Origin of the sequence: Paraburkholderia silviterrae (genome assembly GCF_004353915.1) — a bacterium.
GTDB classification, from domain to species: Bacteria; Pseudomonadota; Gammaproteobacteria; order Burkholderiales; family Burkholderiaceae; genus Paraburkholderia; species Paraburkholderia silviterrae.
Genome location: NZ_SMRP01000003.1, coordinates 228,324 through 454,233, shown reverse-complemented (window position 1 = coordinate 454,233; position 225,910 = coordinate 228,324). Strand labels below are relative to the sequence as shown.

Below are 225,910 nucleotides of genomic sequence, written 5' to 3'. Positions count from 1 at the left end.
CGCGGCCGCCATTGCCGCCCTGCCGCGCTGGCGCGGCGAGCCGCTCGCCGGCCGCACGCTGCTCATCCACGCGGAGCAAGGCTTCGGCGACACGCTCCAGTTCGTGCGTTTCGTGCCGAACGTCGTGGCGCTGGCCCACAGCGGTGCGCGCATCGTGCTCGAAGTGCAGGCGCCGCTCGTGCCGCTCATCGCGCCGGCCGCGCACGTCGCGCGCATTACGCTGATCGAGCAAGGCGCGCCCCGCCCCGCCGTCGACCTGCACTGCCCGCTGCTTTCGCTGCCGCTGGCGCTCGGCACGACCTTCGAGAGCGTGCCCGCACCGATGCCGTATCTCGCGGCCCCCGCCACCTATCTGCGCAAGTGGCGCGGCTCGCTCGGCGGGCAGGCCAAGCGCAAGATCGGGCTGGCCTGGTCGGGCCGTATCCACAAGCACGAAAATCGCACGCTGCCGCTCGCCGCGCTCGATCCGCTGTTCGCACTGGAGGGCATCGACTGGATCGTGCTCCAGCCGGATCTGAGCGAGGCGGAGCATGCGGCGCTCGACGCGCATCCGCGCGCGCGCACGATTCATCGGCTGGACGGCAAGCTGCAGGATTTCGCGGACACCGCCGCCGTCATCGAGCGCCTCGACGCCGTGGTCTCCATCGACACCTCCATCGCCCACCTGGCGGGCGCGCTGGGCGCGAAGCTCTGGCTGATGCTGCCGTTCGCCGCCGACTGGCGCTGGTTCGCCGGCACCGACACGAGCCCCTGGTACCCGCGCGCTCACCTCGTGCGCCAACCGCGGCCAGGAGCATGGGACGACGTGGTTGCGCGCGTCGCCGCGGCGCTGCGCGAAGCCTGATTGCGGATACCCGATGCGCACCTTGGCGCGCACTCGCGCAAAGTCCCGGCCCCATGAAAAAAACCCGCCTGCGCGGGTTTTTTTCATGGGATGGCGACGCCAGCGTCAGACCGTCTTGTACTGATTGCGCGCTTCAGCCGTCCGATAGAGCACGAGCGTGGCGATCAGCCCGCAAATGCCCGCGACGCCCATCCAGGCCCCCGGCGCCGCCTTGTTGCCGCTCATGTGAATCAGCCCCGTCGAGATGGCCGGCGTGAAGCCGCCGATCGTCGTGGCGAGGCTGTAGGCGAGCGAGAATCCAGCCGTGCGCACCTCGACAGGCATGACTTCGGTCAAGGCCACGACCATCGCGCCGTTGTAGCAGCCATACAGGAACGAGAGCCAGAGCTCGACCACGAGCAGGCGGCCGAACGACGGGTCGGCCACGAGCCACTGCACGGACGGATACGCGCTCAGAATCGTGAGGATCGTGAAGACGAGCAGCACCGGGCGGCGGCCGATACGGTCGGAGACCGCGCCGGACACGGGCAGCCAGAACAGATTCGACAAGCCGATGCAGACCGTCACGACAAACGTGTCGATCTCGCTCAGCTTGAGCACTTCCTTCCCGAAGGTCGGCGTGTAGGCCGTGATCATGTAGAACGACACGGTCGTCATGATGACCATGCCCATGCCGCCGAGCACGATGACCCAGTTCTGCACCATCGACACCAGGATTTCGCCAATCGACGGACGATGCTTCTTGTGCGCGAACTCCTCGGTTTCCTGCAGCGAACGGCGAATGAAGAACAGGAACGGCACGATGCAGCAGCCGACGATGAACGGCACGCGCCAGCCCCATGACGTCATGTCCTCGACCGGCAGGATGCGATGCAGCAGCACGCCGAACAGCGCTGCGAACACGACGGCCACTTGCTGGCTGCCCGATTGCCACGCCACGTAGAAGCCCTTGTTGCCCTTCGTCGCGATCTCCGAGAGATAGACCGAGACGCCGCCCAGCTCCGCTCCAGCGGAAAAGCCCTGCAGCAGGCGCCCGCACAGCACGAGCGCCGGCGCGAGCACGCCGATCGTCGCGTAGCCCGGCACGAGCGCGACGGTCAGCGTGCCGAGCGCCATCAGGCCGAGTGTGAGGATCAGGCCCTTGCGCCGCCCGTGGTGGTCGATATACGCGCCGAGGACGATGGCGCCGAGCGGCCGCACGAGAAAGCCGGCGCCGAACACGGACAGCGCCAGCATCAGCGAAGCGAAGGCGTTGTTGCTGGGGAAGTAGGTCCGGGCGATCGCCGAAGCGTAATAGCCGTAGACCATGAAGTCGTACATTTCCAGGAAGTTGCCGCTGACGACGCGGAAAACCGTCCGGACTTTCGATTCGCTGGAGGAAGCATGAGACGCGATAGACATGACATTCCCTCGAGATCTCGCCAGATGACAGGCGGAGGATGCCTGCAAGCGCCCCGTCCGACACAATCTGGCAGTGGAGCACAAGAGCCCGCCACAATCGGTTCTCACGCGTGAGCGTGCCTGGCGCGCGCCCATCGTGCTGTGCGCCCTTGCAGCCAGAACGCAGTCTGACACTTTACTCCCGACTACACATCGCAACACGCGCATCGCGCAGGGCTTCGCGCCGGAAATTCCGTTTGCCTGGCGCAACTCCGGACCCTTTCGCTGGCGCCGGAACAGAGGTTGAGCCGCGCCGGCCTGCCTATCGTGCACAATAACGCGATGACGCGGCCGGCTTCGTTTCGCGCCGCCCGCCCCCAATGCCCGATGCCCCGCATGCACACCGCCGCTGCCCTGACGCTGCGCCCGGCCACGATCGCCGACGCCCCCCTTCTCGCCGCCATGCATGCCGCGAGCTGGCAGGCCACGTATCGCGAGCTGCTGCCGGCCGCGTTCCTCGAGCAGGAAGTCGACGCCGAACGCGCCGCCTACTGGCGCGCACGCATGGAGGCGCCCGGCGAGGAACGCCGCCTCGTGCTGATCGCCGAGCTGGGGGAGCATCCGGCAAACCGCACGCCGGTCGGATTCGTCTGCGCCGAGCGTCAGCCTGGGTCGCTTTGGGGTGTGCTGCTCGACAATCTGCACGCGTTGCCGGCCCATCAGGGCATCGGCGTGGGCAAGCGGCTCATGCAGGCCGCCCAGGCGTGGGCACGCGCCCAGGGCGAAGCGCAGCTCTATCTCTACGTGCTCGAGGGCAACGCGTCCGCCATTGCGTTCTATGAGCGCCAAGGCTGGGAATATTCGGGGGCGGAGCCTGATCATATGGGTGGCATCGACATTACCGCCCTGCGCTATGTCTACCGGCTCGACGCCGCATGACGAAATAACGGGACCGCAGTTGCGCCTGCCCGCAGACAATCTGATCACCGGATCGCCCACTGCGCCGCGGCGCGGGCGCCCACACCCGCGCGCCTCAAAACAGGTAGCGACGACAATTTTCGTCTGATTTTCAGACGTTTCCGATGGATTGCCGCAAGTCTGGCCCGCATCATTCGAATCCAAACGATTGACCCGTATAAGGCATTGCAGCGCTGGCAAACCGCGCGTCTTTCGGGCTCCACCGTGTTCTGGTGCCCCACCACGCCAAGGCAGCGAGAGATCCATGTCAACTTTTCCGTTAGTTCAGGTGGAAGGCGCACTCGCGATACCGCGCATGCGGCCACTCACCCGCGTCCCGCCGCCGTTTGGCCGCGATTGGGCGCTCATGCCTCCGCACTTCAGCTTGCGCACCGAACTCCAGGCGCTCTATGCCGCCTTCCTGCGCACGGTGTGCCTGAGCGCCGAAGCATTCCGTCAGGCGTGCCGCTGGGACTTGCATCGCCGCTTCGTTCCGGAGCCGCCGCGCCCCGCCGCGGCACCCGTGGGCGACACACTCAACGCTGCGCAGGCCCAGCAAGCCGCCGCCGATACCTTGCAGCACCCGGCAGCCGGTGCGCGGGCCGCCCGTACCGCCGCTCGCGTCGAGCGCACACCGCCGTCGTCGCACAGGCTCGCGGCCACCGCCATTGCCATCGGCGGCGCAGTGCTGCTCACCTGGATCGTGGCCAGCCATACGCAATTTGGCGATGGCAAGGACAGAACCGTTCTGCATACGCCCGCGAGCCCTGTTTCGAGCACCGACGCGAGCGTGTCGGCGCGTCTTTCGGACGAACGCGCACAGCACGACCTCACGATGTCCAGCGCCGCGGGGAACAACAAGGACGTGGCCGCCCCAACAACGGCGCGCGCGGCAAGCGCACCGGCTGCGGCCCTGCAACCCACAGCAACGGCGGCGTCCAATGCGACGCCGAGTCAAGCTCCTGCATCGGCACCGATCATCATCACGCCGGATGCACTGCGCGCCCCCACACTCGCCGGCGCCCCTGCAACGGCATCGCCTTCGAAACCGGCAACAGCCGTGCGCCCCGACTACACCGGGCGCACACACGCGAGCACACCGCAGCGTGCCACGCTGACACCCCAAGCTACGCTCACGGGCGACAGAGCAGCCAAGGCTGCAAATCTCGCCAAGAGCCGCCAGGCCGCCGACGCGAGGGAGTTCACGACGTACAAGGAAGCCGGCCGCCATCCCGCGCACGATTTCGCGCCGCACCGTAGCGCGCCGCTCGTGACGACCCAGCGTACGCATGGCATGTATTCTGAAGCCGCCGATTATTCGCCACTCCAGTCGAGCGGGACGTCGAGCGACGACTATCCCTCGCTCACGACCTATGCAGGCACGCGCACGGCGCCACCGCCGGCAAGCCGCGCAACGGTGAACGTCGACAACACGGAATGGGTGAATCACGTTTCGCAACGCCGCGTGACCGAGGTGCCTGACAGCTTCGCGAAGTAATTCGCCACTCGACACGTGGCGCAGCGCCCGCTCGTACGCACTCGAGCGGCGCCTGCGGTTCCCGCCCAGCACACAACAAAAAAGCCCGGCTTCGTTGCCGGGCTTTTTTGTTGTGTGCTTCTCCACTTGTCCTGCTGCGCCGCACCGCCCGCTCCCAACGGCGCGACGCGATGCGAACCCAACGGGTATTTAGCGCCGCGAACCGGGCAAGCCCATCTCGGTTTCGCGCTGCAACTGGTCCACCTGATTCTGAAGATCGCGCAACTGGGCCTGCGCCTGGATCTTCTCGGCATTGAGGGCGCGCGCATTGCCCTGCATCTGGCGTTGATAGTCGTCGACGCGCGCCTGCTGCGTGCGCGCCACGTTGAGGTCCGCCTGCAGCCTGCGCGCACGGTCCTCATTGAGCGCAATTACGCGATCGATGAACGTCTTTTGCGCCTCGATCTGGGTACGGCGAATCTCCACCTCGGCGAGGCGCTGGGTCTGCTGCACGAAATTCGCATAGATGGCTTCCGCGCGCGCGTCGTCCTGCGAGCGAATCACCCGCCAGAAGTGCTTGTCCTGGAACAGCACCACGTAATACGTCATCTCGGGCGGATAAAAGAACAGGCTCGCGCCGTAGCTGGCGTTATAAGTCGTGCGCAACTCAACGAGCTGCGCGTCGTGGATAAGCTGCATGAGCGTGGCCACGTCGCCCTGCGAAGCCCCTGCGGTCGCCTGATCGTCCACCATGCCCGCGGGCGGCGGCGTGTTCGCCGGCTGCGGCGTCAGGCTGCCGAGCGACGGCCGGTTGCCCGCCACCGGAGTGCCGGCCACCGGAGTGCCGGCCACCGGAGCCACGTCGCTAGCGGGTGCGCCGGCCCATGCGGCAGCGCCGTGCTGCAAAAGCGTAAAGACCGCGGCGCCCAGCAAGGCGCGACGCAGCGGGGTTGATTGCTTCATGACTGCCTGTTCCGTTCAGGATTCCGAGTAACCGCTTATTATCACCGCCAGAAAATCTCATAAACGCGCATTAATTTCGGATAACCGACAGAGCAGCCAATTACTTGTCCGAAATCACCTACTTCCGATTAGGAATGCGTGCGAGGAATCTGGATCGATGTAGCTCAAAATCAAAAAAGGGGGCTGCCGCCCCCTTTTCGTCAGAACCGCGTCTCGCGCGCCGCGCGCAAAAACGTATCGAGCAGCGGTGTGCAGTCGAGTAGCTCCGGGCCGCCGGCGCGGTGGAACTCCGGGTGCCACTGCACGCCCACGACGAACGGCGCGCGCCGGTAGCGCACCGCTTCGATCAGGCCATCACCGGACGAAACGGCCTCGACCGTCAGATCGCGGCCAAGGCTCTTTACCGCCTGATGGTGGATCGAGTTGACGATGGCCTCGCGCCTGCCGGGGAACATGCTGGCCATCGACGAGCCCTCCGGAAAGTGGACGGCGTGGCGATGCTGGTCGTAGTGCTCGCTCACGTGCACGCCCGCCGTGGGGACGTCCATGGCGATGTCCTGATAGAGCGAACCGCCGAACGCGACATTGATGAGCTGGCAGCCGCGGCAGACGCCCAGCACCGGCTTGCCCGACTCGATGAATTCGTGCAGCAGCTCCAGCTCGTACATGTCCCGCACGCGGTCGCCGGGCCACTCCGGACGCGGCGCGGTCTCCGCGTAGGTTTGCGGCGAGACATCGGCGCCGCCTTGCAACAAGAGGCCGTCGAGGTGCTTCGCATAATCGCGCAGGCGGATGTTGCTCGGGTGCAGCATGCCCTGATGGCCGACCGTCGGAATCATGAAGACGATCACGTCGCGCGACATGACCCAATGCGCGATCGACTCTTCGAGATATTGCAGCGTCTTGCCGCGCAAGCCCGCTGCGCCCGGTTCCGGGTGAAAGATGCGAGCCGACACGCCAATGCGCAGCGTGCGCTGGGTGATGCGCTGACCGGCGCGGTCGAACAACTGCCGGGCGCGCGCCGCGACGATTCGGCCGAACACCGACCATGCCGAATCGCTCGGACGCAGATAGCGAGGCGGCTCAGGCGGAATGGCGCCCGGCGGCGGGGGATGCTGCGCGCTGAAGTCGGGCGCCTGGCCGAAACCAGCAGGCGCGGCGCCCGGTCGCGGGCTGCCCCCCGGCTGAGGCGGTGAAGGCTGGGCGGCGGCTTGCGCTGTGGTGTCCTTCGTCCCGGTCGCGGTGGGCGCCGGCACGTCTTTACCCACCTCGCCCACCACCTCGATCGGAATGCGTGGCGCCACGGCGGCTTCGGCCTGCTGGCGCGCCACGGCGCGCGCCGCCTCTTCGTGCGGCTCGCCGGCTTGCGGCGCGCTCGAAGCGGCCCCCACCTGCGCCGAAACCGGCTCCTCGTCGCTGCCCCTGCCCGAGCTGTCCGCGCCAGCTGCGTCCGACGTCACCGCCGATGCGCTCGCGGGCGCGTCGGTCGATGCACGCTGCGCAGGCTCACCCGAGGGCGTCGCGCCCGAAGAGCCGGATGTTGCGGCGCCCGGTGCGCCGGGGGGCGTTGCGTGGGGAGAAGCGGAAGAGCCCGGCGCGCCGGGCGCGCCGGCGTTGGCAGGACGGTCAGCGCCGTCAGGAACCTCGGGGTGGTCGGATTTGTTTTCGCTCATAGCGTGGGGTCGGGCGCGCCGCGCGCGCGAACGAATGAACAGGGTTTCGATTATGCGTCGCACCGCATATCGCCGCCAGCCCCGTGCACAAACGCTCACACTCTGTTGCAGTTGGGCACGGCCTGTCAGGCACTGGCAGGTCCCGCACCCGATCTGCACCGAACTGCGCCCAACCGCGCGCCGGCCTTAGGGGTCCGGCCGCTCGTCGAAGGTCTCGCGCAGCGCGATCTGCATGCTCGCGTGGATCTTCACGCACCAGCGCCACAACAGCATCGTGAGCCCCGCCGCGCACACCAGCACGCCAATCAGGAAGCCCGTGGGCGGCAGGATCGTTCCCGAGAGCGCGGCGACCAGCACGAACACACCGATCATCGAGACGGCCGGCACGAGCTCGGCAATCGCATGGCGCAGCGCGCGCGTGAAGCACCCTGCCTTTTCGGGCTGCACGCTCACCTCGGCAAGCAAGAGCGCGAGCGATTGCGTCTTGCGCCAGACGGCCACCAGAAATGGAATCGCGAGCAGCAAAGCGGCGCTCCACAGCACCACGCGCTGGATGCGCTCGTCGGGCACCCAGCTCGCAAGCAGCGGCAACGCGTAGCGCGCGCCATACGATGCACCGATGAAAATCGCCGAGACGAGCGCGAGATTCACCGCGACCTGCACGACGACGCGCTTCGTGAGCGAGAACAGCGTCGGGCCTTGCGTGCCATTCGAGCGCGGCATCAGGCAGCGCAGCCACTGGCTGTACATGCCGAAGACATTCGACACCGCGGGCGGCATCGCGCGCGCAAGGCGCTGCGAGAGCGGATCGGCGAAGCGGATCAAATATGGCGTGGTGAGCGTCGTGATCGCCGAGACGGTCACGGCAATCGGATAGAGAAAGGCGCTCGTCACCTTCAGCGTCAGGCCGAGCGAAGCGATGATGAACGAGAACTCGCCGATCTGCGACACCGTCATCCCGACGCGCATCGCCGTGCGGCCGTCGCGGCCGGCCAGGAAGGTGCCGAGCCCGCACGACACGAGCTTGCCGAACACCACCGCGAGCGAGATCACCGCGATCGGCCACGCGTAGTCGACCAGCACGAGCGGATTGAGCATCAGGCCGATCGTCACGAAGAAGATGGCCGAGAACGCGTCGCGCAGCGGCGCGACCAGATGCTCGATGCGTGGCAGATGGCGCGACTCGGCCATGATCGCGCCGATCAGGAACGCGCCGAGCGCAATCGAGTAATCGAGCTTCACGACCAGCAGGCAAAAGCCGAAGCAAAAGCCGAGCACCGAGACGAGCAGCATTTCGTCGCTGCCCACGCGCGCCACGTAGCCGAGCACGCGCGGCACGATCAGGATGCCCGCGAGCAGCGAGACCGTCATGAACAGCAGCAGCTTGCCGAGTGTGATGAACGCGATGCCGGGCGAGAGCTCGCCCGTCTGCGCAATACCGCCGAGCAGCACGAGCATGGCGATGCCGAGGATGTCCTCGACGATCAGGATGCCGAACACGAGTTGCGCGAACGGCTCGCGCTTCACGCCGAGATCGGCGAGCGCCTTGACGATGATGGTGGTCGAAGAAATGGCGAGGATCGCGCCGAGAAACAGCGAATCCATGGGGGCCCAGCCGAACGCGCGGCCAATCTCGTAGCCGATCCACAGCATCACGACGATTTCGGACAGCGCCGCGACGATGGCGGTCGCCCCCACCTGGAACAGCTTGCGCAGACTGAATTCGAGCCCGAGCGAGAACATCAGGAACACCACGCCCAGCTCGCCCATCGTCTGGATGGTCTGCTCGTCGTGGATGAGCTGGAACGGCGGCGTGTACGGCCCGATGATCACGCCCGCCGCGATATAGCCGAGCACCACCGGCTGCTTCAGGCGATGAAACAGCACGGTGACGATCCCCGCGATCGCCATCACGACTGCCAGATCCTGAATGAAGCCGATTCCCTGATGCATGGGCAGAATATCCTTACAAAATGCTATCGGAAAATTGAATGTTACCCGATGGAAGCGCCGCGCCAAATCGCTGCTCAAGAAAAATTCACGTTCTACAATGATGTGTCCCTTGCCGCGGCGCATGGCCGTGCATGGCCGCGCATGTCTGTATTGCGCGGCCGCATTGCGCGTCACCGCCCGCCCGCGGCACCCCTGCCCACCGTATTGCCATCGATGCCCCCGCTGCCATGACCGCCACGCCTTCAGCCTCCCCAGCCCCCTCGGCCTTCACGCCGTTCCCTGCGCTCGCCCAACTGGCCGCCGACCTCGCCGCGGGCCGCACCACGAGCCGCGCGCTCGCCGAGGCCGCGCTCGAGCGCATCGCCGCTGCGGCCGGCCAGGGCGCCACCGTGTTCACGCACGTCGACCCCGAGCGCGTGCGCGCCGCCGCCGATGCGCACGACCGGCTGCGCGCATCGGGCACGGTGCTTTCGCCGCTCGCGGGCATTCCCGTCTCGGTGAAAGACCTGTTCGACGTGCAAGGCGAAGTCACGCGCGCCGGCTCCACGGTGCTCGCGAACGCAGCGCCCGCGAGCGCCGACGCCACCGCGGTCGCGCGCCTGCGCCATGCGGGCGCGGTGCTCGTCGGACGCACCAACATGAGCGAGTTCGCGTTTTCCGGACTCGGCCTGAACCCGCACTACGGCACGCCGCTCTCGCCTTACCGGCGCGGCGTGGCCGGCGACGAGCGCATCGCGGGCGGCTCATCGTCCGGCGCCGCAGCCTCGGTCGCCGACGGCATGGCCGCCGTCGCGCTCGGCACCGACACGGGCGGCTCGATCCGCATCCCGGCGGCGTTCTGCGGCCTCACCGGCTTCAAGCCCACGGCCGCGCGCATCCCGAAGACGGGCGCCGTGCCGCTCTCGCCCACGCTCGACTCGTTCGGCCCGATCGGCAACACGGTGGCGTGCTGCGCGCTCGTGGACCGCATCCTCGCCGGGCTGGCGCCGCACGTGCCCGCGACGCGGCACCTGGACGGCGTGCGCATTGGCGTCCTCACGAACTACGTGACGGACGACATCGAGCCTTACGTGGCCGAAGCGCTGGACACGGCGCTCAAGCACCTCGATGCAGCTGGCGCAATCGTGAGCGAGGTGCGCTTTTCGGCGTTCGAGCGCCTCGCCGGGATCAACCACTATGGCTTCTCGCCGATCGAGGCCTACGCGTGGCATCGCCCGCTCCTCGCGCAACACCGCGACCAGTACGACCCGCGCGTGCTCGTGCGCATCCTCAAGGGCGAACCCGCGAGCGCCGCCGACTATCTCGATCTGATCGCCGCGCGCGCCGCCGTGATGGACGAGGCGCAGGCTACGCTCTGGTCGCGCTTTGACGCCGTGATCGCCCCGACCGTGCCAATCGCGCCGCCCGCGCTCGCCCCGCTAGTCGCCGACGACGACGCGTTCGCGCGCGCCAATGCGCTCGTGCTGCGCAACCCGAGCGCCTTCAACTTCCTTGACGCCTGCGCGCTCTCGTTGCCGATCCACCATCCCGGCGAGGCGCCGGTGGGGCTGATGCTGGCCGGCGCGCCCTACGCCGACGACGCGCTCCTCGCGATCGGCCGCGGCGTCGAAGCGGTGCTCGCGCCGCTGCGATAACCGTAAACTGCGATAACCGTAAACTGCGATACCCGTAAACTGCGATAACCGTAAAAAGGGGCCCGGTTACCCGCGCAGGCTCCGCCTGCGCGTGGTCAAGGGCGCTCGCTCGCGCCATCCCCCCTTCGCGCTAGAATCCCGAAACGCCGTTGCAGCCGCCGCTACCAGGATTTGCCCGAGGCCGGCTGCGCTGTCCAACCCGAATAAACGAGTCACATGAACGACGATAACGCGCGGCTACGCCGCGAGCGCCGCCTGCTGGTCCTCCTCGGCCTGATCTGCCTCGCGCTGCTGGGCGGGGCGCTCTACTTCCAGTACGCCGAGCACCAGGACCCCTGTCCGCTGTGCATCCTCACGCGCTACTTCTTTATCCTGATTGCGATCTTCGCGTTCCTCGGCGCGCGTTTCGACAGTTGGCGCGCCGTGCGCACGCTCGAAGCGCTGGTCGCGATTTCGGCGGCGGGCGGCATCATCGCCTCCGCCCGGCTCGCCTGGGTGCAGGCCGTGCCGAGCTTCAGCTGCGGCTTCGACACGCTGCAGCCCATCGTCGACGCCCTGCCGCCCGCGCACTGGCTGCCCGGCGTCTTCAAGGTCCAGGGCCTGTGCGAAACGACCTATCCGCCGATCCTCGGCCTCACGCTGCCGCTCTGGTCGGTGCTCGCCTTCGCCGTCGTGTTCGTCGTGGTGCTCGCCAGCCTGTGGCGCAACCGTCGCCGCCAGGTGGCGTGGCCCGGCATCCGGCGCTAAACGCTGCCGCGCCACCGCGCCGCGCGCCGCACCGTTGCTTGACCCAAGGCGCTGCGGCGCCATCCACCCGCGCCACACACTCAACCAGGCACCACCCTCTCCGCGCGCCGCCCTCTCCCCCGCGCCGCCCCTCATCCGGCGGCGCCTCCCCCTCCTCCTAGCCATCGCCCGAAAGGGCCGGATCATACGACGTTCTGTCATGGGCGCCGTCGCATAACCCCCATCTTCCAGAAGGAATACTTTCCGGGCGCTGTCGGTGCTAAATTCGGACTTGGATGGCGATCTACGTGCGCGAGGCCGGACTGGACAGTCAAGGCGCGCCCCGGCTCCCTGCGTAACGCGCGCCTGATCCGCAATGTCTCCCGGGTTTCACATGACAACGCAAACCATCCGCTTCGTCCGTTGTGGCGCCGTGCACGAGGTGCATGACGCGCCCATCACACGCACTGTGCTCCAGCACCTGCGCGAGGATTTGCACGCCTGTGGCACCAAGGAAGGTTGCGCCGAAGGCGACTGCGGCGCCTGCACGGTCGTGATCGGCGAACTCGACGAGGATGGCCGCCTCGCGCTCAAGGCGGTCAACGCCTGCATCCAGTTTCTCCCCACGCTCGACGGCCGCGCGCTCTTTACCGTCGAAGACCTGCGCGCGCCCGACGGCGCGCTGCATCCCGTCCAGCAAGCGATGGTGGACTGCCACGGCTCGCAGTGCGGCTTCTGCACGCCGGGCTTCGTGATGTCGATGTGGGCGCTCTACGAGCGCCAGGGCGCCGACGCGGGCCTGCCGACACGCGACGAAATCGATCAGGCGCTCTCCGGCAATCTGTGCCGCTGCACGGGCTACCGGCCGATCATCGACGCGACCCAACGCATGTTCGACATTTCGAGCTATCCGCGCGTCGCGCTCGCGCGCGAGCCACTCGAAGCAGCGCTGCGCTCGATCGCGCGCCGCGATACCTTCGTCTACGCCGGCCCCGACGCGCGTGGCGTTGCGCACGGCCATGCCACGTTCTTCGCGCCGCGCACGCTCGAAGCATTCGCCGCGCTGCGCGCCGAGCATCCGCAGGCGCGCGTGCTCGCGGGCGGCACGGACGTCGGCCTGTGGGTCACCAAGCAGTTGCGCGACCTGGGCGACGTGATCTACACCGGCCAGGTCGCCGAATTGAAGGCCCTCGCGCGCGACGCGCAGACGCTCACGATCGGCGCCGCCGTCTCGCTCGAAGACGCCTATGCGGCACTCGCCGTCGACTATCCCGAACTCGCCGAGCTGTGGGCGCGCTTCGCCTCGCTGCCGATCCGCAACGCGGGCACGCTGGGCGGCAATGTGGCGAACGGCTCGCCCATCGGCGACTCGATGCCGGCGCTGCTCGCGCTCGACGCCGTGGTCGTGCTGCGCCGCGCGGCGCGCGTGCGCACGCTGCCGCTCGCGGCTTTCTACACCGGCTATCAGAAGAGCGTGCTCGAAGCCGGTGAGTTCGTCGAGGCGATCCGCGTTCCGCGCCCCGTGCCGACGCTGCGATTTCGCACCTACAAGGTGTCCAAGCGCTACGACCAGGACATCTCGGCGGTCTGCGCGGCGTTCGCGCTCGAGATCGGCGAGGACGGCACGATCGGGAACGCGCGCGTCGCGTATGGCGGCATGGCCGCGATACCGCAGCGCGCCGCGCATGCCGAAGCGGCGCTTACGGGCGCACACTGGGACGAAGCGGCCGCGCAGCGCGCCATGGCCGCGCTCGACTCGGACTATCAGCCCCTCACCGATATGCGCGCGAGCGCCGCGTATCGCCTGAAGGTCGCGCGCAATCTGCTCTGGCGCTGCTGGCTCGAAACGCGCGACGAAGCGCCGCTCGCGCTGTGCGACGTGAACGCCTTCGTGTTTGCCTCCGAGGCGGAAGTCGTCGACGAAACCGGCGTGGCCCCCGGCGCAGCGTTTGCGGGAGATGCATCATGAACCGCCAGTCCGATCCGTTCGTCGCACAAACCGCGCATGCAGCGCATGCGGCCCAGGCGGCGCTCGGCGCGCCGCTGCCGCACGAGTCCGCCGACCTGCACGTGAGCGGCGAGGCGCGCTACACCGACGACATCCCCGAGCTGCACGGCACGCTGCACGCCGCGCTCGGCCTCTCGCGCCACGCGCATGCACGCATCGCTGCGCTCGATCTCGCGCGCGTGCGCGCCATGCCCGGCATCGTCGCGGTGCTCACCGCCGCCGACATCCCCGGCGAGAACAACTGCGGGCCGGTCCTGCACGACGACCCGGTCCTTGCGCACGACGAAGTGCAGTATCTCGGCCAGCCCGTGTTCGCCGTAATCGCGACGAGCCACGCGCTCGCGCGCCGCGCGGCCGCGCTCGCCGCAAGCAACGACGTGGTGCGCTACGAGCCGCTCGAGCCGGTGCTCAGCATCGCCGACGCGAAAGCCCGCCAGCAGTACGTCCTGCCGCCGCTGCGCCTCACGCGCGGCGAGCCGGCGGCACGCATTGCGGCGGCGCCGCACCGGATCGCCGGAACGTTTGCCGTGGGCGGCCAGGAGCAGTTTTATCTCGAAGGCCAGGTCGCCTATGCGCTGCCCGAAGAGCAGGACGGCATGCTCGTCTACAGCTCGACGCAACACCCGAGCGAGATGCAGCAGTTGGTCGCCCATCTGCTCGACTGGCCCGCGCATCGCGTGATGTGCGAATGCCGGCGCATGGGCGGCGGGTTTGGCGGCAAGGAATCGCAGTCGGGGCTGTTCGCCTGCGTGGCCGCGCTCGCCGCGCACAAGCTGCGGCGCCCCGTGAAGCTGCGCGCCGACCGCGACGACGACTTCCTCATCACCGGCAAGCGCCACGACGCGCTCTACGAATACGAAGCCGGCTACGACGATGAAGGTCGCCTCGTCGGCGCACGCGTCGAAATCGCGCTGCGCGCGGGCTATTCCGCCGATCTTTCGGGTGCGGTCGCCACGCGCGCGGTCTGCCATTTCGACAACGCCTACTATCTTTCGGATGTCGAAATCGTCGCGCTCTGCTGCAAGACGAACACCCAGTCGAACACGGCCTTTCGCGGCTTCGGCGGACCGCAGGGCGCGCTCGTGATGGAGGTGATGCTCGACGACATCGCCACGGCGCTCGAACGCGATCCGCTCGAGGTGCGCCGCGCGAACTACTACGGCATCGGCGAGCGGGACGTCACGCCCTATGGCCAGCGCGTCGAGGACAACGTGCTCGCGCCGCTTACCGACCAGCTGCTCGCGTCGAGCCAATACGCCGCGCGCCGCGCCGCGCTCGCCGCGTTCAACCGCGCGAGCCCCGTGCTCAAGCGCGGCATCGCGTTCACGCCGGTGAAGTTCGGCATCTCGTTCAACGTCCCGCACCTGAACCAGGCGGGCGCGCTCGTGCACGTCTATCGCGACGGCTCCGTGCTCGTGAATCACGGCGGCACCGAAATGGGCCAGGGGCTCAACACGAAAGTCGCGCAGGTGGTCGCGGGTGTATTCGGGCTGCCGCTCGGGCACGTGCGCGTGAGCGCGACCGACACGTCGAAGGTGGCGAACACCTCCGCCACCGCCGCCTCGACGGGCAGCGATCTGAACGGCAAGGCCGCCGAAGACGCGGCGCTCGCGATTCGCGCGCGCCTCGCCGAACTCGCCGCCGCGCAGCACGGCGGCGCGCCGGGCGAGATCGTGTTCGAGGACGGCAAAGTCCACGCAAACGGCCAGGCGATCGCGTTCGCGGACTTCGTGGAATTCGCCTATCTGAAGCGCGTGCAACTGTGGTCCGACGGCTTTTACGCGACGCCCAAGGTGCATTGGGACGCGAAAACGCTCACCGGCCATCCGTTCTACTACTTCGCGTATGGCGCAGCGGTGTCCGAAGTGGTCATCGACACGCTCACGGGCGAATGGAAGCTCGTGCGCGCCGACGTGCTGCACGACGCGGGCCAGTCGATCAACCCGGCCATCGACATCGGCCAGGTGGAAGGCGGGTTCATCCAGGGCATGGGCTGGCTCACGAGCGAAGAGCTCTGGTGGAACCGCGACGGCAAGCTGATGACGCACGCGCCGTCCACCTACAAGATTCCGGCGATCAGCGATACGCCCGCGGCGTTCAACGTGCAGCTCTACCGCAACGAGAACGCCGAGCCCACGGTGTTCCGCTCGAAGGCCGTGGGCGAGCCGCCGTTGCTGCTGCCGTTCTCGGTGCTCCTCGCGATCCGCGACGCGATCGGCGCCGCCGTGCCCGAGGCGCGGGAAGCCGCGCCGCTTGCCGCGCCCGCCACGCCCGAAGCGATCCTCGACGCGCTCGATGCCCTGCGTACGCGCACGGCCAGCGCGCAGGCCGCCGCCCCAATTGAAGTCGTAGTCAAGTAGGAGAACCGCCGGATGCAAGCCTGGCTCACCGATCTGCAGCATCTGCTCGCGCATGGCGACGCCGCCGTGCTCGTGACCGTAGCGCGTGTCGAAGGCTCGGCGCCGCGCGAAGCCGGCACGAAGATGATCGTCACCCGCGAAGCGGCCCGCCACACGATTGGCGGCGGTCACCTCGAATGGAAGGCCATCGAGACCGCGCGCCAGGTGCTGCGCGAGGGCATGCGCACGCCGCATGCGCGGCGCCTCGAGCGTTTCGCGCTTGGGCCCAGCCTCGGCCAGTGCTGCGGCGGCGCAGTCGTGCTCGCGTTCGAGCGCCTCGACGTGTCCGATCTCGGCTGGCTCGCCACGCTCGCGCGCCGGCTCGCGGCGGGCGCATCGACCGTGCGTAGCGTATCATTCCGCTCCTCGCGGAATGGGACGCCGTCGGGCGGCGCTGTTGGCCACACGGTTGGCCACACGGCCGGCCACGCTGTTGGTGTCGGTCGTCAAGACGTGAGCGCCGATAGCGCAGCGGTCGCGACCGTCATGCTCTCGGAGCCGGAGCCTGGCGTGGAAACGCCCGATTGCCTGCTCTGGGACACCGGCACGCCAGGTCAGGCCGACGGCACGATGCTGCTCACCGAGACCATCGCGCCGAACGACTGGCCCGTCGTGCTGTTCGGCGCGGGCCACGTGGGCGCGGCGCTCGTGCGCGTGCTTGGCACGCTGCCGTGCCACGTGCGCTGGGTGGACGAGCGCGACGCCGCGTTTCCCTCGCCGGAAGCGTTTGCGGCACTCAACGCGCCCAACGTCGCGATCGACGCCAACGACGCACCCGACGAAGCCATCGACGCCGCTCCGCCCGGCACCAGCTTCATCGTGATGACGCACGATCATTCGCGCGACCTCGATCTTGCCGAGCGCATCCTGCGCCGCGGCGACTTCGTGTTCTTCGGCATGATCGGCTCGCACACGAAGCGCAAGCAGTTCGAGCACCGGCTCGCCGCGCGCGGCATCGATCCGCTGCAGATCGCACGCATGCAGTGTCCGCTCGGCGTGGACGGCATCGTCGACAAGTCGCCCGAAGTCATCGCGATCTCGGCCGCCGCGCAATTGCTGCAGGCGATCGAGGCGGCTGCGGCGGGCCTGCATGCGCGAGAGCACGCGGGCGTTGCGGTCCCCGGCACGCCGCTTCCGGCACGATTCCATTCCGCGTGATGTCATTCACTGAACGAACTCGATTGAGCGAACCATGACCATCACGACCCCTGCGAACCCGCTCGTGCAGAAAGCTGCGCGCGCACCGAAGGCCGAGCTGCACATCCATATCGAAGGCTCGCTCGAGCCCGAGTTGATCTTCGCGCTCGCACAGCGCAACAACGTCAAGCTCGCGTACGAGTCTATCGAAGCCCTGCGCGCGGCCTACGCCTTCACCGACCTGCAGTCGTTCCTCGACATCTACTATGCAGGCGCGAGCGTGCTGCTCACCGAGCAGGACTTCTACGACATGACGATGGCCTACTGCGAGCGCGCGCTCGCGGACAACGTCGTGCACACCGAAATATTCTTCGATCCGCAAACGCACACCGAACGCGGCGTGGCGATCGAAACCGTGGTCGCGGGCCTCGACCGCGCGCTCGCCGACGCCGAAAAGCGCGGCCTCACGAGCAAGCTGATCCTCTGTTTCCTGCGCCATCTGAGCGAAGCCGATGCGCTCGCCACGTTCGACGCCGCGCTGCCGCTGTTCGACCGCTATCCGCGCATGATCGGCGTGGGCCTCGACTCGTCCGAGCGCGGCCATCCGCCCTCGAAATTCGAGCGCGTGTTCGAGAAGGCGCGCGCGAAGGGCCTGAAGCTCGTCGCGCATGCGGGCGAGGAAGGCCCGCCCGCCTACATCTACGAAGCGCTCGATCTGCTCAAGGTCGACCGCGTCGATCACGGCGTGCGCAGCATCGAAGACCCTGCGCTCGTCACGCGCCTCGCCGACACGCGCGTCGCGCTCACCGTCTGCCCGCTCTCGAACCTCAAGCTCTGCGTGTTCGACGACATGACGAAGCACACGCTCAAGCAGCTGCTCGACGAAGGCGTCGCGGTGACCGTCAATTCCGACGATCCCGCTTACTTCGGCGGCTACGTGAACGAGAACTACAGCGCCATCATCAGCGCGCTGAGGCTCGACGACGAAGAGGTGTACACGATCCTGCGCAACGGCTTCGAGGCGTCGTTCGTGACACGCGAAGAACGCGCCGCGCTGATCGCGAAGCTCGATCAGTACTGGAGCGGCGCCGTGGTGTGATCCCGCGCAGGACGTCCCGGTCCAAAGCCTGTTCCCGCGAATAACAGGCCCTAAGGCTTCACCCTCGACAGGGACCGGCGCGCGAGCGCCGGCCCCAGGGCTTTTGCGCGCCGCGTTTTCAGGAGCGGCGCGCACGCAGCGCGCCATCTGCGAAGACGCAAGGCACGCACGAATCCTGCTTATGAATACCTGAAATTTTCGGAGACGATGTTCCCATGACTCAATCGGCTTATCGCGCAAAACTGTTGACGTTCACCGGCGACCCCGCGCAGTCGCCCGATGCCGCCCAATTCCACGAAGACGGCGTCGTGATCGTCGAAGACGGCCGCGTGGCCGCGGCGGGCGCCTGGTCGGCGCTGCGCGCAAGCGTGGCCGAAGGCGCGCCGGTGCACGACCTGCGCGACAAGCTGATCGTGCCGGGCTTCATCGACACGCACATCCACTACCCGCAGACCGACATGATCGCCTCGCCCGCGCCGGGTCTGCTGCCGTGGCTCGAAACGTACACGTTCCCGACCGAGCGTGGCTTTGCGGACGAAGGCGTGGCGAGCGACACGGCGCGCTTTTTCGTCGACGAGCTGCTCGCATGCGGCACGACCACGGCGCTCGTCTACTGCTCGGTGCACAAGCAATCGGCCGACGCCCTCTTCACCGCAAGCGCCGCGAAGAACATGCGCATGGTCGCGGGTAAGGTGCTGATGGACCGCCACTGCCCCGAGTTCCTGCGCGACACGCCCCAGACCGGCTACGACGACAGCGCCGAGCTCATCTCGCGCTGGCACAACAACGGCCGCCAGATGTACGCGCTCACGCCGCGCTTCGCGCCCACCTCGACCGAGGCGCAGCTCGAAGCGTGCGAGGCGCTTGCGAAGGCGCACGGCGACATCTTCATTCAGAGCCACGTCGCGGAGAATCTCGACGAAGTGAAGTGGGTGAAGGAGCTGTTCCCGCGCCAGCGCAGCTATCTCGACGTCTACGATCGTTATGGACTCCTGCGTCGTCGCGCCGTGTACGGCCACTGCATCTGGCTCGACGACGAAGACCGCCAGCGCATGGCGCAGACCGGCACGGTCGCCGCGCACTGCCCGACCTCGAACCTGTTCCTCGGCAGCGGCCTGTTCGACTTCGACAAGGCGCAGGCCTCGCAGATGCCCGTCACGCTCGCGACGGACGTGGGCGGCGGCACGTCGTTCTCGATGCTGCAAACCATGAACGAGGCGCACAAGGTTGCGCGCATGGGCGGCCACCATCTGACGGCCACGCGCATGTTCTGGCTCGCCACGGCGGGCGCTGCGGCCGCGCTCGATCTCGCCGACAAGATCGGCACGCTCGCGCCGCAAAGCGAGGCGGACTTCGTCGTGCTTGACCCGCAGGCGACGCCGCTGCTCGCGCGCCGCACCGCGCGCGCCGAATCGCTCGAAGAGCTGCTGTTCGCGTTGGCCCTGCTCGGCGACGACCGCGCCGTGTTCGAGACCTACGCGGCCGGTGCGCGTGTGCACAGCCGTGATGAAGCGAAGCGCTGAGAATCGTCGATCCGACAGGATCGGCAACGCCTCTTGTCGGAAAATGCCGATGCTATAATTCACAGTTCATTGGGGAGTAGCCGCCCCGCCTCGTGCCACCCGGCCGGCCTTCATGGTTTGCCGCGCGCCGCGCACGTGAGGCGGGGGCGTCCGTCAACAGACTTGGCCTGCGCGGCCATGGCGGATGCAGCTTCGGGCCTGGCGAGACCGATGACTCATGACCGCCGCTACAGGGCCCGGCGGGTCGTGGGTCGTCGCTCGCACTCATCTCGGCCCGAGGATCATCAAAACGTGAATCAAGCCTTTCTGGTCTCCACCGGCGCGGTCGCGCTCGCCGAAATCGGCGACAAGACGCAGTTGCTCTCGCTCGTGCTCGCGGCGCGCTATCGCAAGCCCATGCCGATCATCCTCGGCGTGCTGGTCGCCACGCTCGTCAATCACTCGGGCGCGGGCGCACTGGGCACCTGGCTCGGCGCGCTCGTCACGCCTTCGGTGATGCGCTGGGCACTCGCCGCTTCCTTCGTGGCGATGGGCCTGTGGATACTCGTGCCCGACAAGCTCGACGAAGGCGAAGCCAACGTCAACCGCACGCGGCTGGGCGTGTTCGGGGCTACCGTCGTCACCTTCTTTCTCGCCGAGATGGGCGACAAGACCCAGATCGCGACCGTTGCGCTCGCCGCGCGCTTTCATGACTTCTTCGGCGTGGTGGCCGGCACGACGCTCGGCATGATGATCGCGAACGTGCCCGCGATCCTGCTGGGCGACCGCTTCGCGCACAAGCTGCCGACGAAGCTGGTGCACGGCATCGCCGCCGTGCTGTTCGTGGTGCTCGGCGTGCTCGCGATCATGGGCGTGGGCGTCTGACGCAAAGGGGAACAGGACGCGTGAGCGCCCCAAAAGCAAAGCGCGCCTGACCTTCGAATCCGGCGCGCTTTCGTTCATTCATGCCAGCCGTCACGTTGACCGGTCACTTTGCCGGGGCAGCCCCTGCCGGCGCCGCTGTAGCCGCCGGCGGCAACGCCGCGGCTGCCTGCGCCTCGTTCGGCGCCCCGCCGTTCTTGTCCACCGGCAGCCTGACCTGCTGCACCGAGCCGTTCTGCAGCGGGAAGTTCGACAGCGCGCTGCGCACCAGATACGGCATCACCCGCACGAGCGAAGGCTCGTCGCCCGATGTGCGTGCAGTGACGTTATAGACTTCCTTGCCGCTCGCTTTTTCCGTGATGCGTATGCCGAGCGCATGTGAATAGACGGGGTAAGTCTGGTTCACGTAGGCGGGGCCCCAGGGACCCCAAGGCCCCCACGGATTGAACGGCCCCCAGTACGGGGCGGGCCACGGGTTGTAAAAGACGGGCTGCGCGACCGTCACCGTGTCCATCCGGCTGCCGTAGGCGAGGCCCACGAGATAACGCGCCTGCTGCTCGGGCACCTGGCGGAATGCATACGCGGAGAGGCTGCCCGCGACGAAATTCTCGTAGGTCGATTGCTCGATACTTTGCTGCTGGTCCGGATTGCGCGTGAATGCGTAGGTGCGCGTGGCGTCGCTGCCGCCCTCCCACGCGGAGAACGCGCTCACCTGGCTCGTCACGTAGGTGGTGCAACCGGACAGCGTCACGGCGAGCGCCGCCAGCATGAGCAGAGCACGGCGGGTCCATCGGTGGGGCATCATGGTCTTCTCGTTGCAGTCTTGCCAGTGGTGGTGAAAGGCTGTCGTCTCAGAGTCGTCTTCGCGACAGGCCCCGATCATACTGACTCGCGCGCCGGCGCGAAAGTTCGGAGGCGCGCCACGGCCTACGCCTTCGGGCCACATCGGACAAGCAGACCGAGCCTTTGTACAATGGGACGGCCGGCCGCCGCATTGACTGTCAAGGCGCGGCCTCCCTATATCGCCATCCGACCCGAAGCTTTCCCGCACGAGACCATGTCCGATACCGCCACGCCCACCGTGATCCGCCGCGAAGAGTACGCGCCGCCCGCCTTCCTGATCGACACCGTCGACCTCGAATTCGACCTCGTGCCCGAGCGCACCATCGTCAAGAGCACGCTGCGCGTGCGCCGCAACCCCGATGCCAGGCCTGACGCGCACCTCGAATTGATGGGCGAGCAACTCGAATTCATGGGCGCGCAAATCGATGGCAAGCCGTACGAGAACGTGCGCGCGCACGAGCACGGCCTCACGGTCGAGAACGTGCCCGACGCGTTCACGCTCACGCTCACCGGCGCCTGCAACCCGGAAGCGAACACCACGCTCTCGGGGCTCTACGTGTCGAGCGGCAACTTCTTCACGCAATGCGAAGCGGAAGGCTTTCGCCGCATCACCTGGTTCCTCGACCGCCCCGACGTGATGTCGACCTACACCGTCACGCTGCGCGCCGACAAGGCCGCCTACCCGGTGCTGCTCTCGAACGGCAACCTCATCGAGGAAGGCGATCTGCCCGACGGCCGCCACTTCGCGAAGTGGGAAGACCCGTTCCGCAAGCCGAGCTATCTGTTCGCGCTGGTGGCGGGCAAGCTCGTGGCGCTCGAGGAGCGCATCAAGAGCGGCTCGGGCAAGGACAAGCTGTTGCAGGTGTGGGTCGAGCCGCACGACCTCGACAAGACGCGCCACGCGATGGACTCGCTCATCCACTCGATCCGCTGGGACGAGCTGCGCTTTGGCCTCGAGCTCGATCTCGACCGCTTCATGATCGTCGCCGTGAGCGACTTCAACATGGGCGCGATGGAGAACAAGGGGCTCAACATCTTCAATACGAAGTACGTGCTGGCGAATCCGGAAACGGCCACCGACGTCGACTTCGCCAACATCGAAGCCGTGGTGGGCCACGAGTACTTCCACAACTGGACCGGCAACCGCGTGACCTGCCGCGACTGGTTCCAGCTAAGCCTGAAGGAAGGCCTCACGGTGTTCCGCGACCAGGAGTTCTCGGCGGCCATGTCGGGCGGCGACGAGAACGAGGCCGCGCGCGCGACCAAGCGCATCGAGGACGTGCGCGTGCTGCGCCAGATGCAGTTCGCCGAAGACGCGGGCCCGATGGCGCATCCGGTGCGCCCCGAGAGCTACGTCGAGATCAACAACTTCTACACGATGACCGTCTACGAGAAAGGCGCGGAAGTCGTGCGGATGTACCAGACGCTGTTCGGCCGCGACGGCTTTCGCAAGGGCATGGACCTCTACTTCCAGCGCCACGACGGCCAGGCGGTGACCTGCGACGACTTCCGCCGCGCGATGGCCGACGCCAATGGCCGCGACCTCGCCCAGTACGAGCGCTGGTACAGCCAGGCGGGCACGCCGCGTGTCACCGTCACCACGCAATACGACGAAGCCGCGCAGCGCTATAGCGTGACGCTCGCGCAGGGCTATGCGAACGGCTCGCCCGCTGCGCGCGAAACGCAGAATGGGCCGCTCCTGATCCCGTTTGCGATCGGCCTGATCGGCCCCGACGGCGCGGACCTGCCGCTGACGCTCGAAGGCGAAAACGGCGCATCGGGAACCACACGCGTGCTCGAGCTCACCGAGGCGCAGCAGACCTTCACCTTCGTCGACGTCGCTCACAAGCCCCTGCCCTCGCTGCTGCGCAACTTCTCGGCGCCGGTCATCGTGGAGTACGACTACAGCAACGACGAGCTCGCGTTCCTGCTCGCGCACGACAGCGATCCGTTCAACCGCTGGGAAGCGGGCCAGCGCCTCGCCACGCGCGAGCTGCTCGCGCTGGCCACGCGCGCCGCCGCGGGACAGCCGCTCGTGCTCAATGACGCGCTCGTCAAAGCCTTTGCCCATGTGCTGACCGATGCGTCGCTCTCGCCGTCGTTCCGGGAGCTCGCGCTGATGCTGCCTTCGGAAACCTACCTCGCGGAGCAAATGGCGGAGTCGGATCCCGCCGCCGTGCACACCGCACGCCAGTTCGTGCGCAAGGGCCTCGCCACGGCGCTCAAGACCGAATGGCTCGCCGCCTACGACGGCAACCTCACGCCGGGCGCCTACGAGCCCACGCCGGAAGCGGCAGGCCGCCGCGGCCTGAAGAACCTCGCGCTCTCGTACCTCTCGGAGCTCGACGACCCCGCCGACGCCGTGCAGCTCGCCACCGCGCAATACGACGGCGCGGACAACATGACCGACCGCGCGGCCGCGCTTTCGGCACTGATGAACGCGGCGGCGGGCACGGGCGGCGACTATGCGAAGCAGGCGCTCGAGGACTTCTACGCGCGCTTCGAGAAGGAGCCGCTCGTCATCGACAAGTGGTTCTCGCTGCAGGCCACGCAGCGCGGCACGGCACAGCGTCCGACGATCGAGACCGTGCGCGCGCTGATGCGCCATCCGGCCTTCAATCTGAAGAACCCGAACCGGGCGCGCTCGCTGATCTTCAGCTTCTGCGCGGCCAATCCGGCGCAATTCCACGCTGCCGACGGCTCGGGCTACGCGTTCTGGGCCGATCAGGTCATCGCGCTCGACGCCATCAACCCGCAGGTTGCGGCGCGCCTTGCGCGCAATCTCGAGCTGTGGCGCCGCTTCACGCCCGCGCTGCGCGAGGCAATGCGCGCCGCGCTCGAGCAGGTCGCCGCACAGGCGAAGTCGCGCGACGTGCGCGAGATCGTGGAAAAGGCACTGGCGTAGGCCTGACACTGCGCGGTGCCGCGCGGCGCAGTCCGGCCGCGCCGCGCACCGCCAGATCGCGCACACGCCCTAAACGCTGCCGGCCTTCGCGGCCGGCATTTTTATGCGCTTTTTTTCTGCATTATTTTTCCGTCCGCGGCGCGATCGAGCGGATTTTCGGGATTGACCGGACGGGCCGCCAGGCGTGCCACGCCGGGCATCGGCGGCTTTTTTTGCAGTGCCGCAAGCGGGCCGCGCCCCGTCCAGCAGGTAGAATTGCGCTATCCCCAAGCGCATCCGGAGTACTGCAATGGCATTGCAACGTCGTACCACTCTCACCAAATACCTGATCGAGCAGCAGCGCGAGCACAGCAACCTGCCTGCCGATCTGCGCCTGTTGATCGAAGTCGTCGCGCGTGCGTGCAAGGCGATCAGCTACAACGTCAGCAAGGGCGCGCTCGGCGAGGCGCTCGGCACCGCCGGCAGCGAGAACGTCCAGGGCGAAGTGCAGAAGAACCTCGACATCCTGTCCAACGAGATCCTGCTCGACGCCAACGAATGGGGCGGCAACCTCGCGGCCATGGCGTCCGAGGAAATGGAAACCTTCTTCCCGATCCCGGCCAATTATCCGAAGGGCGAGTATCTGCTCGTGTTCGACCCGCTCGACGGCTCGTCGAACATCGACGTGAACGTCTCGATCGGCACGATCTTCTCGGTGCTGCGCTGCCCGGACGGCCAGCAGGCCACCGAAGAATCGTTCCTGCAGCCCGGCACCAAACAGGTCGCGGCGGGCTACGCCGTCTACGGCCCGCAGACCGTGCTCGTGCTCACGACCGGCAACGGCGTGAACTGCTTCACGCTCGACCGCGAGCTCGGCTCGTGGGTGCTCACGCAGAGCAACATGCGCATTCCCGAAGAGACGCGCGAATACGCGATCAACGCCTCGAACGCGCGCCACTGGTATGAGCCGGTGCAGCAGTACGTCGGCGAGCTGAACGCGGGCAAGGATGGCCCGCGCGGCGAGAACTTCAACATGCGCTGGATCGCCTCGATGGTCGCCGATGTGCACCGTATCCTGAGCCGCGGCGGCATCTTCATGTATCCGGCCGACCGCCGCGATCCGTCGAAGCCGGGCAAGCTGCGTCTCATGTACGAAGCGAACCCGATGTCGTTCATCGTCGAGCAGGCCGGCGGCATGGCGACCAACGGCGAACAGCGCATTCTCGACATTCAGCCGAAGAGCCTGCACGAGCGCGTGGCCGTGTTCCTCGGCTCGAAGAACGAGGTGGAGCGCGTGACGCGTTACCACCAGGAAGCGAAAAAATAAAAAGATGAGGAAAGGGCTTGCGCATCCCGCGGATCTTTCCTATAATCTTCCTTCTCTGATGTGACGCCGGAATAGCTCAGACGGTAGAGCAGCGCATTCGTAATGCGAAGGTCGGGGGTTCGATTCCTCTTTCCGGCACCACCAAGTTTCAAGCAAAAAGCCCAGTCTTCGACTGGGCTTTTTGCTTTGTGCCGCCGCCTTGCACATCACGGCAGCGAACCCGCGTCGTTAGCCGTGCGGCGGCAAAGCATCGAGCGCCTCCCCCACCGCCTCGATCACATCATCCCAGCACCCCAGTTCTTGCTGCCTGAAAAGCCGCGCCGACGGATACCACGGCGTATCGTTGCGGCCCGCCATCCAGCGCCAGTCGGTGCAAGTCGGCAGCAGAATCCACACCGGCACGCCCGCAGCGCCCGCCAGATGCGCAACCGATGTATCCACGGTGATCACGAGGTCGAGCGACTGCACGACGGCGAGCGTATCGGTGAAGCTCCCGATCTCCGGCCCGAGCGGCGTGATGTCGATGCCAGGCGGCAACGCCTCCACCTCGCTCTGCGCAGCGCCCTTTTGCAGCGCAAACCACGCCACGCCGCGCCGCTCGAGCACCGGATGCAGCGCACGCAGGGCGATGGAGCGATAGCGGTCGAACTCGTAGTCGGGATTGCCGGCCCACACCAGACCTATTCGGCGCGTGAGCGCGTCCGTGCTTATCGCGTCGACAAGCCGCTCGCGCCAACGGCCAACGACCTCGGAAGGCGCGCTGAGGTACGGCATCGCGAGCGGCAACATGCTCGGGCTCAGCTTCATATATTCGGGGAAGCGGAACATGCGGCTCCAGAAGTCGTAGGGACCGGGCGGCAGCGCAGTCCAGACCCTGTTCACCCCGCTCGCACACACCGCCACGTCGCCCAGCGCCTCGCCGACCCAGACATCGACAATTGCCCCCTGGCGCCGCAACCAGTCGGCGTAGCGCAGCGACTGGATCTGGTCGCCCAGTCCCTGCTCACCGACCAGCAAGAAGCGTCGCCCGGCAACCGGCTCGCCGCACCACTGCGGGAAGTCTGGCTGCGCCAGCGTGCTGTTCTGTTGCAGACGTTCGTGCCAGCGGTAATGGCGCCAGCCTTCCTCAAACTCTGCGTCACGGAGCAGCGAAACTGCAACGTTGAACTGCAGATGTGCGTCGTCGGGCATCAGGCGCGCAGCCTCGACGCTGTGCTGCCGCATGCGTGCAAACGCGCCGAGCATGTTCGACGCATAGGCGGCGTTGTGATGCAGTCCGGCGACCGCGGCATCCACCGCGAGCCCTTGCGTAGCGACTTCGTACGCCAGTTCGTAGCGGTGCAGTTCGTTCAGGTGAAATGCGAGTTCGTCGAGCGCGTTGGGATCCGCAGCGAATGCCGTGCGCATGCGCCCGATCTGCAGGTCCGCTTCCGTGGCGTTTCCAAGGTGCGACAGCGCCTTGATCAAATCGATGCCATCGGCCAAGCGCGACGCACCGAGCGCCCATGCACGGCGCAGATAATTCACGGCCTCTTCGTGGCGCCCGTCTTCGAGGCTGAGCGAGGCGAGGCGGCGCACGGCATGGTGAAGCCCGGGATCGAACCCGAGCGCCTTTTCATAATGTGCACACGCTTCGGCCCCGCGGCCGGCGAGCTTCAGCACGTCGCCCAGATTGCGATGCAGACTGGCCGTTCCTCCGCAGAGTACGAGGGCCCGGTGATAGAAGGCCTCCGCTGCGATGTGCTCGCCTGCGAGTGCCGCGAGCAGGCCGCGATGCTCCCACAATTCGGCACGCTGCGGCGCGGCGTTGATTGCGCGTTCCAGCCAGTCGCGCGCGATGGCCTGCTCTCCACTACGAAAATGCGCGAGCGCGGTGCGATGCAGTGCGTGCTCATGGCGGGGCTCTGCGGCAAGCACGTCCTGATAGCCACGCAGCGCTTCAGCCATTTGGCCGTTGTCGAAGTATTGGTCGGCGCGCGCAAGCGAGGCTTGCGTGATCGAGTCGTCGGACGCATTAGCGGCCAGTGCGGTGCCGTCTTGATGGCTCATTGTGTGTTCACGCAATAAATTTGCGCGATGCCCGGATTGAGGATTGAAAGTCGAGGGACGTAGAACGTTGAGGCGGCGGGCTACCGGCGGCGGGCTACCGATGGCCGATGCCCGCACGCTGCTTGAGTCGAGGCTTTTTTGAAGATAGCGAAGATCGCCAGGCAGCCGAATCAGACGATGCTGAAAACCACGCCGTGCCTCAGGCCATCCCGCGCTTCTCGCGCAGGAAATCGATGAAGGCGCGCAGCTTGGGCGGCAATCGCGCGCGCCCAGGCGTGTACAGATAGAAGCCGGGAAACGACGGGCACCAGTCTTGAAGCACGGGCACGAGGCGCCCGCTGTCGAGTTGCGCGCGCACATAATCCTCGATCACGTGCAGCAAGCCCACGCCTTGTTCGGCGGCCCGGACCATCGTCCGTAAATCGTTGGTCATGAAGCGCCCTTGCGTGAGCACGTCGAACACGCGCTGTGGGTCGTCCGGCCGCGCGAACTCCCACCGGTAGACGCCGCCCGTCGCGAAGCGGTAGTGCAGGCAGTTATGAGCGGCGAGATCGTCGGGTGTGGCCGGCGGCGCGTGGCGTCTGAAATACGCCGGCGCACCCACCACGGCAAGGCGGATCGGGCCGCCGATCGGCACCGCGACCATGCCCGGCGCGAGCGATTCGCCGAGCCGGATGCCCGCGTCGAAGCCCTCGCCCACGAGATCGGCAAAGGCGTCGTCGAGCGCGAGTTCGAGCCGGATTTGTGGATGCCGCTCCATGAATTCCGCGAGATGCGGCAGCACGAGCAGCTCGCTCGCGACGCGCGGCAGATTGATGCGCAACGCGCCGGCGGGCTGATCGCGCGAGGCGTCGAGCACATCGAACGCTGCCTCGATCTCGGTGAGCGCCGGCTGCACGCGCGCGAGAAACTGCGCGCCCGCTTCGGTGAGCGCGACGCGACGCGTCGTGCGATTGAAGAGCCGCACGCCTAGCTGGGTTTCGAGCGCGCGCACGCTTTGCGAGAGCGCGGACGTCGACAACCCGCAAGCGAGTGCCGCGCGCGTGAAGCTGCCGTGACGCGCGACGGCAGCGACCGCGAGCAGTGCGGGCAAGCGCGCCGCGAGAGCGGATGCGCCTGGCGTTGCGGCGAAGGTCGGATCCATCTGGCCTCCATTGTGAAGCCCGGCTTCACAGTCCTTTCAGGTGGACCCGATTTTTCCACAGAATGATCGGGCGCAAGATGAGGCCGTACTCACCACTCACCTGCGCGCTTCGCGCGGGATCGGACACTCGCCATGAAACTCGACACCTACACCCTGCTCGGCCGCTCCGGCCTGCGCGTGAGCCCAATCGCCCTCGGCACAATGACGTTCGGCACCGAATGGGGCTGGGGCGCGGACGAAGCCAGCGCGCGCCGCCTCTTCGATCTCTATGTCGACGCCGGCGGCAACTTCATCGATACCGCCGATCTCTACACGGAAGGCACGAGCGAAACCTGGGTCGGACGCTTCGCCGCTGCGCGCGGCCTGCGCGAGCAGCTCGTCATCGCCACCAAGTATTCGTACAACGCCCAAACGGGCAATCCCAACGCGGGCGGCAATCATCGCAAGAACTTGCTGCGCGCGCTCGAAGGCTCGCTCAAGCGCCTCGGCACCGATTACATCGACCTCTACTACCTGCACACATGGGACCGCATGACGCCCGTCGATGAAGTGATGCGCGCCATGGACGACGCAGTGCGCGCGGGCAAGATCCGCTACGTGGGACTCTCGGACGTGCCAGCCTGGTATGCGGGCCGCGCGCAGACCCTCGCGCAATGGCGCGGCTTCGAGCCCGTCGCGGCGATGCAGCTCGAATACTCGCTGATCGAGCGCAACCCCGAGCACGAGTTCGCCGATCTGGCGACGCAGCTTGGCATGGGGCTCGTGCCCTGGAGTCCGCTCGGCATGGGCGTGCTATCGGGCAAGTATCGGCCTTCGCAATCGGGCGCGGATGGCGCGGCGGGTCTCACGGCCATCGCAGGCGCGGGCCGGCTGCAAACCGTGGGCCCGAATCCGCCGCCCGGCTTCGACAAGCTCTCGCCGCGCAACTTCGCGATCGTCGCCGAACTCGAGCGCGTCGCGCATGAAGCCGGCCGGCCGATGGCGCAGGTGGCACTGAACTGGCTGTATCAGAAGCGAGGCGTGTCCAGCATCATCGTCGGGGCGACGAAGGCCGCACAACTCGAGGAGTCGCTTGGCGCGCTCGACTTTACGCTCGCGCCCGAGCTCGTCGCGCGCCTCGACGCGGCGTCCGAGCCCGCCCACCCTTTCCCGTACTACATGTTCGCGGATGTTCATCAGGCGCGTATCCACGGTCAAGTGAACGTGCGAGCGGTACCGGCGAACCACGCCCAGGTGCAGCAGGTGCCGGCGCCGGTGCAGTCCTGAGGGGGCAGCCGCGCGACATCAATACGCGGCGGTTCACGCCAGCGACCATTTATGGGAGTACTGGCATTAACTCGCTGGGAAATGCAGACATAGGATGGGAGACCCGCTCGACAGATACGAACGCTTACACCGTTTTAATTATGTTTAAAGATTTCGAATCAAGCTCGGCCGATAATTGGCCGATATAGAGGGTACGGATATGCAGTCAGACCAGGGCGGCGCGTAACAGACAGGCGCGCACGAGCACGCTTGCCACGCGCCGCAGCAAGCCGCTACCGCGCTTGTGCGGCCGCCGCCAGCGCCAGCGGGAGGAGAGCTGCGGCAGCGCAGCAGGAGCGACGCTTACGCGATGCGCGAACACCCCGCAGACTGAAGCGCCATGCAGGCGCCGTGAAGTGCAACTGTGAAAGTATATTCCGGCGCAGATAATAAGTTATCCCGATGTGCAAATAAAGCAACACGCGCACCAGAAAAACTCCTTTGCGTTGGCGGGCACTAGCGCGATTGAAGGGCGCAGTCGGATAATTGCCTTACATAGGAGAAAGATCATGGACGCCAAACCGCCAAGGATTCCGACCCCGGACCAAGTATTCAGCCCGGATCCGGAACCGGTGGCCGTCGAGTTTCTCGGCGATGAATTGCCCGCTCACGTTCGGGCATTTCTCGACGAGCAGCGCAAGGCACACGAACAGAAGTGACGGGGCAGCGCACTGGCGCTAGACGTGCAAAACAAGCGGCCGGCCCGAGCGGGCGTTGGCGTATGTTTTTGCGCGCATACGATCGCACTATTGCAACGATGGTGCGCGCGCTTGGTCGCGCCCATACTGAGCAGCCTCAGCTCGCTTAGCGCACGCGCGTTCGATTGAACGTGCGTGTGGTTTATGCCGCGCGCAAAACGTGCGCAAACGCACCGACAATCCAGATCGTTTTTCACCGCATTGGCGGTATTCGCGGCGACGGGCTCTCTCTCGCACGATCGTCAATAACGCGGCAAGCGTCCTATAACCGGCTATCCTTCGCTTTTCCCTCTTCGGCCAGCCGTCCTGCCCTCCCTCAATGAAATCCGCATTCCGCGCCCTCGCGTCCTGCGCCGCTGCACTCCTGATCATCTTGCCGGCCACCTCGGCACACGCCGACGGCGACGACACCGCACTCACCAATCTCGTCGCGCTCGTTGCACAGCGCCTCTCGCTGGCAGAGCCCGTCGCACAGTGGAAATGGCTCAACCACAAGCCGATCACAGACACGCCGCGCGAAAACGCCCTGCTCGCCGACGTGCAGAAACGCGCCGCGGCGGCGGGCGTCGATCCGGCGTTCGCACGAACCTTCTTCCGCGATCAAATCGATGCGAGCACGCAAGTGCAGCAGGCGCTTTTCGCGAGCTGGCAGTCTTCGCAGCCGCCCTCCGGTCCAGCGCCGGACCTCGCGAGCGTCACGCGCCCACAACTCGATCGCCTGACGGCGCAGCTCATCGGCGCACTGGCGCGCGTGCAGCCCGCGCGTGCGGCGGATGACTGCCCTGCGCGCGTCGCGCGTGCAGTTGCAAACTGGAAGGAATTGACGCGTTACGACTCCACGCATGCCGAGGCCATGACGCACGCGCTCGGACATGTCTGCGAAGGGGGTGGCGTAGGCGGCACCGCATAACCCGCCAAGTCAACCATCGGACGCCGGCTCTTGGGCCGCGTCAGGCAGCGTCAGGCCGCGTTCGTCAGTCCGTCGGCGACCAGGTCCTGCAAGGGTAGTACGCGCAGCCCCTTCTCAAGGCGGCTCTGCAGAATGCGCCACGTCGAAAGCTCGAACGGTGCGTCGGCCGCGGCCGACGCTGCAACGAGACTCGCAGCCTGAGCCGCGCTCGCCGCCACACCGAGGTAGCACCAGCGATCGATCACATGCAACACGGGCTGGTCGTGCGCGGCATCGCGCTCCTCCACCAGCACGGCACCATCGAACGGCCAAGGCGCGTCCGCCGGGTCGTGTTTCGAAACGCGTGGCACGCGGTTGAACGACGGGCGCAATTGCGCGATCCATCGCGCCTCGACGAAGAGCGCCCCCAACTCCCCACCCGTCGCCTGCCATTCGACACGCCGGATTTGCTGCGCCATGCGCTGCTCACGCGCCGAGCGCCGCTCGCCCGACAAATGCGAACGCACGCGCTGACGCACGCGCACGCTGCGCCCAACATAAAGCGGCACGTCGTTTTCGCCGAAGAACACGTAGACGCCATGGCCGGCTGGCGCAGTATCGATGAGATCATCGGTGATGTCGCCCGCAAGGCGATGCCGGCGCGTGAGCCGTTCGACGTGTGCGGCAAGCATTTGCGCGGGCACGAGCCCTGGCAGGCGCTGCCAGAACTGCCAGAGCAGATCGGCGTCGGCAAGCGCGCGATGCCGATCGGCCGGCACGAGCGCGTGGCGCTCCACCAGTGCGTCCAGGCCGTGGCGCTTCTCGGCGGGAAACAGCGCCCGCGACAGGCGCACCGTGCACAGCACGTCGGGATTGAACGCAAAGCCAGCGCGATCGAACTCGGCGCGTAGAAAGCCGCGATCGAAACTGGCGTTATGCGCGATGAAAAGCTTGCCCGCGAGCCGTTCGAACAGCGCGGGCGCAATTTCGGCAAACGTGGGCGCCCCGCGCACCATTGCGTCGGTAATACCGGTGAGCTGCTGAATAAAGGGCGGTATCGCTTGTTGCGGATCGACCAGCGAACTCCATCGCGTGGCCAGCCCATCCTTCACCTCGACAACCCCGACCTCAGTGATGCGGTGATCGCCCACCGATCCGCCCGTCGTTTCTAGATCCACGAAAACCAGCGGGGCATCGCCGGACGAAAGCTCGGCGCTCAAAAGGGTGTCGGACATGGTGAAACAGCAAGACGAGAATGAGAAGTGCGCCCAAGTATGCCTTGTTTGGGCAAAGCGCGCAGGGTGTTCACGACGCAGCCGCGTTCCCGGCGGCGCTACTTATTCGCCCTGTCGACGCGTTTTTTGAATTGGGGTTTTCCCGCTAATTACGCGAGTGTCTTAAAGACGCGCAATATTATTACGCGATTTCTTACACTCCAAAATAAAAAAGCCCTGGGGTCTCCAGGGCTGCATGTCGCGGGGAGCAGGCGCGCCGGCCCGCTCGCGCGCCGCGCTTAAAGCGGCTGAATGTTCGCTGCCTGCTTGCCCTTCGGGCCGACCTTGACTTCGAACGAGACGCGCTGGTTTTCCTTCAGCGACTTGAAGCCTTCCGAGCGGATCTCCGAGAAGTGCGCGAACAGGTCGTCACCGCCGGCGTCAGACGTGATGAAGCCAAAGCCCTTCGCATCATTGAACCATTTGACAATACCGGTTTCCATCTTTCAGTTTCCCTAGAAATATAATGACGCGGGCAATATCCTCACGCCGAAAGCCAACTGACTTGCCTCTCTGCATTCCCCATTGGAATTGAAGCTGAAAGGTAATTCAGAATCGTCGTTATACGGGGAACGTCAATCGCCAGTCAAGCGAATTTTTTATAACAGCAATCCCATCTCAGAGATAAACCAGCAAGCATCAAAAGGCATGCAGATATATATGCGTGAGAAATGAATATGCATGGAGACTACCTTTTTTACCGCTTAATGGAAGACCGGTGCCGGATCGGGAAGAATTGCCCCAAATGTAACAATACGTGTCAAACGTAAGTGTTTTTACCGGTTGTTCGAGTAATACATTCAATCCATCATGAATACCGTTAGCGCGCAATGGGAGGCAACCATGCTGACCGCACTACGACGGTGCTTTCATTGGCTCGTACAGATCGACGGCACCGACCCGGCAAGCGCAACGACGGCCGAACTCGAGGCGTACGGTTCATGGCACGGCGACCATTGGCACAACCTGCTGTGTTCCCCTATGGACGCTCGACACTATGTAATGGAAGACTGGAGCCTGCAGCCGGAGCCGCCGGAAGAGCCCGCCAGGTAAAGGGCCACGAGGGAGCTGCGAGGGCCTGCGACGCGTGGCCAGCGGGACGCGGGCAAAAAAAGAGCGCGGCTTTGGGCCGCGCTGACAAAGGTTTGGAGATCTTTTTCGTCAACGAAAAAGTCTGCTTCGAAAAGCAGCCATTGCAGTATAGCCGCAGCGCCGCTGACACATTAACTCTGTCCAGCACAACCATCTGTTACGTGGGTAGCAATAATCGCGATTGACCCGGATTGGCGTTGTTTTTCGCGATCAATTGGTGTAGCGATCGCACAACGCCGTTCGGTTGACACCCTCCCCTCGCCATCCTGAATTTCGCCGAAAGCCCCAACCAGTAAGGCCTAACGCGAGTCTCAATATAATTTCTGATTTCGCAATACTTTATTGCGCGAATCGGAACACCCCCTTTCCGAGCACCGTCTCTACACTCTGCCTGTCCGGAAACCGACTTCGACGGATTAACGCGCCACGCGAGTATTGCCTCTCGCTGCCCATCGCGTGGACGGTTTCCCAAACAGGGTTCAACGAAACCCACCTCTGTTCTCGGAGTTTACAAAGATGAAAAAGACTCTCATGGTCGCTGCCCTCACGGGCGTTTGTGCAACGGCTGCGCACGCGCAAAGCAGCGTTACGCTGTACGGCCTCATTGACGCCGGCATCACCTACTCGAACAACCAGCGTGTGAGCGCTACGAGCGGTCACAGCGCCTGGCAAGCAACGAGCGGCACGGTCAACGGCAGCCGTTGGGGCCTGCGCGGCGCTGAAGACCTCGGTGGCGGTCTGAAGGCCATCTTCACGTTGGAAAACGGCTTCAACATCGACAACGGCAACCTCGGTCAAAAGGGCCGCATGTTCGGCCGTCAAGCGTTCGTTGGTCTGGCTAGCGACCAGTACGGCGCGGTCACCCTCGGTCGTCAGTACGACTCCGTCGTCGACTACCTCGCACCGCTGTCGAACACCGGCACGCAATACGGTGGCACGATCGCTGCTCACCCGTTCGACAACGACAACCTGAACAACTCGGTTCGTTTCAACAACACGGTCAAGTACTCGAGCGTCAACTACGCAGGCTTCAAGTTCGGCGGCACGTACTCGTTCTCGAACAGCACCGAATTCGCGAACAACCGCGCATACAGCGTCGGCGCGACGTATAACTACGCCGGCCTGAACTTTGCAGCTGCTTACCTGCACGCGAACAACAACATCAACAACCAGCAGTTCAACTCGGCTACGTTCTCGGGTGCACAAGCAGGCGACTACACCTTCGGTGCAGCTCGCCAAAGCACGTTCGGCGGCGGCGTGAACTACACGTTCGGCCCGGCGACGGCAGGCTTCGTCTACTCGCAGACGCAACTGGGCAACGCGATTGGCATCTCGCCCACGCAGTCGGGTACGGCTAACGGCATCAATCTTCACGGGAACAGCGTACGTTTCCAGAACTTTGAAGGCAACATCCGTTACGCTCTGACCCCGGCCCTGAGCCTGGCTGGCGCGTACACGTACACCCGTGCGAACTTCGGCGGCGGCGTGAACCCGAACTACAACACGGTCGCACTGCAGACGGACTACGCTCTGTCGAAGCGCACCGACGTGTACCTCCAGGGCGACTGGCAGCACATCTCGTCGAACTCGGCCAACATCGGACCGTACCTGAACGGCCTGACGTCGGCTTCGGCGACGCAAGACCAGGTTGCTGTGACGGTTGGTATGCGTCACCGCTTCTAAGCAGAACGCCTCAGGCTGCTTTGGCCTGCAGTGCAGCAGAAAAAAGCGCCGTTCGCGGCGCTTTTTTCATTTCTGCGCGGTGCCCGACGCCAGCCCCACACAAGACCAGCCGCCAGGTGCCCCACGCTGGCTAGCCCGTCACGCTCCAGGCGCCGGATAGCGCACGTCGAGCACGTCGACTGGCTCAGGCCCAGCCGGCGTATGCAGCGTCACCTGATCGCCGATTTTGGCCTTCAGGAGCGCGCGTGCAATAGGCGAAATCCAGCTCACGTGGCCACGGTCGAGATCGACCTCGTCGACGCCCACGATCGTGATCGTATGAGACTCACCGTCCTCGGTGCCGTAGTCGACGGTCGCACCAAAGAACACCTGTTCCACGCTTTCCTGGCGGCTGCTGTCCACGACCTCGGCCAGATCGAGCCGCTTGGTCAAAAAGCGGATGCGCCGGTCGATTTCGCGCAGCCTGCGCTTGCCGTAGATGTAATCGCCGTTTTCGGAGCGGTCGCCGTTCGAGGCGGCCCACGAGACGAGCTTGACCACTTCGGGCCGGTCCTCGTCGATCAGGTGCAGCAGTTCGCTGCGCATGCGCTCGTAGCCCGCGGGCGTCATGTAGTTCTTGGTCCCTGCGGGAATTTCGGGATGACCGGCCTCGAGATCGTCGTCGTCGTTGTCGGTCGATTCTTTGACAAATGCCTTGTTCATGATGGTTCGCTTCGCTACACGTTGCTTGCAACTTCGGTCCCTGTGACCCTTCCCTCAGGTTACACGAAGCGCGTCCTCAGACAAATCGCGATAAGGGCCTTCCCTTTTTTGAAAACGTTGCTATAATCTCACTTCTGCGTGCGGCTGTAGCTCAGTTGGATAGAGTACTTGGCTACGAACCAAGGGGTCGTGGGTTCGAATCCTGCCAGCCGCGCCAACTTTCTCGAGTTTTGCTCAAGCAATACCAGTGCAAATCTCAGGTAGTACACTGCAGTAAGTAGTATCGTTTTAGCGTGCGGCTGTAGCTCAGTTGGATAGAGTACTTGGCTACGAACCAAGGGGTCGTGGGTTCGAATCCTGCCAGCCGCGCCACCTTTCGAAGGGCCTTCCTGATTCAGGAAGGCCCTTTGTCTTTGTGGCGCCTCGTTAGCGTGGCTAGCGCGGCTCCGTTCCGATATCGCCGATCTGCGCATCCGGGCGCGGCAAGTCCTCCACGTCGCCGATCGCACTCGGCTCCCCCACCAGTGTCATGCTCGCGCCCAGCACGGCCTGCGGCTGACGCAGCATCTCCTCCACCGTGTCGCCAAAGCGGCTCTTCACGAACGCTCGCAGCAGCGCCTCGCGTGTCGTTGCGCCATGCGCCTCCACTTTACGGTGGGCGCCCTCGAACTGGGCCACGCAGCGCGCCGGCTCGTTGCCATGCCGCTCGCTCAGCTCGACGCGCTGGGTGCGATCGAGCACGACGCCGGCAGCCTCCCACGATGTGGATGGCTCGAAGCGCCCGTCCCACGGACGGCCACGGTCGTTGCCGCGCACCGCGACGGTCTCGCCGCTATCGGTGAAATAGATCTCCCGCACGAAGTCCGGCAGGCTGCGCGCCACCCAGTAGTCGAGCGCGAGGCCGGTCAAGTCAGCTACGTTCATTGCGTGCCCTCGCTTTCCGGTTGAAAGGGGTTCGTGGGGTCGCCACAGGCGCGGCGCACAGGGGCAGCGCCGGACGGCCGCAGAAGATCGGGCCGGGAAAGAACGACAAGGCGGACGACACAGCAAACGGCCGCACAGCCCCGTAGAGCCGATGCACCATCGCGTCACGCAACCAGAGCGTTGCGAAGCAGCGGCCCGCTCAGGGGCCGCCCGTGCCGTCAATAATCGGCGCGCTCGCGCTCGATGCGCATGCCACCCTCGTGGCGATGGTGCCCTTCGTCGCTGGGACGCTCGCGCGTGATGCGCATGACGTCCGGATTCGTGCGCACGCGACGCATGACGTTCGCGAGATGCACGCGGTCGCTCACCTGGATCACGAAGCGCAGCATGTTGGACTCCTGCGCGAGGTCGTCGTCCATGGCGATGTGCACGATGTTGGCGTCGGCGGACGTGATGTCGGCGGCCACGCGGGCAAATACGCCCTTCGTGTTCTTCACGAGCACCTTCACGGCGACGTCGAACAGACGCCCCGGCTGCGGCGCCCACGCCACGTCGATCCAGCGGCCCGGATCGCGCCGGTGGATGCGCTGCGCCACGCGGCAGTCGGTGGTATGGATCGCCATGCCGAGGCCGATGCCGATATAACCCATGATGTCGTCGCCCGGAATCGGGCGGCAGCAGGCCGAGAGCTGCACCGACATGCCTTCGGTGCCGGTGATGACCACGGGCGGCGCATGCGGCGCGTTCGGGTCGCGCGGCGAATGGTGATGATCGTCGTCGTCGGCGTCCTGGCCGCTCATCAGCACTTCGATGCGCTTGGCCATGACCGCCGCCACGCGCCGGCCGAGGCCGATGTCCGCGAAGATCTCCTGGCGGTTCTTGTTGCCGGTCCACTGGACCAGCTTCTCCCACACTTCCGGCGAGACCTCCGCAAGCTGGTAGCCATAGCCCTTGAGCGCCTGATCGACGAGGCGCTCGCCAAGCTGCACCGACTCCGTGAGCCGCATCGTCTTCAGATAGTGACGGATGGCCGAGCGCGCCTTGCCGGTGCGCACGAAGCCGAGCCATGCCGGATTCGGCTTGGAATACGGCGCGGTGATCACTTCGACGATGTCGCCGCTCTTCAATTCCGTGCGCAGCGGCAGCAACTCGTTGTTGATCTTCACGGCGACGCACTGGTTGCCCAGGTCGCTATGAATCGAATACGCAAAGTCGAGCGCCGTGGCGCCGCGCGGCAGCGCCATGATCTTCGACTTCGGCGTGAAGACATAGACCGCGTCCGGGAACAGGTCGATCTTGACGTGCTCGAGGAATTCGCTGGAGTCGCCCACCTCGCTCTGGATGTCGAGCAGCGACTTGAGCCACTGATGCGCGCGCTTCTGGACGTCGTTGAGATCGGCGCCGCCGTTCTTGTAGAGCCAGTGCGCCGCCACGCCCGCTTCGGCAATCTCGTGCATCTTGCGCGTGCGCACCTGGAACTCGATGGGCGCGCCGAACGGGCCCACCAGCGTGGTGTGCAGGGACTGATAGCCGTTCACCTTCGGAATGGCGATGTAGTCCTTGAACTTGCCCGGCACAGGCTTGTAGAGCGCATGGAGCGCGCCGATGCAGGTGTAGCACTCGAGCGGCGACTCGACCACCACGCGAAAACCGTACACGTCGAGCACCTGCGAGAACGACAGTTGCTTGTCGCGCATCTTCTTGTAGATGCTGAAGATGGTTTTCTCGCGGCCGGTGACTTCGGCGTCGAGCTTCGCATCGGCAATGGCGCGCTGCACCGACTCCAGAATCTTGCTCACGACCTCGCGGCGATTGCCGCGCGCGGCCTTCACCGCCTTTTCGAGCGTGGCGTAGCGATTCGGATTGAAGTTCGCGAAGCTCAGGTCCTGCAGCTCGCGATAGGTATTGTTCAGGCCCAGGCGGTGCGCGATGGGCGCGTAGATGTCGATGGTCTCGCGCGCCACACGGCGGCGCTTCTCGGGCGGCACCGCGCCGAGCGTGCGCATGTTGTGCAGCCGGTCGGCGAGCTTCACGAGGATCACGCGCACGTCGCGCGCCATCGCGAGCAGCATCTTGCGGAAGTTCTCCGCCTGCGCTTCCTCGCGGTTGCGAAACTCCATCTTGTCGAGTTTCGACAGGCCGTCGACCAGTTCCGCGACCTTCGCGCCGAAGCGCTCGGCGAGCTCCGCCTTGGTCACGCCCTGGTCTTCCATCACGTCGTGCAGGAGCGCAGCCTGGATCGACTGGGCGTCGAGCTTCCAGCCGGCGCAAATCTCCGCAACGGCGACGGGATGGGTGATATAGGGTTCGCCGCTCTGACGATATTGCCCGAGGTGGGCTTCGTCGCTGAAATGAAACGCCGCTTTGACTTCCTTGATTTCCTCGGGCGTGAGGTAACCGGAAAGCGCAGCGGTCAGATTGGCGATGGAGACGACACCGTGCTTGCGAGGCTGCTCCGGTGTTGCGGTCGGCCCGAACAGATGGCGAAACGACTGTTCGAGAACCGCGTCGATGTAATTGCGCGCAGGGCTCGCAGTCTCGGCTTCCTGGTCCACCTCGGTGGCCGGCGAGGGCGTGGTGCTCATGTTCCCCTCCGTATCAGGTCAGGCCTTGACAGTTGGCGCGCGGCGTACGACGCCCGGCACGAATTACATGACAAATGGGTACTACACAAGGTACAGCGTAGTACAAGGGACCGCCGTTAGACGGGCACCTTTTTCAGCATTTCCAGACCGACCTGGCCGGCCGCGATCTCGCGCAGCGCGACGACGGTAGGCTTGTCGCGGCTTTCGATCTTCGGCGTGTGACCTTGGGCGAGCTGGCGTGCGCGATACGTCGCTGCGAGCGCCAATTCGAAGCGGTTCGGAATTTGTTTCAGACAATCTTCGACGGTGATGCGGGCCATGTCGGGTTCCTTCTCATTCTCAGCAGGTTCTTATTCTACCTTATGTGCCCGATGCGCCGGGCTGCGGCTGGTGGATGCCGAGCTGCACGAACAGCTCGGTGTGCCGCGCGTATTGCGACGCGAAACGCAGACGCGTTGCGTTCACGATGTTGCGCAGCTCCTGCAGCGCGCGATCGAAGTTTTCGTTGATCACGACATACTCCGCTTCGCTTGCGTGCGCCATCTCGCTACCCGCTGCAAGCAGGCGTCGCGTGATGACGTTGGGCTCGTCTTCGCCACGCTTTTTCAGGCGTTCCGCGAGTGCATCGAGCGACGGCGGCAGGATGAAAATTTCCACTGCGTTGCGAAACTGCTTCTTCACCTGCTGCGCGCCTTGCCAGTCGATTTCGAGCAGCACGTCATGGCCGATCTTCATCTGGTCTTCGATCCACACGCGCGACGTGGCGTAGTAGTTGCCATGCACTTCCGCGCTTTCGAGGAACTCGCCCTCGGCATGACGCGAGAGAAAATCGTCGACGCTCGTGAAGTGATAGTGCTCGCCGTCGCGCTCTTTCGAACGCGGCGCGCGCGTGGTGTACGAGATCGACAAACGGATCGCGCTGTCTTCGTCGAGCAGCGCGTTCACGAGCGTGGACTTGCCCGCGCCCGAGGGCGCGACCACCATGAAAAGATTGCCCGGATAGACGCCTGCGTACGGATTGCGCGGCTTCGTTTCGGCCTTGCTGCCGCTATGGCTGCTGTGGCCGCTGTGGCTGCTGGTCTGGTCGGTCATGTTCGTTGCTTCCTGAGTTGCTGCTTGAGTTGCGACCTGTGCTGCGTTGCTTCGAACGTGCGGCGCACATGGTTCACCATGAGTTGATCATGCACGCCGCGCGCTGTTCTTATTCGAGGTTCTGCACCTGCTCGCGCATTTGCTCGATGAGCAGCTTGAGCGTCATCGAGGAGTCGGCGAGTTCCTTCGCTGCGGCCTTCGAACCGAGCGTGTTCGCCTCGCGATTGAGCTCCTGCATCATGAAGTCCAGACGCTTGCCCACGCGCCCGCCCTTCTCGATCACATGACGCGTCTCGCCCAGATGCGCGGTGAGGCGCGAGAGCTCTTCGGCGATGTCGATGCGGATGCCGTACATCGTCACTTCCTGGCGGATGCGCTCGGCGATCTCTTCACGCGAAATATTGCCGATATTGCCGTTGCCGTTCGCGCTTTCCGGCGCGGCGATGCCGAGCGCTTCCTGCAGCCGCTCGACGATCTTCTGCTGATGCTTGACGATCAAGTCCGGCACGAGCGGCGTGATCTTCGCGACGATCGCCTCCATTTCCGTGACGTTCGCGAGCAGCATGTTGGCAAGCTGCGCACCCTCGCGCGCACGCACGTCGATCAGGTCGGCGATAGCCTGCTTGCCGCAGCTGAGCACCGCGTCGCGCAGCACCTCGGGCGCCACGCCGCTTTCCGCCAGCACGCCGGGCCAACGCAGGATCTCGCCGGTGCGCAGGCGGCCCGACTCGGGGAACGCCTCGAGCACGGCGCGCTCGAGCGTCGCGAGCTGATCGAGCGCATCGCGGTTGAGCGCGCCCGCGTTGGCGGCCTGCTCGCTCTTCTGGATGTTGATGCGGATATCGACCTTGCCGCGCGAGAGCTTCGTCATCAGCATTTCGCGCAACGTGGGCTCGCACACGCGCACGTCTTCGGGCATGCGGAAGTTCAGATCGAGAAAGCGCGAATTCACGGTGCGCAGTTCGACGGAGACACTGGCGCCGCCCGTGCCCGATGCCGCTACGAGCTCGCGCGTGGCGCTGGCATAGCCGGTCATGCTGTAAATCATGGTTCGTCTCGCGATAAAGCCATGGCGGCGCGCTTCGTGCAAAGCGCGGGTCACGGCAAGAGAAGTCGAGGCGCCCGGCGTGGTGTCGTGCTTGCGATGACGCGGGGCGGAGAAACCGTATTATCCCATTTTTGGAAACGCCACCGCCGCGCACGCCTGGCGCCACGACCGGCGCTACGCTCGCGCCCCAGTAAGCGCGCATCGCCCGCCGCGCGAAGGCGGTAAAATTGCGTTTCCCCTTCCTGCTTCGTGCCCTCGCGCACACCCGACGATGACCCAATCCATCCAGCGCCCCTCCGGCCGCGCCGCCGACCAGCTTCGCGACGTCCGCATCACCCGCCACTACACGAAGCACGCCGAAGGTTCGGTGCTCGTCGAATTCGGCGACACCAAGGTGCTGTGCACGGCAAGCGTCTCCGAAAGCGTGCCGCCGTTCCTGCGCGACAAGGGCCAGGGCTGGCTCACCGCCGAATACGGCATGCTGCCGCGCGCCACACACACGCGCAGCGACCGCGAAGCCGCGCGCGGCAAGCAGACCGGCCGCACTCAGGAAATCCAGCGCCTGATCGGCCGCGCCATGCGCGCCGTGTTCGACCTCGAACTGCTCGGCGCGCGCACCATCAATCTCGACTGCGACGTGCTGCAGGCCGACGGCGGCACGCGCACGGCGAGCATCACGGGCGCGTTCGTGGCGGCGCACGACGCCGTCACGAAGCTGCTTGCGACGGGCCGCATCGAGCGCTCGCCGATCACCGACTACGTGGCGGCGATCTCGGTGGGCGTCTACGAAGGCGTGCCGGTGCTCGATCTCGACTATGACGAAGACTCGCAATGCGACACCGACATGAACGTCGTCATGACGGGCTCGGGCGGCATGGTCGAAGTGCAAGGCACCGCCGAAGGCGCACCGTTCTCGCGCAATGAATTGAACGCGCTGCTGGATCTCGCGCAAGGCGGCATTGCTGCGCTGATCGAAAAACAGAAGGCCGCGCTGGGGATCGCGCATGGCTAATTCGCCTGATACCGGCGCCGCCGCGCTGGGCGGCAATCCGCCGGGCGCCGCCGCGCTTTCGCGTGTCGTGCTCGCCTCGAACAACGCTGGCAAGCTGCGCGAGTTCGCTGCACTACTAGGCGCAGCGGGCATCGAGCTCGTGCCGCAAGGTGCGTTGAACGTGCCCGAAGCCGAGGAGCCGCACGTCACGTTCGTCGAGAACGCGCTCGCCAAGGCGCGCCATGCGGCGAAGCTTACGGGCCTGCCCGCCCTCGCCGACGATTCGGGCCTGTGCGTGCGCGCGTTGCGCGGCGCGCCGGGCGTCTATTCGGCGCGCTACGCGCAGCTTGCGGGCGGCGAGAAAAGCGACGCGGCAAACAACGCGCTGCTGGTCGAAAACCTCAAGGCACACGCCGACCACCGCGCCTACTACTACTGCGTGCTGGCGCTCGTGCGCCACGCCGACGACCCCGAGCCGCTGATCGCCGAAGGCCGCTGGCATGGCGTGGTGCTCGACGCGCCGCGCGGCGAGAACGGCTTCGGCTATGACCCGTACTTCTACATTCCCGGCCTCGAGGCCACGGCCGCCGAGCTCGATCCGGCGCTGAAGAACGCTTCGAGCCATCGTGCGATCGCCTTGCGGCAACTGCTCGCGCGGCTGGAGGAGGTAGCGTGAGCCAGCAGCATCGAACCGGCATCGACGTGGTCCAGTCGTTCACGATGCCAGGCAGCATCCGCCTCACCTCGCTGCCGCCGCTGTCGCTCTACGTGCACTTCCCGTGGTGCGTGCGCAAGTGTCCGTACTGCGATTTCAACTCGCATGAATGGAAGGGCGAGCGCTTTCCCGAAGACGACTACCTCGACGCGCTGCGCGCCGACCTCGAACAGGCACTGCCGCTCGTCTGGGGCCGCCAGGTGCACACGGTGTTCATCGGCGGGGGCACGCCCAGCCTGCTCTCGGCGGCGGGGCTCGATCGCCTGCTCTCCGATGTGCGCGCGTTGCTGCCGCTCGACGCCGACGCTGAAATCACGCTCGAAGCGAACCCCGGCACCTTCGAAGCAGCGAAGTTCGCGCAGTTTCGCGCGAGCGGCGTGAACCGCCTCTCGGTGGGCATCCAGAGCTTCAACGAAACGCATCTGAAGGCGCTCGGGCGCATTCACGACGCCACTCAGGCGCGCCATGCCGTGGAGGTCGCGGCCAATACCTTCGACAACTTCAATCTCGACCTGATGTTCGCGCTCCCGCAGCAGACGCTCGCGCAATGCCAGGCCGATATCGAAACGGCGCTGTCGTACGCACCGCCGCATCTGTCGCTCTATCACCTCACGCTCGAACCGAACACGCTGTTCGCGAAGTTCCCGCCCGCCGTGCCCGACGACGACCTGTCGGCGGACATGCAGGAGTGGATCCACGCGCGCACGACCGAGGCGGGCTTCGGGCGTTACGAAGTGTCGGCGTACGCGCAGCCGAACCGGCAGAGCCGCCACAACCTCAACTACTGGCGTTTCGGCGATTACCTGGGCATTGGCGCGGGCGCGCACTCGAAGCTGTCGTTCCCGAACCGCATCGTGCGCCAGATGCGTTACAAGCATCCAGCCACATTCATCGAAGAGGCCCGCGCGGGCAAGCCGATCCAGGAAGAACACGAAGTGAGCGCGCGCGATCTGCCGTTCGAGTTCATGCTCAACGCGCTGCGGCTCGTGGAAGGCTTCCCGGTGCATCGCTTCATGGAGCGCACGGGGCTGCCGATGACGACGATCGAACCCGCGCTGCAGGAAGCGGAAAAGCGTGGCCTGATCGCACGCGACTACGAGAAGATCGTGCCCACGGAGCTAGGCCAGCGCTTTCTCAACGACTTGCAGGAGCTGTTTCTCAAAGAGCCGGCCTGATGCTCAAATCGAGATGATTCGGGGGCTGCCGGCGCACGAGCGTTTCGGGTTACAATGCGCGGCTCCGGAGGTGTGGCAGAGTGGTTGAATGCACCGGTCTTGAAAACCGGCGAAGGGGTAACCCTTCCGTGAGTTCGAATCTCACCGCCTCCGCCAGCGCAACGCCCCATTCGCGTCCTGCCCGCAGAAGTTCGACAAAGCAGCGCATCCCAAACAAGCGCTCAGGCCAGCCGAAAAGGCCGCCATCCCTGCTTTCCTCACCGCCTGAAGATCCCCCATTCGACACGCTCGGCCAGTGGCACAGGCGTATCGGCGCATCGTGACGGCATATCGTCTCCGGCGCCGAATTAGCTTGCCAAATTTAGGGGTCGCATACACATATGCTGCCACATATCGTGCCAGCTATAAGGCAAATACCTAGGTACAAACCCTAGTGTTGCGGTACAATCCCGTGCATTAAGGGGATTCATCATGCCGCACCGCTTCCAACTGCTTGAAAAATTCGCATTTTCGATCGTCGTTCTGCTTGCCGTCATGTGCTCGAGCTACATCGCCTGGGAAAGCTCGCCCAATCTGCGCGATAACCTCGAGGTCGGCAAAGAGCTCTTCATGAAGAGCGGCCAGTACTCGTACGCCTGCGCCACCGTGGCCGCAGATCCGTGCGCGCAGTTCCCTGTCGAATAAGCGCTCGATACGCCTCTCCTGTCGTTTGCCTCGCGCGGCCAGCTCCCTGGCGGCCATGATCACGCACCCGGATTCACGACGCGGGTGACTGCGGATTGAAACCCCACGCGTTTCGACTAAGCTCGAATCTGGTTTCGCATTCGAGCCTGCTCGCCATGCTCATCCGCGTCCGTCCGCGCAGCGGCCTTGCAGCCGTGAGCGCTCCCGGCAAAACATCCGCCTGCAAACGCCTGTTGCAGCGCTTCGTCCCGTTCTTGCTGCTCGCCCTCGCGAGCGCCTGCACGATCACACCGCCGCCACGGCCGCTGCTGGTCATCCCGCCTCAGGCAATCAACAGCGCCGCACTCGACGACTATCGCGCCGCCGTCGCGAAGCGCATCGTCGAGCGCAATCCGTCCTATGTGCTGCAGGGCACGCCGCAAGCCATGCTGCGCTCGCTCGTGGTGGTCTCATTCACGGTCAATCGCGACGGGCAGATCACGAAATCGTCGGTCTACCGCTCCAATGGCGACTACGACGCCGAAGCCACCGCGCTCGTCACGCTGCGCCGCTCGGCGCCGTTGCCCCCGCCGCCGACGCATCTGCTCAACTCCATCGGCCAGATCGAACTGTTCGAAGACTGGCTCTTCAACGACAACGGCAAGTTCCAGTTGCGCACGCTCGCCTCGCCGCAAGCGCAGAACTTCAACTGAGGCCCGTAGCGTCACGCCTTGCAAGGCCCGCGCGCCGGGCTTGCTGGAGCCTTGCTGCGCGTTGCGCACGGTCGTTATAATTTTTCGCTATCCCCCGCCGGCATTTGACCGGCCACGCACATTGCCTGGCGCCACCCGCGCCGCGCCAATGCGCTGCCCGAGCGCCGCACGGCCACCGCTCGTGCCCGCTCGTGCCCGCTCGTGCTTATCCGCGCGCGCCCCGCCGGTTTCCGCGTCGCGCACACAGCCGGTGCTGCGCGACGCATACTGACGAATCGTTGCCTGCGCAAAGATGCCGCCAGGGCATACGCGGACGGCGCGCCGCTGGTGCGCCCGGGACCTGAGGCCACTCGGCCATGGCGCCAGTCCGCCGGGCTTCGAATCCTGAACAGGGACGCCTGCGCCGCATTTCGTGCCCCATGCTGCGCGTCAGTGCGCGTTACAACAATTGGAGACCCATCGATGTCCACTTCTCCCATTTCGCCCGCGAGCGCCGATCAGGCGAACGCAGCGAAGCAGCAAAGCACCGCGCGCGTGATCTTCGCGAGCTTCATCGGCACCGCGATCGAGTTCTACGACTTCTATGTGTACGCAACGGCCGCCGCGCTAGTGATCGGCCCCGTGTTTTTCCCGCACGGCTCGGCCACGGCCCAGGCGCTCTCCGCGTTCGTGACGTTCGGCATCGCGTTCGTCGCGCGGCCGATCGGCTCGTTCATCTTCGGCCATTTCGGCGACCGCATCGGCCGCAAATCGACGCTCGTCGCCTCGCTGCTCGTGATGGGTGTTTCCACCACGCTGATCGGCTTCGTGCCCGGCTATGACGCGATCGGCAGCCTCGCGCCGATTCTGCTGTGCGTGCTGCGCTTCGGCCAGGGCATCGGTCTCGGCGGCGAATGGGGCGGCGCGGCATTGCTCGCGACCGAATACGCGCCGCAAGGCAAGCGCGGCTGGTTCGGCATGTTTCCGCAACTCGGGCCCTCGGTGGGCTTTCTCGCTTCGAACGGCCTGTTCTTCGGCCTTGCCTCCACGCTCTCCGACCAGCAGTTCCGCGACTGGGGCTGGCGCGTGCCATTCATCGTCTCGGCGGTGCTCGTCGCGCTGGGCCTCTATGTGCGCCTGAAGATTGCCGAAACGCCCGCGTTCAAGGCCGCCATCGAGCGCGAGGAGCGCGTGCGCGTGCCGGTCGCAGCGCTCCTCTCGAAGCACTGGCGGCCGACGCTGCTCGGTGCGCTCGCGATGGTGGTCTGCTACACGCTGTTCTACAACGCAACCGTGTTCTCGCTTTCGCACGGCGTGAGCGCCTTGCATATCCCGCGCCCGACGTTCCTCGGCATGCTCTGCATTGCGGTGGTGTTCATGGGCATCGCCACGCCGATCTCGGCCTGGCTCTCCGACCGCTTCGGCCGCAAGCCTGTGCTGATCGTCGGCTGCATTGCGGCCATCCTCTCGGGCTTCACGATGCAGCCGCTGCTCGGCAGCGGCTCGCTGCCGCTCGTGCTGCTGTTCCTCGTGATCGAGCTGTTCCTGATGGGCGCCACCTTCGCGCCGATGGGCGCCCTGCTGCCCGAGCTCTTCCCCACGAGCGTGCGCTATACCGGCGCGGGTGTCGCGTACAACCTCGGTGGCATCCTGGGCGCATCGGTGGCGCCGTACATTGCGCAGGTGCTCGCCGCGCACGGCGGCCTCTCGTGGGTCGGCGCGTATGTGTCGATCGCGGCCGGCGTGAGCCTCTTCGGCGTCCTGTGCATGCGCGAGACGCGTCACACGTCGCTGACCTGAAAGACAGCGCTGAACTGCGGGGATGAACGGCGCCGTTCAATCGCGGCGCGCATACGCAGCGCAGTCATTCACCCAGGTGTGCCGGGCCATGTGCGCCCGGCAACGCACCGGCAATAAAAAAGCGGAGTCCGCGAGGCGGATTCCGCTTTTTTGTTCGCGAGCGAGACCAGCGTGCCTATACTCGAATGGACGAAGTCCGCGTCTGTCTGCCAGCGAGGTCAACGATGAGCCTGCATCTGAGCAACGCCGATATCGTGCTGATGATCGCACTCGCGCTGGGTATCTCACTCGTCCTGGCCTTCCGCCTGCGCACGGCAAGCTGGCGCTCAGTCGTGCTGGAGGCGTTGCTTGCCAATGCCGCGGCCATCGCGGCGGTGGTCGCTGTCGAGCTGCTGCTCGCCTGAGCGCACCGCCGCGCCCCACGGGAGCCTCATCAATAGTAATAGCCGTGGTGGTAGCCTCCGCCGTAATAGCCACCCGCCGGCACCACGACGCACCCGCCCAGCGCCGCTGCGAGCAATGCACCTGCAATCAGGGTACGCGTCAATCGTTTCACTTCGTTCTCCCGTCGAGTCAATATCTGTTGTCCGGCTTTGCCCTGCATGGACCATGCGGGCTGCGGACGCTTTGGATTGAACACGACGGCGAGCGTCTGAGGCGTTGCAATTTGTAAGTAGCGGTGTGGCCAGTGTTACAGGCTGCGCAACACCTCGCAGGCAGACGCGCTGCCGGCGCGCTGTCGGCGCGCGGCGCTCCACGCAACGGCGACACTTTTAACAACTATGTAATGGAAAACAGCGGGAAAACAGCGGGCAAGCAGCGGGAGAACGGGGAGAAAGCGGCGCCCCGAGAAGGACGCCGCGAAGTGAGCGCGCGTGGCAGAGATCAGGCTGCGGTAGCGAGCGGCCCCTTCGCCGCGCCGCCGCCGTCGCGCGCGGGATAGACGCGATCGACGGCATCGAGCGCGACCGCAACCGGCGGCACGTGGTGGCCGTCGCCGACCGAAATCGAGCGGTTGGGCGCACGCACGCCAAGATGCTCCGCGTCGGTTGCGACGAAGATCATCACGGTGGGCTTGAGCAGCGCGTGGCCGAGATGCACGAAGCCCGTGTCGGTGCCCACCACGAGCGCGCAGTCTTCGATGCGTTGCGCGACCTGCGAGACCGTGAGGCGCGGCAGCACCGTCGCACTGGGCACGAGCGCTGCGATCTCGCGCGCCGTGGCGTGCTCGGCATCCGAGCCCCACGGCAATTCGATGCGCAGGCCGCGTGCAATGAGTGCGTGGCACAGTTCGCCCCAATGCTCGACGGGCCACTTCTTCTCTTCCTTCGAGGTGGCGTGGAAGATCAGCGCCGTGGGCGCGTCGGGCGCGGGCAGCGCCGTGCCGTCGCGCGGAATGCGCATCTGGAAGTCGGGCGGAGTGTCGACCTTATAGCCCAGCGCCTCGCCCGTGCTGATGCGCATGCCCAGCCACGCATCGCACTTCGGACGCGGGCCGAAGCGGCCGTTATAGGCAAAAGCTGCGCCGCGCTCGCCGAGATCCTGCGCGAGGTAGCCGAAACGACGCCGCCCGCGCGCGATAAACGCGATGATCGCGCTCTTGTAGACACCGTGGATATCGACGATCGCGTCGTAGCGCTCGGCGCGCAACTCGGAGATGGACGCCCAGATCGCCTTGAAGTCGCTCCAGCGGCGCGCTTTCTTGAAGCGGCGCAGTGGCGCGCAGAGCACACGGTCGACGCCGGCATTCCAGCGCACGATATCGGCGAACGACTCGTCGGAGGCCCAGTCGACCTTCACGCCGGGGAATGCGCGCTGGACATCGGCCACGACCGGAAGCGCCTCGACGATATCGCCGAGCGAGGTCACTTTGACAATCAAAACTCGTTTCATTGTGCTGCGGACCTGCGAGGCCCGATTTCCTTGATTTGCCTGAATTTTTCCCGAGATTTTAACGGAGCGCGAAGCGGCTCAGAGGACAAATTGCGGAGCCATGCGCAATTCATCGAACCCTTCTTTATGTGATCCGGCACCTGATGCGGGGCTCAGAGACACTGAATCCGCCACGCAGATGAATCCGACAGCGCCCGCTCACGCCGCTACAATGATTCCTTTGCGCCCCGAATAGATCCATGCGGACCGTGAATCCGGACATTATTTCGCTGCTCGTACGCCGTGCGCGGCGTTTGTGGCGGCAGTACGGCGTGCTGTGGCTCGGCGCGATCGCGGTCGGCCTCGTCGCGGTGTTTTACGCGCGCCTCATCGACTGGGGCTACAACGCGTTTCTGCGCGTGCAGCATCAGCACGTCTGGTTGCCGCTCATCGTCACGCCCGCCGTCGCCGCCGCCGCCGTGTGGCTCACCCGCACGTTCTTTCGCGGCGCCGAAGGCAGCGGGATTCCGCAGGTGATCGCCACGCTGCACACGAAAACCGGCGAAACAGGCTCGCGCCTGCTCACGCTGCGCATCCTCGTGGGCAAGATCGCCATCTCGTTCCTCGGCATTCTCGGCGGTTTCACGATCGGCCGCGAAGGGCCGACGGTGCAAGTGGGCGCGGCGTTGATGTTCAACATGCGCCGCTTCTACCCGCGCTCGAACGCGCTCATCGAGCGCAAGCTCGTGCTCGCCGGTGCAGCCGCGGGGCTGTCCGCGGCGTTCAACACGCCGCTCGCGGGCATCGTATTCGCCATCGAGGAGCTCACGCGCAGCTTCGAGGCGCGCGCAAGCGGCGTGGTCATCACGTCGATCATCATCGCCGGCGTGATCGCGCTCGGCCTGAACGGTAACTACACGTACTTCGGCACGATCCAGATCGGCACGCACTTCCCCGATCTGCTCGCAGTGGCCGTGATCATCACCGCACTCGTCACCGGCATCGCGGGCGGCGTCTTTGCCTGGTTGCTGCTCAACACACAGCGCTGGATTCCGGCACCGCTGCGCAAGCTGCATGGCGAGCGCCCCATCGCGTTCGCCGCCCTTTGCGGGCTCGCCATCGCGCTGATCGGCCTCGTCTCGGGCGGCACGACGTTCGGCAGCGGCTACGCCGAAGCGCGCGGCCTGCTCGACTCTCGCGAGCATCTGTCGGTCGCGTATCCGTTCCTCAAGATGGCCTCGATGGTCGGCTCCTACCTGCCGGGCATTCCGGGTGGCATCTTCGCGCCTTCGCTGTCGATTGGCGCGGGCTTCGGCAACGTGCTGCACATGCTCTTCAGCAATATGCAACTGCCGATGCTCATCGCGCTTGCGATGGTCGGCTATCTCGCGGCGGTCACGCAGTCGCCCATCACCTCGTTCGTGATCGTCATGGAGATGATCGACGGCCACGCGCTCGTGATCTCGCTGATGGCCACCGCGCTGATCGCGAGCCGCGTCTCACGCATCTTTGCGCCGCCGCTCTACGAGACGCTCTCGCTGCGTTACGCGCAGCCGGCCATGGCGGCCGCCAGCGCGGCACAGTCCGCAGACGCACAGACCGCTGCGCCCGAGGCCCAAGCGGCAAACGACGCCAGCGTCGCAGCCGGCACCCCCGTGACGATGCAGGCACTGGACGCCGCGCCGGGAAACGACAAGCCCGGCCACACCGCCGCGGACGAAACCGCTGAGCGCTGATGTGCGCCGGGCTTGGCGCGCCGTGAAGCGGCGCGCGGCGTTGGCGTGACGTCAATAGATCACGACGGGGCCGGGCCGCGCATACATGGGCCGCGCCGGCACGACGATGCAGCCGGCCAGCATGAGCGCGAGCGCCGCGGCAGCAAGCAGTTTTTTGCTCATAGTGTTTCTCTCCTGGACCCGGGTTGGCGCATCAACGGCCGGCTCACGCTGCCCAGTGACCTTCGATCCAGCGCCAGTTCGGACCGTGCGCGACCCAGTGGCCCGGCACCCAGTGATAGCCGACACGCTCGGCCTGCCAGTGGCCCGCAATCCACACGTAGTGGCCGTGATCCCAGCGCCAGTGGCCCTTGTCCCACACATAGCCGACGCGCGGCGCCGGCACGACTTCGACGCGCTCGGGCGGCGGCGCGCTCGGCGCGACGACGATGACTTCTTGCGCGAGTGCAGGCGCCGCGACGGCGCAAGCGCCCGCGACGACAATGGCGGCCTTGGCAACGAGCAGGCGGATGGAGTTGTTCATGTAAATCTCCCCTTCGAGTTGGACGCCGAATGTGGCGTTACCCGATCAATGCGCGAGCACGCGTCTGCGCTGACAACGGCGTTGTTACCGCGGGGGGTGAAGTGAAACCGAATATTTCGCCACGCCAGGTGGCACGCAAACGCTCATGTGAAACGCGCGCGCATCATGCACATCACGCAGGGCGCGAACGCGCCAACACGTGCGAAGCGCACGCCTGCACGCAAAGCGATGGCATTGCGGTGGGAATATTGAGATGCGCGCGGCGCACAAGCGCGCCGCGCGCATCGGGTGCATCAGGCCTGCGGAATCTCGATCTTGACCTCGAGCACTTCGAGGTCGTCCTGGCGTTCGAGGCTCACGCGGATGTCGTCGTCGGAGATCTTCACGTACTTCGAGATCACCGCGACCAGCTCGCGTTGCAGGGCCGGCAGATAATCGGCGGGCGGATGACCGCCTGCACGCTCGTGAGCGATGATGAGCTGCAGGCGTTCCTTCGCTACCGAGGCGGACTTCTTCTTCTCGCCGAGAAAAAACGAAAGAAACGACATGACGTTCGCCTCCCTTACTTGCTACCGAAGAGGCGCTGCAGGAGCCCCGGCTTCTGGTAATCGGTGAAACGAAGCGTTTTGTCTTCGCCGAGAAAGCGCGACACCACGTCCTTGTACGACTCGGCGACATCGGTGCCGTCGAGGTGGACTGCGGGCAGGCCCTGGTTCGATGCATGCAGCACCGCTTCTGATTCCGGGATCACGCCGATCAGCTCGATGCGCAGGATCTCCGAAATGTCCGACAGCGAGAGCATTTCGCCTTCGCTCACGCGCTTGGGGTTGTAGCGCGTAATCAGCAAGTGCTCCTTGATCGGATCCTTGCCTTCGATCGCACGCTTGGTCTTCGACGACAGCATGCCGAGGATACGGTCCGAGTCGCGCACGGAAGACACTTCCGGGTTCGTCACGATGAGCGCTTCGTCGGCGAAGTGCATCGCGAGCAGCGCGCCCGATTCGATGCCGGCCGGCGAATCGCAGATGATGAATTCGAAGTCCATCTTGCGCAGATCTTCGATCACCTTCTCCACGCCTTCCCTCGTGAGCGCGTCCTTGTCGCGCGTTTGCGAGGCCGGCAGGATGAACAGGTTCTCGCACTTCTTGTCCTTGATGAGCGCCTGATTGAGGTTCGCCTCACCCTGGATCACGTTGATCAGGTCATACACGACGCGGCGCTCGCAACCCATGATGAGGTCGAGATTGCGCAGACCCACGTCGAAATCGATGACCGCGGTCTTGTGGCCACGCAACGCGAGGCCCGATGCGAAACTCGCGCTCGTGGTCGTTTTACCGACGCCACCCTTGCCCGAAGTCACCACAATGATTTTTGCCATTCCCTTACCTTGCGTTCGTCAGTTTCTCTGTTTGGTCTCATCGCGTGCCGCTCGCGCTCGCGTGTTGCTCACGCTCGCGCGGCACTCAGGTGAGCTTCAACGGTTCGATCAAGAGTCTCTCTTCGTCGAGCCGGATTTGCGCCGGCTTGCCCTTTACCTCGGCGGCGAGTGGAACTTCAGCGGTACGGTAGATCCCCGCAATCGAAATCAGTTCCGCCTCGAGGCTCGTACAGAAAATGCGTGCGTCGTGATTGCCGTGCACGCCCGCGAGCGCGCGGCCGCGCAACGGCGCGTAAATATGGATGTTGCCTTCGGCGATCACTTCCGCCCCGTTGGACACCATGCCGAGCACCACGAGGTCGCCCTTCGCATAGATGCGCTGGCCCGAGCGCAGCGGCCGGTCGATCACGAGCGTCGGCTCCGTGCTCGTCAGGCGCGGCGCGATGCTGCCCGCTTCGCCCTCCGCGCCCGCGATGGCGCTGTCCGCCTCCGGGGCGTCCTGGGCAAAGAGTTCCGGCTGCACGGCAGAAGCGCCCGAGGGCGCTGCAGCAGCGTCGCTCGCCTTCGCACCTGCATTTGCGCCAGTATCGGCAGACTGCGCCGGCGCAGCGGTGTTCGAAGCGTTGACAGTGGCGTCGGCTTCTTGCGCGGCAGGCGGCGCGTCGCCGCCTGCGCCGGCCACGCCGCCAGCCCCGCTTGCACCGTTAGCACCGCTTGCACCGCTTGCACCGTTAGCGACGCGCTTGTCGCGCGCTTCGAGAAACGGCAGGCCCGCAACGGCTGCCCAGTCGTGCTGGGCGGGCTGAGCGACCACGCCCACGGGGCGCATGCGCACGCTTTCGAGCAGGCGCGCGATGTCGGCGAGCGGGACCTGCTCGCCCTCAGCGAGGCGCCGCACGTCGATGGCCACCGTGTCGTTGGCGAAAAATTCGGGCGTCGCCTCGAAACGCCGCGTAAGCTCGGCGCGCATCGCATCGAGTTCAGTCGTTTTAACCACGAACAGAAGCGTATCGACTGAACCGCTCTTCAGTTCAAAATATGGCGATTTCTTGGGCGACATGGCGATCGGCGAAAAATTTTGCGTATTTTACAGGCGTCGACGCACGTGGCCATTATTTTTAATGGCTCAAAATGCTGCGACATAGGGAACGATGCAAAGACGGCGGGGGATGCCGGCGCATGACGTGCGGTCCACACGTCATGGCGTGAAAAGCAAGGGAATGGGACGCTGGACAGGTGCTCCGTTATTGGGCCGACATGCTCTTGGGCGCAAGCGCGACGTCACGCACGAGGAGCGTTTCCCACTGCTCAGGCGTTTGCGCACTGCGCGCGTGGTCGCCGGTGGCGACGAAGCCTAGCCGCTCATAGAAGCGCATGGCGGTAATGTTGTTATCGGTCACCCAGGCGTAGACCTGCGCGGCGCCTTCGCTCACGAGCCACTCGATGGCCGCATTGACGAGCAGTTCGCCGCCGCGCAGATGCCGCACCGCCGGCGCCACCCACAATGCGAACACGAACGCGCGGCGTGCCGGCGCGTTCTCGAAGTTCGCACCGATCAGGCCGGCAGGATGACCCTCTGTGTAGAGGATGAACGAGGTGGCGGCATGCGAGTCCGCGTGACGCGCAGCGGCGGCGTCAAAAACGGCTGCATCGGCGGACAGCGCATCTTCGAGCGAGTCGCCGAACGCATAAGGCGCGTCGCGCAACGAAGCGGTTCGAAGCTCGCGGAGCACGGCACCCTGATCGGCAGCGATACGGCGAACGGTCAGTGACGGACTCATGCAGTCGTAAACCCCAATAAAGCACTAACGCGTAGCTTTAACCGAACTGGCCAGAGAGTCAAATCCTTATTTAACAAAATTGCCCCGCAAACGCCACACACACGGCCTTGACAGGCTGCCCGACGGCCCGCACAACCCCGGCGCACAGCGGCCCTCACGGAGCCTCGTACGCGCCGGTGCCATCCGGCCAGGGCGTGAGCAGTTCGTAGCCGTCGTCGGTGACCGCCACCATGTGCTCCCATTGCGCGGAGAGCGAGCGGTCCTTCGTCACCACCGTCCAGCCGTCGCGCTGCACCGCCGTGCCGGCGCGGCCCGCGTTCACCATCGGCTCGATCGTGAAGACCATGCCCGGCTTCAGGCGCACGCCCTGCCCCGGCTGGCCGTAGTGGAGCACCTGCGGCTCCTCGTGATAGACCTTGCCGATGCCGTGGCCGCAGTACTCGCGCACGATCGAAAAGCCATCGGCCTGGGCGCGCCGCTGGATCGCATGGCCCACGTCGCCGAGCGTAGCGCCGGGCTTCACCTGGCGGATGCCGGCGAGCATCGCCTCGTAAGTCGTGTCGATGAGATGACGCCCGACCGTGCTCGCGGTGCCCACGGTGTACATGCGGCTGGTGTCCCCGAAATAGCCGTCCTTGATCACGGCCACGTCGATGTTGATGATGTCGCCGTCCTTGAGGACCTCGTTGCGGTTCGGAATGCCGTGGCACACCACCGAGTTGACCGAGGTGCAGATCGTCTTCGGAAAGCCGAGGTAGCCGACGTTGGCCGGCACCGCCTTGAGCGTGTTGACGATATAGTCGTTGCAGATCGCGTCGAGATCGTCGGTGGAGACGCCGGGCTTGACGTGTTCGCCGATCATGGCGAGCACGTCGGCGGCAAGCCGGCCGGAAATGCGCAGACGCGCGAGGTCGTCGGCAGATTTGTAGGTGATAGCCATCTGTGAACGATAAGTGAGCGCGACGGCGCGCGAGGCGCCTCGCAGCGAATTCAAGGGAGCTGCGTCGAAGGCCTCATTGTACCGGTGCATCCGACCCGTCCGGCCTGCGCTGATTCGGATCCGTCCGATTGTCCGCGCGCAAGCCGCCCTTAAGAATGAGAAATATCTTTCAACGACGTGAGCGGAACGCCTGACCATGACCCAGCCTGACCCCACTCCGGGCGCCGTGCCCGGCGCGCAATCGAACGCCCAGCTCAACGTTCTGATCGCGCTGCCCACCTACGACAATTCGGTGCATTTCGACTTCGCGATGGCGCTGGCCCGCCTGATGGAGACCTTCAAGGAGCGCGGCGTACGCTTCGAGTACATCCACACGGCTTCGTCGCACATCATCCGCGCACGCAATTTCTTCGCGAATTATTTCCTGAGCCATACCGAGTACACCCATGTCCTGTTTCTCGACACGGATATGGACTTCTCGCGCGAAGCGGTCCCGCGTCTCATCGCCGGCAACAAGCCGGTGGCGGGCATCGCCTGCCCGTACCGGTTCTTCGATGTGGAAAGGCAGATCACGAGCGAGGATGTGGGCCTCTCCCTGCGCGAATGGCAGGAAAAGACGGTGGACTACAACACGGCGATCCGCACCGACGAGCAAGGCAGCAGCACGGTCAGCAACGGCTGGGTCGAAGTCAACCACATCGGCACGGGTATCTTCCTCATCCGGCGCGATGCGCTCGAGGCGCTCGTGCCAGTCACGCAGCGCTACCGGCCGCCCGCGCAATACGCGCCCTACCTGCCCGACGGCAACTTTTACGCGTTCTTCGACACAGTCGGGGAAAAAGGCGTCTATCTCTCGGAGGATCTGTCGTTCTGCCAGCGCGTGCGCGGCGTGGGAATGTCGGTGTGGGCGCTCATCGACGAGAAGATCGTGCACCACGGCACCTCGGCGATTTCGGGCACTTTCCTGCGCTCGCTGGAGCGGCGCGGGCATACGGGGAAATAGGCGCGAACAGGACCGGCCTGGCCGGAACGCTCGCGTGAGCGGATCCGGCGCGTGCTCTTCATGCCACCGAAAAGCAAAAACCCCTACAGCCGTTAAGCATGCAGGGGTTTTCTGAATTTGGCGGAGAGGGTGGGATTCGAACCCACGGTACGGGGAAACCGTACGCCTGATTTCGAGTCAGGTACATTCGACCACTCTGCCACCTCTCCGGGGTACTGCCTTTTTACTGCTTCTCTGATCTTGGTCGGCGACCAGAGAAGCGAAGATTATAGAACATATTTTGAATCTTGCAAGCCCTCCTTGGAGAAAAATCTCGAGGGCAAGCGATTCACATGTCCTGATCTGCAAGCGGCGTTCAGGCGCCCACTTCGAGACGCGCGACGCCGCCCATGTACGGACGCAGCACTTCCGGCACCGTGACAGAACCGTCCGCCTCCTGGTAGTTCTCGAGCACGGCCACGAGCGTGCGGCCCACCGCGAGGCCCGAGCCATTGAGCGTATGCACGAGCTCCGGCTTGCCCTGGGCGTTGCGGTAGCGCGCCTGCATGCGGCGCGCCTGGAACGCTTCAGTGTTCGAGCAGCTCGAAATTTCGCGATAGGTGTTCTGCGCCGGCAGCCACACCTCGAGGTCATAGGTCTTGGAGGCCGAGAAGCCCATGTCGCCCGTGCACAGCGTGATCACACGGTACGGCAGGCCGAGCTTCTGCAGAATGGTTTCCGCATGCACGACCATTTGCTCCAGCGCGTCATACGACGTTTCCGGTGCGACGATCTGCACCATCTCGACCTTGTCGAACTGATGCTGACGGATCATGCCGCGCGTGTCGCGGCCATACGAACCGGCCTCCGAGCGGAAGCACGGCGAATGCGCGGTGAGCTTGATCGGCAGCGCGCTGCCTTCGACGATGCTCTCGCGCACGGTATTCGTGAGCGAGATCTCCGAGGTGGAGATCAGGTATTGCGTGATCGTGTTTTCGGCACCGCCCTTCTCCACGCGGAACATATCCTCGGCGAACTTGGGCAGCTGGCCCGTGCCGTACAGGATTTCCGGATTGACGATGTAGGGTGTGTACGTTTCCGTATAGCCGTGCTGCAGCGTGTGCGTGTCGATCATGAACTGCGCGAGCGCACGGTGCAGGCGCGCGATCTGGCCGCGCAGCATCGTGAAGCGCGCGCCCGAGAGCTTCGCGCCCGTCTCGAAATCGAGACCCAACGGCGTGCCCACGTCGACGTGATCCTTCACTTCGAAGCTGAACTCGCGCGGCGTGCCCCAGCGGCGCACTTCCACGTTGTCGCTCTCGTCGCGGCCCACGGGCGCGCTCTCGTGCGGCAGGTTCGGCATGCCGAGCAGCAGATCCGAGAGCTTCGTCTGGATTTCGTCGAGCTTGGCGGCCGAGGCCTTCATTTCGTCGCCGATGCCGCCCACTTCGGCCATGACCGCCGAGGTGTCCTCGCCGCGGCCCTTCATCGCGCCAATCTGCTTCGACAGGCTGTTGCGGCGCGCCTGCAGTTCTTCGGTGCGGGTCTGGATGGCGCGGCGTTCCGCTTCGAGCGCGGTGAACGCCGCGACGTCGAGGGTATAGCCGCGGTCGGCGAGGCGTTTGGCGACGCCGTCGAGGTCTTTGCGCAGCAGCTGGATGTCGAGCATGGGATTGTGAGACGCAGTTTCGTTGTGTGAAGCGCCGATTTTAGCGCACCGGCGCGGGCTAGCCCTTGCGCTTGCGCTCGCGCTCGCGGATCTCGTCGCGATGTGCTTCGCGCCATTGCGCGTCGAGGTCGGCCAGACGCGCGAGCTTCTCGCCGATCTTGCCTTCGAGCCCGCGCGGCGTGGGCTGATACCAGCGCGGCTCGCGCATGCCGTCGGGCAGATAGGTCTCGCCAGCCGCGTAGGCGTCGGGTTCGTCGTGTGCGTAGCGGTATTCGTGGCCGTAGCCCAGCTCCTTCATGAGCTTGGTGGGCGCGTTGCGCAGATGGATGGGCACCGCGCGCGACTGGTCCTTGCCGACGAAGCGCCGCGCCTCGTTGTACGCGTTGTAGCCCGCATTCGACTTGGGCGCGACCGCGAGATAGATGACGGCCTGCGCGAGCGCCAGCTCGCCCTCGGGGGAGCCCAGGCGCTCGTAGGTCTCGGAGGCGTCGAGCGTGATGCGCGCCGCGCGCGGGTCGGCGAGGCCGATGTCCTCCCACGCCATGCGCACGATGCGCCGCGCGAGATAACGCGGATCGGCGCCGCCGTCGAGCATGCGGCAGAACCAGTAGAGTGCGCCGTCCGGATTGCTGCCGCGCACCGACTTGTGGAGCGCGCTGATCTGGTCGTAGAACGCGTCGCCGCCCTTGTCGAAGCGGCGCAGGTTTTCGGCGAGCGCGCTGCCGAGCAGCTCGCCGTCGATTTCGCGCTTCTTCTGCTGCGCGGCCGCGCGTGCGACGATTTCGAGGTTGTTCAGCAGCTTGCGCCCGTCGCCATCGGCCGAGCCGATCAGCGCCTTTTTCGCTTCGTCGGTGAAGGTCAGGCCGCCCAGCTCCTCGCTCGCGCGTGCGAGCAGCTCGCCCTGCTCCTCCTCGTCGAGGCTCTTGAGCACGTAGACCGCCGCGCGCGAAAGCAGCGCGCTATTCACCTCGAACGACGGATTCTCCGTCGTCGCGCCGATGAATACGAACAGGCCCGACTCCACGTGCGGCAGGAAGGCGTCCTGCTGGCTCTTGTTGAAACGGTGAACTTCGTCGACGAACACGAGCGTCTGGTGGCCGTGCGCGCGGTGCATTTGCGCCGTCTCCACGGCCTCGCGGATGTCTTTCACGCCCGAGAGCACCGCCGAAAGCGCGATGAACTGGGCGTCGAAGGCGTCGGCCATGAGGCGCGCGAGCGTGGTCTTGCCGACGCCGGGCGGCCCCCAAAGGATCATCGAATGCGCTTCGCCCGACTCGAAGGCGACGCGCAGCGGCTTGTTGGGCCCGAGCAGATGCTTCTGGCCGATGACTTCGTCGATCGAGCGCGGGCGCAGCCGCTCGGCGAGCGGAACGTTGGCACGGGTTTCTTCAAACATGACGTTTTCGCGATAATGTCGGCTTTCCCGGGGACTGGCCGGCTTCGAGGGCGTTTGTTCGCGCCCCCGAAAACGGCCTGCCGCGCCGGATGCAGTCGTGCATTATGACAGCCCGGGCGGTAGCGCGAGACGCGATGCCTTGCGCCCCAGTTGACCGGCCCCGAGGAACATCAGACAAAACAGACGATACAGAGGGAAGCTTCATCCATGACTCAAAACCCGCAATCCGGTGCGGCCGGCTCAGGTGCGGCCAACTCCGGCGTGGCTAGCTCCGGCACGGCCGGTGACGCCGGCTCGACCTACGCGCCCAACGTGCCCGTGCCCGACGCGCGCCGCCAGTTCCGCACCGGCGACGCCTTCGCGCTCTGGTTCTCGCTCGGCATCGGCCTGCTGGTCGCCCAGGCGGGCGCCCTGCTCGTGCCGGGCCTCTCGCTGCCCCATGCGCTCACCGCCATCGGCATCGGCAGCGTGATCGGCGTCGTGCTGCTCGCGCTCGCGGGCGTGATCGGCACCGACACGGGCCTCGCCGCCATGTCGTCGCTGCGCCCGACGCTGGGCATCCGCGGGGCGTCCGTGCCCGCCGTCATCAACATGGTGCAGCTCGTGGGCTGGGGCTCGTTCGAGATCATCGTGATGCGCGATTCCGCCGATGCGCTCGCCAAGCAGGCCTTCGGCCTCTCGATGCCGCTCGTGTGGACCCTGATCTTCGGTTTCCTCGCCACGCTGCTCGCCGTGAGCGGCCCGCTCTCGTTCGTGCGGCGCTTCCTGCGCACCTGGGGCATCTGGCTCCTGCTCGCGGGCGCCGCCTGGCTCACGTGGAGCCTGCTCGCGCAGCACGACATCGACGCGCTGATGCGCCGCCCCGGCACGGGCGAGATGCCGTTCGGCAGCGCGATCGACCTCGTCGTGGCGATGCCGCTCTCGTGGTTGCCGCTCATCGCCGACTACACGCGCTTTGGCCGCCGCCCGGGTGAAACATTCCGCGGCACGCTGTTCGGCTATGGCATCGCGAACCTGTGGTTCTACGCGCTCGGCGCGATCTACGGCCTCGCCGCGGGCGGCGGCGACGCACTTCTCACCACCGCGCTCGCGAAGGCTGGCGGCGGCTTCGCCCTGCTGCTAGTGCTGATCGACGAAATCGACAACGCCTTCGCCGACATCCACTCGGCCGCCGTTTCGACCGGCACGTTCTGGACGCGCGGCAGCGTGCCGTGGCTCTCGGCGGCGTTCGGCGCGCTGTGCACGCTGATCGGCCTCGTCGTGCCGATGGCGCGCTACGAGAACTTCCTGCTCTTCATCGGCTCGGTGTTCGCGCCGCTCTTCGGCGTCGTGCTCGCCGACCACTTCATCGTTCGGCGCCGCCGCATCGACGCTCGCGCGCTCGCCGATTTGAGCGGGCCATACGGCTATTCGGGCGGCTGGCATGTGACCGCGTTTGTCGCATGGGGCTTTGGCTTCGGCGCATATCAGGCGCTAAACCAGTGGCTGCCGAATCTCGGCGCCACGCTGCCCGCGCTCGTGATCGGCGCGCTCTGCTACCTCGTGCTCGCGGGACGCCGGCGCGCGGCTTACGCTTAAAGCGCCGCACGCACCACGCGACGCCACCAGCGTCGCCACAAACGAGAACGCCACGCTTCACAGCGTGGCGTTCGTTTTTTCAGCGGCGTACTACTAACGCGCCGCGCATTTCGAAGCGCTTTTCAAAGCGCATTTCGAATGCACTCGTCAGCGCATTTATTCGCAGTGGCCGCAGCCGCCGTGATGCGCGTGATCCGCGTGATGAGCATGGCCCTCGGCCGGCAACTCCTGCGCCGCCTGCGCGCTGATGCCCAGACGCTGCAGCAGCTTGCGGTCGGCTTCGGCTTGCGGGTTGCTCGTCGTCAGCAACTGGTCGCCGTAGAAGATCGAGTTCGCGCCCGCCATGAAGCACAGCGCCTGCAGCGCCTCGTCCATCTGCTCGCGGCCCGCCGAGAGACGCACCATCGCCTTGGGCATGGTGATGCGCGCCACCGCGATCGTGCGCACGAACTCGAACGGATCGAGCGGCTCAGTGCCTTCGAGCGGCGTGCCGCTCACCTGCACGAGATTGTTGATGGGCACCGACTCCGGATACGGCTCCATGTTCGCGAGCTGCGCGATCAGGCCCGCGCGCTCGCGGCGCGACTCGCCCATGCCGACGATGCCGCCGCAGCACACGTTGATGCCCGCGTCACGCACGCGCTCGAGCGTCTCGAGGCGGTCCTGGTAGGTGCGCGTCGAGATGATCTGGCCGTAGAACTCGGGCGAGGTGTCGAGGTTGTGGTTGTAGTAATCGAGGCCCGCGTCGGCGAGCGCCTTCGCCTGGTGGTCTTCGAGCATGCCGAGCGTGACGCAGGTTTCGAGGCCCATCGACTTCACGCCGCGGATCATGTCCTTGATCGGCTCGAGATGGCGGTCCTTCGGATTGCGCCACGCCGCGCCCATGCAAAAGCGCGTCGCGCCGTTGGCCTTCGCCACGCGCGCGGCGTCGAGCACGGCGTCGACGTCCATGAGCTTGCTCGCGTCGAGCCCAGTGTCGTGATGCGACGACTGCGGGCAGTACGCGCAATCCTCTTCGCAGCCGCCGGTCTTGATCGACAGGAGCGTGGAGAGCTGCACCGCATTCGCGTCGAAATGCTCGCGATGCACCTGCTGGGCGCGGAACATCAGGTCGTTGAACGGCAGCTCGTAGAGCGCGGCGACATCGGCGACGCGCCAGCGCGCTGCGGCTTCGTCTTGCGCCAGCGTCTGCGGCGCGGTCTTCTTGAGCGCGGTGATGTCGATGTGGGCTTCGGTCATGGTTCGGGGTCCTTCTTGACGGGCGATATGGGTTGAGACGCGTGCGCTCAGTTCAGTTCAGCTCAGCGCGGTGACGCAGGGGCCAGCGGGGCTAGCCGTGCGAGCAACGCGTCGATGTTCAGGTGTTCGGCCGCGGCGTCGGCGCGTGCGCCGGGCATGTGCGGCACGACGCCGATGAGCGGCGCGCCGAATTGCGCGGCGAGGCGCTCGCGCAGCGCGTCGATGTTTTCTTCGGGAAAGGTCATGGCCGGGTCGATGCGATTCGCGACCCAACCCGCGATCGTGAGGCCGCGCGCGGCGATTGCTTCGGCAGTGAGCAGCGCGTGGCTGATGCAGCCAAGCCGCATGCCCACGACGAGCACCACCGGAAGATTGAGCGCGACGGCGAGATCGGCGGTGTCCTGCGTAGCCGTGAGCGGCACGCGAAAGCCGCCTACGCCTTCCACCACCACGGCGTCCGCGCGCTCGCGCGCCTGACCGTAGCAATGCACGATGCGCGCCATGTCGAGCGTCACGCCTTCGAGCGCAGCGGCAATGTGCGGCGCGGCCGGCTCCTTGAGCAGGTACGGCGTGCGCATCTCGGGCGGCAGCAGCACGCTCGCGGCGGCGTCGAGCTGGTCGGCGTCTTCGTTGTGCCATACACCATCGCGTTCGTAGGCGCCTGCGGCAATGGGCTTCATCGCCGCCGCGCGCTGGCCCGCATGTGCCAGGCCGCGCAAGAGCGCCGCGCTCACGAAGGTCTTACCGATCTCGGTATCGGTGCCGGTGACGAACAGCGAAAGCTTCGCAGTGCTCATCGCGTGCGCTCCTGTGCCTGCTTTTGCTCTTCGAGGCTCGCGCGTTGCAGCGCCGCGTTCAGGCGATCGAGGTCGGCATCCGAATGGGCGGCCGAGAGCGAAATGCGCAGACGCGAAGTACCCGCGGGCACGGTAGGCGGGCGAATCGCCGGCACCCACAGGCCATCGCGTTCGAGCGCGGCCTGCAGCGCGAGCGTCGCGTCGTTGGAGCCGATCACGAGCGGCTGCACGGCCGTGTGCGAATCGACGGGTTGCCAGCAGGTTTCCTTGAGCATCGAGCGCGTGCGCCCGATCAGATGGTTCAGATGCGCGCGCCGCGCATCGCCCTCTTCACCCGCGATCAAGCGCATGCTCGCGGACACCGCGTGCGCGACCGCCGGCGACGAAGCCGTCGTGAAGATGTATGGGCGCGCGCGCTGCACGTGCCACTCGATCACGGTGTCGTGCGCGCAGATGAACGCGCCCGAGACGCCCGCCGCCTTGCCGAGCGTGCCCACCATCACGAGGTGCGGCGAGCGCAGCGCGGCTTCAGCCAGCGCGCCGCGCCCTTGCGGGCCGAGCACGCCCAGACCGTGCGCATCGTCGACCACGAGCCATGCGCCATGCTTTTCGGCAAGCTCGACGAGACGCGCGAGCGGCGCGACATCGCCGTCCATGCTGAACACCGTGTCGCTCACAATCACCTTCGCGCGCGCGTCGGACGCTTCGAGCATCGCGCTCAAGGCCTCCATGTCCGCGTGCGGATAGATCTGGATGTCGGCACGCGAGAGCCGCGCGCCGTCGATCAGCGAAGCGTGGTTGAGCGCGTCAGAGAAGATCGTCGTGCCGCGGCCCGCGAGCGCGGTGAGCACGGCGAGATTCGCCATGTAGCCGGTGCTGAAGTACAGCGCGCGTGGTGCATCCACGAAGCCGCCCGCGAACGCAGCGAGATCGTCTTCGAGCTGCGCATGGGCACGCGAGTGGCCGCCCAGCAGATGCGAGCCGCCACTGCCCGCGCCGTAGCGCTGCGCGCCCTCGGCCAGCGCCGCGACGAGCTGCGGATGCGCGGCGAGCCCGAGGTAGTCGTTGCTCGCGAAGCCGATGCTCTCGCGGCCGTCGACGACCATGTGCGCGCTGCACGGCGAATCGATGGTGCGGCGGCGGCGGCGCAAGCCTTGTGCGTCGAGCTCGCGCAGGCCGTGTTCGAGCGTGTCGAGCAGTGAAGTGTGTTGCGCCATCAGAGGTCCTCCGCGACGGTGGCGTCGAATGTCTCGCGCGTGCGCTCGGCGAGGTGCGCTTGCGTTTGTGCGTCGAGAATGTACGGCGGCATCACGTAGACCGTCGTGCCGATCGGGCGCAGCAACAATTCACGCTGCAATGCGTTTTCGAAGAAGCGGCGCGAGAACGTGCGTGCGCGCCCGGCGTCTTCGATCGCCACGTCGAACGCGAGGATCGTGCCGCACTGGCGCATGTCGCGCACGAGCGGATGCTGTTCGAGCGGTGCAAAGGCCTCGCGCAGTTGCTTCGATTTGCGCGCGTTCGTAGCGAGCACGTCGTCGCGCTCGAAGAGGTCGAGCGTTGCGAGCGCGGCACGGCACGCGAGCGGATTGCCCGTGTACGAATGCGAATGCAGGAAGCCGCGCGTGGTGTCGTCGTCGTAGAAGGCCGCGTAGATTTCGTCGCGCGAAAGCACGATCGAAAGCGGCAGGTAACCGCCGCTAATGCCCTTCGAGAGCGTGAGCAGATCGGGCCAGATGCCGGCCTGCTCGCACGCGAAGAACGTGCCCGTGCGCCCGCAGCCCACGGCGATCTCGTCGGCGATCAGATGCACGCGGTAGCGGTCGCACAGCGCGCGCAGGCCCTGCAGATACGCGGGATCGTGCATCGCCATGCCGGCCGCGCATTGCACGAGCGGCTCGACGATCAGCGCCGCGATGCGGCCCTCGCGCCCGGCGAACACACGCTCGACGTCGGCGAGCGCGCGGCGCGCCACGTCGGCTGCGCTCTCGCCCTCGCGCGCCGTGCGCGCGTCGGGCGAGGCAACCACATGCGCATGGGTCAAAAGCGGATCGTAAGCATCCCTGAAGAGCTTCACGTCCGTCACGCCGAGCGCGCCGATCGTCTCGCCGTGATAGCTGTTGGCGACGCACACGAATTCGCGTTTGTCGATCGCGCCCTGATTGCGCCACGCGTGAAAGCTCATCTTCAGCGCGATTTCGACCGCCGACGCGCCGTCCGAAGCGAAAAACGCATGGCCGAGCGTACCGCCGGTGAGCGCGGCAAGCCGCTCGGCGAGCTCGACCGCCGGTTCGTGCGTGCAGCCCGCGAGCATCACGTGCTCGAGCGTGTCGAGCTGCGCCTTGAGCGCTGCGTTGATCGAAGGATTGGCGTGGCCGAAGAGATTGACCCACCACGAGCTGATGGCGTCGAGATAGCGCCGGCCTTCGTGGTCGTAGAGCCACGGCCCTTCGCCGCGCGCAACGGCGACGAGCGGCAAGCGCTCGTGGTGCTTCATCTGGGTGCAAGGATGCCAGACGGCGCGCAGGCTGCGTGCGATCCAGGCTTCGTTGGCAAGGTTGGAATGCGAGTTCAAGTGCGGCTCCCGATACGACAGCGACCGAGATTAACCCGTTCAATGCCGCAATGCACTACCCCGAAAATGGGCCCGGAAAGCCCGTGCGCGCGCGGTTCGGCGCGGTTCGGAACAGCTGCGCGCACTTCCTTTGCGAAGACCCGAAATGGCCGTAGATGACGACGGCAAAGTGAAGCGCGCTTGTGCAAAAAAATCTGTGGGCGCCCGCCAAAAGGCGTGCGTTCACATCACGCCCGGCGAATTTTTTTCGGGGGAAGCATCGAGAAAGCGCGGGCGTCGATCACTGGCGCGAGAGGGATTCGCTACGCCATGCGCACGGAGAAAACCAGACGATCGGGGCGAACGGGCGTGCCATCTGCGGGTCTCGAGCGCGAGCCGAAAGCCCACTGTGAATGTGATGGCGAAGCGGAAACGACTGCGCGCGGGAGCGCGCGTCTTTCAGTGGGGAGCCAAAGTGCAAAACCGCCGTTGCGCTCACGCGCGCTCCGGCGGTTCACACGCGCTTAGCGGCTTGCGAGCGCGTGCGAGTTGTCTGCGTCGTCGTCGGCGACGGTATGGCCGTCGGCGGCATTGTCGTTCTGCGCCGTGGCGGTATCGTTTGCCCACACGACGTTGCCATTCACCGCATAGAGGCGGCACGGATCCGAGCTGTGCTTCTGGCAATTCGCGATGGCGACGGCCATCGGATTGTCGCCGCCCTCGGCCCACGACCAGGCGCCCGAATCGGACACAGCAAAGGCGCGGCTCGGGTACTGCTTGAGGAAGTTGCGATAGCCGTCACGGCCCGCCTGATCGAGAAACGGCACCGCGCCCACCGAATCGATCGACGCGTAGCCGGTGGCGTGCGGCGCGGCCTGCGTCGCCACACGGTATTCCACGGCCGTGGGCATGCCCTGGTTCGCGAGGAACGCTTCGACCTTGGGCCACCAGATCTGCACGCCGTCGCGGTCGCCCACGAGGCGGTGCGCGTCGTTCTTGTACGCGCCGAAATCGACGAGCTTCGCGCCCGCGCCCGGTTGCGCCTCGCCCAGTTGCGCGGTATGAAACGCCGCGAACATCCGCGTGACGAGATCGGAGGTCCAGACCGAATCGTTGTCGCCGTAGAGCCAGAGCGAGGCCACATGCGCCTTGGCGCCGTAATCGCCGAATGCCTCGGTCAGGTTGTTCTGCCAGCCCGTGCAGGCGTCCTGACGCAGGCCGCCCGAGAAGTTGATGAGTGCGCGCACGCCGTGCGCCGCTTCGGTGCCGTAGGCCATGGTCGCGAGGCCGCCATGCGAGGTCCCGGCGACGACGATATGGTTCGCGTCCACATACGGCTCTTTCGCCATGTAGTCGACCGTGGTGGCAACGTCGGCGGCCTGGCCGAGACCGTTGCTGGCCACGTCGCAGCCGTCTTGCTGATAGGTGCCGCCCGAACCCGCAAAGCCCTGGCGGTTCGGCGCGACAACGACATAGCCGCGGCTCACGAATGCACGCGCGAACGACATCGGATCGCTGCGCGGTTGCATGCGCGGATCGCCGGGAATCTTGCCGTGGTTGAACACCACCATCGGGAACGGGCCGGGGCCATCGGGACGATAGACCGTGGTTTCGAGCGTGACGCTCGGGTCGCCGGCAACGGGAATGTGGATGATCTGCTCGTTCATGTCGGCGCGCACGACGGGCAGATACGCGTCGTCGAGCGCGATGCGCGGCACATTCGCACTGCCGAGCGGGCCGGATGCGAGCGGCGTGCCCACAGTGCGCGAGGCGTCGCCCTGGGCACTCGCGTGCGCAACCGAGAAGGACGATGCGGAAGCCTGAGCGGAGGACTGCGCGCTGGCCGCTGTTGCCGGATCGGAAAGCGATGCTGCGTGGGCAACCGACAGCACGCACGCCGTGCCGGCCACCGCCCATCCGGTAAGAAGCTTCCTGAACGCCATGCGCAACACCCGCCTGCGAAAGTCCTGCTGTAATCTGCCTGACCGAATCACTGCGTGAACGTCCCCGCCCTTTGCGGACACAACAGGATCGGCGCGCCTGGCTAAGGAGCCTGGCGTGGCTGTACCCGTTGCAGCGGGGGAGAACACGGATCGGAACACCTGTGCGGCGCCGATCTGCAATCGTCAGATCCGCCGCCAGCACCCGTCACTGAATCGCCGTGAAAAAACGTCTCTCAACGTTTGTTTACCTAGCGTGACGAGCACCGTGATTGCATCCTCGCACGACAATTAATTGTTGTGCAATTCAGGGGTAACCCGGCATAAGGCGTGCCAACGAAGGGCATGCACCGCGTATACCTTGACGGGCGGCGCATGGCGGGATTTCGTCGCGCTCGCGAAAAGAACGGAATAAGGAATATTTCAGTGTATTGCGTGTCGCGCGCCGCCAACGGCCCCGTTTTTTTGCATTAAGTGCTTGTTTGCAAAGGCGTTGTTTCAGGTGCCGCAGCGGCAGTGCACGGCTCGCGTTCAGCCTTCGAGGATGTCGCCGTCGACGTAGCGCCAGCGGCCGTCGTCACCGCGCGTGAAGCGGCTCAGCTCGTGCAGACGAAACGCGCGCCCCCCGCTCTTGTAGCGCGCGACGAATTCGACCAGCGCATGCGTCGCATCAACGGGCTCATGGCGCTTGATGGCAAGGCCCAGCCAGCGCGGAGCGCCGGGGGCATTGGGGTCGCTGTCGAGGTCGGCGGGACAGGTTTCGGCGGCCCAGGTCGCGCGCAGATAGTCGGCCTCGCCCAGCACGTAGGCCGTGTAGCGCGAGCGCATCAGCTCGAACGCCGTGGCGGGCAGCGCGCCGCCATCGATGAAGCGGCCGCAGCAGTCGGCAAAGCGTGGGGGCTTTGCGCCCGATTTCAGATTGGGCGCGGCACCGCCACAAGGGCAGTCGAGCGGGCGCGCGGCGCGCGCAAGTTCAGCGGTCATTGAATAGCGATCCTTCACGTGCGAGGGTGTGCGATGTCGTGCCACTCGGCAGAACAAAATAACAAAGGGCCGCTCGCGCTAGCGTTGCGGCCCCAGAACACGATTATTACGCGGATACGCCGCTCACCAGTCGAGCTCGGTGCCGTCGTACTGGAAGAAGCGTCCGTTGAAGACCTCGCGCGCGGCGGCCGCCTCGGCCACGACTTCGCGCATGCCGGCGACGCTCGCCGCCGCGTCGATGGCCGCGTGCGCGCCGCCCATTTCGGTGCGCACCCAGCCCGGATGGAGCGCGATGCAGGTCGCACGGCGCGTCTGCAGCGAGGCGATCTTGATGACGTCGTTCACCGCCGCCTTGCTGGCCCGATAGAGCCAGCCTGTGGTGCCGGTCGTCTGCGTGATGCTGCCCATGCGGCTCGAGAGCACGCCGAGCACGCCATACGCCGCTTCCACGAGCGGCAGCAGGATCGGAATGAGCTGCATCGGGCCGCGCACATTGGTGTTCATCACGTACTCGAAGTCTTCGGCGCTGATGGCTTCGACACCCTCGGTGCGCGGACCGTAGACGCCCGAAACGATGAGCGCCACGTCGAGCCGCTCGCCGTCGAGCTTCGCGCCGAGGGCGGCGATGTCCTCGGGCCGCGCGATGTCGAACGGGAACGACTGGGCGCCGAGCGCGTTCAATGCCTTGAGCGCCTCATCGGATCGCGCCGTGGCCAGCCCGCGCCAGCCGGCCTTTGCATACTGGCGCGCGAATTCGAGGCCGAGGCCCCGCGACGCGCCCACGATCAACGCTGTTTTCATGTCGCCACCTTTCTCGGGTGCCGCGGTTCTTTTTGCTGCGCCGCGTGCCTGTATTGCGAGGCGCCGCCTCCCCGCGGCGCAGTTCAAGCACAAGCCTACATGAGTTCGACGCCCATTGCGGTCGCTTCGCCGCCGCCGATGCACAGGCTCGCGACGCCGCGCTTGAGCCCGCGTGCGCGCAATGCGCCGATCAACGTGACGAGAATGCGCGCGCCCGAGGCGCCAATCGGGTGGCCCAGCGCGCACGCGCCGCCGTTCACGTTGACCTTCTCGTGTGGCAGATCGTGCTCCTTCATGGCCGCCATCGTGACCACGGCGAACGCCTCGTTGATCTCGTAGAGATCGACATCGGCGGCCTTCCAGCCGGTCTTTTCGAAGAGCTTCGCGATCGCGCCCACTGGCGCGGTCGTGAACTTCGCGGGCTGCTGCGCGAAGGTCGAATGGCCGCTCACGCGCGCAAGTGGCTTGACGCCCAAGCGCTTCGCCGTGGATTCGCGCATCATCACGAGCGCCGCCGCGCCGTCCGAAATCGACGACGAATTCGCGGCCGTCACCGTGCCCGTCTTGCTGAAGGCGGGCTTGAGCGTCGGGATCTTGTCGAGATTGGCCTTGAACGGCTGCTCGTCGCGCTCGATCGTCGTCTCGCCCGCACGCGTGGCGACCTTCACCGGCGCGATCTCCCAGGCGAACGAGCCGTCCTCGTTGGCGCGTTTGGCGCGCTTGAGCGACTCGATCGCGAAGGCGTCCTGGCTCTCGCGCGAGAAGTCGAACTCGCTCGCGCACTCCTCGGCGAACGTCCCCATCAGGCGGCCCTTGTCGTAGGCGTCTTCGAGGCCGTCGAGGAACATGTGATCGAGCACCTGGCTGTGTCCCATGCGCATGCCCGCGCGCGCCTTGGGCAGCAAATACGGCGCGTTCGACATGCTCTCCATGCCGCCCGCGACGATCACCTCGGCGGAGCCCGCCAGCAGCATGTCGTGCGCGAACATCGCCGCGCGCATGCCCGAGCCACACATCTTGTTCACGGTGGTCGCGCCGGCCGCGAGCGGCAGGCCAGCACCCAGCGCCGCCTGGCGCGCGGGTGCCTGCCCCTGGCCGGCGGGCAGCACGCAGCCCATCACCACCTCGTCGACCTGCTCGGGCTTCAGGCCCGCGCGCTCCACCGCCGCCGCGATCGCCGCCGCACCCAGTTGCGGCGCCGCCAGCGAGGCGAAATCGCCCTGAAAACCGGCCATTGGCGTGCGCGTCGCCGCCACGATCACAATCGGATCCTTCTGCGTCTCGCTCATGTCCACCCTCCTTTCTCAATCCATCGATGATGCGAAAGTTCGTCGTCAATCGCGTTTCTCATGCAGCGCGTGCGTCGTTCTCATCGGCCTCGCCGTCAGCCTCGTTCTGCACGAAGCGCTCGGGATAGCGCGCGCGAAAGCGCACCGCCGCGTCGTACGGCAGGCAGTCGGGCACCTCGCCCGCAAGCAGGCGCGCCTTGCTCTCCTGCCACAGCGCGGGGTCGAAGAAGTCGGCGTGATGCTCGAGGAAATAGCGCCGCACGCGCGGGTCGCCGAGCAGGAACGTCCGATACGTCTCCGGGAAAATATCGCGCGGGCCAACTCCGTACCATGGCTCGGCGGATAGTTCGTCTTCCTCATTACGTGGCGCGGGCACCGCGCGCACGTTGCATTCGGTCAGGTATTCGATCTCGTCGTAGTCGTAGAACACCACGCGGCCGTGGCGTGTGACACCGAAATTCTTGTAGAGCATGTCGCCCGGAAAGATGTTCGCGCGCATCAGGTCCTTCACCGCGTTGCCGTATTCGCGAATGCCGTGCTCGACTTCTTCGTCGCTGCCTTTCTGCAGCCAGATATTGAGCGGCACCATGCGGCGCTCGATGTAGAGATGGCGGATCACGAGGCTCTCGCCCTCGTACTCGATCATCGAAGGCGCGAGCGTTTCGAGCTCGCGCACGAGCGCTTCGGCCAGACGCGCGACGGGCAGCGCCACGCTCGAATATTCGAGCGTATCGGCGAGGCGCCCGAGGCGGTCGTGGCGCTTCACGAGCTGGTACTTCGCTTCCACCTGCTCACGCGTGGTTTCCTTCGGCGCGGGAAAGCTGTCCTTGATCACCTTGAACACGTACGGAAACGACGGCAGCGTGAACACGATCATCACCATGCCGCGGATGCCGGGCGCGGCGATGAACTGATCGCTCGAATGCTTGAGGTGGTGCAGCAGGTCGCGATAGAAAAGGTTCTTGCCCTGCTTCTGCAGCCCGAGCGACGTGTAGATCTCGCCCTTCGCCTTGCGCGGCATGATCGTGCGCAGGAACTCCACATAGGCGGACGGCACGCCCATGTCCACGAGGAAGTAGGAGTGCGAGAAGCTGAACATGATGAGCAACTCGTCGAGGCGCAGGAGCACGGTGTCGAGCGCGAGCTTGCCGTCGCCCGTGTGGCGGATGGGCAAGACGAACGGCACGAGCAGATCGCCGTTGATGATGCGCCCGACGATATACGCCGACTTGTTGCGAAAGAACAGCGACGCGAGCGTGTGAATCTGAAAATTGGGCTTGGGCTCGACCACGCCGAAGGTATCGAGCATCGTGCGCATCACGCAGTCCACGTCGCGCTCGAGGTCCTCGAACGGCGTCTCGAGCTGAAAATTCGTGACGATGCGCGCGAGCGTGGGCGCCAGCCCGTCCTTGCCCGGATAGTACGCGCGGTAGGTGGGCTTGGCCGCGGGCTCGTCGTTCTCGATATATTCGGTCGAGATCGCGGGCCGCACGAAGATGAAGTCGTTGTTGAAGTACGAGCGATGCAGGATCTTGCAGCACACCGAGTTGAAGAAGGTCTCGGCGCACTCGGGCTGCCGGTGCGTCGTTAGCAGGCCGATGTAATGCAGCTTGATCTGCTCCCACACCTCGTCGTCGATGCTTTCCGCGTCGTACTCGTCTTCGAGCGCCATCACGCATTCGTGCACGCAATCGTCGTAAGACGCAATGCGCTCGCGGGCGAGCTGTTGCAGGCTGTGCCAGTCGCGCGCCTCGAAGCATGCGCGCGCACGCACGGCCGCCGCGCAGAAGTTGCGGTAGTGACGGTTGAAGCCTTCGAGCATCGTCTGCGCAACGTCGAAGCCGATCTGCGATGAAAGCAGTTTCGGGAAATGTCTCATGACGCATTCACCTCGGCTCGACGGCGTGACGCAAAAACGGGCCAGCGCCGGCTACTGATCGTCTGGCAGCGTGAGCGGCATGATCCGCTCGCCCGCGGCGTTCTTCGCGAGCAGCGCGCGCGCCTGCGTCTCGTATTGCGCGAGGTCTTCGAGCGTGGCGTCGAGGTCGGCGCGCTGACGCTCCAGTATCTCGCGATGGCGCACGACGGTGTCGAGGAACGCCTGGAGCTGCTGCAACGTATCCGTGGGCGAATCGTAGAGATCGAGCAGTGCGCGGATCTCGTTGAGCGTGAAGCCGAGGCGCTTGCCGCGCAGCGTGAGCCTCAGTCGCGTGCGATCGCGCCCCGAAAACACGCGCTTGAGGCCGCCCGCCCCTTCGCGGCTCGGCGCGAGCAGGCCCTGATCCTCGTAGAAACGGATCGCACGTGGCGTCACGTCAAATTCGCGGGCGAGCTCGGTAATCGTGTACTGGGTCATGTCGGAAAGCGCACCCCGCGCCAGCCGGGGTGGACCCGGCGGCAGGGCTATCGTTGGAATCGACGTTTACGTTATCGTCAAGTCAACGGTTGCGCAACCAGCCGAATGTTCCGCATACCGGAACATTCTCCCGGTTCCCCTGCAGAAATTGCGCGATGCAGCGACAATGAGGCCAGGCGGCGGCGCTGGCCGTCCTCACCGGCCGTCCTCAGCCCAGCATAATTAGATCAGACGAGACCCCAATGAACGCCCTCGAACACCAGCTCGACTACCCCTTCGCCGATACCCTGCCCGAGCCCGGCCTCGCCTTCGAAGTCGCGCCAGGCGTGAAATGGCTGCGCATGCCGCTCCCCTTCGTGCTCGACCACATCAACCTCTGGCTGCTGCGCGACGAGATCGACGGCCAGCAAGGCTGGACTGTGGTGGACTGCGGCATCACCGACGACACGATCAAGGCGCGCTGGGAGCAGGTGTTCGACACCCAGCTCGAAGGCCTGCCGGTGCTGCGCGTGATCGCCACGCACTGCCATCCGGACCATATCGGCCTGGCACACTGGATCTGCGCGGGCGGCGAGAAGAAGCGCTGGGACGTGCGTCTGTGGACGACGCTAGGCGAATACATGAGCGCGTGCGTGCTGTCCTCGGGCAACGGCTCGAACGCGGGCGGCGAAGGCGCGGCGCGCCATTTCGCACGCCACGGCGTAACCGACGCGGCCTCGCTCGATCAGCTGCGCAACCGCCGCAACTACTACTCCAACCTCGTGCCGGCGCTGCCGCCGCAATACTGGCGCCTGCGCGAGGCCGATACGGTGTCGATCGGCGGCCGCGACTGGCGCGTCGTCACGGGTTACGGCCACTCGCCCGAGCATTGCGCGCTGCTGTGCGTATCGCTCGGCGTGCTGATCTCGGGCGATATGGTGCTGCCACGCATCTCGACCAACGTCTCCGTGTTCGACATGGAGCCGGAAGGCAATCCGCTCGGCCTCTACCTCGAATCGCTCGGGCGCTACGAGGCCATGGCCGAGGACACGCTCGTGCTGCCCTCGCACGGCAAGCCGTTTCGCGGCGTGCGCACGCGCATCGGCCAATTGCGCGCGCACCATGACGCGCGTCTCGCTGAAGTGATGGAAGCCTGCGAGCGCGCGCCGCAATGCGCCGCCGACATCGTGCCGATCATGTTCAAGCGCGCGCTCGACATGCATCAGCTGACCTTCGCGATGGGCGAAGCGCTCGCCCACCTGCACCTGCTGTGGCTCGCGGGCAAGCTCCAGCGCAAGATGGACGACAAGGGCGTGCTGCGCTTTTCGGTCTGAGCGCTCGGCCAAGAGGCGCCAATAGTCAAGCGCGCATAGCAAAAGGGGGCGGCCCAATCGAGCCGCCCCCTTTTTTGCTACATCGCTTGTTGCGTCACGTCCCGCGGATCAGTTCCCGCCGCCCGTGATCAGGTCGGCGCCCTTGGGCCGCACGAACTTGAAGGTCGAGGCCGGCAGCGACGGATTCTTCTCGATGTTGGAGAACGTGAGCAGCGTCACGTTGCCGAACACGTCGTGCAGCTCCATCGCTTCGAGATTGCCATTGCGAAAGCCGATGCCCACGCTCTTGAACTGCGTGTCCTTCGACTTCGGAATCAGCTCCAGCCAGTCGATGCCATCCTTCACGCCCGCGTCGGTGAGCGTGAAATTCTTGTCCAGATCGTTGCTGCCGAACAGGATAGCGGCCGGGCTCGCGCCGAGCGCGCCGCCGAGCTTGCGCTCGGTGACCTGGTTCAGGTCCTTGTCGTAGACATAGAGATTGTCGCCGTCGGATTGCAGCAACTGCTGATACGGCTTCTCGTAGGTCCAGATGAACTTGCCGGGACGCGCGAACACGAACGTGCCGCTCGAAGTCTTGGAGCTCGACATGGCCGTGGCGATGGCGTCGCTCGCGTTCTTCGCGTTCGTGGGCGTCTTCAGTTCGCGCTGCACGAAATTGCCGCGCGCGGCGTGCACCTGCGCGACGAACTGCTTCAGTTGATCGGTGCCGCTCGCATACGCGTGCGAAGCCATGACGAGCGACGCGCCAAGCGCCGCGAAGAGCGCGCGCCCGGCGCGGCCCAGCGTCAAACGGGTTTGTTGCCCAACCTGAAACTGCATCTATCGTTCTCCCAAAACCACAATGTGTGCCTGCGCCGGCGCAGTGCAAGCGCCGTGGACGACGTCGATCGGCCTCAATCGGCGTCGCGCGCTGGCGCGAGAATCTCGCGGTTGCCGCTCGACGACATCGCCGAAACGAGCCCCGACTGCTCCATCTGTTCGAGCAGGCGCGCCGCGCGGTTGTAGCCGATGCGCAGATGCCGCTGCACGAGCGAAATCGACGCGCGCCGGTTCTTGATGACCACCTCGACGGCCTGGTCGTAGAGCGGATCGGACTCGTCGCCGGTGCCCGAAGCGCTGGCCGAGCCTTCGTCGCCGTCGCCCGCTGTGCCGCCTTCCAGAATCCCTTCGATATAGTTCGGCTCGCCCTGCTCCTTGAGCTTGTCGACCACGCGATGCACTTCTTCGTCAGCGACGAACGCGCCGTGCACGCGCACGGGCAGCCCCGAGCCCGGCGGCAGGTAGAGCATGTCGCCCATGCCGAGCAGCGACTCGGCGCCCATCTGGTCGAGAATCGTGCGCGAGTCGATCTTCGAGGACACCTGGAACGCAATCCGCGTGGGCACGTTGGCCTTGATGAGGCCCGTGATGACATCCACCGAAGGCCGCTGCGTCGCGAGAATCAGGTGGATGCCGGCCGCGCGCGCCTTCTGCGCGATGCGCGCGATCAACTCTTCGACCTTCTTGCCGACCACCATCATGAGGTCGGCGAGTTCGTCGATCACCACGACGATGTGCGGCAGCTTTTGCAGCGGCTCTGGATCGTCCGGCGTGAGGCTGAACGGGTTCGGGATCTTCTCCTCGCGCTTGTTCGCCTCTTCGATCTTGTTGTTGTAGCCCGCGAGATTGCGCACGCCCAGCTTGCTCATGAGCTTGTAGCGGCGCTCCATCTCGGCCACGGTCCAGTTCAGCGCGTTGCTGGCCTGACGCATGTCGGTCACGACCGGGCAGAGCAGGTGCGGAATGCCCTCGTAGACGCTCATTTCGAGCATCTTCGGGTCGATCAGGATCATGCGCACCTGCTCGGCGCTGGCCTTGTAGAGGAGCGACAGGATCATCGCGTTGATCCCCACCGACTTGCCCGAGCCGGTCGTGCCGGCCACGAGCAGGTGAGGCATCTTTGCGAGATCGGCGCAAACCGGCTTGCCGCCGATGTCCTTGCCCAGACCCATGGTGAGCGCCGAAGACGCGTCCGCATAGACGGCCGAGCCGAGGATTTCGGAAAGGCGCACGGTCTGGCGGCGCTGGTTCGGCAGCTCGAGCGCCATGTAGTTCTTGCCGGGGATCGTCTCCACCACGCGGATCGAGACGAGCGAGAGCGAGCGGGCGAGGTCCTTTGCGAGGCCCACGATCTGGCTGCCCTTCACGCCGGTGGCAGGCTCGATCTCGTAGCGCGTGACGACCGGGCCCGGATACGCGGCCACCACGGCCACGTCCACGCCGAAATCCTTGAGCTTCTTTTCGATCAGGCGCGAGGTGAACTCGAGCGTGTCGTCCGAGATCGTTTCCTGGGCCTTGGGCGCGGGGTCGAGCAGCGAGATGGGCGGCAAGGTGGAGTCGCCGGGCAAGTCGGTGAAGAGCGGCACCTGGCGCTCCTTCTCCACGCGCTCGGAGCGCGGCGGCGTGACCACGGGCGGCACGATCGTGACCGGCTCGTGCTCCTCGATCTTCACGCGACCGCGCTCGACCTTGCCCTCGCGCTTGACCGCGGCGACCTCGCCGAGCTTGCGGTCGCGCCCCGCCTCACGGTGCAGCTTCGCCATCGTCACCGCGTTGATGATCGACTCACCCACCCTTTCGGCCACGTTCAGCCACGAAAATCGGAAATACAGCGACAAGCCGATCGCGAGCGCCAGCAACAGCGCGAGCGTGCCGCCGGTGAAGCCGAGCGCATGCGAGACGCCATGCGCGACGGCCTCGCCCACCACGCCGCCCGGCGCGCGCGGCAGTTGCACCTTGAGCGACCACATCCGCAGCGCCTCGATGCCGTCGCAGGCGAGCAGCACGAGCACGAACGCCAGGCCTTCGGCCACCCAGCTGTGGTCGCGCGGCTTGTCGTCATCGTCATCTTCGGGGAGCGCTTCGTGGCGCGTGATGCGCTTGTAGTTCTTCGAGATGTGGCGCGCGAGCAGCACGACCCACCAGTAGGCCGAGAGGCCGAACAGCAGCAGCAGGATGTCCGAGGTCCACGCGCCGACGCGCCCCGCCCAGTTCGAGATGTGGTCGACCTGCGCGGCGTGGGTCCAGCTCGGATCGCGGCGGCTATAGCTGATGAGCGCCATCAGCAGGAACACGCCTAGCGCGACCTGCAGGAGCCAGCGGATTTCGGTGAAAAGACGCGACATGCGATTAGGCAATGCCTGCGCCTGCGCGGAATAAGGAGCTTTGGCCATTGAATCCTGGTGATTCTTGATGCTTGCGCGGTCCGGGCGCACTGCCGGGGCTCCGGCAGACCGGCCCGGCCGCCGACGTCAGATCCGGCCTATTGTAAACGCGTTGTTTAGGCCCCGGCGGCCCCAGGCTGTAAATGAGGGTAACTGACAACGGCGCCTTGGGGCGTCAGGCGCGCCGGCACGCGTGACGCTCCGGGCGGGCCCATGCTATCGCGCCGATCAGAAACCTCGATGGAGCATCAAACGCCCCCGGCCTTTATAATTGCGCGCTGATGCCCAACTTCTTGCGTGTGCCCCGCCGCACCACCGGGCGGCCCGCCTGCAGATCCCGGTAACGGAGCAGGCAACTGGGCACGAAACCGCGCGGCAAGCCGCGCGGCAAGCGTGCCCCAGGGAACCGCGCCACGCAGCGCCTTCTACGGAATTCGATCATGTCCGCAACCAAACACGCCAAAGTCCTGATTCTCGGTTCCGGCCCCGCCGGCTACACGGCAGCCGTCTACGCGGCGCGCGCGAATCTCTCGCCGCTGCTCGTCACCGGCCTCGCCCAGGGCGGCCAGCTCATGACCACGACCGACGTGGAAAACTGGCCCGCCGACCCGAGCGGCGTGCAAGGTCCGGAACTGATGCAGCGCTTTCTCGAGCACGCCGAGCGCTTCAACACGGAAATCGTGTTCGATCACATTCACACCGCCAAGCTCAACGAAAAGCCGATCCGCCTGATCGGCGACTCGGGCGAGTACACCTGCGATTCGCTCGTCATCGCCACCGGCGCGTCGGCGCAATATCTCGGCATGCCGAGCGAAGAGCTCTTCATGGGCCGCGGCGTCTCCGCCTGCGCGACCTGCGACGGCTTCTTCTATCGCAACCAGCACGTCGCCGTGATCGGCGGCGGCAACACGGCCGTCGAGGAAGCGCTCTATCTCGCCGGCATCGCGAAGAAGGTCACGGTCATCCACCGCCGCGACAAGTTCCGCGCCGAGCCGATCCTGATCGACCGCCTGCTGGAGAAAGAAAAGGAAGGTGTCGTCGACATCAAGTGGGATCACGTGCTCGACGAAGTTCTCGGCAACGACGGCGGCGTGAACGGCCTGCGCATCAAGAACGTGAAGACCGGCGCAACCACCGATCTCGACCTGCAAGGCGTGTTCGTGGCGATCGGCCACAAGCCGAACACCGACATCTTCGCAGGTCAGCTCGAGATGAAGAACGGCTACATCATCACGAACGGCGGCCTGAACGGCAATGCCACGGGCACGAGCGTGCCGGGCGTGTTCGCCGCCGGCGACGTGCAGGACCACGTCTATCGCCAGGCCATCACGAGCGCCGGCACGGGCTGCATGGCCGCGCTCGACGCGCAGCGCTATCTCGAGACCGTCAACGAGCTCGGCCAGCCGCACGTGATGAGCGCCGAAGCCGAGCGCTGATCCGCTCGCCGGGCTGGCCGCGAATCTGGCCCGCCCGGCCCGCAACACGGCGCGCCGCGCCTGGCGACTCGCCGCCAGGCCGGTAAAATAGCGACGTCAAGCCAGACGGCGCATCGCAAGAGGGCCGCGGCCAGCCAGCCGGCGGCCCTTTGCTTTTGCCGCGCCACCGACTTACCCAGCGTCTTTCGCCATGCCCAAGAACGTGCCCCATCCGGGCGAGCCCAAGCGCCCCGCATCCGCGCGCCCCACCCCGGCGCCCACGCCTGCCGTCACGCCCGCGGCCGAACCCGGCAAGGCCACCACCGGCTTCGCCGGCCTCGGCGGCCTGCGCGACGCGCTCAAGACACAAACGCGCCAGCGCGAACGCGAGCGCGCGGCCGCCAAGGCGGCGCGCGTGGAAGCCGCCGCCGACAGCGACCTGTTTCGCCGCGAGATCGGCCAGGTGGCGCAGCTCAAGCAGCCGCCGCGCGCGCAGCCCCGACGCGCGGCGCCCGTGCCGCTGCCGCTGCAAACGCGGCTCGACGAGCAGGCGGTCCTGCACGAAGCGATTTCCGACGACTTCGACCCCGAAGCCTTGCTCGACACCGACGACTCGCTCTACTACCACCGCCCCGGCGTGAGCGAGGAAATCGTCAAGAAGCTGCGGCGCGGTGCGTGGATCGTGCAGGCGCAGCTCGACCTGCATGGCATGCGCCGCGAGGAAGCGCGCGAGGCGCTGCAGACCTTCATCCGCGAGGCGGGCAAGCGCGGGCTGCGCTGCGTGCGCGTGATTCACGGCAAGGGGCTCGGCTCCGTGGGCAAGGAGCCGGTGCTCAAGGGCAAGGTGCGCGCGTGGCTCGTGCAGAAGGAAGAAGTCATCGCATTTTGCCAGGCGCGGCCGCACGACGGCGGCGCGGGCGCGGTGCTCGTGCTGTTGCAGCCGCATGCGCACGGGCATGGACAGCATCACCCGCACGCGCGCTGATCGATCCCATCGCCAGCGCGGCCGGATATAAAAAGCCCCATTCACTGCGCTCGCAGAGAATGGGGCTTTTTTATCGCGCCAGGAAAACCCGGCGCACTGCGATCAGGCGATGCGCGCTTCCGTCTTCGGATCGAACAGCACGGCCTTCGAGACATCGAACAGCAGCTCCATGCTATTGAGCGGCTGCGGATTCGCGCCCGGGTGCACGCGGCTCACGACCCGCTTGCCGTTGACCTGCGCGAACACGAGCGTGTCCGGGCCGGTCGGCTCGATCACGTCGACCTTCACGGTGTGGCGCTGCAGCTCGTGACCGTGGCCGTCGTGCGCGCTGCGCGCGTCGGTGATGCGCTCCGGGCGCAGCCCCAGCACCACCTCCTGGCCAATATGGCTGCGCAGCTTGTTTGCCTCGAACAACGGCAGCTTCAGCACGTTGCGCGCGACGCCCGTGTCGAGCTCGATGCCGACGCCCGAGCCCTGCTCCACCAGCTTGCCATTGATGAAGTTCATCGGCGGCGCGCCAATGAAGCCCGCCACGAAGAGATTCGAAGGCGAGTCGTAGATCTCCTGCGGCGCGCCGAACTGCTGCACGATGCCGTCCTTCATCACGGCGATGCGGTCGCCGAGCGTCATCGCCTCGATCTGGTCGTGCGTCACGTAGACGATCGTCTTGCCCACGCGCTGATGCAGCAGCTTGATTTCGGAGCGCATCTCGATGCGCAGCTTCGCGTCGAGGTTCGAGAGCGGCTCGTCGAACAGGAACATGATCGGGTCGCGCGCGAGCGCGCGGCCCATGGCGACACGCTGGCGCTGGCCGCCCGAGAGCTGGCCCGGCTTGCGGTCCAGCAGATGCTGGATCTGCAGCATGCTCGAGACGCGATCGACGATCTGCGCCTGCTCGGCCTTCGGCACCTTGCGGATGTTCAGGCCAAACGAGATGTTCTCGCGCACCGTCATCGACGGATAGAGCGCGTACGACTGGAACACCATGGCGATGTCCCGGTCCTTCGGCGAGAGGTTGTTGACGACCTTGCCGTCCATGCAGATCTCGCCCTTGGTGACGGTTTCGAGACCCGCGATCATGTTGAGCAGCGTCGACTTCCCGCAGCCCGAGCCGCCCACGAGAATCAGGAACTGGCCGTCTTCGATGTCGATGTTCACGCCCTTGAGGACGGGCACACCGTTCGGGTAGGTCTTGTAGACGTCGCGAATGGAAAGGCTTGCCATGCTATGAATCCTTTTAATCGATACGCAGCGCTCTGCGTGGGGCCCGAGCCAGTGCTTTGCACTGACTCAGGCCGACAGGTATTAGCCCTTCACCGCGCCCGCCGTGAGGCCGCGCACGAAGTAGCGGCCGGCGATCACGTAGACGAGCAGCGTGGGCAGCGCGGCGATAATCGCGCCGGCCATGTCGACGTTGTATTCCTTCACGCCCGTGGACGTGTTCACGAGATTGTTCAGCGCCACCGTGATCGGCATCGAATCGACGCCCGAGAACACGATACCGAACAGGAAGTCGTTCCAGATCTGCGTGAATTGCCAGATCAGACACACCATGAAGATGGGCAGCGAGATCGGCATCATGATGCGCGTGAAGATCATGAAGAAGCCGGCGCCGTCGATGCGCGCGGCCTTCACGAGCTCGGCGGGCACGCTCACGTAGAAGTTGCGGAAGAACATCGTGGTGAACGCGATGCCGTAGACCACGTGCACGAGAACCAGCCCGCCAATCGTGTTCGAGAGGCCGAAGAAGCCTTCGAGACGCGCCATCGGCAGCAGGATCGCCTGGAACGGGATGAAGCAGCCCACCAGCAGCATCGTGAAGAGCGCGTCCGCGCCACGGAAGCGCCAGTGCGTGAGCACATAGCCGTTGAACGCGCCGATGATCGACGAGATCAGCACGGCCGGAATCACCATCTTCACGGAGTTCATGAAGAACGGTTGCATGCCGTCACAGCGCACGCCGGTACAGGCGCCGCTCCATGCCTTCAACCACGGCGCGAAGCTCGGATGCGCGGGCAGCGTGAGCATGTTGCCCGTGTGCAGCTCGTCGAGCGTCTTGAGCGACGTCGAGAGCATCACGTAGAGCGGGAACAGAAAGTACAACGCGAACAGGATCAGCGCCGCGTAGACGAACACGCGGCTCACCTTCATCTTAGGCTGCATTGCGCGTGCTCCTCGATTCCAGGTACATGAGCGGCACGAGCACGGCCACCACCGTCGCGAGCATCATCATCGACGAAGCTGCGCCGACACCGAGCTGCCCGCGGTTGAACGAAAACGTGTACATGAAGATGGCCGGCAGCGACGACGACGTGCCCGGCCCCCCTGCGGTCAGTGCAACGACGAGGTCGAAGGTCTTGATCGTGATGTGGCACAGGATCAGCAGCACCGAGAAGAACACGGGGCGCATGCTCGGAATGACGATCTTGCGGTAGATCGTGGGCAGCGTCGCGCCGTCCACCTGGGCGGCCTTGAAGATTTCGCTGTCGACGCCGCGCAGGCCTGCCAGGAACAGCGCCATGCAAAAGCCCGTGGACTGCCACACGGCGGCGACCACGATACAGAAAATCGCCTTGTCCGGGTCGTTGAGCCAGCCGAGCTGGAAGCTCGTCCAGCCCCAGTCGTGGAGCACCTGCTGAATACCGAGATCGGGGTTGAAGATCCACTGCCACGCCGTGCCCGTCACGATGTACGAAAGCGCCATCGGATAGAGGAACACCGCGCGCAGCGCGCCTTCCTGGCGGATCTGCTGGTCGAGCAGGATCGCGAGAAAGAGCCCGAGAAACACACAGATGCCGATGAATGGGACGCCGAACCAGCCGAGGTTCTGCGCCGACGTCCACCAGACGTCGTTGCTGAACAACTCGCTGTAGCGCTGGAAGCCCGCGAATTCGTAGCGCGGCATCAGTCGCGAATTCGACAGCGACAAATAGCCGGTGATGGCGATGAAGCCGTAGACGAACACGAGGCTGATCAGGATGCTGGGCGAGAGCACCAGCTTCGGGATCCAGCGGTCTGCGAGCGCCGCCATCGGCGACGTGCGACGTGTGGCAGGCGTGGCCGCCTTGCCGTTGCCGCTAAGAGAAGCAGTCACTGCGCAACTCCTGGTACGGTGCGAAACATTACGGACTCCACACGATGATGGGGGTCGGTTCGACCCGTCATGCACGGGGTGCGCCGCATGCGGCGCACCCCGCCTGTTTCATTGCATCAACTTCACGGACTGACTTCGCTTACTTGGTCTTGGCGGCCTTGGCGAGCGCTTCCACCGCGCTCTTCGAGTCCTGGTTCGAGTTCATGAACTTCGTGACGACATCGGTGATCGCACCGGCCGTGGCGTCCGGCTGAGCCATGCCGTGGGCGAGTGAGGGCACATAGCCGCCGGCCTTGATCGCGGTCTGCTCATCCGCGTACGACTGCTTGCCGCACGCGTCGAACTTGCTCATGTCCACGCCCAGACGCACCGGGATCGAGCCCTTGTACAGGCTGAACTGCTCCTGGAAAGCCGGGCTCATGATCGTCTTCGCGAGCGCGAGCTGGCCCGGCGTGGCCGCCTTCTGGCCCTTCTGCTGGAAGAACACGAACGAATCGACATTGAAAGTGTAGGCCTTCGAGGTGCCCGGCACCGGCGCGCAGACGTAGTCCTTGCCCGGCTCCTTCTTCGCGTTCTCGAACTCGCCCTTGGCCCAGTCGCCCATGAACTGCATGCCGGCCTTGCCGTTGATGACCATGGCCGTGGCGAGGTTCCAGTCGCGGCCCGTGCGGGCGTTATCCATGTACGACTCGATCTTGCGGACCGTGTCGAACACGCCCACCATCTGCTGCGAAGTCAGGGTCTTCTCGTCGAGATCGACGAGCGCCTTCTTGTAGAAGTCCGCGCCCTGCGAGAGGACCACGTCTTCCCAGAGCGTCAGGTCCTGCCACGGCTGGCCGCCCGCGGCAACCGGCTGGTAGCCCGCGGCCTTGAGCTTGTCGGCGAGCGCGAAGAACTCCGGCCACGTGGTCGGCGCCTTGCCGCCCACCTTGTCGAGCGCAGCCTTGTTGATCCACAGCCAGTTCACGCGGTGCACCGAGAACGGCGCGCCCACGTAGTGGCCGTCCGCGCGCATGATCTTGTCGATTTGCGGCGGCAGGTTGGCCTTCCAGTCGCCGGCGGCCGGGTCGATCGGCACCAGCACGCCCTGCTCCGCCCATTCCTGGATCAGCGGCCCCTTGATCTGGGCTGCCGTGGGTGCGTTACCCGAGATCACCTGGGTCTTCAGTGCGGTCATGGCCGCCGCGCCCGCGCCACCGGCGACCGCGAAGTCCTTCCACACATAGCCCTGCTTCTGCATGTCGTCCTTGAGCACGCCGACGGCCTTCGATTCGCCACCCGAAGTCCACCAGTGCAGCACTTCGAGAGACTCGGCCGCCTGCGCGGTCGCGACGCCGGCCATGAGACCTGCGGCGCACAGGGCGCCCATGATCGCTCGGAATTTCATTGCTTATCTCCTCCAGACACCTGATCAGTAAGAACAGCTGGCCCCTGATGTCACCAGGGTGCGGTGTGGTTAATACAGGCACAAAAACAGGCAAAACACTGGACGGGTCGGGCGCCGGAGTGCCGCGCGCGCGTTTTTTCTTTGGATGCGCGCGGGCCGCGGGCCGGTGTCCGGCCGCTGGACGCTCAAGAGATGAGTAGTTCGGAACGCAAAGACTGTCTCCTCTTTTGATTTTCTCCGGCCGCGCTCGCAGGCGCGACGCTCGACCAGTCAAGGCGCCGCGCGCATCGGTCAAAGAGGCGCGGCGGCCGAACATCCCGCTTCCGGTAGCCGGCAGGCCTCTTCGAGAGACCTGACTGAGCGCCGGGAAGGTACATGGACGAATCCATTGTCCGTTAACATTAGGGACGTTCCGTCCAATCCGCGAAAACCGTGTGCAGGACCGCCGCAAACCCATGCTGCGCCGCGCTTGCCTACGCTTTTTTCATCGAATGAACGTTACCTCTTGATTTGGATTGTAGTTAAACTACAATTCAGTGTCAAAAAAAATTTTATCGGACTACGGCCGCCTGAGCGGTGCTCGATCGACATCCTGCGCGAGCCCCGCCGGAACTTGTTCCCGCGGCCTTTCTGGACTGTGACGGAGACTATGCAAAGCCCTACCGATTCAGGCTTCACGTTCGTGCTCTTCGGCGCCACCGGCGACCTGTCGATGCGCAAGATCCTGCCAGCGCTGTTCGAAGCGCACCGCTCGGGCATGCTCGCCGCGTCGGGAAGAATCGTGGGCGTCGCACGCCACGAGGACGATCGCGACCAGTACCTCCAGTGGGTCAACGAGCACGTCAAGCCACACGTCTCGAAGAATGGTCTCGACGAGGCCGCCTGGGCGAGCTTTCTCGAGCGCATCGACTATGTGAAGCTCGACCTTTCGCGCGCCGAGGACTTCACGCATCTGCGCGACGGCATCGCGTCGCTGCCCGGTATCCGCGTGTTCTATCTGGCCACGGGCCCGTCGCTCTTCGTGCCGATCTGCCGCGCACTCGCCTCGGTCGGCCTGAACGAGCGCGCGCGCATCGTGCTCGAAAAGCCGCTCGGTTACGACCTCAAATCGTCCAATGCGATCAACGACGCCGTGGGCGAGATCTTCGCCGAAGAGCAGATCTACCGGATCGACCACTATCTCGGCAAAGAGCCGGTGCAGAACCTGCTCGCGCTGCGCTTTGGCAACGCGCTCTTCGAGCCGCTGTGGCGCCGCGAATGGGTCGAGAGCATCCAGATCACGATTGCGGAAGAACTGGGTGTGGAAGCGCGCGGCGACTTCTATGACAACACCGGCGCGCTGCGCGACATGGTGCAGAACCATCTGCTGCAGTTGCTCTCGATCGTCGCCATGGAGCCGCCGCATTCGATGGACTCCGACTCGGTGCGCGACGAGAAGCTGCGCGTGCTGCGCGCGCTCAAGCCCATCAACCCCGCCGATATCAGCAAGGTCGCCGTGCGCGGCCAGTACCATGCGGGCGTGATTCGCGGGCAGCAGGTGCCGGGCTATGCGACCGAGCACGGCGTGAAGCCCGATAGCCGCACCGAAACGTTCGTCGCCCTGAATGTCGAGATCGAAAACTGGCGCTGGGCCGGCGTGCCCTTCTTCCTGCGCACGGGCAAGCGTCTTGCCGACCGCGTCGCGGAAATCGTGGTGAACTTCCGCCCCGTGCCTCATTCGGCGCTGGGGCCGACGGCGCTGCGCCCAGGCTCCAATCGTCTGGTGATCCGCCTGCAGCCCAACGAGAGCATTCGTCTGTACTGCCTCGCGAAGCAACCCGGTGAGGGCATGAACCTCGCGAGCGTTCACCTCGACCTCGCGTTCGACCAGTTCTTCCGCGAAGGCCAGATGGAGGCGTATCAGCGTCTTTTGCTCGACGTGATCAACGGACGCCTCGCGCTCTTCGTGCGCCGCGACGAACAGGAAGCCGCATGGAAATGGGTCGAGCCCATCCTCAACGAATGGGCCGCAACGCCCCGCCCGCCCAAGCCGTACGCGGCGGGCACGTGGGGACCGGCGGCCTCGAGCGCGATGCTGGCGCAGCACGGCACCTGCTGGCTCGAAGAAGAGAATTGAACGGACAGATGAACACCCCCGCAGATCGACAAAAAAGCCGCCTGGAGGAGAAGTGATCGAGCTTCACGTATTCGACGACCCGCGCGTCCAATCCGACGCGCTGGCGCGAGCCGTGGGCGACGCGCTACATGCGTCGCTCGCCGCGCTTACAGCCGCGCCCGGCACCGGCGTGCGCCGTGCAACGCTCGCGGTCTCAGGCGGCACGAGCCCGCGTCCGTTTCTCGAAACCCTGTCGACGCACCGCTTCGACTGGGCGCGCACCGACGTCACCCTGGTGGACGACCGCTGGGTGCCCGAAACGGACGCCGCCAGCAACGCGCGCCTCGTGCATGAGACCTTGCTGAAGCACGAGGCGGCGCAGGCGCGCTTCCTGCCGCTCGTCGACGTCACGCAGACGCTGGACGCGCACGTCGCCGCGCTCAACGCGGACCCGCAGCGCCTTGTGCCCAACGTCGCGGTGCTCGGCATGGGCGAGGACGGCCACACGGCCTCGATCTTCGCCGACGCGCCCGAGTGGCACGAGGCCATCACCACGGCGCGCCCGTTCGTGGCCGTGCATCCGCAGGCGGCGCCGCACGCGCGCGTTTCGTGGTCGATGCAGGCGTTGCGCCAGGTGGATCGCCTGTTCCTGCTGATCGCGGGCCAGCGCAAGCTCGACGTGCTGCAACAGGCCGCCGCGGCAGAACAGAACAACGCCATCTCGAAGCTGGCGAACGACAAGGGAGTGAGACTCGATGTCTACTGGTGCGCCTAACAAATCCGCCCCTGGCGCGGGCCAGCACGCCGACGGACCGCGGCTGCTCGCCGACATCGGCGGAACCAACGCGCGCTTCGCGCTGGAGACGGGCCCGGGCGAGATCGGCCAGGTGCGCGTGTATCCGTGCGCCGACTATCCGGGCGTCGCCCAGGTCGTCCAGCAGTACCTGAAGGACACGAAGATCGGCCGCGTGAACCACGCGGCCATCGCCATCGCCAACCCGGTCGACGGCGACCAGGTGCGCATGACCAATCACGACTGGACCTTTTCGATCGAGGCCACGCGCCGCGCGCTCGGCTTCGACACGCTGCTGGTCGTGAACGACTTCACCGCGCTCGCCATGGCGCTGCCGGGCTTGACCGACACGCAGCGCACCCAGGTGGGCGGCGGCCAGCGCCGCCAGAACAGCGTGATCGGCCTGCTCGGGCCGGGCACTGGCCTCGGCGTCTCGGGCCTGATTCCCGCCGACGACCGCTGGATCGCGCTCGGCAGCGAAGGCGGCCACGCGAGCTTCTCGCCGCAGGACGAGCGCGAAGACATCGTGCTGCAGTTCGCGCGCAAGAAGTGGCCGCACGTGTCGTTCGAGCGCGTGTGCGCGGGCCCCGGTATCGAGCTGATCTATCGTGCGCTCGCCGCGCGCGACAAGAAGAAGCCGGCCGCGACCATCGACACGGCCGAGATCGTCAAGCGCGCGCACGACGGCGAGGCGCTCGCGGTGGAAACCGTCGAATGCTTCTGCGGCATTCTCGGCAGCTTCGCGGGCAACATCGCGATGACGCTCGGCTCGCTCGGCGGCATCTATATCGGCGGCGGCGTGGTGCCGCGTCTGGGCGAGCTGTTCGCGCGCTCGTCGTTTCGCCAGCGCTTCGAGGCCAAGGGCCGCTTCGACGCCTATCTCGCGAACGTGCCCACCTATGTCATCACCGCCGAATATCCGGCGTTTCTCGGCGTTTCGGCGATCCTCGCGGAGCAGCTCTCGAACCGCGCGGGCGGCGGATCGTCGGCGGTGTTCGAGCGCATCCGCCAGATGCGCGACGCCCTCACGCCCGCCGAGCGGCGCGTGGCCGACCTCGCGCTGAACCATCCGCGCTCGATCATCAACGACCCGATCGTCGACATCGCGCGCAAGGCCGACGTGAGCCAGCCCACGGTCATCCGCTTTTGCCGCTCGCTCGGCTGCCAGGGGCTCTCGGACTTCAAGCTCAAGCTCGCCACGGGTCTCACGGGCACGATTCCCGTGAGCCACAGCCAGGTGCATCTGGGCGACACGGCGACCGACTTCGGCGCGAAGGTCCTCGACAACACCGTCTCGGCCATCCTGCAGTTGCGCGAGCATCTGAACTTCGACCATGTCGAAGAAGCCATAACGCTGCTCAACAGCGCGCGGCGCATCGAGTTCTATGGACTCGGCAACTCGCACATCGTCGCGCAGGATGCGCACTACAAGTTCTTTCGCTTCGGTATCCCAACTATCGCTTACGGCGACCTGTACATGCAGGCAGCCTCGGCCGCCCTGCTCGGCAAGGGCGACGTGATCGTGGCCGTGTCGAAGTCGGGCCGCGCGCCCGAGCTGTTGCGCGTGCTCGACGTCGCCATGCAGGCCGGAGCGAAGGTGATCGCGATCACCTCGAGCAACACGCCGCTCGCCAAGCGCGCGACCGTGGCGCTCGAGACCGATCACATCGAGATGCGCGAGTCGCAGCTTTCGATGATTTCGCGCGTTCTGCATCTGCTGATGATCGACATCCTCGCGGTGGGCGTCGCGATCCGTCGCGCGTCGCCCGATGCGGACATGGGCGACGCCGTCGAAAAGGCCCGCGAGCATGCCGACGACGACGCCTCCGCCGTGCTCGACTGGCTGAGCCACGGCGCGTCTTCGTCGGCGCGCGCGAGCGATTGACGTTATGAAGCGGCGCGAATGCGACAGCGCGCAACGACGTCGCCGCATTTAACGCCATGAAAACGTGATGCAACGCAAAACGGGACGCCTCGGCGTCCCGTTCTAATTTGTGCTTCCGGCTGGCTGCGCTTACGCGTTCGGCGCCGCCTGCTGCGCGCCCGGCGCGGGCCGCCCGTGCCACTTCACGACGATGCTGCGGCCAACCCAGGTGAACGCGCCGCACGCGCCGATCGTGCAGCCCATGCCGAGCGGAGAGACGCCGGGGAACCAGCCGATCACGACACTCGCGAATGCGCCAAGGCCGAGCTGCGTCGCGCCGAACACAGCCGCGGCCGCGCCGGCATTCTTCGGATAGCGGTACATCAGATCGGTCGCGCAGTTCGCGCTGAGCAGGCCCACCACGCCCACCACGAAAAACAGGCCGGTCACGATCGACCACAGGCCGCCCCACCCCGTCACGCACATGAGCGCGACGAAGAACGACGCAGCGATGCTGACCGTCGAGGCCATCGACACCATGCGCAGCGTGCCCATGCGTCCAATGAAGCGCGTGTTGAGGACGTTGCCGAGCATGATGCCGAACACGTTCGCGCCGAAGAACAAGCCGTAGTGCTGGGGCGAAACGTGGAAGTACTCGATATAGACGAACGGCGTGGCCGAGATGTAGGTGAACATCGCCGCGAACGCCATGCCGCCGCACAGCATGTGGCCCCAGACGAGCGGGTCGCGCAGCAGGCGCCCGTATGCCGCGAACGAGCGCAGCACGGCGGCGCTCTCGCGCTTTTCGGCCGGCCAGGTCTCGGGCACGCGCAGCCAGGCGGCGACGCAGCACGCGAGGCCGAACAGCGTCAGTGCGACGAACACCACGCGCCAGCCGCCGAGCAGCAGCAACTGCCCGCCGATGAGCGGCGCGAGCAGCGGGCCGATCGAGGTGACGATGGCGACCATCGAGAGCACCTTGGCCGCGTCGGACGGCTCGTGCGCGTCGCGCGCGATCGCCCGCGCGAGCACCGAGGCCGCACCCGCGCCGAGCGCCTGCAAAAAGCGCACGAAGGTGAGCTCGCCCGCCGAGTACGAGAGCCAGCACGCGATGCTCGCGAGCGTGAAGAGCGCGATGCCGCCAAGCAGCACGGGGCGGCGGCCGTAGGCATCGGAGAGCGGACCGTAGAGCAGCATGCCGATCGAGAAGCCCGCCATGAAGCTCGTGAGCGTCATGGCGGCCGCGGCCGCGCTCACGCCGAACGACTGGGCGATGGCGGGCAGGCTCGGCAAGTACATGTCGGTGGCGAGCGGGCCGCAGGCGGCGAGCGCGCCGAGCAACAGGATCAGCCGGCCATCGGGCCGGCGTCGCGGGGAATGGGACATGGGATCGATGAGGAGCGGACCGTGGCCGAGGGCTCGGTCTCGATGTTCTGCGCCGCTTCGGCATGGGCCGGTGGCGTCCCTCCGGGTCGCAATCGCGACGCAGATGCGACGCGAGAAGCGGCTACGTAGCCTAAGCATTGTACCCGAGGCTTAATTTTCGCTTTCGGCGCACCGCAGGGTCGCGCCACGCGCGGCGGATGCAACAGGGGCCGTGCCGCGGCCGCTTTGCGCTATGCTGCGCCCTCCTCGTCCCTTTTTGCCCTCTTGCGTCCTTGCCTGCCCCGCAATGCGTCGCGAGGCGCGACTTTCGCCCATGAGCGCCTACCTGCTGATCTGGAGCCCCAAGAAGTGGCCCTGGCCCGAGCTGCCCGACTTCGCGCGCCGCGTGCAGGCGGGCGAGGCCGTTGCCGATACATGGGGCTGCGGCTTCGCGCGCGGCATCCTGCCCGGCGACCGCGTGTTCCTCCATCGCGTCGCCGCCGAGCCACGGGGCCTCTTCGGTTCCGGCTATGTGACGCGCGCGCCCTACGAGGTGCCCGACCCCACCTACAAGCGCGGCTACCGGCTGTGCATCGACTTCGTCTACGACTGGCTCGTCGACGCCAGCGAAAACGTCGTGATCGCACGCGAAGCGCTGCGCGCGCATCCGTTTTCCGTGCAAACCTGGGATGCGCAGAGCTCGGGCACTGTCATCAAGCCGATCGCCGAGGGCGCGCTGGAAAAGCGCTGGGCCGGGCTGACCGGCAAGCGGCCCATGCCGGCCGCAGCGATTGCGGCGATGCATGCGGCCGGATAAGCCTGGATAAGGCCTGCCCGGCGGCATCCGCGCGAGGCGTGCCGCCCCCCGCCGGGTCCTGCGCCGTCCGGTGCCGCCCCGGCCCGTTCGGCGCGACTCCGGTACAATTTCGGCATAAACGCCCCATCACTGGCGCCCGGCACGGCACCTCAGCTGGCCGGCCCAAGCCACATGGGCCCGAGCGCCGGCGCGCCAGGGCACCGCCCGCCACGCCCCACGCCACCGCAAACACCACTCACGCAGGTCCAGCACTCATGTCCAACACCTCGTCCACGAACCAGGCCCTTTTCGAACGCGCCCAGCGCACCATCCCGGGCGGCGTGAACTCGCCCGTGCGCGCGTTCCGCTCGGTCGGCGGCACGCCGCGCTTCATCGAGCGCGCGCAAGGGGCGTACTTCTGGGACGCCGAAGGCAAGCGCTACATCGACTACATCGGCTCGTGGGGCCCGATGATCGTCGGCCACGTCCACCCCGAAGTGCTCGAAGCCGTGCAGCGCGTGCTCGTCAACGGCTTCTCGTTCGGTGCTCCGACCGAGGCCGAAATCGAGATCGCCGAGGAGATCTGCAAGATCGTGCCGTCGATGGAGCAGGTGCGCATGGTGTCGAGCGGCACCGAAGCCACCATGAGCGCGCTGCGTCTTGCGCGCGGCTTCACGAAACGCGACCGCATCGTGAAGTTCGAAGGCTGTTATCACGGCCACGCCGACAGCCTGCTCGTGAAGGCCGGCTCGGGCCTGCTCACGTTCGGCAACCCCACTTCGGCGGGCGTGCCGGTGGACATCGCGAAACACACCACGGTGCTCGAGTACAACAACGTCGCGGCGCTCGAAGAGGCGTTCAAGGCCTTCGGCGACGAGATCGCCGCCGTGATCATCGAGCCGGTCGCGGGCAACATGAACCTCGTGAAGGCCACGCCCGAGTTCATCGGCGCACTGCGCAGCCTCACGGCGAAGCATGGCAGCGTGCTGATCTTCGACGAAGTGATGTGCGGCTTCCGCGTTGGCCTGCGCGGCGCACAAGCGCTGTATGGCGTCCAGGCCGACCTGGTGTGCCTCGGCAAGGTGATCGGCGGCGGCATGCCTGCGGCAGCGTTCGGCGGCCGCCGCGAGATCATGGACCACCTCGCGCCCAATGGCGCCGTCTACCAGGCGGGCACGCTCTCGGGCAACCCGATCGCCGTGGCGGCGGGCTTGAAGACGCTGCAGCTCATCCAGGCGCCGGGCTTCTACGAGAAGCTCACGGCGCAGACCGCGCGTCTGGCGCAAGGTCTGTCGCAGGCCGCGCGCGAAGCGAATGTGCCGTTCGTCGCGGATTCGGTCGGCGGGATGTTCGGCCTCTATTTCGCGGACAAGGTGCCTGGCAGCTTCGCGGAAGTTACCAGGAGCGACGTGACGCGCTTTAACCGCTTCTTCCATCAGATGCTGGATGCGGGCGTGTACTTCGCACCTTCGGCCTACGAAGCGGGCTTCGTGTCGAGCGCGCACGACGACGCGCTCATCGACGAGACGGTTGCCGCTGCGCGCCGCGCGTTCGCCGAGCAATAAAGCACGCGGCAACCACGCGGCAACCAGCCGAAGGCGGGGCGCATGCCTCGCCACTCTCACTCGCAACGCCTCGGAGCCAGCACGACATGTTCTCGCAAGCCGATTTCGCCCACATGGAGCGCGCGCTCGCCCTCGCGGCGCGCGGCCTGTACACGACCGATCCAAACCCGCGCGTCGGTTGCGTGCTGGTGAAGGACGGCGCGGTGATCGGCGAAGGCTTCACGCAGCCCGCCGGCCACGACCACGCCGAAATCCAGGCAATGAAGGACGCGCGTGCGCGCGGCCACGATCTGCGCGGCGCGACCGCCTATGTGACGCTCGAGCCGTGCAGCCATTTCGGCCGCACGCCGCCCTGTGCGAACGCGTTGATCGAGGCGAAGGTCGCGCGCGTGATCGCGGCGATGGAAGACCCGAACCCGCTCGTTTCGGGGCGCGGCCTCACGATACTGCGCGACGCGGGTGTCGAAGTGCGCTGCGGGCTGCTTGCCAACGAGGCGCGCGAACTGAATATCGGCTTCGTCTCGCGCATGACGAGAAAGCGCCCCTGGGTGCGCATGAAGGTGGCGGCGTCGCTCGACGGCCGCACCGGCCTGCCCTCGGGCGAAAGCCAGTGGATCACGGGCGAGGCCGCGCGCGCCGACGGCCATGCCTGGCGCGCACGCGCCTCGGCCATCCTCACGGGCATCGGCACCGTGAAGGAAGACGACCCGCGCATGACCGTGCGCGCGATCGACACGCCGCGCCAGCCCAAGCGCATTCTCGTCGACAGCCGCCTCGATGCCTCGCCGCTTTCGCAGATCTTCGTGGGCGCGCCCACGCTCGTGTTCTGCGCCACGCTCGACGACACCAATGCCGAGCGCGCCGAGGCGCTGCGCGCGCGCGGCGCCGAGATCGTTGCGCTTGGCAACGAGCGCGGCAAGGTGGACCTGCCCGCCATGCTCGGCGAGCTGGCCGCGCGCGGCGTGAACGAGCTGCACGTGGAAGCGGGCTACAAGCTCAACGGATCGCTATTGCGCGAAGGCTGCGTGGACGAGCTGCTCGTCTATCTCGCGCCCTCGCTGCTCGGCACGAATGCGCTCGGCATGTTCGACCTTGTCGCACCCGCGAAGCTCGATGCACGCACGCGCCTCGCCTTCCAGGCGGTCGAGCGCGTCGCCGAGGATCTGCGCATCCTCGCGCGCCTCGTGCACGATGACCCCATTGCGAACTCGACTGCGGGCGCCGACGCCCACGCGCACGGGGAGGCGCCATGATTCTCCCGAACACACTGAACGAACATATAAAGGACAGCCAGATGTTTACCGGAATCGTCGCGGCCGTGGGCCGCATCGAATCGATCCGTCCGCTCGGCAGCGACGCCGACGCGGGCGTGCGCCTCACCGTCAACGCGGGTGGCCTTGACCTCGACGATGTGCAGCTCGGCGACAGCATCGCCATTCAGGGCGCGTGCATGACTGTCATCGAAAAGTCGGCGACGAGCTTCGACGTGGACGTCTCGCGCGAGAGCCTGAACCGCACCGTGGGCCTCGCCGACACCGGCGAAGTGAACCTCGAAAAGGCGCTGCGCGCGCACGACCGCCTGGGCGGCCATATCGTTTCGGGCCACGTGGACGGCCTCGGCACCGTCACGCACTTTGCGCCCGTGGGCGAATCGCACGAGCTGCGCGTCCTCGCGCCGGCGGAGATCGGCCGCTATCTCGCCTACAAGGGCTCGGTCACGGTCAACGGCGTGAGCCTGACCGTGAACTCCGTGGACGACCGCGCCGACGGCTGCGAATTCTCGATCAACCTGATTCCGCACACCGTTGAAGTGACCACGCTCAAGCATCTCGTGGCGGGCGCGAAGGTGAATCTCGAAATCGATTTGATTGCGCGGTATGTGGAGCGGATGCTCTCCTCATCGCGAGGCAATGGCATGGCACAGGACTGAGCTGCCTGCCACGGCGCGTGCCCGCGTAGTTCGCGGGCCGCCCCCCTCAGCAACACGCGACAAGGACGCCGCGCACTCGCAGCCAACGCCGCACACAGTGCGAGCGCAACTTCCGCAGCGCTGATAAAATCCGCACTATTCCCTCGCGCTCGCCCTTTGGCATGCCGCGGTCTCTCCACCCGTACTCAATGAAGGAGGCAAAGATGGCAGTAATCGAGATGGCCGCCGTCATGCCGCCGGTCCGGGTGATGCCACACTTCACGCACACTCCGCTTCCGGCACGCTGACCGCGTCCCGCACAGCGCGGCGCACGCCTAGCGACATGCTTGCCGCCGCGCCGCTTTCCAGCGATTTCGAGGTTTTACGTTCGGCATGAAGTGCCCGAATTGCGTCACTGAACGCGCAGACCCCGTTTTCCGCTCATCGCGTTCCTGAAGAGTCTCCGGGCCTCGCGTCCGGAGCACGCTGTCCATGACAGACCAAGACAAACAACTCGCTTCCGGCGGACAGACGTTCCGCAATGTCCTCGGCTTCACGTTCCGGCACTGGTCGCGCCAGCCGTGGCGCGTAGGCGCAGTCGCCCTCGCCGCGCTGCTCGGCGCGCTCGCCGACGTGCTCACGCCGCACTACGCCGGCCAGCTTGTCGATGCGCTCGCGCACGACGGCGCAAGCGGCAACGCCGCCGCCTGGCACGCCGCCGTCGTGGCGTTCTGGGCGCTGACAGCGCTCGGGCTCGGCGGCACGCTCATGCGCCAGGCCGCGTTCCAGAACATCATCGTGCTCACGCTCAGGATGATGAGCGAGGTCGCGACGCACGCCTTTCACCGCGTACAGCGCTTCTCGACCGACTGGCACGCGAACAGCTTCGCGGGCTCGACCGTGCGCAAGATCACGCGCGGCATGTGGGCGCTCGACTTGCTCAACGACACGCTGCTCGTTGCCCTCTTTCCGTCGCTCGTGATGCTGGTCGGCTCGACCATCCTGCTCGCGCTGCAGTGGCACGTGATGGGCCTCGTGGTCGGCGTCGGCTCGGCGCTCTATCTCGCCATTACCGTCTCGCTCTCGCTCTTCTACGTCGCGCCTTCCGCGCGGCTGGCGAACCAGTGGGACACGAAGATGGGTGGCGCGCTCGCCGACGCCGTCTCGTGCAACCCCGTCGTCAAGGCGTTCGGCGCGGAAACGCGCGAAGAAGCGCGGCTCGCGCGCGTGATCGCCAAATGGGACAGCCGCACGCGCCGCACCTGGCGGCGCGGCACGCTCAACGGCGGCGTGCAGGGCGCGCTGCTGGTGGCCATGCAGGCGGCCATTCTGGGCTCGGCGCTGCTGCTGTGGGCGCGCGGGCTCGCGAGCGTGGGCGACATCACCTTCGCGCTTACGCTCTTTTTCCTGCTCAAGGGCTATCTGCGCGACGTGGGCATGCACGTGCGCAACCTGCAGCGCTCGGTCAACGACATGGAAGAGCTCGTGATGCTCGAGGCCCAGCCGCTTGGCGTCGAAGACCGGCCGGACGCGCCGCCCATCGTGATCGACCGCGGCGACATCCGCTTCGAGAACATGACGTTCCGCTACGGCGCGCACGAGCGGCCGCTCTACGCGAATCTTTCGCTGCGCATCGCGCCGGGCGAGCGCGTGGGCCTCGTCGGTCATTCGGGCTCCGGCAAGACCACGCTCATCAAGCTGATCCAGCGGCTCTACGATATTTCCGACGGACGTATCACGATCGACGGCCAGGACATCGCGCAGATACAGCAGGCATCGCTACGCTCGCAGATCGCCATCGTGCAGCAGGAGCCGGTTTTGTTCCACCGCTCGCTCGCGGAGAACATCGCCTATGCGAGACCCGGCGCGACCCACGACGAGATCGTGCGCGCGGCGAAGCTCGCGAGCGCGCACGATTTCATCATGGCGCTGCCGCGCGGCTACGAGACGCTCGTGGGCGAGCGCGGCGTGAAACTTTCGGGCGGCGAGCGCCAGCGCGTCGCGATCGCTCGCGCGTTCCTCGCCAACGCGCCGATCCTGATCTTCGACGAAGCGACCTCCAGCCTCGACAGCGAAAGCGAAGTGCTGATCCAGCAGGCGATGGAGCGCCTGATGGAGGGCCGCACGACGGTCGTGGTCGCGCACCGGCTTTCGACCGTGCGCGCGCTCGACCGGCTGCTGGTGCTCGAGCGCGGGCGCGTTGCGGAGGAAGGCACGCACGACGAGCTCGTGCGCCGCGAGAACGGGCTATACCGGCGCCTGTTCGAGCGCCAGGCGCTGGAGCTGACGAAGGGGCTCGCCGACGATATCCTCCTGCGCTGAGCGACCGGAGCGGGGTAAGACGCGAGCCGGACGCAGTGGCGCTCAGGCCGCCACTGCCCGCGCGTGCGGCTGAATGTTCGCCAGGACTTCGGCGAGCGCCTCGCGCGCGAGCTCGGTGTCGTAATGCGCCTGCAGCTCCATCCAGCTGCGCGCGTCGGTGCCGAAATAGACTGCGAGCCGCACTGCCGTGTCCGCCGTGATCGCGCGCTTGCCGAGCACGATCTCGTTGATGCGGCGCGGCGGCACACCAATCGCCTTGGCGAGCGCGTACTGGCTGATGCCCATCGGCTTGAGCCAGTCTTCGTTCAGGATCTCGCCCGGGGTGGCTAGCGGTACTTCCCGTGCCATAGCAATGCTCCTCAGTGATAGTCGACGATGTGCACCTGCGAAGCCTCGCCGCGCGCGAAATAAAAGCAGATGCGCCATTGCGCGTTGATGCGGATGCTGTATGCCCCTTCGAGCTCGCCGTTCAGAGGCTCCAGCCGGTTGCCGGGCGGCACACGCAAAAACGATAGCGTGAGCGCGGCATGAACTTGCTGCAGCTTGCGAATGGCGACCGTTTCGATCGCGGCAAATCGGGCAACCCGGCGCCCCGCAAATAGCGCGGCGGTGTCCCGGCAGACAAATGATGTAATTGTCATGGATAGTAACGCCACTCGTTAATAACGTCAAGCGTTACTATTGTCGCGAAGGCGCCACGCATGGGCTAGCTGGCCGTTCGGCCAACTCTCGTGTGCGCTTGATCGGCACCGGGCCACACAAGCGCCCGACGCCGGCGAGCCCGCCTGGGCGCCTGCCAGCCTCAAAACCCCGCGCACTCCTTCCGTTCTGGGCGACGCGCCCGCCCGCGTGGCGTAAAATGTGCGCTTTCCAGCCAAAATCCCATCATGACGCTCGCCTCCACCCTTGAGATCATCGCCGAACTGAAAGCCGGCAAGATGGTGATCCTCGTTGACGAAGAAGACCGGGAAAACGAGGGCGACCTCGTCATCGCAGCGGAGTTCGTCACGCCCGAAGCCATCAACTTCATGGCGAAGTACGGCCGTGGCCTGATCTGCCTCACGCTCACGCAGGAACGCTGCAAGCTGCTCAACCTGCCGCTCATGACGTACCGCAACGGCACGCAGTACGGCACGGCGTTCACGGTGAGCATCGAGGCGGCCGAAGGCGTCACGACCGGCATCTCCGCCGCCGACCGCGCCCGCACGATCCAGACGGCCGTCGCGCACGACGCGCGCGCCGAGCACATCGTGCAGCCCGGCCACGTGTTCCCGATCATGGCGCAGCCAGGCGGCGTGCTCGTGCGCGCGGGCCACACCGAGGCCGGTTGCGACTTCACAGCGCTCGCGGGCCTCACGCCGGCGGCGGTGATCTGCGAGGTCATCAAGGACGACGGCACGATGGCGCGCCTGCCCGATCTCATCGAGTTCGCCAAGGAGCACAACATCAAGATCGGCACCATCGCCGACCTGATCCACTATCGCAGCCGCACCGAGTCGATCGTCGAGCGCGTGGCCGAGCGCACCATGCACACCGCCCACGGCCCGTTCCGTGCGGTCATGTACGTCGACCACCCCACGCGCACGCCGCACATCGCCCTCGTGCGCGGCACGCCCAAGCCCGACGAGGACACGCCGGTGCGCGTGCACGAGCCGCTCTCGGTGCTGGATCTGCTGGAAACGGGCTCGTCCACGCACTCATGGACGCTCGACGCCGCCATGCGCGAAATCGCCGAGCGCGATCTCGGCGTGATCGTCATGCTCAATTGCGGCGACACGAAGGAACATCTGATCGACGTCTTCAAGGCGTTCGACCAGAAGGAGCGCGCGGAGGCGCTCGCACGCCGGCCCGTGGACTTCAAGACCTACGGCATCGGCGCGCAGATCCTGCGCGAGCTCGGCGTGGGCCGCATGCAGGTGCTCTCCAAGCCGCGCCGGCTCGGCAGCATGTCGGGCTACGGGCTCGAAGTCACCGGTTTCGTGCCGATGCCGGGCAGCGACACCGAGGCACCCTGCCCGCCGGAAACGACCGACCGCGCAGCACATTAAGCCGCAGGCCCCACTTCACGCGTCACCACGCTCAACCGAACCTACGGACACCACATGGAAATCGGACAATACCAACCGAACCTCGACGGCGACGGACTGCGCATTGGCATCGTTCAGTCGCGCTTTAACGAACCCGTCTGCAACGGCCTCGCCGACGCCTGCATCGAAGAGCTCGAGCGCCTCGGCGTCACGGGCGAAGACGTGCTGCTCGTCACCGTGCCGGGCGCGCTGGAAATCCCGCTCGCACTGCAAAAGCTCGCCGAAAGCGGCCAGTTCGACGCCCTGATCGCGCTCGGCGCGGTCGTGCGCGGCGAGACGTACCACTTCGAGCTCGTCTCGAACGAAAGCGGCGCGGGCATTTCGCGTATCGCACTCGACTTCGGCGTGCCGGTCGCCAACGCGGTCCTCACGACCGAGAACGACGAGCAGGCCGTCGCGCGCATGACCGAAAAGGGTCGTGACGCCGCGCGCGTCGCCGTCGAAATGGCGAACCTCACGGTGGCGCTCGAGCAGCTCGACGGCGGCGACGACGACGAAGAAGACGAGGAAGACGAAGAGGAACAGCAATGAAGAGCGCGCGCCGCCGCTCCCGCGAACTGGCCACGCAGGGCTTGTATCAGTGGCTGCTGTCGGGTGTGCCCGCCGGCGAGATTGACGCGCAGCTGCGCGGTTCGCAGGGCTACGACAAGGCCGACCACGAGCATCTGGACGCTCTCCTGCACGGTGTGATCCGCGAATCGGAGGAGCTCTCCGCCGCCATCGCGCCGTGCCTGGACCGTCCGATCGAGCAGCTCTCGCCCGTCGAGCGCGCGGTGCTGCTCGTGGCGACCTACGAGTTCAAGCACCACGTCGACATTCCGTATCGCGTCGTCATCAACGAGGCGGTCGAGCTCACGAAGACCTTCGGCGGCTCGGACGGCTACAAGTATGTGAACGGCGTGCTCGACAAGCTCGCGGCGCAATTGCGCGCCACCGAGGCCCAAGCCGCCCGCAAGTAGTAACGGCGCAAGGCGCGTGGAGCCAGGCCGTCAGGCCCCCGGCTTCCCGCGCGCCGCACCGCCTGCAAGCACTGGAAACACCCGCATGAACACCGTTGCCGAACCGCTGCTGCGGCTTGCCGCGCGCGTCGACGAAATCCAGCCTTTCTACGTCATGGAATTGGCGAAGGAGGCCGCGAAGCTCGAGCGCGCCGGACGCGACATCATCCATATGGGCATCGGCGAGCCGGACTTCACGGCGCCCGAGCCCGTCGTCGAAGCCGCCGCCGCTGCGCTGCGCCGCGGCGTCACGCAGTACACGAACGCACTCGGCATCCACGCGCTGCGCGAGGCGATCGCGGCGCATTACGAGCAAGCGTACGGCCTGAAGGTCGATCCCGCGCGCATCGTCGTGACGGCCGGCGCCTCGGCGGCGCTGCTGCTTGCCTGCACGGCGCTCGTCGATCGCGACGACGAAGTGCTCATGCCCGACCCGTGCTATCCGTGCAACCGGCACTTCGTCGCCGCCGCGGAAGGCAAGCCGGTGCTCGTGCCGAGCGGCCCGCAAGCGCGCTTCCAGCTCACCGCGAGCGACGTCGAGCGCCTGTGGACGCCGCGCACCCGCGGCGTGCTGCTCGCTTCTCCGTCGAACCCCACCGGCACGTCGATCGAGCCTGCTGAGCTCGCGCGCATCGTGAAGGCCGTGCGTGCGCGCGGCGGCTTCACGATCGTCGACGAGATCTATCAAGGCTTGAGCTACGACGCCCGCCCCGTCTCCGCCCTCTCCTTCGGCGACGACGTGGTGACCGTGAACAGCTTCTCGAAATACTTCAACATGACGGGCTGGCGCCTCGGCTGGCTCGTGGTCCCGCCCTCGCTGGTCGGCGCGTTCGAAAAGCTTGCGCAGAACCTGTTCATCTGCGCGTCGGCGCTCGCGCAGCACGCGGCGCTCGCCTGCTTCGAGCCGCAGACGCTGGAAATCTACGAAGCGCGCCGTCTGGAGTTCAAGCGCCGCCGCGACTTCATCGCGCCCGCGCTCGAATCGCTCGGCTTCACAGTGCCCGTCATGCCCGACGGCGCGTTCTACGTCTACGCGGACTGCACGAACGTCAATCACCCGACTGCCGGCGACAGCGACGCGCTCACGCGCGCCATGCTGCACGACGCCGGCACGGTGATGGTCCCGGGAATGGACTTCGGCGTGGCCGCGCCGCACCAATATGTGCGACTCTCGTACGCCACGGCTTACGAGCGGCTTGAAGAAGCCGTCGAGCGGTTGAGAACATTTTTCGACCGCTGATCCTCGCAACTGGGGCTGGAATTGAAGAAGAAATGGAAAAAGGCACCCGAGGGTGCCTTTTTCCATTTCCTATAGTCCGCTCTTTCGCGATGAAGCCTTACGCGCCGAGTTCGGGCTGGCTGTGCTTCTGGGCCGCCGTGCTGGCGCCGTTGCTGGCGTCATCCTGTTCGGGCGTCGCCTGCTCGGGCGCAGCGGACTTGTCCACCAGCGCATGCGCGTTGTCGAGCGTCACGTGCACGCGCTTCTCGCCGTTCACGCTCGCCACCTTCTGCACCGGCGCGCTGGCCGTGGTGGTGGCGGGCGCCTGAGGCGCGTTGATCGGCACGTTGCGGCCGCGGGCCACATCACGCAGACGCCCACGTTCGGCCATGACCTTGGCGCCGTAACCGCCGTCGTCCGGCGAGGTCGAGCCCACGTAGAGGCGCAGACCGCCCGGCAGCGAGCCGCCGCGCGCGATGCAGTCCTTCAGGACCAGCGCGCCAACCTTGATGTTCGCGAGCGGATCGAGCGCCGCGCGCTGGCCGCCGAAGTACTGGAACTTGTCCGAGTGAACCTTCGACATGACCTGCATGAGGCCCTTCGCGCCCACGCCGCTTTCGGCGTACGGGTTGAAGCCCGACTCGATCGCCATGACCGCGAGCAGCAGCAGCGGATCGAGACCCACTTCACGGCCGGTGTCGAAGGCGGCCTTCACGAGCTCGCCGACCGGCTCCTGCGCCACGCGATAGCGGCGCGCAATATAGGTGGCGACGAGCGCCTGTTCACGCGCCGAAACCAGCACGCGGTCGTCGCGGGCATCGGGCGCGATGCGCTGCGAGGGGATCATGCGCGCCAGCGTGCCGACGCTCGGCAGCGAACGCGGGTCCAGACCATTGAGCGTGACCGCGTCGAGCGTGGCCATGCCACCCTTGGAGACGCTATTCGCGACGTGGTCCGCCGCGCCGTTCGAGCCGCCGGTCGTCACGTTCCCGGCAGGCGCACCGGCGTCGGAAAGAAGCGCCGTGGGCAGGGTCGCACCGTCGGCGTTGCCGTCTTCGTCCGTTCCAGCGTTGGGCTGCGGGAACGCGGGCAGCGGATTGCCCTGCAGCAGACGCGCGGGGCCCGCCTGCACGGCAGCGGTAACAAAGGGCATCATGCGTGCGGCCAGCGTGCCGCGCCACGAAGGCAGCAACCAGATGGCGAGCGCGACCAGGACGGCGCAACCGCCCACAATGCTGAACAGGTGGTGGCTCAAACGCGTGCCACGTCGCAGTAGCGCACGCAGCCCCGAAGCGAGACGCTCGTCGGCGCGCCACCACGATAACCAGGTATTCATCTAACAGATCTCCCCATGTTGCATGATCCGGCGACCGAAGTCGGCGCGAGGCACATTGCCAATCGCAGGATCAAGACACCGCGCGCCCTGGCTGGTGCGGCAGCGGCGTCGGGAAACGGCAAGAACGCCGTAGGTGGAACCCCTTCCGAACTACTGGGCACGCCTTGGGCGCGCGTGGGGAGTTCTCACGCGAACAGCCGGCGCGAAGAGGCGCCGGCGAAGACAACCAATCTAGACCGTGGAGAGCCGTGCAGGGAATCGGCTAAACGGCGACGCGTTGCGTCTGAAGGACCGGGACGGTGGCTAAAAATTGCAAGCCCTGCAGCCAGTGTGGACGGATTCTAGCAGGCTTTAATAGATCGTCAACACTATAGAATGTCAAATCTATAACTAATTGTAATAATGAACAGTGTTCAATCCGGGCGGGCCCACGTACTGCGCGCTTCTGCGGCCGGTTACCCAATATGACTGACAGCGTGCGTCAAGTAACACAGGTAAAATCGACAATCGTCTCGCCTCTGCACCTGCCGCGCGCTGCGGCTCCGACCCTATCCTGATGAAATACAAAGACTTGCGCGACTTCGTCGGTCGCCTGGAGACGCTCGGCGAGTTGCGCCGCGTGCCGCAGGCCGTCTCCCCGGTGCTGGAAATGACCGAGCTCTGCGACCGCGTGCTGCGCGCCGGCGGCCCCGCCCTGCTATTCGAGAGCCGCGCGACCCATGCGTTCCCTGTGCTCGGCAATCTGTTCGGCACGCCGCGGCGCGTCGCGCTCGGCATGGGCATCGATGCGCCCGAGAGCGCAGGCGACGGCGCGGCGCTCGACTCGCTGCGCGACGTGGGGCGCCTGCTCTCCGCACTGAAGGAACCTGAGCCGCCGCGCGGCCTGAAGGATGCGGGCAAGCTGCTCACGCTCGCCAAGGCCGTCTGGGACATGGCGCCGAAGACCGTGAGCGCCCCGCCTTGCCAGGAGATCGTCTGGGAAGGCAACGACGTCGATCTCGCGAAGCTGCCCATCCAGACCTGCTGGCCCGGCGACGCCGGCCCGCTCATTACCTGGGGCCTCACGGTCACGCGCGGGCCGAACAAGACGCGCCAGAACCTGGGCATCTACCGCCAGCAGCTGATCGGGCGCAACAAGCTGATCATGCGCTGGCTCGCGCACCGCGGCGGCGCGCTCGATTTCCGCGAATTCGCGCTGCGCAACCCTGGCAAACCTTACCCGGTTGCGGTCGTGCTCGGCGCCGACCCGGCGACCATCCTCGGCGCCGTCACGCCGGTGCCCGACACGCTCTCCGAATACCAGTTCGCGGGCCTCTTGCGCGGCGGGCGCACCGAGCTTGCGAAGTGCATCACGCCCGGCGTCGACACGCTCCAGGTCCCGGCGCGCGCGGAGATCGTGCTCGAAGGCTTCATCTATCCGCACAACAGCACGCACAACAGCGCGCAAAACGGCGCACAAGAGAGCGCGCCCGCAGGCGCGCCGCCACGCCCCACCAAGGGTGCAAGCGCCGCGTACGAACACGCGCTCGAGGGTCCCTACGGCGACCACACCGGTTACTACAATGAGCAGGAGTGGTTCCCCGTCTTCACGGTCGAGCGCATCACGATGCGGCGCGACGCGATCTATCACTCCACGTATACAGGCAAGCCGCCCGACGAGCCGGCCGTGCTCGGCGTCGCGCTGAACGAAGTGTTCGTGCCGCTGCTGCAGAAGCAATTCCCGGAAATCACCGACTTCTATCTACCGCCCGAAGGCTGCAGCTACCGCATGGCGATCGTGCAGATGAAGAAGAGCTACCCCGGGCACGCAAAACGCGTCATGTTCGGCGTCTGGAGCTTCCTGCGCCAGTTCATGTATACGAAGTTCATCGTCGTGGTCGACGACGACGTGGACATCCGCGACTGGAAGGAAGTGATCTGGGCGATCACCACCCGTATCGATCCGGCGCGCGACACGGTGCTCGTCGAAAATACGCCGATCGACTATCTCGATTTTGCTTCGCCGGTAGCGGGTCTCGGCTCGAAAATGGGCCTCGACGCCACCAACAAGTGGCCCGGCGAAACGGACCGCGAATGGGGCCGCGCCATCGAGATGACCCAGGACGTGAAGACGCGCGTCGACCGGCTTTACGAAGAACTCGGACTCGGGCGCGCTTGAGGATCGCGGGCTCGTGCCCGCCACGCTGCCCGCTGATCCGCCGCACATCCGCGACGCCTTCGCGACGCCGCGCTCACCGCGATACGGCCCGCTTCGGGCCGCGCCGCTCACGCATTGAGGAGACACGATGATGAGCCTGTCCGCATCCGAACGCCTGACGCAGTTGAAGGATCCCGCACTCTTCAAGACGCGCGCCTGGATCGACGGCGAATGGAGCGGCGGCGCGGCGACTTTCGCCGTGCTCGACCCCGCCGACAACACGGAAATCGCCCGCGTGCCCGACTTCGGCGCCGCCGAGGCGCACCGCGCCATTGCCGCCGCGCACACCGCGCTGCCGGCCTGGCGCGCGAAGACCGGCAAGGAGCGCGCGGCCGTGCTGCGCCGCTGGTTCGACCTCGTGATCGAACACGCCGACGACCTCGCCGCAATCATGACCGCCGAGCAGGGCAAGCCGCTCGCCGAGGCGCGCGGCGAAGTGCTCTATGGCGCCTCGTTCCTCGAGTGGTTCGCCGAAGAAGCCAAGCGCGTGAACGGCGACGTGCTCGCGAGTCCGGCGGCCGACCGCAAGCTCATCGTGCTCAAGCAGCCGATCGGCGTATGCGCATCGATCACACCGTGGAATTTCCCGGTCGCGATGATCACCCGCAAGGTCGCGCCCGCCATCGCCGCGGGCTGCACGATCGTCGTGAAGCCCGCCGAGCAGACGCCGCTGTGCGCGCTTGCGCTCGCCGAGCTCGCGCAGCGCGCGGGCGTGCCAAAGGGCGTATTCAATGTCGTCACCGCCGATTCGGCCAATTCGATCGAGGTGGGCAAGGCGCTCTGCGAAAGCGACATCGTGCGCCACCTTTCGTTTACGGGGTCCACGCCGGTCGGCCGCATTCTCATGCAGCAATGCGCACCCACCGTGAAGAAAATCGCGCTGGAACTGGGCGGCCACGCGCCCTTCATCGTGTTTGACGACGCCGATATCGACGCCGCGGTGGAAGGCGCCGTGATCTCGAAATACCGCAACGCAGGCCAGACCTGCGTGTGCACGAATCGCTTCTACGTCCATGACAAGGTCTATGACGCGTTCGTCGAAAAGCTCGCCGCCGCCTCGCGCAAGATCAAGGTTGGCAACGGCTTCGAGGACGGCGTGAACCAGGGACCGCTGATCGACGACGCCGCCGTGGCGAAGGTGACGCAGCACATCGGCGATGCGACGTCGAAGGGCGCGAAGCTCGTCGCGGGCGGCAATGTAATGGAAGGCCGCTACGTCGAGCCGACCGTGCTCGCCGAAGTCACGCGCGACATGCTGATCGCACGCGAGGAGACCTTCGGCCCGGTCGCCGCCGTATTCCGCTTCAGCGACGAAGCTGAAGTGATCGGCCTCGCGAACGACACCGAGTTCGGCCTCGCCTCCTATTTCTATAGCCGCGACATCGGCCGCGTATGGCGTGTGGCCGAGGCGCTCGAGTACGGCATGGTCGGCATCAACACCGGGCTCATCTCGAACGAGGTTGCACCGTTTGGCGGCGTCAAGCAGTCTGGGCTCGGACGCGAAGGCTCGAAGTACGGCATCGACGAATATGTCGAGCTGAAGTATCTCTGCATGGGCGTCTGATCGAGCCGCTCACCTGCCACACCCGTACCACCCGGCGCCGTTCGAACCGCTCACTGCGAAGCGGCCAACTTGCGACCAACTAGCGACCAACTAGCGGCGCACGCACGCCGCGCCGCCCATCGTTCATCTCTCGCACCGGGCGGCGCGGCACAACAACAATCAACGTTACATGCCTCACCTTTCCCTGCTCTCCGACGGCTTTTTCCTGTCACTTTCTCTGTGCCTCGACATTGGCCTTGTCAACGTCGCGTGCATTTCGCTCACGCTCTCGCACGGCTTCAGGCCGGGTTTCTGGCTCGGTATCGGCTCCTGTTTCGGCGATTTGACCTACGCCGCGCTCGCGCTTGCCGGGATGGCGGCGCTGCTCCAGTTCGATGCCGTACGCTGGGTCGTGTGGATCGGCGGCGCAGCCCTCTTGCTGATGCTTACCTGGAAGATGGCGCGCGAGGCGCTCAATCCGGCTGCTGCACCGCCGGTGGAAGGCAATGCCGACGGCGCCCTGCCCAAGCCCCATCCGTGGCGCAGCTTCGCGCGCGGTGTGCTGCTCGCCATGTCCTCGCCTAGCGCGATTCTCTGGTTCGCGGCCGTGGGCGGCGCGCTCATCGCGAAATCGGGCGCCACGACGGCAGGCTCCGCGGCCGTGTTTCTCGCGGGCTTTTTCCTGGGCGGACTGGGCTGGACGCTCTTCCTGTGCGGCCTCGCAAGCCATGGCCGCAAGCGCGCCGGCACCGGTTTGCTGCGCGCATGCCACGTGCTATCGGCATTGCTCTTCGCGTACTTCTCGTACAGCGTCATCGTGCACGGCTATCGCGATCTGATCGTCCAGGGCACAGGCACCGCGTAACGCGTGCCTGAAAAGCAAACGGCGCAACGCGGCATGAGCCGGCGTTGCGCCGTTGCGGAGAACTTCTAGCGGGTGGCGCGAGGCCACCCGGCATCATCCGTCGAGCTTAGTGGCGGTACCAGCCGCCGTGATAGCCACGGTAGTAGCCATGATGGCGCCAGTACGGACGGCCATAGTAGCCATAACCACCGTAACCGCCATAACCGCCTACAACGACTGCGGGCGGCGGCGCATAGACCACCGGCGGCGGCGGCTCATAGTACACGGGCGGAGGCGGTGCGTAGACCGGCGCAGCATAGACCGGATAAGCCGGTGCAATGGGAATGCCAATACCGATACCCACCGAAACGTGCGCCTCGGCTGCGCTGACGAGCCCCACACCCAGCGCAGCGGCAACGATAAACGAAACGGTCTTTTTCACTTCTCTTCTCCTGGCGGCCGACGACGGCGTCGCTCCACATGACGGGCACAGCCCACACTTGGACTCTATCTAAAACAGAGGCCGTCAAAGGTTGCCATTTGTTGCAAATTGCAATCGCAGATGCAGGCTTCTTGACACTGAATCAAGGCGATGCCGCAAACTTCTGCCGACGAAAGGCCCGAACCGCAGTGCATCGAGCCTTGCAAGCCACCCGAGGTGTTCACCCGGTCATAGTTACCGACAGCATCGCGCCCCACGCCAAAAAGGCAGGTAATGTTTCATTACAAATTGGTTGGGGCGGCGTGTTCGCCAGCCTGAAACGACGATGCCCGGTCCATAGACCGGGCATCGTCGAGATTGCAAGGCAGGGGGACGAGCAGCGGCGCTATCCGACTTTCACGTAGGTGAATTCGCGCGTGACGTTGGGCGGAACATACGCACCGCTAATCTGTACGCGAGGCGTTAGACGCTTCCTCTGATCCCACCAGCGACGACGCTGATGGGGCGTGAGAAACCGCAGATGCTTTCGGTAAGCGAAGATGCTCATGGTGACCTCCCGAATCGGACAACCGACAGGAAACAGCCCAATTGCACGACAGCAACAACAAAACCGGAGCCATAGAAGTATTGTGCGCAGGTTTGCGAACGGCGACCGCGGTGTTGCGAGATAGCCGCAGGTGCGTGACATATCGCGTGGGACCTGTTACTCGCGCGGTCCCCGTGCCGCGCAAAGGCGGACTTGCCGCACGCATTGAGCGCCGCCGCGCGCGAGGCGGCTTGTGCTCGCCGGCCGGATCACAAGCCTGGCCGCACGCGCACTGTGACGCCGCCGTTGCTGGCATCCGTTTTAATCGGAGCACGCCCACTGCATCGGTACGTCAACGAACATTTCGCGGCGCGGGCCCTCGCACGAGCGCCTCAACTCACTTTAGCCGCTGGCCGGAAAAACAATCGGAATCCTGTGCGCATCGCGTGGGCAGCCGGTGCCTCGCACCCTCACTGGCAAGGCGTAAGCCGTGGTAATGTGGCAACGGCGCGCGCACGCCTGCTGCAAGCGGCGCGCATCGGAATTCATCGACAGGAACGCACAATGATCAAGGTCAGCATCCTTTATCCTTACCGCGAAAACGGCCGATTCGACTCCGAGTACTACGCCGCGCGGCATATGCCGCTCGCCGCGCAGCTCTTCGGGGACAGGCTCAAAGGCTGGTCGATCGACATCGGGATCAACGCGGGGCCGCCGGGCACGCCGCCGCCCTACGTCGCAGCCGGGCACTTCCTGTTCGAAACGCTGGATGACTTCTACGCCGTGTTCAAGCTGCATCAGAAGGTGCTCGTCGACGACATTCCCAACTACACCGACGGTGGCAATGGCACGATCCTGATCAGCGAGATCAAGGTTTCCGTCTGATTCGCGCCGCCGGCCGCCGACCACACGCCCACAATCTGCGGCCACACACCGTCACTAATCACAAGAAGGAAAAAACACCGATGTTCGGCGATATCGCCCGCTTTTTGCTCAACACGATTTTCACGTTATTCGGCGCTGCCCTGCTGCTGCGCGTCTGGCTGCAGTTCGTCCGCGTTCCGCCCTACAACCCGGTAACACATGCCATCCAGCAGGCGACCAACTGGCTCGTGCTGCCGCTGCGCCGCGTGATTCCGGGCGTGCGCGGTATCGACTGGGCCGGTGTCGTCGCCGCGCTGATCGCCGCTATCGCATACGTGCTGCTGATGGTATGGCTCGCGGGCGTCGACCCACTTGCTCTGTTGCCCACGCTCCTGATCGTCGCGGTGCTCACGCTAGTGAAGTGGGCGCTCAATCTGCTCATCTGGCTCACGATTCTGATGGCGCTGCTCTCGTGGCTGAACCCGCGCTCGCCCGCGATGCCCGTGCTGTTCCAGCTCACGGCGCCGTTCCTGAATCCCATTCGGCGCGTGCTGCCGAACTTCGGCGGACTCGACCTCTCGCCGATCCTGCTGTTCGTGATCGTGCAGGTGCTGCTGATGGTCGTCACACGTGCGGCAGTCTCGCTCACCCTGTTCGGAATTTGACGCCGCGCCACGTCCCGCGGCAAGGCGGGACGCACGCGATTGCGCAATCGGGTGAATTCCGCGTAAAATGGCGCGCTCTGCGGGCGTCGTATAATGGTTATTACCCCAGCTTCCCAAGCCCCAGCGCGTTAAGCAACACCACTATCCACGCGCGTTCTCACGTTACGTTTTCTCCAGGCTCCACGAAGAGCTACTGTCCACGCGGCGTTCGCGGCGATGCCAGTTTTCACACCAGCACCAATCTCAAGAAGCTGACGATATAGCCAGCTCTCCTCCACGCATCGTTAGCGCGACAAGGAAAAGCATTTGTTGCTTGCATGCGCAAAATGGTTCGGCAATAATTTCCCTGCCTAGCATTTGTTCGGATGTATTGAACCGGGTTGCGGGTCGCAATCCGCCTTGATTTTTTACCTCTCTGGCGATGGGAGCCGTTCCGTCCCGCCGTCAGTCGACGGCGGGCCAAAACGGCTCCCATCGACGCTCTAGTAGGCATGCTCGTGCGCGACTTAAAACACAAGAACAGTGCGATAAGTAAGCAGTTGGCGAAATTCGCCGCGCGATTGGGCGTTCGCCATCCATCTCTGTCACGGGCGAACCGCCTATTGTTTCTTTGCGGAGCGAACCGCAGTCCTGGGGTACCCTCCCCGAGGCGACAGGCAATTAAACGCTTCGTCGAAAGCATTTCGTCCGATTATCGGGTGATCTACGCCGAGGGCGTGTTCAATGAGTTGGCTAAGGTCGGCCACGGTAAAAATGCGTTGGACCTCGAGCACGAAATCTCGGCAATCGCAGATCGGATCCTCATCGTTCTTGAAAGTCCGAGCGCCTTCTGCGAGCTGGGCGCGTTTGCCCATCAAACGCTGAGAGAAAAATTAATCATAGTTAACGACTCGCAGTTCCGCGGAAACGGCTCATTCATAGACACCGGCCCTCTTGCAGCAGCGACGGAATGCAAATCACCAATACTTTGGTATCCGATGGGTGCAGACGGCCTATCGAAGACCGATGGGATCGGCGCGATCTTTAGCGATCTCAAAGCAGCGGTTGACGCCAAGCCGGTTTCAGTCGGGAAGCCCACAAGTTCGGACATCGGGGACCTGTCTGCTAGCAAACTGAGCCTCTATTTCATCCATGATCTCGTTTTGTTCGTGGGTCCTGTCACCCACGCCGAGCTCATTGATGTCCTCATCACTGCGTTCGGGAAGAAAAGCTTCGACATGGCGAAAAGCCTGCTTGGCATTCTTCGCGAGGCGAGACTTATTGTTAGCAATCAGGTAGACACCGACTGGGTATTCCGAGCAACTACAACTACGCCGTTCCTGCAATACGCAGCAGATACAAACGCGCTGATGGCAACGTTTCGACGATACCACCTCCAAACAACCCCAAAGCGATTTGCCGATGAACATCGTGGAACGCATGTCGAACGAGCTGTCGGTCCCGCAATCGCTGCTTGAAAGCGCTCTGCTACTCGCTCACGTTCGATTCAGAAAAATCAAGGTCCCCAAACGCTCTGGCGGCGAACGGGTAATGATTCAGCCCGCTTCCGAACTTAAGCTTGTATTGAGTTGGCTTGATTCTCGTGTTCTGTCTAATGCACCGGTAAGCCCCATTGCTACCGCGTTTGAACCCGGAACTTCAATCGTCAAGAACGCGCGAACCCACAGCAAGTCCCTTTATTCCGTCCGAATCGATTTATCGAATTTTTTTCCATCGATTCGCTCTCGCGATCTGCTGCTCGCACTGTCAAGGTCACGCGAGTTGCTTCCCGAATGGGCATCTGGCGGAGATTTCGAGACACTGGTGCGTAACGCGTGCTTCGATCGCGCCGACAGGCTGCCAGTCGGCTACATGACGTCGCCGAGAATTGCAAACATCGTCATGCTCGAGTTGGATACAGCTCTGGCGACGGCGGTATCGCGCGACACGGTTCGCTTTGGTCAAGCGGTTCTCACACGGTATGCGGACGACTTCGTGTTCTCTACGGATAAGAAAGGCGCGTGCAACGAATTCTTATCGGAGATGCGGAGCTTGCTGGCGTCAACGCCGAGCCCCAAGCTATCCATCAACGAAGCGAAGACTCGATTCATGAGCCGTAAGGGAGGAACGACCCTCATCACCGGATTGCGCGTGAATAACGACGGGGACGTAGGCATCCACGCGAACTACAGGGATCACATTCGGATGCTACTGAAGCTATTCTCGACCGGACGGTTGAAGCCCGCAGAGAACGAAAAACTGCGAGGACACCTAGCATTTATTGAACACGCCGATCCTGACCTATTCACCCGCCTATCGTTTAGATACCACGCGGAGATCGCTAAGTTGCGCGGGCACCCCAGTCTGAATCCGGCTTGAGTGCGGTCACGCAACGCACCGCCTAGGTTCATACGCGCGAGTCGAAGCATCCGAACGGCCCGCCGGATGCCGACCGCGTTTCATAGAATTGTTCAAATGCCTGCCAAGGCTTCATGGTGGCACAGGACGGGAGATTCAGACCGCGTAAGTCTCCATCACATCTTCTCGACCTCTCCAATGTCCGAATCTCCCGAACGAGCACCATCCCAACAACTCTCCGAACAACAACTGGTGCAGGAGATCTGTTCAGCTCCCAATGCACTCGAAGCCCACCGCCGGTTCGAGAAAACTGCGGCCGCATTGGAAAAATGGCAAATTATCTTTGCGGAGGAGAGCGACGCCGGATCCATCAAGTTGCTGGATCAGACGCTAGGCTCCTCAGGCGTTGCAACGTCTGTATTCCGCGGGAAATCGTTATGGTTGATGGACGCGCCATTTGTCTCGCAATCCGGACCAATCGGCTTTCGCGGCGGCTCGGCCATGTTTCTAGATTCGAATGCAGCCACCTATATTCGCAATATCGCCTACAGGGATGATCTATCTCCGGAAGCGTTGAATTGGGCAAATCTGATCAACCAGATCGGTCCAAGGCTGCAGCAACTCAACCCCTATCTCTATCTGTGGGAGTCTGTCAGATCCTGGAACGATGAGACGGTCGCCGAATGCAAAAGGTCAGTCGCGGCGATCCATGCGCTGTCGTCGTCCGGTAGCAAGCTAAGTGCGGAATGGGGCCGGCGCTTCCGCTCAGTGTTCCGTGAAAGTGCGGAGAATTTCGCCACCGGGCTGATTGCGGAATTCGAACGGAACCTGGAGGCCGGGCTCTTTGCCGCCCTGGAGGATCAGCTCAATCTGATGGAGGCCGTTTTAATTCGGACTCAGATCATCGAGCTGAGCTCCAAGAAAGCCAAGGAGCACAAGCTGGCGCAGTTGGTCACCTACATGCACGAAGAACTGTCCACAATCATGCTACGGGAGCTGATCGTCTGCGGTGACATCCTGCTTCGCAGCAACCGATCAAGAATTTCCAAAAAGCTCAATTCCATCCAAAACCAAGCCGATCCACTAGCGCTGATCAGAAACTGCGCTTGGGACATGTACATTCCCCGCGCCCTGGATGCCTTGACCTCCGTCACTCCTGACCAAGCTCCTCACGTGGACTTCTATGTGGCGGAGGTGCTCAGCTTCGATGGCGACGTCTCAGACATCATCAACACCACGAAATTGAGGGCGATCGCCGTACATAAGCCATCGAAGAAGAATTTCCCCTTCTTCGATAGCGATGTTGCCGAATGGTTGGGAAATCGCCTTGGGCCGAAACGCATGGGCGCGCTGTCGGACTACTTCCTGCCAGAAGCGTTCCTTGATCGAGCTAGGCGCCGACCCGCAATGTCGGTCCGATCCATTCTGGAAGTAGACCGCAAGAAGCTGATCCATTTGATCCAGCAAAAGAATGGGTGAACTCGAAACCGGGCCATCCAGACTTTCGCCAATTCGCTGCGCGCAAACCTATTTCTTGCTTACCCGTTCGTGCTTGTCTTTGATCATCTGGTAGTAAGTGCTCGCACCCGCTTTCGTCAGATTCACCTCGGCGATGAACTTCTCGATGATGTCCTTCCGCGTGACATCCTTGATGGTCCGCATCCGCTTGTAGATTTCGGTTGCCAGTTCCATCTTCGTCGGCGTAGCCGGTGTCGCTTTCGTTGCGGGATCGTTCTCCGTCGAACTCGGCATCGATCCGACCGCACTCTGCTTTTGGTCAGCACCAATCGGCTTGGCCGCCTTCTCGTCTTTGCCCGCCGCACCTTGCTTCTGATCGACCATCTTCGCGCTCCATTCGTTGAAAGTGCGTCCAGGGTCCGACAGATTGCCCTTCAGGGCAACGGCAAACGAACAATCACGACCGACACAACGGCGACCGCAGCGAATTTCGACGGGCAACAGTGACAGTTTTCACGTCACACCCCCACCCCCTCCTTCTATCCCCTTGATTAGCCGAAGCTTTCCGAGCCAGATCATCAGCTTTCCTAGATTCTGCCATAGGGCCAACCCGTAGTTGGCCCCTTCGTTCGAGCAGATCAGTCGCCGCTTTATCAACACAGAAAAAACACTGATCTACAAATCATTGCACATCGCGGCGAGTTGTCTGCCCCAAGGTCAGTCGCCGATGGGCGTGAGCGGAATAATGCCCTCATCCATATCGAAGGGATTCGGTTCAACTGGTTGAAACCTTGGCTTCGCCGGCGTCTTGTTCAATTCCTGACGGCGTTGACGAGCAGTGAGCTCTTCCCACCTCTTCGCTGGCTGCTTGTCAAGTTTCACAAACCTCAACCGATTCGGCTTTTCCGGCGTCTCGCTCACGACAAACATGCTCCCGCCATCGAGCAGATTTTGCTGCACACGGATCTCCGGCATCCGCTTCGTGAAGTTCTTCCGATACTTGTCCATCCGGTCTATCGTGTCCAGATCGAGCGCGTACTTGTAGATTTTCTTCACCCCCTCATACTTGCTCGTCTTCGTAGTATCGAGACCAATCAGCTTCAGGAAGCTCTTAAGCTGGAGCATGGGCTTCTCGTGCAAGTCATCGCGAACGCGCGCCTGAAGAACCAACCCAATTTGCAGAACATGCAGTTCAACGGCTTCGATGAAGGCCCCGAGCGTCCTCGTCTCAAACTCGGCAAACGTGTCAGGCTTGCCATCTTCGTCCACAACGCCGGCGGCGCGGAGCAACGTCCTCAGCAGCTTGCACTTCCTGATGTAATCCTCGCGCTCTGTTACCGACACGCCCTGCTCAAGGAGGGCAAACTGATTCAATTGATGCCTGTTGGCGAAAAATATCGAGTTGAACCATACGCAATCACGAAAACGCCCCCGGTTATCCAGCCGCGCCAGATCAACCGTAACCTCTTTCACGCCATAAAAATATTCGATCTGGTAGCGCTCAATCTGAGCCTTCTCGGCTATTGTCACAGTCTGCTTGTCGCACAGTTCGAGGTAACGCTTGCGGGCAATACTGGGCGCATTCGCAATCGCCATAAACTCTTCCTCTATGACGTGCTTCTTCGCCCCGTAGTACTGCTTGGCAAGCTTCTTAGGATGTATTGTCATGTCGTGCGAAGATTCGCGAACCTCCCACCCCTCGCGTTTCTTCAGTTCGATGAAATGTTCACGGACGTTATTAAGCGATGCGTGACGCATGGACTTAACTTGAGCATAAACTTCAATCAGTTTGTCATCCTCGTGGTATTGGGGACGCCCCTCCCAATCGAACCCCTTCAGCACTTCGGGCAGTTCGCCCCGTGACAGGATGCTCTGCCTCACTGCATCGACCTCGTACTCAAGATACAGGCATGCTGGAGAAATCCAGACATGCTGGTCGCGCATATTGCGCACCCGGGCGAGCTGCTGGTCCATTTCGAAATGCGTAGTGACCGCCACGTCGAAAAAGCCGAATACGTGTGTAAATTGAGGCAGCTCGTCGGGAATGTTGATGTCAACACCAGTCCCCACCGACGGAGAAACAATCAGCACGTCATAATCCGCTGAAGTCTCCTTGATCGTCGCGATAAACCGGCGGCCTTCCTCGGTAGTCGAGTTGTCAGATGTGATGATCCGAAGCCGGATCCTGTCACCGCACCGCTCATGCAATACCCGCCGGATCGTCTTTGCCCGGTCCTTCGAATTGCACGCGATAAACTGCTTTCCACCGGTCCCGACGACGGTAATCGCGTAGTCGAGCAGTTCCGCCTCCTTCTTGTACAGATGCACGACATGCTTCGGCTGCGTCGCGTCCTGGTTCTTGCGGAACCGGTTGACGTAAAACCGCACCGGCCCCTCGTCATCCCGAAGCAGGGCCGTGACGTTGAATGTCAGCCAGCCAAGGTCGGCATCACAGAGCACCACTTGTTTTGCACGGCGGATGTAGAGATGCAACAGGTTGAAACAATACTTCCGTTTTTCCCCAGCGAGCGTGCTTGACAGTACGTGCGAATACACCTGCTCGATTTCATCAATCACTACCACATCATACTTGTGGCGTACCGGATTGAGATAGCGCGACAGACTATCGAGGCACACCACACAGTACCTGAGCACTTCATCGCGGTTCTCGTAGCTCTCCAGTTTCCTCAGGTAGTTGTGCATCTTGAGACGGTCGGCCAAAGATTCCGCCAAAACCTGACGGTGCACGACCAACAGGACCGACTTCCCCTCAGCCTTCCACTTTTCAACGGCCCGTTCTAGAAGGTATGTCTTTCCCGTTCCCTTCGGACTACGAACACAATTCACCCCATCTGCGAAATCCGGAAACCCGGCGTCACCCAGAAGCCTGCTGTCCCGCACGAACACTGATTTTTCATCGGGCATCTCCCGATACTCGGCGGGAGCCTCGTCGTCGAGCCATTCTGACGGATGTTGCTGCTCCTCGTAATCGATCTCGATCAGCCCGTCTTCGAACGAGTAAAAATCGTACCCGTGAAGGTGCGAGTGGTAATTCCACTTCGGCCAAAAGGTTTGCGCACAGGCGCTGCAATACACTCCATTCTGCCCGACCCTCGACGTCACGACGAACGCACTTGCGTGCTTGTCCATATGACGAGGGCAAAAGACGCGCTTTCCCGACTTCAATTCATGAAGCAGGTAGGTCCCGTCATTCTCGGTCGTAACCATCTCGTTCCGGTCAAGCACCACCGAAGAACGACTATTTGCCAGAGCACCCGCAGAAATCGCGCGTCCATCATTGTGAATCTCGTTCTCGCCCAGTTCGATCACGTATTCCACCTGCTCCATTGGCAGCACGTGACCTACGCGATGGACCTCGCAATTCTCTGAGCCATAGAACAGGCGACTCGCGTCCGCGCAGGAGCGGTCGCCCCCGAACATACGGATGATTCCGGTGTAGGCCAGCTTCATCCGCTGTTCCGTCTCGATGGGCCGCTCCATCAGGAACACAATCCGGAAACGATGGGCGTCCGCACGATGACTTGGCGTCGTGTAGATGAACCAGCCGAATTTCTGGAAGAACGAGTTGGAGAGCACGTCTTCGATCTTCAGCCCGGAATCGATATCGACGGACAGAACCTGCATACAAAGGAAGTTCGTCGACTTCCGCTGGCCCTTCAGCCACGCGCAGAAGGCGAACCCCGAACTCACCGAGTCGATGAATTCGTCAGGAGCAAGCTCCCGATTCACGAATTTATAGGTCGCGTCCGACCAACCCACGTGATCATCGCGAGCGATCTTGTTCTTGACGTGCTGATTGATCGCGACCTTCAGCTTCGCGATGTCGTTAATCCTGATCTCGGACGCCGGGGATATCGTGGAGAGTTGTTCACACTCGCCCCCTACATCAATGACGGCAGCGGAATCTGTTGAACCCGGGCAAGCGGCAGTGGAAATATTCAGAACCATAGCTCACACCCCATACGAGTAGCAGGCTTCGAGCAACTCGCGCTTGATTGCCCGGCGATCATACGCATCGAAAATCCGCCGGTGATTCAAGTCCTGCAACAGAGCTTGAATATAGGCGCGACACGCAATCGCTGTCTGGCCGATATCGATCACGTATTCAAGCTGTTCCGCAGAAAGCACATGCCCTACACGGTAGATCTCGCAATTCTCCGAGCCATAAAACATGCGAGACGCATCGTCGCAGCGAAGACCGCCACCGAGCAACAACCGAATACCGCTATGTGCCCGCTTCATGCGCTCTGCCGTGTCAATCTGCTTCGCCAGCAAAAATACAACCCGGAAACGGTGCGCATCCGGAGCGTGGCTCACAGTCGTATAGATGAACCACCCAAATTTCTGAAAGAATTCGTGTGCCAGAACTTCGTCAATCGTCAGACCGGAATCCACGTCGACGGCCAGCACCTGTGTGCACCGGAAATTCTTGGTATGCCGCTCCCCACCCATCCAGGGACAAAAAGCAAACCCTGAACTTACCTCCGCGATGAAATCCTCAGGCGCGAGCTCCCGATTCCTAAACGTCCGCCCCGCGATATTCCAGCCGACCGTATCGCCGGGCAGAATCCTGTTTTTGACGCGACGATTGATCGCGACCCTCAGCGTTGTAATGCTCGATACCGGGATGGGGGATACAGCTTGAAATTTGCTAGCTACATTAGCAACTTGACGCGGCGGGAACGCCGGAATGACATCGTTTTGAACCATCGCAAATCTCCATAATGAAAATGAAAGATTTGGCAGGTGGTTCCGGGCTTCAGGGCAGAAGAGCGAACAGTAGATAGCAACCACCGACCAGCCACGCCGCACGATCTCGAAATCGTTCGGTATAACTGGTCTGAGGGCACTATCTTTCCCAACCGCCTGGTTTCTCACCAGGCCAGGTCCTATGACGACCTAGAGCAACGTACGGTTCTAGTCCTTCTCGTTGCTGGATGGGTAATGGAAATCACGTCTGCGCTGTGTCTGTATCCACAACCGGTGCGTGAAAAGTCCGCCGCTTGCTCACTCCTCAAGCCAAGGGGCGCAGGTTACAGGACTCCGCCCCCCATTGTCAAATCACTGGTCTGGACTGCCTCACCGGGCCGAAGACGCGTGGGTGTTCAATGGATACAGATAAGTGTTCTTCTCGTGTTGTTAAAGCGGTGACTTATCTGCGACGACACTCGACCATCCCTGATGCCGAGCCCTGCTCCCTCAATGCACGTCCCCGTCCGTCCTTTCCCCACCGCACCTTCAGCCAACTGCGCGGAGTGTTCAATAAAAATAGATAAGTGCTTTTCTCTGTGTTGTTAAAGCGCTGACTTATCTGCGACGGCGCCCCCAACGGCCCAAACCGTGCGGCGGCGGTCGTTGTTGCCCGATCCGGCCCCGCACGACCGTCCTTTCGCGTTGAAAGGAATCGCCGTGGCGTGGGCGAAAGCTGTTGTCATACCCCCTCTCAGCCCGGATGGTGTTCCTTATTGATTACTTTCTGTAAGGAATACCCCCATGACGCTCATCCGTCGAAACAACAGCAAGAACTGGTACTACCAGTTCCAAATTCAGGGTAAGAAGTTCTTCGGCTCGACCGGCACGCCGAACAAGACGAAGGCCGCTCAGGTCGAACGCGAGATGCGCAATCGCGCGCACGCTGAACAATATCTTGGGGAAGCGGAGGTCATCACGCTCGAAGATGCCCTCACGAAATACACCGACTCCCGCGAGGGCACCGCCTATCACAGCGGCATGCAACAGATCGCCCGCAAGATGCAGGGCTACAAGCTCCATCCCCGAACGAAGGCCAAGATTCCGTGCTACGGGCTGAACCCGAAACAGGAACTCCACACGTTCACGACGCGCGATATCGATCTCCTCGTCGCAAAGCGCAAGGCCGAAGGCGACAAGCCAGCAACGATCAAGCATGAAGTAGGACTGCTGCGCGCCGCCATCAATGAGATGGCGAAGCTCGGTTTCAAAGTCAGTAGAGATGTCGTTTTTCCAGAGCTTAGGACTTCTTATAGGCTTCGATATCTGGATTCCAGCGAAGAGTCGGCGTTATTGCTCGAACTCGAGCCGGAACGGCTTAAAACGCGTATAAACGCGTCTAAACCGCAAACACCCGAAATGACGCGGAATATACAGGATAACTACGACATCACGGTTTTCCTTCTGGATACGGGGTGTCGTTACTCGGAGGTCGCGAACATTCCGTGGTCAGCAATCAACATCGATGCCTGCACGATCAGCCTCTACCGGAGCAAGGTGCGCAACGAGGATGTATTGCACATGACCTCGCGACTCGAAGCGATTCTCCGTCGCCGCTGGGAGGAGCGCAGGTCCGGACAGCGGTATGTGTTTGAAGATCGCACCGGCAACGAACGCGGTTACAGCACGAAGTCGATCAAGAAGGCGATTGAGCGTGCCGGTCTCAATGATGCTGCTCTGGTCAAGGAACGCGGTGGGCGTGTCACCCTCCACACGTTGCGACACACGTTTGCGAGCAAGCTGGTCAAGGCCGGTGTCAGCCTGTATGAGGTATCGGTGTTGCTCGGCCACAGCGACCCGAAGATGACACAGCGATATGCTCACCTGAGCCCGAACGATGCGAGCCGGAAGGCGGTCAAAGTCATAGATTCGTTGCTGCAAGCCGCCTGAAATATTGATGCTCGGTCGTCCCCGGTGTATACATCAGCAAACGCCTTGTTACACGCACATCGGGGTTACTCATGCTGACTGACATCGGCGAATACATCGTCGGAGCGTACCTGCAACTTAAGCTCGATTGCGATGTGATCGACTACAACGTCCGCCCTCCTGGTGGTGGACTTCAGGGCCTTGAGGAACTGGATGTCATCGGGCTCAACTTGAAGACGAGGACAGCTTACCTCTGCGAGGTCACTACGCACATTCGGGGACTTCAGTATGGCGATCACCGCATGACCATCGATCGAGTCGAGAGGAAATACAAACGACAGCAGCAGTATGGCAAGAAGTATCTCCCCGATTTTTCGCGCCAGCACATGCTCTGGTCGCCCGTGGTCCCCAAGGGATTCTTGACCAACGCATTGTCCGAAATCAACGGACTACAGTGCGTGATCAATGGCGAATACAAGCGCCGAATCGGGGAACTTCAGGCTCTGGCAGCCGAGACAACTCACGATGCGCGCAATCCGGTATTTCGTCTGCTGCAAATCTTGGCTCACCTGCGAGATTAGGCGGGTTCTCCGGTGCTTGGCGGGACCCAAAATTGGTCACTCTTCATGTCTTATAGAAGGCGTACAAAACCGGGATTCACTAGACAGACAGCCCGGAATCGCCCCGAGTGGCTTCACGATTCCTTTGGATGACTCTATAAATTAACCATCATGAGATCGATCATCTTGAATGCCGCCGAAAGTTTGCGGAGCCCCGATACCGCGGCAGAACCAGACCCGCGCACGATGATGTTCGCTGGACAAACTCCACCGTCCCTAGCTATTCATCATCGTGAAATCGAAGCCATTCAGCTGACCGGTGCTGTACCAGAGGATGTAGCCATCCAGTTTGAAACGGCTCGCAACCTCTACCTCTATGCTTGGCACGTGTATCGTTTCTACCCGGTAGCTCAAAGCCAAGCGCTATTCGCGCTGGAACTGGGGCTCAAGCTGCGGCTTCCCAAGAGATTGCCTCAGCCGTATCAGCATCCGAAACGGCCACATGCCATGCTGGCTGGCCTGCTCGGTTATGCGATCGACCAGGGACTCATTCGAAATGGGGGCTTCCGTCGCTGGCTGCAAACCGCAGAAGATCGCGCACGGCAGCGCCGATTGATGGAGAGCCTCCAAACCATGATCGAACAACAACTCGAAATTATGGAGATCGATAAGGACGAGCCGATTAACATCACCCCAGAAGATCAAAGCTGGGATCTGGTGCAGATATTGCGAAAGAGCCTTCCAGATTTGCGGAATGAACTGGCTCATGGCTCGTCGATGCTGACGAATCAGGTACTGGGAACCATTGAACTTGTCGCGGAGATCCTGTCGCAAATCTATACGACGGACGCAGACTCAACGACCTCTGGGACCAGTCAAGGGCAGCAGGCCGGTTGAGCTTTCACCTTCACAGACACCGTCCCTCTGGATCCTGTTGAGGTGGCTTTGGACTACCTCATTCAGCCTCTGAGCATGACGTTGCATGTCGGCTGAGTCGACATACCAGAACTGGTAACGGCCAAGCGCATTGTTTTCGATTGGGGCACGCACAACGATCTCGATGCAGAATTTCCCATCGTCGCGCTTGCCCATGCGACCGAGCAATGCGTCCTTGCCATTCTTCGCGATGGCTATGAGGTACCCATCCTCTTCAAGAACAGGTAGCCAGATTCGATTGAGCGTATCGACCGACATGACGCCTAGCCGCTCCTTAATTTCCGGCCACGACCTTCCTTTGAACAACTTCTCGAATTCCATATGTAGATCTCGATTAGCAAATCGTGGTATCGATGTGTTCGAAGACCGTCAGCATTGATCACGCGACCCGCGCCAAAATCCGACGCTGCGCCTGAAACTGAACGCTCTGCGCGTCGCCCTGTAATTCCTCCAGAGCCTTTAGCAGCACATCCTGAAATCTCGGAAGCAACGCTTCCAGTTGTTCAGCAATCCCAGCCTCAGCCGCAAGGTTGCTGACTAGGCGGTGATAACCATCGAAGCCGAGCATACGCTCCCTGATCGGCTGAAGCACCCGCCGCCCTTCGTCATTCCGCTCCTCGATCCGCTCAATGTACCCGAGGTGATGTAAATCGAACGCGGCCCCGATGATCTGCCCCTGACTCCCTCCGAGAATGCAGCTCAACTCATGCAGGGTCATACCGGGAAATGCGCAGATCAAGCCAAGCGCACGCGCGGCCATCGGCGTCATCTGCAACGCACTACTAAGCGCAGATGCGCGGCAGCTTTCGTAGACAGCCATGAACGTATGAAATCGGGAAAGCGAATCGGTCGTAGTCATATGTCGTTGATTCTTCTGGAACTAACAGGCCTCCGATTGCTGGTGGCCCCCTAGCCTGCCGGTGTCTGTGACTTCCCCGGCCGATCAGGCATCCCCAGCACGATACGGGAAAATTCACGCTAATTCAACCATATTGGAATATAACATTCCAATATGGTTGTTCATCAAACTCGGAATGAAGACCACCATATTGTTCTATGCCGATCATACCTACCCCGCTGACCGACGAAGCCCAAGACGCATTGCTTGCCGCACGCGTCGGGACCGCCATTGCCGAACAACGACGCGCACGTGGACTGACGCAGGCGAAGCTCGCGGAGATGATTGATCTGGAACAGGAGGCGATTAGCCGGTGGGAACGCGGCGCGAGGATGCCGACCTTACATCGGCTCCAGCAACTCAGCGACGCGTTGGACTGCTCGGTGGACCAGCTATTGCAGCGCGGATCGAAGCGCCCAGACGACCAACTGGCGGTGATTGCGGACGCGCTTACCGGATTGGATAGCGACGAACGAGAACTCGTCGTGAATTTCGTTCAGCAGTTCGCCGACATGCTCAAGGCTAAGCATCCGGTCAAGAGCAAGCAGCGCAAGTAACGGTTAGAGGTCGAAGTACCACGTCACACTATCAAGTAAGTCTAAGCTGGACAGGGAGAAAGCAAACTAAGGGCATTCGTCACGACTGACGGTAGAATATGTGCATCGGAGCCGATAGAGACGTCGAAGTGTGCGCTACTGCAACACGAGCTTGACGCGAGCAGCCCAGTAACAAACGAGGGAAGTTTTCCACAACTGCCTGACCAGCAACGGAAACCGCAAAAAAGCGGGGACATCAATGGCAAAACGAGTCAGCATTATCAATTTCAAAGGTGGTGTTGGCAAAACCACGCTTTCATTTCAATTTGCTGCCGGTTTAGCTCGCTATCATCACGCACGAGTTTTGATGGTGGACATGGATCACCAGAGCAGCCTTTCGATCGTCAGCTTGACGGCTCCGATATGGCAAAATCTGGTTGCAAATAGTCGAACGGTCAATGAAATTTTCAAGCCATTCATCGGACAGAGCCCGACTTTCCCGACTAGCTCGCTGATTGAACGTAGTGCTATAAAACAAGCTGGAATCGCTCGACACTACTCTACTCTTGACATCGTCCCTGCGAGCCTTCAACTGGACGACATCGAGATCGATCTGACCGCATCGCATCATGGGAATGCAATTCATTCCGAGTGGGATAAGCGCACGCTCATGTGTCGATGGTTAGAGGAGGCTGGAGTCGACGAGGCATATGATTACATTATCTTTGATTGCCCGCCAGCCACGAAACTCGTATCACAAAACGCCATTGCGGCAAGTCACGGATATATCATCCCGGTCATCCCCGAAGCTGTGATGGAGCGAGGTGCGCCGCACCTTAAATCTATGATTCAAAGCGGCATCGACACCAAGCTAAAAGCTCTTGCCACAATGGGAACGCCTAGATCTATGCACGTCCCTGACACCAAGCTTGCCGGTGTTGTAATTACGAGAATCAAACCACATGGTCCCGCTCACTCAGGATACACGGACGACCACACCCGACACTTGGCATCTCTCACGAGAGTGTTCAACAATGACCTGCTTACGCCGTATATCCATGACGGCACCGGCATATCGCAAGCTCTCGACGATGGCGTACCAGTCTATGATAGGCACTACACTCAAAATATCGGCAATCGCGGCCTCGACGTTATGTACAAAGATCTGACCAATGTACTGAAAACTCGTGTGGATGCCCTGTGAATAATCGCCGCAAGATATCGATACGCAGCCGCGCTAGCAAGAAATTGTCCAACGTCGCCTTAGCGAATTATCTGGTCAGCCTCGCAGACGTGAACGATTTGCCTGACACGGGCAACCCAGTCTTGGCAAGTGCGCTACGCTCCCTTGCAAGGGCTGTCCGACAAAAATCAATCCGAATCGAGGATCCTGCTTCTCCTATCGCGCCAAAGGAGAATCGGCGAACACCCCAACTGACGAAGCAGACCAAGAAAACGAAGCCTCTGAAAGATCGCTCGGACTCTGAGAACCTGTCCAAGTTGACGTCGAAGCAGATTCGCGACTTTATCAACGACGAATCAAAGACGAAGGAAGAACTACTCCGACTGGCGTCATCTCGTTTTTCCATGCCGCTCTCGCAGCTAAGGCGCTCAACAATCGCGGAGGTCAAGCAGGCCATTCTTTCCGCGTTGTTACACGAAAACTCGATGGACATCCTCTCCCAGGAAGCCGAACGCGAAGGAAAGGCCAGATCGTCGTAATGATAAGGTCTCACCGCATATCAGTCGGTGAGACCCGCATACCCGACCCACGCTGATTCGATAAGCGACGTGGTAATGCCACCCGCCTCGAATCCTGGCACGTCTTCGAGCAACATCAGCAAATGGTCGATGAAGATAGCTCGCGAGAGGCTGGGCCCGAAATCGTCACGCACTGCAGTAGCCAATTCGCGAATCTGTTCGCTTGTAAGTGGCGGGAAAATGTTGCGGTGTTGGCTGTCGTCCATGCGACGACTATCACAGCGAACGCTGCGGAAGGACAACGACGCAAAAGACCGGTTCGCATTGAGGCCCAGCGGCAGCCCCGAGACAAGCGCCGTACTGACGGCTGATGCTCGTCACTCACCCTGGTGAATTGCGTCTATGTGAAGGCCTTCGATGGGCCAACACTTGATACAGCGGCAACCCTCGAAGACGACTATCGAGGGCCACCTTCATAAAAGTCTTGCGCTCATCGCGCGCGGCATCACTTCTTAAATCGCTCAAACGACACGACGGCGCCTTCCTCCCGCACGACCCTCCGCGTATTGGGCGTCGTCGAACGAAGGACCGCTAGGTCCAGCACTTCGGCAGGCGCACGGAAGTAGTTATCGCGCAAACAGCAAAGCTTCACCACATCGTTGGCAGAAAAACCTAGGTGCTGCGGAATCCGTTCAGCAGGGATGATGCCCTCGTTGACAAGAAGCTCCACAGTACGCCGCAGCAAACGTGGCACCTCAGGCTCCCACTTTTCGTCGCCCGGCTCAGCTTTCGAACCCCAACGAGCAGACCGACGCTTAAAAAGCGATAACTTGTCTTCGTCACTAAGCAAACCAATCGCGTGCAGCCGCATCATCATGGCGGCGACTGATGCGCCCCAACGCTGCTTTAAGATAAGAAGGTTGTCCAAGTTCGCAGGAATGCGAACCTCGGACGCAAAAGTTTCCGCCGGTAGCAATAGCGCACCAGCAAATTGGTGTGCTTGCTTTTCCATCTGGTTGTAGCGGTCTCTCTCATCGGCTCGTGGTATGTGCTTATGTAGAACAAGATGGCCGATTTCGTGCGCCAAGTCGAATCGACTCCGAAAACCATTGGCCTTGTCCGCTGAAAGAAACACTATGGGCCTCCCAAGCAGCTTGCTCCAGCTTGAAAGACCTTCGATTGACGAAATATCCGTTTCTTCCCGCACAATGAGGATTCCTGCTCCCTCAGCAGCCAAAGCCAAATTTTGGATTGGGCCACGACCCAGCTGCCAAAGTGAACGACACTCCTCGGCCGCCGCTTCGATGTCTGCGTCGCTGATTTGCTCGGGATCCTGAAAAGAGCGCGTAGGTAGCTTCACCTCCGGAAAGTCCACATACTCGCTCAAAACAACAGAAATCTCCTGCGTCCATTCCGTGCGAGCCTCCAGCTTTGCACGAGCAACCTTAAGCGCTGACGCATTGCTTCGGTACAGCGGGTTCGACACACGCGGCAACACGGGACGCGTCAGCCAGTCCGGCTGCACGTTCAGCACGGAAGCGAGGCGCTCAAAAGTATCCACTTCAGGCGCTTGGTCACCCTTGCACCACTTCGTAACCGTTGACGCCGCAACGCCGACAAGGCTCGCCAGCTGGCCTTTCGTAAGGCTGCGTGCAGCGAGCGCCTGTTCCAAGCGTGCGGGCTGAAGATCATTAATTCCCTTGGTCATTTCCAGTTTGCTTCTTGGGCTGCGTCTTGAGTTTGGGCAGTGCATTGTCCGGCTGCCCCACCGCGTTCGTCTGCTCGTACAGGCTCAAGAATTCGGTCACCGACTTCATATACAACCACGACTTCATATCGGGCGCTGGCAGCGCCAACATGACCTGGGTCAGTTGGGCGATGCCATTCGCGTCGACACCATCCATAACACCGAGAATGAAAATGGTGCCAGCCGTAGCGTCCGACGCTTCATCGAACAAGTCGCGCTGCACGTATTTGCGCTCGATGCTTTTGTTGACTTCCGCCAACGTCTTGCGCGTCGCGCTCCGCCGCAAATTCACCCACTGATGTCCGGGGATATTGAGACGTGCAACGTGGAAGATACCCCAGCGTCCCACAACCAGACGCGTACCACAAAGAGGCGTCGGATCTGCACCGTGAGCCAACAAAGCTTCGTGAAATGCCTCATTGATGTAGAAGTGCTTCACTTGGCCAGCGGCAGACGGGCGGTGCCCTTGCGTAAACGCAGACGCTTGGGTGCGGCCTTTTGCATCTCCATTGTGATATGCATCCTCGCAAGCCATCAGCGCATCGCGAGAAATGTTATGGACGATGAGTTGTTCGAGAGCTTCGATACCATCAACGGGCAAAGTCGCCATACAAGACACACCGTAGGTTGTTTTCGGGTAACGCGAATTTTATCACCAAAAGTTTCGTGTGCAAGGGGAGATTATCTGATTTCGTTCGTGTCAGCACGTGACGATGACACTCTGGTGATGCCAGCGGCAGCGTCCGGAGTGGGTACACTTTTCACGCCAGCGTCCAAACCACGCCACTGCCCAAACCACAAAAATCCCTGTAGAATCACTGGCTCTGCGGGCGTCGTATAATGGCCATTACCCCAGCTTCCCAAGCTGGAGACGTGGGTTCGATTCCCATCGCCCGCTCCAACCCCCTCCTAAGCCGTTGATTTCACGTCAACTCTGGCTCTGAAGGCGCGAGTTCTCCGCAAGGCTACTACAGTGGTGGCCTCCATGAAGGGGATTTCGTGCCTGTATCGTCGCCCCAGCGGCATCTATGCGGTTCGTCTCGTCGTCCCGAAGCGACTGCGTCCATTAGTGGGACGCACGGAGATTCACACCTCTACCGGCCTGCGAACCCTGGACGCCGCGAAGAACGCGGCACTGAAGATACAACTTCACTGGCGAGAACGCTTTCTGGCGATGGACACTGAAAAACTCAGACGTGAGAGCCCTCTACTCGTCGGCGAAGGCACGATTGCGCTTGCCGAAGCCGCCGCATCTATCGGCATGTCCGCCGCCGCACTTGCCGGTGAGCTGCTGTCAGACGGCGCGCACGCCTTCGCCCGCGTCCAGGGATTGCGTTGCTGGACGGTTCCCGACCTGGACGAGGTAGAGCGCGATCACGACGGCTCGTTCGTGCTGAACGACGCCATCGCCCGTGGCGAGCTTGACCTGTATTCCGGCGTCGTTCGCTTTTTCAGTAGCCGCGCCACGCTCGGGCGGTTCGCCGTCGGCGCTGTAGCGCGCGAGTCCGTATTTCGGGGCACGGGGGAAACCGGCTTCCTTGTTGACGGTGAGCTTGAGCTTTCCCCATCTGAATGCATCGTGCCGAAAGCCGCCGTTGCGCGCGTGCGTGCGCGGTTGGCCGCAGGATTGCCAGCCACAGCGCCCGCACCTGTTACAGCACATGTCGAGCCGCCAGCGAGCCCCATCTCGACGCCGACCATCTTTGACCCAATCACGGCACGGCACGGCTCTACGCGGTTTTCTGAGCTGTTCGAGACATACCGGCGAGACCGAAAGTGGAGTGCTGGCACGGCGAAACGCAACGCGACCGAAGCTGGTCTGTTCATTGACCTGATGGGCGATCCGGCACTAGGCGACATCGAGAAAGCGACCGTGCTAGAGTTTGCGCGGCTGCTCGCCCTGCTGCCAACAGACATCTACCAGTCACGGCGCAAGTATCGTCGCGAGACCGGCCAGACCAAGACCCTCCACGAGCTGATAGAGCTTGCACAGCGCGACAGGCAGAAACGCAAGTCGGAAACGACGATCAAGGGTCACGTGGGTCACCTGAGCGAGGTTCTAGGTTACGGCGTCAATGCGGGCATGATGCGATTCAACCCGGCGTCGGACTTCCAGCGAGGCCGCGGCGCAGGCCAGCGCGCGCAGGACGAGCGGGCCGTATTCACGCCCGACGAGCTGACGCGCATCTTTTCACAGGACTGGTTTGAGCAAGGCGCGGGGACGTTCAACAAGAAAGGCTTCACGCACTGGCGACCGCACTACTACTGGCTCCCGCTATTGGGCCTGCTGACTGGCGGGCGCATCAATGAGCTGTCACAGCTCTACCTTGATGACGTGCAGCAGACAGAAGCAGCCGGTGTGTGGTATCTGGATTTCAACCTTGAAGGCGACAAGGTAGAGGACGCGCCCGACAAGTCACTGAAAACGGTCAACTCGACGCGCGTCGTGCCGCTGCATGGAGAGCTGGTGCGTCTTGGCTTGCCCGAGTATGTGAGTGCACTACGGCGGGCGGGCCATACGCGCCTGTTCCCGGAGCTGAGGCGCGACCGCGTGAAGGGCTACGGCAAGCCTGCCGGGTCGTGGTTCAACGAGAGATTTCTAGGTAACAAGCTGGGTATCGCGCGGGACGGGATGAAGACCTTCCACTCATTCCGGAATGGCTTCGTGACGGCGCTTGAACGGCTTGACCTGCCTGAGCGCGTGATGGCGCAGTTTGCAGGGCATGAGCGCGGCAAAACGCAGAGCGGGAGCCGCTACGCAAAGGACCGCAACGCCGACGAGCTGGCGGTGAGCCTTGCCGGGTTGCAATTCCCTGCGCTCGACGGCGTAGCACCATTCAGGATTGGCGATGCGCTGGCGGCAATCAAGTGCGCCGAGCGTCAGAAAGTGGCGGTGGGAAAACGGCTAAGAAGCCAGCAATCCAATGTATAAGGTTTCGTCTTTTGTGCTGCCAGTTGATGACTGGACGGCCATCGAAAGGTCGCCCAAAACCTAAGACTTTGGCTTTTTGAGTGCGGCAGAATGTTGCCGCCGCACTCGCCGTCTATATCGTCTTTGGCGCTCGCGAAGCTGTGATTTTCTACAGACTGTCGAGCTGCAATTCGTTTGCAAGAGTGTCGAACTTTGCTGCCTCTTGTTCGGAAACGGATGAACCAATCGCGTCCATTGTCGTCATCCATTGCGCAACAATTTTCTTTGCTTTTGCCTGCGCGGTAGGCCGCTTAAAGCTGTTGATAAAACGCTTCGCTTCAGGAAGCAATGCCTTTTTCTTTTCTGCTACGCATTGCTTGTGATACGGCGGGACAGCCTCTTTCGAAGCGGACTTGCTGCTCGACGTAGACGCGCCCGCACGCGCCATCGCGTCGTCCAAGTCGTGCTGCGAGTCATCGGCCATTTGGGTCGCGTCCTGAACCGCCAAATAGCCTTGATACTCCTTCTCGCACGCTTGGATTGCGTCCTTTCCGTCCTGCACAAAGTCCGGCGCGTCTCCGGCTGCAAAGCTCATCATAGGAGCGGCAATGCAAGCCGCCGCAACAAGAGCGCGAATCGTCGAATTCATTCTTTCCCCGTATGGATAGGTAACAAACAGTTTTGGACGAGTGTTGCTGGTATAGCTACGGTATGGATAGGGACGGGTTGGCTCTGACGCGCTCACGAGCGAGCGCACCTTCGCCGCCCTTTCCGTCACATTGCGGACGACAAAACGCTGTTGCCGTTGCAGTCATTCATGAGCACGACGCGCCGCCCTGCTTCGTCGGTGCCGACATGCACAATGGCGTGTCCTGCGTCGATGGTCTGGGTGATCGTCATCGCTTCGAGCATGTCCGCTGCCTGGTCTAGTGAAAGGTGTTGCATGTGGTCCCTCGCCTCGTTTATGAGGGAACGACCATACCAGGAATTGGACTCAGTTTTCAATGGCGGCTACGGTGGATTTACAGCTTTTCAGCTCCCACCTCCCCTCAAAATAGCCCTCAAACGCACCTAACTCATTGATTTATATAGAACCTATAACAAAGCATCTCTCCTACAGTTATAGGGAGCAAAATTTCTGGGGCCGGTAGGGACGGCTGAGGTTGTCCAGCGCGGTCGCGAACGCCTTGCACATCTCCTTGTCGCGTTGCTCGACGTCCACGATGGCCTGCTCGTCGAATAGCCATGATGCAACGCCGCCCATCATTGCCGCGCGGGTCAACATGCGCCCACGTGCGTCATTCAGCACGCGGTCTAAGGCCGTGCCCCCGGTTGCCGGATCTTTGACGCGATCCGCATCAGGGCGCAGGAATCGGAAGTATTGCGATAGCTGATCGCGAAACGAGAAGCCCGCTAGGTGGCCGGTCCTGCTGATGCCGCGCTCGCGGAGCCATTCCGTAGCCAGCGTTACCTCGGTGCGGATAACGTGCTTGCTCTCTGGCAGGGCCTCCCCGTTGTCCGTCTTCTTGTAGTAGACGCGCACCTGCGCTGTGTTCGGCTTGCTCCTGTCGGCGCGGGGATAGTCGTAGCGGTGGCCCAGATATAGGGTCTCGTGGATCGATGGCATCCGTCGCTCGCCCTCCCCGTCTTCATGGCCGTGGTAGACGGTCTGGACGAGCCAGTCATTGTGACCCTCACCCTTCGACGCCCGGTAGCAGCGCTGTAGACCTTGGCCGTCGAATGGCCATATCCGGCGCGTGATGCAGTCGAAGATGTCCGCCAGCTCGTGCCGTCGCTGCTCTGGCGGCGTAGCTGGCGGCGGGCGAACATCTACCGCGACCTCAAGGCGAGTCAGGGGAAGCCCGCCAAGGGCCTGTAGGTCGTCTGGAGTCGGGTCGTGGATCGTGAAGGCAGAATTGCCGCTGTGCCAATTGATGCGGCCTTTTGTGGGTGGCAGCGTGATGCGCGCGCCCGTCGTGAAGTCGGCATAGTCGATGCGTGCGCCCTTCATGGCACGACGAAAGGCGGATAGGTCGGCAGTCTCGGGACGGCTATAATCCATGTGTTCGTTTTTTTTTTGCCGCCGCGTGGTCTACGCCCGCTGGCGGCTTTTGTTTTCTGGAGCGACTGTCAGAACTGATTGTTCCAGTGGCTTATGGGGCGTCGAAACGGGTGAGCATAGCGGGCTGAAATGCACGAGCGCCGCGCCACAGATGCGCCGTCGCGGTCAAACCTATTGACGCGCCAATGCACGCCCGAATCGATCGCTAGCGCGGTCGTTTTGATGGGTGTTTTGCCTGCGCTAGGTATCGCTTTCCGCACTTTCTCAATGAACGCTCTCACGTCCGATATCGCGTAGACGGGACGGTAGGACTTCCCGTCATGGCGTCGCGCGCATGGCAGCAGCATATGACCGGCGACGCTCTGTCTCCCGCGAATGTTGTCAGTGAGAAAGTCGGTCCAGCTACGGATCGGACCGAGATAAACATGCAGCATAAATGCCGCATCCGCGACCGAGATCGTTTGAACGATGGTAGTAGTCATTGCGCGCCTCGTTCGCCCGCGTGGGCTGCGTCCGCCAACTCTTTCGCCAACGCCTTCGCTTCGCTTATTTCCAGCCTGTAGACCATAAGCGGGTCGCTCGTGATGAGTTGCACGAATCGCGCCCCGGTCGCTTGATCGGCCTGGAGAGTGACGGCGGAAACATTCAGCTTGCGGCCAGTCGTGCTGCCCCCCTTCTCGCCGATGCCGAATGCGCGCATAGCCTCTGCCGCGCGGCCCGACAGCTTGACGCCGCCGATGCGCTTGGTCTTTTCGAATTCGATGAGACTCGCCAAATCGTCTCTCGAATACAGGACCGCGCCGCCTCGCTTCTCGTAAGGGACGCGGCGATCAGTCTTGCGGCCAGGGCGTCGATTGTTGACGAGGAATTGTTCCCAATAGCCGTCAGGCTCGTGAATCACCTCGTTGATTACCGCCGCCGCTTCGCGTGTAGTCAGCTTTTCCAAACCATGCCCCATGAACCGTGAAGTATCTAGCGTGCCTGAAAATTGTCATTTTGTCAATTTGACATATTTACAATAATACTCTCGCGTGCAATACTGGCCTCACATTAAACGCTCGTCTTGTCGTGAGGCCAGCATCGAGAGGAACAAATGGCACAAGGTCAGTTCATCGCTTACTACCGCGTCAGCACAGCACGCCAGGGCATGTCGGGTCTGGGTCTCGACGCACAGCGCGAGGCCGTTGCCCGCTATCTCAACGGTGGCGAATGGGAACTGATGGGGGAGTTCACGGAGACAGAGACCGGCAAGGGTGCGAACCCTCTGGAAAAACGCCCGCAACTTCGTGCCGCCCTTGAACTGTGCAAGCGTCGCGGTGCAACGCTCATCATCGCGAAGCTGGATCGCTTAGCGCGCAACGTCGCATTTATTGCCGGAATGTTGGAAAGCAAAGTGAAGTTCGTTGCGTGTGACATGCCGGATGCCAACGAATTGACGGTCCATATCATGGCAGCGTTCGCCGAGCACGAAGCAAAACGGATTGGGGAACGCACGCGTGACGCGTTGGCGGCAGCAAAAGCAAGGGGCGTGAGGTTGGGCGTTGCCGGTCCGGCGAACCTCAAACCAAACTTGGAGGCCCGCAAGGAGTCTGCCGATGCATTCGCAGGCAAGTTGGCGGGGCTAATAGTCGGCTTCCGTGCTCGAAGCCTTACCCAGCGCGCGATGGTGTCTGAGTTGAATGCGCTGGGCATAAAGGCGCCCAATGGCGGCGAGTGGCACCGTGGGCAACTATGTCGCCTTCTAAGCCGCATTGATCGCTTGAACTGAAGGTTAGCTCAGCGCGAAGAAGCACCGATCCTTGCACAACTAAGATTGCTGCATGGAGACAGCGTAGGAGCATGCGTAGCGCCAATTTCACGAAGCGCGGCGGTCCGATGCTGGCAGCAGAAACGAGAAAGCCATAGGGTTGACATTTGGCAAGGCAGCCCCAGATAGGCGTTGCGAAAAGTTAATTTATAAGTTAAGTTCGGGGTCATGGTTCAAGCACGCAAACTGTCCCTTAAAGAGCTGATCGGATTGATCGGCGATCCCACGACCGGGGTGTCTGGCATGCCGTCGACATTGAAGACCCGTTGGGATGTGGCTCTTATCTGTGGGTCTGACGACTACACAGCGAGTCGTTTCGCGCGAAGTGTGAAGACCTTCGTCGATTCTGCTGACAAAAAGGCTAGCTTTCTGGTGATGGGGCGTGCCCTCTTTCACGCAGTGCAGGCTGACAACTATCAGAAAATTCTCAAGGACGATACGCCGGTAGGCGTGAAGATTGCTCATGATTTCAAATATCAAAACAAGACAATCAATCTTTGGGAAATGAAGTATCAAAACAAAGACAGAATCTATTTTTTCCCTCTAAATTCTGGCGATGTGAAGACGATTTTTCTTTTAATGGCATACCATAAGAAAGATCAGAATACGCCAAATGAGGTAAAAACGCCGTGCACTCGAGAAATTAAAGAATTAATAACGAGTTCAGCGAATATCAAGTTTATTTGAAAGGTGAGTAAAATGGCAAAAAGCAACGAGGAATTTGCTGCGAAGATTAAAGAGAAAGCCGCAATTTGGGGCGCCATTCGCAAATTGGATCCGATGCTCCAGCTGAAAACCTGCATGCGAAATAACAATTTGAGAAATATCGATATTGCAGAAAGGCTGTGCGTTTCGGAGGCGAACATTTCGCGAATTTTGAAAGGTCGCGGAAACGTTACCCTCCACACGCTTTATATGCTCGCCGACGCTGCTGAAACCGAGTTGGTTATTTCTATTAAGGGATCCGACAGCGGAATTATTGAGAGCAGTGGAACTGACGAAGATCGTGGAGAGCTTTTTACGATTGGTGAAGACAGGGATGATGCCAGCGATGTAATGGCATTCTCCCTGTCTCCCGGCAACGTGATTCCGTTCCCTCGTGCGAAGCAAACCGATCGAGACGGTGTGATTGGATCTTTCGGCGGCATCGAGAGTGAATTGTGTGTGGCATTTGGCTGAATGATTGAGTTTAATATGAAGCCGTCTTCGCTTTCACTTGACCGACTTGAATTTGTGAAAATTCAAGTTTCGGCAAATCCAAAATTTGATCCCAATACGGATAGGGGCACTTGCGCCTATCCCCAACTGAATTATGATTTTTCAGGCGTTAATTTTGTTCGTCGCACCAAAGTAAACTTCCCTGATGATGAGGCGAAAGACCCTCGTCATTTTCAGGTGATATTCTCGATGGCTGTTCTTGGCAAGGATCAAAACAAAAAAGTCCTTCCCTATGAATTTGACATCGAGGCAATCGCCTATTTGACTTACTTGGGTAGCGATATGCACGGGGTCGATAGATTTAAGGCGGTCCGCTATTCGGCATATCCGATGCTATATGGCGCTATCCGAGAAATGCTGTCGACCACTACCGCTCGTAGCTCTCATGGAATGTTGCAGCTTCCAAGTGCCGATTTTCGGAAATCAGCACTCACGGATGCGGAGAAGGACGAAGAGCGGCGTGTGAGTCTGCTCGGCCCGAGTGATTCCTCACCGCCACAAGTCACTGATGAAAGTGCGGCAGAAAAAAATGTTCCAGTGAAGAAGTCTCGTAAGAAGTCCGAGGGGACGAAGAAAGGGTAGTGGAAAATGAAGTTTAGGAGGGGGCGAGTGCGCCCTCTCTACACTGAAACGTAACTTCGCTCATGAGCGGCATTTATGCTGGGAGGCGAAAAGATGAAGAACTCTGTCCGATTCGCTCACGCTCATGCGGCCGAAATTGAGCATATTATCGAATCTCACAAGTTTCATGATCCGCAACTGATCGATTACGACGATCCGAAATACGAGCTAACGCTCCTGATTTCGCCGGTCAATCGCCCGTCACTGGCCGACATGGGCGCGATCATGAACGAGTTCGAGGACCGCTGGAACGTAAAGGTGATGCTTGTGACACCGCAAGCACTGTCACCGGCAGACCGCGAGCTTGTAAGGCCGTTAAGGGTGACATGAGTGGACTCAAGCGACGATCGTCGCCTGACTGATACAATTGAGCTACAACAGAAGTCTGTTACATGAGCAATTTTTGCCCGCTCAATTTTTCAATTTAATCAAGCACTTGCGGGTGATTCGTTGTGAGCGTTCGATTCCCATCGCCCGCTCCACGAATTCGCATCGCGGCCTCGTGCATGACTGCAAGGCGCCGCGACATCTTCCCAGCCGGCCGATCCACCCGGCGCCCCGGTTTCCCCAAGATTCGTTGCGGCATCGTCACGCCACTATCCTCCTGCGGGCAGTGGCCATGAGCCGCTCCAGCGATTTCCGCCCTGATCCGCCCGCTGCACGATTCACTGCGGACCGGCTGGTCGATGCGCTAGCATCGGCACTTGCAGGCGGCGTATCCCCGCGGCCGCCCCGTGTTTTTTAGCCTGTGCGTCCGTGCAGGCCGTTATCGATGGAACGATTTTTCATGTCTCGCCGCAGTGCGATCGCGCTGATCGTGAAAGCACGCACCACGCTGCTGGCCAATACCAACGAGCAGCTATCCGCCAACGCCCAGCATCACGAGGCCCGGGTGGCCGATCTCACGCGCCTGCTGTTCGACGTGCGTGCAGGCCGCGTCGACACGTTCGTGCTGAAAGAACCCACGCCCATGCACGTGACGGTGGCAGCGGACTGAGTCCGTTTGCCGGAGAGCCCTCTAGGCCCCGCAGCCCTCCAGGCCGCCTAAAGCCCTGCAGGGCCGCGCTGCTATAATGCGCGGCGGCTTCGCAACCGGGCGCGGCGTCGCGCCGGGTTTGCCCAAAGCGGCTCCGGCCAGCTGCGAGCGGCGGCGTGCTTCAGCAATGTGTTCCGCACCGCCGCCAGCGTCCACGCGCGAACCTTCCGCCCAACACGGCGCGAACGTTTGAACGCCGCTATCCGGGTGCCACTGCGCGCCATACCGACAGCGCCCGACGCCGCGAAGCCCGCTGCCCTCACCTCCCATCTTCGAAGATGAACCATGATCCGAACGACGCAGCCCGCACTGGCTGCACGCCGCCCGCCAACGCGGACGACCACGCCGCGAACCCGTCGCAGGACACGGCTGCGCCCGATACCACGGCTGAAGACGCTCCGACAAGCGCCGCGAGCGCCGATGAAGGCCTGCACCTGCGCCGCATTCGCAGCTTCGTGACGCGCGCCGGGCGTGTCTCGACCGGCCAGCGCCGCGCACTCGACGAATTCGGCCCGCGCTTTGTGGTGCCCTACACGCCCGAGGCCGCCAACTGGGACGCCGTGTTTGGCCGCCACGCGCCGCGCGTGCTGGAGATCGGCTTCGGCATGGGCGCCAGCACCGCGGAGATCGCCGCGCTGCGCCCGGACGACGACTTTCTCGGCGTCGAGGTGCATGAGCCGGGCGTGGGCGCGCTGCTCAAGCTGGTAGGCGAGCAGAACCTCACGAACATCCGCATCATTCAGCACGACGCCGTCGAAGTGCTCGAGCAGATGATCGCGCCCGCGAGCCTCGACGGCGTGCACATCTTCTTTCCCGACCCGTGGCACAAGGCGCGCCACCACAAGCGCCGCCTCATCCAGCCGAAATTCGTCCAGTTGCTCGTCTCGCGCATGAAGCCGGGCGCATACCTGCACTGCGCGACCGACTGGCAGAACTATGCGGAACAGATGCTCGAAGTGCTGGGCGCCGAGTCCACGCTCGAGAACACGGCCGCCGACTACGCGCCGCGCCCCGACTATCGTCCGGTGACCAAGTTCGAGCGCCGCGGCCTGCGGCTCGGTCATGGCGTATGGGATCTGGTGTTCAAGCGCCGCGCGGGCTGACGCATCTTCTGCAAGCACAACCAGCAACACAAACGGGCGCCGCGGCGCCCGTTTTGCTTTTCGACGACGCCGGTTCCAGCGTCGTTGCGTATTGCGTCCCTGCACGCATCACTGCCAGTCGAGCCCGCCGCCATAGCCGAACAGCAGGATCACGAGGCCGAACGCGATGCGATACCAGGCAAATACCGTGAAATCGTGCGAGGCGATGTAGCGCAACAGCCAGCGCACGCAGGCGAACGCGCTGATGAACGCGGCAATGAAGCCCACGCCAAAGAGCCCGAGCCAGTCGACCGAAAGCGTCTGCCAGGTCTTGTGCATTTCGTAGACGGTCGCCCCGAAGATAATCGGAATTGCGAGGAAGAACGAGAACTCGGTGGCAACGCGCCGCTCGATGCCGAACAGCATCCCGCCGATGATCGTCGAGCCCGAGCGCGACATGCCGGGGATCAGCGCACAGCACTGCGCGCAGCCCACCTTGAGGGCGTCGAAGAGCGAGATGTCGTCGAGCGAATTCACGCGCGCAGGCGGCGGCACCTTGCCGGCGCCCGCTCCCGCGCGCCGGCGCCCTTCCACCCACAGGATGATCAAGCCGCCCGCGACGAGCGCAAACGCGACCGGCACCGGCGAGAACAGCACCGACTTGATCGCCTTCTCGAACAGCAGCCCGAGCACCACGGCAGGAATCGTCGCGACGACGATGTTGAGCGCGAAGCGCCGCGCGTCGGGCCGGGTGGGCAGGCCTGTTACCACCGCGCAGATCTTGCGGCGGAACTCCCAGCACACGGCGAGGATGGCGCCCAACTGGATCACGACGTCGAAGGTCTTTTCGAACTCGCCGTCGAAGCCGAGCACGCTACCTGCCACGATCAGGTGACCGGTGCTGGAGACCGGCAGAAATTCCGTCAGCCCCTCGACAATGCCCAGAATCAGGGCCTTGCACGTCACAATCCAGTCCATCCCCACTCCCCTTGCGGAAAATATGCGTCGGACGGACCGTATGGCACTTGCGCGCACGCCCGCCGACGGCTGCGCGCGGCGAGCTTCCCGTCGCTTATTTCTCGACGATCTGCACGCGTATGCCGTTTGTAAGGATGGTGATTGTACCGGGTTCGTAATTAACACCGGCAAACTGGAGCTGATCCGGCTTGAATGTGTAGATGGGATAGTTGGCCAGCAACTGGGTGGCGGCCGCTGCGGCAACGGCGTTCACCTGCTGCGCATAGATTGCGGCGCCGCCCGCCATATCGACGCTATCGACCGTGGGCGACTTCAGGACGACCGAGCGGCTCGGCGCGTCATAGGCAAGCTCGCTCGAGAGCGTGAACACACCGCTCACCGGCTCCTGCATCAGTGGACTTTCGAGATGCGCATCGACACGCACGGCCACGCGGTTCCGGTCGGGAAGCAGGGTGACGACCGGGTTCGCGAGCGTCACATCGAAAAGCTGCTGCACCGAGCGGTGATAGGGGAACTTGCGCTGCACCGCGCCCTGCACCTGCTGCTGCGAGAAGGTGTAGTGATCGGGGATGAAGGGAAAGATGCCGGACGCACAGGCGCCGAGCGACATCGCCGCGCAGGCCGCCGCACAGGCTGAGAGCACGAAAGCCCGTCGGGCAACGCGAGGCGCGTCGGGGTTGCGCGAAGGGGAGGAGGCGCGCGTCGCGCGTCGGATCATGCGAAATCTCCTTAATGGACGATGCGGGGACGACCGGGGGGACGACGGGTTTCAGCGGGCGCCGAGCGGCACAACTACGGCCTGGTGGCGGCTTCGAGACGCTCGATCCAGACGAGCGCCTCCTCGCGCGACGCGCCGCACATCTCGGCCTGCGGCTGAAGACCCGAGCAACACGCGGGTCGCAACGGCGAGCCGAATATTTTGCACTGCAAGTCCTCGTCGAGCTGCACGCAGCGCACCCCCGCGGGCTTGCCGTGCGGCATGCCGGGAATCGGGCTCGAGATGGACGGCGCGATACAACATGCGCCGCAACCGCGGCGGCATGCATGACCAGACGCGGGAAAAGGGAAACCGGCACTCACAACTGCTTCCTGAAACCAGACTGTTACAGATTCAAAAAAGGACCATCGACCGGCGCAAGCGTGGCCACCGCAAAAAACACTTCACATTGTGCCATCGCAAGATGCGACCTTTTTACACAAACAGCTTGATCAATGGACTCTTACACTGAGCTTATCAGGCGCTGAAAGACGCCCCGCTCAAGATGCCGCGAGGCGCACCGCGGGTGCCGCGCCGGCCATCCCAGAGTACCCCGCATGAGCGACACCGACCTTCTCTTTCGCCCCGATCTGCTAGCCAAATACGGCGCAAACGGCCCACGCTATACGTCCTACCCCACCGCGCTGCAGTTCCGCGACGATTTCGATCTCGATCACTACCGGCTCGCCGCGGCCGATCCTGGCGCGGCGGAAACCGACCTCTCGCTGTACTTCCACATCCCCTTTTGCGACACAGTCTGCTTCTATTGCGGCTGCAACAAGGTCGCGACAAAAAATCGCAGGCGCTCGAAACCGTACGTGCAGCAGCTCGTGCGCGAAATCGAACTGCAGGCGGCGCTGTTCGATACCAGGCGACCGGTCTCACAGCTGCATTGGGGCGGCGGCACCCCCACTTTTCTCTCGCTGGAGGAAATGTGCACGCTGATGGCCGCCACGCGCGAGCACTTCGCGCTGCGCCCCGACAGCGAAGGGGAATACTCGATCGAAATCGATCCGCGCGAGGCGTCGGCGCAAACCATCGAACATCTGCGCACGCTCGGCTTCAACCGGTTGAGCCTCGGCGTACAGGACTTCGATCCGGTCGTGCAGCGCGCGATCAACCGCGTCCAGCCGCTCGAGCTCACGGTGGACGTCATGAACACGGCCCGCGCAAACGGCTTCGAGTCGATCAGCGTCGACCTCATTTACGGGCTGCCGCATCAGAGCGTCGCCAGCTTCAAGCGCACGCTCTATACGATCTTGCTGCTCGCGCCCGAGCGCATTTCGGTATTCGGCTACGCGCACATGCCGCAGCTCTTCAAGATGCAACGCCAGATGGACGCCGCCACGCTGCCCTCGCCGGCCACACGGCTCGCGCTGCTGCAGCTCGTGGTCGAGCAACTCACCGAGGCAGGCTACGTCTATATCGGCATGGATCACTTCGCACTGCCCACCGACGAGCTCGCGCGCGCCCAGGCGCAGCGCACGCTGCATCGCAATTTCCAGGGTTACAGCACGCGCGCTGACTGCGACCTGATCGGCTTCGGCGCCTCGTCGATCGGCAAGGTCGGCGACGTCTACGCGCAGAACGCCAAGGATCTGCCAGGCTACGGCGCCGCCATCGACGCCGGGCAGCTCGCCGTGACGCGCGGGGTGCGCCTCACCGCCGACGACCGCCTGCGCCGCGACATCATCACGGAGCTGATGTGCAATCTCGAGTTGCGCTTCGACGAATTCGAGGCGGCCTATGGCGTGCGCTTCCCAGCCGCGTTCGCGCCCGAGCTGGAGCGCCTGCGCGCCTTCGAAGCCGACGGCCTCGTCGCGCGCAGTTCCGACCGGATCGAAGTGCTGCCCGCCGGGCGCATGTTCGTGCGCAATATCGCAATGGTGTTCGACCGCTACCTCGGGGCCCAGCAGGTTGAGCGCTTTTCGCGCACGATCTGAGCACCGTCGCCGACGTCAATAGTTGCCGCGGCGGCGAATTTACGCCATAATTTGCGGCTACTTCGAGCGTCTGTACTAAAAGCAGACGGCGAAAACTGCCTCGGTGGTGAAATTGGTAGACGCGCCGGACTCAAAATCCGGTTCCGAAAGGAGTGCCGGTTCGATTCCGGCCCGAGGCACCAAAGAATATTCCGGCACGTTCCGGAGAAGTACAGAAACCCGCGACAGCTCAAGGCTTCGCGGGTTTTTTGTTTCCGGCGCGCAAGCTCCGCAGGCCGGCCCCCTCGGGTATCAGCGCAAGTTGGTCTGCGCGAGCTCCACCACCTCGTCCCCTCGCCCGCTCAGCACTGCCCGCAGCATATAAAGGCTGAACCCCTTCGCCTGTGCCCACTGCAGCTTCGGCGGCATCGCCAGCTCATGCTTGGCCGTCACCACGTCCACGAGCGCCGGGCCGTCATGCGCGAACGCCTCGCGCAATGCGTCATCGAGCGCTTCCGAAGTCTCCACACGCACGCTGAAAAGACCCGCACCTTTCGCGATATCGGCGAAATTGGTCGCCACGAGATCGGTGCCCGTTTCCACGTAGCCACCCGCCTTCATCTCCATCGCAACAAAGCCCAGCGAACCGTTGTTCAGGACGACGATCTTGATCGGCAGATCGAGCTGGCGCGCAGTGAGAATGTCGCCGAGCAGCATCGAAAGCCCGCCGTCGCCCGAAAGCGAGATCACCTGGCGCCCGGCGTGCGCGGCCTGCGCGCCCAGCGCCTGCGGCATCGCGTTCGCCATCGAGCCGTGGTTGAACGAGCCGTGCAGGCGGCGGCGTCCGTTCATCGTCAGGTAGCGCGCGGCCCAGAGCGTCGGCGTGCCGACGTCGACGGCGAAGATCGCGTCGTCGGCGGCAAGCGCGTCGATGCGCGAGGTCACGTATTGCGGATGCAGCGGCTTGCCCGCGGGCGCCGGGCGCGCAAGGTCGTCGAGCCCCTTGCGCGCGTTCGCGTAGTGCTCGCGCGCGCGTTCGATGAAATGGCGCCCGGTCTTGCGCGTAAGCCGTGGCGTAAGGGAGCGCACGGTCTCGCGCACGTCGCCGATCAGCCCGAGCGTGAGCGGAGCGCGCTTGCCCAGCGCCGCCGCGTTGCGGTCGATCTGAACGATGTTTGCGTGCTCGGGATAGAAGTTGCGATAGGGAAAGTCGGTGCCGAGCATCACGAGCGTGTCGCACGACATCATGGCGTGATAGCCGGAGCTGAAGCCGATCAGCCCTGTCATGCCCACGTCGTAAGGGTTATCCCATTCGACATATTGCTTGCCGCGCAGCGCGTGCACGGTCGGCGCGCCGAGGGCGTCGGCGAGCGCCACCACTTCGTCGTGCGCGCCCTTGCAGCCGCTGCCGCACAACAGCGTGACGGCCCCCGAACGGTTGAGCAGGTCCGCCAGCCGGTCGAGGTCCGCGGACGCCGGCAGCGTCGCGGGCCGCGCGTGCTGCGCCCAGACGGGCTCTTCCTCCGGTCCGTCGAGTAGCGCCACGTCGCCGGGCAGGACGATCACGGCCACGCCCTTCTGGTCGATGGCGGTGCGCAGCGCCGTGGCGAGCACGCGCGGAAACTGCGAGGCGTTCGTCACGAGCTCCACGTAATGGGCGCATTCGCGAAAAAGCTCGGTCGGGTGGGTTTCCTGAAAGTAGCCGAGGCCGATCTCCGTCGACGGGATATGTGCGGCAATGGCCAGCACCGGCGCGTGATTGCGATGGCAGTCGTACAGGCCATTGATGAGGTGAAGGTTGCCGGGGCCGCAACTGCCCGCGCATACTGCGAGGCGGCCGGTCGCAGCGGCTTCCGCGCCGGCCGCGAACGCGGCGACTTCCTCGTGCCGCGTATGCATCCAGCGGATCGTGCCGAGCTTGCGCAAGCTCGCCGAGAGCCCGTTCAAACTGTCGCCGGTCACGCCCCAGATTCGCTCGACACCGACTGCTTCGAGCGTCTTGGCCAAATAATCCGCGATCGTCTTCGCCATGCCGTTCTCCTCGTGAACTGTCAGGCGCAGCGCGCGATTCACGCGTCGGCCAGTTCGTTGCGATACGTTACGCCATCCTCGTGAGACGCGCCGTGAAGCGTCTCAACCCGAACGCCCACGGAGCGCGGCACCTCATTCGCCATCGAGGCATCACGCGTGGAAAAACGCATTCGATTCGGGCATATGCGCGGGTGGCACGCTGGCGTTCGCTAAAATGCTGCGGTTTGTAGCCGCCGGCGTCCCGCCATGAACCTCGAAAGCATTCTCTTCACCCAGGGCTTCGGCACGCGCCGCCAGTGCCGCGGCCTGATCCTCGACGCGCGCGTGGCCGTCGCGGGCGAGCCCTGCGCCGATCCGCTCGCCACCTTCGATACCGAAGGCCTCGAGTTCAGCGTCGACGGCTCGCCCTGGCCGTTTCACACACACGCCTACCTCGCGCTGAACAAGCCCGCTGGCTACGAGTGCTCGCGCGACCCGCAACATCATCTGAGCGTGTTTCACCTGTTGCCGCCGCAGTTCGCCGCGCGCAACGTGCAGTGCGTGGGGCGTCTCGATCAGGACACGACCGGCCTGCTGCTGCTCTCCGACGACGGCAAGTTCGTGCACGCCTTCACCTCGCCCAAACGCAAGGTGCCCAAGGTCTACGTGGCCACCACGCGCCATCCGCTCGACGAGACGCAGTTGCAGGCGCTGCGCGAAGGCGTCCTGCTGCACGGCGAGCGCGAGCCCAGCGCCGCCGTTGCCGCGCATGCGCGCGGGGAGCACGAGCTCGAGTTGAGCGTGCTCGAAGGCAAATACCACCAGGTCAAGCGCATGGTTGCCGCCGCGGGCAACCGCGTGGAGGCGCTGCATCGCGAGCGTATCGGCGGCTTCGCGCTGCCTGAGGATCTGGCCCCGGGTGCGTGGAAATGGCTCGACGCGGCCGCGCTCGACGCGCTGCGCAACACGGGGTAAACCACGGCGCACGCCGCGCACGGCCTGCCCTTCGTGTGTTCGCACACGCACTCGCGCAGTTTCGCCCCTCATTGCGCCGCGCCGCAGCATGCCCTTCCAGATGTTCCGCCCTATACTCGACTCAACAACGATTACAAGTTGCAAGGAGGGGCATCATGATCATCAACGGCTCATTCGAAATCTCTTTCGTGTTGATGGCATTCATGGCGCTGGGGGCGATTCTGATTGGCGGCTTGCTGGCGTCGATGCATATGCGGCATCAATACCATCCGAATCTGATCGGGGCGCTCATCGGGGCCCTGTTCTGCTTCCTCTTGCTCGAAGCGCTGCCGGCAATCACGTGAACGGCACGCTTGCGCCGCGCTGCCGGCCCGGGTTCACGGGCACGGCGGCAGCGTGCGCAAAAAGGCATCCACATCGGGATAGCGCAGGCGCACGCGCAGTTCGCGCTTGAGCCGCGCGTTTGCGAGCCTGCGCGATTCCCGCATGAACGAAAGCAGCGTCGGATCGAGTTCGTGCTCCGCCTCTGCGCGGCTGATGCGCGGTGGGCGCGCGAGGCCGAACGCGTCCGCCACGCGATCGAAATAGTCCCCCATCTTCAGTTCGCTATCGTCGCTGGCGTGAATGACACGCGCCGGGCGTCCGTGCGTGGCAAGACGCAGCAGGATGGCCGCGAGATCGTCAGCGTGGATGTGACTCGTGTAGACGTCGTCATGCTCGACCAGTGCCGGCGTGCCCTTCGCGAGCCGCGCGAGCGGCAGGCGGTTGGCAGCGTAGATGCCGGGGATGCGGGCGATAGTCGCCTTGAGCGCGCCGCGCGCCGTTGCGCGCCGCAACTGCCGTTCGGCGGCCACGCGCCGTTTCGCGCGCGCGTTGGCAGGCCGCGCCGGGCGGGTTTCGTCGATGTGCGCACCGCCGCAGTCGCCATAGACGCCCGTGGTGCTCGCGTAGACGAGCGTGGGATGCGCCGGGTAGGCATGGGCGGCGCGGCGGGTGCGCTCGGGTACAATAGAAAACGATTTCGGATGCGATGTGCGCGTCGATGTACGCATCAATGCCGACGGCATTGCAGGCCTTGGCGCACGCGCTGGCACGCTCCTGGCCACGCGGCTGGATGCCCCGCTTTGGGCCGGCCGCGCCGCCGGGCGCCGACGCGCCTTGAGTGCCGCAATCAGCCTGCGTGTGCGCAAATCGTCGTCGCCGTCTTTGGCGGGTGGCGCGAGGTGGAGCACGACGCTCGCGAGTCCGGCGATGCGCGTGAGGCGCGAGCGCACGTCGAGGTCGCCGGCAACCGGCACCGCGCCCGCGGCGCGCAGCGTCCCGGTCTGCTCCGCTCGGCGCGTGAGCGCAAAGATGCGTGGTCGGCCGCGCCGCGCCTGCAACTGGGCAACGCAGCGCAGGCCGACATCGCCGCAACCGACAATGAGGATGCGCGCGCGGCGCAAGGTTCGTGTGGCAATCATGGTGGACCCATTTTAGCCGCCGGCGCCGGGCGGCGACGGCCCGAGCAGGCCGGAACAGGCTCAGGCAGGCTAAAGCAGGCCGGACATCGGCCACACGAGACACAACCCAGCTCAATCTCCCGGATTTCAGACTCAAGCTTTCTCGAATATGGTCTTCAACGTAACGCTCAAGCAAAGCGGCCGGCAGTTCCAGGTCGAACCCGACGAACCCATCCTCAACGCGGCCCTGCGCCAGGGCGTCGGCCTGCCGTACGGCTGCAAGAACGGCGCCTGCGGCTCGTGCAAGGGCACGGTCTGCAGCGGCGAAGTCGAGCAGCGCGCGCACGCCGCTTCGGCGCTCTCGAACGACGAGAAAACGCGCGGCATGGCCCTCTTTTGCTGCGCGACGGCGCAGACCGACCTCGAAATCGATATCCGCGAAGTGGCGGGCGTCGGCGACGTCCAGGTGCGCAAGCTGCCCACCCGCATCGCCGCGATCGAGCGCCGCGCCGACGACGTCGTCGTCCTGAAGCTGCAACTGCCCGCCAACGAGCGCCTGCAGTATCTCGCGGGGCAGTACCTCGAGTTCATCCTCAAGGACGGCACGCGCCGCAGCTACTCGATGGCCACCGCGCCGCACGAGGAAGGCCCGCTCGAGCTGCACATCCGCCATATGCCGGGTGGCAAGTTCACCGACCACGTCTTCTCGCAGATGAAGGAGCGCGACATCCTGCGCTTCGAGGCGCCGCTCGGCACCTTCTTCCTGCGCGAGGATTCTGAAAAGCCCATCGTGCTGCTCGCCTCGGGCACCGGCTTCGCGCCGCTCAAGGCGATTGTCGAGCACGCGGTCCACAAAAATCTGAACCGCCCGATGACGCTCTACTGGGGCGCGCGCCAGAAGAAGGACCTGTACCTGCTGGACCTCGCCGAGCAGTGGGCGAAGGACATCCCGAACTTCAGCTTCGTGCCGGTGCTCTCCGAGCCCGCCGCCGACGACAACTGGACCGGCCGCACGGGCTTCGTGCACCGCGCCGTGATCGAGGATTTGCCCGATCTCTCCGGCTACCAGGTCTACGCGTGCGGCGCGCCGGTGATGGTGGAATCGGCGCAGCGCGACTTCTCGCAGCATCACGGGCTGCCCGAAGACGAGTTCTACGCGGATTCGTTCACGAGCGCCGCGGACCTCGCGAATCCTGTCTGAGCGGCGCACGGGCGGGCGTCGTGTGCGCCTGCCGTGCACCCGTTGCACGCGCAATGCCTTTGCGGATTTGCGCGCGTAGAAGCGCACTCGGGTAAGCGTGCTGGCGAGCCGTCACGAAAAATTCTTCGGCTCATCGAAGCAAATTGGCACATTGACGGTTTACAGCGCCGCCGCCCTTGTCGTATTCTTGCGCCCATGAACTGCATCCTGTCCGCCCTCCGACGTCGCCGCCCGCCCCATCCTTAGGGCCTGGCTCGGTCGCGGACGCGCGTTGCACGTGGGTTGAACCCCCAACGCACATGTAGTTCGAATCACGAAAGCCACGGCCAGTCCGTGGCTTTTTGTTTGTCTGCCGGTTTTGACGGCTTCTTTCCAACCCTTATTGCAGTCCCAGCGCGGAGCCCGTTGCCATGAATTTTTCCGAGTACCCGATCGAGTCGCTGATGTACATCACCAACCGGCCCGAAATCGTTTTCACGCATGGCAAGGGGTCGTGGCTGTACGACAACGAAGGCAAGCGATATCTGGACTTCATCCAGGGCTGGGCCGTCAACAGCCTCGGGCACTGCAACGAAGGCATGATCGAGGCGATGGAGAAGCAGGCACGCCTGCTCATCAACCCGTCGCCCGCCTTCTATAACGAGCCGATGGCGAAGCTCGCGGGCCTGCTCACCGAGCACAGCTGCTTCGACAAGGTGTTCTTCGCCAACAGCGGCGCGGAAGCCAACGAAGGCGCGATCAAGCTCGCGCGCAAGTGGGGCAAGAAGTTCCGCGACGGCGCCTACGAGATCATCACGTTCGACCACAGCTTCCACGGCCGCACGCTCGCGACGATGTCGGCGAGCGGCAAGCCGGGCTGGGACACGATCTACGCGCCGCAAGTGCCGGGCTTCCCGAAGGCCGACTTGAACGACATCGCCTCGGTCGAGAAGCTCATCACAGGCAAGACCGTCGCCGTGATGCTCGAGCCGATCCAGGGCGAAGGCGGCGTGATTCCCGCCACGCGCGAATTCATGCAGCAACTGCGCGCGCTCACGAAGAAGCACGGCATCCTGCTGATCGTCGACGAAGTGCAGAGCGGCTGCGGCCGAGCGGGCACCCTCTTCGCCTACGAGCTCTCGGGCATCGAGCCGGACATCATGACGCTCGGCAAGGGCATCGGCGGCGGCGTGCCGCTCGCGGCGCTGCTCGCGAAGAAGGAAATCACGGTGTTCGAAGCCGGTGATCAAGGCGGCACCTACAACGGCAACCCGCTGATGACGGCCGCGGGTTATTCGGTGATCTCGCAACTGGTCGCGCCGGGCTTCCTCGAAGGCGTGCGCGCACGCGGTCAGTATCTGCGCGAGAAGCTGCTGGAACTGTCGGCGGAGCGCGGCTTCCAGGGCGAGCGCGGCGAAGGTCTCCTGCGCGCGCTGCTGCTCGGCAAGGACATCGGCCCGGAGATCGTCGAGAAGGCGCGCCTGATGCAACCGGACGGCCTGCTGCTCAACGCGGCGCGCCCGAATCTGCTGCGCTTCATGCCCGCGCTCAACGTGACGAACGAAGAGATCGACCAGATGATGGCGATGCTGCGCACGGTGCTCGATTCGCTGTAAGCACGCAAAAAGGCGCTCCGTGTCCATTTCGATCCGCACCTTCACCGTGGCCGATACCGACGCAGTGCTCGCGTTGTGGCTAGAAGCGTTTCCCGAATACGGGGATGCGAGCCGGCCACAGCGCGATCCGCGGCGCTCGATCGCGAACAAGCTTGGTACGCAGCCCGAATTGTTCTTCGTGGCGGTGCGCGACGAGGACGGCGAAGGCGGCGCGGTCGTCGGCACGGTGATGGCAGGTTACGACGGCCATCGCGGCTGGCTCTATTCGCTCGCCGTGGCTCGGGATGCGCGGCGGCTTGGCGTCGGCACGCGGCTCGTGCGCCATGCGGAACATGCGCTGAGCGCAATGGGGTGCCCGAAGCTCAATCTTCAGGTGCTCAGCAACAAGCCCGACGTGCTCGCGTTCTACGACGCGCTCGGCTATCGCGCCGATGCGGTCGTGAGCCTCGGCAAGCGGCTCAGTACGCAGGAATCCGAAGCAAGTGCGTAACGACTGGCGTTCTCGTTCTGTTCGCCGCGCCATTAAAAAAGCCGCATGGACCTCGAGTCCATGCGGCTTTCGTTCTTTCGCGGTCACGAAGACCGCCAACCTTCATTCACCGACTCATTCACCCAGATACGCCGCGCGCACCTTCGGATCGTCGAGCATCTTCTTTGCGTCGCCTTCCATCGTCACGAGACCCGAGTCCATCACATAGCCGCGGTTGGCCGCCTGCAGCGCAAGCCGCGCGTTCTGCTCCACGAGCAGCACCGTGATGCCCTCCCCCGAGATCGTGCGCACCACCTCGAAGATCTTCTCAACCATGATCGGCGAGAGACCCATCGACGGCTCATCGAGCAGCAGAAGCTTCGGCTTGCTGAGGATCGCGCGCGCCATCGCCAGCATCTGTTGCTCGCCGCCCGAGAGCGTGCCCGCGAGCTGTGTCGCGCGCTCCTTCAGGCGCGGGAAGAAGCCGAACATGCGGTCGACGTCCTTCTTGATGCCGTCGTTGTCGTTGCGCAGGTACGCGCCCATCTGCATGTTCTCGACGATCGACATGCGCGCGAAGATGCCGCGGCCTTCCGGCACCATCGCGAGGCCGCGCTTGAGCAGCTCGTGGGCCGGCACACCCTTGATCGACTGGCCCATGTACTCGATGTCGCCTGCCGAATACGGCTTCAGGCCCGTGATCGCCTTCATGGTGGTGGTCTTGCCCGCGCCGTTCGCGCCGATCAGCGTGACGAGCTCGCCCTGCTGGACCTCCATGTCCACGCCCTTGACCGCCTGAATGCCACCGTAGTTGACCTGCAGGCCCTTGATTTTCAGAACCGGTGTAGCCATCAGTGAACTCCCGCGCCCAGATATGCCTCGATCACCTTCGGGTCCTTCTGCACGTCGTGCGGCAGGCCTTCGGCAATCACCTTTCCATAGTCGAGCACTGTCATGCGGTTGCACAGGCCCATCACCAGTTTCACGTCGTGCTCGATCAGCAGGATGGTCTTGCCATCGGCGCGGATCTTGTCGAGCAGGCGCGTGAGTTCGACCTTCTCGGTCGCGTTCATGCCCGCCGCCGGCTCATCGAGCGCGAGCAGCTTCGGATCGGTCGCGAGCGCGCGCGCAATTTCGAGGCGGCGCTGATGGCCGTACGAGAGGTTGCGCGAGGTGTAGTCGGCGTACTGCGAAATGCCCACGTATTCGAGCAGTTCGAGCGCGCGCTCCTTGATCTCGCGCTCTTCCTTGCGCTCGGCCGGCGTCTGGAACACCGCGCCCAGAAGGCCGTGCTTCGTACGTACGTGGCGGCCCACCATCACGTTTTCCAACGCGGTCATGCCGCCGAACAGGCGAATGTTCTGGAAGGTGCGCGCGATGCCCGCCTTCGCCACCTGATAAACGGCGGTGGGCGTATAGGTGTCGCCGTCGAGCCGGAATTCGCCCGAATCCGGCGTATAGAGGCCCGTGATCACGTTGAAGAACGTGGTCTTGCCCGCGCCATTCGGGCCGATCAGGCCGTAGATCGTGCCGGCCTCGATCTGCAGGCCCACGTCGGAGAGCGCCTGCAGGCCGCCGAAGCGTTTGTTCACGCCCTTCACGGACAGGCGGATTTGGTTGTTGCTCATATGCTGTGTCTCCCGTCCTGTCGTTTAGGCGCGCACCGGCTTCTTGCTCGTACGCTTCGCGATCTTCGCGATCTTGTCTTCGTGCTTCGCCGCGGGCCAGAGGCCTTCCGAGCGGTAGAGCATGATGACGACCATCGCGAGGCCGTAGAGCAGCTGTCGAATGACTTCGGTATCGATGATCTGGTGGCCGAACAGCGCATGCTGCAGCGGCCCCATGGTCGAGCGCAGGAACTCGGGGAAGATCGAAAGCAGGACCGCGCCGAGAATCACGCCCGGAATGTGGCCCATGCCGCCGAGCACCACGCAGGCGAGCACCACGACCGATTCCCAGAACGTGAACGACTCCGGCGAAACGAAACCCTGGAAGGCACCGAACATCGCGCCCGAGAGGCCGCCGAACGAAGCGCCCATCGCAAACGCGAGCAGCTTCACATTACGGGTGTTGATGCCCATGGCCTTGGCGGCAATTTCATCTTCGCGGATCGCGGCCCATGCACGGCCGATACGCGAGTGCTGCAGGCGCGTACACACCCAGATCACAAACAGCGCGCATATCACGAACACGTAGTAGTAGCAGTACACCGCGGTGAACGTGAAACCGAGGATCGTATGCGGCTGCGAGAGATCCATGCCCGCGACATGCAGCGGCGCCACGCCCGTGATGCCCTGCGGCCCGTTGGTGATGTTCAGCGGACGGTCGAGGTTGTTCATGAAGATACGAACGATTTCCCCGAAGCCGAGGGTCACGATCGCGAGATAGTCGCCGCGCAGACGCAGTGTCGGTGCGCCGAGCACGATACCCGCAAACGCGGCGAGCCCCATCGCGAACGGCACGACGATCCAGTACGGCGTATGCAAGCCGTTCGGGAACATGTGCGCGATCCACTCGAACTGGTTCGTGAGGTGGGGCGACGTCAGCAGCGCGGCAACGTAGGCGCCCACCGCATAGAACGCGATGTAGCCCAAGTCCAGCAGGCCGGCGAAGCCCACCACCACGTTCAGGCCCAGCGCGAGCATCACATAGAGCATCGCGAAGTCCAGCACACGGACCCAGTAGTTGCCGCCCGCGGCGCCGACCACGAAGGGCAGCGCGGCCACGACGATGGCCGTCACGATCCCGACCGTCAGGGTCCGGGTCGTGTTCTTCTCGGGGATCAGCGTCGTCGACGGCTCGATCGGTTGAATAGAAGTCATGTTGTGCTACCCCCTCTTATGCACGGTCCGCAACACGTTCGCCCAGCAGCCCCGACGGACGGAACACGAGCACGATGATCAGCACGATGAATGCAAATACGTCCTGATAGTTACTGCCGAACACACCGCCGGTGAGGCCGCCGATGTAGCCCGCACCGAGTTGCTCGATCAGGCCGAGCAGCACGCCGCCCACCATGGCGCCGCCCAGGTTGCCGATACCGCCCAGCACCGCCGCGGTGAACGCCTTCATGCCGGGAATGAAGCCCATGTAGAAGTGCGCGTTACCGTATTCGGAGGCGATCATCACGCCGGCCAGCGCGGCAAGCGCCGAGCCGATCATGAAGGTGGCCGAGATCACGAAGTTCGGGTTCACGCCCATCAGGCTCGCGACGCCGGGGTTCTCGGCGATGGCGCGCATCGCGCGGCCGAGCTTGGTCTTGTGCACGAGGAGCAAGAGGCCCGCCATCACGAGGAACGCGACGGCGATGATCACGATTTCGGTGGGCGAGATCACGGCGCCTACGCTCGTGTCGGTCGCCTTGATCACGTTGATCGGATCGGTCGAGATCAGTTGCGGGAAGGCCAGCGGGTTACGCGACCAGATCATCATCGCGAGCGTCTGCAGCAGGATCGACACGCCAATGGCGGTGATCAGCGGCGCGAGACGTGGCGCGCGCCGCAGCGGCCGGTACGCGACTCTTTCGATCGTGTACCCGACGAAGGCACAGACAATCGCGGCTACCACGAGCGCAATGATCAGCGTGGGGATGTTCCCGAGGCCCGGGAAGTGATTGTGCAGCACATTGATCGTGGAAAGCGCGACCATCGCGCCGACCATGAGCACGTCGCCGTGCGCGAAGTTGATGATGCCCAGAATCCCGTACACCATCGTGTAGCCCAGCGCGATGATGGCGTAGATGCTGCCAAGCACCAGCCCGTTCAGGATCTGCTGGATGAAAATATCCATTTAATGCTCCTTTGCCCGTGCGACCGGATTCGCGCTCGTCATCGGCCGGTGGGCGATGTTTTACGGAACCGCAACGACACTCTCGGGTACTGAAGTAAAAGACCGGTAAAGGTTGGCCACGTCCAGTTCGCGTTGCCGCTGTGTTGCAGCTGCTTGCTCGCCGGAAGCGGATGCAAAAACGGCACCGTCGGATGGTTCGGTGCCGTCGGGTTCAACTACCTGTCACTTTCGCGACGACGCTTGCGCGGCGGGCCTCACGGCCAGCCTTGCGTGCGTCATACGTCATGACTCCCACTTTCGGGCAGCCCTTGGCGCAGGTACGGCCGGCGGCGTCGAAAGACGCCGCATGTCCGTACACGGCTTTGGACCAGCCGGCAGACGGACCCTGCGTCCCTGCCGCGCTACCGTTTACGGCAGCATCGGCCAGAACCTTTTGGTCCGTCACGAAAACTGCATTCGTGCCGCCTGCATGAGCAACATGCATGCCGGTTATCGATGTTGCGCTGATACCCGTTTCGGCACTGCGGAAGAACCACACGGGGTGCGTTGCAACCGCAGCCGCCGAGGACGCGGCAAAAGCAAACTCGACTTGCATTAATCAGGTCTCCTGCGCCTTCCGAAACGCTTGTCTGCAGGGCCTCACGAGTCCGTTCGGCCCCCAGAACGCGCGCATTGTAACTCCAATTATGCGACCGGCAATATTGTTGAACCGACAGGGTTTTCCTGCATTGCAACCAATTTTTGAAATAAGACGACGAGTATGGTTGCACCCAGGGTTGCGCCTGATTTCGGTGCACCAGTTGCACCGAAATCAGGCGCGGCTCGCATCAAGTGTTGTTTCGGCGTGGCGCTATGCCTTATCGGAAGGGCATCACACATCCGGCCACATGCATTCAAGTGAATATTGAGATTTCGCGCCGAATCGATGCGCGGGGGATTGGATGCGGCCGAACCTTCAAAATATCGGGGTCACATCGCGAAATTCGACCCCGCCCTCTAGCGAAAACACTAATAAGACCGAGCCGGAGCAACGTGGTTTACCTCACGTTTCGATTGATGCCACCCTATTTAATGACGCACGGTGCGCGCCGTCGTTTTCACCGGGCAAAAAAAAAGCGCGCCACTTGGCGCGCTTTACGGCGAAACCGGGGTGCGACCCAGCGTTCAGGCCGGTTGTCCGAGACCTCGCGGCAACGGGAATGCGATGTTCTCTTCGATGCCCTCGAGCGCGCGCACATTGCGCACGCCAAGCTCATGCAGACGCTGGATGATCTTCTGTGCAAGTGCCTCCGGCGCCGACGCGCCTGCCGTCAGGCCGATGCGGCGCTTGCCTTCGAGCCAGCGCGGGTCGATCTGGTCGGGCGCATCCACCATATAGGCCGGGATGCCGCGCTTTTCGGCCACTTCGCGCAGGCGGTTCGAGTTGGAGCTGTTCGGGCTGCCCACCACGATCACGACGTCGCATTGCGGCGCCATGAACTTGACCGCGTCCTGGCGGTTCTGGGTGGCATAGCAGATGTCCTGCTTCTTGGGCTCGCGAATCTCGGGAAAGCGCGCCTTGAGCGCGGCGATGATCTCGGCGGCGTCGTCCACGGACAGCGTGGTTTGCGTGACGAACGCCACGCGCCGCGGATCGCGCAGATCGAGCGCCTCCACGTCGTCGATATCCTCGACCAGATACATGCCCTCGCGCACCTGGCCCATCGTGCCTTCGACTTCCGGGTGTCCCTTGTGGCCGATCATCACGATGTCGAGACCTTCGTCACGCATCTTCGCCACTTCGACGTGCACCTTGGTCACGAGCGGACAGGTCGCGTCGTAGACGCGCAGACCGCGCGCCTCGGCGTCGGCGCGCACGGCCTTGGACACGCCGTGCGCACTGAAGATGACGGTGTTGCCGGCCGGTACTTCGTCGAGCTGCTCGATGAAGATCGCCCCCTTCTTGCGCAGGTCGTCGACGACGTAGGCGTTATGGACGATCTCGTGGCGCACGTAGATTGGCGCGCCGTGGAGCTGGATAGCCCGCTCGACGATCTCGATGGCGCGGTCGACGCCGGCACAAAACCCGCGCGGCTGAGCGAGCAGGATTTCGGCGTCGGCCAGAAGGGATGTGTCCGTGGTCATGGGCTTTAGAGGATTCCGATGATTTGCACTTCGAACGCAACCGCCTGGCCAGCGAGCGGATGGTTGAAATCGAACAGCGCGGAGGTCTCGTTCACCTCCTTGAGCACGCCAGCGTAGCGGCCGCCGTCGGGCGCGTTGAACTCGATGAGGTCGCCGGGCTTGAACGACTCGCCGATCATGGCGTTATCGCGCAACGTCTTGAGCGACACGCGCTGGATCAGATCGGGATTGCGCTGGCCGAAAGCGACGCCAGGCTCTAGCTGAAAGGTGGAGTGGTGCCCCACTTTCAGACCCAGCAAAATGTTCTCCAACGGCGGCGAAAGCTGCCCGACGCCCAGCAGCAGCGTAGCCGGGCGGTCGACAAACGTATTGACGATCTCGGTGCCATCGGCAAGCGAAAGCCGGTAGTTCAGTGTGACGTGGGAACCGGGTTTCACCTCGGAGATGTCGATGATGCTCATGCGGTACTCGTATTCGTCTGGGCGCGAGCGCAACGCGTAGCGCGCGAGAGGCGCCCTCAAGGGGCCGGTCCGGCCGCCTTCGCGCGGTCGGGAAACCGCTATTGTAAGCCACATAGTTGCAGGACGGCGGCCACGCGCATGGTGCGCGCGCTGCCCGACGCGAGGAGATCGAATGTTCGAAATCGCCTGTAGCAAGCCGCTTTGGCGCGACGGCGCCGCTGCCGAGGCGGCTGGCGCGCCGCCAATCGCCGTCGTGCACGACGCGGCGCGCGCAGCCGCACACGGACCCGCACCCGGACCCGCTCCAGCCACGCCGGCACCAGGCGGGGAGCGTACCGAGGCACGCAGCCGCATCATGCCCCGCGAACGCCTGCTCGCGTCCGGGGCAGCCTCGCTCTCCGACCTCGAACTGATCGTGCTCCTGCTTGGCACGGGACAGCGGGGCCACAACGTGTTCGACGTTGCCGGCTCGCTGCTCGGGCACTTCGGATCGCTGCGCGCCATGCTCGACGCGCAGCGCGAGGAATTCGAGAGCCTGCGCGGCATTGGGCCAGCCAAGGCTTCGACGCTCGTCGCCGTACTCGAGCTCGCCCGACGCGCGCTCGCCGAGCAACTAGAAGATAAACCGTTGATCGATTCGCCCGGCGCGGTCGAAGACTATCTTCGCCTGCTGATCGGCGGACGAGGCTATGAGGTGTTCGTCTGTCTCTTCCTTGACGTGCGGCATCGGCTGATCCGCACCGAGGAGAGCACGCGCGGCTCGCTCACGCGCATGGCGGTGTATCCCCGCGAAATCGTCCGGCGCGCACTGATGCTCAATGCGGCGAGCCTGATCGTCGCGCACAACCATCCGTCGGGCGCGGTCCAGCCAAGTGCAAGCGACCGGCGCCTGACACGGGTGCTGCGCGAAACGCTCGCACTCGTCGAAGTCCAGCTTGTGGACCACCTGATCATCGGCACGCAGGAGACATTTTCGTTTGCCAGCCACGGCCTCGATTGACGCAACAGCATCGGAACCCATTTTGCAGTGCGCGCCGGCGCGCACTGTCACCACGGCCATTCGCAAATCGCGTTTGATTTTCCTGGCATTTTCCTGCTAGAATTCCGGTTTGCCTATTTCCAACCCTGTTCCTAAGCCCGTCGAGGCGTTCTAGGGGAAATATGGCCTGGGTTCGAGGTTGTCTCTCATCCATACGTGAGCGCTCTCCTTTCCGGCCATTTCTCGCCTGGGAAACTTAAGCGGCTCTCGAACTCAGAATTTCCGTAGGAGTGCACTCATGGCACGTGTATGCCAAGTCACTGGGAAAGCGCCGATGAGCGGCAATAACGTTTCCCACGCTAACAACAAGACCAAGCGCCGTTTCCTCCCGAATCTGCAAAACCGCCGTTTCTGGGTTGAAAGCGAAAACCGTTGGGTGCGTCTGCGCATCTCGAACGCAGGCCTGCGCCTGATCGACAAGAACGGCATCGACTCCGTGCTCGCAGACCTGCGCGCACGCGGCGAACTGTAAGGAGTAAATCATGGCCAAGGGCATCCGCGACAAGATCAAGCTCGAGTCGACCGCAGGTACGGGTCACTTCTACACGACCACGAAGAACAAGCGCAACATGCCGGAAAAAATGTCGATCAAGAAGTTCGACCCGGTTGTTCGCAAGCACGTCGAGTACAAGGAAACCAAGATCAAGTAATTGATCGGGTTTCGAGCCAGACGAAGACAGAAAAACCCCGCCGAAAGGCGGGGTTTTTCTTTTTGCGCCGCAAGTGCGGCTTTTCGTCCGCTCCCCTCTCGGAGTATGCTTCCCGCTTCACCGGCCGCCTGCGCGCACGCCACCGGCAAAAGGCGTCGCAGCGCGGCTTCAGGCGACACGAAGCAGCAGAACAAGAGAGACGGAGAGGCAGGACCATGAATTTCGATGTAGCGATCGTCGGCAGCGGGCTGGCGGGATTGAGCGTCGCACTGAACCTCGCGGACACGCGCCGCGTGGTGCTGATCGCCAAGCGCGCGATGACCGAGGGCGCGAGCGACCGGGCACAGGGCGGCATCGCCGCGGTGCTCGATTCGGCCGACAGCGTGGAGAACCATGTAGACGACACGCTCGTCGCCGGCGGCGGCCTGTGCGACGAGGCAGCCACGCGCTACATCGTCGAGCACGGGCGCGAAGCCATCGAGTGGCTGATCGGCCAGGACGTGCCGTTCACGAAGGACGCCGCCGCCGAGCTCGGCTTCCATCTCACGCGCGAGGGCGGCCACAGCCACCGGCGCATCATCCACGCCGCCGACGCCACCGGCCACGCCGTCGTGCAAACGCTGCTCGAGCGCGCGCGCCAGCATCCGAACATCACGATCCTCGAAGATCACCAGGCGATCGACGTCATCACGTCCGACCGCCTCGGCCTGCCGGGCCGCCGCTGTCATGGCCTCTACGCGCTCGATCTGCAGAACGACCGCACGGTGACGATCCAGGCGCCGCACACGGTGCTGGCCACGGGCGGCGCAGGCAAGGTCTACCTATACACGACCAACCCCGACACGGCCACCGGCGACGGCATCGCCATGGCCTGGCGCGCAGGCTGCCGCGTGGCGAACATGGAGTTCATCCAGTTCCACCCCACATGCCTCTTTCACCCGCACGCGAAGTCATTCCTGATTTCCGAAGCCGTGCGCGGCGAAGGCGGCGTGCTGCGCCTGCCCGACGGCACGCGCTTCATGCCCGCGCACGACGCACGCGCGGAGCTCGCGCCACGCGACATCGTCGCCCGCGCAATCGACTTCGAAATCAAGAAGCACGGCATCGACTGCGTGCATCTCGACATCAGCCATCAGCCGGCCGCGTTTCTTGAAGAGCACTTTCCGACGATCCTCGCGCGTTGCCGCGAGTTCGGCATCGACATCACAAAAGAACCGATCCCCGTCGTGCCCGCTGCGCACTACACCTGCGGCGGCGTCGTCACCGACCTGGCCGGCCGCACCGACCTCGCGGGGCTCTACGCGGTCGGCGAAACGTCGTACACGGGCCTGCACGGCGCCAACCGGCTCGCCAGCAACTCGCTGCTCGAATGCCTCGTGATCGGCCGTTCGGCCGCCGAAGCGATCGAGGCCGAAGGCTTCGGCGCGGGCGCGCACGCCCCGCTGCCCGACTGGGACGAAAGCCGCGTCTCCGACTCCGACGAAGAAGTCGTGGTCGCGCACAACTGGGACGAGCTGCGCCGCCTCATGTGGAACTACGTGGGCATCGTGCGCACGGACAAGCGGCTCGAGCGCGCCCAGCACCGCATCGCACTCCTGCGCGACGAGATTCTCGAGTACTACGCGAACTTCCGCGTGACGCGCGATCTGCTGGAGCTGCGCAATCTGGTCGATGTGGCGTCGCTGATCGTCGAGAGCGCGCGCTCGCGCCGCGAGAGCCGCGGCCTGCACTACAGCCGCGACTGGCAGGGCACGCTGCCAAAGGCGCTGCCGAGCGTGCTCTCGCCGGAGCGCGTGCGTAATCGCACGGTGACGTAAAGCGGCGGGACAAGGGCGCGAAGGCGCTCTGGCTCTATCGGCTCTGCCAGGCCCAGCAAAAAGGCCGCCTCTCGCGAGGCGGCCTTTGCGCATTCAGCACGTCAAACGCAGCGTGCTCAGACGATCCGCATCGAGTAGTCCGTGGCCCGCACGTCCTTGGTCAGCGCGCCGATCGAGACGCGGTCCACGCCCGTTTCCGCAATCGTGCGCACCGTGTCGAAGTTCACGCCGCCCGAGACTTCGAGCACCGCGCGACCCGCCGTGCGCTTGACCGCCTCGCGCATCATCTCGAACGAGAAGTTGTCGAGCAGCACCGACTTCGCGCCATGCACGAGCGCCGCATCGAGCTGTTCGAGCGTCTCGACTTCGATCTGAATCGGCACGCCAGCATCGAGGGCGATCGCCGCATCCATCGCGGCGCCGACACCGCCCGCCGCCGCGATATGGTTTTCCTTGATCAGGATGCCGTCGTATAGCGCGAGCCGCTGGTTGGCGCCGCCGCCCACACGCACCGCGTACTTCTGCGCGAGGCGCAGGCCGGGCAGCGTCTTGCGCGTATCGAGGATGCGCGCCTGCGTATGAGCAATCATGTCGACGTAGCGGCGCGTCACGCTCGCCACGCCCGAGAGCAGCTGCAGAAAATTCATCGCATTGCGCTCGGCCGTGAGGAGCGAGCGCGCCGGGCCGCGCAGCGAGCACACGATGGTGTCCGCCGCCATGCGTTCGCCCTCGCGATAGTGCCAGCGCACCTCGATGCGCGGATCGACGCGCTTGACCACGCCATCGAACCACAGCACGCCGCACAACACCGCGTCCTCGCGCACGAGGATGCGCGCATCGCGCACTTCGTTCGCGCTCACGAGGCGGCCCGTCTGGTCGACGGGCCCGACATCCTCCTCGAGTGCATCCGCCACGTTGCGCACGATCGCGGCGTCGAACGCCGCGCCGTACTGCGCGCGCACTTCCTCGAGCACGGGCGCGACGGCGTCCGCTGCGCGCAACTCCCGCGCGCCTTCCTTCAAATTCGTCATCAGGCCGCCCCCACCTGCGAGAACAGCGCGGTGTCGCGCGCGAGGTCGCCGCTCGCCTGCACGCGGCGCTTGTGCTCGGCCGCGAAGGCGAGCATGCGGTCGATCGGCAGACGCGCCCGCTCGCCAATCGCAGCGTCGACGAAGATCTCGTTGTGGCCGCGCTCGAGCACGTCGACGAGATTTCCGAGACCGTTCATGGCCATCCACGGGCAATGTGCGCAGCTCTTGCAGGTCGCGCTGTTGCCGGCTGTGGGCGCCTCGATGAAGGTCTTGCCCGGCGCCGCGAGCCGCATCTTGTGCAGGATGCCAAGATCGGTCGCGACGATGAAGCGCTGCGCGTCGAGCTTCACCGCGGCGTCGATCAACTGCGTGGTCGAGCCGACCACGTCCGCCAGCGCGACCACGGCCTCGGGCGATTCGGGATGCACGAGCACCTTGGCGTCCGGATACTCGGCGCGCAGCAGATCGAGTTCGATGCCCTTGAACTCGTCGTGCACGAGGCACGAGCCCTGCCACAGCAGCATGTCGGCGCCGGTCTTCTTCTGGATGTAGTTGCCCAGATGGCGGTCCGGCGCCCAGAGGATCTTTTCGCCCTTCGCGTGAAGATCGGCCACGATCTCCAGACCGATCGACGAAGTGACCATCCAATCCGCGCGCGCCTTCACGGCGGCGCTGGTGTTCGCGTAGACCACCACGGTGCGATCGGGATGCGCGTCGCAGAATGCGGAGAACTCGTCGACGGGACAACCGAGGTCGAGCGAGCAGGTCGCGTCGAGGTCCGGCATCAGGATGCGCTTGTTCGGGCTCAGGATCTTGGCGGTCTCGCCCATGAAGCGCACGCCCGCCACGACGAGCGTCTGCGCCTCGTGATCGCGGCCGAAGCGCGCCATCTCGAGCGAATCGGCCACGCAGCCACCCGTTTCGTCCGCCAGCTCCTGCAATTCAGGATCGACATAATAGTGCGCGACGAGCACCGCCTTTTCGCGCTTGAGCAACGCGCGAATGCGCTCCTTCAATGCAACGCGCTCTGCCGCGCCAGGTGCGTCGGGCACCTTCGCCCACGCCTGTCCGACGCTGCAGACGGCACCCTGCGGCCGGTCGTATTCGACCTTCCTGATTGCCTGACTCATGATCTCCTCTGTCGGCCGGAGTTCGTGCTTTAGCACGTTACTCTGGCCCCATGCTCTAGTTGCAGCCCTGCCGATCGCCGCGGCTCCAGATCGGTGCATGACACCGGCTTTTCCGCGGCCCCAAAAGAAAAACCCCGCCAGCGCGGGGTTTTGTGACGTACCTGGATTCTAATGGATTTTTTCGAGATTCACGCAGGGCACATTGGCCGCCGCGAACCTGCGAATCCAGAGAATCAGGCGTAGCGGCGCAGACGCGACGCGAATTCCTGGAGCGCCTTGATGCCGCTTTGCTCGGCACGGTGGCACCAATCCTGGAGCTGCGTGAGCAGTTGTTCGCGCGAGGCGCTCGAACGCTCCCAGATGGCCGCGAGCTCGTTGCGCAACTCGATGTACGTGCGCAGCTTCTGGCTGTTCGCGAAGATCTGCGGCAACTGGCGCTTTTGCGGCTCGTTCAGGCTGGCTTCTTCCTTGTCGAACCACTTGCGCGCGCCGCGCATGACCTTGTACTTCTCGCGCTCGCCCACTTCCTTCAGATGCGCGAGCTCCTGACGATACGCCTGCTTCACAGCCTTGCCGTAACGCGCCATCACTTCATAGCGGTTCGAGAGCACGGCCTGGAGCGTCTCGTGGTCGGGCACGAGCTTGCCCTTGGTGAGACGCGGCGTGGGCGCGACCTTCTTGACCTTCGCGAGACCGACGGCCTGCATCATGCGGATGTACATCCAGCCGATGTCGAACTCGTACCACTTGTTCGAGAGCTTCGCGGAAGTCGCGAAGGTGTGGTGGTTGTTATGCAGCTCCTCGCCACCGATGATGATGCCGAACGGCAGGAGGTTCGTGCTCGCATCCGACGAATTGAAGTTGCGATAGCCCCAGAAGTGGCCCAGGCCGTTCACGACGCCGGCGGCCCAGAACGGGATCCAAGCCATTTGCACGGCCCACACGGAGAGACCGACCACGCCGAACAGCGCGACATCGATCACCATCATGATGCTCACGCCGAGGATCGGGTAGCGCGTGTAGACGTTGCGCTCCATCCAGTCGTTGGGCGTGCCGTGGCTGAAACGGCGCAGCGTCTCTTCGTTCTTCGCTTCGGCGCGATAGAGTTCGGCGCCTTCGAGCAGCACCTTCCAGATGCCGCGCGTTTGCGGGCTGTGCGGATCTTCTTCGGTCTCGCACTTGGCGTGGTGCTTGCGGTGAATGGCGGCCCACTGGCCCGTGAGCATGCCCGTGGTCATCCACAGCCAGAAACGGAAGAAGTGGCTGGCGATCGGGTGCAGATCGAGCGCGCGGTGCGCCTGGCAGCGGTGCAGATACACCGTCACGCCGATGATCGTGATGTGGGTGGCCACGGCCACGAACAGCAGGATCTGCCACCACGAGAAATGCAGCATCCCGTGGGCAAGGAAATCAAGCAGGGAATTCAACAAGGTATTTACCCGTGAAACGAAGCGCGCCGGCCTTTCAGCGCTGCGCTGACGTCAAGAAAATGAAAGCGACCAGGAGAGGTTGGACGGCATTCTACTAGAACCGTTCCAAGTGTTTGTAACAAATGGAGATTTTTTCCCCAAATTGCGGCGGCGTCAATCTCCGGACGCATTTTTGAGGCGGTTTGCCACACTTGCTCGCACATTTTTTGTGCGTTCAGGCCCCACCTCGCCTTTCGCCACCTGGCGACACTGCCAGAATGGCAGCTACGCCTTAACCTGACCTTAAGTCGCCAGGGCAGCCCGCTCGGCAACGGGCACCGCCTGGCCGACGAGCCGTACATCGCGCTGCGCCGGCGGGATGGCCACCCCGTGTTCGCCGAATAGCCGCCACACGTTGCGATTCACGTCCGAACGCACGCCGGTCGTGCCGATCGCCGCATCCTCGATCCAGAACGCCAGTTCCAGCTGCGCGCCGTCGCTTCCGAACTCGACCAGCGAGGCTGTCGGCACAGGGTCGGCGCATACCCGGTCGACGCCTTGCGCGGCGCGCGCGAGCAATTGCAGCGCTAGCTCGATGTCCGACGCGTACGCCACCCGAACGGTCAGCTTCGCGTAGCCCCGCGTCAAGTAGGACGAGTGGTTCTGCACGACATCGGTGATCAACTTTTCGTTGGGAATCAACGTCTCGATGCCATCGAAACTGCGCACGACCGTATAACGGCGGCGAATCTGCGTGACCCGGCCCTGAATGCCGCCCACACTGATGGTGTCGCCAATACGCAACGACCGGTCCGCCAGCACGATGAAACCCGACACATAGTTGCTGGCGATTTTCTGCAGCCCGAAACCGAGGCCCACGCCAAGCGCGCCGCTGAACACACCGAGCACGGTCAGGTCGATGCCGACCATCGACAGGCTCATCACGACTGCCGTCAACACGAATGCGCCGCGGCCGATGCGAATCGAAAACACCTTCAGATTGGCATCGAGCTTCGGCGAGCGCATGATGCGGTCCTCGAAGGCGATTCCGAGCCAAAGGGCCAGAATGAGCATCACGCTCACGGAGAGCACGGCCTGAGCGACTGCCAGCAACGTGAAATGCGTCTGGCCGACGGTGATCTGGACGTTGGCCGACCAGCGCAAAACGTCGTCGTCGAGGTCCAGCACCCGCAGCACCACGCCGATCCACACGACGATGGTCGTGATGCCTTCGCTTACCGCGAGCAGCCTGTGCGTGCGCTTGTCGCGGCCGAACACCCCGCGCAAGAGAAAGAACGCCAGATAGATGAGGCCGATGCCGACGACCGGCACCAGCGCGATATCGAGCAGCGTCGTCGGCATGAACGGTCTCGCGACATGCCTGACCGGCCAGATCAGTGCGGCGGCGCATAGCCAGAAAATGGCCCGGTAAAGGCTTTCCGCCCCGAAGTGGCGCACGTCGCGCTGCAACAACTCCAGACGCCGCCGGATAGAGCGCCGCGCCAGCAAAGCCAGCATCCAGGCGACGACGAGCAGCCCGCCGATGATCAGGAGCTGCCAACGCGTCTGCGGCAGCACAAAAAGCGAAACGGCGCGATGGATCAGGGACGAAAGATTACCGTTCATGCGGTGCGGCGACGGTGCAAATGAGGCGCTGATCGTAACCGCTCGACCTCACGCCTCGCCACGCATGCCGCTCAAGGAATACCGCAAAAAGCACCCTGCAGCGCCCTCAATGCGACGCGGGGCCGTCCGGCTCCACCGGACGGCCCCGCGCTTTTGGCCACAGCCGCTCGCTTATTCGAGCGCTGCGTCCGGCTCGGCTGCTTCGGACTCCTGCGCCTTCGCGATGGCGTCGGCTGCCTCGCTCTGCGCGGTGGCCTCTTCCGGCGTCGTGGCGGCGCCTGCCTTCTTCGTCTTGGGCTGCGCCTCGCCGCGGCGCTCCAGCACGGCGGCAAAGAAGCCGTCTGTCGCATGGCGGTGCGGCCACATCGACAGGTACTCGCCGGTGTCGAGGCCCACGCGCTGGTCCGCGAGCGCCTCGCGCGCGCTCACCAGCACGAAGTCGGGGTGCGCCTCGAGAAACTGCTTCACGACCGCTTCGTTCTCGGCTTCGAGAATGCTGCAGGTCGCGTAGACGAGACGGCCGCCACGCTTGAGCAGGCGCGCTGCGCTCGTGAGAATCGAAAGCTGCTTGGGCGCGAGCTCAACAATCGATTCCGGCGACTGACGCCACTTGAGGTCAGGGTTGCGCCGCAAGGTGCCGAGGCCCGAGCACGGCGCATCCACCAGTACGCGGTCGATCTTGCCGATCAGGCGCTTGATCTTGGCATCGTGCTCGCTATCGATCAGCACCGGATTCACGTTCGACAGGCCACTGCGCGCAAGGCGCGGCTTGAGCTTCGCGAGGCGTCGCTCGGAAACGTCGAACGCATAGAGGCGGCCCGTCGAGCGCATCATCGCGCCGAGCGCCAGCGTCTTGCCGCCCGCGCCCGCACAGAAGTCCACCACCATTTCGCCGCGGCGCGGCGCGACCAGCGAACACAGCAGCTGGCTGCCTTCGTCCTGCACCTCGAACCAGCCGTCCTTGAACGCGTCGAGCTTGGAGAGCGCGGGCTTGCCCGCCACGCGCACGCCGAACGGCGCGAACGGCGTCTCGCCGGCTTCGATGCCCGACTCGGCCAGTGCGCGCAGGAGTTCATCACGATTGGCTTTGATCGGGTTCGCGCGCAGGTCGAGCGGCGCGGGATAGTTCAGCGCGGCGGCCAACTGAGCGAGTTCGGCGGCGTCGAAGCGCGTTTCCAGCGCCTTCACGATCCACTCGGGCAAATTGAGCTGCACGCGCTGCGGCAGGCTCGCCGGATCGATCTTCGCGACGTGCTCGAGCCAGTTGGCCTCGGCGTCGGAGACGAACGGACGGATGGCCGAACGGCCAGCGGTGGCCATCAGGCCGAGCAGCGTGAGGCGCCGCGTCGGGCTGCCGGTGCCGCTCTCGGCCAGGTGCGCGAACTCCATGCGCCGGCGCAGCACGGCGAATACCGCCTCGGCGATCACGCCGCGCTCGGCATGGCCGAGCTTCGGGTGCTCGCGGAAGAAGCGGCTCGTCACCGCGTCGGCGGGACCCGTGAACTTGAGGACGTCGGCAAGCAACGTCTCGGTCTGTCCAATCAGGAAACCATGCAGCCTCATGCGCCCTCCCCGGCGGTTTGTGCGTTCGCGTTCATATCGTCAAGGAAGAGCCACTGCGGCTCGGTCGGTGTGAGCGTCACGCGCTCGCCGTCGAGCGCGAGGCGCCCTTCGACGAACCAGCGCACCGCCCGCGGATAAATCACATGTTCGGTCTTGAGCACGCGCGCGGCGAGCGCCGCGGCGTCGTCGCCCGTGCGCACGGGCACGACCGACTGCACGACGATCGGGCCATGATCGAGCGTCGGCGTGACAAAATGGACCGTCGCGCCATGCACGCGGCAGCCCGCATCGAGCGCCTTCTCGTGCGTTTTCAAGCCCGGGAAGCTCGGCAGCAGCGAAGGATGAATATTAAGCATGCGACCCGAATAATGCTGCACGAAGCCCTCGGTCAGCACGCGCATGAAGCCCGCGAGCACGACGAGGTCCGGCGCATGGCTGTCGATCGCCTGGGCGAGCGCGGAGTCAAAGGAGGCGCGATCGGGATACTGGCGGTGGTCGACGACCGCCGTGGCAATACCATGCGACGCCGCAAACGCAAGGCCCGCGGCGTCGGGACGGTTGGCAATCACGGCGGCGACACGCGCCGGCCAGGCTTCGTGCGCGCACGCGCGCACAATGGCCTCCATGTTGCTGCCCCGCCCCGAAATCAGAATGACGAGATTTTTCATCCGCGGATTTTATCATCGGGGAAGGCGTCCGACGCTCGCGCGGCGGCGATCGTCGCCCCGTGCGTTTATAATCTCCTGTTTAGTCGCGGCCGTGGCCGCGTAACCGGTCTCGATCGGCGCGCATGGCCCGCGCGCACTTTTCCAGGTTCCCTCAGGTTCCTCCAGGTTCCGCTATCGTGAGAGTCTTCCGCGGTCTTCCCAACGCCGAAAGCCGAGCGCCCTGCGCGCTCACCATCGGCAACTTCGACGGTGTCCACCGCGGGCATCAGGCATTGCTCGCGCGCGTGCGCGAAGCCGCCGACGCGCGCGGCCTGCCCGTCTGCGTGATGACCTTCGAGCCGCATCCGCGCGAGTTCTTCAATCCGGCCAGCGCCCCGCCGCGCATCGCCATGCTGCGCGACAAGCTCGAGGCGCTGCGCGAGAACGGCGTGGACCGCGTCGTGGTCGAGCACTTCAACCACACGTTCGCGAGCCAGTCGCCCGATGCGTTCGTCGAGCGCATCATCGTGGGCGGCCTGCACTCACGCTGGATGATGATCGGCGACGACTTCCGCTATGGCGCGAAACGCGCGGGCGACTTTGCCTCGCTGCAGGCCGCGGGCCGCGAGCACGGCTTCGAAGTCGAGCAGATGGCGACCGTGGCCGACCCCTCGGGCGTGCGCATCTCGAGCTCCGCCGTGCGCACCCAGTTGCAGGCGGGCGACCTGGACGCCGCTCGCGCCGCGCTCGGGCGCGGCTACGCGATCAGCGGGCACGTCACGCACGGCCTGAAGCTCGGCCGCGATCTGGGCTTTCCCACGCTGAACCTGCCGATCGGCCACAAGCGCCCGGCGCTCAAGGGCATCTTCGTCGTGCTGGTGCATGGCATCGCCGACCATCCGCTGCCTGGCGTCGCGAGCCTCGGCTTGCGCCCGACGGTGGACGATTCGGGCCGCGTGCTGCTCGAAGTGCATCTGCTCGACTGGCACGGCGACGCCTACGGCAAGCTCGTGCGCGTCGAGTTCCTCAAGAAGTTGCGCGACGAGGAGAAGTTCGCCGACCTCGAAACGCTCACCGCCGCGATCGCGCGCGACGTGGCGAACACCCGCGCCTGGTTCGCCGCCGCGGGCACTGATGTAACCGGTAGCCGCTCCACCGGCTTCGCCACCTCGGCCACCGACCGAATTAGGTGAACTGCGGCCCGCGCGCTCGAGATTGGCGAGCGTTGCGCGGGCTGCCCCGCCCCTTGGCGTCGCGAGCGAATTGCATCGCATGCGGCGCCCGAGGCGACGGTTGCGCGGCAACGCCGCAATGCTGACGCCGAGCATCCTCCGAATTCCAAGTGATCTCACCATGAGCGACAAGAAAGCATCCTCCGGCAAAGCCGCGCAGAAGTCCGAATCGAAGTACCCCGTCAATCTTCTGGACACCCCGTTCCCGATGCGCGGCGACCTGCCCAAGCGCGAGCCGCAATGGGTCAAGGAGTGGGAAGACAAAGGGGTCTACAAGCAGATCCGCGAGGCCTCGAAGGGCCGCAAGAAGTTCATCCTGCATGACGGCCCGCCGTATGCGAACGGCGACATCCACCTCGGCCACGCGGTCAACAAGATCCTGAAGGACATGATCGTCAAGGCGCGCAATCTCGCGGGCTACGACGCGGTCTACGTGCCGGGCTGGGACTGCCACGGCATGCCGATCGAAATCCAGATCGAGAAGCAGTTCGGCAAGTCGCTGCCCGCCCAGGAAGTGATGCAGAAGGCGCGCGAGTACGCCGCGGGCCAGATCGAGACGCAAAAGGCCGGCTTCAAGCGCCTGGGCGTCCTCGGCGACTGGGACAACCCGTACAAGACGATGAACTTCGCGAACGAGGCGGGCGAGATCCGCGCGCTCGCGAAGATCATCGAGAAGGGCTATGTGTTCCGGGGCCTGAAGCCCGTGAACTGGTGCTTCGACTGCGGCTCGGCGCTCGCCGAGGCCGAGGTCGAGTACAAGGACAAGACCGATCCCACCATCGACGTGCTGTTCCCGTTCGCGCAGCCTGAGCAGACGGCGAAGGCGTTCGGCCTCGCCGCCCTGCCGCGCGAGGAAGGCGGCATCGTGATCTGGACCACCACGCCCTGGACCATCCCGTCGAACCAGGCGCTCAACGTGCATCCGGAGATCGTCTACGCGCTCGTCGACACCGAGCGCGGCCTCTTGATCCTCGCGGAAGAACGCGTCGAAGCCTGCATGAAGGAGTTCGGCCTGACCGGCACGATCGTCGCGACCACGCTGGGCGAGAAGCTCGCGAACCTGCGCTTCCATCACCCGCTCGCTTCGGCGCACCCGGGCTACAAGCGCACCTCGCCCATCTATCTGGGCGACTACGTCACGACCGACACCGGCACGGGCATCGTGCACTCGGCGCCCGCCTACGGCGTGGAAGACTTCGTGTCGTGCAAGGCGCACGGCATGGCCGACTCCGACATCATCAGCCCGGTGATGGGCGACGGCCGCTACATCGAATCGCTGCCCCTGTTCGGCGGACTCACGATCTGGGCCGCGAACCCGAAGATCGTCGACGCGCTCGACGCCTCCGGCACCCTGCTGCGCAGCGAAAAATACCTGCACAGCTACATGCACTGCTGGCGCCACAAGACGCCCATCATCTACCGCGCGACCTCGCAGTGGTTCGCGGGCATGGACGTCAGTCCCAAGGACGGCGGCAAGACCCTGCGCGAGACGGCGCTCGAAGGCATCGAGGCGACGGCGTTCTATCCGTCGTGGGGCAAGCAGCGCCTTTATTCGATGATCGCGAACCGCCCCGACTGGACGCTCTCGCGCCAGCGCCAATGGGGCGTGCCGATGGCGTTCTTCGTGCACAAGGAAACTGGCGAGCTGCATCCGCGCACGCTGGAGCTGCTCGAGGAAGTCGCCAGGCGCGTGGAGAAGGAAGGCATCGAAGCGTGGCAGACGCTCGATGCACGCGAGCTGATCGGCGACGACGCGAACATGTACGAGAAGAACCGCGACACGCTCGACGTGTGGTTCGATTCGGGCACGACGCACTGGCACGTGCTGCGCGGCTCGCACAAGGACGAGCTGCAGTTCCCGGCCGACCTCTATCTGGAAGGCTCGGACCAGCACCGCGGCTGGTTCCATTCGTCGCTGCTGACGGCCTCCATGCTCGACGGCTGCCCGCCGTACAACGCCCTGCTCACGCACGGCTTCACCGTCGACGGCGAAGGCCGCAAGATGTCGAAGTCGCTCGGCAACGGCGTCGATCCGCATGAGGTCGCGAACCGTCTGGGCGCGGAAATCATCCGCCTGTGGATTGCGTCGACCGACTACTCGGGCGAGCTGGCGATCTCGGAGGAGATTCTCAAGCGCGTGACCGAAGGCTATCGCCGCATCCGCAATACGTTGCGCTTCCTGCTCTCGAACCTCTCGGACTTCGACTTCGAGAAGCACGCGCTGCCGGCCGACCAGTGGCTCGAAATCGACCGCTACGCCGTCGCGCTCACGCACACGCTGCAAAGCGACGTGCTGGCCCACTACGACCGCTACGAGTTCCACCCGGTCGTGGCCAAGCTCCAGACGTTCTGCTCGGAAGACCTGGGCGGCTTCTACCTGGACGTGCTCAAGGACCGCCTGTACACGAGCGCGCCGGATTCGGCCGCGCGCCGCGCCGCGCAAACCGCGCTCTTCCACATCACGCACAGCCTGCTGCGCATCCTCGCGCCGTTCCTCTCCTTCACCGCCGAGGAAGCCTGGAAGGTGTTCCAGCCGCAAAGCACGACCATCTTCACCGAGACGTTCCACGCGTTCCCGGACATCGCGCAGGCGCCCGAGCTGATCGCCAAGTGGACGCTCCTGCGCGACGTGCGCGGCAACGTCACGAAGGCGCTCGAAGAGGCGCGCGTGGCGAACCAGATCGGCTCGTCGCTGCAGGCCGAGGTGCGCATTCTGGCCAGCGGCGCGCGCTACGACGCTCTCGCGTCGCTGGGTGACGACCTCAAGTTCGTGCTCATCACCTCGGCGGCCGAGATCGTCAAGGTGGACAGCGAAACCGACGAAGGCGTCGAAGTCGTCACCTCGAAGTACCTCAAGTGCGAGCGCTGCTGGCACTACCGCGAAGACGTCGGCGCGAACGCGGAGCACCCGGGCCTGTGCGGCCGCTGCGTGGTCAATTTGTTCGGCAACGGCGAAGCGCGGAGCGCGGCATAATGGCCAAGACGACCCTGCCGAAACAACAGATGAAGTCGAACGGCGCGCGCGGCACGCTCGTGCCGTGGCTCGGCATCGCGGTGATCGTGATCCTCGCCGACCAGCTCACGAAGATCGCCGTCTCCAAGGTGTTCAGCTACGGCGAAGGCCGCGTGATCACGCCGTTCTTCAACCTCGTGCTCGTCTACAACAAGGGGGCGGCGTTCAGCTTCCTCGCCGCGGCGGGCGGCTGGCAGCGCTGGGCATTCACGGCGCTCGGCGTGGTCGCGGCGCTGGTGATCTGCTATTTGCTCAAGCGCCACGCGGGGCAGCGGCTGTTCTGCACCGCGCTCGCACTGATACTCGGCGGCGCGCTCGGCAACGTGCTCGACCGCCTGATGTACGGCCATGTGATCGACTTCCTCGACTTCCACCTGGGTTCGTCGCACTGGCCGGCGTTCAACGTTGCCGATAGCGCGATCACCGTTGGCGCCATCCTGCTGGTGTTCGACGAATTGCGGCGCGTGCGCAGCGCGCGCTGATCGTCTCTATTGCGTGTCTCGGAGAAAGGGGAGACCTGACTTGAACACCTCCGCTGCAAACCCCGGCGAGCTGGCCGGGCGCCACCTCGTGCTCGGCATGACGGGCGGCATCGCCTGCTACAAGATCGCCGAGCTCACGCGCCTGTTGACCAAGGCCGGCGCGACCGTGCAAGTCGTGATGACCGAGGCGGCCACGCAGTTCATCACGCCGGTCACGATGCAGGCGCTCTCGGGCCGCCCCGTCTACACGAGCCAGTGGGACGGCCGCGTGCCCAACAACATGGCGCACATCGACCTCTCGCGCGACGCGGATGCCATCGTCGTCGCGCCCGCCTCCACCGACTTCCTCGCGAAGCTCGCGCACGGGTTCGCCGACGACCTGCTCTCCACGCTGTGCGTCGCGCGCGACTGCCCGCTACTGGTCGTGCCGGCCATGAACCGGCAGATGTGGGGCAACCCGGCCACGCAGCGCAACGTTGCGCAACTGCGCGCGGACGGGATCGAAACGCTGGGCCCTGACTCCGGCCCGCAGGCTTGCGGCGAGATCGGTGACGGGCGCATGCTGGAGCCGGAAGCCACCTACGAGGCGATCGTCGCGTTCTTCGCGCCGAAGGTCCTTGCGGGCCGCAAGCTGCTGATCACGGCGGGACCGACCTTCGAGCCGCTCGACCCGGTGCGCGGCATCACGAACCGTTCGAGCGGGAAGATGGGCTTCGCGCTCGCGCGCGCGGCGCAGCAAGCCGGCGCTCACGTGCATCTGGTCGCGGGCCCCGTCGCGCTGGCCACGCCGTGGGGCGTCTGGCGCGAAGACGTGCAGACCGCGCAGCAGATGTACGACGCCGTGATGCGCGAGGCGAGTGACGCCGATGTCTTCATCGGCGTGGCCGCGGTGGCCGACTGGCGCGTCGATCACGTCGCCGAGCACAAGATCAAGAAGACGGCCGAGCACCGCATGCCGACGTTCAGTTTCGTCGAGAACCCCGACATTCTGGCTTCGGTCGCGGCCATTGCGAATCCGCCGTATTGCGTGGGGTTCGCAGCCGAAAGCGGCGACCTCGACGTGCATGGAGAAGAAAAGCGCGCGCGCAAAAAGGTGCCGTTGCTCATCGGCAATCTCGGCCCGCTCACCTTCGGCCGGGACGACAACGAAGTCGTGCTGTTCGAGGCCGGCGGCCGCACGCCGCTGCCGCGCGCGGCCAAGCAGGCGCTCGCGCAAACGCTGATCGCCGAGATTGCGCGGCGTCTGCCCGACCCGAGCATCATCTCGTGACGCCTGTGCCGGCACCTTCGCGTGCCGGCGCGGCGCCGCGACCGAAGTGAAGGAGCAGTACTGCCATGACACTGCTTTCCGTGCTGGACCAGTCGCCCGTGATCGCCGGGCATAGCGCGGCGGACGCCATTGCCGCCACCGTCGAACTCGCGCAGCTCGCCGACGACCTCGGCTACACGCGCTACTGGTGCGCCGAGCACCACGGCCTGCTGGGCGTGTGCAATCCCGCTCCCGAAGTCTTGCTCGCGCGCCTTGGCAGCGTGACCCAACGCATCCGCATCGGCTCGGGCGGCATCATGCTGCCCTACTACAGCCCGTTCAAGGTCGCCGAGCAATTCATGATGCTCGAAGCGTTGTTCCCCGGACGCATCGACCTGGGCGTGGGCCGCGCGCCCGGCGGCGACATGCGCACCGCGCAGGCCGTCGCGGCGGGCACGTACAACCGCGGCGACCAGTTCACGCAGCAGGTGCAGGATCTCGTCGGCCTGATGGACGGGACGCTCGCTGCCGACCACCTCGCGCACGGCGTCGTGCTGCAGCCGCAGATCGCCACGCGCCCGCAGCTCTGGGTGCTGGGCTCGAGCGACTTCGGCGGCACGCTCGCGGCGCAGTTGGGCTTGCGTTTCTCGTTTGCGCATTTCATCAACGCGCACTTCGGGCACCTGGTGGCCAATGCCTACCACGACAACTTCCAGCCGGGCCACGAAGCCAAACCTTATCTGGCGTGCGCGGTGTTCGCGATCTGCGCCGATACCGAGGCCGAGGCCGCCGACCTCGAAAAAGCCGTCGACCTGCGCCGCGTGCAAATGGCCTACGGCCTGAACGCGCCCATTCCGAGCCTCGAACAGGGCCGCGCACAGGAATACGGTGAGCGCGAGCAACTCGTGATCGACCGCGAAAAGCCGCGCAGCATCATCGGCACGCCCGAGAGCGTCGCCGAGCGCCTGCACGCGCTCGAGGACAGCTTCCGCGCCGATGAGCTCATCGTGCTGACCGTCGCTGGCAGCTATGCGGCACGCCTGCGCTCCTACGAACTTCTCGCCGAGGCCTTTCAGTTGCCTCGAACCCGATAATCCAACGGAACCCTATGAAGATCGACATCAAGATCCTGAACGAACGCATGCGTGACCAGCTGCCCCACTACGCGACGCCGGGCAGCGCGGGCCTCGACCTGCGTGCTTGCCTCGAAACGCCGATCACGCTCGAACCCGGCGAAACGAAGCTCGTGCCGACCGGCCTCGCGATCCATCTGGACGACCCCGGCTACGCCGCGTTGATCCTGCCGCGCTCGGGCCTCGGCCACAAGCACGGCATCGTGCTCGGCAACCTCGTCGGCCTGATCGACTCCGACTATCAGGGCGAGCTCATGATCTCCACCTGGAACCGCGGCCACACCACGTTCACGCTCAATCCGATGGAGCGCCTCGCGCAGCTCGTGATCGTGCCGGTGGTACAGGCGCAGTTCAACATCGTCGACGACTTCGAGCAGAGCGAGCGCGGCGCGGGCGGTTTTGGCAGCACGGGCAAGCACTGAGCCCTCGCCCGCCCGGGCGCCACTCGCAGGAACAAAAAAGCACGCCGCGGCGTGCTTTTTTGTTCCTGGAGCGACCCTTGATCTAGAGCGACCCTTGAGTTTGCGCCGCGGGTTGCCGCCGGCGATACCACAACGCATACACCACCACGAGCACCGCCAGGAACGCGAGCCCATACGCCAGCGTCATACGGAATTCGCGCGTGAACGCCGTGCCGACCAGGATGCCGAGCATCAGCAGCGCGCCCAGCACGCTCGTGAACGGAAAGCCCCACATGCGGAATTCGAGCGGCGCGCTTGCGTCGCGCCCACGACGCACACGAAAGAAAAGCTGCGTCACGAAGATCATGAACCACGTGAACATCGCGCCGAACATCGCAATCGACATCATCAGCGTGAACGCCGCCTGCGGCCAAAGCGCGTTGAGCACGGCCGCCACCGCAATGCCGATGGTCGAGAGCGAGAGCGCCGCCGTCGGCACGCCCTGGCGCGTAAGACGCCCGAACGCCGCCGGCGCGTAGCCCGCGCGCGAGAGGCTGAACATCATGCGCGTGGTGATGTAGAGCTGGCTGTTCATGGCCGAGAGCGCCGCCACGAGCACGATGAAGTTGATCGCGCCCGCCGCGTACGGCACGCCGGTTTCGGCCATCACCTTCACGAACGGGCTCTCGTTGCCGCCCGCCTGCGTCCAGGGGACGATGGCCAGCATGAGCGCGAGCGTGAGCAGGTAGAACAGCACGAGGCGCAGCACCGTGGCGCGGAACGCGCGCGTGACGGCGCGCGCCGGGTCCTTGGCTTCTGCAGCGGCAACCGCGATGGTTTCCACGCCCAGATAGCTGAAAAGCGAAACTATCGTGCCCACCCAGACGCCCCACCAGCCCTTGGGCATCAGGCCGCCGTGCGACGTATAGTTCGCAAACCCCACGCCCGAAGCGGCGGGCGCGCGCCACACGAACCAGGCGCCCAGCACGATGAACGCGACGATGGCAGCAATCTTGAGGCTGGAGAAGAGATACTCGATGGTGCCGTAGGCCCGCACGCTCATGGCGTTCACGACGATCAGCGCCGCCGAGAACCCGACGATCCAGTAGAGCCCCGGCACGTGCGGGAACCAGAACTTCATGTAGATGGCGATGGCCGCGACTTCGGTGCCCACGGCGAGCACGTAGGCGGACCAGTACGCGTAGCGCACGACGAAGCCGGCGAGCGGGCCGATATAGTGCTCGGCATACGCGCCGAACGAACCCGACGTGGGATGCGCGACGGTCATCTCGGCCAGCGCGCCCATCAGCAGCAAGGCGATCAGCGCGCCAATGGCGTAGGACACGAGCACGCCCGGCCCGGCAAAACCGATGGCGAAGCCGCTGCCGAGAAAGAGCCCGGTGCCTACCGCACCGCCGATGGCGATCATCGTCATCTGCCCTGCCGACAAGCCCTGTCGCAGCCCCTGCTCGCGCTCGACGATGGAGTCGAACGCGCCCGATTTACGTGGTACCACTATTACACCCCTGCTTTGCGCGAGCGCACCGAGGCGCTGCGCATCGTGAAAACGCCGACGGCGAGATAAACGTCTATTTTACTTGGCGGCGGCTCGTCGGCCCTGGCGCCACGGTTTTGGTTCGCGAAACGAACGATCCCAATCATTTCGGATTCCTGACTCTCATCCGCAAAATAAAACGGCGTAGCCCGTATTGAGCTACGCCGTCGTGCCTTGACGCTTGCGCGCTTTTCGCGCCGCTTATTCCACTTCCACCGCTTCCGGATTGCGCGGCGCCGGCTGCGCGTCGAACGTGAGCTGGATCTTGTCTTCCTCGTCCACGTCCACGGTCACGCGGCCGCCGCTCACGAGCTTGCCGAACAGCAGTTCGTCGGCGAGCGCACGGCGGATCGTGTCCTGGATCAGGCGCTGCATCGGCCGCGCGCCCATGAGCGGGTCGAAGCCGTGCTTGGCCAGATGCTTGCGCAGCGCGTCGGTGAAGAGCGCGTCGACCTTCTTCTCATGCAGCTGGTCTTCCAGCTGCATGAGGAACTTGTCGACCACGCGCATGATGATTTCCTCATCCAGCGCACGGAAGCTGATCGTCTGGTCGAGCCGGTTGCGGAACTCGGGCGTGAACAGTCGCTTGATGTCGGCCATTTCGTCGCCCTGCTCGCGCCGGGTCGTGAATCCGATCGTCGACTTGTTCATCGTGTCGGCGCCCGCGTTCGTCGTCATGATGATGATGACGTTGCGGAAGTCCGCCTTGCGGCCGTTGTTGTCGGTCAGCGTGCCGTGGTCCATCACCTGCAGCAGCACGTTGAAGATGTCCGGGTGCGCCTTCTCGATTTCGTCGAGCAGCAGCACGCAGTGCGGCTTCTTCGTGACGGCTTCGGTGAGCAGACCACCCTGGTCGAACCCCACATAGCCGGGCGGCGCGCCGATCAGACGGCTCACCGCATGGCGCTCCATGTACTCGGACATGTCGAAGCGGATCAGCTCGATGCCGAGCGTGAACGCAAGCTGGCGCGCCACTTCGGTCTTGCCGACGCCGGTCGGGCCCGAGAACAGGAACGAACCGATTGGCTTGTCGGTCTTGCCCAGACCCGCGCGCGCCATCTTGATCGAAGCCGCGAGCGCGTCGATGGCCGGATCCTGACCGAACACCACGGCCTTGAGATCGCGGTCGAGCGTCTGCAGCTTGCTGCGATCGTCCTGCGACACGCTTTGCGCCGGCACGCGCGCGATCTTCGAGATGATCTCTTCGATCTCGCTCTTGCCGATGGTCTTCTTCTGCTTGGACTTCGGCAGGATGCGCTGCGCCGCGCCCGCTTCGTCGATCACGTCGATCGCCTTGTCGGGCAAATGACGGTCGGTGATGAAGCGTGCCGAAAGCTCAGCCGCCGCATTGAGCGCGCCCGACGAATACTTCACGCCGTGGTGCTCCTCGAAGCGCGACTTCAGGCCCCGCAGGATCGCGACCGTCTGCTCGACCGTAGGCTCGACCACGTCGACCTTCTGGAAGCGCCGCGAGAGCGCCGCGTCCTTTTCGAAGATGCCGCGGTATTCCGTGAAGGTGGTCGCGCCGATGCACTTGAGCGTGCCCGACGAGAGCGCCGGCTTGAGCAGGTTCGACGCATCGAGCGTGCCACCCGAAGCGGCGCCCGCGCCGATCAGCGTATGAATCTCGTCGATGAACAGGATCGCGTGCGGACGCTCCTTGAGCTCCTTGAGCACCGTCTTCAGACGCTGCTCGAAGTCGCCGCGATATTTCGTGCCCGCCAGCAGCGCGCCCATGTCGAGCGAGTAGACCTGGGCATCCGCGAGAATGTCCGGCACTTCGCCGCGCGTGATGCGCCAGGCGAGGCCTTCCGCGATCGCGGTCTTGCCGACACCGGCTTCGCCCACGAGCAGCGGATTGTTCTTGCGGCGCCGGCACAGCACCTGCACCACGCGCTCGACTTCCGACTCGCGCCCGATCAGCGGATCGATGCGGCCGTCCTTCGCCATCTGGTTCAGATTCTGCGTGAACTGGGCGAGCGGAGTTTCCTTCTGGCCTGCCGCGTCTTCGGCTTCGGCATTCGCGTCGCTGGCCTTGGCGGCTTCGCCGCTGCCGGTCTTCGCAATGCCGTGCGAAATGAAATTCACCACGTCCAGACGCGTGACGCCCTGCTGCTGCAGGTAGTACACCGCGTGCGAGTCCTTCTCGCCGAAGATCGCGACCAGCACGTTCGCGCCCGTCACTTCCTTCTTGCCGTTGGAAGTGGACTGGACGTGCATGATCGCGCGCTGGATCACGCGCTGGAACCCGAGCGTCGGCTGCGTATCGACGTCGTCCGTGCCGGGAACCGTAGGGGTGTTGTCGTGAATAAAGTTGCGCAGGTTCTGTCGCAGGTCTTCGATATTTGCAGCGCACGCTCGCAGCACTTCCGCAGCTGTTGGGTTATCCAGCAGCGCGAGCAAAAGATGCTCGACCGTAATGAACTCATGCCGCGCCTGACGTGCTTCCATGAACGCCATGTGCAGGCTGACTTCCAGTTCCTGGGCAATCATGCTTCCTCCATCACACACTGCAGCGGATGTCCCGCTTGCCTTGCATGGGTAACGACTTGCTCAACCTTGGTCGACGCGATATCTCGCGTATAGACCCCACAAACGCCCCTGCCCTCGCGATGCACCTTCAACATGATCTGTGTTGCGGTCTCGCGGTCCTTATTGAAATATTCCTGCACGACCATCACGACGAATTCCATCGGCGTGTAATCGTCATTCATCAGCACGACCTTGTACATGGAGGGCGGTTTGACCTTTTGCTCCTGCCGCTCCACTACGGTTGAATCCTGCTTGTCCGGGATAATCGCCATACACCCATTCTAAACAACTCGGACAGGCCCGCAATCCTGCCGAAACCCGACCGGCCGTCCGGTGAACCGGGCCGCGGCGCCGTGCGGACAATCCCGGCGCAGCCCCCTCTTTCCGGACTCGATCAGCCTCGCCCACACCACACTTCAAACCACACTGTGCCAGGCGCCCGGCTGCGGGGCCGGTTGGAACCATTGTGCCAGCAGCTTTCGGGCCACCGTCGAATCGAGTATCGCACAACCTGCGCGCGCAGGTGGGCAGCGACTGTCGGCGTCCGCACGCATGCCGTCAGATTCCGTACTGCAGTGCATCCCATGTGAGTCGATTATGCGACTTTTCAAGACAGCTCGCGCAACTCCTCCGGATAAAAAACGAACCCGATGAGTGCATCGGCAACCGGCTGCGATTCCCGTCAGACTGAGGCGCAAGAAAAGCCGGAAAAACCCTGGAAATGCGTTCTTTACAACGCGCCAGACGACGTCTCAAAATATTCTTGACAGCAGAATAAAGAGCCTCAACAATCAAGCTGGCACTTTTTTCAACCGCCTTTATTTTCGAAAAAATGCCGTTGGTGAGCTTGTGAGGAGGGGGCGGTCGCAACATGCGATCTGTTAGCTTTTCGAACTGCTCGTGGTAGTGACATGAGTTACAGGGGAAGTTGGTATGGCAACCGGTACGGTCAAGTGGTTCAACGACGCGAAGGGTTTCGGATTCATCACGCCGGATGAAGGCGGCGAGGATCTGTTCGCTCACTTTTCGGCCATCCAGATGAATGGCTTCAAGACCCTCAAAGAAGGTCAGAAGGTGAGCTTCGAGGTCGTGCAAGGCCCGAAGGGTAAACAGGCATCGAACATTCAGGCAGCAGCCTGATCTGTTCGGTACCCGTACCTGAGAAAGAGACCCGGCTTCGGCCGGGTTTCTTTTTGGGCGGGCGCCCGGGCGCGTTAGACATTTGATTCGATGCCGCGCCCGCCCGCTTTCACGCGGATTTCACCATGCGTGCGCTAGATCACGCGCAGCGTGCCCATCATGCCGAGGTCCTCATGCTCGAGGATGTGGCAATGGAACATGCGCTCGCCCGCGACGTGCTGCACGGTCGCGATCTGCACGCTTTCGCCAGGCTGCACATTGACGGTGTCGCGCCATGCGAGATACGGCTCGTCCGCACGCACTCCGCCCGTCTCGCGCGAGAGCACCTGGAACTGCGTGCCATGCAGATGGAATGGATGGTCCATGTCCGTACGGTTCGCAATCGTCCACTGCTCGACTTCGCCACGGCGGCTCGTGAGCGTGATGCGCTCGGGATCGTATGTCTCGCCGTTGATCATGAATTGCATGCCGTGGGGCATCCCCGATTTTGATGCACCGGGCTGGTGCATCGCGTGCATGTCCATGGCTTCGCTGAACACAACCGATTTTTGCGGGAGCGATGCTGCGGGCGTGCCGCCCGGCACCAACGGCGCAATCGTGTGCAATTGCGCAGGCAGCGCCAGCGCCTCGCCACGCGGCGCGAATTGCACCTGAGCCAGCGCGATCGATGGCGTGGGCGGCAGGCTGCCGTGCGACATCGCCATCTTGCGCCGGTCATATTGCGCGGCGATCAGGCGTGCACGCGACGTACTTCGCCCGGCGCGCACGATCAGCTCGGCGCGCTCGCCCGGCGCGAGCAGCAGCGAGGTCACCCCCTCGCGTGGCGCGGCAAGCAGGCCTCCGTCGGTGCCGACGTGCGCAAACGCGCGGCCGTCGTCGAACGCAAGTTGCACATAGCGCGCGCTGCAGCCGTTCCAGACACGCCAGCGCTCGTCGCGCACGACTTCGATGCGCGGCTCGCGTGCGCCGTTCACGAGCACGAACTGGCCTTCGCGGCCATTCATCCAGTCCATCATGCCGTTCGCGGGAATCGTGCCATCGGCGGCCAGCTTGAGGTCGGAGACAAACACGTGGCGCTCGGGCCAGGCGGCAAGCGGGTCGTCGGCGGCACGCACGACAATCGGGCCCGCGAGCCCGCGAAACACCTGCTCGGACGCGAGCATGTGCGGATGCGGGTGATACCAGTAGGTGCCGGCACTGCCCTCGGGCAGCGTGAACCGATAGACGCGCTCGGCGCCCGGCGCCACGAGGTTCATCGGATTGCCGTCCTGATCGGGCGGCACGGGCAGGCCATGCCAGTGGATCGTGGACGGTTGCGGCAGCCGGTTGACGAAGCGGATCTCGACGGTGTCGCCCTCGCGCACGTCGATCATCGGGCCGATCCCGGGGCCGGCCTCGTCATGCTTCCCGGCGGCGCCCGCGTCGTATTGCCAGAAGGTGGTCGGCGCCTGGCCAGCGAGCAATGGCCGCGCCACGGGCCGGGCGATCAGCGTCGCGCGGAAATGCCCCGCTTCGCGGCTCTCGTTGGCCAGCGTGCGCAGCGCAGCCAGCGGCGCGCCGGCGGGCAAGGCGTCGGTGGCCGCAAGCGGTGCCTGCGCGTGCATCATGGAGCCAGACATCGCGCCCATCTCCCCCATACCGGACATGCCATGCATCGCGTGCCCGCTCTCTTGAGCAAATACCGGGCGCGCAAACAGCGACGCCGTAGCGGCGCCCAACGCGCCGGACAAAAAAGTTCTGCGTTTCATCGATGAAATCCTCAAACACACCTGACGACGCGACGCGCGATGGCAGCGCGGCGCGCGTGTGGCCAATGGCTTCGCGTGCGCATCGTTGCGCGACGAAGCCCCTCGGGCATGCATCGGGCCGACTCCGTCAAGGCACGGAGTGCCCGCGTTCAGGCGATCGGAGGCGGTAACGGAGGCGCGTGGGTGATACCGGCGCGCAGTGCGCTGGCAAGAGCAAAGCGTGGAGAACGCCCGGGCAGGCCTGCACCGACGCGCGTTCCGACAGGCGACGCGCCGCAATGCACGCAGCAACCCACGGCACAATCGCTCGCGTGGCCAATACAGCCGCTATGCGGGCTGGTGTGTTCCGCGACGCTGCAATGATCGCCCGCTGCAACGATTGGGTGCGTGGCAAGCGCAACCGGCGACAGGTCGGCACCTCGCTGCACGGACTCGCACGCGCTCGCGCCACTCATGGCGAAGAGCGCAAGCAGCCCAACGAGGAGGAGACGGCACAGGACTGTCATGCTTGGCGAGGCGGCAAATGAACTCAATTGATGCGCATCATGATAGCGCACGGTCGCCTCGTGACGCGCGCCAGATCGTACCGCATCCGCGAGTACGACAAGGAAACCGCCTGATGTGCTCGATAAGATCGTTGCGGCCTCGCCGGTCTGGAAAAGTTCAATGTTCCGGCGAACGCTGCCCATACAAAAACGGAGCACCACTAATCATGTCACTGAGATCCGTACGCATTGCCACGCTCCTTTCGGCTCTGCTCGTAGCCGCTTGCTCGACCACCCTCACGAATTCCCCCACTTCCGCCACCAGCGCAGCGTCTTCGCGCGCACAACTCGAACAAGCGGCCCGCAAAGCCTTGAATACGCTTTACGAAACCACGCCGGCCGCAAGAGCGCTTGGCTCGAAGTCCGCCGGCATCCTGGTCTTCCCAAGTGTTCTGAAGGCGGGTTTCCTGTTCGGCGGCTCGGGCGGCAACGGCGTGCTGTTCTCGGCTCGAGGCGAAGTCCTCGGCTACTACAACTCCAGCGCGCTCTCGTGGGGTCTGCAGGCAGGTGCCCAGAACTTTTCCGAAGCCATGTTCCTCATGACGCCTCAATCGATGCAGTATCTCGATAATTCCGCGGGCTGGTCGGTCGGCGTCGGGCCGAGCGTCGTCGTTGCCGATTCGGGCATGGCCACGGACCTCAGCACCACCACCGCACGCTCCGACGTCTACGCGTTCATTTACGGTCAATCCGGCATCATGGCCGGACTCGGCGTACAAGGACAGAAGATTACGCGCCTAAACGAGTAGGAATAAGTCTCGCCAACCCTGTGATAGGGCCGCACGCTGAAGTCAGCAGTTGAGTTTCTCTTGATAAATTCGCATAGCGAATTAAATCGAGATAGTTTTCCGGCAAGCTAAAAAGCCAAACCCCGACAGCCTTTTCGGTCTGCCGGGGTTTGGTCATCTCTGGTGCGGACGTGCCGAGTTTCGCTTATTCGCTTACATGTTGTCGATCATCACCTGCCCGAAAGCCGAGCAGGACACCTGCGTCGCCCCTTCCATGAGCCGCGCGAAGTCATAGGTCACGCGCTTCTGCAGGATCGACTTCTCCATAGAAGCGATGATGAGATCCGCCGCCTCCGTCCAGCCGAGGTGACGCAGCATCATTTCCGCCGAAAGAATCTCGGAACCCGGATTCACGTAATCCTTGCCCGCATACTTGGGCGCGGTGCCGTGCGTCGCTTCGAACATCGCCACCGAATCCGACATATTCGCGCCCGGCGCGATGCCGATGCCGCCCACTTGCGCCGCCAGCGCGTCGGAAATGTAGTCGCCGTTCAGATTCAGCGTGGCGATCACGTCGTACTCGGCCGGCCGCAGCAGGATCTGCTGAAGGAATGCATCGGCGATCACGTCCTTGATCACGATGTCGCCGCCCGTCTTCGGGTTCTTGACCTTCATCCACGGGCCGCCGTCGATGAGTTCCGCCGCAAATTCCTTCTGCGCGAGCGCGTAGCCGTAGTCGCGGAACGCGCCTTCCGTGAACTTCATGATGTTGCCCTTGTGCACGAGCGTCACCGAGCGGCGCTCGTTGTCGATCGCGTACTGGATCGCCTTGCGCACAAGACGCTCCGTGCCTTCGCGAGAAACCGGCTTGATGCCCACGCCCGAGCTTTCCGGGAAGCGGATTTTCGAGACGCCCATCTCTTCGCGCAGGAACTTGATGATCTTCTTCGCGCCTTCCGATTCCGCCGGCCACTCGATGCCCGCGTAGATGTCTTCCGAGTTCTCGCGGAAGATCACCATGTTGACCTTCTCCGGTGCGCGCACCGGCGAAGGCACGCCCTTGAAGTACTGCACCGGACGCAGACACACATAGAGATCGAGTTGCTGGCGCAGCGCCACGTTTAGCGAGCGGATGCCGCCGCCCACCGGCGTCGTGAGCGGACCCTTGATCGACACGACATAGTCCTTCACGACGTCAAGCGTCTCGTCGGGCAGCCACACGTCCGGGCCGTACACGCGCGTGGCCTTCTCGCCCGCGTAGATCTCCATCCAGTGAATCTTGCGCTTGCCCGCGTAGGCCTTCTGGACCGCCGCATCGACCACCTTGAGCATGACCGGCGTGATGTCGACGCCGGTGCCGTCGCCCTCGATGTACGGGATGATCGGCTGATCGGAGACATTGAGCGAGAAGTCCGGATTGACGGTGATCTTCTCACCGCTCGCCGGGACCTTAATGTGCTGATACGGCATGATCAACTCCAGTAGGGGGATCGGTCTGTCGACCGCGAATTGAATCGAAAACGGTTGCGCCGGCTGCGGGCCCGATCCGGACGGACTCGAACGGGCGCCATTGCCATGCGTGCTTGCCGAAGCAGCGCGGCCGGCCCGCGCTGCTTCGAGTTCTCGCGCGTCTACCGTGCGGCGCTTTCGCGCATCCCTCGCAGCATGAAGCCTGCGGCCTGCATGCGGCGGGCGGCGCCAGGGTCTGGACGTTATTCTAGCCCACGCCCCGAACGCTCGTGCCGCCGGCTCGGCGGCGCGCCCTTGCTGCGCCGCAACGCGCGCATGGCGGCGGCGGGCAGGCTCACGACCCGCCCCTCGCGCATCCCATGGCCTGTGCCCCATGCTCGATGTCTTATGTCTTATATAAGACTCACGATTCATCGCGGCTCATTATGCATTAATATCGCGACGCGCTCTTATTCCCGCCTTGACCCGTTACATACGCTTGCTCTATCTGCCATGCGCCTGATCGCCCTCAACAAACCGTTCGGCACAATGTGCCAGTTCTCGCCGCACGAGACGCGCCAGTCGCTTGCGGACTGGGTCAAGACGCCGGGCGTCTATCCGGCTGGCCGTCTCGATGCGGACAGCGAAGGCCTGCTGCTGCTCACCGACGACGGTTCGCTGCAATCGCGCATTGCCGAACCGCGGCGCAAGCTCGTGAAGCGCTACTGGGCGCAGGTCGAAGGCGCGCCGGGCGTTGATGCGCTGGCTGCGCTCGAGCGCGGCGTGGATCTCGGCGATTTCGTGACGCAGCCGTGCCGCGTGAAGAAAATCGCCGATGCCGACGCCGATCTCCTGTGGCCCCGCACGCCGCCCATTCGCTACCGGGCGGCGATTCCGACCACGTGGATCGAGCTGGCCATCAGCGAAGGCAAGAACCGCCAGGTACGGCGCATGACCGCGGCGGTGGGATTTCCGACCCTGCGTCTCGTGCGCGTCGCGATCGGCTCGCTCGATATTTTTTCGCTGGGCCTCGCGCCCGGTGCGAGTGTCGAGGTGCCCACCGATGCGCCCTGGCGCCGCGCAACGCCCACGCGCACCGCGCACAAGTGACTGTTGCGCAAGCACTTTTTCCTGTTTCACGCCCTGCTGCACGCGTCGCACTCGCGCGCAATGTGTTTGCGTTGCCATGCGGATTGGGCACGTGTTGAAGCAAATAAAAATTTCGCGTCAACCGGTACGCGAAACCATGCGTTATTTCACGCAGATGCCGCCGAAGCTATCCGGCATTCAGCCTTACGGGCCATCGTGTAGCAATGCACGGTCCCGACCGCTGGCAGACACGTTCGCGAATTTGTTCTCAATTTGTCGATCGAGACTGTCAACCGAAAGGTGGATGGCACGTTTACCGACCTGACTCCAATAACCGGGTCACTTGGTTAATTAACTCAAGCTGAGGATTCACAACATGAACAAACTGATCGCTGCTCTGGTCGCTGGCCTCTTCGCATCGGCTGCATTCGCACAAGCTTCGGCTCCGGAAGCTGCTCCGGCAGCTGCTACGACGGCAGCTCCGGCTGCTGCTGCTTCGATGGCACACAAGTCGTCGACGCACAAGAAGTCGCACAAGAAGTCGTCGCACAAGAAGGCAGCTAAGGCTGAAGCCGCTTCGGCAGCTTCGGAGTAAGCCTGTTGTAAAGCGCTTCGAAGAACGGCCCATCGTGCCGATCTTCATTGCGTGCGAAAGGCAGAGTGTCGCAAGGCGCTCTGCCTTTTTGTTTTTGCATCCCCCCATTTAGCGTCGAACGCGCCCTGCGCCGTGGCAACGCCCAAGCATCGCGTCACGCATCGTCCGCCTGTTGCCGCAAGTTTTGACCCGCGCTGACGCACTCGCGTAACATGCGCGGATTATTCTCAAGCAAGGAGTTCACTCGTGCGATTTTCCCTGCGCCCGCTCATGGCGCGTTGCGCGCTCGTCGTCGCATTGCCGCTTGCCGCCGCAGTTGCCAGTATCGCGGCCCTCACGTTCACGACGGCCGCCACCAGCAGCGTCGCGCATGCCCAGCAAATGCCCCCCGGCGCCAAGCAGCCCGGCGACTTTCCGCACTTGAAACTCACCGCAGGCATGTTCGTCATCGACGCCAGCGTCGCCGCCAATGACGCCGACCGCGAGCAAGGCCTCATGTATCGCACGCAGCTCGCGCCGAACGAAGGCATGCTGTTCGTGTTCGGCGAGAACGCCGTGCACTGCTTCTGGATGAAGAACACGCTGATCCCGCTGTCGATCGCGTTCATGCGCGCCGACGGCACGATCACCGACATCGACGAAATGCAGGCCGAAACCACCAACAACCACTGCCCGCGCAATAACGGCACCTATGCGCTCGAAATGAGCAAGGGCTGGTTCACGTCGAAGGGCATCAAGCCCGGTATGAAAATCGACGGCCTGCCGCCGCTGCAGTAAGCGCGGGCAGTACGACTGGCCGCCGTTGCGCGGCAGTCCACGCGCGGTTCACCGATACGTACAAGCGGTACAAGCCGCACAAGCCGGCCCCGCAGTTCGCGGCGCCGGCTTTTTTGCACGCCGGCGACTGACCTTCCGGGGTCTTCCGATGCCGTCCGGACGCTGCTTGCGCCTTGCCGTCCGGGCGTTGCTTGCGCCTTCTTGTGGCGCCTCTCGCGCCTCCCGCGCGCAGCCCTTTCCCGCTCCCGCCCCACCCCGCCTGCCCGCGCCGCGTCGCGCCGGCAAGGCGCGTTTTCGCGCTCCGGCGCTGTCCCAGCAAAAGCGCCGCGCAAGCGCTATCCTAGTAATCCGCCATGCGGCGGCGCCTGCTCGAAGCATCCTGAAACACCCCGAGCACGCCGCCGCGCGGTCCGTCGGGCCGCGTGCAGGCCGCGCCGCGCGCCGCCCGGCACTTTCCATGGCGCGTTATTCCAAGGAGATCACCGTGCCTCGCAAGACTCCCATCGAGCGCTATCGCAACATCGGGATCAGCGCTCACATCGATGCCGGCAAAACCACGACAACCGAGCGCATCCTTTTCTACACCGGCGTGAATCACAAGCTGGGTGAAGTTCACGACGGCGCGGCGACCATGGACTGGATGGAGCAGGAGCAGGAACGCGGCATCACCATTACTTCGGCCGCGACCACCGCGTTCTGGAAGGGCATGGCCGGCAATTATCCCGAGCATCGCATCAACATCATCGACACCCCGGGACACGTCGACTTCACCATCGAGGTCGAGCGCTCCATGCGCGTGCTCGACGGCGCCTGCATGGTGTACGACTCCGTGGGCGGCGTGCAGCCGCAGTCGGAAACCGTATGGCGCCAGGCGAACAAGTACAAGGTGCCGCGCATCGCGTTCGTCAACAAGATGGACCGCGTGGGCGCGGACTTCTTCCGCGTGCAGCGGCAGATCGGCGAGCGCCTGAAGGGCGTGGCCGTGCCCATCCAGATTCCCGTGGGCGCCGAAGACCACTTCCAGGGCGTGGTCGACCTCGTGAAGATGAAGGCGATCGTCTGGGACGACGAGAGCCAGGGCGTGAAGTTCGCGTACGAGGAGATCCCCGCGAATCTGGTCGAGCTCGCGCACGAGTGGCGCGAAAAGATGGTCGAAGCCGCCGCCGAAGCCGACGAAACGCTGCTCGAAAAGTATCTTCACGACCACGAGAGCCTGACCGAAGAAGAGATCAAGGCCGGGCTGCGCAAGCGCACGATCGCCAATGAGATCGTGCCGATGCTCTGTGGCAGCGCGTTCAAGAACAAGGGCGTACAGGCAATGCTCGACGCCGTGATCGACTATCTGCCCTCGCCCGTGGACATTCCCGCGATTCTGGGCCACGACCTCCACGACAAGGAAATCGAGCGCCACCCGAGCGACGAAGAGCCGTTCTCGGCGCTCGCGTTCAAGATCATGACCGACCCGTTCGTCGGCCAGCTGATCTTCTTCCGCGTCTATTCGGGCGTCGTGAATTCGGGCGACACGGTGCTCAACGCGACGAAGGACAAGAAGGAGCGCCTCGGCCGCATCCTGCAGATGCACGCGAACGAGCGCAAGGAAATCAAGGAGGTGCGCGCGGGCGACATCGCGGCGGCGGTGGGCCTGAAGGAAGCCACGACGGGCGACACGCTCTGCGATCCGGCGCACGCCATCGTGCTCGAAAAGATGATCTTCCCCGAGCCTGTGATCTCGCAGGCCGTCGAGCCGAAGACCAAGGCCGACCAGGAGAAGATGGGCATCGCGCTGAACCGCCTCGCTCAGGAAGACCCGTCGTTCCGCGTGCAGACCGACGAGGAATCCGGCCAGACCATCATCTCTGGCATGGGCGAGCTGCACCTCGAAATTCTCGTCGACCGCATGAAGCGCGAATTCGGCGTGGAAGCGACTGTCGGCAAGCCGCAGGTGGCGTATCGCGAGACCGTGAAGAACAAGGTCGAAGATGTGGAAGGCAAGTTCGTCAAGCAGTCGGGCGGACGCGGCCAGTACGGGCACGCGGTCATCACCCTCGAGCCGCAGCCGCCGGGCAAGGGCTACGAGTTCGTCGACGCCATCAAGGGCGGCGTGATTCCGCGCGAGTTCATCCCGGCCGTCGACAAGGGCATTCAGGAGACGCTCAAGGCCGGCGTGCTCGCGGGCTACCCCGTGGTCGACACCAAGGTCACGCTCACGTTCGGCTCGTACCACGACGTGGACTCGAACGAAAACGCCTTCCGCATGGCCGGCTCGATGGCCTTCAAGGACGCGATGCGCAAGGCCAGGCCGATTCTGCTCGAACCGATGATGGCCGTGGAAGTGGAGACGCCCGAGGACTTCATGGGCAACGTGATGGGCGACCTCTCGAGCCGCCGCGGCATCGTGCAGGGCATGGAGGACATCGCGGGCGGCGGCGGCAAGATCGTGCGCGCCGAAGTGCCGCTCTCGGAGATGTTCGGCTACTCCACCTCGCTGCGCTCGCTCACCCAGGGCCGCGCCACTTACACGATGGAGTTCAAGCATTACGCCGAAACGCCGCAAAACGTGGCCGAAGCGGTCATCAACGCGAAGAAGCAGTAAGACCTCCGCGCACGCCTCGCATGCATGCGAGGCGTGCACGGCGGATAGCTCGAAGCCCGTCCCGCCAGGGGCGGGCTTTTTTCATGCGCGTTGCTGCACATTCGTGCTCGCTCGGGCGGACGATGGACGCCCACGCGAGCGGCGCGATATTGACCGTGCCACAATATCGCGACCCCGCTGTGCAGCCGCAGCCCACGAAAGGAGACACCGCGATGAGTCACGATCATGAGCACTCGCACGAAGGCACGCCCGACTGGCGCGAGAACGGCGTCAAGGTGATTCGCGGCGACCAGCTCGACACGAACACGGCGCAAACGCCCGGCATGAACCGCGCCGCCGCCATCAATGCGGCACGCGTGGGCGCACAGAAAATCTGGGCCGGCACCGTGACGATCCATCCGAACGCGAAGACGGGCGCGCATCATCACGGCGCGCTCGAAAGCGTGATCTACGTGGTGCGTGGCCACGCGCGCATGCGCTGGGGCGAGCACCTCGAATTCACCGCGGAAGCCGGCCCCGGCGACTTCATCTTCGTGCCGCCCTACGTGCCGCACCAGGAGATCAACGCGAGCACCGACGAGCCGCTCGAATGCGTGCTCGTGCGCAGCGACAACGAAGCCGTGGTCGTGAACCTGAACATCGACGCCGTCGAGGCGCCGGAAACGGTTTATTGGGTCGATCCGATTCATCGCCATCCGCACGAGCATTGATTCGCCATCGTCGCCATAGCGCATGACGTTTTCTGCCCCGCCCGCGACGGCTAAACCGCTGCGCTCGCGCCTCATTGCGCTCTACGCCGTTCTGATCGGCGCAAATGTTCGCTAAAGCGGCAAGACATCCGCACTGGCGAATGCCGCACGCGCTCGCACCTGCAACTCGCCGCGTTCGCACGCAACCCGGTACAACCCGTGCTACGGCCCTCTCGCCGAACATGGCCGAAAACGCCTAAACTGGACGCTACTCGTCGTCTGCCACACCGCATGCCGCCGTCGCAGCCGCCTCCATGGCGGCCGCGTCCCTCCACGGAACCGCACGGAAACCCGCGCCGATGAAACGTCAGCCGCCCTCGCCGCCCCGCCCTGTCACGCGTTCGCCGCGTTCGTCGCTCTGCTGGCAAGCGCCGCAGTCGTCGCCAGAGTTGCCTCCACAGCCGACGCAATCGCCTCGCCCGCCTGGCCTGCTCCAATCGGCCCAAGCGCCCTCCCCGGCTGACCCGCGCGCCGTCGATGCGCTGCGCCGCGAGGCCGGCGACTACGGCAACCACGCCATCGACGAATGCCTCGCCGGCCGCCTCACGCGCCGCGAGTTGCTGCGCTATGCCGGCGTGCTCGGGCTTTCGAGCCTCGCGCTCGCGGGCAGCGGCCTCGTCGCTCCACGCGGCGCGCGCGCCCAAGGCACATCGGGTGCATCCAGGCCCGGCAGTCAGACCATCCGCGTCGCGCACCTGATGCCGGCGGGCGCGGTCGACCCGCTCACCGTGACCGACGCGGGCGCGCTGTGCCTCTTGAACCAGACCGGCGAATTCCTCGCCAACGACGACGCCGACGGCCATCTGCAGCCGGCGCTCGCGCTCTCGTGGCAGCCCAACGCGAAGGCCGACGTCTGGACCTTCAAGCTGCGCCCCGGCGTGAAATTCCACGACGGCCAGCCGTTCGGCGCGAAGGACGTGGTGGCCACGTTCGACCGCCTCGCCGATCCGGCAAGCGGCTCGGCGGCGCTCTCGGTGCTCAAGGGCGTGCTCTCGAAGGGCGGCACGAAGATGGTGGACGAGCATACCGTCTCGTTCCATCTCGACGCGCCCAACGGCAACTTCCCCTACTACGTTTCTTCGGACAACTACAACGCCGTGCTGCTGCCTGCGAATTACGCGGGCAATTACGAAAAGAGCTTCATCGGCACTGGGGCGTTCAAGCTGGAGCGCTACGAGACGCGGCGCGGCGCGAGCTTCGTGCGCAACGACGCCTACTGGGGCGAGAAGGCGCTGCCCGAACGCGTGCAGTTCGCGTTCTACGCCGACGAGCAGGCGCAGATACTCGCGCTGCAGGGCCATCAGGCCGATGTGATGGGCACCTTCACCGTGCAGGGCGGCATCGGCATCCTGAACAACCCCGACTTCAAGGTGATTGGCGTGCGCTCGAGCGCGCATCGGCAGATCCACATGCGCAACGACGTGCCCACGTTCAAGGACAAGCGCGTGCGCCAGGCGCTCGCGCTCGCGCTCGATCGCGACGTGATGGTGCGCGGGCTCTTCAAGGGCCGCGCGGTGCTGGGCAACGACAGCCCGTTTGCGCCCATCTTCCCGTCGACGGCGAGCGCTGTGCCACAGCGCAAGGTCGATCTGGCGAAGGCGCGCCAGTTGCTCGCGCAGGCGGGCGTCGCCAATGGCTTCGACGTTACGCTCACGACCGAGAAGTACATGGAGATTCCCGATCTTGCCGTGGTCGTGCAAAACGCGGCGAAGGCGATCGGCGTGCGCATCGCGCTGAAGGTGGAAAGCCAGTCGCAGTACTACGGCGCGGGCACGTACGGTAAATCGGACTGGCTCGACTCGCCGCTCGGGATCACGGACTACGGTCATCGCGGCGTGCCCAACGTGTTCCTCAATGCGCCGTTCACGAGCGGCGGCACGTGGAACGCGGCGCACTTTCACAATGCTCAGTACGACAAGCTGGTCGCGCAGTTCGCGGCGACGCTCGACGTGGCCGCGCAAAAGCAGGTAGCCGCGCAGATCCAGACGCTGCTGCTCGACGAGACGCCCGTGATCATTCCGTACTTCTATGACCAGTTGATTGCGCAGCGCACCGCGCTTTCGGGCGTGCGCTTCACGGCGCTCGCACAGCTCTATTTCGACCGCGCCACGCTCGCGACGTAAGTGCCGGCCATGCGGCGGCGTAGCGTAGCGACCCTGCGCTGCGCGCTGCCCGACGCTACGCTCGACGACCTGGCGCCTGCCATGCCTGCATCTGGAGTCCGATGGCTACACCTCTGACGAGACCGCCCTCATCGAACCCGCGCTATCCGCTCGGCGCACGCGCGATGCGCGCGGCGCGCGGCAGGGGCGCCGCGCGCTTTCTCGCGCAGCGCGCCGTATGGGCGCTGTTCACACTCTGGCTGCTTTCCGTGCTGGTGTTCGCGGGCGGCCAACTGCTGCCGGGCGACATTGGGCGCGCGGTGCTCGGCCCGCTCGCCGACGCGCGCGCCGTGGCCGCGCTCAATCACACGCTCGGCGCGGACCGCCCTCTGCTCGACCAGTACCTCACGTGGATCGGCCACGCGCTGCGCGGCGACTTCGGCACGTCCTGGACCTTCCGCGAGCCGGTCGCGCCGCTGGTGGGCGACTCCCTCCTGCAATCGGCGAAGCTCGGGCTGCTGGCGTTCGTCGTGGTCGTGCCGCTCGGCATCGGCGGCGGCGTGTGGGCCGCGCTGCACGGCGGGCGCTGGCTCGACCGCCTCATCAGCACGCTGGGGCTGTGCGCGAGCGCGGTGCCGGAATTCGTCTCGTCGATCGCGCTGATCCTCGTGTTTGGCGTGTGGCTGCGCTGGCTGCCGATCGAGGCCGTCGCGCCGCAGGATGCGGGCGTGCTCGATACGCTGCGCCATCTCATACTGCCGGTGCTGCCGCTCGTCCTCGTGTTCTTCGGCTATCTCGCGCGCATCGCGCGCGCGGGCATGCTCGACGCGCTCGAGGCCGACTACACGCGCACCGCGATCCTCAAGGGCCTGCCGCGCCGCGTCGTGATCGTGCGCCACGTGCTGCGCAATGCGCTCCTGCCGAGCGTGACGGTGGCGGCCACGCAGCTCGGCTATCTGATTGGCGGGCTCGTGGTGGTCGAGACGCTGTTCCGCTATCCGGGCATCGGCTCGCTGATCTACAACGCGGCGAAGGCGAAGGACTTTCCGCTGCTCGAAGCGGGCGTGCTCACGGTGGGCCTCGTCTACACGCTCGCGAACCTCGGCGCCGACCTGCTGCACGCGCTGTTCGATCCGCGGCTGCGCGCGCAAAAGGGTGCTTGATGGGCTCACGGGAACGCGCATGAACGATACGGCATCCGAATCGATGAACGACGCAACCGCGCACGAAGCGCTGGCCGGGCCCGCGCCATTCGTGGCCATACTGCGCCTCTTGCTGCGCTCGCCCACGTTCGTGCTGGGCGCGCTGATCCTGCTCGCATGGATCGCCTGCGCGCTCGCGGGCACCTGGATCGCGCCCTACGACGCCTACGCGTCCGACCCGCTCAGCTCGCTCCTGCCGCCCGATCACGCGCACTGGTGCGGCACCGATCAGCTAGGCCGCGACATCTGCTCGCGGGTGATCGTGGGCGCGCGCGACATTCTTACCATCGCGCCGCTCGCCACCTTGACGGGCACGCTCGCGGGCACGGCGCTCGGCCTCTTGACCGGCTACGTCGAAGGCTGGGCCGGCACGCTCGTCGCGCGCGCACTCGACGCCGTGCTCGCGCTGCCTCTCGTGATCGTCGCGCTGCTCGTGCTCGCAGCCGTGGGCGCATCGAATCTCGCCGTCGTGCTCGTGATCGGCATCACCTTCGCGCCGCTCGTCGCGCGCACGGTGCGCGCCGCCGTGCTTGCCGAGCGCCATCTCGACTACGTGGCCGCCGCCCGGCTGCGCGGCGAGCGCGCGCACTACGTGATGTTCGCGGAGATCCTGCCGAACGTCTGGCCGCCCATCGTTGTGGAAGCAACCGTGCGGCTTGGCTATGCGATCTTCGCGGTGGCCACGCTCTCGTTTCTCGGCTTCGGCATCCAGCCGCCTTCCGCCGACTGGGGCCTCGCGCTCGCCGAGTCGTACACGCTGCTCGCGGGCGGCGCGTGGTGGACGGTCGCCTTCGATGCGCTCGCGATCGCCTCGCTCGTGGTGGCGGTGAACCTGATCGCCGACAGCCTCGCCGAGGTGCTGGGCTCATGAATCCGCCGCGCCCCGCCCTCGCCACCTTCAGCGCCCCGCGCGCCGACGACGCGCTCGCGCTGGTCGGGCTCACGGTAGCCTATCGCGTGCGCGGCAAGGACCGCGACGTGCTCACCGACGTCTCGCTGCGCATCAAGCGCGGCGAAGCGTATGGGCTCGTCGGCGAGTCGGGTTGCGGCAAGTCGACGGTCGCGCTCGCCGCGCTGCGCTATCTCGCGCACAACGGCCGCGTGAAGGCGGGGCGCATCGCCATCGCCGGCGTCGAGGTGCTCGCGCTCGATCGCGAAGGGCTGCGCATGCTGCGCGCCCACAAGGTGTCGATGGTCTATCAGGACCCGGCGAGCGCGCTGAACCCGACGCTCACGGTCGGCCGGCAGTTGAGCGAAGCGTTCGAAGCGGCCGGCGTGGCCCCGGCCGACGCGCTCGCACAGTCGTATGCGATGCTCGAGCGCGTGCGCATCGCCGACCCGGCGCGCGTGATGGCGAGCTGGCCGCATCAGCTCTCGGGCGGCATGCAGCAGCGCGTGGTGATCGCGATGGCGCTCGCTTCGAACCCGGCGCTGTTGATCCTCGACGAACCCACCACGGGCCTCGACGCCACCGTCGAAGCCGAGGTGCTCGCGCTCATCGCGCAACTGCGCGAGGAGCTCGGCATGGCGGTGCTGCTCATCAGCCACGACCTGGCCGTGATCCGCAGGATGTGCGAGCGCGTGGGCGTGCTCTACGCGGGACGGCTCGTGGAAGAAGGCTCGACGCGCGACGTGTTTGCGCGCGCGCGCCATCCGTACACGGTGGGTCTGCTGCGCTGCCTGCCGGCGCCGGGGCGCAACAAGGCCCACGGTGCGCTCGACACGATCCCCGGCGAGCTGCCCGCGCCGGGCACGCTAACGCACGGCTGCGTCTACGCGCCGCGCTGCCGCCTCGCCGACGCGCGCTGCCACGAGCACGCGCCGCCGCCGCATCGCATGGAAGCGGCGCATGGCGAGCAGATGTCGCGTTGCCACTATCACGAGCGGGCCGTCGAATTGCCCGCCGCCGACGTGGCCGATATCGCCGAGGTGAGCGACACACCCGACAGCGCCGATATGCGTGCTAATGTACAGACAATTGCGCAGCCCGTCGTACAGTCGAACCCGCGGACAAACGAACAAACGGAAGACATGCGCAGTGAGCCGCACGCACGCGATGCAAAAGTGGTGCTGCGCGCGGCGAATGTCTCACGCACCTTCGGCCGCGGCTCGCACGCCCTGCGCGTGCTCGACGACGTCTCGCTCGAGTTGCGCGCGGGTGAAACACTCGGCCTCGTCGGCGAGTCGGGCAGCGGCAAGACGACCCTCGCGAAGCTCCTGCTCGGCCTGCATGCCGCCGACCCCGGCGGCACCGTCGAGCTCGATGCAAAGCCGCTCGCCGAGCACCTCGCACGGCGCGACGCACAGCAGTTGCAGGCGATGCGCATCGTGTTCCAGCATCCCGATGCCTCGCTCAATCGCGCGCTGCCGGTGAGGCGCCTCGTAGGTCGCGCACTCGCCCACGCGCAGCGCAGTGTCGCGAGCGATGCGCCGCAAGACGGATCAGACGCACACGCGAACGAAGACGCCGAAGCGCGCAGCGCGGCGCGCATCGCCTCGCTGCTCGAAGCGGTGCGCGTGCCGGTGCGCTACCTCGCCTCACGCGCGCGACAACTCTCGGGCGGCCTCAAGCAGCGTGTGGCGATCGCTCAAGCATTCGCGGGCGAGCCGCGCGTCGTGATCTGCGACGAGCCGACCTCGGCACTGGACGTCTCGGTGCAGGCCGCGATCCTGAATCTGCTCGCACGTCTGCAGCGCGAGCGCGGCGTGAGCTATCTGTTCATCTCGCACGACCTCGACGTGGTGCGTTATCTCGCGGACCGCGTCATGGTGCTCTACGCGGGCCGCGTGCTCGAGAGCGGTCCCGCCAATGCCGTGCTCAACGGCCCATGTCATCCGTATACCGAAACGCTGCTGAATCCCGGCTTGCTCGCGCGCGATACATCCGCAAGCGATGGCTGGGCCCACGCACCCGCGAGCGGCATGCCGCGCGGCGCTACAGGTGGCGCTACGGGTGGCGCAGCAGGCTGCATCTTCAGCGCGCGTTGTCCGCGCAAGCTCGGCGCGATCTGCGACGAAGCAGCGCCGCCCTTCGAAGCAGACGCCGACGGCCATCGCATCCGCTGCCACATCCCGGCAGCGCAACTGCGCGAGCTTCAAGCCGAGACAGACCCGGCGCACAGCGATCCCTGAGCCGCACGAAGGTCAGACGAAAGTCGTTGCGTTGTCCGCTTTTGCAACGCAAATGCTCTCGCCAGGAGCATGCGTTTCATCATCGAAACGTTTTCAGTGACTTTTTTAGCCTCGAGATCGTAGGGAAATTGTTAAGTCCGCCACGCTCGGACTTTCCGGACCGATGGCACAGAACTCGCTACATCGAAACCAGGCATCCGGTTGCCGCCCATCAGCGTGAAATCAGCGCAAAGCGCGCAGTTCATCGCGCCGGGCGAACGGATGGCCGGCCGCATGATGCGCTTGCTTTCCGCCGCCCCGAGCACGGGCTCCGGCAATCGACAAGGACTCCTGTGTGAACCGGCCAGCCGGCGCGAAACCGTCCGGGTGCCACATCTACCGCCCGCGCCGGCGAGGCTGTGCGGATACCGCACGGCATGAAGCGCGCGTCGGCGCGAAGCGGTTTTAGCCTGACGGGGGACGGCGCCTGCGCACGATCGGTGCAGCGCCGGACACAAGGCGCAAGAGAAGCGAAGCGGGTACACGCTATCGCTTCCCGGGAGGAAGCAATGAAAAACAGAACTCTTCATCAGTACTGCTACGGGATTGGCCGGGGACTCGCAATCGTTGCAATCGGCACGGCAGGCGCCAGCGTGCTCCTGCCGGCCGTAGGCGCGCATGCCGCCGACAATGCGACGGCTCCGAGCTGGGTGATCGTTGCCGACGCCGCGCTGCCTGCGAGCGGCGCGGCCGGCACGACTGACGCCGGCATGCCGGTCGAAAGCGCTCCGCAGGCGGCTCCTGCGCCATCGGCAACGACCTCGGGCTCCGATCCTGGCCATACAGCCGGCACCGGCACGACGGGCTCAGGTACGTCCGCCGCGGATACGGCCAACGCGGCAGACGATGCAGCCATCGTCTTCGAGCCGAAGAACTGCTACGGCGGCACTGCCGGCAACTGCGGCCACGGCGGCGGCGGCTCGACGGCGAGCTCCGCGAGCGCCGGGGGGTCGGGCGGCACGGGCTCCGGCAGCAGTTCGGGCACGGGCCGCGGCAGCGGCACCTCGGGTGTCGGCGGCGCGACTGGCGGCTCGAGCAGCTCGGGCGGCGGCAGCAGCAACGCCAGCGGCAACAACGGCGGCGGATCGAGTAGTGGCAGCTCGAGTAGTGGAAGTTCGGGCGGCCACGGTTCGAGCGGTGGCGGTTCGAGTGGTGGCAGTTCGAGCGGTGGCAGTTCGAGCGGCGGCAGTTCGAGCGGCGGCGGTTCGAGCGGCGGCGGTTCGAGCGGCGGCAGTTCGAGCGGTGGCAGTTCGAGCGGTGGCAGTTCGAGCGGCGGCAGTTCGAGCGGCGGCAGTTCGAGCGGCGGCAGTTCGAGCGGTGGCAGTTCGAGCGGTGGCAGTTCGAGCGGTGGCAGTTCGAGCGGTGGCAGTTCGAGCGGCGGCAGTTCGAGTGGCGGCAGTTCGAGCGGCTGCGGTTGCGGCGGCGCTCACGGCGGCCCCTCGGGTGGTCCCTCAGGCGGCCCCTCGGGTGGCTTCGGAGGTGGCTTCGGTGGAGGGTTCGGTGGAGGGTTTGGCGGCGGCTTTGGCGGCGGCTTCGGTGGAGGATTCGGCAAGGGTGGACCGTCGGGCGGCCCGGGCGGCGGGTACGGCGGCGGCTCAGGTGGCGGCAAAGGCGGCGGTCATTGAGCGCGCACGGCGGTGCGAACTTGCCGCCGCAACCACCCCGAATTGGCGCGACGGCCGGTCGCGTCATTCCAGGCTGCAACGGCGGCGACGTCCCGGTCCCCCGGCCGGGCGCCGCCGCCGCTGGCCGGAAGCCTGTCGCGCACTCCGCGCACTCCAGTCACTCGCGATCCGGCTGCGCCTTTTCCGAATCAGCAAAACGTGCAACGGCGGCCCGCATCCCCCGCTTGCCTTCGGCTGCCCTCGTGCGCGCTACAGCATCTCCAGCGGCCGTTTGCTGCGCGGCGGCTTGAAGTACGCGTCCAGCGCCGCGTGGTCCTCGGTGCTCAGCACCAGATCAAGGGCGGCGCGATTGTCGCGCACGTGATCGACGCGCCCCGCCTTCGGAATCGCGCAGACATCGGGCTGGCGCAGCACCCACGCAAGCGCCACCTGATAAATCGACACGCCATGCCGGGCCGCGATGTCGTCGAGCGGCGAGCGCTTGGGCAAACGCGCATGATCGACAGGGCTATACGCCATCAACGGCATGCCGTGGGCGCCGCTCCAGGGCAGCAGATCGTACTCGGGGCCGCGCCGCGCGACGTTGTAGAGAATCTCGTTGATCGCGCAGGCGTCGCCGCCCGGGACCTCGAAGAGCTCCTCCATGTCTTCGGTATCGAAGTTGCTCACGCCCCAGTAGCGGATCTTGCCCGCGCGCACGAGCGCCTCGAATCCCTGCACCGTCTCCTCGAGCGGCACGCCGCCGCGCCAGTGCAGCAGATACAGATCGAGCCGGTCGGTGTTCAGGCGCTTCAGGCTGGCTTCGCAGGCCCGCTCGACGCCGCGCCGGCTCGCATTGTGCGGATACACCTTGCTCACGAGAAACACGTCCTCGCGCAATCCTTGCAGCGCTTCGCCAACAAGCGTTTCGGTCGCGCCGTCGCCGTACATTTCGGCGGTGTCGATGAGCGTCATGCCGAGCGCGACGCCCTCGCGCAGCGCGGCGATCTCGTCGGCGCGGCGCGACGCGCGCTCAGCCATTTCCCACGTGCCCTGCCCGAGCTTCGCGATACGCTCGCCACCGGGCAGCGCGATACTGGCAATTTCAGTGGTCATGTACTTTTCGGTCCCATGCAAAATCTGCGCTTGCAGCGAACGGCCAGTGTATCGCCTTGCGCGGCGCGGGGTCATGCGTCGACGAGTAAGCCCATCATTTCCTCGCCACGCCGCCTATGACATAAAATTGCCGTTCGCCTCTCACGCCTGCCTCCCATGAACGCTTCCACGGAAGACCGCTGGCGCGGCCTGCGCCCGGACCCGGACAACGACACGCCGCTCTATCTGCAGCTCGCGCGCAAGCTGAGCGATGCGATTCACGAAAACCGCTGGGCCGCCGGCGAGGCGCTGCCCTCCGAGCGCGTGCTTGCCGATGCGCTAGGCGTCTCGCGCATCACCGCGCGCAAGGCCATCGCGCTGCTGGTCGAGCAAGGCATGATCCGCCGCACCCAGGGCGCCGGCAGCTTCATCACGCCGCGCTACGAAGATCCGCTCTCGCGTCTCACGAGCTTCAGCGAGATGCTGCGCCAGCGCGGCTTCACGCCGAGCTCGCGCTGGCTCTCGCGCGAGATCCAGCCCGCCAGCCGCGACGAGGTGATCCAGCTCGGCCTCTCCCCCGCCGCGGCCGTGACGCGCCTGAAGCGTCTGCGCCTGGCCGATGGCATCGTCATGGCCGTCGAGAACTCGACCTTCCCCGCCGCGCTGATCCCCGATCCGGGCGCCATCGGCGATTCGCTCTACAGCTTTCTCGAGCAGCGCGGCCTCGCGATCGTGCGCGCGCTGCAGCACTTTCGCGCCGTGAACGCGAGCGAGGAGATCGCGCGGCAGATGAGCATCGCGCCGAACGAGGCGCTGCTGCTCATCACGCGCGTGGGCTATACCGCCGATCAGCGCGCCATCGAGCTCACCGATACCTACTGCCGCAACGACTACTACGACTTCGTCGCCGAGCTGCGCAAATAAGTGACGAAGAAGCAACGGAGCCAGGCGGCGCGCGTGAGTGCGTGCCGCGCCTCCGAACGGTTTCAAATCGGCAGTTACGCCAACTCGCTCCACCTCGCGCTCCTTCGCGCGTTCTCACGCCACCTCACCCAGCCCATTGCGCGGCATCGGTCCCGATCGGCACGCTCGGGCGCGCATAGAACGCCGGCGTGCGTTCGAGCCGCTCGGCGGGCGCCACGGCGCGCACGCGGCCGAACGGCGTATCCGACTCTTCGAGGCAATCGGCAAGGTCCTGCGCACGCAGGTCGGGCGCGCGCTGGCCTTCTGCGAGCGTGCCCATCGTCTGCAGCCAGCGGCCCGTCTGCGCGAGCGACACGCGCACGTGCCAGCTTCCGCCCTCCTGAGCGCGCCGCGCGAGCGCGACCATCGCGCCGAACGCGGCCAGGTAGCCGGTGGCATGATCTAGCGCCTGGCAAGGCAGCGCACGCGGCACATCGAAAGGCATGCCGACGAAAGACCCACGGGCCGGCGCATCGTCCTGCGCGGCCGGCATCGCGCCGCCATGCGCCGCCGCCACGCTCTCGGTCCAGACGATCCCGCTCGCCGACTGCACGAGGCTGTCGAAACCGCGCCGCTCGCGCCACGGTCCGCGATGCGAGTACGCACAAATCGACACGCACACGATGCCGGGCCGCTCGCGCGCGAGTGCCTCGGGCGCGAAGCCGTGCGCCGCCAGCGCGCCGGGGCGGTAGCCCTGCAGGAACACATCGGCGTCGCGCACGAGTGCGTGCAATTGCGCACGGTCCGCGGCCTCGCGCAGATCGAGCGTGGCCGAGCGCTTGCCGCGCCCGTTGTCGATCACGAGCGGCGCGATGTTCGGCAGATGCGCACCGTTGACGAGCAAGACGTCGGCGCCATGATGCGCGAGCACGCGCCCCGCCACCGGGCCCGCGATGATGCGCGTGAGGTCGAGCACGCGCACGCCTTCGAGCGGCCGCGCGCCGGCCTTCGGCGCGCTCGCTGCGCCACCCCCGCTATCGGTGACATCGCCGATGCGCTCGATCTCGAAGAGCGGCAGGCCCGCCACGGCCCGCGCCTGCTCGTGCGCGGCCCATTCGCGCGGCGTGCGCACGAGCGCCGCGCAGAGACCCGCCTGTGCGAGCGCCTCGTCGAGCGCGGCGCCGTCCCAGTGGGTGCGGATCGCGCGCGCAACGTCGTCGCGGCTCTCGCCGCAGCCGAGCACGCGCAGGATGCCGTGCAAATGGTGTGCGAAGTTCGCGTGCAGCTGAACCCAGCGGCCATCGCGCGTTTCGAAGTAGCCCGTCACAGGATGGCGCAGTTCGAACGGCGCGCCGCCGTCGACGCTCAGATAGCGCTCGCTGCGAAACGCCGCGAGCGCACGGCGCACGTCGATGCCGACGCGCTGTTCGGCGCCGCCACGCAAGCGGTGAAAGCGCGCCGCCGCCAGCCCCGCCGCGCCGATGCTCGCCGCCGCCAGTGTGCCGACGCGAAACACCGAAGGCAGGCCGGGATCGTCGCCGCCGATGTCGATCGAGCCGAGCGCCGCCATGTGGTCTGCGGCGCTGTCGTGGGGATGGGCCAGCATCCAGAGGTGTTCGAGCGCGTCGCGGGGTGTCATGACGTGCGTCCTGTTGGCTTTAGGGAGATGCAACAAGGGTAAGAGCCTGGCTGCAGTCGGATCAATCTTGATTATGATGATCAATATAGATCGATTTATCCGGTTTCACGAGGCGCGCCACCATGCCCAGCTATATGACCGCGGCCGAAGCCGCCGCTGCGCTCGGCATCAGCCGGGCCACGCTTTACGCCTATGTGAGCCGCGGCATGCTCAGCTCGTCGCCCGCGGGCGATGCCGCCGAGGGTGCCGGACCGCAATCGCGCCGCTACGCCGCCGCCGAAGTGCGCCGCCTCGCGCGCCGCAAGGCCGACGGCAAACGCGCGGGCAAGGTCGCGCAGAAGGTACTGGATTGGGGCGTGCCGGTGCTCGAATCGTCGATCACGCTGATTGCGGACGGCAAGCTCTTCTATCGCGGCCAGGACGCCGTCGCGCTCGCGCGCCACGCCTCGCTCGAAGAGGTCGCGGCGCTGCTCTGGGGCTGCTCGCCGCGCCGCGTGCTGGAAGCAGGCGCGGCGCCGATCGCCGTCGCGCAATGGTCGGCGTGGCTCAAGCTCTGGAGCGCGCATTCCCCGCTCGAACGCGCGCTCGTGCTGTTGCCGGCCGCAGCCGCGCAAATGCCGCGCATCTGGGCGCAGGGCCGCGACGCGCAGCTCGATACGGGTGCGCAACTCATGCGCCTGCTGGCTGCGGCGCTGATTTGTGCGGCCCCTTCCAGCGAGCCGCTGCACCGCCAGCTCGCGCATGCCTGGGGCGTGCGCTCGCGCACGCAGGCCGAGCTGCTGCGCGCGGCGCTCGTGCTGTGCGCGGATCACGAGCTCAACGCCTCGACGTTCGCAGTGCGCTGCATCACCTCGACGGGCATGCACCTGTTCGGCGCGGCGGCGGGCGGACTCGCCGCGCTCGGCGGCCCGCGCCATGGCGGCGAAACCGCGCGCGTGGCGGCGCTCTTCGAAGAAGCCGCGCACGCGGACGATCTGCACCGCTATCTAGGCGAGCGGCTCGCGGGAGACGAGCTCGGCGCGACACCAAAGCTGCCCGGCTTCGGGCATCCGCTCTATCCGGAAGGCGATCCGCGCGCGCGGCTGTTGCTCGACATGCTCGCGCAGCACGCGAGCGCCCGCTCGCCGATGGACGAAGTCGATGCGCTCGCGCACGCCGTGGCGCAAGCGACCGGCGCGCGGCCCACGCTCGACTATGCGCTCGCAGCCATCGAGCGCGTGCTTGCATTGCCGCGCGGCGCGGCGTTCACGCTTTTCGCGGCGGCGCGCGTGACGGGCTGGATCGCTCACGCGCTGGAGCAGAACGCCGATGGCCGGCTGATCCGGCCACGCGCGCGCTATGTAGGCGAACTCGGCGACGCGGGTTGAGGCGTGTACGTGGCGCGACGCGCAGCCGGTCCGCGCAATCGCCTGCGCGGTGCATCCGCGCGGGGCAACGGTTTAGCGGCTGGCAACGCCGCCTTCCACAGCGGCTCAATCGATTCGGCTCAACCTGGCGCGTGCACGCCCCACTGCAACCGCGCCGAACGCTCGCGCAGCGCCTGCGCGAGCCGTCCCGCGAGCCCCGCCGTCGTCTGGGCGCGCGCCGGCGGCACTACCGCAGGCATGTCGCGCCCCTCGCTTGCCGAGGCACCGCCTTGCGCAAGCACGAAGCGCGCGCCCACGCGCCCCGCGCTCAGGCAAACGCGCGCACCGGCCTCGAGACGAATCGACTCGCCGGCGCGCAACCAGTAATCGTCGGCGTCGCCGCCGAGCGTGAGCCAGAGCTCGCCTTCGCTCACGTGCAGTTGCATTGCTTGCGCGAGCCGCCAGGTCTCGGCGGGCTCGCCATGCTCAAGTTCGAAAATACGGATTTCGCGCATTGCCGTGCTCCTTGCTGATGACTTGCGGGTCAGCGCCCAGGCCACCTCCAACGCGCGCCAAATCGCGTGAAGAAGCGGCTTGAAGGGCCTTCCCGGTTAGCGCATTATTGCCGTCAGCGTGAAGCGATCCCATGCACAGTTCCGAACAGTTCATGCGGAACTGTGCAGTCGAAAAACCGGACACTTGATCGCAGCCCTCCAGCAACGACCAGGCAATAGCCAGGCGGCAACCCGAGCCCCGTTACTATATTCCTGCCCCGATAATCGGGGCTTTGGCCAGCCAGGCCCGGTATGATTCCCGCCCCCAGTCGCAGTCATGATCCGGGGGGTGTTGTCGCCGGGCCTGGTGGGTGGCTGGTGATCGCTGATAGGGGTTTGGCCGGGATATCCCGACGCCGTCCGTAACGTGGATGCCGAGACTTGCCACCGTTGTTGCAGGCCAATCCGTTTACTCTGCACAAACTGCGATGCAAGACACACAACAACGTGATGCCGTCGATGTCTTCGTCGGCGTCGATGTCGGTAAAGGCCAGCATCACGCCGTCGCACTCGATCGAAACGGCAAGCGTCTGTACAACAAGGCGCTACCCAACGATGAGGTCAAGCTGCGTGCCCTCATCGCGGAACTCAAGACTCACGGTCGACTCCTGTTCGTCGTCGATCAGCCTTCCACCATCGGCGCGCTTCCAGTGGCCGTCGCCCGAGCTGAAGGCGTACTCGTCGCCTATCTGCCGGGACTGGCCATGCGCCGCATCGCCGATTTGCATGCAGGCGAAGCCAAGACCGATGCCCGCGATGCTGCGATCATTGCCGAAGCCGCCCGCTCGATGCCGCATACGCTGCGCTCGCTTCGATTGGCCGACGAGCAACTCGCCGAGCTCACCATGCTGTGCGGCTTCGACGATGATCTCGCTGCTCAGGTCACTCAAACCAGCAACCGCATTCGCGGCTTGCTCACCCAGATCCATCCAGCGCTCGAGCGCGTTCTCGGACCGCGCCTCGACCATCCAGCTGTGCTCGATCTGCTTGAGCGCTACCCGTCGCCAGCCGCACTTGCCGCTGCCAGCGAGAAGACACTTGCCTACCGCCTGACCAGGCTCGCACCGCGTATGGGCAAGAACCTGGCGGCCGAAATCGTTCAAGCGCTGAACGAGCAAGCCGTGATCGTGCCCGGCACGCAGGCCGCCACCATCGTCATGCCACGCTTGGCCCAGCAACTCGCCGCCTTGCGCAAGCAGCGTGACGAAATCGCCGCCGAAGTTGAGCGGCTGGTGCTTGCTCACCCTCTTTGGCCGGTCCTGACCAGCATGCCTGGAGTCGGCGTCAGGACCGCCGCCAGACTCCTGACCGAAGTCGCCCATAAAGCCTTCGCCTCCGCCGCGCATCTGGCGGCCTACGCTGGCCTGGCACCAGTCACCCGGCGCTCAGGCTCGTCGATCCGTGGCGAGCATCCATCCAGACGGGGCAACAAGGTGCTCAAGCGAGCCTTGTTCCTCTCTGCCTTCGCGGCCTTACGAGACCCAGTCTCGCGGGCCTATTACTCGCGCAAGATCCAGCAAGGCAAGCGCCACAACCAGGCCCTCATCGCACTGGCACGGCGACGCTGCCACGTCCTGTTCGCCATGCTGCGTGATGGCACCATTTACCAACCCAAGTCAGCCCCTAACGCTTGACGAAAGACATAGGGGCACCCCCGGCAGCCCCCGGCATCCCAGCGAGGCCCGCATGAAACTCGAACTCGACCGCGCCAGCAGCGTCCCGCTCACCGACCAGATCGTCACCGGCGTGCAGACGTGGATCCGCTCGCGCGCCGCGCACCCGGGCGCGCGCCTGCCCTCGATCCGCCAGTTCGCCGCCGACTACCGCATCAGCCGCTTTCCTGTGATCGAGGCCTACGACCGGCTGGTTTCGCTCGGCTACCTCGACTCGCGGCACGGCTCGGGCTTCTACGTGAGCGAGCACGCGCGCCTGGGGCTGTCCGGCATGGGCACCTGCGACCTCTCGAACGCCGCCGACGAATCGGGCCACCTGCTCAGCCAGCTCAACCGTCCCGGCGAGACGCTGCAGCTCGACAGCGGCTCGATCCCGCAGGCGTGGCGCGACATCGAGGCGATCGGCCAGGCGATCCGCCACGTCTCGCGCACCAACCCGTCGAGTCTCGTCGATTACGGCTCGCCGCTTGGCGACGCCACGCTGCGCGAGCATCTGCGCAACCGGCTCGCGCCGCTCGGCATCGCCGTCGACGCCCAGCAGCTCCTCATCACCGAAGGCGCGAGCGAGGGCCTCGATCTCCTGATGCGCTACATGCTCAAGCCCGGCGACACCGTGTTCGTGGAGGATCCGGGCTACTACAACCTGTACGGACTGCTGAAGCTGCACGGCGTGCGCCTCGTCGGCGTCACGCGCACGGCGAGCGGCCCCGATCTCGAGCATCTGCACGCGCTGCTCGCGCAGCATCGCCCGCGAGCCTTCTTCATCAACACGGTGTTCCACAACCCGACCGGCACGACCGTCTCGCCGCCCGTCGCGTTCCGCCTGCTGCAGCTCGCGCGCGAACACGGCTTCACCATCGTCGAAGACGACATCTACGCCGACTTCCAGGCCGACCCCACGGACCGCCTCGCCGCGCTCGACCAGTTCGAGCACGTGATCTACGTGGGCGGGCTATCCAAGACGCTTTCTTCGTCGCTGCGTATCGGCTACGTGGTCGCGAATCCGGCGATCGTGCGCGACCTCGCCTCGATCAAGGCGCTCACGAGCATCAGCGGCTCGTGCTTCACGCAGGCCGTGGCGGCCACACTGCTCGAGCGCGGCGCGTACCGCAAGTATCTGGAGCGGCTGCGCCGCCGCATGGCCGAAGCGATCGGCGCCGCCTCGCGCACACTCGAAGACCATGGCTGGGAACTGTTCGCGGGACGCTCCTCGGCGCAGGCCGGCGTGCGCCCGTACGCGCAGAGCGGTGGCAAGTTCATCTGGGCGCGCGTGCCGCACGTGGACGATTCGGCACGGCTCGTCCCCTGCGGCGAGCCGTTTGGCGTGAGCGCGTCGCCGGGCAGCCACTTCCGGCCCCATGGCGAGCCGAGCCCGTGGCTGCGCATCAACGTGGCGTTCGCGCTCGACCCGCGCGCCCAGGCGTTCTTCGCGGCGGCCGCGCGCGTTCCGGGGTGATTCCGGGGTGATTCCGGGGTGATTCCGGGCTGATTCCGGGCTGATTCCGGACCACAGGCAAGCCCCGGCCCGCAACGCGCCGCGCTGCGCCAGACGCACACCGGATCGCCGGGTTCACTACAATGGCGGCTGCCAGCCACCGCCTGCGCGCCTGCCTTCTCCCATGTCCGAATCCACCGTCTCATCCAGCTCCACACCCACGCCTTCCGCCCGCAAGTTGTCCGTGATGCTGTGGCTCGTCGCCACGGGCTTCTTCATGCAGACGCTCGATTCGACCATCGTCAACACGGCGCTGCCCGCGATGGCGACGAGCCTCGGCGAACTGCCGTTGCGCATGCAATCGGTCGTGATCGCCTATTCGCTGACGATGGCGGTGATGATTCCCGTCTCCGGCTGGCTCGCCGACAAACTCGGCACGCGCCGCGTCTTTCTCGGCGCGATCCTCGTCTTCACGGTCGGCTCGCTCTTGTGCGCGAGCGCGCACACGCTGAACCAGCTCGTGCTCGCGCGCATCGTGCAGGGCGTGGGCGGCGCGATGCTGCTGCCGGTGGGACGTCTCGCCGTGCTGCGCACGTTTCCCGCCGAGCGCTATCTGCCCGCGCTCTCGTTCGTGGCGATTCCGGGCCTCATCGGCCCGCTCATCGGCCCGACGCTCGGCGGCTGGCTCGTGCAGATCGCCTCGTGGCACTGGATCTTTCTCATCAACGTGCCGGTGGGCGTGGCGGGCTGCGTGGCCACCTTCATCTTCATGCCCGACAGCCGCAACCCCGATACGCCGGCGTTCGACGTGCCAGGCTACCTGCTGCTCGTCACCGGCATGGTGACGATCTCGCTCGCGCTCGATGGCCGCGCCGAGCTCGGCATCCCTCAAGCGACCGTGCTCGTGATGCTGATCGTGTCGCTCGCGGCATTCGTGGCCTACGGGCTGCATGCGGCGCGGACATCAACGCCGATCTTCTCGCTCGATCTCTTCAAGATCCACACGTTCTGCGTGGGGCTGCTCGGCAACCTGTTCGCGCGTATTGGCAGCGGCGCGATGCCGTACCTGATTCCGCTGCTGCTGCAAGTCGCGCTCGGCTACACGCCGTTCGAAGCGGGCCTCATGATGCTGCCGGTGGCCGCGGCGGGCATGGGCTCCAAACGGCTCGTCACGTATCTCATCACGCGCCACGGCTACCGGCGCGTGCTCGTGACCAACACGGTGCTGGTGGGGCTCATGATGGCGAGCTTCACGCTCTCGACGCCAGACGAGCCGTTGTGGCTGCGCATCGTGCAGCTGGCTGTGTTCGGCGGCGTGAACTCCATGCAGTTCACGGCGATGAACACGCTCACGCTCAAGGATCTCGGCATGGGCGGCGCGAGCAGCGGCAACAGCCTCTTTTCGCTCGTGCAGATGCTCTCGATGAGCCTCGGCGTGACCGTCGCGGGCGCACTGCTGACGACCTTCACCAGCCTGATCCACCATGCGACGGGCTCGAACGTGATTCCGGCGTTCCACGCGACGTTCGTGTGCGTGGGGATCATCACGGCGGCCTCGTCGTGGATCTTCGCCCAGCTCTCCGACGACGTGCGCCGCACGGCGAAGAAGACCGATCCTTCGGAGCGCACCTGAAGCCAAGGGCACCACGCTGCGCACCGCACTGCAACGGTGCACGGGGCGCTGCGCACGGTGCGTGCGAGCGGCGCGCAGGCGCCACACGGGTGCCTGGCCACCCCCGCGCACAGTCTCGAAATAGCCGATATCCCCGACGCATGGCCCGATCCGCCATGTGTCTCAATGCGCATACTTTTTGCACGGCTATCCAGTAATGTAAACTCGAGATTCGCGCGTGCGGTTTGGCGCGCGCGCCACCCAGCCCTATGACCAGCATGATCGAACTCGATCCCCCCGGCTTTCAGTCGCGTCCCGTCGCGGGCGAAGCAGGCGCGCGACGCACCGTGCTCTACGGCGGATACACCGTGTTCAGCGTGTTCCAGCCGGTGTTCTCGGTCGCCCACCGCCGCGCGATCGGCTACCACGCGTCGCTGCGCGCGCACGACGAGCATGGCGACCAGGTGCCGTCGCAGGAAGTCTTCACGCAGGCCGCGCGGCGCGGCGACCTGCTCGAGCTCGGCCGCCTCGCGGAATCGCTGCATCTGGGCAACTTCAACGCCTTCGATTCGCACGACGAATGGCTCTTCCTGAGCCTGCACCCCGCCGCGCTCATGGACACGAGCTATGGCGACGCCCTGCTTGCCGGCATCAAGGCGCTCGGGCTGCAGCCGCAACGCGTGGTGCTGGAGGTCTCGGAGCAGGCGGGCGGCGAGAATTCGCGCTTCGCCGAAATCATCGACGCGTTGCGCAAGGCGGGCTTCGTGATCGCGCTCGACGGCTTCGGCGCCAAGCATTCGAATATCGACCGGGTGTGGCATCTGCGGCCCGATATCGTCACGCTCGACCGCAGCCTGCTCGCGCAGGCGAGCCGCCACGCGCACATCGAGCGCGTGCTGCCGGGGCTCGTCTCGATGCTGCACGAGTCCGGCCAGCTCGTGCTGGTGGGCGGCCTCTCGACCGAGCGCGACGCGTTGATCGCGCTGGAAAGCAACGCCGACTTCGTGCAGGGCGCGTACTTCGCGCGCCCCGACGTGGAGCCCGTCCCGCCCGCGACCGCCGCGCGCCTGATGGACGATCTCTCCGCGCGGCTGCGTGAACGCGTGAGCGCGCGCGAGCGGACCCAGTGCGCGCGCCTGGCGCCCTACGTGAAAGCGCTCGAAGCGGCGGCGGCGCAGCTCGCCACGGGCGCGAGCATGGCCGACGCCACGCTGCCGCTGCTCCGCCTCGCCGAGACGGCGCGCAGCTTCTTGCTGGACGCCTCGGGCCGCCAGATCGGCGACAACGTGCTGCCCGACGGGCGCGCGACGCAGCGCGCCAAGCGCTTCCGGCCGCTCCTGCATTCCGAGGGCGCGAGCTGGGAACGCCGGCCCTACTTCATCGGCGCCATGAAAGCGCCCGGCAGCGTGCAGTTCACGCCGCCCTATCTCTCGATCAACGAGGCGCACCTGTGCGTGACCGCCTCGATCGCCGCGCAAACGGCGCACGGCCTGCAGGTGCTGTGCGTCGACATCAATTGGGAAGCGGCCTCGCGGTAGTCCCGCGCGCTCAGGCCGGCTCGAGCGATCGGGCGAGCTGCGCGGATGCGGATTCGCCTGATTGCATCCACGTTGCAGCGACTGAAGCCGCTGCCTGGGTCGTCTGCTGCATGACCTGCTGCGGCGAGCGCACCGGTACGCCGGGCGCACTGTCGTCCGCCACGGATCGGGCGAGCTTCGCGAGCAGCGAGCGCACCGCCGCGCCTGCCCACACCCGATTGGCCGCCTGCAATGCGCTCCCGCCCGCGGTCGCTGCCACGCAGACCACCGGCGCGGTGCGTCCATCGTCCGCCACGCTGACGTGCAGCCACGCGGCCAACTCGCCGTCCTCCGCCAGCAGCGCAACGCCCGGCTCGCCATAGAGCGTGAGCATCTCGGCACGCAAGCGGCGCATTGGCGCGCGCGCGCCGCTCGACATCGCCACAGCCCCGGTCCCGACGCGCGAACTGTGCGCCGGCGCCGTGCCCGCCGTCGCGCCCGCCGCCACGAGTGCCGTCGCAGTCGCGCCCAGCAGGTCCATCAGGCCCGCGCGGTCCTGCGCATGAAGCACCTCGCGCAGCCGCTCGACGATGAGCGCGTGCTGCGCCGCATCGGCGGGCGCTACGGGCCTGAGCACCGGCTCGCGCGCCAGCCGCACGCGCGCGCGGCGCACGATCTGGCGGCAATGCACGGGCGTGCAACCGGTCAGCCCGGCAATCTCCGCGTAATCGCAATCGAACGCCTCGCGCAGCACGAAGACGGCCTGCTCGATCGGCCCGAGCCGCTCGAGCAGCATCAGCAGCCCGTCCGCGAGACGTGCGGCGCGCAGGCCCGCCTCCTCCGCCGAAGGCGCGGTGTCGTCGAGCCATAGCCCCGCGCCGGGCACCTCGCGCTCGCCCGCGCGCTCGCGGCGCTGCTTGCGCAGCCGATCGATCGCGAGGCGCACCGCCGCCGTCGCGAGCCACGCTTGCGGCACGCGCACGGCCTCCACGTCGGCCTCGCGCCAGCGAAACCACGCGTCCTGCACGACGTCTTCCGCCTCGGCACGGCTGCCCAGCACACGCATGGCCAACGCCAGCAAGCGCGCGCGCTCCTTGTCGAAGACAGCGGCGCGGCGCCCCTCGCTCCATGCGCCGCCTGGCGAGCCGGCCGGTGCTTCGAGCGCCACTACGCTCCGCGCCACTTCGCGCACGCAATCTTGCGGCGCGCCAGCGGCGCTCGCCTGCGCGGCATCGCACGCGCTGCGCAAGTCCCGCGTGTCTATTTCGTCGGTCACCTGGGTCATTCGCTCTGCTCCTCTTCGCTGGCGCCTCGCGCGCCTTCGCCGCGCCGGCTCTGCGTGGACGGCCCACGCCGCCCTCGCCCGTGAGACGACCGGCAGCGCGCCGATGTGACAGCCTCGCGCAAAAAAATATTCGTCACACGCGACGCGCGGCGGGCGTCTTGGGTGAGCAGCACCGATATGCCGCTTCCGACCACCCAAACGCGAGGAATTTCATGCATCCCACCGCTCAGCATCATGCAGCAATCGCGCCGCACGCGCTCAATCTGGTTCCGACCGTCATCGAAACCTCGGGCCGCGGCGAACGCGCCTACGACATCTACTCGCGCCTTTTGCGCGAGCGCATCGTGTTTCTGGTCGGACCGGTGACAGAACAGACGGCGAGCGTCGTCGTCGCGCAGTTGCTCTTTCTCGAAGCCGAGAATCCGGAGAAGGACATCAGCCTCTACATCAACTCGCCGGGCGGCTCGGTCTACGACGGCCTCGCGATCCACGACACGATGCAGTTCGTGAAGCCCGACGTCTCCACACTATGCACGGGCTTCGCGGCGAGCATGGGCTCGTTCCTGCTCGCCGCCGGCGCGCCCGGCAAACGCTTCGCACTCCCGAACGCACGCATCATGATCCACCAGCCCTCGGGCGGCAGCCAGGGCACCGCCGCCGATGTCGAGCTACAGGCGCGCGAAGTGCTCTATCAGCGCGAGCGCCTGAATGCGATGCTCGCCGCGCACACGGGCCGCGACATCGAGCAGATCGCGCGCGACACGGACCGCGATCACTTCATGTCGGCAGAGGCAGCGGCGGAATACGGGCTGATCGACCGCGTGCTCGCGTCGCGCGAAGACGCAGTGCCGCGCTGAGGCTCACGCGAGCCGCACGGCGAGCCATGCCGCCAGCACGCCCTTATACTCGGCGACCAGCAGCTTGCGCTCCTTCGGCTTCGCGCTCGCATAGAGCAGATTGAGGCTCTTGATGACCTGCAGCATGACCTCGGCAACGCGATAAGCGTCGTCCGCACCGAGCGCCGCGTTGTAACGCCTGAACAGCGTGGCGAAACGCTGGCGCAGCTTGTTGCGCGCCGCCTCGTCGCGACGAAAGCCCAGCGAGACGGAGAGCAGCGGCAAATACGCGGGGTATGCGTCCATCAACTCGACCATCATGTCGAGCAGCCGTTCGGCGAGCTGCGCGGGTGGGAGCTCGCCGCTCGTCTGCGTCTGCGTCTGCGTCTGCGTCTGCGTCTGCGCCTGCGCCTGCGCCTGCACCTCGACGAGCGCGCTCCAGCGCGCATCCATTTCGTCGCCGTAACGCTGGCGCAAGGCAAGCGCAAGCGCGTCCTTGTTCGGGAAATACTGGTACGCCGCGCCAATCGAGACGCCGGCCTGCTGCGCGATTTGCGTCATCGTGGCGGCTTCGAAGCCGCGCTCGGCAAATGCATCCGCCGCCGCTTCGAGCAGCGCATCGAGCGTGCGCGCGGCGCGTTCCTGACGCGGCACACGCCGCGCGGCTTCATTCGACACAGTTTTGCGTCGCAGCGGTGCAACCGCCATATCTGAGGCCTCCCTCACATTCATGTATGATATGTGAGGCTATCCTCACATATTGGTGAATCATGACGCAAGCCCTTTCTCTCGCCCCGCGCAAGACCGCGCTCGTGATGATCGATCTCCAGCACGGCATCGTGAGCCGCCCCATCGCGCCCCATGCCGGCGCTCAGGTGGTCGCCAACGCGAAGACCCTCGCCGATGCGCTGCGCGCCAAAGGCGGCACCGTCGTCTGGGTGCGCGTGCTGCTCAACGACATCCTCGCGATGCCCGCCGACGCGCCCACGCGCGCCCCCGACGCGCCGGCGGCGCCCGCCATCGCTTCCGAGCTCGTGCCCGAGATCGGCGCGCAGGCCTGCGACGTCGTCGTCTCGAAGCGCCAGTGGGGCGCGTTCTACGGCACCGACCTCGAGCAGCAGCTGCGCCGTCGTGGTATCGACACCCTCGTGATCGGTGGCATCGCGACCAATTTCGGCGTGGAGTCGACCGCGCGCGCGGCCTTCGACCAGGGCTTCAAGCTCGTGTTCGTCGAAGACGCCACCTCGGCGCTGAACGAAGACATGCACCGCTTCACGTTCGAGAAACTGTTCCGCCACATGGGGCACGTGCGCTCGACGCAGGAAGCGCTTGCCGCGCTCGCGTAATTCGCGCTACGAAAACGCGCGCCAAAACAAAAAGCCCTCGATTCGCATCGAGGGCTTTTTTCGGTGCGCCGCCCGGATCGGGCAGCGCGAACACCGTGGGAGCGGAAGACGCTTTACGCGAAGTTCTTCGCAGCGAAGTCCCAGTTAGCGATGTTCCAGTACGCTTCGACGAACTTCGGACGCGCGTTGCGATAGTCGATGTAGTAAGCGTGTTCCCACACGTCGATCGTGAGGAGCGGCTTGGCGTCGGTCGTGAGCGGCGTGGCGGCGTTGCTGGTCGACACGATGTCGAGCGAGCCGTCCGCCTTCTTCACGAGCCACGTCCAGCCCGAGCCGAAGTTGCCGACAGCGGCCTTCGTGAAGGCTTCCTTGAACGCGTCGAAGGAGCCCCACTTCGCGTTGATCGCGTCGCCGAGCGCGCCCGACGGTGCGCCGCCGCCTTGCGGCGAGAGGCTGTTCCAGAAGAAGGTGTGATTCCAGACCTGGGCCGCGTTGTTGAACACGCCACCCGACGACTTCTTGATGATCTCTTCGAGCGAGAGGTTCTCGAACTCGGTGCCCGGGATCAGGTTGTTCAGATTCGTGACGTAGGCCTGGTGGTGCTTGCCGTAGTGGTATTCGAGCGTCTCTTCCGACATCGTGGGGACAAGAGCGTTCTTCGCGAACGGCAGCGGCGGGAGCGTAAATGACATGATGCGGTTCCTTCGTCGTGTTATGGGGAGTTCTGCGTGATAACCGGCATGGAGCACTCGATTGTAGGCGAGTTGGAATAACCCCGCAAACGCGTGGACATTATGCCGATCATCGGTTTCGCAGGGCTTTTATGCAGCGCTTATGCCACTGTTGCGCAGCGATTGCGCGGGCTTTTCAGCAAGCGCCGCGCCCGCTGCGAGCGTGCCTGCAACACGGCGCGTGGGGGTTCGCAAGGCGCGTGAAAGACACCACGCGCGCCCTTTTTCAGAAGCCTTCGGAGAGCCTCGGCTGCACGTCGGCGAGTGCAACGTCCGCGCTGCCCTGCGCGAGATGCACGGTCAGGCGCTTGCCCGGCTTGAGCGCGCCCGGGGAGCGCACGGCCGCGCCGCTTTGCGCGTCGAGCAGCGCCGCGTAGCCGCGCTCGAAGGTGCGCTGCGGGCTGAGCACTTCGAGGCGCGCCGCCAGCCCGGCAACGCGCGCCGTTTCGCGCTCGCGCTCGCGTGCGAATGCGGCGTCGAGGCGCCGCCCGAGCGACTCCAGCTGGGCGCGCTGCGCCGCTGCGTCGGGCCGCATGCGCTGCCAGCGCATCTGCACGAAGTTGAATTGCGCGCGCGCCTGCGCGCTCGCGCGCGAGCCCGCCGAAGCCAGCCGGATCGCCAGCTGGCGCAGATGCGTGCGCTGCTGCTCGAGGCGCTCGCCCGGCGAAACGAGGCGCCGCGCGAGCCAGTCGAGCTGCTGGGCGCGGCGCTCCATCAAGCGGCCGAAGCCACGCGCGAGCGCGGCGTGGCGCTGGTCCAGCTCACGCAGCAGCAGCACGCGCTGCGGGCTCACCAGCTCGGCGGCGGCGGTGGGCGTGGGTGCCCGGACATCGGCGGCGAAATCGGCAATCGTGAAATCGGTTTCGTGACCCACGCCGCTCACCACGGGAATCGCGCTCGCCGCGATGGCGCGCGCGAGCGTCTCGTCGTTGAACGACCAGAGGTCCTCGATCGAGCCGCCGCCGCGGCACAGCACGATCACATCCACTTCCGCACGTGCGTTCGCGGCATCGAGCATGGCCGTGAGCTTTTCCGCCGAGCCCGCGCCTTGCACAGGGGCCGGATAAACGATCACGCTCACGTGCGGCGCACGGCGCGCGAGCGTCGTCAGCACGTCGCGCAGCGCCGCCGCCTGCATCGACGTGATCACGCCAATCGCACGCGGATGCGTGGGCAGTGCGCGCTTGCGCTCGGGGTCGAAGAGCCCTTCGGCCTCCAGCTGCGCCTTCAGGCGCAAAAACGCCTCGAACAGACGCCCTTGCCCCGTGCGCCGGATCGCCTCGACGTTCAACTGCACCTCGCCGCGCGGCTCGTACATCGTGACGAGCGCGCGCACCTCGATGCGGTCGCCCTCGCGCGGCGTGAACTCGGCGTATTGCGCGCGGCCGCGGAACATCACGCAGCGCATTTGCGCCTGCGCGTCCTTGATCGAGAAGTACCAGTGCCCGCTCGCCGCGCGCGTGAAGTTCGAGACTTCGCCGGAAATCCACGCGAGCGGGAACGAACGTTCGAGCATCGAGGCGATCGCGCGGTTGAGCGCCGAAACCGGGACGACAACGTCGCCGCCGGGCGCGGAAGAAAAACGGTCGGAATTCATGAGCAGGACGTGAGTGAACGATGGGTCGAAAATAGCCCGGACAGACGATAGACCGTTCGGGGTGCGGCAGTCCAGCAGGAAGCGCTCCCATCGAACAAGGGCTGCGAGGTGTCCACATCGACTCCGTCATGTGACATATTTGCTGCAATTCTGTAAAAATCGCTGAAAAACTGCGCCATCCCATTGATTTAAATGCGTTTTTTATCCCAATAACAAAGCATTACACCGATAAGACAGGCTATCAGCGGGCTTTTGCGGGCGCCGCGACCCGCTTTCTCCACAAAGTTATCCACAGGCTGCTTTTTCTTGGTGCGCGGGCCCATTACCGCTGATCGGCTGCCGCTTGCGTGGCCTTGCAACTTGCCGCCCTGCGCTCACCCGCGCTAGAGTGCCGGGTTCACGACGGCCCGTTCGCCACCCGAAAGCGCCGTCCTTGCTATCCCAGCGGCGCCCTTTACCCTTTATTGCGGCGCACACCTCGAACTGGAGAACCGCTCCGATGCCCGTTCTGTCCGTCAGCCTGCGGTGCCTTTCTTACGCAGGACCCGCGCGCGGCACACGCCGATGAGCGGTCCTGTCAGCGATTTCAAGGCGCGCGCCGAAGCGGGCCTCGCTCGCGAGTGGCAGCAGCGCGGAGCGCTCGCCTGGGCGCTCGCGCCGCTCTCCGTCGTGTTCGCCGCCGTGAGCGGCGCGCGCCGTGCGGCCTATGCGGCCGGCTGGCTCAAAGCGGTGCGTGTGGGCGCGCCGGTCGTGGTGGTCGGCAACGTGACGGTGGGCGGCACCGGCAAGACCCCCACGGTGATCGCGCTCGTCGAGGCGCTGCGCGCCGCAGGCTATACGCCCGGCGTCGTCTCGCGCGGCTACGGCGCGAAAGTGCCGCGCCCGACGCCGGTGACGGCGTCCACGTCCGCCCGCGCGTGCGGCGACGAGCCGCTTCTCATCGCGCGCCGCACGGGCGTGCCGGTGTGGGTCTCGCCCGACCGCGTCGGGGCGGCGCAGGCGCTGTGCGCGGCGCACCGCGACGTCGACGTGATCGTGAGCGACGACGGCCTGCAGCACTACCGCCTCGCGCGCGACGCCGAACTGGTCGTGTTCGATCACCGGCTGGGCGGCAACGGCTTTCTGCTGCCCGCCGGGCCACTGCGCGAGCCGCTCTCGCGGCGGCGCGACGCCACGCTCGTCAATAATCCGTTCGAGCGCAAGCTGCCCGACTGGCCGAACACCTTCGCGCTCAGGCTCGAGCCCGGCGAGGCCTGGCACCTGGCGAATCCCGCCCTGCGCCGCCCGCTCGCGCAATTCGCAGCGCAAGGCGCGCCGGGCCAGCCGCCGCCGCAGCGCGTCGTGGCAGCCGCGGGCATCGGCTCTCCGGAGCGCTTTTTCGCGACCCTGCGCGCGGCCGGCCTCGCGCCGCAGACGCTCGCGCTGCCCGACCATTACGACTACGCGGCGAACCCGTTCAGCGAGGTCGCGGCCGACGCGATCCTGGTCACCGAAAAAGATGCCGTAAAATTGGGGTCCTGGAACGACGCGCGCATCTGGGTCGTCCCCGTTGAAGCCGCGCTCGATCATCGCCTCATTACTCTGGTTGTGGAGAAACTCCGTGGACGCTCGTCTGCTTGAAATTTTGGTCTGCCCGATCTGCAAGGGTCCGCTCAGCTACGACCGCGCCGCGCAGGAGCTGATCTGCAACGCCGACAAGCTCGCCTATCCGATTCGCGACGGCATTCCCGTCATGCTCGTCGACGAGGCGCGCCAGACCGTCGAAGGCACGCCCGTCGATCCGGCCGGCCCGAGCGGCGCCTGAGCATGGCCACGCCCGCGCAGCCTTTCGTCGCCGTCGTACCGGCGCGTCTCGCGTCCACCCGGCTGCCCAACAAGCCGCTCGCCGACATCGGCGGCAAGCCGATGGTCGTGCGCGTGGCCGAGCGCGCCCGCGCTTCGGGCGCCCAGCGGGTGCTGATCGCCTCGGACGCCCAGAGCGTGCTCGACGCCGCGCGCGAGCACGGCTTCGAAGCCGTCATGACGCGCGCCGATCACCCCTCGGGGACCGATCGCCTGGCCGAAGTCGCAGAGCACTTTGGCTGGAACGACGAGTTGATCGTGGTCAATGTTCAGGGTGATGAACCGCTGATCGACCCCGCATTGGTGTGCGACGTGGCGTCGCACCTCGCCGCGCATCCGGAGTGCGCGATCGCCACTGCGGCGCACCCCATCACCGCCCCCGACGAGATTCTGAATCCGAACGTCGTGAAGGTCGTGCTGGACGCGCGCGGCGTGGCGCTCTACTTCTCTCGCGCCCCCATTCCCTGGGCTCGCGACGCCTGGCAGCCGCACTGGTCGCCCGCGTGCCTCGATCTGGCCGCCATGCCCGCCCCGCCGGCTCCGGCGACCGTTTACCGGCATATCGGCCTGTATGCGTATCGGGCGAAGTTCCTGCGCAGCTACCCCTCGCTCACGCACTCGCCGATCGAACAGGTCGAGGCGCTCGAGCAACTGCGCGCGATGTGGCACGGCGAGCGCATCGCGGTGCTCGTCACGGCCGACGCACCGGCGCCCGGTGTCGACACGCCCGCCGACCTCGCCCGCGTGCAAGCATTATTCCGGTCTTAATACCGGCCGTGGGCCGAAAATCCCATGGCATAATCGGTTGTTTGCGCGAGCCGTAGAAGCCTTTGTGCGTGGGGGGTTCCCCCCGATTTGGCCTGCTGGTGAGGAGACGCACGACGCTGCCGATGCCGCCCCTGAGGGCAGCCGCCGCGCCGCAAGAATTCACACAGATCGGAGAAAGTAGAAATGCGTTTGATCCTGTTGGGTGCCCCCGGCGCGGGCAAAGGAACCCAGGCAAACTTCATCAAAGAGAAGTTCGGCATTCCGCAAATCTCGACCGGCGACATGCTGCGCGCGGCCGTCAAGGCCGGCACGCCGCTCGGCGTCGAGGCCAAGCGCTACATGGACGCGGGCGAGCTCGTGCCCGACGCGCTCATCATCAACCTGGTGAAGGAACGCCTGCAGGACTGCGATTGCGAGAACGGCTATCTGTTCGACGGCTTCCCGCGCACCCTGCCGCAAGCCGAAGCCATGAAGCAGGCCGGCGTGGCCATCGACTACGTGCTCGAGATCGACGTGCCGTTCGACGAGATCATCGTGCGCATGAGCGGGCGCCGCGTGCACCCGGCATCGGGCCGCACCTACCACGTGAAGTTCAACCCGCCCAAGCAGGACATGGTCGACGACGTGACGGGCGAGCCGCTCGTCCAGCGCGACGACGACAAGGAAGAGACCGTGCGCAAGCGCCTTGACGTGTACGTCGCGCAAACCAAGCCGCTCATCGCCTACTACAGCGACTGGGCGAAGCGCGGCGAGGAAAACGGCATGAAGGCGCCCCAGTACCGCGCGATCGCCGGTCTCGGCAGCGTCGAAGAAATCCGCAACCGCGCACTCGACGCGCTCAAGTAAGACGTCTCTTGCCGGCCGCGCCGGGCAAGGTCCGGTGCGAGAGCGCCGGCCTCCCCGTCCGGCCGGTCCTGTCCTCGTTCTGCTCCTCTTTGCCGATGAGTCGCGAGCGGGCCCGTCTCGGGGCCACGCCGCAGAAAAAATACCCATCGAGCAGCAAGGAGGAAGGCAGATGCAAATCCGCGACAACGTATTCCTGATCACCGGCGGCGCGTCGGGCCTGGGCGCGGCCAGCGCGCGGCTCATCGTGGCCGAAGGCGGCAAGGTGGTGCTAGCCGACCTCAACGAGGAAGCGGGCAACGCACTTGCCAAAGAACTCGGCGGCATCTTCGTGAAGTGCAACGTCGCGAGCGAGGAAGACGGCGCGCGCGCCGTGGCCGCCGCCACCGCGCTCGGCACGCTGCGCGGCCTCGTGAACTGCGCGGGCATCGCGCCCGCCATCAAGACCGTCGGCAAGGACGGCCCGCACCCGCTCGACGCATTCAGCAAGACCATTTCGGTCAACCTGATCGGCACCTTCAACATGATCCGCCTCGCGGCCGCCGCGATCGCGCAGACCGCGCCCAACGAAGGCGGCGAGCGCGGCGTGATCGTCAACACGGCGTCGGTGGCCGCGTACGACGGCCAGATCGGCCAGGCGGCCTATGCGGCCTCCAAGGGCGGCGTCGTGGCGATGACGTTGCCGATCGCGCGCGATCTGTCGAGGAACGGCATTCGCGTGATGACGATTGCTCCGGGCCTCTTCGAAACGCCGATGCTGCTCGGCATGCCCAAGGAAGTGCAGGATGCGCTCGGCGCGATGGTGCCGTTCCCGCCGCGCCTCGGCAAGCCCGACGAGTACGCAATGCTCGTCAAGCAGATCGTCGAGAACCCGATGCTCAACGGCGAGGTCATCCGCCTCGACGGCGCGATCCGCATGCAGCCGAAGTAAGGCGCCGCGCACGCGCACTCGCTCGTTGCAAAAAAGCCCACGAATAAAACATTCGCGGGCTTTTTTTCGTCTGGACAAAGCGCGTGCGTGCGCCTCCGGTCAATCGCGCCGGTCAATCATTATCGAGCGTACGCTGGCGCAGCTCCTGCAATTGCGACTCGACGACCATTGCGTCCTCGGCGTCGGGGCGCTCGTCGAGATAGTGCTCGAGGTCCTCCAGCGCCGGCCGCAGGTAATCGAGGCGCGCGTACGCAAAACCCCGATCGCGCACCTCTTCGATGCTCTCGGGCAGCAGGATCACGAGCCGCTGCTGGATGCCGAGCAGGCGCTCCCAGCGCTCGGTCTGCAGATACACCGACTTCAGGTTGCGCAGCATGCGCGCGACGATCTCGCGCCGCGTGGCCGGCTCGAGCAGCATGCGCAGCGCTCGCGCGACGGAGTCGCCTGCGTTCGCCACATAGGGCTCGAGCATCTCGACCATGTCGGACTCGGAGAGCGCGCGGCCCGTGGTCGGATCGAGCATCGCATCGCCGTCGGGCAGCGAGACGCGCAGCAGGAAATGCCCCGGAAACGACACGCCCTGCACCGGCAGCCCGAGCTGGCCCGCGATCTCCAGATAAAGCACCGCGAGCGAAATGGGGATGCCGCGCCGGCGCCTGAGCACGACGTTCAGATGGCTGTTGTCGGGATCGAAGAAGTCGTTGAGATTGGCCGCGAAACCCATCTCGCGAAAGAACACGCGGTTCAGAAACGTGACCTGCTGGCGCAAGTCGGCGCCCTCGGGCATGCGCTTTTTCGCGCGCAGCGCGAGCTCGTCGATTTCGGCGAGCGTGCCTTGCAAGTCGAGGTCCGGGTAGGCATCCTGCGCGATCGCCAGCGCCGCTTCGGTGAGCGGCAGGCTTTCGTCGTCGGCAACGAGCGTGCTGAAATAATCCAGCACCCGCGTGTTCATCGTGATCACTTCGTGCGCCTCTTGAAGTATGCGTATTTGAAGCCCATCAGCCAAAGCATACCGAAATATAGCGCTGCGAACAGCACGAGGCAGGCAGCGAGCAACGCAATGCGCGCGAGCGGCTCGCGGTGCAGGCCGATCCAGTCGTAGCTGATTGCACACCAGTGCATCGCGCCCGAGAGCACGAGGCATGCCCCGAGCAGTTGCACGAAGAAGGTGGTCCAGCCCGAGGACGGCATGTAGATGCCACGGCGGCGCAAGCCAATGAAGAGCAGCAACGCGTTCATGCAAGCGCCGAGGCCGACGGAGAGCGTCAGGCCCGCGTGCGAAAAGATCGGCACGAAGATGTAGTTGCTGAGCTGCGTGGCGACGAGCACACCCACGCCGATCTTCACGGGCGTCTTGATGTCCTGGCGCGCGTAGAAGCCAGGCGCCAGGATCTTGATGAGAATGAGCCCGATCAGCCCGACGCCGTAGGCGGTCAACGCGCGGCCCGTCATGATGACGGAATTCGCGTCGAACTTGCCGTAGTGAAACAGCGTGGCCGTGAGCGGCTCGGCGAAGAAGAACAGCGCGACGGCCGAGGGCGCCGCGAGCAGGAAGGTCACGCGCAGGCCCCAATCGAGCAGCGCCGAGTATTCGTGCGGATCGGCGTCGACGTGCGCCTTCGAGAGGCTCGGCAGCAGGATCGTGCCGAGCGCCACGCCCAGCAGCGCCGTGGGGAACTCCATCAGCCGGTCGGCGTAGTTGATCCACGAGACCGCGCCCGCGCCCAGGCGCGAAGCGATGTTCGTATTGATGATGAGGCTGATCTGCGCGACCGACACCGCGAACATGGCCGGCACCATTTTCGCCAGCACGCGCTTGACGCCGCGATGCGCGAGCGCCTTAAGCGGATTGAGGCCGATGCGCGGCATCATGTCGATCTTCTTCAGGCCCGGCAGCTGCACGATGAACTGCAGCACGCCGCCGACGATCACGGCCCACGCGAGCGCAAAGACCGGCTGCTTCATGTGCGGCGCGAACACCACGGCGGCGGTAATGAACGCCACGTTGAGCAGCACTGGCGCGAACGCGGGCAGCGAGAACTGCTTGTACGTGTTGAGCACCCCGGACGCGAGCGACGTGAGCGAGATGAACACGATGTACGGGAACATGATGCGCGTCATCACGACGGCGAGCTGATACGCTTGGCCGTCGTTCTTCAGGCCCGAAGCGACCACGGTCACGACGAACGTTGCGCCCACGATGCCGAGCACCGAGAGGATGGCGAGCGCCCACGCGAGCACCGTCGAGGTGGCGTCGACGAGATCGCGCGTGGCATCGTGCCCCTTCTGGTTCTTGAACTCCGCGAGGATCGGGACGAAGGCTTGCGAGAACGCGCCCTCCGCCGAGATCCGGCGCAGCAGGTTGGGGATGCGGAACGCGACGTAGAAGGCGTCGGTGTACTGGCTCGCGCCGAATGCGCGGGCAATCAGCGTTTCTCGGGCCAGTCCGGTCACGCGCGACAGCAGCGTGAAGCCGCTGACCGTCAGCAGGGCTCGGAATAGATTCATGGGGCGCTTATTATACGGGTGCCGCCCGGTCCTTCGCCGATGCGCGGCGTCAAGGCCGTCACTGCAGCGGCGCGATAGCCCAGTGCGGGCTTTGGGGCGCCCCCGCCCGCGAGGCGCCCGGCGATTGCCACGTCCATGATTTTGTTGCTATAATTCGCGGCTTCGAGTTTTGCAAGTAGCTTTGCAAGTACTCGGAAACGCGTCTTGGAAAGGGAGCGAAAAGCGGCCGTGAATTTCAGGGTCCCTTTCGCTTCGGCACAAAAGGCGCTGCCGGCAAGCCCGGCAAATACCGTTTTGCGCTTTCGGGCAATCGTTCCCGCAAGCTCAAATCCAGGCAAAGAGCGTTGTCCCGCTTGACCGAACGTCGGTGGCTGGCGCTCTCGAAACATAAGGAAACAACATGGCAAATTCCGCACAAGCACGCAAGCGCGCCCGTCAGGCCTCGAAAGCAAACTCGCACAACTCGGCGCTGCGCTCGAAGTTCCGCACCGCTATCAAGGCTGTCCGCAAGGCTATCGACGCCGGCGACAAGGCAGCGGCCGCAGAAGTTCTGAAGGCCTCGGCAAAGACGCTCGACATCATCTCCGACAAGAAGATTGTTCACAAGAACAAGGCTGCTCGTCATAAGAGCCGTCTGGCTGCTGCCGTCAAGGCAATGCAAGCTGCGCAGTAAAGTTTCGGGCCGTCCGCCACGGCGGGCGCTTCCTGATTCTGCTGCAACAAAGAACCCGCTTCGGCGGGTTTTTTTGTGGCCGCCGCTCCGCCCCAGCGCTGCTCCTGCGTTCTGCGCGCCTGCCACTGTTCCTCGCGCGGACAAAAAAAGACCCGCCTCAGCGGGTCTCGTTCGGTGGAAGCGGCGCACCACTGCGCCCTTCTTCGCGCACCTTGCGGCGCGTTGGATGTCTTTCGGCTCAGCGGCCGCCGCCCTGCTGCGTCGCGTGATCGAGCGGCAACTCGCACGCCTCGGTCACCACGAGATCGTTGTCCTTGGCGAAGCTCATCACGAAATTGAAGGCCATCGGCTCGACGTCCTTCAGGCGCGAATCCAGCACCACGACCTTGAGGTCGCCGATCATCGTCGGCCGCACGTAAAGCGAATAGCGCAGATAGGCGTTCGGCCCGCGCGCATTGGCCGACGCCTTCGGGCCAAAGCTCGACATCACCCCCGCCAGGCGCTCCGACCAGTCGCTCGGGCGGAACTTCTTCCCGGTACTGGTGATGCCTTGAATGAAGTATTCGGTTGGAGCTTCGTCGGCCATGTAGGGTACCTGTATGACTGCGCGGTGCCGCGGTGACGCGGTGCGCTTATGCAGCTGAAACTTGAGCACGAGCGCGCCGCCCGCGCTTGTGCCGCGGAGCTCCAGCCGCGGGCAGTTCGCCCGATGGCCGCGCGCCAATACAGTCCGATGGAGAGGGAAGAGGCCGTTCGCGCACCCGACCTGCGTGACGCCGCATCGAACGTGCAGCACAGCAGCCGGCCAGCGCACAGGCCACTCCCGCGAGCCCCGCGCTGTGCGCGTCAAGCCCGCCGTCGTGCCTGAAAAATCTGTGAGATTATAGCGCAGCAGCTCTTTTGACGCACCGCACATACGACGCCTGGCGGTGTTCAGCGCCCGCTCTCGCCTGCTCGCGCGGCACCCGGCGCCGAAGCTGACCCTGCCCTGCCTGTCCCTCCCGGCCGACTCGTCAAAGTCCGCAAAATCCTTTATGCTGCATTGACTTACCACCAACCGCAGCGGCGTCGCCGGCCCAATCCTGCAGTTCGAGGCCGGATCGGGCGCCGTTTTCGTTTCATGACCTCCCGTACCATACGCCATTACCTGCAGTTCAAGGATTTCTCCCTTGACGATTATGAATATGTGCTGGAGCGCGCGCGCATCCTGAAGCGCAAGTTCAAGAACTACGAGACCTATCACCCGCTGCACGACCGCACGCTCGCGATGATCTTCGAGAAGAGCTCGACGCGCACGCGCCTTTCGTTCGAGGCAGGCATCTTCCAGCTGGGCGGCCACGCCGTGTTCATGAACACGCGCGACACGCAGCTCGGCCGCGGCGAGCCCATCGAGGATTCGGCGCAGGTCATCTCGCGCATGGTGGACATCATCATGATCCGTACGTTCGGCCAGGACATTCTCCAGCGCTTTGCCGAAAGCTCGCGTGTGCCGGTCATCAACGGTCTCACGAACGAATACCACCCCTGCCAGGTGCTGGCCGACATCTTCACGTACTACGAGCATCGCGGCCCGATCCGCGGCAAGACCGTGGCGTGGGTGGGCGACGCCAACAACATGCTCTACACGTGGATCGAAGCCGCGCAAATCCTCGACTTCAAGCTGCGCATCTCCACGCCGCCGGGCTACCCGCTCGATCCGGCTCTCGTCGCGCCGGAAAGCGCGCCCTTCTACGCGGTGTTCGACGACCCGAACGAAGCCTGCGCAGGCGCCGACCTCGTGACCACGGACGTCTGGACCAGCATGGGTTTCGAGGCCGAAAACGAGGCGCGCATGAAGGCCTTCGCCGACTGGTGCGTGGACGCCGAAATGATGGCGCGTGCCAACCCCGACGCCCTCTTCATGCACTGCCTGCCCGCGCACCGCGGCGAGGAAGTGAGCGCCGAAGTGATCGACGGCCCGCAAAGCGTGGTCTGGGACGAGGCAGAAAACCGTCTGCACGTCCAGAAGGCGCTCATGGAGTTCCTGCTGCTCGGCCGCCTGAATCACTAAGCCGGGCACACCGCTTCACGCAAAAAGCCGACCCTCGGGTCGGCTTTTTTTCGCCTGCTGCAACGCGGATCACACCGTCTCGCCTAGCCTGCGCGCCAGCGACTTCAAGAGCGGCGCCACGCGTTCGCGAAACACGTCCGGCCCCATCGACGAAGCCGGCCCGCTGCAACTGAGCACCAGCCAGCGCCGCTCGCGCGGCTCGCGAAACGGCACCGCCACGGCGTTGACGTCTTCATGCCAGTCGCGAAACGAATAGCAGACGCCTTCCTTCGCAAAGACCTCGATCTCCCGCTTGGCCGCCGCAACCTGCGCGGGGCCCTCGGCGCCCGCCGCCTTTTCCAGCTCCGCAAAGAGCGCCGCGCGCACGTCGAGCGGCTGCACCGCGAGGTACGCGCGCCCCATCGAACTCGTCAGCATCGAGAGGTGCGAGCCCGAGGCAAGCCCCAGCGTGAGCGCTGTCTCGCTGCGGATGGTCTCGAGGTAAATGACATCGAGGCCGTCGCGGCATCCCAACGACACCGCCGCCCCCACCTCGCGCGCGAACACGCGCATGTGCGGGCGCGCGAGCTCGAGCGTGTCCGTGCCCGAGAGCAAGGCGAAACCCA

Annotated in this window: 204 protein-coding genes, 7 tRNA genes and 1 riboswitch (2 of these 212 only partly in view); of the genes, 115 read left to right on the top strand and 96 right to left on the bottom strand. The window is 64.7% G+C overall.

Annotation, left to right across the window (positions count from 1 at the left end; all coding sequences use genetic code 11):
* Positions 1 to 844: the end of a tetratricopeptide repeat protein gene (locus tag EYW47_RS09530; RefSeq protein ID WP_133194605.1), read on the top strand. It extends 1,112 nt beyond the left edge of the window; 844 of the gene's 1,956 nt are visible here — the last part of the coding sequence; the start codon falls outside the window, past its left edge; the stop codon is at positions 842 to 844.
* Between the two features lie 105 nt (positions 845 to 949).
* On the opposite strand, the gene tcuC is transcribed toward EYW47_RS09530, so the two are convergent.
* Positions 950 to 2,245, bottom strand: coding sequence for an MFS transporter (tcuC, locus tag EYW47_RS09525; protein ID WP_133194604.1), 1,296 nt, complete (start codon positions 2,243 to 2,245; stop codon positions 950 to 952).
* A gap of 375 nt (positions 2,246 to 2,620) precedes the next feature.
* On the opposite strand from tcuC, the gene EYW47_RS09520 reads away from it, so the two are divergent.
* Positions 2,621 to 3,163 carry a GNAT family N-acetyltransferase gene (locus EYW47_RS09520; RefSeq protein WP_133194603.1) on the top strand — a complete coding sequence of 181 codons (543 nt, stop codon included), beginning with the start codon at positions 2,621 to 2,623 and terminating at the stop codon, positions 3,161 to 3,163.
* Between the two features lie 283 nt (positions 3,164 to 3,446).
* Positions 3,447 to 4,679 (top strand): prolipoprotein diacylglyceryl transferase, encoded by a 1,233-nt coding sequence (locus tag EYW47_RS09515; RefSeq protein WP_133194602.1) that lies wholly within the window; start codon positions 3,447 to 3,449, stop codon positions 4,677 to 4,679.
* Between the two features lie 189 nt (positions 4,680 to 4,868).
* Here the strand turns inward: EYW47_RS09515 and EYW47_RS09510 are convergent, their stop codons facing one another.
* From EYW47_RS09510 to EYW47_RS09500, 3 genes are all read right to left on the bottom strand, one after another.
* On the bottom strand, positions 4,869 to 5,621 hold the full coding sequence (locus EYW47_RS09510) for a DUF2968 domain-containing protein (protein ID WP_133194601.1): 753 nt from the start codon (positions 5,619 to 5,621) through the stop codon (positions 4,869 to 4,871).
* A gap of 200 nt (positions 5,622 to 5,821) precedes the next feature.
* Positions 5,822 to 7,294 (bottom strand): gamma-glutamyl-gamma-aminobutyrate hydrolase family protein, encoded by a 1,473-nt coding sequence (locus EYW47_RS09505; protein ID WP_133194600.1) that lies wholly within the window; start codon positions 7,292 to 7,294, stop codon positions 5,822 to 5,824.
* Positions 7,295 to 7,480: 186 nt separating this feature from the next.
* Positions 7,481 to 9,247, bottom strand: a complete 1,767-nt coding sequence (locus tag EYW47_RS09500) for a cation:proton antiporter (protein ID WP_133194599.1) — start codon at positions 9,245 to 9,247, stop codon at positions 7,481 to 7,483.
* Positions 9,248 to 9,474: 227 nt separating this feature from the next.
* On the opposite strand from EYW47_RS09500, the gene EYW47_RS09495 reads away from it, so the two are divergent.
* The 8 genes from EYW47_RS09495 (at position 9,475) to EYW47_RS09455 (ending at position 20,637) form a co-directional block, all read left to right on the top strand.
* Positions 9,475 to 10,881 (top strand): amidase, encoded by a 1,407-nt coding sequence (locus EYW47_RS09495; protein WP_133194598.1) that lies wholly within the window; start codon positions 9,475 to 9,477, stop codon positions 10,879 to 10,881.
* 216 nt (positions 10,882 to 11,097) lie between these two features.
* Positions 11,098 to 11,628, top strand: coding sequence for a disulfide bond formation protein B (locus EYW47_RS09490; protein ID WP_133194597.1), 531 nt, complete (start codon positions 11,098 to 11,100; stop codon positions 11,626 to 11,628).
* 373 nt (positions 11,629 to 12,001) lie between these two features.
* Positions 12,002 to 13,576, top strand: a complete 1,575-nt coding sequence (xdhA, locus tag EYW47_RS09485) for a xanthine dehydrogenase small subunit (protein ID WP_133194596.1) — start codon at positions 12,002 to 12,004, stop codon at positions 13,574 to 13,576.
* Positions 13,573 to 15,975 carry a xanthine dehydrogenase molybdopterin binding subunit gene (gene xdhB / locus EYW47_RS09480; protein WP_133194595.1) on the top strand — a complete coding sequence of 801 codons (2,403 nt, stop codon included), beginning with the start codon at positions 13,573 to 13,575 and terminating at the stop codon, positions 15,973 to 15,975. The genes xdhA and xdhB overlap by 4 nt, the downstream gene beginning before the upstream one ends.
* A gap of 12 nt (positions 15,976 to 15,987) precedes the next feature.
* Positions 15,988 to 17,172, top strand: coding sequence for a xanthine dehydrogenase accessory protein XdhC (gene xdhC / locus EYW47_RS41765; RefSeq protein ID WP_240763617.1), 1,185 nt, complete (start codon positions 15,988 to 15,990; stop codon positions 17,170 to 17,172).
* A 34-nt stretch (positions 17,173 to 17,206) separates the two neighbouring features.
* Complete coding sequence (locus EYW47_RS09465) at positions 17,207 to 18,250, top strand: adenosine deaminase (protein ID WP_133194594.1); 1,044 nt, start codon at positions 17,207 to 17,209, stop codon at positions 18,248 to 18,250.
* 215 nt (positions 18,251 to 18,465) lie between these two features.
* Positions 18,466 to 19,773 (top strand): guanine deaminase, encoded by a 1,308-nt coding sequence (gene guaD / locus EYW47_RS09460; protein WP_133194593.1) that lies wholly within the window; start codon positions 18,466 to 18,468, stop codon positions 19,771 to 19,773.
* 59 nt (positions 19,774 to 19,832) lie between these two features.
* Positions 19,833 to 20,003: riboswitch (yybP-ykoY riboswitch) on the top strand.
* A 61-nt stretch (positions 20,004 to 20,064) separates the two neighbouring features.
* The gene (locus tag EYW47_RS09455) at positions 20,065 to 20,637 is read left to right on the top strand and encodes a TMEM165/GDT1 family protein (protein WP_205710041.1); all 573 of its coding nucleotides are present in this window, start codon (positions 20,065 to 20,067) and stop codon (positions 20,635 to 20,637) included.
* Between the two features lie 103 nt (positions 20,638 to 20,740).
* Here EYW47_RS09455 and EYW47_RS09450 read toward each other — a convergent pair whose 3' ends face one another.
* Positions 20,741 to 21,439, bottom strand: coding sequence for a DUF4136 domain-containing protein (locus EYW47_RS09450; RefSeq protein ID WP_133194591.1), 699 nt, complete (start codon positions 21,437 to 21,439; stop codon positions 20,741 to 20,743).
* A gap of 252 nt (positions 21,440 to 21,691) precedes the next feature.
* Here EYW47_RS09450 and pepN point away from each other — a divergent pair, with 252 nt between their 5' ends.
* The 3 genes from pepN (at position 21,692) to EYW47_RS09435 (ending at position 25,829) form a co-directional block, all read left to right on the top strand.
* On the top strand, positions 21,692 to 24,382 hold the full coding sequence (gene pepN, locus EYW47_RS09445; protein WP_133194590.1) for an aminopeptidase N: 2,691 nt from the start codon (positions 21,692 to 21,694) through the stop codon (positions 24,380 to 24,382).
* A 289-nt stretch (positions 24,383 to 24,671) separates the two neighbouring features.
* On the top strand, positions 24,672 to 25,688 hold the full coding sequence (locus EYW47_RS09440) for a class 1 fructose-bisphosphatase (RefSeq protein WP_133194589.1): 1,017 nt from the start codon (positions 24,672 to 24,674) through the stop codon (positions 25,686 to 25,688).
* A 65-nt stretch (positions 25,689 to 25,753) separates the two neighbouring features.
* Positions 25,754 to 25,829: transfer RNA gene (locus EYW47_RS09435), tRNA-Thr, on the top strand.
* Between the two features lie 87 nt (positions 25,830 to 25,916).
* On the opposite strand, the gene EYW47_RS09430 is transcribed toward EYW47_RS09435, so the two are convergent.
* Positions 25,917 to 27,737 carry a tetratricopeptide repeat-containing glycosyltransferase family protein gene (locus EYW47_RS09430; protein WP_240763616.1) on the bottom strand — a complete coding sequence of 607 codons (1,821 nt, stop codon included), beginning with the start codon at positions 27,735 to 27,737 and terminating at the stop codon, positions 25,917 to 25,919.
* A gap of 199 nt (positions 27,738 to 27,936) precedes the next feature.
* Positions 27,937 to 28,881 carry a LysR family transcriptional regulator gene (locus EYW47_RS09425; RefSeq protein WP_133194588.1) on the bottom strand — a complete coding sequence of 315 codons (945 nt, stop codon included), beginning with the start codon at positions 28,879 to 28,881 and terminating at the stop codon, positions 27,937 to 27,939.
* A 132-nt stretch (positions 28,882 to 29,013) separates the two neighbouring features.
* Here EYW47_RS09425 and EYW47_RS09420 point away from each other — a divergent pair, with 132 nt between their 5' ends.
* The 3 genes from EYW47_RS09420 (at position 29,014) to EYW47_RS09415 (ending at position 31,794) form a co-directional block, all read left to right on the top strand.
* Positions 29,014 to 30,147 carry an aldo/keto reductase gene (locus EYW47_RS09420; RefSeq protein WP_133194587.1) on the top strand — a complete coding sequence of 378 codons (1,134 nt, stop codon included), beginning with the start codon at positions 29,014 to 29,016 and terminating at the stop codon, positions 30,145 to 30,147.
* A gap of 548 nt (positions 30,148 to 30,695) precedes the next feature.
* Entirely contained in the window at positions 30,696 to 30,845 is a 150-nt protein-coding gene (locus EYW47_RS40810) for a hypothetical protein (RefSeq protein ID WP_027795377.1), read from the top strand.
* A 358-nt stretch (positions 30,846 to 31,203) separates the two neighbouring features.
* A complete protein-coding gene (locus EYW47_RS09415) occupies positions 31,204 to 31,794 on the top strand; it encodes a chorismate mutase (RefSeq protein WP_133194586.1) in 591 nt (196 codons plus the stop codon).
* A 50-nt stretch (positions 31,795 to 31,844) separates the two neighbouring features.
* On the opposite strand, the gene EYW47_RS09410 is transcribed toward EYW47_RS09415, so the two are convergent.
* Complete coding sequence (locus EYW47_RS09410) at positions 31,845 to 33,008, bottom strand: exonuclease domain-containing protein (RefSeq protein WP_133194585.1); 1,164 nt, start codon at positions 33,006 to 33,008, stop codon at positions 31,845 to 31,847.
* Positions 33,009 to 33,286: 278 nt separating this feature from the next.
* On the bottom strand, positions 33,287 to 33,490 hold the full coding sequence (locus tag EYW47_RS09405) for a cold-shock protein (protein ID WP_133194584.1): 204 nt from the start codon (positions 33,488 to 33,490) through the stop codon (positions 33,287 to 33,289).
* Positions 33,491 to 33,890: 400 nt separating this feature from the next.
* On the opposite strand from EYW47_RS09405, the gene EYW47_RS09400 reads away from it, so the two are divergent.
* Both EYW47_RS09400 and EYW47_RS09395 read left to right on the top strand, forming a co-directional pair.
* Positions 33,891 to 34,100 (top strand): hypothetical protein, encoded by a 210-nt coding sequence (locus tag EYW47_RS09400; RefSeq protein ID WP_240763629.1) that lies wholly within the window; start codon positions 33,891 to 33,893, stop codon positions 34,098 to 34,100.
* A 555-nt stretch (positions 34,101 to 34,655) separates the two neighbouring features.
* Positions 34,656 to 35,822, top strand: coding sequence for a porin (locus EYW47_RS09395; protein WP_133194582.1), 1,167 nt, complete (start codon positions 34,656 to 34,658; stop codon positions 35,820 to 35,822).
* A 138-nt stretch (positions 35,823 to 35,960) separates the two neighbouring features.
* Here EYW47_RS09395 and greB read toward each other — a convergent pair whose 3' ends face one another.
* Positions 35,961 to 36,524, bottom strand: coding sequence for a transcription elongation factor GreB (greB, locus tag EYW47_RS09390; RefSeq protein ID WP_133194581.1), 564 nt, complete (start codon positions 36,522 to 36,524; stop codon positions 35,961 to 35,963).
* Between the two features lie 140 nt (positions 36,525 to 36,664).
* Between greB and EYW47_RS09385 the strand changes: the two genes are divergently transcribed.
* Both EYW47_RS09385 and EYW47_RS09380 read left to right on the top strand, forming a co-directional pair.
* Positions 36,665 to 36,741: transfer RNA gene (locus EYW47_RS09385), tRNA-Arg, on the top strand.
* A 78-nt stretch (positions 36,742 to 36,819) separates the two neighbouring features.
* Positions 36,820 to 36,896, top strand: a tRNA-Arg gene (locus tag EYW47_RS09380).
* A 63-nt stretch (positions 36,897 to 36,959) separates the two neighbouring features.
* On the opposite strand, the gene EYW47_RS09375 is transcribed toward EYW47_RS09380, so the two are convergent.
* From EYW47_RS09375 to EYW47_RS09355, 5 genes are all read right to left on the bottom strand, one after another.
* On the bottom strand, positions 36,960 to 37,448 hold the full coding sequence (locus tag EYW47_RS09375; protein WP_133194580.1) for a phage protein NinX family protein: 489 nt from the start codon (positions 37,446 to 37,448) through the stop codon (positions 36,960 to 36,962).
* 218 nt (positions 37,449 to 37,666) lie between these two features.
* Positions 37,667 to 40,033, bottom strand: coding sequence for a RelA/SpoT family protein (locus EYW47_RS09370; RefSeq protein ID WP_133194579.1), 2,367 nt, complete (start codon positions 40,031 to 40,033; stop codon positions 37,667 to 37,669).
* 116 nt (positions 40,034 to 40,149) lie between these two features.
* Complete coding sequence (gene rpoZ / locus EYW47_RS09365; RefSeq protein WP_006400783.1) at positions 40,150 to 40,353, bottom strand: DNA-directed RNA polymerase subunit omega; 204 nt, start codon at positions 40,351 to 40,353, stop codon at positions 40,150 to 40,152.
* A 40-nt stretch (positions 40,354 to 40,393) separates the two neighbouring features.
* Positions 40,394 to 41,125 (bottom strand): guanylate kinase, encoded by a 732-nt coding sequence (gmk, locus tag EYW47_RS09360; RefSeq protein WP_133194578.1) that lies wholly within the window; start codon positions 41,123 to 41,125, stop codon positions 40,394 to 40,396.
* A gap of 109 nt (positions 41,126 to 41,234) precedes the next feature.
* The gene (locus tag EYW47_RS09355) at positions 41,235 to 42,173 is read right to left on the bottom strand and encodes a YicC/YloC family endoribonuclease (RefSeq protein ID WP_133194577.1); all 939 of its coding nucleotides are present in this window, start codon (positions 42,171 to 42,173) and stop codon (positions 41,235 to 41,237) included.
* A gap of 271 nt (positions 42,174 to 42,444) precedes the next feature.
* Here EYW47_RS09355 and rph point away from each other — a divergent pair, with 271 nt between their 5' ends.
* The 8 genes from rph (at position 42,445) to EYW47_RS09315 (ending at position 48,613) form a co-directional block, all read left to right on the top strand.
* Complete coding sequence (rph, locus tag EYW47_RS09350) at positions 42,445 to 43,185, top strand: ribonuclease PH (protein WP_133194576.1); 741 nt, start codon at positions 42,445 to 42,447, stop codon at positions 43,183 to 43,185.
* Positions 43,178 to 43,840 carry an RdgB/HAM1 family non-canonical purine NTP pyrophosphatase gene (rdgB, locus tag EYW47_RS09345; RefSeq protein WP_133194575.1) on the top strand — a complete coding sequence of 221 codons (663 nt, stop codon included), beginning with the start codon at positions 43,178 to 43,180 and terminating at the stop codon, positions 43,838 to 43,840. Before rph ends, rdgB begins: the two co-directional genes overlap by 8 nt.
* Before the next feature lie 44 nt (positions 43,841 to 43,884).
* On the top strand, positions 43,885 to 45,054 hold the full coding sequence (gene hemW, locus EYW47_RS09340) for a radical SAM family heme chaperone HemW (RefSeq protein ID WP_377784923.1): 1,170 nt from the start codon (positions 43,885 to 43,887) through the stop codon (positions 45,052 to 45,054).
* A 66-nt stretch (positions 45,055 to 45,120) separates the two neighbouring features.
* Positions 45,121 to 45,210, top strand: a tRNA-Ser gene (locus EYW47_RS09335).
* Between the two features lie 315 nt (positions 45,211 to 45,525).
* Positions 45,526 to 45,738: a hypothetical protein gene (locus tag EYW47_RS09330; RefSeq protein WP_133194573.1), complete on the top strand. Its 213-nt coding sequence runs from the start codon at positions 45,526 to 45,528 to the stop codon at positions 45,736 to 45,738.
* Positions 45,739 to 45,893: 155 nt separating this feature from the next.
* Entirely contained in the window at positions 45,894 to 46,430 is a 537-nt protein-coding gene (locus EYW47_RS09325) for an energy transducer TonB family protein (protein ID WP_133194572.1), read from the top strand.
* Between the two features lie 462 nt (positions 46,431 to 46,892).
* A complete protein-coding gene (locus tag EYW47_RS09320) occupies positions 46,893 to 48,209 on the top strand; it encodes an MFS transporter (protein WP_133194571.1) in 1,317 nt (438 codons plus the stop codon).
* Positions 48,210 to 48,433: 224 nt separating this feature from the next.
* The gene (locus EYW47_RS09315) at positions 48,434 to 48,613 is read left to right on the top strand and encodes a hypothetical protein (protein WP_133194570.1); all 180 of its coding nucleotides are present in this window, start codon (positions 48,434 to 48,436) and stop codon (positions 48,611 to 48,613) included.
* Positions 48,614 to 48,642: 29 nt separating this feature from the next.
* Here the strand turns inward: EYW47_RS09315 and EYW47_RS42415 are convergent, their stop codons facing one another.
* Positions 48,643 to 48,765, bottom strand: a complete 123-nt coding sequence (locus EYW47_RS42415) for a hypothetical protein (protein WP_276322936.1) — start codon at positions 48,763 to 48,765, stop codon at positions 48,643 to 48,645.
* A 329-nt stretch (positions 48,766 to 49,094) separates the two neighbouring features.
* On the bottom strand, positions 49,095 to 50,102 hold the full coding sequence (gene waaC, locus EYW47_RS09310; protein ID WP_133194569.1) for a lipopolysaccharide heptosyltransferase I: 1,008 nt from the start codon (positions 50,100 to 50,102) through the stop codon (positions 49,095 to 49,097).
* 239 nt (positions 50,103 to 50,341) lie between these two features.
* On the opposite strand from waaC, the gene EYW47_RS09305 reads away from it, so the two are divergent.
* Positions 50,342 to 51,817 (top strand): chloride channel protein, encoded by a 1,476-nt coding sequence (locus tag EYW47_RS09305; RefSeq protein WP_133194568.1) that lies wholly within the window; start codon positions 50,342 to 50,344, stop codon positions 51,815 to 51,817.
* Between the two features lie 205 nt (positions 51,818 to 52,022).
* On the opposite strand, the gene EYW47_RS09300 is transcribed toward EYW47_RS09305, so the two are convergent.
* The 6 genes from EYW47_RS09300 to map all read right to left on the bottom strand — a co-directional run bounded on the left by EYW47_RS09300 (position 52,023) and on the right by map (position 56,439).
* Positions 52,023 to 52,340, bottom strand: a complete 318-nt coding sequence (locus tag EYW47_RS09300) for a YXWGXW repeat-containing protein (RefSeq protein ID WP_133194567.1) — start codon at positions 52,338 to 52,340, stop codon at positions 52,023 to 52,025.
* Positions 52,341 to 52,633: 293 nt separating this feature from the next.
* Positions 52,634 to 52,888: a cell division topological specificity factor MinE gene (gene minE / locus EYW47_RS09295; protein ID WP_028215841.1), complete on the bottom strand. Its 255-nt coding sequence runs from the start codon at positions 52,886 to 52,888 to the stop codon at positions 52,634 to 52,636.
* Between the two features lie 14 nt (positions 52,889 to 52,902).
* Positions 52,903 to 53,718, bottom strand: coding sequence for a septum site-determining protein MinD (gene minD / locus EYW47_RS09290; protein ID WP_133194566.1), 816 nt, complete (start codon positions 53,716 to 53,718; stop codon positions 52,903 to 52,905).
* A gap of 85 nt (positions 53,719 to 53,803) precedes the next feature.
* Complete coding sequence (gene minC, locus EYW47_RS09285; protein ID WP_133194565.1) at positions 53,804 to 54,778, bottom strand: septum site-determining protein MinC; 975 nt, start codon at positions 54,776 to 54,778, stop codon at positions 53,804 to 53,806.
* A 184-nt stretch (positions 54,779 to 54,962) separates the two neighbouring features.
* The gene (locus tag EYW47_RS09280; RefSeq protein ID WP_133194564.1) at positions 54,963 to 55,499 is read right to left on the bottom strand and encodes a GNAT family N-acetyltransferase; all 537 of its coding nucleotides are present in this window, start codon (positions 55,497 to 55,499) and stop codon (positions 54,963 to 54,965) included.
* 154 nt (positions 55,500 to 55,653) lie between these two features.
* On the bottom strand, positions 55,654 to 56,439 hold the full coding sequence (gene map / locus EYW47_RS09275) for a type I methionyl aminopeptidase (protein WP_133194766.1): 786 nt from the start codon (positions 56,437 to 56,439) through the stop codon (positions 55,654 to 55,656).
* Positions 56,440 to 56,635: 196 nt separating this feature from the next.
* Between map and EYW47_RS09270 the strand changes: the two genes are divergently transcribed.
* Positions 56,636 to 57,442 (top strand): hypothetical protein, encoded by an 807-nt coding sequence (locus EYW47_RS09270; RefSeq protein ID WP_133194563.1) that lies wholly within the window; start codon positions 56,636 to 56,638, stop codon positions 57,440 to 57,442.
* Positions 57,443 to 57,560: 118 nt separating this feature from the next.
* On the opposite strand, the gene EYW47_RS09265 is transcribed toward EYW47_RS09270, so the two are convergent.
* From EYW47_RS09265 to EYW47_RS09255, 3 genes are all read right to left on the bottom strand, one after another.
* Positions 57,561 to 57,651 (bottom strand) — tRNA-Ser (locus EYW47_RS09265).
* 146 nt (positions 57,652 to 57,797) lie between these two features.
* Entirely contained in the window at positions 57,798 to 59,090 is a 1,293-nt protein-coding gene (gene serS, locus EYW47_RS09260; protein ID WP_133194562.1) for a serine--tRNA ligase, read from the bottom strand.
* Positions 59,091 to 59,148: 58 nt separating this feature from the next.
* Positions 59,149 to 60,486, bottom strand: coding sequence for a replication-associated recombination protein A (locus EYW47_RS09255; RefSeq protein ID WP_133194561.1), 1,338 nt, complete (start codon positions 60,484 to 60,486; stop codon positions 59,149 to 59,151).
* A 261-nt stretch (positions 60,487 to 60,747) separates the two neighbouring features.
* On the opposite strand from EYW47_RS09255, the gene cytX reads away from it, so the two are divergent.
* Positions 60,748 to 62,064, top strand: a complete 1,317-nt coding sequence (gene cytX, locus EYW47_RS09250; RefSeq protein WP_377784921.1) for a putative hydroxymethylpyrimidine transporter CytX — start codon at positions 60,748 to 60,750, stop codon at positions 62,062 to 62,064.
* A 156-nt stretch (positions 62,065 to 62,220) separates the two neighbouring features.
* On the opposite strand, the gene bioB is transcribed toward cytX, so the two are convergent.
* From bioB to EYW47_RS09200, 10 genes are all read right to left on the bottom strand, one after another.
* Positions 62,221 to 63,303, bottom strand: a complete 1,083-nt coding sequence (gene bioB / locus EYW47_RS09245) for a biotin synthase BioB (protein WP_240763615.1) — start codon at positions 63,301 to 63,303, stop codon at positions 62,221 to 62,223.
* A gap of 62 nt (positions 63,304 to 63,365) precedes the next feature.
* Complete coding sequence (gene bioD, locus EYW47_RS09240) at positions 63,366 to 64,100, bottom strand: dethiobiotin synthase (RefSeq protein WP_133194559.1); 735 nt, start codon at positions 64,098 to 64,100, stop codon at positions 63,366 to 63,368.
* A complete protein-coding gene (bioF, locus tag EYW47_RS09235) occupies positions 64,097 to 65,317 on the bottom strand; it encodes an 8-amino-7-oxononanoate synthase (RefSeq protein WP_133194558.1) in 1,221 nt (406 codons plus the stop codon). Before bioF ends, bioD begins: the two co-directional genes overlap by 4 nt.
* Positions 65,317 to 66,672 (bottom strand): adenosylmethionine--8-amino-7-oxononanoate transaminase, encoded by a 1,356-nt coding sequence (gene bioA, locus EYW47_RS09230; RefSeq protein WP_133194557.1) that lies wholly within the window; start codon positions 66,670 to 66,672, stop codon positions 65,317 to 65,319. The genes bioF and bioA overlap by 1 nt, the downstream gene beginning before the upstream one ends.
* A gap of 503 nt (positions 66,673 to 67,175) precedes the next feature.
* Positions 67,176 to 68,594, bottom strand: a complete 1,419-nt coding sequence (locus tag EYW47_RS09225) for a dienelactone hydrolase family protein (protein WP_133194556.1) — start codon at positions 68,592 to 68,594, stop codon at positions 67,176 to 67,178.
* Positions 68,595 to 69,122: 528 nt separating this feature from the next.
* On the bottom strand, positions 69,123 to 69,575 hold the full coding sequence (locus tag EYW47_RS09220) for a YchJ family protein (protein ID WP_133194555.1): 453 nt from the start codon (positions 69,573 to 69,575) through the stop codon (positions 69,123 to 69,125).
* A gap of 123 nt (positions 69,576 to 69,698) precedes the next feature.
* Complete coding sequence (locus tag EYW47_RS09215; RefSeq protein ID WP_133194554.1) at positions 69,699 to 70,376, bottom strand: SDR family oxidoreductase; 678 nt, start codon at positions 70,374 to 70,376, stop codon at positions 69,699 to 69,701.
* A 95-nt stretch (positions 70,377 to 70,471) separates the two neighbouring features.
* Entirely contained in the window at positions 70,472 to 71,665 is a 1,194-nt protein-coding gene (locus EYW47_RS09210) for an acetyl-CoA C-acetyltransferase (RefSeq protein WP_133194553.1), read from the bottom strand.
* Between the two features lie 58 nt (positions 71,666 to 71,723).
* Complete coding sequence (aceK, locus tag EYW47_RS09205; protein ID WP_133194552.1) at positions 71,724 to 73,544, bottom strand: bifunctional isocitrate dehydrogenase kinase/phosphatase; 1,821 nt, start codon at positions 73,542 to 73,544, stop codon at positions 71,724 to 71,726.
* Between the two features lie 51 nt (positions 73,545 to 73,595).
* Complete coding sequence (locus tag EYW47_RS09200; RefSeq protein WP_133194551.1) at positions 73,596 to 74,021, bottom strand: MerR family transcriptional regulator; 426 nt, start codon at positions 74,019 to 74,021, stop codon at positions 73,596 to 73,598.
* A 242-nt stretch (positions 74,022 to 74,263) separates the two neighbouring features.
* Here EYW47_RS09200 and EYW47_RS09195 point away from each other — a divergent pair, with 242 nt between their 5' ends.
* Positions 74,264 to 75,334 (top strand): MBL fold metallo-hydrolase, encoded by a 1,071-nt coding sequence (locus EYW47_RS09195; RefSeq protein ID WP_133194550.1) that lies wholly within the window; start codon positions 74,264 to 74,266, stop codon positions 75,332 to 75,334.
* A 108-nt stretch (positions 75,335 to 75,442) separates the two neighbouring features.
* Here EYW47_RS09195 and lolA read toward each other — a convergent pair whose 3' ends face one another.
* Both lolA and EYW47_RS09185 read right to left on the bottom strand, forming a co-directional pair.
* Positions 75,443 to 76,153: an outer membrane lipoprotein chaperone LolA gene (lolA, locus tag EYW47_RS09190; RefSeq protein ID WP_133194549.1), complete on the bottom strand. Its 711-nt coding sequence runs from the start codon at positions 76,151 to 76,153 to the stop codon at positions 75,443 to 75,445.
* A gap of 74 nt (positions 76,154 to 76,227) precedes the next feature.
* Positions 76,228 to 78,546 carry a DNA translocase FtsK gene (locus EYW47_RS09185; RefSeq protein WP_133194548.1) on the bottom strand — a complete coding sequence of 773 codons (2,319 nt, stop codon included), beginning with the start codon at positions 78,544 to 78,546 and terminating at the stop codon, positions 76,228 to 76,230.
* Between the two features lie 431 nt (positions 78,547 to 78,977).
* On the opposite strand from EYW47_RS09185, the gene trxB reads away from it, so the two are divergent.
* Both trxB and EYW47_RS09175 read left to right on the top strand, forming a co-directional pair.
* Complete coding sequence (gene trxB, locus EYW47_RS09180) at positions 78,978 to 79,973, top strand: thioredoxin-disulfide reductase (protein ID WP_133194547.1); 996 nt, start codon at positions 78,978 to 78,980, stop codon at positions 79,971 to 79,973.
* A gap of 190 nt (positions 79,974 to 80,163) precedes the next feature.
* Positions 80,164 to 80,937: a Smr/MutS family protein gene (locus tag EYW47_RS09175; protein WP_133194546.1), complete on the top strand. Its 774-nt coding sequence runs from the start codon at positions 80,164 to 80,166 to the stop codon at positions 80,935 to 80,937.
* 102 nt (positions 80,938 to 81,039) lie between these two features.
* On the opposite strand, the gene EYW47_RS09170 is transcribed toward EYW47_RS09175, so the two are convergent.
* From EYW47_RS09170 to EYW47_RS09155, 4 genes are all read right to left on the bottom strand, one after another.
* Positions 81,040 to 82,161, bottom strand: coding sequence for an ABC transporter ATP-binding protein (locus EYW47_RS09170; protein ID WP_133194545.1), 1,122 nt, complete (start codon positions 82,159 to 82,161; stop codon positions 81,040 to 81,042).
* Positions 82,162 to 82,242: 81 nt separating this feature from the next.
* On the bottom strand, positions 82,243 to 83,100 hold the full coding sequence (locus EYW47_RS09165) for a carbohydrate ABC transporter permease (RefSeq protein WP_205710040.1): 858 nt from the start codon (positions 83,098 to 83,100) through the stop codon (positions 82,243 to 82,245).
* On the bottom strand, positions 83,090 to 84,031 hold the full coding sequence (locus EYW47_RS09160) for a carbohydrate ABC transporter permease (protein WP_133194544.1): 942 nt from the start codon (positions 84,029 to 84,031) through the stop codon (positions 83,090 to 83,092). Before EYW47_RS09160 ends, EYW47_RS09165 begins: the two co-directional genes overlap by 11 nt.
* A gap of 139 nt (positions 84,032 to 84,170) precedes the next feature.
* The gene (locus EYW47_RS09155) at positions 84,171 to 85,418 is read right to left on the bottom strand and encodes an ABC transporter substrate-binding protein (RefSeq protein ID WP_133194543.1); all 1,248 of its coding nucleotides are present in this window, start codon (positions 85,416 to 85,418) and stop codon (positions 84,171 to 84,173) included.
* 649 nt (positions 85,419 to 86,067) lie between these two features.
* Here EYW47_RS09155 and zwf point away from each other — a divergent pair.
* From zwf to EYW47_RS09140, 3 genes are read left to right on the top strand one after another with little or no spacing between them, the layout of a single operon-like run.
* The gene (zwf, locus tag EYW47_RS09150) at positions 86,068 to 87,534 is read left to right on the top strand and encodes a glucose-6-phosphate dehydrogenase (protein WP_133194542.1); all 1,467 of its coding nucleotides are present in this window, start codon (positions 86,068 to 86,070) and stop codon (positions 87,532 to 87,534) included.
* A 52-nt stretch (positions 87,535 to 87,586) separates the two neighbouring features.
* Positions 87,587 to 88,288, top strand: coding sequence for a 6-phosphogluconolactonase (pgl, locus tag EYW47_RS09145; RefSeq protein WP_133194541.1), 702 nt, complete (start codon positions 87,587 to 87,589; stop codon positions 88,286 to 88,288).
* Positions 88,269 to 90,191, top strand: a complete 1,923-nt coding sequence (locus EYW47_RS09140) for a bifunctional transcriptional regulator/glucokinase (protein ID WP_133194540.1) — start codon at positions 88,269 to 88,271, stop codon at positions 90,189 to 90,191. Before pgl ends, EYW47_RS09140 begins: the two co-directional genes overlap by 20 nt.
* 129 nt (positions 90,192 to 90,320) lie before the next feature.
* On the opposite strand, the gene EYW47_RS09135 is transcribed toward EYW47_RS09140, so the two are convergent.
* Positions 90,321 to 91,556 carry a Bcr/CflA family multidrug efflux MFS transporter gene (locus EYW47_RS09135; RefSeq protein WP_133194539.1) on the bottom strand — a complete coding sequence of 412 codons (1,236 nt, stop codon included), beginning with the start codon at positions 91,554 to 91,556 and terminating at the stop codon, positions 90,321 to 90,323.
* 313 nt (positions 91,557 to 91,869) lie between these two features.
* Between EYW47_RS09135 and EYW47_RS09130 the strand changes: the two genes are divergently transcribed.
* The 5 genes from EYW47_RS09130 to EYW47_RS09110 all read left to right on the top strand — a co-directional run bounded on the left by EYW47_RS09130 (position 91,870) and on the right by EYW47_RS09110 (position 98,127).
* Positions 91,870 to 92,352 (top strand): hypothetical protein, encoded by a 483-nt coding sequence (locus EYW47_RS09130; RefSeq protein WP_133194538.1) that lies wholly within the window; start codon positions 91,870 to 91,872, stop codon positions 92,350 to 92,352.
* Positions 92,353 to 92,606: 254 nt separating this feature from the next.
* Positions 92,607 to 93,896: a glutamate-1-semialdehyde 2,1-aminomutase gene (hemL, locus tag EYW47_RS09125; RefSeq protein WP_133194537.1), complete on the top strand. Its 1,290-nt coding sequence runs from the start codon at positions 92,607 to 92,609 to the stop codon at positions 93,894 to 93,896.
* An 86-nt stretch (positions 93,897 to 93,982) separates the two neighbouring features.
* On the top strand, positions 93,983 to 95,149 hold the full coding sequence (gene ribD / locus EYW47_RS09120) for a bifunctional diaminohydroxyphosphoribosylaminopyrimidine deaminase/5-amino-6-(5-phosphoribosylamino)uracil reductase RibD (protein ID WP_133194536.1): 1,167 nt from the start codon (positions 93,983 to 93,985) through the stop codon (positions 95,147 to 95,149).
* 41 nt (positions 95,150 to 95,190) lie between these two features.
* Complete coding sequence (locus EYW47_RS09115; protein ID WP_133194535.1) at positions 95,191 to 95,826, top strand: riboflavin synthase; 636 nt, start codon at positions 95,191 to 95,193, stop codon at positions 95,824 to 95,826.
* A gap of 471 nt (positions 95,827 to 96,297) precedes the next feature.
* Entirely contained in the window at positions 96,298 to 98,127 is a 1,830-nt protein-coding gene (locus EYW47_RS09110) for an ABC transporter ATP-binding protein (protein ID WP_133194534.1), read from the top strand.
* Positions 98,128 to 98,169: 42 nt separating this feature from the next.
* On the opposite strand, the gene EYW47_RS09105 is transcribed toward EYW47_RS09110, so the two are convergent.
* On the bottom strand, positions 98,170 to 98,475 hold the full coding sequence (locus EYW47_RS09105; RefSeq protein ID WP_133194533.1) for a HigA family addiction module antitoxin: 306 nt from the start codon (positions 98,473 to 98,475) through the stop codon (positions 98,170 to 98,172).
* 11 nt (positions 98,476 to 98,486) lie between these two features.
* Positions 98,487 to 98,768: a type II toxin-antitoxin system RelE/ParE family toxin gene (locus tag EYW47_RS09100; RefSeq protein WP_133194532.1), complete on the bottom strand. Its 282-nt coding sequence runs from the start codon at positions 98,766 to 98,768 to the stop codon at positions 98,487 to 98,489.
* Between the two features lie 246 nt (positions 98,769 to 99,014).
* Between EYW47_RS09100 and ribBA the strand changes: the two genes are divergently transcribed.
* The 4 genes from ribBA to EYW47_RS09080 all read left to right on the top strand — a co-directional run bounded on the left by ribBA (position 99,015) and on the right by EYW47_RS09080 (position 102,452).
* Complete coding sequence (gene ribBA / locus EYW47_RS09095; RefSeq protein WP_133194531.1) at positions 99,015 to 100,175, top strand: bifunctional 3,4-dihydroxy-2-butanone-4-phosphate synthase/GTP cyclohydrolase II; 1,161 nt, start codon at positions 99,015 to 99,017, stop codon at positions 100,173 to 100,175.
* 54 nt (positions 100,176 to 100,229) lie between these two features.
* A complete protein-coding gene (gene ribH, locus EYW47_RS09090; protein ID WP_133194530.1) occupies positions 100,230 to 100,745 on the top strand; it encodes a 6,7-dimethyl-8-ribityllumazine synthase in 516 nt (171 codons plus the stop codon).
* Positions 100,742 to 101,173 carry a transcription antitermination factor NusB gene (gene nusB, locus EYW47_RS09085; RefSeq protein WP_133194529.1) on the top strand — a complete coding sequence of 144 codons (432 nt, stop codon included), beginning with the start codon at positions 100,742 to 100,744 and terminating at the stop codon, positions 101,171 to 101,173. The genes ribH and nusB overlap by 4 nt, the downstream gene beginning before the upstream one ends.
* Before the next feature lie 85 nt (positions 101,174 to 101,258).
* Positions 101,259 to 102,452: a pyridoxal phosphate-dependent aminotransferase gene (locus tag EYW47_RS09080; RefSeq protein WP_133194528.1), complete on the top strand. Its 1,194-nt coding sequence runs from the start codon at positions 101,259 to 101,261 to the stop codon at positions 102,450 to 102,452.
* A 97-nt stretch (positions 102,453 to 102,549) separates the two neighbouring features.
* Here the strand turns inward: EYW47_RS09080 and EYW47_RS09075 are convergent, their stop codons facing one another.
* On the bottom strand, positions 102,550 to 103,767 hold the full coding sequence (locus tag EYW47_RS09075; RefSeq protein WP_133194527.1) for a transglycosylase SLT domain-containing protein: 1,218 nt from the start codon (positions 103,765 to 103,767) through the stop codon (positions 102,550 to 102,552).
* A 556-nt stretch (positions 103,768 to 104,323) separates the two neighbouring features.
* Between EYW47_RS09075 and EYW47_RS09070 the strand changes: the two genes are divergently transcribed.
* The 3 genes from EYW47_RS09070 to EYW47_RS09060 all read left to right on the top strand — a co-directional run bounded on the left by EYW47_RS09070 (position 104,324) and on the right by EYW47_RS09060 (position 108,372).
* Positions 104,324 to 105,925 carry a UbiD family decarboxylase gene (locus EYW47_RS09070; RefSeq protein WP_133194526.1) on the top strand — a complete coding sequence of 534 codons (1,602 nt, stop codon included), beginning with the start codon at positions 104,324 to 104,326 and terminating at the stop codon, positions 105,923 to 105,925.
* Positions 105,926 to 106,052: 127 nt separating this feature from the next.
* Entirely contained in the window at positions 106,053 to 107,528 is a 1,476-nt protein-coding gene (locus EYW47_RS09065) for an NAD-dependent succinate-semialdehyde dehydrogenase (protein ID WP_240763614.1), read from the top strand.
* A gap of 169 nt (positions 107,529 to 107,697) precedes the next feature.
* Positions 107,698 to 108,372: a LysE family translocator gene (locus EYW47_RS09060; protein ID WP_133194525.1), complete on the top strand. Its 675-nt coding sequence runs from the start codon at positions 107,698 to 107,700 to the stop codon at positions 108,370 to 108,372.
* Positions 108,373 to 108,478: 106 nt separating this feature from the next.
* Here EYW47_RS09060 and EYW47_RS09055 read toward each other — a convergent pair whose 3' ends face one another.
* Positions 108,479 to 108,793, bottom strand: a complete 315-nt coding sequence (locus EYW47_RS09055) for a hypothetical protein (RefSeq protein ID WP_133194524.1) — start codon at positions 108,791 to 108,793, stop codon at positions 108,479 to 108,481.
* A 38-nt stretch (positions 108,794 to 108,831) separates the two neighbouring features.
* Here EYW47_RS09055 and EYW47_RS09050 point away from each other — a divergent pair, with 38 nt between their 5' ends.
* The 6 genes from EYW47_RS09050 (at position 108,832) to EYW47_RS09025 (ending at position 114,664) form a co-directional block, all read left to right on the top strand.
* The gene (locus tag EYW47_RS09050; RefSeq protein WP_133194523.1) at positions 108,832 to 109,197 is read left to right on the top strand and encodes a hypothetical protein; all 366 of its coding nucleotides are present in this window, start codon (positions 108,832 to 108,834) and stop codon (positions 109,195 to 109,197) included.
* Positions 109,198 to 109,883: 686 nt separating this feature from the next.
* Positions 109,884 to 110,204 (top strand): EthD family reductase, encoded by a 321-nt coding sequence (locus EYW47_RS09045; protein ID WP_133194522.1) that lies wholly within the window; start codon positions 109,884 to 109,886, stop codon positions 110,202 to 110,204.
* An 80-nt stretch (positions 110,205 to 110,284) separates the two neighbouring features.
* Positions 110,285 to 110,848 (top strand): YggT family protein, encoded by a 564-nt coding sequence (locus EYW47_RS09040; protein WP_133194521.1) that lies wholly within the window; start codon positions 110,285 to 110,287, stop codon positions 110,846 to 110,848.
* A gap of 491 nt (positions 110,849 to 111,339) precedes the next feature.
* On the top strand, positions 111,340 to 112,305 hold the full coding sequence (locus EYW47_RS09035; protein WP_133194520.1) for a retron St85 family effector protein: 966 nt from the start codon (positions 111,340 to 111,342) through the stop codon (positions 112,303 to 112,305).
* Complete coding sequence (locus EYW47_RS09030; protein ID WP_133194519.1) at positions 112,250 to 113,206, top strand: retron St85 family RNA-directed DNA polymerase; 957 nt, start codon at positions 112,250 to 112,252, stop codon at positions 113,204 to 113,206. Before EYW47_RS09035 ends, EYW47_RS09030 begins: the two co-directional genes overlap by 56 nt.
* Before the next feature lie 177 nt (positions 113,207 to 113,383).
* Complete coding sequence (locus EYW47_RS09025; RefSeq protein ID WP_133194518.1) at positions 113,384 to 114,664, top strand: hypothetical protein; 1,281 nt, start codon at positions 113,384 to 113,386, stop codon at positions 114,662 to 114,664.
* Between the two features lie 48 nt (positions 114,665 to 114,712).
* On the opposite strand, the gene EYW47_RS09020 is transcribed toward EYW47_RS09025, so the two are convergent.
* The 3 genes from EYW47_RS09020 to EYW47_RS09010 all read right to left on the bottom strand — a co-directional run bounded on the left by EYW47_RS09020 (position 114,713) and on the right by EYW47_RS09010 (position 119,374).
* Positions 114,713 to 115,027 carry a hypothetical protein gene (locus EYW47_RS09020; RefSeq protein ID WP_133194517.1) on the bottom strand — a complete coding sequence of 105 codons (315 nt, stop codon included), beginning with the start codon at positions 115,025 to 115,027 and terminating at the stop codon, positions 114,713 to 114,715.
* Between the two features lie 333 nt (positions 115,028 to 115,360).
* Complete coding sequence (locus tag EYW47_RS09015; RefSeq protein WP_133194516.1) at positions 115,361 to 118,612, bottom strand: plasmid replication protein, CyRepA1 family; 3,252 nt, start codon at positions 118,610 to 118,612, stop codon at positions 115,361 to 115,363.
* A 3-nt stretch (positions 118,613 to 118,615) separates the two neighbouring features.
* Positions 118,616 to 119,374: a hypothetical protein gene (locus tag EYW47_RS09010; RefSeq protein ID WP_133194515.1), complete on the bottom strand. Its 759-nt coding sequence runs from the start codon at positions 119,372 to 119,374 to the stop codon at positions 118,616 to 118,618.
* Positions 119,375 to 120,157: 783 nt separating this feature from the next.
* Here EYW47_RS09010 and EYW47_RS09005 point away from each other — a divergent pair.
* The 3 genes from EYW47_RS09005 to EYW47_RS41760 all read left to right on the top strand — a co-directional run bounded on the left by EYW47_RS09005 (position 120,158) and on the right by EYW47_RS41760 (position 122,739).
* Positions 120,158 to 121,303, top strand: a complete 1,146-nt coding sequence (locus EYW47_RS09005; protein WP_133194514.1) for a site-specific integrase — start codon at positions 120,158 to 120,160, stop codon at positions 121,301 to 121,303.
* Positions 121,304 to 121,374: 71 nt separating this feature from the next.
* Positions 121,375 to 121,863: a hypothetical protein gene (locus EYW47_RS09000; protein WP_133194513.1), complete on the top strand. Its 489-nt coding sequence runs from the start codon at positions 121,375 to 121,377 to the stop codon at positions 121,861 to 121,863.
* A gap of 150 nt (positions 121,864 to 122,013) precedes the next feature.
* Entirely contained in the window at positions 122,014 to 122,739 is a 726-nt protein-coding gene (locus EYW47_RS41760) for a hypothetical protein (RefSeq protein WP_240763613.1), read from the top strand.
* Here the strand turns inward: EYW47_RS41760 and EYW47_RS08990 are convergent.
* Together EYW47_RS08990 and EYW47_RS08985 are read right to left on the bottom strand one after the other, a co-directional pair.
* Positions 122,698 to 123,099: a hypothetical protein gene (locus EYW47_RS08990; RefSeq protein WP_133194512.1), complete on the bottom strand. Its 402-nt coding sequence runs from the start codon at positions 123,097 to 123,099 to the stop codon at positions 122,698 to 122,700. The genes EYW47_RS41760 and EYW47_RS08990 overlap by 42 nt on opposite strands.
* 58 nt (positions 123,100 to 123,157) lie before the next feature.
* Positions 123,158 to 123,637 (bottom strand): MarR family transcriptional regulator, encoded by a 480-nt coding sequence (locus tag EYW47_RS08985; protein WP_133194511.1) that lies wholly within the window; start codon positions 123,635 to 123,637, stop codon positions 123,158 to 123,160.
* A gap of 197 nt (positions 123,638 to 123,834) precedes the next feature.
* On the opposite strand from EYW47_RS08985, the gene EYW47_RS08980 reads away from it, so the two are divergent.
* The 3 genes from EYW47_RS08980 (at position 123,835) to EYW47_RS08970 (ending at position 125,934) form a co-directional block, all read left to right on the top strand.
* Positions 123,835 to 124,233: a helix-turn-helix domain-containing protein gene (locus tag EYW47_RS08980; protein ID WP_133194510.1), complete on the top strand. Its 399-nt coding sequence runs from the start codon at positions 123,835 to 123,837 to the stop codon at positions 124,231 to 124,233.
* 238 nt (positions 124,234 to 124,471) lie between these two features.
* The gene (locus EYW47_RS08975) at positions 124,472 to 125,416 is read left to right on the top strand and encodes a ParA family protein (RefSeq protein WP_133194509.1); all 945 of its coding nucleotides are present in this window, start codon (positions 124,472 to 124,474) and stop codon (positions 125,414 to 125,416) included.
* The gene (locus EYW47_RS08970; RefSeq protein ID WP_133194508.1) at positions 125,413 to 125,934 is read left to right on the top strand and encodes a hypothetical protein; all 522 of its coding nucleotides are present in this window, start codon (positions 125,413 to 125,415) and stop codon (positions 125,932 to 125,934) included. The genes EYW47_RS08975 and EYW47_RS08970 overlap by 4 nt, the downstream gene beginning before the upstream one ends.
* Before the next feature lie 20 nt (positions 125,935 to 125,954).
* On the opposite strand, the gene EYW47_RS08965 is transcribed toward EYW47_RS08970, so the two are convergent.
* The 3 genes from EYW47_RS08965 to EYW47_RS08955 all read right to left on the bottom strand — a co-directional run bounded on the left by EYW47_RS08965 (position 125,955) and on the right by EYW47_RS08955 (position 128,270).
* On the bottom strand, positions 125,955 to 126,179 hold the full coding sequence (locus EYW47_RS08965) for a hypothetical protein (RefSeq protein ID WP_133194507.1): 225 nt from the start codon (positions 126,177 to 126,179) through the stop codon (positions 125,955 to 125,957).
* A gap of 239 nt (positions 126,180 to 126,418) precedes the next feature.
* Positions 126,419 to 127,621: an XRE family transcriptional regulator gene (locus EYW47_RS08960; RefSeq protein ID WP_133194506.1), complete on the bottom strand. Its 1,203-nt coding sequence runs from the start codon at positions 127,619 to 127,621 to the stop codon at positions 126,419 to 126,421.
* Entirely contained in the window at positions 127,605 to 128,270 is a 666-nt protein-coding gene (locus EYW47_RS08955; RefSeq protein WP_133194505.1) for a hypothetical protein, read from the bottom strand. Before EYW47_RS08955 ends, EYW47_RS08960 begins: the two co-directional genes overlap by 17 nt.
* 216 nt (positions 128,271 to 128,486) lie before the next feature.
* On the opposite strand from EYW47_RS08955, the gene EYW47_RS08950 reads away from it, so the two are divergent.
* Positions 128,487 to 128,561, top strand: a tRNA-Gly gene (locus EYW47_RS08950).
* A gap of 84 nt (positions 128,562 to 128,645) precedes the next feature.
* Positions 128,646 to 130,592: a site-specific integrase gene (locus tag EYW47_RS08945; RefSeq protein ID WP_133194504.1), complete on the top strand. Its 1,947-nt coding sequence runs from the start codon at positions 128,646 to 128,648 to the stop codon at positions 130,590 to 130,592.
* A gap of 148 nt (positions 130,593 to 130,740) precedes the next feature.
* On the opposite strand, the gene EYW47_RS08940 is transcribed toward EYW47_RS08945, so the two are convergent.
* The 5 genes from EYW47_RS08940 to EYW47_RS08925 form a co-directional block, all read right to left on the bottom strand.
* Complete coding sequence (locus EYW47_RS08940; protein ID WP_133194503.1) at positions 130,741 to 131,220, bottom strand: hypothetical protein; 480 nt, start codon at positions 131,218 to 131,220, stop codon at positions 130,741 to 130,743.
* Between the two features lie 125 nt (positions 131,221 to 131,345).
* The gene (locus EYW47_RS40805; protein ID WP_165976518.1) at positions 131,346 to 131,516 is read right to left on the bottom strand and encodes a hypothetical protein; all 171 of its coding nucleotides are present in this window, start codon (positions 131,514 to 131,516) and stop codon (positions 131,346 to 131,348) included.
* Positions 131,517 to 131,691: 175 nt separating this feature from the next.
* The gene (locus tag EYW47_RS08935) at positions 131,692 to 132,633 is read right to left on the bottom strand and encodes a hypothetical protein (protein WP_133194502.1); all 942 of its coding nucleotides are present in this window, start codon (positions 132,631 to 132,633) and stop codon (positions 131,692 to 131,694) included.
* 68 nt (positions 132,634 to 132,701) lie between these two features.
* Complete coding sequence (locus EYW47_RS08930; RefSeq protein WP_133194501.1) at positions 132,702 to 133,115, bottom strand: hypothetical protein; 414 nt, start codon at positions 133,113 to 133,115, stop codon at positions 132,702 to 132,704.
* Positions 133,112 to 133,579: a hypothetical protein gene (locus tag EYW47_RS08925; protein WP_240763612.1), complete on the bottom strand. Its 468-nt coding sequence runs from the start codon at positions 133,577 to 133,579 to the stop codon at positions 133,112 to 133,114. Before EYW47_RS08925 ends, EYW47_RS08930 begins: the two co-directional genes overlap by 4 nt.
* A 147-nt stretch (positions 133,580 to 133,726) precedes the next feature.
* On the opposite strand from EYW47_RS08925, the gene EYW47_RS08920 reads away from it, so the two are divergent.
* The 7 genes from EYW47_RS08920 (at position 133,727) to trmB (ending at position 138,418) form a co-directional block, all read left to right on the top strand.
* Complete coding sequence (locus EYW47_RS08920; protein WP_133194500.1) at positions 133,727 to 134,401, top strand: recombinase family protein; 675 nt, start codon at positions 133,727 to 133,729, stop codon at positions 134,399 to 134,401.
* A gap of 207 nt (positions 134,402 to 134,608) precedes the next feature.
* A complete protein-coding gene (locus EYW47_RS08915; protein ID WP_133194499.1) occupies positions 134,609 to 135,127 on the top strand; it encodes a hypothetical protein in 519 nt (172 codons plus the stop codon).
* A 12-nt stretch (positions 135,128 to 135,139) separates the two neighbouring features.
* Positions 135,140 to 135,619: a helix-turn-helix domain-containing protein gene (locus EYW47_RS08910; RefSeq protein ID WP_133194498.1), complete on the top strand. Its 480-nt coding sequence runs from the start codon at positions 135,140 to 135,142 to the stop codon at positions 135,617 to 135,619.
* 15 nt (positions 135,620 to 135,634) lie between these two features.
* Entirely contained in the window at positions 135,635 to 136,240 is a 606-nt protein-coding gene (locus EYW47_RS08905; protein WP_133194497.1) for a hypothetical protein, read from the top strand.
* Positions 136,241 to 136,333: 93 nt separating this feature from the next.
* Positions 136,334 to 136,609, top strand: coding sequence for a hypothetical protein (locus tag EYW47_RS08900; RefSeq protein WP_133194496.1), 276 nt, complete (start codon positions 136,334 to 136,336; stop codon positions 136,607 to 136,609).
* A 457-nt stretch (positions 136,610 to 137,066) separates the two neighbouring features.
* Positions 137,067 to 137,276, top strand: a complete 210-nt coding sequence (locus tag EYW47_RS08895; protein WP_133194495.1) for a hypothetical protein — start codon at positions 137,067 to 137,069, stop codon at positions 137,274 to 137,276.
* 317 nt (positions 137,277 to 137,593) lie between these two features.
* Positions 137,594 to 138,418, top strand: coding sequence for a tRNA (guanosine(46)-N7)-methyltransferase TrmB (gene trmB / locus EYW47_RS08890; RefSeq protein ID WP_133194494.1), 825 nt, complete (start codon positions 137,594 to 137,596; stop codon positions 138,416 to 138,418).
* Between the two features lie 108 nt (positions 138,419 to 138,526).
* Here trmB and EYW47_RS08885 read toward each other — a convergent pair whose 3' ends face one another.
* The 3 genes from EYW47_RS08885 to EYW47_RS08875 all read right to left on the bottom strand — a co-directional run bounded on the left by EYW47_RS08885 (position 138,527) and on the right by EYW47_RS08875 (position 140,455).
* On the bottom strand, positions 138,527 to 139,375 hold the full coding sequence (locus EYW47_RS08885; RefSeq protein WP_133194493.1) for an undecaprenyl-diphosphate phosphatase: 849 nt from the start codon (positions 139,373 to 139,375) through the stop codon (positions 138,527 to 138,529).
* 94 nt (positions 139,376 to 139,469) lie between these two features.
* Positions 139,470 to 140,093, bottom strand: a complete 624-nt coding sequence (locus EYW47_RS08880) for a DUF1439 domain-containing protein (protein ID WP_133194492.1) — start codon at positions 140,091 to 140,093, stop codon at positions 139,470 to 139,472.
* Between the two features lie 74 nt (positions 140,094 to 140,167).
* A complete protein-coding gene (locus EYW47_RS08875; protein ID WP_133194491.1) occupies positions 140,168 to 140,455 on the bottom strand; it encodes a YkgJ family cysteine cluster protein in 288 nt (95 codons plus the stop codon).
* A gap of 234 nt (positions 140,456 to 140,689) precedes the next feature.
* Here EYW47_RS08875 and hemN point away from each other — a divergent pair, with 234 nt between their 5' ends.
* Positions 140,690 to 142,075 carry an oxygen-independent coproporphyrinogen III oxidase gene (gene hemN / locus EYW47_RS08870; protein ID WP_133194490.1) on the top strand — a complete coding sequence of 462 codons (1,386 nt, stop codon included), beginning with the start codon at positions 140,690 to 140,692 and terminating at the stop codon, positions 142,073 to 142,075.
* Between the two features lie 97 nt (positions 142,076 to 142,172).
* Positions 142,173 to 142,257, top strand: a tRNA-Leu gene (locus EYW47_RS08865).
* Positions 142,258 to 142,366: 109 nt separating this feature from the next.
* On the opposite strand, the gene poxB is transcribed toward EYW47_RS08865, so the two are convergent.
* The gene (gene poxB, locus EYW47_RS08860; RefSeq protein WP_133194489.1) at positions 142,367 to 144,085 is read right to left on the bottom strand and encodes a ubiquinone-dependent pyruvate dehydrogenase; all 1,719 of its coding nucleotides are present in this window, start codon (positions 144,083 to 144,085) and stop codon (positions 142,367 to 142,369) included.
* A gap of 246 nt (positions 144,086 to 144,331) precedes the next feature.
* Here poxB and EYW47_RS08855 point away from each other — a divergent pair, with 246 nt between their 5' ends.
* Positions 144,332 to 145,039 carry a pseudouridine synthase gene (locus tag EYW47_RS08855; protein ID WP_133194488.1) on the top strand — a complete coding sequence of 236 codons (708 nt, stop codon included), beginning with the start codon at positions 144,332 to 144,334 and terminating at the stop codon, positions 145,037 to 145,039.
* A gap of 155 nt (positions 145,040 to 145,194) precedes the next feature.
* Positions 145,195 to 145,383 carry a hypothetical protein gene (locus tag EYW47_RS08850; RefSeq protein ID WP_133194487.1) on the top strand — a complete coding sequence of 63 codons (189 nt, stop codon included), beginning with the start codon at positions 145,195 to 145,197 and terminating at the stop codon, positions 145,381 to 145,383.
* A 33-nt stretch (positions 145,384 to 145,416) separates the two neighbouring features.
* Here EYW47_RS08850 and EYW47_RS08845 read toward each other — a convergent pair whose 3' ends face one another.
* Positions 145,417 to 146,502 carry an NAD-dependent epimerase/dehydratase family protein gene (locus EYW47_RS08845; RefSeq protein WP_133194486.1) on the bottom strand — a complete coding sequence of 362 codons (1,086 nt, stop codon included), beginning with the start codon at positions 146,500 to 146,502 and terminating at the stop codon, positions 145,417 to 145,419.
* A 148-nt stretch (positions 146,503 to 146,650) separates the two neighbouring features.
* Here EYW47_RS08845 and EYW47_RS08840 point away from each other — a divergent pair, with 148 nt between their 5' ends.
* The 3 genes from EYW47_RS08840 (at position 146,651) to EYW47_RS08830 (ending at position 149,767) form a co-directional block, all read left to right on the top strand.
* Entirely contained in the window at positions 146,651 to 147,682 is a 1,032-nt protein-coding gene (locus EYW47_RS08840) for a CDP-6-deoxy-delta-3,4-glucoseen reductase (protein ID WP_133194485.1), read from the top strand.
* A 410-nt stretch (positions 147,683 to 148,092) separates the two neighbouring features.
* A complete protein-coding gene (locus EYW47_RS08835) occupies positions 148,093 to 149,277 on the top strand; it encodes an acetylornithine transaminase (RefSeq protein ID WP_133194484.1) in 1,185 nt (394 codons plus the stop codon).
* A 19-nt stretch (positions 149,278 to 149,296) separates the two neighbouring features.
* Entirely contained in the window at positions 149,297 to 149,767 is a 471-nt protein-coding gene (locus tag EYW47_RS08830; protein WP_240763611.1) for a GNAT family acetyltransferase, read from the top strand.
* Between the two features lie 114 nt (positions 149,768 to 149,881).
* Here EYW47_RS08830 and EYW47_RS08825 read toward each other — a convergent pair whose 3' ends face one another.
* The 7 genes from EYW47_RS08825 to EYW47_RS08795 form a co-directional block, all read right to left on the bottom strand.
* Complete coding sequence (locus EYW47_RS08825) at positions 149,882 to 150,598, bottom strand: ABC transporter ATP-binding protein (RefSeq protein ID WP_133194482.1); 717 nt, start codon at positions 150,596 to 150,598, stop codon at positions 149,882 to 149,884.
* Entirely contained in the window at positions 150,598 to 151,374 is a 777-nt protein-coding gene (locus tag EYW47_RS08820; RefSeq protein ID WP_028215777.1) for an ABC transporter ATP-binding protein, read from the bottom strand. The genes EYW47_RS08825 and EYW47_RS08820 overlap by 1 nt, the downstream gene beginning before the upstream one ends.
* Before the next feature lie 24 nt (positions 151,375 to 151,398).
* Positions 151,399 to 152,568 carry an ABC transporter permease subunit gene (locus EYW47_RS08815; RefSeq protein ID WP_133194481.1) on the bottom strand — a complete coding sequence of 390 codons (1,170 nt, stop codon included), beginning with the start codon at positions 152,566 to 152,568 and terminating at the stop codon, positions 151,399 to 151,401.
* A gap of 16 nt (positions 152,569 to 152,584) precedes the next feature.
* On the bottom strand, positions 152,585 to 153,535 hold the full coding sequence (locus tag EYW47_RS08810) for a branched-chain amino acid ABC transporter permease (RefSeq protein WP_133194480.1): 951 nt from the start codon (positions 153,533 to 153,535) through the stop codon (positions 152,585 to 152,587).
* 211 nt (positions 153,536 to 153,746) lie between these two features.
* Complete coding sequence (locus EYW47_RS08805) at positions 153,747 to 154,130, bottom strand: hypothetical protein (protein WP_133194479.1); 384 nt, start codon at positions 154,128 to 154,130, stop codon at positions 153,747 to 153,749.
* Between the two features lie 569 nt (positions 154,131 to 154,699).
* Positions 154,700 to 155,659: a 4-hydroxy-3-methylbut-2-enyl diphosphate reductase gene (gene ispH / locus EYW47_RS08800; RefSeq protein WP_133194478.1), complete on the bottom strand. Its 960-nt coding sequence runs from the start codon at positions 155,657 to 155,659 to the stop codon at positions 154,700 to 154,702.
* Between the two features lie 5 nt (positions 155,660 to 155,664).
* On the bottom strand, positions 155,665 to 156,120 hold the full coding sequence (locus tag EYW47_RS08795; RefSeq protein ID WP_133194477.1) for an FKBP-type peptidyl-prolyl cis-trans isomerase: 456 nt from the start codon (positions 156,118 to 156,120) through the stop codon (positions 155,665 to 155,667).
* 172 nt (positions 156,121 to 156,292) lie between these two features.
* Here EYW47_RS08795 and radC point away from each other — a divergent pair, with 172 nt between their 5' ends.
* The 4 genes from radC to nadB all read left to right on the top strand — a co-directional run bounded on the left by radC (position 156,293) and on the right by nadB (position 159,626).
* A complete protein-coding gene (gene radC, locus EYW47_RS08790) occupies positions 156,293 to 157,120 on the top strand; it encodes a RadC family protein (protein WP_133194476.1) in 828 nt (275 codons plus the stop codon).
* Between the two features lie 277 nt (positions 157,121 to 157,397).
* Positions 157,398 to 157,631 carry a 50S ribosomal protein L28 gene (rpmB, locus tag EYW47_RS08785; protein WP_027794135.1) on the top strand — a complete coding sequence of 78 codons (234 nt, stop codon included), beginning with the start codon at positions 157,398 to 157,400 and terminating at the stop codon, positions 157,629 to 157,631.
* A 10-nt stretch (positions 157,632 to 157,641) separates the two neighbouring features.
* Complete coding sequence (gene rpmG / locus EYW47_RS08780; RefSeq protein WP_027817504.1) at positions 157,642 to 157,809, top strand: 50S ribosomal protein L33; 168 nt, start codon at positions 157,642 to 157,644, stop codon at positions 157,807 to 157,809.
* A gap of 215 nt (positions 157,810 to 158,024) precedes the next feature.
* On the top strand, positions 158,025 to 159,626 hold the full coding sequence (nadB, locus tag EYW47_RS08775) for an L-aspartate oxidase (RefSeq protein ID WP_133194475.1): 1,602 nt from the start codon (positions 158,025 to 158,027) through the stop codon (positions 159,624 to 159,626).
* A 116-nt stretch (positions 159,627 to 159,742) separates the two neighbouring features.
* Here nadB and nadC read toward each other — a convergent pair whose 3' ends face one another.
* The 6 genes from nadC to purN form a co-directional block, all read right to left on the bottom strand.
* A complete protein-coding gene (gene nadC / locus EYW47_RS08770; protein WP_133194474.1) occupies positions 159,743 to 160,657 on the bottom strand; it encodes a carboxylating nicotinate-nucleotide diphosphorylase in 915 nt (304 codons plus the stop codon).
* Positions 160,657 to 161,787: a quinolinate synthase NadA gene (gene nadA, locus EYW47_RS08765; RefSeq protein WP_133194473.1), complete on the bottom strand. Its 1,131-nt coding sequence runs from the start codon at positions 161,785 to 161,787 to the stop codon at positions 160,657 to 160,659. Before nadA ends, nadC begins: the two co-directional genes overlap by 1 nt.
* A gap of 233 nt (positions 161,788 to 162,020) precedes the next feature.
* Positions 162,021 to 163,217 carry a DesA family fatty acid desaturase gene (locus EYW47_RS08760; RefSeq protein ID WP_133194472.1) on the bottom strand — a complete coding sequence of 399 codons (1,197 nt, stop codon included), beginning with the start codon at positions 163,215 to 163,217 and terminating at the stop codon, positions 162,021 to 162,023.
* A 282-nt stretch (positions 163,218 to 163,499) separates the two neighbouring features.
* Positions 163,500 to 164,822: a mechanosensitive ion channel family protein gene (locus EYW47_RS08755; RefSeq protein WP_133194471.1), complete on the bottom strand. Its 1,323-nt coding sequence runs from the start codon at positions 164,820 to 164,822 to the stop codon at positions 163,500 to 163,502.
* Between the two features lie 171 nt (positions 164,823 to 164,993).
* Positions 164,994 to 166,385 carry an RsmB/NOP family class I SAM-dependent RNA methyltransferase gene (locus EYW47_RS08750; protein ID WP_133194470.1) on the bottom strand — a complete coding sequence of 464 codons (1,392 nt, stop codon included), beginning with the start codon at positions 166,383 to 166,385 and terminating at the stop codon, positions 164,994 to 164,996.
* Positions 166,382 to 167,053 (bottom strand): phosphoribosylglycinamide formyltransferase, encoded by a 672-nt coding sequence (gene purN / locus EYW47_RS08745; RefSeq protein ID WP_133194469.1) that lies wholly within the window; start codon positions 167,051 to 167,053, stop codon positions 166,382 to 166,384. Before purN ends, EYW47_RS08750 begins: the two co-directional genes overlap by 4 nt.
* 176 nt (positions 167,054 to 167,229) lie before the next feature.
* On the opposite strand from purN, the gene EYW47_RS08740 reads away from it, so the two are divergent.
* The 6 genes from EYW47_RS08740 (at position 167,230) to dut (ending at position 174,563) form a co-directional block, all read left to right on the top strand.
* Entirely contained in the window at positions 167,230 to 168,225 is a 996-nt protein-coding gene (locus EYW47_RS08740; protein WP_133194468.1) for a bifunctional riboflavin kinase/FAD synthetase, read from the top strand.
* A 160-nt stretch (positions 168,226 to 168,385) separates the two neighbouring features.
* The gene (ileS, locus tag EYW47_RS08735) at positions 168,386 to 171,238 is read left to right on the top strand and encodes an isoleucine--tRNA ligase (protein WP_133194467.1); all 2,853 of its coding nucleotides are present in this window, start codon (positions 168,386 to 168,388) and stop codon (positions 171,236 to 171,238) included.
* On the top strand, positions 171,238 to 171,759 hold the full coding sequence (gene lspA, locus EYW47_RS08730) for a signal peptidase II (protein WP_133194466.1): 522 nt from the start codon (positions 171,238 to 171,240) through the stop codon (positions 171,757 to 171,759). The genes ileS and lspA overlap by 1 nt, the downstream gene beginning before the upstream one ends.
* Before the next feature lie 40 nt (positions 171,760 to 171,799).
* Positions 171,800 to 173,029: a bifunctional phosphopantothenoylcysteine decarboxylase/phosphopantothenate--cysteine ligase CoaBC gene (gene coaBC, locus EYW47_RS08725; RefSeq protein ID WP_276322935.1), complete on the top strand. Its 1,230-nt coding sequence runs from the start codon at positions 171,800 to 171,802 to the stop codon at positions 173,027 to 173,029.
* Between the two features lie 65 nt (positions 173,030 to 173,094).
* Entirely contained in the window at positions 173,095 to 174,102 is a 1,008-nt protein-coding gene (locus EYW47_RS08720; protein WP_133194465.1) for an LLM class flavin-dependent oxidoreductase, read from the top strand.
* Between the two features lie 14 nt (positions 174,103 to 174,116).
* Positions 174,117 to 174,563 (top strand): dUTP diphosphatase, encoded by a 447-nt coding sequence (gene dut / locus EYW47_RS08715; protein ID WP_133194464.1) that lies wholly within the window; start codon positions 174,117 to 174,119, stop codon positions 174,561 to 174,563.
* An 82-nt stretch (positions 174,564 to 174,645) separates the two neighbouring features.
* On the opposite strand, the gene EYW47_RS08710 is transcribed toward dut, so the two are convergent.
* From EYW47_RS08710 to clpS, 4 genes are all read right to left on the bottom strand, one after another.
* Complete coding sequence (locus EYW47_RS08710) at positions 174,646 to 176,058, bottom strand: amino acid permease (RefSeq protein ID WP_240763610.1); 1,413 nt, start codon at positions 176,056 to 176,058, stop codon at positions 174,646 to 174,648.
* Positions 176,059 to 176,060: 2 nt separating this feature from the next.
* Complete coding sequence (locus EYW47_RS40800) at positions 176,061 to 176,204, bottom strand: hypothetical protein (protein WP_165976517.1); 144 nt, start codon at positions 176,202 to 176,204, stop codon at positions 176,061 to 176,063.
* Positions 176,205 to 176,298: 94 nt separating this feature from the next.
* Entirely contained in the window at positions 176,299 to 178,590 is a 2,292-nt protein-coding gene (gene clpA, locus EYW47_RS08705; protein WP_133194463.1) for an ATP-dependent Clp protease ATP-binding subunit ClpA, read from the bottom strand.
* Complete coding sequence (clpS, locus tag EYW47_RS08700) at positions 178,587 to 178,901, bottom strand: ATP-dependent Clp protease adapter ClpS (protein ID WP_028205276.1); 315 nt, start codon at positions 178,899 to 178,901, stop codon at positions 178,587 to 178,589. Before clpS ends, clpA begins: the two co-directional genes overlap by 4 nt.
* A 661-nt stretch (positions 178,902 to 179,562) precedes the next feature.
* Between clpS and cspD the strand changes: the two genes are divergently transcribed.
* Positions 179,563 to 179,769: a cold shock domain-containing protein CspD gene (gene cspD / locus EYW47_RS08695; protein ID WP_017776809.1), complete on the top strand. Its 207-nt coding sequence runs from the start codon at positions 179,563 to 179,565 to the stop codon at positions 179,767 to 179,769.
* Between the two features lie 134 nt (positions 179,770 to 179,903).
* On the opposite strand, the gene EYW47_RS08690 is transcribed toward cspD, so the two are convergent.
* Complete coding sequence (locus EYW47_RS08690) at positions 179,904 to 181,517, bottom strand: multicopper oxidase family protein (RefSeq protein WP_133194462.1); 1,614 nt, start codon at positions 181,515 to 181,517, stop codon at positions 179,904 to 179,906.
* Positions 181,518 to 182,229: 712 nt separating this feature from the next.
* Between EYW47_RS08690 and EYW47_RS08685 the strand changes: the two genes are divergently transcribed.
* On the top strand, positions 182,230 to 182,811 hold the full coding sequence (locus tag EYW47_RS08685) for a lipid-binding SYLF domain-containing protein (RefSeq protein WP_133194461.1): 582 nt from the start codon (positions 182,230 to 182,232) through the stop codon (positions 182,809 to 182,811).
* Between the two features lie 192 nt (positions 182,812 to 183,003).
* On the opposite strand, the gene icd is transcribed toward EYW47_RS08685, so the two are convergent.
* Positions 183,004 to 184,260: an NADP-dependent isocitrate dehydrogenase gene (icd, locus tag EYW47_RS08680; protein ID WP_133194460.1), complete on the bottom strand. Its 1,257-nt coding sequence runs from the start codon at positions 184,258 to 184,260 to the stop codon at positions 183,004 to 183,006.
* 492 nt (positions 184,261 to 184,752) lie between these two features.
* On the opposite strand from icd, the gene EYW47_RS08675 reads away from it, so the two are divergent.
* The 10 genes from EYW47_RS08675 (at position 184,753) to EYW47_RS41330 (ending at position 198,142) form a co-directional block, all read left to right on the top strand.
* Positions 184,753 to 185,349, top strand: a complete 597-nt coding sequence (locus tag EYW47_RS08675) for a pseudouridine synthase (RefSeq protein WP_133194459.1) — start codon at positions 184,753 to 184,755, stop codon at positions 185,347 to 185,349.
* A gap of 355 nt (positions 185,350 to 185,704) precedes the next feature.
* Positions 185,705 to 185,923, top strand: a complete 219-nt coding sequence (locus tag EYW47_RS08670) for a hypothetical protein (protein ID WP_133194458.1) — start codon at positions 185,705 to 185,707, stop codon at positions 185,921 to 185,923.
* Positions 185,924 to 186,169: 246 nt separating this feature from the next.
* Positions 186,170 to 186,700 (top strand): DUF192 domain-containing protein, encoded by a 531-nt coding sequence (locus tag EYW47_RS08665; RefSeq protein ID WP_133194457.1) that lies wholly within the window; start codon positions 186,170 to 186,172, stop codon positions 186,698 to 186,700.
* A 484-nt stretch (positions 186,701 to 187,184) separates the two neighbouring features.
* Positions 187,185 to 189,293 carry an elongation factor G gene (gene fusA / locus EYW47_RS08660; RefSeq protein WP_133194456.1) on the top strand — a complete coding sequence of 703 codons (2,109 nt, stop codon included), beginning with the start codon at positions 187,185 to 187,187 and terminating at the stop codon, positions 189,291 to 189,293.
* Between the two features lie 212 nt (positions 189,294 to 189,505).
* A complete protein-coding gene (locus EYW47_RS08655) occupies positions 189,506 to 190,003 on the top strand; it encodes a cupin domain-containing protein (RefSeq protein WP_133194455.1) in 498 nt (165 codons plus the stop codon).
* Positions 190,004 to 190,341: 338 nt separating this feature from the next.
* A complete protein-coding gene (locus tag EYW47_RS08650; RefSeq protein ID WP_133194454.1) occupies positions 190,342 to 192,165 on the top strand; it encodes an ABC transporter substrate-binding protein in 1,824 nt (607 codons plus the stop codon).
* Between the two features lie 164 nt (positions 192,166 to 192,329).
* The gene (locus tag EYW47_RS08645; RefSeq protein ID WP_377784920.1) at positions 192,330 to 193,307 is read left to right on the top strand and encodes an ABC transporter permease; all 978 of its coding nucleotides are present in this window, start codon (positions 192,330 to 192,332) and stop codon (positions 193,305 to 193,307) included.
* 43 nt (positions 193,308 to 193,350) lie between these two features.
* A complete protein-coding gene (locus EYW47_RS08640; protein WP_133194758.1) occupies positions 193,351 to 194,217 on the top strand; it encodes an ABC transporter permease in 867 nt (288 codons plus the stop codon).
* Positions 194,214 to 196,478, top strand: a complete 2,265-nt coding sequence (locus EYW47_RS08635; RefSeq protein ID WP_133194452.1) for a dipeptide ABC transporter ATP-binding protein — start codon at positions 194,214 to 194,216, stop codon at positions 196,476 to 196,478. The genes EYW47_RS08640 and EYW47_RS08635 overlap by 4 nt, the downstream gene beginning before the upstream one ends.
* Positions 196,479 to 197,026: 548 nt before the next feature.
* Complete coding sequence (locus tag EYW47_RS41330) at positions 197,027 to 198,142, top strand: hypothetical protein (RefSeq protein ID WP_205710038.1); 1,116 nt, start codon at positions 197,027 to 197,029, stop codon at positions 198,140 to 198,142.
* Between the two features lie 249 nt (positions 198,143 to 198,391).
* On the opposite strand, the gene EYW47_RS08625 is transcribed toward EYW47_RS41330, so the two are convergent.
* Positions 198,392 to 199,237 (bottom strand): aldo/keto reductase, encoded by an 846-nt coding sequence (locus EYW47_RS08625; protein ID WP_133194451.1) that lies wholly within the window; start codon positions 199,235 to 199,237, stop codon positions 198,392 to 198,394.
* 156 nt (positions 199,238 to 199,393) lie between these two features.
* Here EYW47_RS08625 and EYW47_RS08620 point away from each other — a divergent pair, with 156 nt between their 5' ends.
* Positions 199,394 to 200,140: a GntR family transcriptional regulator gene (locus EYW47_RS08620; protein WP_133194450.1), complete on the top strand. Its 747-nt coding sequence runs from the start codon at positions 199,394 to 199,396 to the stop codon at positions 200,138 to 200,140.
* Between the two features lie 124 nt (positions 200,141 to 200,264).
* Here the strand turns inward: EYW47_RS08620 and EYW47_RS08615 are convergent, their stop codons facing one another.
* Positions 200,265 to 201,758: a CoA transferase gene (locus tag EYW47_RS08615; RefSeq protein ID WP_133194449.1), complete on the bottom strand. Its 1,494-nt coding sequence runs from the start codon at positions 201,756 to 201,758 to the stop codon at positions 200,265 to 200,267.
* 122 nt (positions 201,759 to 201,880) lie between these two features.
* Between EYW47_RS08615 and EYW47_RS08610 the strand changes: the two genes are divergently transcribed.
* The gene (locus tag EYW47_RS08610) at positions 201,881 to 203,125 is read left to right on the top strand and encodes a citrate synthase (protein ID WP_133194448.1); all 1,245 of its coding nucleotides are present in this window, start codon (positions 201,881 to 201,883) and stop codon (positions 203,123 to 203,125) included.
* Positions 203,126 to 203,244: 119 nt separating this feature from the next.
* Here EYW47_RS08610 and EYW47_RS08605 read toward each other — a convergent pair whose 3' ends face one another.
* Positions 203,245 to 203,619, bottom strand: coding sequence for a DUF2917 domain-containing protein (locus EYW47_RS08605; protein ID WP_133194447.1), 375 nt, complete (start codon positions 203,617 to 203,619; stop codon positions 203,245 to 203,247).
* 467 nt (positions 203,620 to 204,086) lie between these two features.
* Here EYW47_RS08605 and EYW47_RS08600 point away from each other — a divergent pair, with 467 nt between their 5' ends.
* From EYW47_RS08600 to EYW47_RS08585, 4 genes are all read left to right on the top strand, one after another.
* Positions 204,087 to 205,292: an IS110 family RNA-guided transposase gene (locus tag EYW47_RS08600; RefSeq protein WP_165976516.1), complete on the top strand. Its 1,206-nt coding sequence runs from the start codon at positions 204,087 to 204,089 to the stop codon at positions 205,290 to 205,292.
* 52 nt (positions 205,293 to 205,344) lie between these two features.
* On the top strand, positions 205,345 to 206,787 hold the full coding sequence (locus tag EYW47_RS08595) for an aminotransferase-like domain-containing protein (protein WP_133194445.1): 1,443 nt from the start codon (positions 205,345 to 205,347) through the stop codon (positions 206,785 to 206,787).
* A 163-nt stretch (positions 206,788 to 206,950) separates the two neighbouring features.
* A complete protein-coding gene (gene mdtD / locus EYW47_RS08590) occupies positions 206,951 to 208,399 on the top strand; it encodes a multidrug transporter subunit MdtD (RefSeq protein ID WP_133194444.1) in 1,449 nt (482 codons plus the stop codon).
* Positions 208,400 to 208,647: 248 nt separating this feature from the next.
* On the top strand, positions 208,648 to 209,916 hold the full coding sequence (locus EYW47_RS08585; RefSeq protein WP_133194443.1) for an EAL domain-containing protein: 1,269 nt from the start codon (positions 208,648 to 208,650) through the stop codon (positions 209,914 to 209,916).
* Between the two features lie 10 nt (positions 209,917 to 209,926).
* Here EYW47_RS08585 and EYW47_RS08580 read toward each other — a convergent pair whose 3' ends face one another.
* Entirely contained in the window at positions 209,927 to 211,180 is a 1,254-nt protein-coding gene (locus EYW47_RS08580) for a sigma-70 family RNA polymerase sigma factor (protein WP_133194442.1), read from the bottom strand.
* Between the two features lie 212 nt (positions 211,181 to 211,392).
* Between EYW47_RS08580 and clpP the strand changes: the two genes are divergently transcribed.
* Entirely contained in the window at positions 211,393 to 212,037 is a 645-nt protein-coding gene (gene clpP, locus EYW47_RS08575; RefSeq protein ID WP_133194441.1) for an ATP-dependent Clp endopeptidase proteolytic subunit ClpP, read from the top strand.
* Between the two features lie 3 nt (positions 212,038 to 212,040).
* Here the strand turns inward: clpP and EYW47_RS08570 are convergent, their stop codons facing one another.
* The gene (locus tag EYW47_RS08570; protein WP_133194440.1) at positions 212,041 to 212,724 is read right to left on the bottom strand and encodes a TetR family transcriptional regulator; all 684 of its coding nucleotides are present in this window, start codon (positions 212,722 to 212,724) and stop codon (positions 212,041 to 212,043) included.
* A 62-nt stretch (positions 212,725 to 212,786) separates the two neighbouring features.
* Between EYW47_RS08570 and EYW47_RS08565 the strand changes: the two genes are divergently transcribed.
* The gene (locus EYW47_RS08565) at positions 212,787 to 213,362 is read left to right on the top strand and encodes an isochorismatase family protein (RefSeq protein WP_133194439.1); all 576 of its coding nucleotides are present in this window, start codon (positions 212,787 to 212,789) and stop codon (positions 213,360 to 213,362) included.
* Positions 213,363 to 213,475: 113 nt separating this feature from the next.
* On the opposite strand, the gene sodB is transcribed toward EYW47_RS08565, so the two are convergent.
* Together sodB and xseA are read right to left on the bottom strand one after the other, a co-directional pair.
* Positions 213,476 to 214,054 (bottom strand): superoxide dismutase [Fe], encoded by a 579-nt coding sequence (gene sodB / locus EYW47_RS08560; RefSeq protein ID WP_133194438.1) that lies wholly within the window; start codon positions 214,052 to 214,054, stop codon positions 213,476 to 213,478.
* A gap of 265 nt (positions 214,055 to 214,319) precedes the next feature.
* On the bottom strand, positions 214,320 to 215,690 hold the full coding sequence (gene xseA / locus EYW47_RS08555) for an exodeoxyribonuclease VII large subunit (RefSeq protein ID WP_133194437.1): 1,371 nt from the start codon (positions 215,688 to 215,690) through the stop codon (positions 214,320 to 214,322).
* A 564-nt stretch (positions 215,691 to 216,254) separates the two neighbouring features.
* Here xseA and lpxK point away from each other — a divergent pair.
* The 5 genes from lpxK to EYW47_RS08530 all read left to right on the top strand — a co-directional run bounded on the left by lpxK (position 216,255) and on the right by EYW47_RS08530 (position 220,074).
* Positions 216,255 to 217,310, top strand: coding sequence for a tetraacyldisaccharide 4'-kinase (gene lpxK, locus EYW47_RS08550; RefSeq protein ID WP_133194436.1), 1,056 nt, complete (start codon positions 216,255 to 216,257; stop codon positions 217,308 to 217,310).
* Positions 217,291 to 217,494, top strand: coding sequence for a Trm112 family protein (locus tag EYW47_RS08545; RefSeq protein WP_133194435.1), 204 nt, complete (start codon positions 217,291 to 217,293; stop codon positions 217,492 to 217,494). Before lpxK ends, EYW47_RS08545 begins: the two co-directional genes overlap by 20 nt.
* A 2-nt stretch (positions 217,495 to 217,496) precedes the next feature.
* A complete protein-coding gene (kdsB, locus tag EYW47_RS08540; RefSeq protein ID WP_133194434.1) occupies positions 217,497 to 218,300 on the top strand; it encodes a 3-deoxy-manno-octulosonate cytidylyltransferase in 804 nt (267 codons plus the stop codon).
* A gap of 183 nt (positions 218,301 to 218,483) precedes the next feature.
* Complete coding sequence (adk, locus tag EYW47_RS08535) at positions 218,484 to 219,146, top strand: adenylate kinase (protein WP_133194433.1); 663 nt, start codon at positions 218,484 to 218,486, stop codon at positions 219,144 to 219,146.
* Between the two features lie 169 nt (positions 219,147 to 219,315).
* Entirely contained in the window at positions 219,316 to 220,074 is a 759-nt protein-coding gene (locus tag EYW47_RS08530; RefSeq protein ID WP_133194432.1) for a 3-hydroxyacyl-CoA dehydrogenase, read from the top strand.
* 112 nt (positions 220,075 to 220,186) lie between these two features.
* Here EYW47_RS08530 and EYW47_RS08525 read toward each other — a convergent pair whose 3' ends face one another.
* The 3 genes from EYW47_RS08525 to EYW47_RS08515 are packed head-to-tail and all read right to left on the bottom strand — an operon-like array spanning position 220,187 to position 222,920.
* Positions 220,187 to 221,026, bottom strand: a complete 840-nt coding sequence (locus tag EYW47_RS08525) for a SirB1 family protein (RefSeq protein ID WP_133194757.1) — start codon at positions 221,024 to 221,026, stop codon at positions 220,187 to 220,189.
* Between the two features lie 5 nt (positions 221,027 to 221,031).
* A complete protein-coding gene (gene murJ / locus EYW47_RS08520; RefSeq protein WP_133194431.1) occupies positions 221,032 to 222,582 on the bottom strand; it encodes a murein biosynthesis integral membrane protein MurJ in 1,551 nt (516 codons plus the stop codon).
* Positions 222,579 to 222,920: a hypothetical protein gene (locus EYW47_RS08515; RefSeq protein WP_133194430.1), complete on the bottom strand. Its 342-nt coding sequence runs from the start codon at positions 222,918 to 222,920 to the stop codon at positions 222,579 to 222,581. The genes murJ and EYW47_RS08515 overlap by 4 nt, the downstream gene beginning before the upstream one ends.
* Before the next feature lie 62 nt (positions 222,921 to 222,982).
* Between EYW47_RS08515 and rpsT the strand changes: the two genes are divergently transcribed.
* The gene (gene rpsT / locus EYW47_RS08510) at positions 222,983 to 223,255 is read left to right on the top strand and encodes a 30S ribosomal protein S20 (protein ID WP_133194429.1); all 273 of its coding nucleotides are present in this window, start codon (positions 222,983 to 222,985) and stop codon (positions 223,253 to 223,255) included.
* Positions 223,256 to 223,493: 238 nt separating this feature from the next.
* Here the strand turns inward: rpsT and EYW47_RS08505 are convergent, their stop codons facing one another.
* On the bottom strand, positions 223,494 to 223,841 hold the full coding sequence (locus EYW47_RS08505; protein WP_028220170.1) for a DUF3579 domain-containing protein: 348 nt from the start codon (positions 223,839 to 223,841) through the stop codon (positions 223,494 to 223,496).
* 534 nt (positions 223,842 to 224,375) lie between these two features.
* On the opposite strand from EYW47_RS08505, the gene argF reads away from it, so the two are divergent.
* Complete coding sequence (argF, locus tag EYW47_RS08500; protein WP_133194428.1) at positions 224,376 to 225,305, top strand: ornithine carbamoyltransferase; 930 nt, start codon at positions 224,376 to 224,378, stop codon at positions 225,303 to 225,305.
* Positions 225,306 to 225,374: 69 nt separating this feature from the next.
* Here the strand turns inward: argF and EYW47_RS08495 are convergent, their stop codons facing one another.
* A protein-coding gene (locus tag EYW47_RS08495) for an IclR family transcriptional regulator (protein WP_133194427.1) crosses the window boundary here: on the bottom strand, positions 225,375 to 225,910 show its 3' portion. 265 nt of this gene lie beyond the right edge of the window; the window shows 536 of its 801 coding nt (coding positions 266–801); its start codon lies beyond the right edge, outside the window; its stop codon occupies positions 225,375 to 225,377.

Excerpts from the sequence above, each read along its gene's own strand:
- tcuC (WP_133194604.1), bottom strand. The coding sequence starts at position 2,245 with ATGTCTATCGCGTCTCATGCTTCCTCCAGCGAATCGAAAGTCCGGACG.
- EYW47_RS09520 (WP_133194603.1), top strand. The coding sequence starts at position 2,621 with ATGCACACCGCCGCTGCCCTGACGCTGCGCCCGGCCACGATCGCCGAC.
- EYW47_RS09515 (WP_133194602.1), top strand. The coding sequence starts at position 3,447 with ATGTCAACTTTTCCGTTAGTTCAGGTGGAAGGCGCACTCGCGATACCG.
- EYW47_RS09510 (WP_133194601.1), bottom strand. The coding sequence starts at position 5,621 with ATGAAGCAATCAACCCCGCTGCGTCGCGCCTTGCTGGGCGCCGCGGTC.
- EYW47_RS09505 (WP_133194600.1), bottom strand. The coding sequence starts at position 7,294 with ATGAGCGAAAACAAATCCGACCACCCCGAGGTTCCTGACGGCGCTGAC.
- EYW47_RS09500 (WP_133194599.1), bottom strand. The coding sequence starts at position 9,247 with ATGCATCAGGGAATCGGCTTCATTCAGGATCTGGCAGTCGTGATGGCG.
- EYW47_RS09495 (WP_133194598.1), top strand. The coding sequence starts at position 9,475 with ATGACCGCCACGCCTTCAGCCTCCCCAGCCCCCTCGGCCTTCACGCCG.
- EYW47_RS09490 (WP_133194597.1), top strand. The coding sequence starts at position 11,098 with ATGAACGACGATAACGCGCGGCTACGCCGCGAGCGCCGCCTGCTGGTC.
- xdhA (WP_133194596.1), top strand. The coding sequence starts at position 12,002 with ATGACAACGCAAACCATCCGCTTCGTCCGTTGTGGCGCCGTGCACGAG.
- xdhB (WP_133194595.1), top strand. The coding sequence starts at position 13,573 with ATGAACCGCCAGTCCGATCCGTTCGTCGCACAAACCGCGCATGCAGCG.
- xdhC (WP_240763617.1), top strand. The coding sequence starts at position 15,988 with ATGCAAGCCTGGCTCACCGATCTGCAGCATCTGCTCGCGCATGGCGAC.
- EYW47_RS09465 (WP_133194594.1), top strand. The coding sequence starts at position 17,207 with ATGACCATCACGACCCCTGCGAACCCGCTCGTGCAGAAAGCTGCGCGC.
- guaD (WP_133194593.1), top strand. The coding sequence starts at position 18,466 with ATGACTCAATCGGCTTATCGCGCAAAACTGTTGACGTTCACCGGCGAC.
- EYW47_RS09450 (WP_133194591.1), bottom strand. The coding sequence starts at position 21,439 with ATGATGCCCCACCGATGGACCCGCCGTGCTCTGCTCATGCTGGCGGCG.
- pepN (WP_133194590.1), top strand. The coding sequence starts at position 21,692 with ATGTCCGATACCGCCACGCCCACCGTGATCCGCCGCGAAGAGTACGCG.
- EYW47_RS09440 (WP_133194589.1), top strand. The coding sequence starts at position 24,672 with ATGGCATTGCAACGTCGTACCACTCTCACCAAATACCTGATCGAGCAG.
- EYW47_RS09430 (WP_240763616.1), bottom strand. The coding sequence starts at position 27,737 with ATGAGCCATCAAGACGGCACCGCACTGGCCGCTAATGCGTCCGACGAC.
- EYW47_RS09425 (WP_133194588.1), bottom strand. The coding sequence starts at position 28,881 with ATGGATCCGACCTTCGCCGCAACGCCAGGCGCATCCGCTCTCGCGGCG.
- EYW47_RS09420 (WP_133194587.1), top strand. The coding sequence starts at position 29,014 with ATGAAACTCGACACCTACACCCTGCTCGGCCGCTCCGGCCTGCGCGTG.
- EYW47_RS40810 (WP_027795377.1), top strand. The coding sequence starts at position 30,696 with ATGGACGCCAAACCGCCAAGGATTCCGACCCCGGACCAAGTATTCAGC.
- EYW47_RS09415 (WP_133194586.1), top strand. The coding sequence starts at position 31,204 with ATGAAATCCGCATTCCGCGCCCTCGCGTCCTGCGCCGCTGCACTCCTG.
- EYW47_RS09410 (WP_133194585.1), bottom strand. The coding sequence starts at position 33,008 with ATGTCCGACACCCTTTTGAGCGCCGAGCTTTCGTCCGGCGATGCCCCG.
- EYW47_RS09405 (WP_133194584.1), bottom strand. The coding sequence starts at position 33,490 with ATGGAAACCGGTATTGTCAAATGGTTCAATGATGCGAAGGGCTTTGGC.
- EYW47_RS09400 (WP_240763629.1), top strand. The coding sequence starts at position 33,891 with ATGCTGACCGCACTACGACGGTGCTTTCATTGGCTCGTACAGATCGAC.
- EYW47_RS09395 (WP_133194582.1), top strand. The coding sequence starts at position 34,656 with ATGAAAAAGACTCTCATGGTCGCTGCCCTCACGGGCGTTTGTGCAACG.
- greB (WP_133194581.1), bottom strand. The coding sequence starts at position 36,524 with ATGAACAAGGCATTTGTCAAAGAATCGACCGACAACGACGACGACGAT.
- EYW47_RS09375 (WP_133194580.1), bottom strand. The coding sequence starts at position 37,448 with ATGAACGTAGCTGACTTGACCGGCCTCGCGCTCGACTACTGGGTGGCG.
- EYW47_RS09370 (WP_133194579.1), bottom strand. The coding sequence starts at position 40,033 with ATGAGCACCACGCCCTCGCCGGCCACCGAGGTGGACCAGGAAGCCGAG.
- rpoZ (WP_006400783.1), bottom strand. The coding sequence starts at position 40,353 with ATGGCCCGCATCACCGTCGAAGATTGTCTGAAACAAATTCCGAACCGC.
- gmk (WP_133194578.1), bottom strand. The coding sequence starts at position 41,125 with ATGACCGACCAGACCAGCAGCCACAGCGGCCACAGCAGCCATAGCGGC.
- EYW47_RS09355 (WP_133194577.1), bottom strand. The coding sequence starts at position 42,173 with ATGATTTACAGCATGACCGGCTATGCCAGCGCCACGCGCGAGCTCGTA.
- rph (WP_133194576.1), top strand. The coding sequence starts at position 42,445 with ATGACCCAATCCATCCAGCGCCCCTCCGGCCGCGCCGCCGACCAGCTT.
- rdgB (WP_133194575.1), top strand. The coding sequence starts at position 43,178 with ATGGCTAATTCGCCTGATACCGGCGCCGCCGCGCTGGGCGGCAATCCG.
- hemW (WP_377784923.1), top strand. The coding sequence starts at position 43,885 with ATGCCAGGCAGCATCCGCCTCACCTCGCTGCCGCCGCTGTCGCTCTAC.
- EYW47_RS09330 (WP_133194573.1), top strand. The coding sequence starts at position 45,526 with ATGCCGCACCGCTTCCAACTGCTTGAAAAATTCGCATTTTCGATCGTC.
- EYW47_RS09325 (WP_133194572.1), top strand. The coding sequence starts at position 45,894 with ATGCTCATCCGCGTCCGTCCGCGCAGCGGCCTTGCAGCCGTGAGCGCT.
- EYW47_RS09320 (WP_133194571.1), top strand. The coding sequence starts at position 46,893 with ATGTCCACTTCTCCCATTTCGCCCGCGAGCGCCGATCAGGCGAACGCA.
- EYW47_RS09315 (WP_133194570.1), top strand. The coding sequence starts at position 48,434 with ATGAGCCTGCATCTGAGCAACGCCGATATCGTGCTGATGATCGCACTC.
- waaC (WP_133194569.1), bottom strand. The coding sequence starts at position 50,102 with ATGAAACGAGTTTTGATTGTCAAAGTGACCTCGCTCGGCGATATCGTC.
- EYW47_RS09305 (WP_133194568.1), top strand. The coding sequence starts at position 50,342 with ATGCGGACCGTGAATCCGGACATTATTTCGCTGCTCGTACGCCGTGCG.
- EYW47_RS09300 (WP_133194567.1), bottom strand. The coding sequence starts at position 52,340 with ATGAACAACTCCATCCGCCTGCTCGTTGCCAAGGCCGCCATTGTCGTC.
- minE (WP_028215841.1), bottom strand. The coding sequence starts at position 52,888 with ATGTCGTTTCTTTCGTTTTTTCTCGGCGAGAAGAAGAAGTCCGCCTCG.
- minD (WP_133194566.1), bottom strand. The coding sequence starts at position 53,718 with ATGGCAAAAATCATTGTGGTGACTTCGGGCAAGGGTGGCGTCGGTAAA.
- minC (WP_133194565.1), bottom strand. The coding sequence starts at position 54,778 with ATGTCGCCCAAGAAATCGCCATATTTTGAACTGAAGAGCGGTTCAGTC.
- EYW47_RS09280 (WP_133194564.1), bottom strand. The coding sequence starts at position 55,499 with ATGAGTCCGTCACTGACCGTTCGCCGTATCGCTGCCGATCAGGGTGCC.
- map (WP_133194766.1), bottom strand. The coding sequence starts at position 56,439 with ATGGCTATCACCTACAAATCTGCCGACGACCTCGCGCGTCTGCGCATT.
- EYW47_RS09270 (WP_133194563.1), top strand. The coding sequence starts at position 56,636 with ATGACCCAGCCTGACCCCACTCCGGGCGCCGTGCCCGGCGCGCAATCG.
- serS (WP_133194562.1), bottom strand. The coding sequence starts at position 59,090 with ATGCTCGACATCCAGCTGCTGCGCAAAGACCTCGACGGCGTCGCCAAA.
- EYW47_RS09255 (WP_133194561.1), bottom strand. The coding sequence starts at position 60,486 with ATGTTTGAAGAAACCCGTGCCAACGTTCCGCTCGCCGAGCGGCTGCGC.
- bioB (WP_240763615.1), bottom strand. The coding sequence starts at position 63,303 with ATGACCGAAGCCCACATCGACATCACCGCGCTCAAGAAGACCGCGCCG.
- bioD (WP_133194559.1), bottom strand. The coding sequence starts at position 64,100 with ATGAGCACTGCGAAGCTTTCGCTGTTCGTCACCGGCACCGATACCGAG.
- bioF (WP_133194558.1), bottom strand. The coding sequence starts at position 65,317 with ATGGCGCAACACACTTCACTGCTCGACACGCTCGAACACGGCCTGCGC.
- EYW47_RS09225 (WP_133194556.1), bottom strand. The coding sequence starts at position 68,594 with ATGGCGTTCAGGAAGCTTCTTACCGGATGGGCGGTGGCCGGCACGGCG.
- EYW47_RS09220 (WP_133194555.1), bottom strand. The coding sequence starts at position 69,575 with ATGACCGCTGAACTTGCGCGCGCCGCGCGCCCGCTCGACTGCCCTTGT.
- EYW47_RS09215 (WP_133194554.1), bottom strand. The coding sequence starts at position 70,376 with ATGAAAACAGCGTTGATCGTGGGCGCGTCGCGGGGCCTCGGCCTCGAA.
- EYW47_RS09210 (WP_133194553.1), bottom strand. The coding sequence starts at position 71,665 with ATGAGCGAGACGCAGAAGGATCCGATTGTGATCGTGGCGGCGACGCGC.
- aceK (WP_133194552.1), bottom strand. The coding sequence starts at position 73,544 with ATGAGACATTTCCCGAAACTGCTTTCATCGCAGATCGGCTTCGACGTT.
- EYW47_RS09200 (WP_133194551.1), bottom strand. The coding sequence starts at position 74,021 with ATGACCCAGTACACGATTACCGAGCTCGCCCGCGAATTTGACGTGACG.
- EYW47_RS09195 (WP_133194550.1), top strand. The coding sequence starts at position 74,264 with ATGAACGCCCTCGAACACCAGCTCGACTACCCCTTCGCCGATACCCTG.
- lolA (WP_133194549.1), bottom strand. The coding sequence starts at position 76,153 with ATGCAGTTTCAGGTTGGGCAACAAACCCGTTTGACGCTGGGCCGCGCC.
- EYW47_RS09185 (WP_133194548.1), bottom strand. The coding sequence starts at position 78,546 with ATGGCCAAAGCTCCTTATTCCGCGCAGGCGCAGGCATTGCCTAATCGC.
- trxB (WP_133194547.1), top strand. The coding sequence starts at position 78,978 with ATGTCCGCAACCAAACACGCCAAAGTCCTGATTCTCGGTTCCGGCCCC.
- EYW47_RS09175 (WP_133194546.1), top strand. The coding sequence starts at position 80,164 with ATGCCCAAGAACGTGCCCCATCCGGGCGAGCCCAAGCGCCCCGCATCC.
- EYW47_RS09170 (WP_133194545.1), bottom strand. The coding sequence starts at position 82,161 with ATGGCAAGCCTTTCCATTCGCGACGTCTACAAGACCTACCCGAACGGT.
- EYW47_RS09165 (WP_205710040.1), bottom strand. The coding sequence starts at position 83,100 with ATGCAGCCTAAGATGAAGGTGAGCCGCGTGTTCGTCTACGCGGCGCTG.
- EYW47_RS09155 (WP_133194543.1), bottom strand. The coding sequence starts at position 85,418 with ATGAAATTCCGAGCGATCATGGGCGCCCTGTGCGCCGCAGGTCTCATG.
- zwf (WP_133194542.1), top strand. The coding sequence starts at position 86,068 with ATGCAAAGCCCTACCGATTCAGGCTTCACGTTCGTGCTCTTCGGCGCC.
- EYW47_RS09140 (WP_133194540.1), top strand. The coding sequence starts at position 88,269 with ATGTCTACTGGTGCGCCTAACAAATCCGCCCCTGGCGCGGGCCAGCAC.
- EYW47_RS09135 (WP_133194539.1), bottom strand. The coding sequence starts at position 91,556 with ATGTCCCATTCCCCGCGACGCCGGCCCGATGGCCGGCTGATCCTGTTG.
- EYW47_RS09130 (WP_133194538.1), top strand. The coding sequence starts at position 91,870 with ATGAGCGCCTACCTGCTGATCTGGAGCCCCAAGAAGTGGCCCTGGCCC.
- hemL (WP_133194537.1), top strand. The coding sequence starts at position 92,607 with ATGTCCAACACCTCGTCCACGAACCAGGCCCTTTTCGAACGCGCCCAG.
- ribD (WP_133194536.1), top strand. The coding sequence starts at position 93,983 with ATGTTCTCGCAAGCCGATTTCGCCCACATGGAGCGCGCGCTCGCCCTC.
- EYW47_RS09115 (WP_133194535.1), top strand. The coding sequence starts at position 95,191 with ATGTTTACCGGAATCGTCGCGGCCGTGGGCCGCATCGAATCGATCCGT.
- EYW47_RS09110 (WP_133194534.1), top strand. The coding sequence starts at position 96,298 with ATGACAGACCAAGACAAACAACTCGCTTCCGGCGGACAGACGTTCCGC.
- EYW47_RS09105 (WP_133194533.1), bottom strand. The coding sequence starts at position 98,475 with ATGGCACGGGAAGTACCGCTAGCCACCCCGGGCGAGATCCTGAACGAA.
- EYW47_RS09100 (WP_133194532.1), bottom strand. The coding sequence starts at position 98,768 with ATGACAATTACATCATTTGTCTGCCGGGACACCGCCGCGCTATTTGCG.
- ribBA (WP_133194531.1), top strand. The coding sequence starts at position 99,015 with ATGACGCTCGCCTCCACCCTTGAGATCATCGCCGAACTGAAAGCCGGC.
- ribH (WP_133194530.1), top strand. The coding sequence starts at position 100,230 with ATGGAAATCGGACAATACCAACCGAACCTCGACGGCGACGGACTGCGC.
- nusB (WP_133194529.1), top strand. The coding sequence starts at position 100,742 with ATGAAGAGCGCGCGCCGCCGCTCCCGCGAACTGGCCACGCAGGGCTTG.
- EYW47_RS09080 (WP_133194528.1), top strand. The coding sequence starts at position 101,259 with ATGAACACCGTTGCCGAACCGCTGCTGCGGCTTGCCGCGCGCGTCGAC.
- EYW47_RS09075 (WP_133194527.1), bottom strand. The coding sequence starts at position 103,767 with ATGAATACCTGGTTATCGTGGTGGCGCGCCGACGAGCGTCTCGCTTCG.
- EYW47_RS09070 (WP_133194526.1), top strand. The coding sequence starts at position 104,324 with ATGAAATACAAAGACTTGCGCGACTTCGTCGGTCGCCTGGAGACGCTC.
- EYW47_RS09065 (WP_240763614.1), top strand. The coding sequence starts at position 106,053 with ATGATGAGCCTGTCCGCATCCGAACGCCTGACGCAGTTGAAGGATCCC.
- EYW47_RS09060 (WP_133194525.1), top strand. The coding sequence starts at position 107,698 with ATGCCTCACCTTTCCCTGCTCTCCGACGGCTTTTTCCTGTCACTTTCT.
- EYW47_RS09050 (WP_133194523.1), top strand. The coding sequence starts at position 108,832 with ATGACGGGCACAGCCCACACTTGGACTCTATCTAAAACAGAGGCCGTC.
- EYW47_RS09045 (WP_133194522.1), top strand. The coding sequence starts at position 109,884 with ATGATCAAGGTCAGCATCCTTTATCCTTACCGCGAAAACGGCCGATTC.
- EYW47_RS09040 (WP_133194521.1), top strand. The coding sequence starts at position 110,285 with ATGTTCGGCGATATCGCCCGCTTTTTGCTCAACACGATTTTCACGTTA.
- EYW47_RS09035 (WP_133194520.1), top strand. The coding sequence starts at position 111,340 with ATGCTCGTGCGCGACTTAAAACACAAGAACAGTGCGATAAGTAAGCAG.
- EYW47_RS09030 (WP_133194519.1), top strand. The coding sequence starts at position 112,250 with ATGAACATCGTGGAACGCATGTCGAACGAGCTGTCGGTCCCGCAATCG.
- EYW47_RS09025 (WP_133194518.1), top strand. The coding sequence starts at position 113,384 with ATGTCCGAATCTCCCGAACGAGCACCATCCCAACAACTCTCCGAACAA.
- EYW47_RS09020 (WP_133194517.1), bottom strand. The coding sequence starts at position 115,027 with ATGGTCGATCAGAAGCAAGGTGCGGCGGGCAAAGACGAGAAGGCGGCC.
- EYW47_RS09015 (WP_133194516.1), bottom strand. The coding sequence starts at position 118,612 with ATGGTTCTGAATATTTCCACTGCCGCTTGCCCGGGTTCAACAGATTCC.
- EYW47_RS09010 (WP_133194515.1), bottom strand. The coding sequence starts at position 119,374 with ATGGTTCAAAACGATGTCATTCCGGCGTTCCCGCCGCGTCAAGTTGCT.
- EYW47_RS09005 (WP_133194514.1), top strand. The coding sequence starts at position 120,158 with ATGACGCTCATCCGTCGAAACAACAGCAAGAACTGGTACTACCAGTTC.
- EYW47_RS09000 (WP_133194513.1), top strand. The coding sequence starts at position 121,375 with ATGCTGACTGACATCGGCGAATACATCGTCGGAGCGTACCTGCAACTT.
- EYW47_RS41760 (WP_240763613.1), top strand. The coding sequence starts at position 122,014 with ATGAGATCGATCATCTTGAATGCCGCCGAAAGTTTGCGGAGCCCCGAT.
- EYW47_RS08990 (WP_133194512.1), bottom strand. The coding sequence starts at position 123,099 with ATGGAATTCGAGAAGTTGTTCAAAGGAAGGTCGTGGCCGGAAATTAAG.
- EYW47_RS08985 (WP_133194511.1), bottom strand. The coding sequence starts at position 123,637 with ATGACTACGACCGATTCGCTTTCCCGATTTCATACGTTCATGGCTGTC.
- EYW47_RS08980 (WP_133194510.1), top strand. The coding sequence starts at position 123,835 with ATGCCGATCATACCTACCCCGCTGACCGACGAAGCCCAAGACGCATTG.
- EYW47_RS08975 (WP_133194509.1), top strand. The coding sequence starts at position 124,472 with ATGGCAAAACGAGTCAGCATTATCAATTTCAAAGGTGGTGTTGGCAAA.
- EYW47_RS08965 (WP_133194507.1), bottom strand. The coding sequence starts at position 126,179 with ATGGACGACAGCCAACACCGCAACATTTTCCCGCCACTTACAAGCGAA.
- EYW47_RS08960 (WP_133194506.1), bottom strand. The coding sequence starts at position 127,621 with ATGACCAAGGGAATTAATGATCTTCAGCCCGCACGCTTGGAACAGGCG.
- EYW47_RS08955 (WP_133194505.1), bottom strand. The coding sequence starts at position 128,270 with ATGGCGACTTTGCCCGTTGATGGTATCGAAGCTCTCGAACAACTCATC.
- EYW47_RS08945 (WP_133194504.1), top strand. The coding sequence starts at position 128,646 with ATGAAGGGGATTTCGTGCCTGTATCGTCGCCCCAGCGGCATCTATGCG.
- EYW47_RS08940 (WP_133194503.1), bottom strand. The coding sequence starts at position 131,220 with ATGAATTCGACGATTCGCGCTCTTGTTGCGGCGGCTTGCATTGCCGCT.
- EYW47_RS40805 (WP_165976518.1), bottom strand. The coding sequence starts at position 131,516 with ATGCAACACCTTTCACTAGACCAGGCAGCGGACATGCTCGAAGCGATG.
- EYW47_RS08935 (WP_133194502.1), bottom strand. The coding sequence starts at position 132,633 with ATGGATTATAGCCGTCCCGAGACTGCCGACCTATCCGCCTTTCGTCGT.
- EYW47_RS08930 (WP_133194501.1), bottom strand. The coding sequence starts at position 133,115 with ATGACTACTACCATCGTTCAAACGATCTCGGTCGCGGATGCGGCATTT.
- EYW47_RS08920 (WP_133194500.1), top strand. The coding sequence starts at position 133,727 with ATGGCACAAGGTCAGTTCATCGCTTACTACCGCGTCAGCACAGCACGC.
- EYW47_RS08915 (WP_133194499.1), top strand. The coding sequence starts at position 134,609 with ATGGTTCAAGCACGCAAACTGTCCCTTAAAGAGCTGATCGGATTGATC.
- EYW47_RS08910 (WP_133194498.1), top strand. The coding sequence starts at position 135,140 with ATGGCAAAAAGCAACGAGGAATTTGCTGCGAAGATTAAAGAGAAAGCC.
- EYW47_RS08905 (WP_133194497.1), top strand. The coding sequence starts at position 135,635 with ATGAAGCCGTCTTCGCTTTCACTTGACCGACTTGAATTTGTGAAAATT.
- EYW47_RS08900 (WP_133194496.1), top strand. The coding sequence starts at position 136,334 with ATGAAGAACTCTGTCCGATTCGCTCACGCTCATGCGGCCGAAATTGAG.
- EYW47_RS08895 (WP_133194495.1), top strand. The coding sequence starts at position 137,067 with ATGTCTCGCCGCAGTGCGATCGCGCTGATCGTGAAAGCACGCACCACG.
- trmB (WP_133194494.1), top strand. The coding sequence starts at position 137,594 with ATGAACCATGATCCGAACGACGCAGCCCGCACTGGCTGCACGCCGCCC.
- EYW47_RS08885 (WP_133194493.1), bottom strand. The coding sequence starts at position 139,375 with ATGGACTGGATTGTGACGTGCAAGGCCCTGATTCTGGGCATTGTCGAG.
- EYW47_RS08880 (WP_133194492.1), bottom strand. The coding sequence starts at position 140,093 with ATGATCCGACGCGCGACGCGCGCCTCCTCCCCTTCGCGCAACCCCGAC.
- hemN (WP_133194490.1), top strand. The coding sequence starts at position 140,690 with ATGAGCGACACCGACCTTCTCTTTCGCCCCGATCTGCTAGCCAAATAC.
- poxB (WP_133194489.1), bottom strand. The coding sequence starts at position 144,085 with ATGGCGAAGACGATCGCGGATTATTTGGCCAAGACGCTCGAAGCAGTC.
- EYW47_RS08855 (WP_133194488.1), top strand. The coding sequence starts at position 144,332 with ATGAACCTCGAAAGCATTCTCTTCACCCAGGGCTTCGGCACGCGCCGC.
- EYW47_RS08850 (WP_133194487.1), top strand. The coding sequence starts at position 145,195 with ATGATCATCAACGGCTCATTCGAAATCTCTTTCGTGTTGATGGCATTC.
- EYW47_RS08845 (WP_133194486.1), bottom strand. The coding sequence starts at position 146,502 with ATGATTGCCACACGAACCTTGCGCCGCGCGCGCATCCTCATTGTCGGT.
- EYW47_RS08840 (WP_133194485.1), top strand. The coding sequence starts at position 146,651 with ATGGTCTTCAACGTAACGCTCAAGCAAAGCGGCCGGCAGTTCCAGGTC.
- EYW47_RS08835 (WP_133194484.1), top strand. The coding sequence starts at position 148,093 with ATGAATTTTTCCGAGTACCCGATCGAGTCGCTGATGTACATCACCAAC.
- EYW47_RS08825 (WP_133194482.1), bottom strand. The coding sequence starts at position 150,598 with ATGGCTACACCGGTTCTGAAAATCAAGGGCCTGCAGGTCAACTACGGT.
- EYW47_RS08820 (WP_028215777.1), bottom strand. The coding sequence starts at position 151,374 with ATGAGCAACAACCAAATCCGCCTGTCCGTGAAGGGCGTGAACAAACGC.
- EYW47_RS08815 (WP_133194481.1), bottom strand. The coding sequence starts at position 152,568 with ATGACTTCTATTCAACCGATCGAGCCGTCGACGACGCTGATCCCCGAG.
- EYW47_RS08810 (WP_133194480.1), bottom strand. The coding sequence starts at position 153,535 with ATGGATATTTTCATCCAGCAGATCCTGAACGGGCTGGTGCTTGGCAGC.
- EYW47_RS08805 (WP_133194479.1), bottom strand. The coding sequence starts at position 154,130 with ATGCAAGTCGAGTTTGCTTTTGCCGCGTCCTCGGCGGCTGCGGTTGCA.
- ispH (WP_133194478.1), bottom strand. The coding sequence starts at position 155,659 with ATGACCACGGACACATCCCTTCTGGCCGACGCCGAAATCCTGCTCGCT.
- EYW47_RS08795 (WP_133194477.1), bottom strand. The coding sequence starts at position 156,120 with ATGAGCATCATCGACATCTCCGAGGTGAAACCCGGTTCCCACGTCACA.
- radC (WP_133194476.1), top strand. The coding sequence starts at position 156,293 with ATGTTCGAAATCGCCTGTAGCAAGCCGCTTTGGCGCGACGGCGCCGCT.
- rpmB (WP_027794135.1), top strand. The coding sequence starts at position 157,398 with ATGGCACGTGTATGCCAAGTCACTGGGAAAGCGCCGATGAGCGGCAAT.
- rpmG (WP_027817504.1), top strand. The coding sequence starts at position 157,642 with ATGGCCAAGGGCATCCGCGACAAGATCAAGCTCGAGTCGACCGCAGGT.
- nadB (WP_133194475.1), top strand. The coding sequence starts at position 158,025 with ATGAATTTCGATGTAGCGATCGTCGGCAGCGGGCTGGCGGGATTGAGC.
- nadC (WP_133194474.1), bottom strand. The coding sequence starts at position 160,657 with ATGACGAATTTGAAGGAAGGCGCGCGGGAGTTGCGCGCAGCGGACGCC.
- nadA (WP_133194473.1), bottom strand. The coding sequence starts at position 161,787 with ATGAGTCAGGCAATCAGGAAGGTCGAATACGACCGGCCGCAGGGTGCC.
- EYW47_RS08755 (WP_133194471.1), bottom strand. The coding sequence starts at position 164,822 with ATGAACGGTAATCTTTCGTCCCTGATCCATCGCGCCGTTTCGCTTTTT.
- EYW47_RS08750 (WP_133194470.1), bottom strand. The coding sequence starts at position 166,385 with ATGAGGCTGCATGGTTTCCTGATTGGACAGACCGAGACGTTGCTTGCC.
- purN (WP_133194469.1), bottom strand. The coding sequence starts at position 167,053 with ATGAAAAATCTCGTCATTCTGATTTCGGGGCGGGGCAGCAACATGGAG.
- ileS (WP_133194467.1), top strand. The coding sequence starts at position 168,386 with ATGAGCGACAAGAAAGCATCCTCCGGCAAAGCCGCGCAGAAGTCCGAA.
- lspA (WP_133194466.1), top strand. The coding sequence starts at position 171,238 with ATGGCCAAGACGACCCTGCCGAAACAACAGATGAAGTCGAACGGCGCG.
- EYW47_RS08720 (WP_133194465.1), top strand. The coding sequence starts at position 173,095 with ATGACACTGCTTTCCGTGCTGGACCAGTCGCCCGTGATCGCCGGGCAT.
- dut (WP_133194464.1), top strand. The coding sequence starts at position 174,117 with ATGAAGATCGACATCAAGATCCTGAACGAACGCATGCGTGACCAGCTG.
- EYW47_RS40800 (WP_165976517.1), bottom strand. The coding sequence starts at position 176,204 with ATGATTGGGATCGTTCGTTTCGCGAACCAAAACCGTGGCGCCAGGGCC.
- clpA (WP_133194463.1), bottom strand. The coding sequence starts at position 178,590 with ATGATTGCCCAGGAACTGGAAGTCAGCCTGCACATGGCGTTCATGGAA.
- clpS (WP_028205276.1), bottom strand. The coding sequence starts at position 178,901 with ATGGCGATTATCCCGGACAAGCAGGATTCAACCGTAGTGGAGCGGCAG.
- cspD (WP_017776809.1), top strand. The coding sequence starts at position 179,563 with ATGGCAACCGGTACGGTCAAGTGGTTCAACGACGCGAAGGGTTTCGGA.
- EYW47_RS08690 (WP_133194462.1), bottom strand. The coding sequence starts at position 181,517 with ATGAAACGCAGAACTTTTTTGTCCGGCGCGTTGGGCGCCGCTACGGCG.
- EYW47_RS08685 (WP_133194461.1), top strand. The coding sequence starts at position 182,230 with ATGTCACTGAGATCCGTACGCATTGCCACGCTCCTTTCGGCTCTGCTC.
- icd (WP_133194460.1), bottom strand. The coding sequence starts at position 184,260 with ATGCCGTATCAGCACATTAAGGTCCCGGCGAGCGGTGAGAAGATCACC.
- EYW47_RS08675 (WP_133194459.1), top strand. The coding sequence starts at position 184,753 with ATGCGCCTGATCGCCCTCAACAAACCGTTCGGCACAATGTGCCAGTTC.
- EYW47_RS08670 (WP_133194458.1), top strand. The coding sequence starts at position 185,705 with ATGAACAAACTGATCGCTGCTCTGGTCGCTGGCCTCTTCGCATCGGCT.
- EYW47_RS08655 (WP_133194455.1), top strand. The coding sequence starts at position 189,506 with ATGAGTCACGATCATGAGCACTCGCACGAAGGCACGCCCGACTGGCGC.
- EYW47_RS08650 (WP_133194454.1), top strand. The coding sequence starts at position 190,342 with ATGAAACGTCAGCCGCCCTCGCCGCCCCGCCCTGTCACGCGTTCGCCG.
- EYW47_RS08645 (WP_377784920.1), top strand. The coding sequence starts at position 192,330 with ATGCGCGCGGCGCGCGGCAGGGGCGCCGCGCGCTTTCTCGCGCAGCGC.
- EYW47_RS08640 (WP_133194758.1), top strand. The coding sequence starts at position 193,351 with ATGAACGACGCAACCGCGCACGAAGCGCTGGCCGGGCCCGCGCCATTC.
- EYW47_RS08635 (WP_133194452.1), top strand. The coding sequence starts at position 194,214 with ATGAATCCGCCGCGCCCCGCCCTCGCCACCTTCAGCGCCCCGCGCGCC.
- EYW47_RS41330 (WP_205710038.1), top strand. The coding sequence starts at position 197,027 with ATGAAAAACAGAACTCTTCATCAGTACTGCTACGGGATTGGCCGGGGA.
- EYW47_RS08625 (WP_133194451.1), bottom strand. The coding sequence starts at position 199,237 with ATGACCACTGAAATTGCCAGTATCGCGCTGCCCGGTGGCGAGCGTATC.
- EYW47_RS08620 (WP_133194450.1), top strand. The coding sequence starts at position 199,394 with ATGAACGCTTCCACGGAAGACCGCTGGCGCGGCCTGCGCCCGGACCCG.
- EYW47_RS08615 (WP_133194449.1), bottom strand. The coding sequence starts at position 201,758 with ATGACACCCCGCGACGCGCTCGAACACCTCTGGATGCTGGCCCATCCC.
- EYW47_RS08610 (WP_133194448.1), top strand. The coding sequence starts at position 201,881 with ATGCCCAGCTATATGACCGCGGCCGAAGCCGCCGCTGCGCTCGGCATC.
- EYW47_RS08605 (WP_133194447.1), bottom strand. The coding sequence starts at position 203,619 with ATGCGCGAAATCCGTATTTTCGAACTTGAGCATGGCGAGCCCGCCGAG.
- EYW47_RS08600 (WP_165976516.1), top strand. The coding sequence starts at position 204,087 with ATGCAAGACACACAACAACGTGATGCCGTCGATGTCTTCGTCGGCGTC.
- EYW47_RS08595 (WP_133194445.1), top strand. The coding sequence starts at position 205,345 with ATGAAACTCGAACTCGACCGCGCCAGCAGCGTCCCGCTCACCGACCAG.
- mdtD (WP_133194444.1), top strand. The coding sequence starts at position 206,951 with ATGTCCGAATCCACCGTCTCATCCAGCTCCACACCCACGCCTTCCGCC.
- EYW47_RS08585 (WP_133194443.1), top strand. The coding sequence starts at position 208,648 with ATGACCAGCATGATCGAACTCGATCCCCCCGGCTTTCAGTCGCGTCCC.
- EYW47_RS08580 (WP_133194442.1), bottom strand. The coding sequence starts at position 211,180 with ATGACCCAGGTGACCGACGAAATAGACACGCGGGACTTGCGCAGCGCG.
- clpP (WP_133194441.1), top strand. The coding sequence starts at position 211,393 with ATGCATCCCACCGCTCAGCATCATGCAGCAATCGCGCCGCACGCGCTC.
- EYW47_RS08570 (WP_133194440.1), bottom strand. The coding sequence starts at position 212,724 with ATGGCGGTTGCACCGCTGCGACGCAAAACTGTGTCGAATGAAGCCGCG.
- EYW47_RS08565 (WP_133194439.1), top strand. The coding sequence starts at position 212,787 with ATGACGCAAGCCCTTTCTCTCGCCCCGCGCAAGACCGCGCTCGTGATG.
- sodB (WP_133194438.1), bottom strand. The coding sequence starts at position 214,054 with ATGTCATTTACGCTCCCGCCGCTGCCGTTCGCGAAGAACGCTCTTGTC.
- xseA (WP_133194437.1), bottom strand. The coding sequence starts at position 215,690 with ATGAATTCCGACCGTTTTTCTTCCGCGCCCGGCGGCGACGTTGTCGTC.
- lpxK (WP_133194436.1), top strand. The coding sequence starts at position 216,255 with ATGAGCGGTCCTGTCAGCGATTTCAAGGCGCGCGCCGAAGCGGGCCTC.
- kdsB (WP_133194434.1), top strand. The coding sequence starts at position 217,497 with ATGGCCACGCCCGCGCAGCCTTTCGTCGCCGTCGTACCGGCGCGTCTC.
- adk (WP_133194433.1), top strand. The coding sequence starts at position 218,484 with ATGCGTTTGATCCTGTTGGGTGCCCCCGGCGCGGGCAAAGGAACCCAG.
- EYW47_RS08530 (WP_133194432.1), top strand. The coding sequence starts at position 219,316 with ATGCAAATCCGCGACAACGTATTCCTGATCACCGGCGGCGCGTCGGGC.
- EYW47_RS08525 (WP_133194757.1), bottom strand. The coding sequence starts at position 221,026 with ATGAACACGCGGGTGCTGGATTATTTCAGCACGCTCGTTGCCGACGAC.
- murJ (WP_133194431.1), bottom strand. The coding sequence starts at position 222,582 with ATGAATCTATTCCGAGCCCTGCTGACGGTCAGCGGCTTCACGCTGCTG.
- rpsT (WP_133194429.1), top strand. The coding sequence starts at position 222,983 with ATGGCAAATTCCGCACAAGCACGCAAGCGCGCCCGTCAGGCCTCGAAA.
- EYW47_RS08505 (WP_028220170.1), bottom strand. The coding sequence starts at position 223,841 with ATGGCCGACGAAGCTCCAACCGAATACTTCATTCAAGGCATCACCAGT.
- argF (WP_133194428.1), top strand. The coding sequence starts at position 224,376 with ATGACCTCCCGTACCATACGCCATTACCTGCAGTTCAAGGATTTCTCC.